Here is a 229310-nt window from a genome sequence, read left to right as displayed (position 1 = left end):
AGTCCAGCCTGTCCAGTTTGGACAGGCCGTCCACCAGTTCGGCGACTTCGGGGCTGAAGCGTTCGGCCAGTTCGTGCTTGGTGACGCCCTGGTCTTCCATGACGTCGTGCAGCAGCGCCGCCGACAGGGCGTTGGCGTCCAGCTTCCAGCCCGCGCAGATTTCCGTGACGGCAATCGGATGCGAGATGTACGGCGCGCCGCTGGCGCGGAATTGCCCCAGGTGCGCCTGGTCGGCGAAGCGATAGGCTTCGCGGACCCGCTCGACATCCTTGGGGTCCAGGTACTTGCTGATGATTTCCGTCAGCGGCGCCAGCGATGCGATGGGGGCGGAAGCCGGCGTTTCGGCCGCCTGTTGCACGGCGGCCGCGATGGGCGAGGGCGCGGTCTTGCCCTGTTTACGGCCGGGCCGGCGGCCCAGGCGTGAGCCCGCGCGCAGGGCGGCGAGCAGACCCGTGGAGGCGTACTTGAGTGCGGGGAAGGCCATGCGCGCCACCTCCCGACCGCGATCAGGTCGGTACTTTACGCAGCATTTCAGCGCCGGTCTGGCCCGCGGCGATTTCCTTCAACGCGGTCACCGTGGGCTTGTCCTTGCTGTCGAGCCGCGGGGCATGGCCCTGCGCCAGTTCGCGGGCACGATAAGTGGCGGCCAGGGTCAGCGTGAAACGATTCGGGATATGAATCAGACAATCTTCAACGGTAATGCGGGCCATAAGGGGTCACCTGAAATATGACGATGAAACCGGGAGCGTGAAAGCGAGGCCGCGCCCTGTGCTCAATGGGGCGCCGAGATACCCAATTGGGAAAACAGCTGGGCGTGGCGGACTGCTTGAGAGGAGAAGCGCAACCTGGCCGCGTTGACGATCTGGGTCAGTTCATCCAACGCGACGCTAAATTCTTGATTAATAATAACATATTCGCACTCGGGCGCATGGGCGATTTCGCCCCCGGCCGCCAGCAGGCGGCGCGCGATCACCGAGTCCGGATCCTGGCCGCGGGCTTTCAGGCGGGCTTCCAGTTCGTCGATGGAAGGCGGCAGGATGAAGATGCCGATCGCCCCCGGAAAACGCTGCCGCACCTGGCGGGCGCCCTGCCAGTCGATTTCCAGCAGCACGTCGTGCCCCGCGCGGGTCGCCTGGGCGATTCCGTCGGCCGGCGTCCCGTAGTAGTTGCCATGGACTTCCGCCCATTCCAGCAGGGCGTTGTCGTCGCGCATCCGCTCGAATTCCGCCACGCTGACGAAGCGGTAGTCGCGCCCGTCCACTTCACCCGGCCGCGGTGCCCGCGTCGTGCACGAAATCGACAGGCGGATGCTGGCATCGCGCTGCAGCAGCGCCCGGACCAGGCTGGATTTGCCGGCGCCGCTGGGCGCGACGACCATAAAGACATTTCCGGGCGTGGCGAGGGTTCCGGCGGAGGCGGGCATGGCTATCGGCGATCGGCGAGACGGCTGCCATCCGGGTCGACCGGCAGGGGCAGCGCGTGAGGGCTACGGGAGGTAAAGGCTGGATATAGGCAGGAGGTGAAGGATAACAAATCGTCGCAGGCTGGCGCCATGGAGTAGCATGCCTGAAATTTTCCTACAGGAGACCCAGATGAATCAGAACGGCAGGCGTGGCGAGGGCAAGGTCGCCGTGGTGACCGGGGCGGGCAGCGGCATCGGCCGCGCCGTGGCGCTGCAACTGCTGGCCGAGGGCTACCGCGTCGCCCTGGCCGGACGGCGCGCCGAGGCGCTGGAAGAAACCCGGGCGGCGGCCGGCGCCGACGCGGAACGGGCGCTGGCGGTGGCGACCGATGTCTGCAATGAGGAATCCGTGCGGAATCTGTTCGAGCAGACCCGGCGCGCCTTCGGCCGCCTGGACGTGCTCTTCAACAACGCGGGCCGGGGCGCCCCGGCCGTGCCCATCGAAGAGCTGCCCGTCGAGACCTGGCGCAGCGTCGTCGATACCAACCTGACCGGCATGTTCCTGTGCGCGCAGGCCGCCATCCGCATCATGAAGGACCAGCAGCCGCGCGGCGGCCGCATCGTCAACAATGGTTCCATCTCGGCTCACGCGCCGCGGCCGTATTCCATCGCCTATACCGCCACCAAGCACGCCGTCACGGGGCTGACCAAGTCGATTTCCCTGGATTGCCGCCAGTACGACATCGCCTGCGGGCAGATCGACATCGGCAATGCGGCGACGCCGATGACCGAGCGCATGGTGGCGGGCGTGCTGCAGCCCGACCATACCGTGCGTGCCGAGCCCCGCATGGACGTCGCCCACGTGGCGGAAGCGGTCGCCTCGATGGTTGCCCTGCCGCTGGACGCCAATGTCCAGTTCATGACCATCATGGCCACCAAGATGCCTTTCCTGGGGCGCGGCTGAGTACCGCCGTCGCGGGCAGGCCGCGGCGGCGGGCCGGGCGCAGGAGCCGCCCGCCGCGGGCTTATCGGGCGTTGGACGCCACGGCGGTCGCGCCGCCATCGCCGGGAGCGATATAGCGGCGGGCGCCGTTGAAGCGCTTGGACCAGTAGGCGCTGTCCAGCGTATCGATGCGTACTTTCTCGCCCCGCGTGGGGGCGTGGATGAATTCGTTATTGCCGATATAGATGCCGACGTGGGACGTCTGGTTGTGCCGGCGTATGCCGAAGAACACCAGGTCGCCAGGTTGCAGCTGGGCCGTTTTGACGGCGCGGCCTTCGGCGCGTTGATCGCGCGCGCGGCGCGGCAGGTCCATGCCGGCCACTTCCTTGTAGATGAAGCTGACCAGGCCGCTGCAATCGAAGCCGGTATCGGGATCGTCGCCGCCATAGCGGTAACGCGTTCCCAGCGCGTCCAGCCCGGCGGCGACGACACGGTCGCGCAGCGAGGGGACGGTGGGAAGGTCGGTAGGGGAAAGACCCTTGAGGGAGCCAAGGGCATCTGAGGAAATCATCGCGCCGGCGGTACCGGGCAGGGTGGCGAGGGCGATGGTCAGTAGGGCGGCGGGAAGGAAGATTCGGGAAAAGGGATAGCGTCTCGTCGGCGGCGTCATAACTGCACTTCAGAAAATCGGAGTGGAATGGCGTGGCTTCAACTGCGTTCAAGCCGGCGAATGCGGAAATAGTTCGCGAAGTGGATTATATAACGGAAATATTTCTTACATCTGCGGGGAAAATCTGCCAATCTCTGCGATTGCGATTGCAATCGCCGGCTTCCCCAGGGAAGCCGCTAGCGGCGCCCGGGATATCCCTTGGTGATCCAAGGGTAAACCCCTAGTCGGCATCGCGCCGTTGCGGCCCCGAAGGGCGCCTTGTGTCCCCGATGAAACAAATGGTGTGCGCATGTTGTAAATGCCGCCATTCTGACGCGACCCGCCAATAAATGGCCGAAAAAGCGGGGCCGTTTTCGTAAAAAGACCGCAAACAGACCCCGGAACGCGCGGGCGGGGCGCTTAGAAACTTGCCCGCACGCCCACCATCACGGCGCGTCCGCCTTCCGGCGCGATGTCGCGCAATACCGACGTTGCGTAGCGGATCTCTTGGTTGGTCAGATTGGTGCCGCGCAGGTACGCCTGCCATTGCGTCTTGTCCACCCGGAACGAGTACGTCAGGTCGGCATCCAGCTTGTAATAGCCGTCCGTGCTGTCATCGTTGTCGGGATGCCGGTGCTGGGCGAAGGCCTTGGTGAAGGACACCCCGGCGCCCCAGGCGCCGTAGGCGTAGTCCAGGCCGAATCCCAGCCGCAGCGGCGGGATGCGCGGCAGGGGCTCGCCGGTGTCGCTGTTGCGCGCGTTGGTGTAGTCTCCGGAGAGCAGCAGGTCCAGCTTGTGCGCCCCGCGGTCCAGGACCCGGAACGTGCCCTCGGCCTCGAAGCCGTAGAAATCCGCCGGCACGCCGCGGTAGAAGGCCTGCGACAGCGCGTCGTCGGTGCCGGGGGGCACGATCTCGCCTTCGTCGTTGGCGAACAGGCCGGTGTTCATCTCCGTGATGTAGTTGCGGAAGTGGCTGTAGAAGACGCCGAAGTTGCCATGGTGGGGGCCGGCCTTGAAGCGCAGTCCCAGGTCCCCGGAGAACGAGCGCTCCTTGTTCAGGGAGGGATCGCCGATCAGGTACTGGCCGGTCGCCTCGTGCGGTCCGTTGGCGTACAGCTCGTAGAAGGTCGGCGCCCGCTCCGTGTAGGACGCGTTGGCCGCCAGGGACCAGACGCCGTCCAGCTTGTAGATGGCGCCCAGCGCCAGACTGCCCGCGGTGAAATCCCGCTTGGATGCCGCGTCGAATTTCTCCACGCCGCCAGCGGAAGGCGACAATCGGGTGTATTCCAAGCGGCCGCCCAGGCTAAGGTTGAGGCGGTCCGTGACGTCCCACTGCTCCACGTCGAACAGGGCGAACGAGTCGGTCTCGGTGGTGGGAACCAGGCTTTCGTCCCCCAGCGCGGAAAAGCGCGTCTGGCTGACCTGCAGCCCCAGCGCGCCCCGCAGCGGGCCCAGGTCCTGGTGCTGCGCCTCGACGCGCGCTTCGTAGCCATGGTTCTTGAAGCGGGTGCCGGTGACGCCGTCGTCGATCTCGCGATGCTGGTAATCGGTGTAGGCGAAGTCGAACTTCAGGCTTTTGAACGGGCCGTCCAGGTCGTCGATCTTGCTGGTGGCTCCGAAACGTTCCTGGCGCATTTTCAGGCGCACGGAATCTTCCGCCACCGAGCCGTAATCCGAGTCGTAGCCGCTATAGGAAATCCCCGCGTAGCCGCTGTCGCCGGTCCATGACATCCCCACGCCGCCGCCGTGCATCGAGCCGTCGCTGTTGGGCAGCCGTCCGTGCGCTTCGTCGGCATCCGGACCATCCTGGGCGCGCAGGGCAGGCGTGCGTGCATAGCCGGGAATGCGCAGGTCGTCGGTCTGGCGGCCAAAGGCGTCGGCGCGGATGGCGAAGCGACCGTCCCCGCCTTCCAGCTGCACCGCGCCTGAACGGCTGTTGTTCGCGCCGCCCCAGTCGCCCTGAAGCTGGCCGTGGACGCCTTGCACCGGTTCGGTGGGAATGCGGTCGTCGATGACATTGACCACGCCGCCGACGGCGTTGCCGCCGTACAGCAGCGCGGCGGGGCCGCGCACGATCTCGATGCGGCTGGCGCTCATCGGGTCCAGCGGCACGGCATGGTCGAAGGACAGCGACGAGGCATCCACCGAACCCAGGCCGTTGTTCATGATGCGGATGCGGTCCCCATCCATGCCGCGGATGATGGGACGGCCCACCATGGGGCCATAGGTAGTGGTGGAGATACCGGGCAAGCCATTGAGCGTCTGGCCCAGCGTGTCGGCGCGGCGCAGGTCCAGGCCGGTGCCTTCCAGCACGGTGGTGGGCGAGGCGATATCCGCGCTGCCCAGGGGATTCCCGGTCGTGATCACCGTCGGCAGGGTGACCGTGGGCGCGGTGGCCGTCGCGGCGGGGCTGCTGCCGCTGTGGCGGCCGGATGCGGGCGCCGTGTCGGCGGCAAGGACGTTCGCCGGGGATGCGGGTGCCGCCCCGGGGGAAGGGGCATTCGCGCTGGAAGCGGCCGGCGCGGCGCGGCCGGTGGCGGAAGCGGGAGCCAGCTGCCCGGCGTCCTGGGACCGGGCCGACGGGGCGGCGCACACGGCCAGCGCCGCACTCAGTGACAGGGCGAGCGGAGACGAACTAAAGCGGCGGGCGGAGCGTGGGCGCCGCGGGGCTGGGAGAGATCGAGGCATCGTTTCGATAGGAAAAAGGGGGCCGTCCGGCCGTTCGAGCGGCCGGGCTGCGAAAAAGGGCGGTCCGGCCGTTCGAACGGCCGGCTGCGGCAGAAGGGCGTCCGGGTGCGGATCAGCGCCAGGCGAGGGTGCCGGACAGCGTCGCCGGCGGTGCGCGCGGCAGGATCCAGGGCCGATCCGCCGGCCGGCGCGGGAGGAAAGGCCGGTCCGCCGGCGCCGCGTAGCTGCCCGCCGCGAAGGCGGCCAGCGCCGTGACCGGCAGCGCGTGATCCAGAAACTGCCATTCGTCGCAGACGTGGCAGTGCGCGGCCGCGCCGTGCGCCGTGCCCGGCTGGCGCGCGACGCTGGCTGCCGCGTCCGCGCCGGCGCGCGCACCCTGTCGCGGCGATGCCGAAGCCTGGCCATGGGCGGCCGCTCCCGGCAGGTCCAGGTGCGACATCGCATGCAATGTCGCGCCCAGCGGAGCGAACAGCGCGGCCAGCCATATCCATAGCAAGGCGGCGGCGCGTGCGGCCGGACGCCTGGCGATGGAGACGAAAATAGGCTCTGCCCGCGGCAAGTTCTTTCCCCGAGATGGACGGGCAGGGCGCATCGGAGGATGCCAAGCATGGACCCCGCCGGATCCGCGTATTTTTGTAATGATATATTATTCCATATAAGATCTGGCGCAAATGTGAAGGCCGCGGGTCGGCGTCCCCCGTCGCGCGGTATGGTGCCGGCCCATGATCGTGCGCCCCAAAACCGGCTGGTTCCGCATGCTGTTCGCCTGGGAACACTCGGTGCGGAACACCATCTTGGCGCCGCTGGGCATCATCTTCCTGCTCTCGCTGGCGGCCCTCTGGGGGTATCGCCGCAGCGACGCCTTCTTCCTGTGTCTGAGCCCCGTGCCTTTCTCCCTGATCGGCGTGGCGCTGGCGATTTTCGCCAGCTTTCGCAACAACGCCTGCTACGAGCGGTATTGGGAAGGACGCAAGCAGTGGGGCGTGCTGTCATGCGCGACGCGCGATCTGGCGCGCTACGCGGTGACCGTGCCCAGTCCGGCAGCCGCCCCATCGGATGTCCGGCATCTAGTCAATACGCTGGCTGCCTTCGTGCACGTGCTCAAGCATCAATTGCGCGGCACCGACCCGAGCCGCGCGTTGCACGAGTTCCTGGGCGACGCACACGCCCGCGATGTGCTGCGGCGTGCGCACCGGCCGCAATATCTGTTGACCTGTGTGCAGCGGCAACTGGCGTCCTGGCGCCGGGACGCGCGCATCGACGATATCCTGCTGGCGGCGGCCCTGGCCCACCTGGACAGGCTTAGCCAGGCGGCCGGCGCCTGCGAGCGCATCAGGACCACGCCGGTGCCTTATCCCTATGAAGTCCTGCTGCATCGGACGACGTATTTTTATTGCGTCCTGCTGCCCTTCGGCCTGGTGGAGAGCATCGGGTGGGCTACCCCCATCGTGACGGTCTTCATCGCCTACGCATTCCTGGCCCTGCACACCATCGCGGGGGAACTGGAAGACCCCTTCGGACAGGACGCCAACGATCTTCCGCTGGATGCCTTGTCCATCCAGATCGAACGCGCGATGCGCGACACGCTGGGCGACCGGGACTTGCCGCCGGCCGCGGTGCCCGACGCGCGCTATCGTCTGGATTAATCCGCAAGGCGGATCATTGCAACGACCACGGGCGGATCATCGCCGCGACAACAGTTGGATCCGCCGCCGGAGCCACGGGTGGGTCACCGCGCGAAACGCGGGGCGGGTCACCGCCGGAACCACAATACGGACAGCACGCAGGCGGCGGCCAGCAGCAGGGCCGCGGCGGCCGCCAGCAGCGCCCCGATTTCGGTCTCGCGGCGTTCCAGCGAGAAACGCGTGCTGAGCTTGCTGTACACCTGGCTCAGGTCGGACGCGGACCCCGCCTGGAAATACTCGCCCCCCGTCAATTTCGCCACCGCGCGCAGCGTCGTCTCGTCCAGCTGCATGAAGTACGACCAGCCTTCGCCGCCCACCGTCGCGCCTTGCTGCGTGCCGAAGCCGACCGTGTAGATGCGCACGCCGCGCTTGGCCGCCATCCGGGCGATCTCCAGCGGATCGGGCCCCGTGGTGCGGCGACCATCGCTGAGCAGGATGATGGCGCCGTTGCGATACGACCCGGGCTCCCTGGGCGGCCGTTCCTGTTCGCGCTTGAGGGCCTGGTCCGCCGCGCCGGCGCTGCCCAGCGGCGCGGCGTACGGGCCGAAGCGGGATGCCGGGTCGTTGAGCAACATGGACTCGAAGGTGTTCCGGTCGTCGGGAAAGAGGGTGGCCAGCGCCACGATCAGGCCGCTGCCGGTTGCCGTGCCGCGCTGCAGTTCGAAGCGATCGATGGCATCGAGCATGTCCTGCCGGTTGTCGGTGGGCGGTTGCACCACGGTCGCCGCCGCCGCGAAGGCGACGATACCCAGTCGCACGCTGGACGGCAGATCCTTGATGAAGTTGCGCGCCGCGTCCTGGGCCGCGCTGAGCCGGGTGGGCTGCACGTCGGCGGCTTCCATGCTGCGCGATACGTCCATGGTCAGGACCAGCGTGAGCGTATCGGCAGGCAGGGTGACGGTGGCGCTGGGACGCGCGCACGCCAGCAGCGCGGCGCCCAGCGCAAGCCAGAAAAGCAAAGGAGGGACATGTCGCCGCAGCCGTTGGCCAGGCCCCATTGCGGTGCGTGCCAATGCGAGGTCGGGATAAACCACCGCGGCTTTCTTGCGCCGCGCCAGCACGTAGAAATAGGCGGCGGCAAGCAAAGGCAGCAGCAACAGCAGCCAGAGCAATTCGGGCCAGAGAAACCGCATACAGTTCTCCTTGGCGCGTGGATGCGACGATGGTACTGTACTTCCACGACGAGGCGGAATTCCGGTGGCAACGATGAAACGGGTTGCGATCTACGGATGGGGAGCGGCAGCGGTCGCGCTGGTGTTCGTTGCTGGCCTGGGTTCTGCCTGGCTGATGCAGCCCAAGCTGCGTGCGCTGACGCAAAAGGACATCGACGCCGCTGTCCTGCATACCCTGGAAACCAAGAGCCTGCCGTCCAGGACCGCCCGGGCCGCCGAAGCCGTGCGGCCGTCGGTGGTGGAGATCATCGGCTATCCGCAGATCGACGCTGACGCCGACAAGCCAGCGGCCGCGACGCCGCCCGCCGACGGCGACAAGCCCGGCGGCAATCGTCCTGACGCCAATGCGCCGGACGGCAACAAGCCCGACTCCAGGCAAGCCGATGCGGGAAAGCCGGGGGCGCCTCAGCCGGGGGCGCCACAGCCGGGGGCGCCACAGCCGGGGGCGCCTCAGCCGGGGGCGCCGCAGCCCGGCGTGCCGCAACCGGGAACAAACCCGCCGAACGGCGACAAGCCGGGCGCCGGCAAGGCCGCCCCGGATGGCAAGCCCGCGCCGGAGGCCAGGAAGTCGCCCGATGGCAAGGACGCGCCGGGTGGCGATGAAGAAGCCGTCAACATCGGCTCCGGCGTGGTGATCACCGACCAGGGGGTGATCCTGACCAACTTCCATGTCATCGCCGGCGCGCGCCGCCTGAAGGTCAGGTTCTATGACGGCCATGAGTCGGATGCCTCTGTGGTCGGCGTGCAGCCGGAGAAAGACCTGGCCGTCATACGCGCGACATCCCTGCCCGACGATCTGCCGGCGGCCACGCTGGGCTCCAGCCGCAATCTTGCGCCGGGCGACGAAGTCGTGGCCGTCGGCTTTCCTTTCGGCATCGGCCCGTCGGTTTCTTCGGGCGTGGTGTCCGGCCTGAACCGTCAATTCGTGTCGCCGGAAAGCAAGCAGGACCTGGACCACCTGATCCAGTTCGACGCGGCCGCCAATCCCGGCAATTCGGGCGGCCCCCTGGTGAATATGGACGGGGAGGTGGTCGGTATCGTGACGGCGATTCTTAACCCCACCAACAGCAAGACCTTCGTCGGTATCGGCTTTGCCACGACTATCGAAAGCGCGGGCAGCGCCGTGGGCATTTCTCCCTTCTAGATCTGGAGGCGTATGAACGACCAACCCATGAGCGCGGTGGATAGCGCCAATCTGATGGAGCGCCTGCTGTACGAGGTGAAGCGTGTGGTGGTCGGACAGGACCACTTCCTGGAACGCGTGCTGGTGGCCATACTCGCGCGCGGCCATCTGCTGGTGGAAGGCGTGCCGGGGCTGGCCAAGACCCTGACGGTGAACACGCTGGCGCGCACCATGCGCGGGTCTTTCAAGCGCATCCAGTTCACACCGGACCTGCTGCCGGCGGACCTGGTCGGTACGCGCATGTACAACCAGCGCACGGGCGAGTTCTCCACGATGCTGGGACCGGTGTTCGCCAATCTGCTGCTGGCCGACGAGATCAACCGGGCGCCGGCCAAGGTCCAGAGCGCCTTGCTGGAGGTCATGCAGGAAAGACAGGTCACCATCGGTGGAGAGACGCATCCCGTGCCCACGCCCTTCCTGGTGATGGCCACCCAGAATCCCATAGAGACCGAAGGCACGTATCCCTTGCCGGAGGCCCAGATCGACCGCTTCATGATGAAGGTGCTGGTCGGCTATCCCACCGAGGAAGAAGAGGTCGTCATCGTCAATCGCTTCACCGGGCCTCCCATCGCGGTGAACCCGGTGGCCATGCCCGGCCAACTGGTGCGCCTGCAGGAGGAATGCCGCAAGGTATACGTGGATCCGGGCCTGATCCAGTACGCCGTCCGCGTGGTGGCGGCCACGCGCTCGCCGGGCCGCTGCGGCCTGGCCGACATGGAACGCTATGTGTCGTTCGGGGCCAGTCCGCGCGCCAGCATAGGCCTGATCGACGGCGCCCGCGCGCTGGCTTTCCTGCGCGGCCGCGACTACGCGCTGCCCGAGGATGTCATCGACCTGGTACCGGACGTCCTGCGCCATCGCATTGTGCTTTCCTATGAAGCGCTGTCGGATGGCGTGAGCGCGGATCAACTGATCGGCCGTGTGCTGCAGGCCCTGCCGGCGCCCGAGCGCCCGCTGGAATCCCATGTTCGGGTGGCGGAAGTCTAGCCGGCGTCCCGCCGTTCCCGGCGGCGCATCCGTCGATGCGCCGGGGAATGCGCCGGGAGATGTGCAGGCGCACAGCCGCGAACGGCAGGCGGATGCCCTGGTGCGGCGGCTGGAGTGGACCGTCATCCGGCGCCTGGACGGCTTGCTGCAGGGCGACTATCGCACGCTGTTCCGCGGCTTCGGCATCGATTTCGTCGACCTGCGCGAATACCAGCCCGGCGATGACGTGCGCTATATCGACTGGAACGTGACGGCGCGTCTGCAGACGCCCCATGTCCGCGAATTCCAGGAGGATCGCGAGGTCGCGGCGTGGTTTCTGCTGGACCTGAGCGGATCGGTGGACTTCGGTTCCGGCGCGGTGCGCAAGCGTGCGCTGCTGGCGGACTTCACCGCCGTCATGGCGCGCTTGCTGACCCGCCACGGCAATCGCGTCGGCGCCATGCTTTACAGCGGCGCGCCCGGGGCGCGGCCTTCGGTGGTCCCGGCGCGTTCCGGCCGGCGCCATTTGCTGCACCTGCTCGATCGCATGCATGCCGTGCAGGCAGCCACCCGCGGCGAAACGCGGCTGGCCGACCTGCTGGACCCGGCGCGTGGCCTGGTGAGCCGCCGTTCCGCGCTGTTCGTCGTATCGGATTTCATCAGCGCGCCGGGTTGGGAAACCTCGCTGGGCTTGCTGGCCCGCCACCATGACGTGGTGGCGGTGCGCCTGGTCGACCCGCTGGAATCCGCCTTGCCCGACCTGGGCCTGGTCGTACTGCAGGATGCCGAAACGGGAGAGCAGTTGCTCGTCGATACCCATGACGCCTCGTTCCGCGGCCGCTTCGCCGAAGCCGCGGCGGCGCGCGAAGCAGCCTTGCGGGATGCCTTTGCCGGCGCGGGCGTGGCGTGCCTGTCGCTGGCGACGGATACGCGCATGGACCTGGCCCTGTTGCGCTTCGCGCAGCAGCGTCGCCGGCCGGGCGGCGCGCCGAAAGGCGAAGGCACGGCCCTTGCCGCGGGCATGGACAACGCCGCGCCCTCCCGTTCGCAGCAGCATCTGCGGGCGGGGTCGATGGCGGACAGGCGTGTGGCCATGGGCGCGGCGCGGCGCTTCCCATGACCCTGCCGTGAGCCAGCCATGAATGCACTGCCCACCATCAGCTTCCTCTGGCCTCGCATGCTGTGGCTGCTGGTGCTCGTGCCGATATTGGTGCTCGTCTATGCCTGGCACGAGCGCCGCCGGCGCCGCGCGGCCGCGCTCTATCCGGCCTTGAAGGTCACCGGCCTGCGCGTGCAGGGGCGGGTGGGATGGCGGCGCCATTTCCCCGCGGTGCTGATCCTGCTCGCCGTGGCGGCGCTGCTGCTGGCCGTGGCGCGGCCGCAAGCCTTGATGATGCTGCCTTCGCGGCTGCAGACCGTCATCCTGGCCATGGACGCGTCCGGCAGCATGCGCGCGGAAGACATCAAGCCCAACCGCATCCAGGCCGCGCGCCAGGCGGCCAAGATCTTCGTCAATGCGCAGCCGGCCGATGTCAGCGTGGGCGTCGTGTCGGTGGCCGGGACGGCGTCGGTGGCGCAGGCCCCCAGCCGCAGGAAAGAAGACGTCGTGGCCGCGCTGGACCGCCTGCAGCCGCAGCGCGGTACCGCGCTGGGCAACGGCCTGATCATCGCGCTGGTCACCCTGCTGCCCAAGGCGGGTATCGACGTCGACCGTTTCATGAACGAGAGCGCCAAGGCCGAGAAGGACAAGCCGCCGCAACGGCCCGAGGCCGCGCGCAACGCGCCGGGCGGGCGCCTGGACAATGGCGCCAACGGAAAAGCCCTGCCCAAGGAGGGCGACGCCACCGGACCGTCCGCCGACAATTCGGGCGCCATCGTGCTCTTGTCGGACGGCGAGAACAATACCGGGCCGGAAGCGCTGCAGGCCGCGCAGGTGGCCGCCGAACACGGCGTGCGCATCTACACCGTGGGCATCGGCACCCCGGAAGGCGTGGTCATCACGGTGGACGGCTGGTCTTCCCGCGTGCGCTTGGACGAGACGGTGCTGAAGAAAGTCGCCGACGTCACCGGCGGCGAATATTTCCGCGCGGAAGACGCCGAGGCGCTCAAGAAAGTCTACGGCCTGCTCAGCGCCCGCCTGGCCTTCGATAAACAGGACATGGTGGAGATCACCGCGCTGTTCGCCGCGCTGGGGGCGTTGCTGGCGGTCTGCGCGGGCTTGTTGTCGCTGTGGTGGTTCGGGCGCGTCCTGTAAGACCACGGCGGGCCACCGTCCTGTGTGCGGACCTGTTCATATCGACGGGGGCGCGCGCGATGGGCTCAGTGCTTCGATGGCGTGGGGGCGTCGACGACCTGAATGGTGAACGTACTGTACGCGGGCGGACTCTGTTGCTGATCCACCGTCTGCGTGACGATCACCGTGTTCGGACTGCTGTTCGATCCGATAAAGCTGCTGCTGCAGTCCCACGTGCCGTCCGGATTGACCGTCGTTTGACAAAATGGCAAGGGACTTTGCTGGCCGTACTGCACCGAGGCATTCAAGGGGGCGTTGGGTACGCCCGTGCCATTGATCGTTGGCCGCGGCGGGACATAGACGACCGAGCCGTTCTGCGGGTTGGCGATATAAGGCATCAGGCCGAAGGGCACGAATTGGGGGTTGCCCAGTGCGCTCGGCGTGCCCGTGATGCCGTTGTACTGCTGTACGGCCATGCCGTTGTCGTTTACCGAAACAAGGTAATAGCCGCCATGATAAATGGCATCCACAACGAATCGGGGAACGCCCAGATCGGTGTCATAGCGAAACTCGTGCAAATCGCCGTTGAAAATGACGTCTACCTTCTTGGCCAGATCCAGGAATTGCTGCGGCAGCGGGCATTGCGGATCGTAGGGGGCATGGTAATTCATGACTATTTTGAATCCGAAGGCCCGCGCGGCCGCGATATCGCCTGTCAACCAATCCACGGCGCTGGTGATGTTGACCTCGTAGTTCGAGTCGGAGAAGCTGCGGGTATAGGTCGGACACAGATTGAGCTGGATAAAGTGCACGCCGCCATACTCGAATGAATACGCCAGGCTGCCGTTGATCTCGTCGAGGTAATTATTGGTGTCGACCGTGGTGGTCCAGTCTTTGCGGACGATATTCAGACCACTCAATCCGCCGTAGTTCTGCCATTGCTCCGGTCGGTACTGGTAAGTCAAGTTGACCACGGATTCGACGGCGCAATGATTGAAGAAGGTATTGAGTCCATCCGTGCAGTCATTGATGTTATTGGAGTAGTCGTGATTGCCCAGGCCGAACATGACCGGCATGTTCGCATTGCCAGCCGCGCTCAACGTGTCTGCCCATGTCGCGGCGCGCCCGAACTCCGTCATGTCGCCGTTGATGATCATCAGCTTGGCACCCAGGCCACGCATGCTCTGATAAGTCGGATTGGCGACGTTCAGCCAGTTCTGGCGGTTCCCGTCGGAGTTCGAGTCCAGCCCGTTGTCGAGGCGCCATGGCTGGGGATCGGCCGCCACGATGAAGCTGAAGCTGTCTACCGCAAGGGCCGGCCGCACCAGGATTGCAAGGCAAGCGAGACCGCAAAGAAGAAAACGATGTGTCAACGTACCGCGGGCAGTCATGGGCATTTCGTCTCTCCGGTCCGCATGGCCGCCCGGAGGATCCGAGCGGCGGCACGTCCATGATTTGGGGACGTCGCAACGGCGGCAAGAGCTGGGGACCCGCTAGTTACCCTGCATGATCTTGTCCGACAGGCGGAGGGAAATGACTGGTAGCGCTATGTTGCGCGGGTGAGCGGGCCGGAGCCAGGACCGTGGGGCGCGGTGAGGGCGGGTTCGCTAGATCCCGGTCCCTGGCCGAAAGCGCTTCGGGGCGGCAAGCACCCATCGCGTGGATGCGCGGGCCGCCGCGGGCAGCCCGGCCAGACTGCCTACTCGATGTTCTGCGCCTGCTCCCGCATTTGCTCGATCAGCAGTTTCAGGTCCATGGCGGCGCGCGTGACATCGACGCTGCCGGCCTTGGAGCCCAGGGTGTTGGCTTCGCGGTTCATTTCCTGGAACAGGAAATCCAGGCGCTTGCCGGCGCTGCCGCCACCGGTGCGCTTGCCGGATTTGCCGCCGTTGCCGCCATCGCCATCGGCCAGGATGTGCTGGAGTTCGGCCAGGTGCGAACGCAGGCGCGAGAGCTCTTCGGCCACGTCGATGCGCAGCGCGAACAGGTTGGCTTCCTGGGCCAGGCGTTCGGTAAGCTCCGGTCCGGTGATATGCGTGAAGCCGCCGGGGAAGGCGGCCTCTACCGTTTCGCGCAGCTTGGCGGCCAGTTTTTCGCGGTGGTCGGCAAGCAGCTGCGGCAGATGGCGTTCGACTTCATCGACGATTTTTTCTATGCCGGCGGCGCAGTCGCGCATCATCGCGGCAAGGCGTTCGCCTTCGCGGGCACGCGCGTCCTGCAGCTGGGCCAGCGCTTCGCGGGCGGCCTGCATGCCGGCCGCGCCCCAGGCCTGCGGATCCAGCGCATCGTTATTGCGCTGGCCGGGCCAGTTGAACAGCTCCGCCAGCCGGGGCGATTCCGTCTCGGGCAGGATCTGCCGCGCGGCCTGCAATTGTTCGGCCAGGCGCTGCAGCCATTGCGGGTCCAGGCGGTCCAGCTCGGCAGCGGCATTGCGCGTATAGCTGACGCGTACCTCCACCTTGCCGCGTCCCAGGCTGCCGGTCAGCAGTTCGCGCAGCGGCGATTCCAGATGCCGCAGATCGTCGGGCAGGCGGAAATACAGGTCGAGAAAGCGGCTGTTGACGCTGCGGAATTCCAGCGCCAGCGAACCCTGGTCCAGATCGGCGCGGGCGCTGCCGAAGGCCGTCATGCTTCGTATCATGGTCAATACAATCCTGAATGGGCGGTCGCGGGGCGAACGCATGCCGGCAGGATAACCCGAAGGCGCTCATCCTTCGTGCCGGCGCAAGGTCTTCATGGCGGTGTACACGTACAATGCCAGCCCGGCGGGGTATGCCCCCATGGACCGCGCCCCGTGCTGCGACGGGCAGGCGGCCGGCGCGCCGCCGCTCAGACTTCCGATCGACTGGAGATATCCGTGACCTCAACCGCATCCACGCCGTCCCGCCACTCGGGCCGCGCGCCCGACGAACTGCGTCCGCTGTCGTTCACGCGCGGCTACACGCGCTACGCCGAAGGATCGGTGCTGATCAAGGCCGGCAACACCCACGTACTGTGCACCGCCAGCGTGCTGGACAAGGTGCCGCCTTTCCTCAAGGGCCGGGGCCAGGGCTGGGTGACGGCCGAATACGGCATGCTGCCGCGTGCCACCCACACGCGCGGGGACCGCGAGGCGGCGCGCGGCAAGCAGTCCGGCCGCACCCAGGAAATCCAGCGCCTGATCGGCCGCAGCCTGCGCGCCGTCATGGACATGGCGGCGCTGGGCGAACGTACGCTGCATATCGATTGCGACGTGCTGCAAGCCGACGGCGGCACGCGCTGCGCCAGCATCACGGGCGCCTGGGTGGCCATGGCCGATGCGGTCGCGCTATTGATGAAACGCGGCGAGCTCTCCGCCAACCCCTTGCGCGATCACGTGGCCGCGGTGTCGGTGGGCATGGTGGGCGGCAGCCCCGTACTGGACCTGGACTACGAAGAGGATTCGGGCTGCGATGCCGACGTCAATGTCGTCATGACCGGTTCGGGCGCTTTCGTGGAAGTGCAGGGCACGGCGGAAGGCGTGGCCTTCAGCCGCGCGGAACTCGATGCCATGCTGGCCCTGGCGGAGCGCGGCATTGCCGGGTTGGTGCAGGGGCAGAACCACGCCTTGCTCGATGCTGCCGCCCGCTCGTAGCGGGACGGCGCGGGCACCGGACGCGGCGGTGGCCGCGGGCATGTCAAGAAACTGCCATTTGGCCGCAACATAATCCTTACCGGATGTATTTCCCGCAAGGGAGCCAAGGTGGGATTGCGATGCGGAACAAATTGAGTGTGAATCTGGCGCTGACGATTGTGTTGGCGCTGTTCGTGGCCTTGTTCGCCGGGGCGGGCGCCGCGGCCATTGCCTTGCTGCGGGAGAACCGCGCCTGGGTCGAGGAACTTGGCCGCGACAATATCGAGCGCGCCAGCGAACTCGGCAATGTCAGCAGCGCGGTCTTCCAGGCGCGTGCGGCGCTGGTGGACGCCAAGACCTATATGGAAGGCGGCCGCATCCCCGAACGCGACCGGATGCTGGGCGTGGCAGACAAGTTCCTGGGCGATGCGCGCAAGGGTATCGAGCAATTGCAGTCCCTGCCGTATGCCAACACCGACGGCAAGCCGCTTTACGATGCCGCGATGCAGGCCTATGCCGGGCTGGTGGACGGCTGCCTGCTGCCGATGCGCAAGGCGATCCAGGGCTTCAACGGCGTGGAAGTGAACCGCCTGAACGACGAAGTCCTGCCCGCGTCCGCCGAGGCCTATGTCAAGGCAGAGGGCCAGTTCCAGCGCTATACGCGCGCCCAGGGCGCCGCGGCCATCGCCGAAGTGGCGCACATGCAGGACGCCGCGGTAACCGCCGCCATTGCCCTGGGCGCCTTCGTGCTGCTGCTGGCCATCGGCATACGCGCGGTGCTGCATCGCTCGCTGCTGCAGCCGCTGCGGCAGGCGGGCGGACACTTCGACCGTATCGCCGATGGGGACCTGACGCGGCCCATCGCCGCCGGCGGCCACAACGAGATCGGCGTGCTGTTCTCGGCCATGAGCCGCATGCAGGACGGCCTGTCCGCCGCCGTGGGTACCGTGCGCGCGGCCGTGGACGAGATCCATGCCGATATGCGCGCGCTGGCCGCCGGCGGCGTGCAGTTGTCCGAACGCACGGCGGAACAGGCCGGCATGCTGCAGGAAACCGCCGCCGGCATGTCGACGCTGGCGGGCACGGTGAACACGACGTCCGGCAACGCCGAGCAGGCCAGTACCCAGGCGCATCGGGTAGAGGCATTGGCCGAGCAGGGCGCCCAGGCGGTCGACCGGGTCGTGGCGCGCATGCGCGACATCGCCGGCAGTGCGCGCCATATCGGCGACATCGTCGGCGTGGTGGACGGCATCGCCTTCCAGACCAATCTGCTCGCCCTGAACGCCGCCGTGGAGGCGGCCCGCGCCGGCGAGTCCGGCCGCGGCTTCGCCGTCGTGGCCGGCGAAGTCCGCACGCTGGCGCAGCGCAGCGCCAGCGCCGCGCGCGAGATCAAGGCCTTGATCGCGGAATCCGCCAACCATGTGGAGGCGGGCGTGCGCGAGGTGGGCGCGGCCGGCCAGACCATCGGCGCCATGCGCGTGGCCGTGGCCAAGGTGACCGAACTGGTGCGCGAGATTTCGCAGGCCGCTGCCCAGCAGGCCGCCGGCATCGGCGCCATGCACGAAGCCATGGCGGGCCTGGACCGCAATACCCAGGAAAACGCGGCCTTGGCCGAGGAAACGGCCGCCGCGGTGGCGGCGCTGGAAGGCCGCGCGCAGCGCCTGGGCGAGGCCGTGGCGGTGTTCAGGCTGGGAAGCCCCCGGGACGCGGCCGCGCCGCCGCGCGGGCGTGTCTCAGTTGCCGGGCGTCAGATAGGGTTCGACGACGAGCGCAACGTTTCCATGCTTGACCTGGTGCTTGACGCGGGCAGCCGCCGAGGCAATGTCCTCGGGGCGGATGCGGGCGCCTGAACGCGGCGTCACGTGCAGGGCGCCGATGCTGAGCGTGACGAAGGGGAATGACCGCATGACGCCGTAGCGGTCTTCCGCTTCGATGCCGCCGCGGGTGCGGCCTTCGTCGTCGTACAGGCCGATGGCATCGTGGTCGAACTCGGCGATGATGCGCTCGGCGCGCTCGCGCCAGTCCGCGCTGCGGAACAGGATGACGAAATCGTCGCCGCCCACGTGGCCGACGAAATCGCGCTGCGGGTCGCAGTGCTTCCGTATCGCCGCCGCGCACAGCTGGATCATGTCGTCGCCGCGCCAGTAGCCGTACACGTCGTTGAACGGCTTGAAGTGGTTCAGGTCGCAATAGCAGGTGACGAACTCGACGCCGCCATCCAGCAGGCTGCCGATGTGCTGGCTGATGGGGATATTGCCCGGCAAGGAGGTCAGCGGATTGGCGTAGCGCGCCGCCTCGATGCGCATTTCCGTGACCGAGCGCACCAGGGCTTCGCCGGTCCCCAGGCCATCGTAGTCGCCGTCGCGCGTGATGATGAAACCGTCGACCAGGTAGCGCTGGTCGTCCGATACCAGCACGTGGCTGAGCTGGTCTATCGACGCGTGCACGTCGACCAGCACGGGCTGGTCGTTCATGAATGTCGTGCAGGCATCGCGGCCGAACAGTTCGCGGGTATAGCGTTGCGCGTAGCGTTCGGTGAAATCGCGGCGGTTGATGATGCCGACCGGACGATTGTGATCGTCCACCACCGCGACCGCGTGCAGGGCCTTGTGTTCGTCGAAAAGCCGGTGCACATCGTCGTTGGTGTGGCGGCCGGGCGAAACCGAGGGCGCCTCGACCCGCAGCGTGGCGGCCGTGGCGCCCGGCATCCGCGCCGCGCTGCGTGGCGGCGTCCGCGCGCTCAGGACCTGGCGGACCTGGGGCGCGACTTCGGTGTGCAGGCGGGCGGCCGGATAACCCAGGAACCAGCCCTGGGCGTAGCGTATGCCCAGGTCGCGCACGACGGCCAGGTCTTCCGCGGTTTCGACGCCTTCGGCCACGGTGGGCGTCCCCAGGCATTGGGCGACGGAAAGAACCGCGCGCACCAGTTTCTGGCGCCGTTCGTCCTGCGCGATGCCATGGAAGAAATAGCGGTCGATCTTGACCAGGTCGGGCTGCGCCTCCGACCACAGCTGCAGGCTGGCATGGCCGACCCCGTAATCGTCCAGTGCCAGGCGCACCCCGTGCGCCCGCAGGGCGCCCAGGATTTCGGTAAGCACGCGCATGTCCGGATAGACCGGATCATGCTCGGTCAGCTCGATGATGACGCGGCTCGGTTCGATGTCGCTGGCATGCAGCAGGCGGGCCGGCATGGCCTCGCCCCATTGCATCCAGAAATGGACCAGGGCGGACGCCGACATATTCAGGAACAGGCTGCTGCCGGCGGGCGGCCCGGCCTGCTGGAACCCACGCAGGCCGCTGTTGGCGCTGGCATGTTCGACCAGCGGGTGGACGCCGTGCCGGCGCGCCTCGCCGAACAGGGCTTCCGGCATGTGCAGGTCCGTATCGCGCGGCCCGCGGATCAGGCTTTCGTAGCCATAGATGCGGCCATTGGCCAGGTCGACGACGGGCTGGAACAGGGCGCTGAGGCGTCCGGCGCGCAGGATGTCGTCCAGCAGCCCCGCGGAGGCCAGGACCGCGTCCGGGCCGGCGGCCGGAATGGCGGGGTGTACAGACGCGTGCATACTTTGGCACCGGATGAAGAGCGCGTATGGTGAGCGGCTCATATTGCGCAGTCGTTTCAATCTGTGTCTCCTGCGCGGGCGATACACTACCAGTTTGCCTAGTGCGCCGCATCTCCCGTTACAAAATCCATGCAAGCCGATCCCAACCCCAGCCTGAACCGCGTGGTCCTCGCCTCCGGCAATGCCGGCAAGCTGCGCGAGTTCTCCGCGCTGTTCGCTCCCCTGGGCATCGCCCTGATTCCCCAGGGGGAACTGGGCGTGCCGGACGCGCCGGAGCCGCACTGTACCTTCCTGGAAAACGCGCTGGAAAAAGCGCGCCATGCCAGCCGCCTGACCGGCCTGCCGGCGCTGGCCGACGATTCGGGCTTGTGTGTCGATGCGCTGGCCGGCGCGCCGGGCGTTTATTCGGCGCGCTACGCCAGCCTGAACGGGGGCGAGAAATCCGACGAGGCCAACAATGCCCTGTTGATACGCGAGCTGGCCGGCCGGACCGACCGCCGCGCCTGTTATGTCGCGGTCCTCGTCCTGGTGCGGTCGGCGGACGATCCGCGCCCGCTGGTGGGCGAGGGCGTGTGGTACGGTGAAATCGCCCGAACGCCGGCCGGCGGCAACGGCTTCGGCTACGATCCTTATTTCTACCTGCCCGACCAGGGCAAGACGGCGGCCGAACTGGCGCCCGCGGACAAGAACGCCGTCAGCCACCGCGCGATGGCCTTGCGCGAATTGCTTGCCAAGCTGGACCGGGCCACGCGCTGACGGCGCTCCCTATCTGCCATGCCCATTACCATTCCCATCCGGCCGGCGATCCCCGGCGCCGGCGCCCCGGGGGCCGGCGCCCCGGGGGCCGCGACGCGCCTGGGCCCGGGCGCGTCGGGGCTGACCAGCCTGCCGCCGCTATCCCTATATGTGCACGTGCCCTGGTGCGTGCGCAAATGTCCTTACTGCGACTTCAATTCGCATGCCGCCGACGGCGACATCCCGGAGCGCGCCTATCTGGACGCCTTGCGCGCGGACCTGGAGCAGGCCTTGCCGCAGATCTGGGGCCGCCAGGTGATTTCGGTGTTCATCGGCGGCGGCACGCCCAGCCTGCTGTCGGCGGCCGGCCTGGACGAATTGCTGGCCATGCTGCGGGCCTGCCTGAACCTGTGGCCGGACGCCGAAATCACCATGGAAGCCAACCCCGGCACGGCGGAGGCAAGCCGCTTCCGCGACTATGCGGCCAGCGGCGTCAACCGCCTGTCGCTGGGTATCCAGAGCTTCGACGACGCCCAGCTGCGCGCGCTGGGGCGTATCCACGACGCCGCCCAGGCGCGCCGCGCCATCGCGATGGCGCAGGCCGCGGTCGCGCGCGTCAACCTGGACCTGATGTTCGCCTTGCCGGGCCAATCCCTGCGGGCCTGCGAGGCCGATGTGCGCGAGGCCCTGTCCCATGGCACCGAGCATCTGTCGCTGTATCACCTGACCCTGGAGCCGAACACCGTCTTCGCCAAATACCCGCCGGAGAACCTGCCCGACGACGATACGGCGGCCGCGATGCAGGACACGGTGGAAGCGCTCGCGGCGGAGGCGGGGCTGGCGCGCTACGAGGTCTCCGCCTATGCTCGGCCGGGCGCGCGCTCCCGCCATAACGTCAATTACTGGGAGTTCGGCGACTACCTGGGCATCGGCCCGGGCGCGCACGGCAAATTGTCTTTCCACGACCGTATCCTGCGCGAGGCGCGCACCCGCAATCCGGAACGCTGGATGGCGGCGGCCATGGCGCGGGACGGCTCGCATATCGCCGAGTCGCGCGAAGTCGGCAAGGACGAACTGCCCTTCGAGTTCATGCTGAATGTGCTGCGCCTGAAGGAAGGGGTGCCGGCCACGTATTTCGCCGAGCGCACGGGCCTGTCCCTGGCCGCGATCGCGCACCAACTGGAGGCAGCGGTGGCCAGGGGCCTGCTGGACGCGGATCCCACGCGATTGAAGGCGACGCCTCAGGGTTGGGCGTTCCTGAACGACCTGCAAGCACTGTTTTTGAACTGATGCACCAGAATGGTTCTTTCGTGCCCCATAATGGGCACTATTTTGGTGCATATTTTCGTGCGTTCCCCTCGAAGCGCCATCCTGCCCCGGGATTCCGATGGGAAAAGATGGCACGGATGTTGCTTTTTAGCTGGTGCCAGTCGAGTTGCAGCACTCGACCCTTTATCAAACGGAGATGACATGGCAAGCCCTAAAGAAGTCCTGAAACAGATTGCTGACGCGGAGGTCAAGTTCGTCGACTTCCGTTTCACCGACACCGCCGGCCGCGAGCACCATGTTTCGGTGCCGTCCCACGTGATCGACGAAGACAAATTCGAAAGCGGCCACGCTTTCGACGGCTCCTCGATCCCCGGCTGGAAGGGCATCGAAGCCTCCGACATGCTGCTGATCCCCGACGCCACCACGGCGCGCATCGATCCGTTCATGGAAGAGACCACGCTGGTCCTGACCTGCGACGTCGTCGAACCGTCGGACATGAAGGGTTACTCCCGTGACCCGCGCTCGCTGGCCAAGCGTGCCGAGGCCTACCTGAAGTCCTCGGGCATCGGCGACACCGCCTACTTCGGTCCGGAACCGGAATTCTTCGTCTTCGACGGCGTGACGTGGAATACCGATATGTCCGGTACTTTCGTCAAGATCAAGTCGGAAGAGGCCCCGTGGTCGACCGGCACCGAATTCGAAGGCGGCAACCTGGGCCATCGTCCGCTGGTCAAGGGCGGCTACTTCCCGGTTCCCCCCGTCGATTCCTTCCAGGACATGCGCTCCGAAATGTGCCTGCTGCTGGAACAGCAGGGCGTGCCCGTCGAAGTGCATCACCATGAAGTCGCCGCACCCGGCCAGCTGGAAATCGGCACCAAGTTCAGCACGCTGGTCCAGCGCGCCGACTGGAACCAGGTCCTGAAGTACGTCGTGCACAACGTGGCCCATGCCTATGGCAAGACCGCCACCTTCATGCCCAAGCCCGTCGTCGGCGACAACGGTTCCGGCATGCACGTGCACCAGTCGATCTGGAAGGATGGCCAGAACCTGTTCGCGGGCAACGGCTACGCCGGCCTGTCGGAATTCGCGCTGTACTACATCGGCGGCATCATCAAGCATGCCCGCGCGCTGAACGCGATCACCAACCCCGGCACGAACTCCTACAAGCGCCTGGTTCCGCACTTCGAAGCCCCGGTCAAGCTGGCCTACTCGGCCCGCAACCGTTCGGCGTCGATCCGCATCCCGTATGTCGGCAACCCCAAGGGCCGCCGCATCGAAACGCGCTTCCCGGACCCCCTGGCCAACCCGTACCTGGCTTTCTCGGCGCTGATGATGGCCGGCCTGGACGGCGTCCAGAACAAGATCCACCCCGGCGATCCGGCCGACAAGAACCTGTACGACCTGCCGCCGGAAGAAGACGCCAAGATCCCGACCGTCTGCGCGTCGCTGGATCAGGCCCTGGAAGCCCTGGACAAGGATCGCGAGTTCCTGACGCGCGGCGGTGTGTTCACCGACGACATGCTGGACGGCTATCTGGCGTTGAAGGAGCAGGAAGTGCAGCGTCTGCGCATGACGACTCACCCTGTCGAATTCGACATGTATTACAGCCTGTGATCGCCGGCTGATTTCCCGGGGTACGCAGGGGCGGACCGGGGTGCCGGTCCGCCTGTACACCGCCCCGGGTGAAGACGATGAATGTAGAAGCCTTCGAACTGCTCGCCACATCGGTACTGCTGGTGAACGAGCAGGGGTGCGTCGAATACGCCAATGCGGCGGCCGAGGATTTGCTCGGCCGTTCCCGGCGGCAGCTGACCGGGCAGCCGGCGGCCGCCTTGTTCGACGACCGCGAGGCCATGCAATCCTCGATCGATCTGGCGCAGGCGGGCAATGTGGCCGATGTGCGCCAGATGACTTCGCTGCGGCGAGGCGCCGAATCCGTCAGCGTGGTGGTAACCACCGTCGCGCTGATGGGCCAGGCCTGGCCCGTGCTGATCGAGGCGCGCGAGATCGAGCTGCGCGTGGCGGCCGACCGCAACCACCGCCTGGTCGACGAAATCGAAACCCATCGCCAGTTGCTGCGCAACCTGGCGCACGAAGTCAAGAATCCGCTGGGTGGCCTGCGCGGCGCCGCGCAGCTGCTGGAAGGCGAACTGCCCGACCCCGCGCTGGCGGAATATACCCAGGTCATCATTTCCGAGGCCGACCGGCTGCAGGCGCTGGTCGACCGCCTGATCGGACCGCAGCGCGTGCCCTTGAACGCGCGTCCGGTCAATATCCACGAAGTCTGCGAACGCGTCAGCGCGCTGATCCAGGCGGAATTCCGCGACGGGATCTCCATCGTGCGCGACTACGATGCCTCCATGCCGGACCTGCAGGGCGACGCGGCGCGCCTGATGCAGGCGGTGTTGAACGTCGCGCGCAATGCCGCGCAGGAGCTGTCGCTGCAAGCCAGGGACGGGGACGTGCCGCCGCCCCAGATCACGCTGCGCACGCGGGTGGCGCGGCGGGTCATGCTGGCGCACCGCCAGCACCGGCTGGCGGCGGTACTTTCCATTATCGATAACGGTCCCGGCGTACCGGAACATATCCGCGACCGCATTTTCCATCCGCTCGTTACCGCGCGTCCCGGCGGCACGGGCCTGGGCCTGAGCCTGGCCCAGGACTTCGTGCAGCAGCACGGCGGCATCATCGAATTCGAATCCCGACCCAGGCATACTGAGTTCCGCCTGGTCCTGCCGATGGAACCCGCATGAAACCAGTTTGGATCGTAGACGATGACCAGGCGATACGCTGGGTGCTTGAAAAGGCCCTGGCGCGGGCCGGCATAAATACCCGCAGCTTTTCCCAGGCCAACGATGTCCTGAGCGCGCTGGAAGGCGACGAGCCGGCCGCGCTGGTATCGGACATCCGCATGCCCGGCGGCAACGGCCTGGACCTGCTGCGCCAGATCAAGGAAGGCCATCCGGCGCTGCCCGTCATCGTAATGACGGCGTTCGCCGACCTGGACAGCACGGTGTCGGCCTTCCAGGGCGGCGCCTTCGATTACCTGGCCAAGCCCTTCGACGTCAACGAGGCGGTGTCGCTGATCCAGCGCGCGGCGCAGGAATCGGCTGGCGGGCCCAGCGGCGACGCTTCGGCCACGCAGACCGATCCCGGCGAACGCTGGATGATGACGCAATCGGCATCGCCGGCCATGCAGGAGATCTTCCGCGCGATCGGCCGCCTGGCCCAGTCCAAGGTCACCGTACTGATCACGGGCGAATCCGGCACCGGCAAGGAACTGGTGGCGCGCGCCCTGCATGGCCACGGCGCGCGGGCCAAGGGGCCCTTCGTGGCGCTGAATGCCGCGGCCATTCCGCGCGACCTGCTGGAGGCCGAACTCTTCGGCCACGAGCGTGGCGCCTTCACCGGCGCCAACACGCTGCGCCGCGGCCGCTTCGAGGAAGCCCACGGGGGTACCCTGTTCCTGGACGAGATCGGCGATATGCCTATCGAGTTGCAGACCCGTCTGCTGCGCGTGCTGGCCGAAGGAACGTTCTACCGCGTGGGCGGCGCCCAGCCCGTGCGGGTGGACGTGCGCATCGTCGCCGCGACGCACCAGCCGTTGGAACAGCGGGTGGAGCAGGGCCTGTTCCGCGAAGACCTGTTCCACCGCCTGAACGTCATACGCCTGAGGCTGCCGCCCTTGCGCGAGCGGGTGGAAGACATTCCCGCGCTGGCGCAGCATTTCCTGACACTGAGCGCGCGGCAGCTGGGCGTGTCGGCCAAGCGCCTTACCCCCGAGGCGTTGGCCGTGCTGACGCGCTTCGATTTCCCGGGCAACGTGCGGCAGCTGGAGAATTTCTGCCATTGGCTGACCGTGATGGCGCCGGGACAGACCATCGAGCGCGCGGACCTGCCGCCGGAGATCCGCGCCATGGAACACGGCGCGCCGCAAGCGGCGGCGCCGCGTCCCGCGGCCGCCACGGGTAGCGCGCCGCCGGCGGAGGCCGCGCCGCAAAGCTGGCAGGAGTCGCTGCTGCGCGACGCCCAGCATCGCCTGGATCGCGGCGAGCCGGCCATCATGGCGACCCTGACGCGGCAGTTCGAGCGCATCCTGCTGCAGACCGCGCTGCAGGCCAGCCGAGGCCGCCGCGTGGAGGCCGCATCCCGGCTGGGCATAGGCCGCAATACGATCACCCGCAAGCTGCGCGACCTGGGAATGGAAGACGAATAGCGGGCGGCCGGCCCGCGTACCCGGCGCGGCCGAGCCGTACGTATCCCGAACGGCTCGCCGTTTTGATCCCGAACGGCTTGCCGTCTTCGTCCTGGATGGCTCGTGGTCTTCGTCCCGGATGGCTTGCGGTCCTTATCCCGACCGGCCCGGCCGGCTGTTACCCGTCTCGTTCCTGCCGCCGCTTCCAGTGGCCGGCGTGTCCACCAGGCTGCCTTGCAGGCGCGGCGATTCCAGTTTCTTCAGCCACCACTTCAAGGCTTCGCCGCGCGCCGGCGCGCGCCAGGCGCAGGACAGGCGTTCGTGTATCCCCCCGTCCCGGGTGGGTTTCTCCATCAGCAGGCCCTGGCCCAGGTAGGGCGCGGCCAGCAGGCGCGGGATATAGCCGCAGCCCACGCCGCGTATCTGCGCGTCGATCTTGGCCTGCATCGTCGGCATTACCACCCGCTGCTGCGTATCCAGCAGGCCGCGCGTCAGCGGCGGCAGGGCGCGCGACGTATCCGCCACCACCACGGCGCAATGGGCGCCGATGTCCGCGGGGGTGAGCGCATGTTCCACCCGCGCCAGGGGATGATGCGGCGCCACGCAGAAGACCAGGTGCACCTCGCCCAGCGGCCGCGCCGCGAAGCGTCCCGGCGGCGCCAGGGCCGCATCCCCGCCGATCAGCAGGTCTGCCCGCCCGCCGGTCAGCGCGTCCCAGGTGCCGCTTAGCACTTCGCTGGTGAACCGCAGCTTGGTCGCGCTGCCCAGCTCCTGGAATTCCTCGATCAGGTCGTACAGCGGCGGCCAGGGCAGGACGCCATTGACGGCGATGCGCAGTTCCGGTTCCCATCCCGTGGCGATGCGGCGCACACGGCGCGTCAGGTCTTCCAGCGATCTCAGCAACAGGCGGCCGTCGTCCAGCAGCGCCTGGCCGGCCGGCGTCAGTACCGCGCGATGACCGCTGCGGTCGAACAGCAGCACATCCAGGCGGTCTTCCAGGTTGCGTATCGAATAGGTGACGGCGGACGGCACCTTGCCCATCTCGCGCGCCGCCTTGGCGAAGCTGCCGTGGCGGGCGATGGCGTCGACGAGCAGCAGCAGTTCGGGCGTGAGCAGGGCGTCGGGAGAGGCGGCGGCGGATGACGGCGGCATGGGGGACCCAGGGCTGGGTTGATCGGGGCCGGGCGTTGCGGCGAGCGGCGCGCAAGCCGGCGCCGCCGCGTGGCACGGCGGCTGCCGGCACCGGCCGGCGAGGCATTCAAATTTATTGAATGATCTCTTCAAAACGGTTCAGCCGCAAGCCGGCCGCGGACGCCCACAATGACGTTCATCGACAACGTTCAACAGGAGTCCACGCCATGCTTACCCTGCGACGCAGCGAAGAACGCGGCTACGCCGACCACGGTTGGCTCAAGAGCCACCATACCTTTTCCTTCGCCAACTACTATGACCCGCGCCACATGGGTTTCGGCCCGCTGCGCGTGATCAACGACGACCGGATCGCCGCCGGCCGCGGCTTCGGCACCCACGGCCACCGCGATATGGAGATCCTGACCTATGTGCTGGACGGCGCCGTGGCGCACAAGGACAGCATGGGCAACGGTTCGACGATACGCCCGGGCGACGTGCAGCGCATGAGCGCCGGCCGCGGCGTGCTGCACTCGGAATTCAATCCGCAGGCCGACAAAGGCACGCACCTGCTGCAGATCTGGATCGAACCCAATGCCGTCGGCATCGATCCGGGCTACGAGGAAAAGCGTTTCGAGGAAGCCGACAAGCGCGGCCGCCTGCGCCTGGTGGCCTCGCCGGACGCGGCCGAAGGCTCCGTGCTGATCCACCAGGATGCGCGCCTGTACGTCGGCCTGTTCGATGGCGAAGAAAGCGCGACGCTATCCCTGGCGCCGGGGCGCCGCGCCTGGGTGCATGTGGCCCGCGGACAGGTGACGGTCAACGGCCAGGCCCTGGTGGCCGGCGACGCGCTGGCCGTGCAGGATGAGGACGCGATCTCCCTGGCAAAGGGCGAGGGCGCCGAAGTCCTGGTGTTCGACCTGCCGTGACCCGCAGTCCTGTTCGTCCCGCGCCGCCGGCGCGGGACGAACGGACGGACGCCGCGATGGCGCGGCGCGCCGATTCGAGCCATAGTTCTCCATCGCCTGCCTACGGAGCATCGCCATGTCCCAACTCAGCCCAGAATTTCCCGCCTCGGTCGAAGCCGTGGTGATCCCACGCACCAGCGATATCGGCAACTTCGAGGTGCGGCGCGCCTTGCCCTCGCGCGAGCGCCGCACCGTGGGGCCCTTCGTTTTCCTGGATGAAATGGGTCCGGCCATGTTGCCGGCGGGTGTGGGTATCGATGTGCGGCCGCATCCGCATATCGGCCTGTCCACCGTGACCTATCTGTACGAAGGCGCCATCGTGCACCGCGACGGCGCCGGCAATGTGCGCACCATCCTGCCGGGCGAGGTGAACTGGATGACCGCCGGCCGCGGCATCGTGCACTCGGAACGGTCCTCCGCCGACAGCCGCACCCGGGCGCAGCCGCTTGCCGGCCTGCAGTCCTGGGTGGCGCTGCCCGCCGCGCACGAGGAAACCGACCCTGGCTTCGTGCACTACGACCGCGGCGCGCAGGCGGTGCTGGAAGGCGAGGGCATCCGGGCGCAGATCGTCGCCGGTTCCCTGTTCGGCCGGACATCCTCGGTGCGGACCCTGTCGCCCCTATTCCTGGGCGATATCACGCTGGAGGCGGGCGCCCGCCTCTCGCTCGACGCGGAATACGAGGAACGCGCGGCATATATCGCCCGCGGCGAAGTCGAGATCGATGGCCAGCGGTTCGAATCGGGACGGCTGGTCGTGCTGGCGCCAGGCAAGGTGGTGACGCTGAAGGCCGCCACGGCTGCGCGCGTCGCGTTGCTGGGCGGCGAGCCGCTGGATGGCCCGCGCTACCTGTGGTGGAACTTCGTCTCCAGCCGGCGCGATCGCATCGAGCAGGCGCGCGAGGATTGGATGCGCGACCGCTTCAACCAGACCGTGCCGGAAGACACCACGGAGTTCATCCCCGCGCCGGCCTGGGCGCCGCTCGCGCCCCTGCCTTCGCGTTAGCGGTTGCCTATGCGAGCCGCCGCGCGCCGCGCGCATAGGCGGCGGCGCGCTGTTCCGCCAGGGCTTCGCGGCGGATGAAATCGGCCACGAAAGGCGTGGCCGGATGGTGGCGCAGGTTATAGGGCGTATCCCACTGCGCCACCTGGCCTTGTGTCATGACCCCGATGCGATCGGCGATGGCGAAGGCTTCGGCCTGGTCGTGCGTGACCAGCACCGCCGTGTGGCCGGTGTGCTTCAGGATGTCGCGCACCTCGAACGCCAGCCGTTCCCGCGCGTCCGCATCCAGGTTGGAAAACGGTTCGTCCAGCAGCAGCAGGTCCGGCGAAGGCGCCAGGGCGCGCGCCAGCGCCACGCGTTGCTGCTGGCCGCCGGACAGCTCGTGCGGATAGCTGTCCGCGGCATGCGCCAGGCCCACCAGCTCCAGCATCTCGGCGACCCGTCGCTCCTGGTCGGCGCGCGCCTGGCGCCGCAGGCCGAACGCCACGTTGCGCCGCACGGACAGGTGGGGGAAGAGCGCGTAATCCTGGAACATCATGCCCACGCGCCGGCGTTCCGGCGCCACGCAATGGCCCGGGCTGGACAGCACGGCGCCGTCCAGCAGGATGCGTCCGCCCACCGGCGGTTCGAAGCCGGCGATGGCGCGCAGCACCGTGGTCTTGCCGCAGCCCGACGGACCGAGCAGGCAGCCGATATGTCCGCCCGGCAAGGCCAGCGAGAGTTCGTTCACCACGCGCACGACGCCCCGCGGCGTGTCGTAGGCCAGGCTCAGGCGGTCGAGTTCCAGCGAGGCGGTCATAGGGTCTTGTCCATCTTCATGGGCGGCGGCCGCGTCGCGCCCGTGTCACGATCATGTCCAGTGCCTGGGCGGGCCGCCGGCGCGGCTCGGCGCGCATCCGCGGCGCGGGCCCCGGGCAGTTTTTCCTGGCCGCGCGCCAGCAGGATCACCGGTAACAGGCCGGCGGCAACGATGGCCAGCGCGGCCACGGCGCCTTCTTCGTAGGTGCCGCGCGCGGCCTCGCCATACAGCCAGGTCGCCAGCGTGTCGAAATTCATCGGCCGCAGCAGCAGCGTGGCCGGCAGTTCCTTCATCGCATCGACGAAGACCAGCAGCGCCGCGCCCGCCATGGCGGGGCGCAGCAGGGGAAGATGCACCCGCCGCAGCGTACCGCCCGCGGTTTCGCCCAGCAGGCGCGAGGCCTGTTCCAGCGACGGCGGGATGCGGGCCAGCCCGGCCTCCAGGCCGCCGGCCGCGATCGCCAGGAAGCGGATGACATAGGCGCAGACGAGGGCGGCGGCCGAGCCCATCAGCACCAGCCCCGCGCCCCCGGACAGGGCCGACCAGGCGCGGTCGACCAGGGCGAGCGGCGTCAACAGGCCGATCGCCAGCACGGTGCCCGGAATCGCATAGCCCAGCCCCGCTGCCCGCGCGCACAGCGGCGCCAGGCGGCGCCGGCCGCTTTCGCGGGTGGCGCGCGCGGCCCACGCCACCAACATGCCGCAGGCCAGGGTGACGACGGTGGCCGTACCCGCGATGGCCAGCGTATTGCCCGCCGCGGCCCAGAGCTGGCGCGAGACGCCGCCGACCAGATGCAGGCGCTTCTGCGTTTCCCAGAGCAGGTACAGCGCGGGCGCCAGGAAGCCCAGCATCACCGGGATGGCGCACAGGCCGGCGGCCAGGGCGGCGGCCCCGCCATGCAGCCGCAGCGGCTGCATGGGCCGCATCCGCTGCGTGGCCGCGTAGCGCTGGCGGCGGCGTCCACGCCGCTCCAGCAGGATCAGGATCACCACGATGACGAGCATGGCCAGCGCGATCTGCGCCGCCGATGCCAGGTCCGAGCGGGTAACCCAGGTGGTGTAGACCGACACCGTCAGGGTCTGCACCCCCAGGAACTCGGATGCGCCGATATCGTTCAGCGTTTCGAGCAGGGCCAGGCTCAGCCCCACCGCGATGGCCGGCCGCGCCATGGGCAGGGCGACGCGCCAGAAGGCCGCGCGGCGGCTGGCGCCCAGCGTGCGGGCCGCTTCCAGTACGTTGGCCGCCTGCGTCATGAACATGGCGCGGGTGGTGAGGTAGACGTAGGGGTACAGCGCGAAGCCCAGGACGAAGATGGCGCCCGGTAATGAGCGCAGGTCGGGCAGGCGGAATTGGCGCGGGCTGTCGTAGCCCAGCAGCGCGCGGATCGCCCCTTGTACGGGACCTATGGGATGCAGCAGGTCCAGGTAGGCGAAGGCGACGATATAGGTCGGTACGGCCAGGGGCAGCAGCAGGGCCCAGCTCAGTACGCGGCGCCCGCGGAACTCATAGGCGCTGACCAGCCAGGCGCTGCCGGTGCCCAGCGCGGCCGTCAGCACGGCCACGCCGAGCAGCAACAGGCCGGTGTTGGCGGCGGCTTGCGGCAGGACATAGTGCGCCAGGTGCGCCCAATGGCCCGCGCTGGCGCCCAAGGCCTGCCATCCCAGCGCCGCCAGCGGGGCGCACACCACCAGCGCGATCAGTGCCGCGCCCCATGACCAGGCCATCAGTTATCGAAGCCCACCTTGTCGACGAGCTCGCTCGCTTGCTTGCGGTACTTGGCGATGTCGGCCACGGGCAGGGCATCCACCTTGAGCGGCCCGAAGCTGGCGACCACGGGATCCAGCTTGACGCCCGCGCGAACCGGGTATTCGTAGTTGGCCTGCGCGTACAAAGCCTGGGCGGGTTCCGACACCAGGTATTCCAGCAGCTTGACCGCTTCGGCCTTGTGCGGGGCGTGCTTGGCCACCGCGGCGCCGCTGATGTTCACGTGCGTGCCGCCATCCTTGGTCGTGGCGAAGGTGGGGCGCACGACCTTGATGGCGTCGCCCCATTTGCGCGCGTCCGTACCCGGCTCGGCGTTCTTCATGTGGCCCACGTAGTAGGCGTTGGCCAGTCCGATGTCGCAGATGCCGCCCAGGATGTCGCGCGCCACGTCGCGGTCGCCGCCGGCGGCCTTGCGCGCCAGGTTGGCCTTGACGCCGCGCAGCCATTTTTCCGTGGCCTCGGCTCCGTCATGGGCGATCATGGCGGCGATCAGGCCCGTGTTGTACGGGTGCTGGCCGGAACGGATGCAGACCTTGCCCTTCCACTTGGGATCGGCCAGGTCCTCGTAGCGGAAGGACGTCACCGGCAGGTCTTTTTCGACGTAGAGCACGCGGTCGCGCAGCGACAGGGCATACCAGCTGCCGCCCGGGCCGCGCAGGTTGGCGGGCACCACCGATTCCAGGGCCTGCGACGGCGCGGCCTGCGTGACGCCGCCGTCCACCAGGTCCAGCAGATTGCCGATATCCACCGTCATCAGCACGTCGGCGGGCGACTTCTCGCCTTCGGCCTTGACGCGTTCGAGCAGGCCGTCCTTCACGAACACCGTATTGACCTTGACACCGCTGGCTTCGGTATAGGCGTCGAGCAGCGGCTGGATCAGCTTGGGCTCGCGCGTGGTGTACAGGGTGACTTCGCCGGCGGCCAGTGCCGGGGCGGAATAGGCCGCGCCGGCAAGGCACAGCGCGCCCATCAGGGTGGACAAGGTGGAACGAGGGCTTTTCATGGTCTGCTCCCAACGTGCCCGCCGGGCCGCCCGCGTGCGTCCCGGTAGACTGTTAACGAAAATTATTCTCAGTCAGAACTGCGAGAAGATAACAAGAATCCGAATATCGTTCAACTTTTTGTAAGTTTGTGGCCGGGGCGGTCCAGGCCCAGTGCCCGGGTTTCGTCGACGAGGTATTGCTTCAGGGCTTCGGCCGGTCCGCTCATGCCGCGATGCCGCGGCCACACCAGGCCCAGCGCCAGGTCGTCCACCCGCAAGAGCCTGCGCGCTTCCAGGCCCTGGCGGCGCGCATAGACGGCCCCCAGGGTTTCCACGATCCCCAGGCCCACGCCGGCCGCCACCAGCGCGCAGGCGGCGGAGGACTGCATGACCTCCACCGTGGGCATGTGCGCGAGTCCGGCGGCTTCCAGCGCGCGCGCGGTGGCGCGTCCGGCGGGCAGGGCGGTGCCCAGCACGATGGGTTGCTGGCGCGCCACTTCGCCCAGCGTCAAGCGCTTGCGCGCGGCCAGCGGATGGTCCGCGCGCAGGATGCAGAACAGGCTCAGGGTGCTGAGCGTGCGCGTCTCCACGCGCGCATCCTGCGGCGCGCCGATGATGATGCCCAGGTCTATGCGATGGTCCACCGCCATGTCGACGATCTCCAGCGCCGTGCCGGACCGCACGGTGACGGCGACGTCGGGGTGGGTTCGCCGCAGCCGCGCCAGCGCCGGTGGAAACAGGCTGGATGCGGAGATCGCGACCGCGCCGACCGCCAGGCGGCTTGCCGAGCCATGGCGGATGTCGCGCGCGAGCCGGTCGACGGCCTCGATGCCGGCCAGCGCGTTGAGCACTTCGGGCAGCAGGGCGCGCCCCTGGCTGGTCAGGTGCAGGCGGCGGTTTTCGCGGCTGAAAAGCGCGAAACCCAATCGCGTTTCCAGATCGCGCAGCAGGGCACTGGCCGCGGGCTGTGCCATGTTGACCGAGGCTGCCGCCGCGGTCACGGTTTCGTGCTGGTACATCGCGCGCAGCAGCGCCAGTTCGCGGCGGGTCACCATGGGGCGGGCACCATATTGAATTGATATGAAACCAGACAATCTATCTATTTGACCATGGCCGCGGCGGTTGGGACACTGGCGTCCCGCATACCTCCGACCGCCATGCCAGCCAACGATATCGTCTCCGTGCAGTGCATCCCCATGCGGCTGCCGTTTCATCACTGGACCTCGCCGCCCCTGTTCGCGGGCCGCCCGCGCGACAAACTGGACAGCGCGCTGGTGCGCGTGCAGACCGCCGACGGCACCGTGGGCTGGGGCGAGTCCTATTGCGTGGAACCGCGCGCCATCCAGGCTGTGTTCGAGACCCTGGTCGCGCCGCTGGCCTGCGGCAAGGACGCGGGCGACGAGGCCCTGGTGTCATCGATCCAGCGCACCTTGCACAACCTGGGCCGCTCCGGCCCGGTGCCGCATGCGATCGCCGGACTCGATATCGCGCTGTGGGACCTGCGCGGCAAGCGCGCCGGTGTCCCCGTGTACCGGCTGCTGGGCGGCCGCAAGCAGCGTCCGCGCGTCCGCGCCTATGCCTCGCTGCTGCAGTACTACGGCGATGCCGCGCTGCTCGACCGCGTGGTCACGCGCGCGCTGGCAGAGGGCTATACCGAGGTCAAGCTGCATGAACGCACCGCCGACGCCGTCATGGCCGCCCGCCGGGCCGCCGGGCCGGACGTGCCTTTGATGGTCGATACCAACTGCGCCTGGCTGCCCGCGCAGGCGCCGGCGGCGATCGCCGAAATGGCCGTCCATGCCCCACGATGGATAGAAGAGCCCCTTTGGCCGCCGGAGGACCACGATGCCCTGTGCCGGTTGCAGGCGGGGACCGCCGTGCCGCTGGCGGTGGGCGAGAACGCCAGCAGCGCCCATGAGCTGTCGACGCTGGTCGCGCGCGCGGGCGTGCGCTATGTGCAGCCCAGTGTCATCAAGCTGGGCTTGAGCGCGGCCTGGGCCTTGTCGCGGCAGTGCGAGGGCGGCGACGTGGCATGCGCGCCGCAGGTGGCCTTCTTCGGCCCCGGCTATCTGGCCAGCCTGCATCTGCTGGCGGCGCAGGAGACCGAGGCATCGCTGGAACGCCTGTATGTGGCGCTGGCCCACGTGCCCTACGGCGGCACGGTGCCGGTCGCGGACGGCTGGGTCCATGTCCCCGACGGCCCGGGGCTGGGCGCGGAACCGGAGACGGACCTGGCGGCCGGACGATACCGCGCCTGACGCGCCTGTCCCGCGCCCGGGATCGCGGTAAAGGTCCAGGAATCACGAACGACACAACGACATGACGAAGGAGACGGGAATGGATTTTTCACGCAGGGGCTTCGTGGCCCGCGGCGCGGCACTGGCGGTGGCCGGCGCGGCGCCCTGGATCGCGCGGGCGCAAGGGGGCGCGCAGGCCCAGGGACCGGCTTATCCCGATAAACCCGTGCGCCTGTTCGTGCCGTATCCCCCGGGCGCGGCCACGGACACGCTGGGCCGCTTCGCCGCGGAAACCTATGCCAAGGCCTATGGGCAATCCTTCATCGTGGAGAACCGCAGCGGCGGCGGGACGGTGATCGGCACGCGCGCCGTGGCCACCGCGCCGGCGGACGGCTACACGATAGGCATGGTCGATACGGCCTTCGTGATCAACCCGGGCCTGCTCGGCGGGCGCCTGCAATACGACACCGTGAAGGACTTCGCGCCGATCTCCCTGATGGCCACCGCCCCCTTCGTCATGGTGGTCCATCCTTCGGTCAAGGCGGCCGATATGGCCGCTTTCGTGGCGCTGGCCAAGGCCGAGCCGGGCGTGCTGTCCTTCGGCTCCGCCGGTGTCGGCAGCGCGCCCCATCTGGCCGGCGAGCAGTTGCGCCAGCAGGCCGGGATCAAGGTCGTTCATGTGCCGTACCGGGGTGGCGGCACGGTATTCACGGACCTGCTGGGCGGGCAGATCCAGTTCGCCTTCGCGACGGTGCCCACGCTGCTGGAGCACATCCGGGCGGGGCGGCTGCGCGCCATCGCCGTGACCAGTCCGACGCGGGTGGCGGCCTTGCCCGACGTGCCGACCATGGCGGAAGCCGGCTACCCCAACGTCGATACCGCGCCGCTGTTCGGCCTGGTCGCGCCGGCCGGCGTGCCGGCGCCTATCGTCGACAAGCTGGGCGCCACCATCTCGGCGGCGGCCCGGCAAGGGGCATTGCACGACAAGCTCGTCTCCCTGGGCTTCGTGCCCGTCGGCAGCACGCCGGCGGAGTTCGCCGCGCGCATCGACACCGATATCGCCAAATGGAAAGGTGTGATCCAGCGCGGCGACATCAAGCCGGAATGATGCGGTACGGCGCCGGCATCGATGGTGCGCGGCTGGCGGCACGAAGATCGGCGACCAGCGGATACGCGCCCCGGACCGTGCGCACGGCCATCAGTCCAGCCCGATGAGCCGGGCGCCCGTGCGGAACAGGGCGGCGGCGTCCGGCGCGAGCCGGAAGGCCGCCAGAAAGTTATCGATCCGATAGGACGGCAGCGCCGCGTGGATGGCCTTCCGCAGGGCCAGCGCTTCGTCCAGCCTGCCGGCCAGCGCCAGGCAATTGGCGGCAATGGCCAGGATGTGCACGTGGGCGTTGGGTCGCGCCGCCGCCCTGGCGGCCCAGTCCGCCGCTTCGTCGTAGCGGCCCAGCCGTACCAGGGCCATGGCGCGCACGGCCAGCATCCCGAAGAGCAGGGGGTCGAAGGGGCTCAGGCGGCGCGAATGATCGGACGAGCCTATGGCGGCCTCGGGGTCGCCGGACTGGCAGTTCACGAAGCCCAGCGTGTAGTGGCCCAGGGCGAAGTTGGGGCTCAGGTCCACGGCGCTGCGCAGCTCCGCCAGCGACTGCGAGGCGTCGCCGCGCAGCCATAGCGCGCGCCCCATGGCCCAATGGGCGGCCGGGTCGCGGTCGTCGGCGATCAGTCCCTGTCCCGCGGTTTCCAGCGCCAGCGCGGTGGCCGCCTGCTGGGCCTGCCAGCCCTGGAAGGCGTCCTGCCAATGCGTGAAGGAGAGTCCCGCATGGGCGCGCGAGAACGTCGGGTCCAGCCGTACCGACATCGCGAAGAACTCGCGCGCCCGTGCGTTGTCCGCCTGGTTGAAGCGGTACATATGCCAAAGCCCGCGGTGGTAGGCTTCCCACGCATCCAGCGATGCGGGCGGCTTCAGGACGGCGCGGTTGCGCTCGGCGGCCTCGATCTCGCCATCGATGCAGGCGACGATGCGGTTGCCGATCTCTTCCAGCGCCAGGAAGGCGTCGTCCAGGTCGTGCTCCAGCACGTCGCTCCATACGATGCGGGCGGTGCGCGAATCGACCAGCTCGACCGCGACGGCGAGGCGCCGGGCTTCGCGGCGCAGCCACCCGCTGACGACGTAGTCCACGTTGAGCGTGCGGCCGGCCTCTTCCGGCCCCACGCCGCGCTGGTCCAGCGCGAATACCGTTCCCTGGGCGATGACGAACAGGCTGCGCAGCTTGGCGAGCCGGGCGATGATGTCATGCGCCAGGCCATCGCTCAGTCCGCCCCGCACGCCCCGCACGCCGCCCGCGCCGGCGGAGGCGGACCGGTCGCTGAAGGGCATGACCGCGATCGAAGCGCGGCCGGCTGTCCTGGCGGCCACACCTTCGGGCGTCGTGGATGGGGGCGCGCTGGCGCCCGCACCATCAGCGGCGGTGGGCGGGGCGGGCCCGCTGGCAAGCGGTTCGGGCCCGCCTTGCGGGAGCGGCCCGGCGTCGGCCGCGCCCGCGCGGGTCGGCGCCTGGCGCGCGACGCGGGTCCGGACATCGCGCCAGGCCTCGCGCAGCGGGCGCCAGTCCAGGCCGTCGGCCTCGAAGGCGCGCACCGCGGCCGCCAGGTGCTCTTCGCCTTCACGCCACCGTCCCCGGCTGCCTAGCGCCTGCAGCACCAGCGTGTGCGCATGGGCGTCGAAAGGCGCCAGCTGCAGCCATTTGTCCAGGCAGGCGAAGCTTTCCTCCAGGCCCAGGGGCAGCCGCGCCACCAGATGCTCCAGCACCGCGGCATGGCAGGCCCTGAAGCGGCGCCGTTGCGCCGTCAGCCAGCTCGTGAAGGCCGGACTGCGATCGAGCTCCAGCCCGTCCAGGAAATCCCCGACGAACAAGGTCGCCAGCGCCCGCAAGCGCTCGGTGGACAGCTTGTCCACGCCCTGCTGCATGGCGTTGCCGATGTCGACCGCATCGACGTAGCAATCGCCCAGATCCAGCCGGACCCGGTCCTGCGCCGTTTCGATCCGGCGCCGGCCGGGCTCGTCGAGCAGGCTTCTCGCCTTGCTCAGGCACCAGCGCAGTTCGCCGCGCGGGTCGTTGGGAACGTCCCACAGCAGTTCGCAAAGCCGGCTGCGCGCCAGGGCATGCGGCGCGAGCGCCAGGTAGGCGATAAGCGCCCGCAGCTTGCGCGACGCCGGCTGCGGCAGGGCCACCCCGGCGCGCCGGATGGCCAGCGGCCCGAGCAGGCTCACGTGCAGGGTGTGGCACGCCGGGGGCGCGCCGGCCTCGGCGCTTTCCAACGCCGATTCCACGCGCGCTACCACGCCGGTCTCCACGGCGCCGGCCTACCTTGCATACCGGAGCGCGCGGCACCCCGCCCATTGCGAAGCCTCATGCGCGATCCCCCGGACCGCCGGGCATTCTTTCCTTCACATGCACACCGCTTCAACGGAGACAGACCATGGCCATATCCACCCTCGCCACCCCTGAAGCGCGGGATACCGCGCAGCCCGACCTGGCCGCCCTGAAGGCGCGCCAGCAGGGCGCCTGGGCATCCGGGGACTATGCCGTCGTAGGCACGACACTGCAGATCGTCGGCGAACAATTGTGCGAGTCGCTCGATATCCGCGCCGGGCAAAAGGTGCTCGACGTGGCGGCCGGCAACGGCAACGTCTCGCTGGCCGCGGCGCGGCGCTGCTGCGACGTGACCGCCACGGACTATGTTCCCGCCTTGCTGGCGCGGGCCCGCGAGCGCGCCGCCGCGGACCGGCTGTCCATCGAATTCCAGGAGGCCGACGCCGAAGCGCTGCCCTTCCAGGACGCCAGTTTCGACGTGGTCGTGTCCACCTTCGGGGTAATGTTCACGCCGGACCAGGACAAGGCCGCGAGCGAACTGCTGCGCGTGTGCCGGCCGGGCGGCAAGATCGGCCTGGCGAACTGGACGCCGGACGGTTTCATCGGCCAGGTCTTCAAGACCCTGGGCAAGCATCTGCCGCCGCCCGCCGGCGTGCGTTCCCCCGCGCAATGGGGCACCCGCGCGCGCATCGAGGAGATGTTCGGCGCGCAGGCGTCGTCCATCCAATGCGAGCCGCGCACATTCGTCTTCCGCTATCGTTCGCCGGAGCACTGGATGCAGGTCTTCAAGACGTACTACGGTCCGCTGCTGAAGGCCTTCGCCGCGCTGGATGCGGCCGGGCAATCGGCCCTTGCCGGCGACCTGGTCGCGCTGATCGGCCGGTTCAACCGGTCCGGCGACGGCGGGGTGGTGGTGCCCAGCGAATACCTGGAGATCGTGATCACCCGCCGCTGACGGCGGACCGGCGGCCGCCCCGTGGAAAAGCGGGGCCGCCGCCCGGCAAGCGGACGCAATCTGGTCCATGGCGTGCCTCCCTTGCCGTCATCCGCCCCCGCGGCGGCAGCCGGCCATGAGCAAACCTGGGTATCGGGCCGTTGTTGGATACCGTGCGCGGCCGGGCCCGGGTCCGGCCATGCCGCGCAACGCCGTGGCGGCGCCACGGCGGGCGGACCTGCCATCGTCACGCCGATCCGCGGGCGCGGCAAGGGCGGGACCTCTCCATGCGTCATAGGGCGCCATCCAAACCGGTGGGATGGGTTATTTGCTTACAACCAATCTGTCGCTATAAACCGGGCAAAACCGCTTCAGTTGAGAAGCTTTATCAACAAAAACGTATAAAATCGGGTTATCCCTCACTCGTCCGGACGGATTTTTTGCTCCCCGTCCAGCGGCCGCGCCCCAGAAGACGCCGCCGCGCGTCATCTTCGATCACTATGGCAGCCTTCAATACCGAGCGCGTCCTGAGCGTGCACCACTGGAACGACACCCTGTTTTCCTTCAAGACCACCCGCGATGCGGCGCTGCGGTTCCACAACGGCCATTTCGTCATGATCGGCCTGGAAGTGGAGGGCAAGCCCTTGCTGCGCGCCTACAGCATCGCCAGCGCCAACTACGAGGAAAACCTGGAATTCCTCAGCATCAAGGTGCCGGACGGTCCGCTCACTTCCCGCCTGCAGCACCTGAAGGAAGGCGACACCATCCTGGTCAGCCGCAAGCCGGTCGGCACGCTGGTCGTGCATGATCTCAAGCCGGGCAAGAACCTGTACCTGTTCGGCACGGGCACCGGCCTGGCGCCCTTCATGAGCATCATCAAGGACCCGGACGTCTACGAGCGTTTCGAGAAAGTCGTGCTGGTGCACGGCGTGCGCTGGAAGAGCGAGCTGGCGTATGCCGACTACATCCAGAACGAGTTGCCGGCCAACGAATTCTTCGGCGACATGGTCAACGGCAAGTTGATCTATTACCCCACCGTCACGCGCGAACCGTTCCGCAACCAGGGCCGCATTACCGAGCTCGTGGAAAGCGGCAAGCTGTTCCAGGATATCGGCCTGCCGCCGCTGAACCCGGAAAACGATCGCGCCATGATCTGCGGCAGCCCGCACATGCTGGCCGACATCAGCGCCATGCTGGACAAGCGCGGCTTCACCGTGTCGCCGGGCGTGGGCCAGCCCGGCGATTACGTCGTCGAACGCGCCTTCGTCGAGAAGTAAGCCTCCCGCCCGCGATTGCGGGCGGTTTCCCGTACACGCCGCCATCGCGGGCTGCCTTTCGCACGCACGCCCGCCGATCGCGGGCGGTTTCAATCCACGCGCGGGGCCGCGCAGGCCGATGCCGGGTCGGTGGCGGCGCGGATGCGCGCCATGCGTTCCGGCGAATCGGCCAGCACCGCATCCATGCCCAGGCAGGCCGCCCGCCGGTAATCGGCGGCATCGTTTACCGCGATCGCGATGAGGCGCACGCCGGGCTGGCGCCGGAAGCAGGCCACCGTGCGCGGTGTCCACAGCGTCGCGTCCACCTGGGACTGGCCCGTGCCCAAGGTGAACTTCTCCGTGACCGTAAAGACGCGATGCATTTCGAACGCCGCCGCGCTGTGCGCCGCGGGCGGGTCCTCGCAGCCTTGGCCCAGCAGCACCCGCAGCAGCCGCGCGCGGGTGGCGTCGCGCGATTCGAACAGCCTGGCCTGGGGATAGGCCGCGAAGGCCTGCTGATAGGCGGCCTCGGTCGAATACAGGGTGACGCGGGACCAGGCGCCATCTTCATCCAGCACGCGCGCCACCGCGCGCGCCAGGGGCGCCGCCGGTAGCGATTTCATGTCCAGGATCACCGGCATGTCCGCAGGCAAAATGCGCAGCGCGGCGCGCAGGGTCGGGATACCCGCCGGCGTCCCGCGGTACGGGTAGGCGTCCTTGCCCTGGGTATCGGTGGTCTTGAAGCGCCAGCCCACGTTGACCCGCGCCAGCTCGGCCGCGGTGCGCGCCGCCACCGGCCCCGTGGCATCGGTAAGCGCGGACAGATCGGCGGGGCGGTAGAGGACGGGCACGCCGTCCTTGCTCAATTGCACGCTGAGCCACATCGCATCGGCATGATGGGCAAGGGCCGCCCGTATCGCCTGCAGGGTGTTTTCCGGGGCGTCGCCGGTGCCGCCGCGATGCGCGACGATGCGCGGCAGCGATGGCGCCGGGCGGTCCGCCGGCGCGTCCGGCGCCGTGGCGCAGCCGGCCAGCACGATGGCGACGAGGGAAAGAAGCCAGGGGCGGGGCAGGCGGCGCGGCATGCGGATTCCTTGCGTGGATATCCGCGAGGATACTATCGCGGCGCCGCCCCGCGCGGCGGCGCCGTCCAGGAACCGTCAGGCACGGTCCACGGACTTTCCACGCGCGGCCTGGCTTACTCCGGCTCGATGCCGGCCTGCTTGATGATGGTCTGCCACTTCCGGGATTCGGCTTTCTGGAAAGCCGCCAGCTCGGCCGGGGTGGAGGTGGCCGGATCGGTGCCGGTGCTCGAATAGAACTGCTTGGCCGCGGCGCTCTGCGTGGCCTTGATCAGCAGGGCGTTCAGGCGCTGGACCACGTCGGCGGGGGTGCCGGCGGGCGCATAGGCCGCGAACCAATAGCCCATTTCATAGCCCGGCACGCCGGATTCCGCGATGGTGGGCACGTCCGGCGCCAGCGAGGAACGCTTCAGCGTGGTCACGCCCAGGGCGCGCAGTTTGCCCGATTGGACTTGCGGCAGGCCGGTGGCCATGTCGGTGATCATGGTGCTGATCTGGCCGCCCAGCAGGTCCGTCAAGGCCAGCGGGTTGCTCTTGTAGGGAACGTGCAGCAGCTTCACGTCGGCCATCTGTTGCAGCAATTCGCCGGCGATGCGGCTGCTGGAGCTGCCGCTGCCGAAGCTCAGCTTGCCCGGTTCCTTGCGCGCCATGGCCAGGAAGTCGCCCACGGTCTTGGCCGGGAAGGACGGGTTCACCACCATGATCTGGCTACCCTTGCCCAGCAGGGTCAAAGGCTCGAAATCCTTGACGGGGTCGTATTGCAGGCGCTTGTACAGGTGTTCGTTCGCCGCGTGCGTGGTGTTGGTGGTGATAAGCACCCGGTAGCCGTCCGGCTTGGCGCGGGCCACGTCCTGCGCGCCTATCATCGCGCTGGCGCCGGGTTTGTCCTCGATCACCACGGCCTGTCCGGTCTGCTCGGTCACGCCTTGGGCCAGCGCGCGCGCGATCTGGTCGGTGGCGCTGCCCGCGGCGAACGGCACCACGAAAGTGATGGGGCGATTGGGGAAATCGTCGGCGGCTGCCGCCAGCGGGACGCAGGCGGCGGCGAACAATGCGGCCAGGGCCGGCAGGGCGCGGATCTTCATGGTGTGTCTCCTTGGTTTGTTCATTGATTCTTCGTCGGGTTGCTCGGTCTGTTGTCTGCCCGCGCCGCGCGCGGCGTCTCGCGGATGCGCGGGGGAGGCGCGCCTGCGCCGGGAGAACGATGCTCTATGCATCGGCCGGCCGGTCGCGGAAAGGCCAGGGGTCCTGCGGTATGTCCGGCAGGCGCACCGCCATTTCGGCGCTGACGGGCACGGGCAGGTCCAGCAAATGGAAGGACAGGGACTTGCCGTGCGCGTCCAGGTTCAGCGCGTCGTTGACGCCGCCGTCCAGCACGCCGTCCAGGACGAAATTCATCGCATGCAGCGTGGGCAGCAGGTAGCGCGTGACGGCGGCGGGTTGGCGGTAGGCGAACCATGCGCGCACGCGTTCGGCGGTCACGTAGCGCGAGATCACCTCATAACAGGCCGGATCCCAGGCGATCAGGCTCAGGTTCGAGATGTCGCCCTTGTCGCCCGAGCGGCTGTGCGCCAGGCGGTAGAGCGGGACGTGGCGGACATCGTCCGGTGAAGTGGCCGGCGGCCGGTTCATTGTGTTGCCTCCGCGGCGTCCATCATGCGCCATCCGGCGCGGACCGCCTGCCGGTCGATGGTGCAGGACACCATGTTCAGGCGCGGCCGCAGCGCGGTGCGCACACCGCCGCCGCCGGCCGGCCCGCAGCAATACAGCGCGGTGACCTCGCGCAGCACGCGCTCGGCGACGGCGCGGTCGGCATGCGAGCCGGCCACGCGCAAGCGCACGTCGCGGGCATGGCCGTCGGCCAGTCCGGCGCGCAGGGTGCCGTCGTCGTTGTCCAGGATGCTGATGGCGCCGATCAGATCGATGCGCAGCGGCAGCGCGCCTTTCAGGCGGCGGCGGACGATGTCGGCGGCCAGCCGCGCGCGGGCTTCGGCCTGTACGCCCGCGTAGGAGATTTCCGCTTCGCCCAACCAGCCGCCGCGGTGGCAGACGTTGACCTTCAAGGTGTCCGGGCGGGCATGGCCGGTGATGCCGCGCAACTGTACGCGGTCGACGCCGAGTTCCAGGACTTCCGCCCGGCTCAGGTCCGCCACCACGTCCGGCGTCAGGTAGCGGGCCGGGTCGTGCACCTCGTACAGCAGCTGTTCCTTGGCCGTGCGGGCGTCCACCCGGCCGCCGGTGTTCGCGGCCTTGCCGACGACGAAGTCGCCGCTGGGGGCGATCTCCGCGATGGGGAAGCCGGTTTCATGCAGGCCGTCGACGTCCTTCAATCCCGGCACGCAGAAATAACCGCCGGTGACCTGGGTACCGCATTCCAGCATATGGCCCGCCATCGTGGCGCGGCCGAGTTTTTCCCAGTCGTCTTCGCGCCAGCCGAAGTGCGCCAGCGCCGGTCCCACCGTCAGCGAGGGATCGGCGACCCGGCCGGCCACGACGATATCGGCTCCCGCCCGCAGCGCGGCGGCTATTTCGGTGGCGCCCAGGTAGGCGTTGGCGCTGACGATGTCCATGCCGTCCATGCGGGCGCCCAGCTGTTCGCGCAGCAGCGCGCGCTGCTCGGGCGAGGACAGGTCGTCGCCGTGCACCACCGCGATGCGCGGCGTGGGCAGGCCTTGCATCCGCGCCAGTTCGGCGATGCGCCGCGCCGCGCCGGGCGGGTTGGCCGCGCCGAAGTTGCTGACGATGCGGATACCGTGGGCCTGGCAACGCGCCAGCACCGGCCCCACCAGCTCGTCCAGCAGGGGCTCGTAGCCTCCTTGGGGATGCTGCTGCCGGGCCAGCTGGGCCAGGGCCAGTGTCCGTTCGGCCAGGGTTTCGAATATCAGGGTGCCGCCGCCGCGCGCGGCCAGCGTATCCACCACGGGCCCGGCGCCGTCCGTGCGGTCGCCGGAAAAGCCCGATGCGCAGCCGATCAGCAGCGGTTCGGCGGTGCCGCGCTCGGCGGCATGGGAAAGGTCGTGTGCGTCCGACATAAGGTATGCGAGGTCTCCGCTGGCCACTATAGGCAGCGGCCGTTCATACGTAAAATAGAAATAAAAGATCAATTGATAGAGAAACCCCATGAATCTCTCGGCCCGGCACCTGCGCGCCTTTGTCGCCCTGGCGGAGGAAAAGCACTTCACGCGGGCCGCGCAGCGCTGCCACCTGACCCAGCCGGCCTTCAGCGCCCTGATCCGCGCCATCGAGGACGACGCCGGCATGCGGCTGTTCGACCGCACCACGCGGCACGTGGAGCTGACGGCGGAAGGGCGCGTGCTGGAGACATCCGCCCGCCGCTTGCTGGCGGACTTCGATCTGGTCATGGAAGACTTGCGCGACCACGCCGCCCGCCGCCGGGGCCGGGTGGCGCTGGCGGCTTTGCCGTCGCTGGCCGCCGGCTGGCTGCCGGAGATCCTGGCCGGTTTCCACCGCAGCTATCCCGGCATCGCGCTGACACTGCGCGACGCGCTGCTCGATCCCTGCCTGGACATGGTGCGCGACGGCGAGGTCGATTTCGCCGTGGCCTCGCGGCGGGCCGATATGGCCGACCTGGACAGCGAGTTCCTGCATGCCGACCGCTTCCACCTGGTCTGCCGCGCCGACCACCCGCTGGCGGCGCAGGCGGCGGTCACGCTGGCCCAGGTGGTCAAGTGGCCGCTGATCCAGCTGGCGCGCAATAGCAGCGTCCGCCAACACCTGGATGCCGCGCTGGGGCGGCGGCGGCTGCGGCCGCTGGTGGAAGTGGAGCACCTTGCCACCGTGACGGGCCTGGTCGCCGCGGGCCTGGGCGTCAGCCTGGTGCCGGCGATGACCCTGTTCCATTTCCGTCGTCCCGGGGTGGCGATCCGGCCCCTGGCGGGCAAGGCGCCCACCCGTGCGCTATACCTGGTCAAGCGCAGCGGACGCACCTTGCCGCTGGCCGCCCAGACCCTGTACCAGACTCTGTTGCGGGAGCGTGAAAATATCGCGTCGCTGGAGCGCGATGCGGGGCTTTCACGATAGTCTATGGATGATTAAACTTCGATAGAAGTTTTCCTATGTCTTTCCGTCCGGAGCCGCTCATGAACAAACAGATCATTCACACCCAGGATGCCCCCAAGGCTGTCGGGCCGTATTCGCAGGCGGTGGCCGTGTCCGGTTCCCAGACGGTCTACCTGTCGGGCCAGATCGGCCTGGAGCCCCATAGCGGCGAACTGGTGTCCGAAAGCTTCGAGGGCCAGGTCAAGCAGGCCTTCTCGAATATGCTCGCCGTGGTGCAGGCCGCGGGAGGCAGCAAGGAGAACGTCGTCAAGCTGACGCTCTTCCTGACCGACCTGGGCAAGTTCGGCACCGTCAATACCATCATGGCCGACGTCTTCCCCGAGCCCTATCCGGCGCGTTCCACCGTGGGCGTGGCCAGCCTGCCCAAGGGCGCGCAGTTCGAAGTGGAAGCCGTCGTCGTCCTGTAGAAGGCGCCGCCAGCCGCCGTTTCCCGCATTCCACGCGCGCCACCATGCCTGTCGCCGCGGCCCCGCGCAAAGCACGCGCGCCTGCGTCCGATGCCGCCCCGGCGTCGCGCGGCGACGTGGTCGCGCGCCGGCTTCAGGCGCTGGGCCTGGCGGAGCCCGCCGACCTGATCCTGCACTTGCCGCTGCGCTACGAGGACGAGACCCGGGTAACGCCCATCTCCGCCCTGCGGCCCGGTTTCGCCGCGCAGGTGGAAGGGGAAATCACGCGCTGTGAAGTCCAGTACCGCCCGCGCCGCCAATTGACCGCCGCCATCGCCGACGAAAGCGGCGAGCTGCAATTGCGCTGGCTCAATTTCTATCCCAGCCAGCAGCGTCAGCTGACCGTCGGCCGGCGGCTGCGCGCGCGCGGAGAAGTGCGCGGCGGCCTGTTCGGGCGCGAGATGGTGCACCCTCGCATGAGCAGCGCCGATGCGCCCTTGGCCACCGCGCTGACCCCGGTCTATCCCACCACGGAGGGCCTGCAGCAGCCCGTGCTGCGCAAGGCCATCGCCCAGGCGCTAACGCAGGCCGACCTGGCCGACACGCTGCCGCCGGCCGTGCGCGAGCGCTATGGCCTGGCGCCTTTCGACGAATCCATACACCTGCTGCACGCCCCGCCGCCGGGCGTCTCCGAACACGCGCTCGTCGAACGCGCGCATTCGGCCTGGCGCCGCATCAAGTTCGACGAGCTGCTGGCGCAGCAGCTGTCGCTGGCGGCCGCGCGCGCCGCCCGCCGCGCGCACAAGGCGCTGCCGCTGCCGCGGTCCGGCGATGGCGGCGGCCTGGTGGCGCGCCTGTACGGCGCCTTGCCCTTCGCGCTGACGGGCGCGCAGGAGCGCGTGGTCGCGGAAATCGCCGCCGACCTGGCGCGGCCCTTTCCCATGCATCGCCTGTTGCAGGGCGACGTGGGCAGCGGCAAGACGGTGGTCGCCGCGCTGGCGGCCGCGCAGGCCATGGAGGCGGGGGCGCAGGTGGCGCTGATGGCGCCCACGGAAATCCTGGCCGAGCAGCACTTCCGGAAACTGGTGGATTGGCTGGAGCCCCTGGGCGTCCGCGTGGCATGGCTGAGCGGCAGCGTGGGCGCGAAGGCGCGGCGCGAAGCGGCGGCCGCGGCCGCCGACGGCAGCGTGCAGCTGGTCGTGGGCACGCAGGCGCTCATCCAGGACCATGTGGCCTTCCACAAGCTGGGCCTGTCCATCGTGGACGAACAGCACCGCTTCGGCGTCGGCCAGCGGCTGGCGCTGAACCGCAAGGGCGAATCGGCGCGCGGCCGCATCGTCCCGCATCAGCTGAACATGAGCGCCACGCCCATCCCGCGCACGCTGGCCATGACTTTTTTCGCCGACCTGGACGTCTCCGTCATCGACGAGCTGCCGCCCGGCCGCACGCCCGTCGTCACCAAGCTGGTCGCCGATGCGCGGCGCGAGGAAGTCATCGCGCATATCGCCCAGGCTGCGCGCGCGGGGCGCCAGGCCTACTGGGTCTGCCCGCTGGTCGAGGAAAGCGAGGCCCTGGAGCTGCAGACCGCGGTGGACACCTACGAGGCCATGCGCGCCGACCTGCCCGATCTGCGCATCGGCCTGGTCCACGGCCGCCTGCCGCAGAACGAGAAAGCGGAGGTCATGCAGGCCTTTCGCGAAGGCCGTATCGACGTGCTGGTCGCCACCACGGTAATCGAAGTCGGCGTGGACGTGCCCAATGCGTCGCTGATGGTGATCGAGCATGCCGAGCGCTTCGGCCTGGCGCAGTTGCACCAGTTGCGCGGGCGGGTGGGGCGGGGCACCGCCGAATCGGTGTGCGTGCTGCTGTACCAGGCGCCGCTGTCGCGCATCGCGCGCGAGCGCCTGCGCGCCATGTTCGAGACCGCCGACGGTTTCGAGATCGCCCGGCGCGATCTCGTGCAGCGTGGCCCCGGGGAATTCCTGGGCACCCGGCAATCGGGCCTGGCGCTGCTGCGCTTCGCCGATATCGAACTGGATGCCGCCATCGCCGAGCAGGCACGCGAGGCGGCGGCCTGGCTGCGCAAGGACCATCCGGATGCGGTGCAGGCCCATCTGGCGCGGTGGATGCGCGGCCGTGAAGATTTCCTGCGTACGTGACGATCGTGATCCAACGCGCCGCCCGGCGGCCCTGATACGGAACCCCAGCCATGACTCTCACCGAACTGAAGTACATCGTCGCCGTGGCGCGCGAACGCCATTTCGGCCGCGCCGCCGAAGCCTGTTTCGTCAGCCAGCCGACCCTGTCGGTGGCGATACGCAAGCTCGAGGACGAGCTGGGGGTGACGATCTTCGAGCGCGGCGGGGCGGAAGTCGGGGTGACGCCCATCGGGCAGCGCATCGTTGCCCAGGCGCAGAAGGTGCTGGAGGAAAGCGCCAGCATCAAGGAAATCGCGCGCCAGGGGCACGACCCGCTGGCGGGGCCGTTGCGGGTGGGCGTGATCCATACCATCGGGCCTTATCTATTGCCGCGGCTGGTCCCGGTGCAGATCGAGCGCACCCCGCAAATGCCCCTGTTGCTGCAGGAAAACTTTACGCTGCGGCTGGTGGAATTGCTGCGCCAGGGTGAAATCGACTGCGCCATCATGGCCCTGCCGCTGCCGGAGGCCGGGCTCGTCATCCAGCCCCTGTACGACGAACCCTTCCTGGTCGCGGTGCCCAAGGACCACCCCTGGGCGGATCGCGCCGCCATTCCGGCCCAGGACCTGAAGCAGCAGACCATGCTGCTGCTGGGCAGCGGCCATTGCTTCCGCGACCAAGTGCTGGAGGTCTGCCCCGAGCTGTCGCGTTTTTCGGCGGCCAGCGACGGCATCCAGCGTACCTTCGAGGGATCCTCTCTGGAAACCATCCGCCACATGGTGGCCGCCGGCATCGGCATCACGGTGCTGCCGGTGACCGCGGTGCCGGAGAACCCGCCGGCCGACAGCCTGCTGCGCTATATCCCGCTGGAAGCCCCCGTGCCGGACCGGCGCGTCGTGCTGGCCTGGCGGCGCAGCTTCCCGCGCCTGGCGGCCATCGAGGCCCTGGCGCAGTCGGTCTATGCCACGCCCTTGCCGGGCGTCCGGATGCTGGAAGGTGTGGCCGCCGCCCACCAGGACTAGGGCGGCGGCTACGCCGGGAGCCATTGCGGGCGGCCGCGCTCCCGCAGCGCCGCGCGCAAGGCCGCGGCCAGTTCCGGGTCCGTGCCGCCGGGTGTCGCCGACGCCGCCGCGCGCGCGGGGCCGGCGGCAGGCAGGGGCCCCTGCAGCGCTTCGTACAAATGGCCATCGATGGAGAATCCCGACCCGCCGTATTCGCCGAAGCCGCTGTCGTCCGAAGTGGCGGTGCTGGCGCGGTGTCCTTGCGCCGCGGGGGGTGGGGGAGCGGGGCGTAGCGGCGGACGCGGTGCGGTCCGGCCGTATCCGCTTTCGTCGCGTGACACCGCCGCGGGGCCGCCGTCGTTCCGCTGGAGGCGCGCGCCGGTGACCGCGTGGAGATCGTCATCCGGCGATTCATCGATCGTGGCATAGACGGGTTCGTCATCCGATCCATGGATGGCGGCCCGGACGCCGCGATCGTGCGGCGGGCGCAGGGCGGCGTAGGCGTCCGCGCCGGCGGCGCGCGTGGGCTCCTTGCGACGCATGAAACCGAAGAAGGGCTTCGAGATGGCGTAACCGTCGGAACCCACCGACCGTGCCGATCTGCTGCTGTGGCGTCCACGCCCCCGCGATAGCGGCGCCAGCCAGCCCAGGCCCGGCCGGCGGTTCGCGTCCGCCGGTTCCGCCACGTCGCGCGGCAGGCGATGCGCCAGGGAATCCAGGCGATCCCATATGCCGGTCCGCGCGACGATGTCGTCGACGGCGCGGGTCCGCCATGCCGCGGCGGCAGGGCCCGGGCGGAAGCTGGGGATACCGACCTCATGCATGCCGGCATCCAGCCGCGCATGCAGCGACAGGGCTTCCTGGCACAGCGTACGCGTCAGGTCCCCCGCGACGTCGTAGCCTTGCAGGGTGCGCACGAAGCGCGCGGGCCGCGACGCGGCGGCCGTATCCTGGCCTTGCTCGTGCACCGCGCCTGCGTGGCGGACGGCGTCGCGGATCAGGCTCTCCAGCGTGTCCGCAAGCGGTACGCCGGCATCCGCGGGGCCGTACAGCATGGCGTGCAGGAATCCGGCCTGCCTGAACAATCTGGCGCGGAAGTCCTGCACCAGCGAATCGCGCAGCGTATCCATGCGCTTGTCCGCCTGGACGCGCGCGCTGCCCTGGAGCCGTTCCAGGAATGCCTGGGCGTCGTCCGGCGCGCCGGCGTCCTGGCCCGATACGGGGGGTACGCCGACCAGGGCCTTCAGTTCGGCGTCGCTCAGTTCCTCGACGCAGGCCTCCAGCAAGCGGGACTGTCCCACGCCGCGGTCGTCCAGCATCCCTATCCGCTCGCGCAGCGCTTGCAGTTGCAGGAAGAACGCCGTGCGGCCGGACGCGCCGGCCGGCGTCGCCAGCGATGCGCACGCTGTTTTCAGGAGGGGCGCCCCATTGCGCTTGGCCGACGCGGTACGGACGGCGGTCCGGAGGTCGCCGAGCAGCGTGTCCGCGGCCGCGCGGAGGCTTGCATCCTTGACCTTGGCGGTCAGGTGCGCGCCACCCTGGATATGCGCGCTCAAGGCGCCGCCGGCCAGGCTGCGCAGGTCGCGATCGCCCAGCCGCCGGGTCTCGCCATCGAGCAGCCGTTGCCATACCGCCGGAGCCGAGTCGCCGTGCAGCGCACCGAGCCATGCGCGCGCCTCGTGCAGCGCCTGCAGTTTGTGGGGCGACAGGGGCTTGTCGCCGGCCTGCCGGCAAGCCATGAGCACCTTGACGATCTGGCGCTGCGCATCCGCCTCGGCCCGCTTCATGCGCTTGTCCACCTTGGGGTGCAGGGCCGGGGCCTCCGCGGCCCGCATGGCCTTGGACGTGGCCCGCGCGGGCCCCGCGACATCGGCGGCGATCGGGGCCCGGGAAGGCGCGCGCGGGACGCTTGCGTCGGCCAGACTCCGTGCGCGGTGGATTTCACCCAGGATGCCGGTTTCCTCAAGCACCTTGTGCATGAGCGTACGCCGCAGCGCGGCGACGGCCGCCGGCGAGGCGTAGCCGGCCACGCCGGCATCGTCCAGCGCCCGCTGGATGCGATCGTCGATACGCCCCAGTCCGTCGCGCAGCCGTCCCGGCAGGGCGCCCAGGTCGCCGGCCTGCCCGGGCGAGGCGCCCAGCGTTTCGTTCGCGGCATGCTCCAGCAATAGTCTCACGGTGTCCGCCGGGGACGAGCGCAATAGCGCATGCGTGCTGCCGTGCATCGCCAGGCGCGCGTGCCAGCGCTGTGCGCTGGCGTGGAGGACGCCGGCCTCTTCGAACAGCGCGGGCTGTGCCTGCCGCGCCCAGGATGGCACCTGCGAGTGCAAGTCCTCTTGCAGTACGCGCCACGCGGCGTCAGCCACGCCGTCCAGTACGACATGGATATCGTCGGCCAGCCCCTGGCGCAGCGCACCGGGGTTGCGTCCATAGGCGTCCGGCGAATGATGGGCCAGCCAGAAATCCAGTCCGCCTCCCGGCCGGGCCAATTGTGCACGCAGGCCGTCGGGGTGGTGGCGGCCACTGGCCGACAGATCCCGCAACAGGGCCGCGAGCGCCGTTTCGCCGCCGCTTTCCCCGCCCTGGGCCCTGTGCATGAGCTTGACGGCGGGGTACAGAAAGTCCGCGGGATCCTGCCCGTGGGGACGCAGCATTTTCATGCCGGTCGACAGATCGAGCAGCTGCCGGAGGATGCCGGCGGACAGCTCGACCCGGCCGCCGCCGTCGCGATACGCGCCGCCCAATGCCCGCAGTGGGCCGGCGGTGGCTTCCAGGGCGGTCGCGCATTCGAGTACGTGCGCGACCGCGGCGCCCTGCTGCCCGGGCGCGCCCGCGGGCGCCTGGCGTGCCTGCAGCAGGGCGTCGCGGCGATGCCTGGCTTGCCTGGCGCCCACTTCGGGCAGATATGCGCGCAGGGTGCGGTCGGTCAGCACGTCGCCCAGCGTATTCCGTACGGCCGTCTGCCGGCCCAGTTTGGCGGTGTCGCGCTCGAGCTTGGCCAGGTCCGCGGCGCGTGGCGCGCGGCCCGTACGCGCCAGCATCAGCCTGGCCGTGCGCGCGATGCGCGTGCGGCAGCGGCTTGCCCTGTCGACGCGCGACTGGTGCTCGCCGCGGACCAGCGCGAAGGGCGCGTGGGATCGGCCGGCGGGCTGTATGGAATGAGGGGAGGGGACTAGCGTAAGGGGAGCCGTGGCGGCTCCGGAAATGGGCGGCATGATGCGGGTGTGGATACGGGCAAATAGCGCCGCCAGTCTAGGCTGGCCGTCCCGCTTCATCCATAAGCCGGACGCGCGGCCGCCGCGCGAATTGCCCGGGGGCCCTGTAGGGCCAGGCCGACGGCCCGCCGCGAGGATGTCCATCCGATTCTTCCCGCGGGTCTTGGCTTCCGATATATAAACGAGCTTGAAATCGTGCATTACACGTTTAAAGAGACCCGGCCGATATTTTGCGGATCGCCGTGATGGGCGTGGAACCGGGCCAGCTTTACGGTATCCTTTGGGCCCTTCCGCTTCGGCCGGCCCATGGTCCGGTGGATGGCGGAGCACCCTGGCGGACCATAAGTCCACCATTTGGCATGGAGTGCGCACTAGGAGATGACGATGAAGAAAAACCATCATTTGGCGGCCGCGGCCGCGCTCGCAATCACGGCTGGCCTGTTCACCCTTGGCGCGCAGGCGCAAACGATCAAGATCGCCGCGGTCGGGCCCACCACCGGGCCGGTCACGCAATATGGCGATATGGTGCGCGAGGGCGTCGACACGGCTGTCGAGCAGGTGAATGCCGCCGGCGGCGTCAACGGCAGGAAGCTGGAAGTCGTCGTCGTCGACGACGGTTGCGAACCCAAGCAGGGGCCGACCGCCGCGAATCGCGTGGTGAACGAAAAGATCGGCTTCGTCGTGGGGCCCGTATGCTCGGGGGCCTCCATCGCCGCCGCGCCCATCTACGAACAGGAAGGCGTGGTCATGGTGACGCCCTCGGCGACCTCGCCGGCGCTGACCGACGGCAAGAAGTACAACTTCGTTTTCCGTACCATCGGCCGCGACGACCAGCAAGGTCCGGCCGCGGCGGCCTACATCATCGACAAGGCCAAGCCCAAGAAGGTCGCGGTGCTGCATGACAAGCAGTCGTATGGGCAGGGTATCGCCACCTCGGTCAAGAACCAGCTGGACAAGGCCGGCGTGCCGGTGGCCGTCTTCGAGGGCATCAATGCCGGCGACAGCGATTATTCCGCGGTCATCACCAAGCTCAAGAGCGAAAACGTCGACTTCGTGTACTACGGCGGCTATCACCCCGAAATGGGCCTGCTGATGCGCCAGGCCGCGGAGCAGGGCCTGAAGGCGCGCTTCATGGGCCCCGAAGGCGCCGGCAATCCGGATATCAATGCCATCGCCGGGCCGGCCGTGGAAGGCATGCTGCTGACCTTGCCGGCGGACTTCTCGCAGGATCCCAGGAATGCCGCGCTGGTCAAGGCATTCAAGGACAAGAAACGCAATCCGGCCGGTGCCTTCCAGATGACCGCCTATTCGGCGACGATGGCCATCGTCGACGGCATCAAGGGCGCGGGCTCCACGGACCCGACCAAGGTCGCGGCATGGCTGCACAAGAACAGCATCGATTCCCCCATCGGGAATATCTCCTGGAACTCGCAGGGCGACCTGAACAACTTCGCCTTCAAGGTGTACGAGTGGCACAAGGACGGCTCGCATACCCAGGTTGACTAGGGCGGCCGCGCAGACGCCGGCCGCGCAGACGCCGGCCGCGCCGAAGCCGGCCGCGCCGAAGCCGGCCGCGCCGAAGCCGGCCGCGCCGAAGCCGGCCGCCGGCATCGAGGCACCCCGGACGGGCCTCGATGCCGCGCCGATTCCACCGGCCCGCGGCCCGGTATGATGAAGCGGCAAACGGAGGCATCCTTGATGAGCAGTGGTGAAGCAGTACCCCCCACCGTCCGGCCCGATTTCATGCCGTACGAGGCCTTTCACAGTGCACAGGCGGCCGTAGAGCGCCTGATTGCCATCTACGAACGGAATACGGCCTACCTGCGCGACGGCCTGCAGCGCGTCACGGCAGGGGACGACCTGCAGGGCGTGCGGGTGCGCGCCTGCTATCCCAGCGTCCGCATCGCCGTCCATACCTACGATCCGGTCGATACCCGCCTGTCGTATGGCCATGTCGCCGAACCGGGCGTGTATCAGACGACCGTCACGCAGCCCCGCCTGTTCAAGGATTACCTGACCGAGCAGATCGGCCATCTGCTGCAGAATCACAAGGTGCCGGTCGAAGTGGGCGAGTCCAACGTGCCCATTCCCTTGCACTTCGCCTTTCCCGACGGCGCCTATGTGGAAGGCGAGCACCTGGAAGCCCTCCGGCGTCCGCTGCGCGATATCTTCGACGTGCCCGACCTGGCCATCACCGACGACGCCATCGTCAACGGCACCTGGCGCGGCCGCGACAACGAGCCCCGGCCCCTGGGCCCCTTTACCGCGCCGCGCGTGGACTACTCCCTGCACCGGCTGCAGCACTATACGGCCACGGCGCCGGCGCATTTCCAGAACTACATTCTCTTCACCAATTACCAGTTCTATGTGGACGAGTTCTGCGCCCGCGCGCGCGCCATGCTGGCGGCCGGAGAGGGCGATTACGACGCCCTGATCGAGCCGGGCAACCGCATCATGCGGCGCGGGGAAGCCATTGCCACGGACGCGGCCGCGGGGCGCCTGCCTCAGATGCCGGCCTATCACCTGACGCGTGCCGATCATTCCGGCATTACCCTGGTCAACATCGGGGTGGGGCCTTCCAATGCCAAGACCATCACCGATCACATCGCCGTGCTGCGTCCGCATGCCTGGCTGATGCTGGGGCATTGCGCCGGCTTGCGGACCTCGCAAAGGCTGGGCGATTACGTGCTGGCGCACGGCTATGTGCGCGACGATCACGTTCTCGACGCCGACCTGCCCACATGGGTGCCCGTCCCGCCGCTGGCGGAAGTCCAGGTGGCGCTGGAGCAGGCCGTGGAGGAAGTCGCGGGCCTTTCGGGATGGGAGCTCAAGCGCATCATGCGTACCGGCACCGTGGCCACCATCGACAACCGCAACTGGGAGCTGCGCGACCAATCCGAGCCCGTCCAGCGTTTCGCCCAGTCCCGGGCCATCGCGCTGGATATGGAATCGGCCACCATCGCGGCCAACGGCTTCCGCTTTCGCGTGCCCTACGGCACCTTGCTATGCGTATCGGATAAGCCGCTGCATGGCGAATTGAAGCTGCCCGGCATGGCCACCGCCTTCTACCGCCGGCAGGTCGGGCAGCATCTGGAAATCGGCATCCGGGCGCTGGAGCGCCTGCGCGACATGCCGCCCGAACGGCTGCATTCGCGCAAGCTGCGCAGTTTCATGGAAACGGCTTTCCAGTGAAGCCTGTTCGTCCGGCGCGTGTGTATCGAGCGCGAACCGAAAGCCACGACGGATGCCCAGCTGAAGGCCCGATCCGAAGCGCCGACGCCGTGGTCCGAACCCGGCGCCTTCAACCGCTGACGATGGTGCATTCCTTATCGGCCGCTTCCAGCCGCAGCGGTGTGCCCGCGGGCAGGGCGGCCAGCGCCTGCCAGGTGGTCTCATCCACCACGGCGATCGGTACGTCGATTCCGTACAGTTCGGATGCGACGATGCAGCCCAGCGCCACGATCAGATCGCGGTCCCGCATGACGATGGCGCGCGGCCCGGTGCCGTGGCGGATGGCCTCGGCCAGCACGCTGCTGCTGGAGCTGGAGCCCTTGGCGCGCGCCATCAGCAGGCAGGTGTCCCGCAGCGTCATGCCGAACTGCGGATGGCGCGGTTCGATGATGGCGCCGGCCTGGGCGTCATAGCCGCCCCAGAAACTCAGCGGTTCTTCCAGTCGCAGCAGGCCGCCCGCCCCGCGGCCGGGAACGACGGTATCGCCGCGATACCTGGCCGGCGCGTCAGCTTTCATCGAAGCACACCTTGCCTTGCACGGCCGATCGCACGCATTCGCGCAGGCTGCCGTAGGCCACCTGCACGCCGATATTGGCCGGCGCATAGTGCGCCCATTTGCCGGAATTGGTCATGACCAGGCCGCGGGTCTGCCGCATGATGGGGGTGATGTAGGTACAGGTGTCCGTGACGAACTGCACGCCGGCATGGCGCAGGCGCTCGGCCTGTCCGGAGGCCTCCAGCTCCCACAGGATGTAGCGGCTGGTGTTGACATAGAAGTCCACCGCCAGGCGCTGGTCCGCCTGGGCCAGCAATCGCTCCAGCGCCGCGCATTCCGCCAGCGAGAAGTGCGGCGTGCCCACGCTTACCGCGGCCAGCGTCGCGCCCGGCGCGGCCTGGTTCAAGGAAGCCCGCACCGCACGCAAGGCCGCAAGGCCCACGCGGATGGTCGGCGCCTCGGCATCCTTCACCGGCACCCCCGGCGTCGCGACGCCCGCCGTCGAGAAGCGCTGCAGGGAGACGCCGGGCGTGCGCGTGTCCGGGCCGCTCTCATCGGCCGCATCCAACCCGGACGGCGCCACGCCATTCAGGGCCGCCTGCAGCGTGGGCGCTTCCGGCGTGATGCCGACGGCGTGAAACAGGGCGATGGCGCCGCTGGATGCCGCCGCGGCGCCCAGCGCCTTGAGTTCGTCTTCCGTCGTGTCGGCGGGCAAGCCGGTGATGGCCGGGATGGCGCCGCCGGCGCGCTGGCCGATCAGCAGGCCCAGGGCCGCATACCAGATGTCGCGGCTGCCGGGGTCGCGCGGGAAATCGTCGTCCAGCGCGAACACCACCCCGGCCCGGCGGTTCCGCGGCAGATGCAGCCCGCAGCGCGGCGCGCGTCCCGTCAATGCCGCGCAAAGATCCATGAAGTCGCCGTAGCGGTTGGTGCGCGCGCCCAGCACGGAATTGGCGAAGACGATGGCATTGGATTCCGCCCAGGCGATCTGCTGGCCCAGGCGGGGCCGATGCTTGAGCTGGTAGGGCGCGCAGGTAAAGCTGGATTCGCAGCCCAGCTCGATATGCGCCTGCATCAGGCGCGTGCCGGCGTTGCGCAGGGCGTCGTCGCCGCGAAACAGTTCCGGGTGGATCAAGTCCATGGAGCCGACGTTCAGCGTGGTCGGGACCACCACCTTGCCGCCGCCCTGCACGAGCTTTTCGACGAAATCCAGGCTGGCCTGTCCATGGTACAGGCAGCCGTCGATGTGGGCGCTTTCGATGTCGATCAGGCTATCCGCGCCCATGACGGCGGCCGACCGCAGCAAAACCCGCATGGCCAGCGCGGCCGCCGGGCCCTGGTCCCCGCCGAGCAGGGCCTGGTCGTAGTCCGAAAGCGCGATCACGGGTGTCTTCCTTGCGGCGGCGAAGAGAGGAATTGTAGTCGGCTTGCCGCCGCGGCGGATTGGCGGGTAATGTGAAGTGTCGCGCCACGCCGGTCGCGATGCGCCGCGCCACGCCAGGAGACATCCATGCAAGCCTTCGCTTTCCATGCCGCCAAATCGGTGCTCGTCGCGCCCGGCACCGCCGGCCAATTGGCGGACCACGTCGCGCGCCTGGGCGCGCGCTCGGTGCTGGTGGTGACCGACCCCGGCGTCGCCGGCGCCGGCCTGGTGGATCCCGTGCTTGCCGCCCTGCGGCAGGCCGGCCTGGCCGTCTCGTGCTTTGCCGACGTGGTGCCCGAACCGCCGGTGGACGTCGTGCTGCGGGCGGCGGAACAGGCCCGCGCCAGCCAGGCCGAATGCGTGGTGGGATTCGGCGGCGGCAGTTCGCTGGATGCCGCCAAACTGGCCGCCCTGCTGGCGGCCAGTCCGGTTCGCCTGGAGGACGTCTACGGCGTGGACAAGGTCCGCGGCGAACGCCTGCCGCTGATACTCGTTCCCACGACGGCGGGAACCGGTTCGGAAGTCACGCCCATCGCCATCGTGACCACCGGCGAGAACATGAAACAGGGCGTGGTGTCGCCTGTCCTGCTGCCCGACATCGCCTTGCTCGATGCCGACCTGACGCTGGGCCTGCCCGCGCCGGTCACCGCCGCCACGGGCATCGACGCGATGGTGCATGCCATCGAGGCCTACACCAGCAAGCGCCTGAAGAATCCCATGTCCGACAGCCTGGCGCGCGAAGCGCTGCGGCTGTTGTCGGCCCATATCCGCCGTGCCTGCGCCAGCCCCTCGGATCGCGAGGCCCGCCAGGCCATGCTGGTGGGCGCCTGCATGGCGGGCATGGCCTTCGCCAACGCCCCCGTCGCGGCCGTGCACGCATTGGCGTATCCGGTGGGCGCGCGCTTCCATGTGCCGCACGGGCTTTCCAATGCGCTGGTGCTGGGGCCGGTCCTGCGCTTCAACCTGCCCGCGGCGCTGCCGCTGTACGCCGAGCTGGCGGAACAGGTACTGCCCGGCCTGGGCGGCTCGCCGGAGGCGCGCGCGGCGACGCTGATCGAGACGCTGGAGACCCTGCCCGCCGAACTCGGCCTGCCGGCGCGCCTGGGCGAGGTGGGCATCGCCGCCGGCGACATCGACACGCTGGCCGACGACGCCATGCGGCAGACCCGCCTGCTGGTGAACAATCCGCGCGAATTGGGCAGGGACGACGCGGCCGCGCTGTATCGGCAGGCCTTGTAGGCGAAGCGCGGCAATCCGATCAGGTCCTCCCTGGATCCAGCGCGCGCAAAACTATCTTAAAAAGAGAATTTGAATAGCGGTAGTATCCCTTTTGAAGAACCAGGATCCCACGCCGATGGACATCGCGGAATTGGAAATCTTCCGGGCGGTTGCCCAGGAACAAAGCGTCACCCGCGCCGCCAAGCGCCTGCGGCGCGTGCAGTCCAACGTGACCACGCGCGTCAGGAATCTGGAAGAGGACCTGGGCGCGGCGCTGTTCCAGCGCGGCGGCCGCCGCATGGTGCTGACGCCGGAAGGCCAGCGCCTGCTCGACTATGCCGAGCGCATCCTGGCGCTGGCCGCGGAAGCGCGCCAGGCCGTGCGCGATGAAGCGCCGCGCGGCCCATTGCGGCTCGGCTCCATGGAAGCCGCCGCCGCCAGCCGCCTGCCGGGCGTGCTGGCCAGTTTCAACCGCAAATGGCCGGCGGTGCATATCGATATCAGGACGGGTACTACCCAGGCGCTGGCCGATGCGGTGTGCGCCCATCGCCTGGACTGCGCCATCGTGGCGCATCCGGATACCGGGCGGCCCGAACAGGCCGATATGGGCCGGCTCGGTCCCGAACTGGAAGGCAGCTATCTGTTTTCCGAAAAGCTGCTGCTGGTGGCGCCGCCGTCCCATCCGCGCATCCGGCGCGCGCGCGACGTGCGCGTGCGCAACATCGCGGCCTTCGGGCAAGGCTGCACGTACCGGAACTGCGTGGACGAATGGCTGGCGCAAGACGGCGACAGCCTGGATGGCTGGGGCATCGTGGAGCAGGGCTCGTATGCATCCATCCTGGCCTGCGTCATGGCCGGCACGGCCGTGGCCGCGATCCCGCAATCCGTCTTCGACATGCATCCGGCCGCCGCCGGCGCCACCACGACGTTCCTGCGCACGGTCAACAGTTTCCTGATCCGCCGCGCGGGATTCGGCACATCCGCCTACAAGGCCTTTTATGGGGAAATGCGGCGCCTGGCAGGCTGACGCCACGCCCGTCCGACGATCGCGCTTCCCGCCACGAGCTTTCCGTATCCCTTGCCAAGGAGCCCATCATGCCGAGCCGATTCCACACCCCGCTGACCGAACGCCTGGGGCTGTCCACACCCGTCATCCAGGCCCCCATGGCCGGCGTGACCACCCCGGCCCTGGCCGCCGCGGCCGCCAATGCGGGGGCGCTGGGTTTCCTGGGCGTGGGCGCGATGACGCCGCAGGCCGCCAGCAAGGCGATCGCCGATACGCGCGCCCTGACGCAGCGCCCCTTCGGCGTGAATGTGTTCTGCCATGTCCCCGCCGTGGCCAACGCCCAGGCGGAGGCCGCCTGGCTATCCTATCTGGCGCCGGTGTTCCGCGAGTTCGGCGCCGAGCCGCCCGCATCCCTTGGCGAGATCTATAAAAGCTTCGTCCAGGACGATGCGATGCTCGATGTCTTCGTGACGCAGCGGCCCGCCGTCGTCAGTTTTCATTTCGGCCTGCCCGATGCATCGCGCATCCGGGCGCTGCGCGATGCCGGCATCTACCTGATGGCCAGCGCCACCAGCCTGGAAGAGGCCTTGCGCATCCAGGACGCGGGCATCGACGCGGTCGTCGCGCAGGGCTATGAAGCGGGCGGCCATCGCGGGGTATTCGATTCCCAGGCGCGCGACGAACGCCTGGGCACGCTCGCGCTGACCCGCTTGCTGGCGCGCCATCTGCGGATCCCGGTGGTGGCGGCGGGCGGCATCATGGACGGGGCCGGTATCGCCGCCGTCCTCGCGCTGGGCGCGCAGGCCGCGCAGCTGGGCACGGCCTTCGTGGCCTGCCCGGAATCGTCCGCCGACGCCGCGTTCCGTGTCGCGCTGACGGATCCCGGCGCGGTAACCGCCATGACGGCCGCCATCTCGGGCCGTCGCGCGCGGGGCCTGTACAACCGCCTGATGCGCCTGGGCGAAGCGCCGGACAGCCCACCCGTGCCGGACTACCCCATCGCCTACGACGCGGGCAAGGCCTTGAACGCCGCCGCGAAGGCGCGGGGCAACAGCGACTTCGCCGCGCAATGGGCGGGGCAGGCGGTCAGGCTGTCGCGGGCCTTGCCGGCGGGCGAACTGGTTGCGGTATTGACGGATGAACTGGAACAGTCCCTGGCCGGCTTGCGCGCCTTGGCCGGATAGTGCCCGGCCGGCGGCGGAGAGGGCGCCGCCTGGATGCCTATTCGCCGCCGCTTTCGGAATCGAAGTGCGCCAGCAGGTCGCGCAGCAAAGGGCCGATGGCGCGCAGTTCTTCGAAATGCGCGGCCGACAGGGCATCCAGTTTGTCCTGCGCCAGGCGCGTGAGCCCCACCTTCACCTTGCGCCGGTCGCTCGTATCCGCATGGCGTTGTACCAGGTCCATGCGTTCCAGGCGGTTGACCAGTTCCCCGGCGCTGTGCGGGCGCAACAGCAGCCACTCCGCGATTTCGCCCACCGTCATGGTTTCTTCGGGGGCCGCCTTGATGGCGAGCAAGGCCTGGTGCTGCTGAGGCGTCAATCCCCGTTCGGCGGCGGCCGTCTCGCTGAAGGCCGTGAACTGGCGCAGGGTGAAACGCAGGCGCGCCAGCGCGACGAAATCGGCGGGCTGCAGCGTGCGGCCGGAAGCGGTGTCGGCGCGTCCGGCCGGCATCGCCAGATGGGGACTGGGAAAACGCGACATGCCGGCTATGGTACAGCGGGAGTGCGGCGGACGTATCAGTTGGCCGGGCGCCGCGCGATTCTGGCGGTGTACCAGAACGACCAGGCCACCAGCGCCGCCACGACCAGATAGCTGACGGCGGGGACCGCGGCAAGGAAGTGCTCGAACGGCCAGTCCGCGCGCGACCACAGGCGCCACCAGCCCTCGAAAAGAAACGCCGCGCCCCAGGCGGCCGTGAGCACCGCGGCCGGGCGGCCGGAAGAAGACCCGGGGCCCTGCGGCAGCACTGTCAGGAAGACCGGCCGGCGCAAGGCCAGCGAAGCCAGGAATACGACGCCCATGACGGCGGACCAGGCCGAGCCCCATATCGCCCAAAGCCCTTCCGCCACCACGATGGCGCCGACGGCATAGCACAGCGCCACGCCGATCAATACCGTTTTCAGTAGCCGGTCCATACGCCCGCGCCGGATGCGGCACACGACCGCGTAAACGACGGGTACGGCCCCCGCCACGATGACCGCATCCGGAAAATTGCGGTGGTACTCGGTCAGGCGGTATAGGAGCCATGGCAAGGGCACGCAGGCAAGAAACTCCAACGGTTTGCGCATGGAGCGAAGCTCCCGATCAAAGCGACGCGGAAGTGTATCCCAGTTCGGCTAACACTGTTTTCCGTAAAAAGGAATTTTTTTATTGATTTTTCGGCGGTTGCACGGCCGTTCTGTTTCTTTTGTGCAACATTCGCCCCGATGCGCATCGCCGTGGCCCCGAATGCCGGGCGCCGCGACAGGCGTGGGGAACCGGCCGCGGTGCTGTCGCGAAACGTTCCCCGCAAGGGACATCCCGTCGGGGAAGGGCGGCCGCGAAGAGGCGGCCGACGCGTAGGGGATGCCCTACAAAAAGTATCCCTCAAACGCCGATAGAGGCCGGCAGGGCATGGCGGGCACAATTCCGTTCAACCGCGGCATGGAGCAGACGCGTGCCGCCAACGAACCCTTTTCCCGGGAGAGCCGCCATGGATACCGTACACCCCCTCATGCACGACTCCTCCGCCTTCACCGCCGGCGGCGCCGCGTGGCGCGAGGATGGCGCGGCGGCCACGCATCCGGCTTCATCGCGGCTGCCTTGCGACAGTTGCGGCGCCCGCAAGCTCTGCCAGGCGGCCCAGCTTTGCCGGGGCGGGCAGGATAGGCCCGCGGGCCTTCCGCTTTGCGCGCGCAAGGTCAGCGCCGGGGAAGCCGTATTCCGTGCCGGCGACCCCTTGCGCAATCTGTACGTGTCGCGTGCCGGCACCTGCAAGAGCATCCGGCTTTACCGGGATGGTCGCCAGCAGATCACCGGTTTTCACCTGGGCGGAGAATTCCTGGGCATGGACGCCATTGCCACGGGCCGCCACGAAACCGAGGCCGTGGCCCTGGAAGACATGATGGTGTGCGTGCTGCCGTATCGCGAGATCGAGGCGCTCGCCGACGAGTTCACCGACGTGCGCCGCGGCATGGAGCGCATGCTGAGCCGCGAAATCGTGCGCGAGTCGAAACTCCTCATGCTGATGGGCAACCTGAACGCGGAAGAGCGCGTCGCGGCCTTTCTCGTGGACCTTGCCGACCGTTACGCCGAACGTGGCTACTCCGCGGTTTCCTTCACCTTGCGCATGAGCCGCGAGGAAATCGGCTCGCACCTGGGCATGAAGCTGGAGACCGTCAGCCGCATGTTCTCGCGCCTGCAGCAGCGCGGCCTGATCGCGCTGCACGGCAAGCAGGTCCGCATCCTGGACCTGCCGGCGCTGCGCCAGGTTTAGCCGACGGCGCATATCGCCCCGCGCACGCCGCGCGTGGCCGGCATACAGGCGTTTTTCAGGGCGCCGCTCTTAGAGTGGCGCTTTTTTGCAGGCCCGCCGATGTCCGCCACCCCCGACGCCCCGTCACTTTCCGGCCCTCAATGGCTTGCGCTGGGACGCGCCCTGCATGCGTCCGGGCGGCATGCCGAAGCGGTTCACGCGCTGCAACAGGCGGCCGTCCAATTGCCCCTGGCGGTGGAAGTCTATCGCGCGCTGGTCGAGGCGCTGGACGCCAGCGGCCAGGTGGCCGACGCGGCCTCTGCCCGTATCGGCATCGATGCCATCGAGCGCCGGCGCGCGATCGATCTGTTCGAGATCGGCCGCGTCTACGCGCGGCATCGGCAGTGGAACGCGGCCGGCCACTGGCTGGAGCGGGCGCTGATGATCGATCCGCTGCTGGGCACGGCGCGACTGTGCATGGCATGGGTGCTGCGCCAACTGGGCCGGCAGAACGGCGGCGCGCGCGATGTCCATCGCCGCTACCGCCGCGAACCGGCCTTCGCGCGGGCCAAGGCGGCCACCCCGCGCCGCACGGTGCTGATTCTGTGCTCGTCCGGCTTCGCCAACGTGCCGTTCCGTCATCTGCTGCCGCCGGCGCTGAACCGCGTCATCCGCTGGGTGGTGGACCTGGGGCTGATCGGCCGGGGGCGCGGACACGGGCCGCTGCCGCGGCGTTACGACCTGGCGTTCAATGTGGTGGGCGATGCCGACCTGGGCGTACCGTGCCGGCAGGCGCTGGCGGACTTCGCCGCCACCGCGCGGGCGCCGCTGCTGAATCTGCCGGATCGCATCGAACGCACGACGCGCGAGAATATCGGCGCGCTGCTGCAAGGCATCGCCGGCATCGACGTTCCCACCACGATACGCTGGCATCCCGCGCAGCCGGCAAGCGTGCACGACGCCATCGCGGCGGCGGGAATGTGCTATCCCGCGATCGCCCGGCCGGCGGGCGAGCATGGCGGCAGCGGGGTGACGCTGCTGTCTTCCGCGGCCGACACGGTGGCGCCGCCGCCCGGCACGGACATGTACTTGACCGCATATCGCGACTACCGGTCGGCGGACGGCTACTACCGCAAATACCGGGTCATCTTCATCGACGGCGAGCCCTATCCCTATCACCTGGCCATCGGCAGCCAGTGGCTGCTGCATTATTTCTCGGCCGACATGCTGTCCGATGCGTGGAAGCTGGAGGAAGAGCGCCATTTCCTGGAGGATCCGCGCGCGGTGCTGGGCACGCAGGCCTGGGAGGCGCTGCGGCGCATCGGCGGCCGCATGGACCTGGACTACTGCGGCATCGATTTTTCCCTGCTGCCGGACGGCCGCATCCTGGTATTCGAAACCAACGCCACCATGCTCGTGCATCCGGAAGTCGAACAGGACGGCCTGCGGTTCAAGAACCTCTACATCCAGAAGATCTTCGACGCGTTCGACGCCCTGATGCGGCGGCGCTGCGCGGGCGCGGGCTGACTGGCGGCTGCTTACGCAGCATGGACGGGCGTGGCCGGACGGCGTAAATTGCGCTGTATCCGCGGTCCCGCGCCGCTTCGCGCGGCACCTTCGTTGCAGCCCCGGGGCGCGGCCACTACCTGGCCGGCGTTCGCGCCGCAAGGAGGCGATATGGCGCAGGCTGATCGCACGGACATCGCGCGGATCTTCTTCCTTATCGTCGTGCTGTCGGCCTTGCTGGCGGGCAGCCTCTATATCGTGCGGCCCTTCGTTCCCGGCTTCATCTGGGCCGGCACCATCGTGGTGGCGACCTGGCCGCTGCTACTGGGCCTGCAGCGGCACCTGGGCAACCGGCGCTGGCTGGCGGTCCTGGTCATGATGGCGGGACTGGTGGTGGTGATGGCACTGCCGCTGTACCACACCATCACGACGCTGGCGGACCGCGCCAACGACATCATCGGCGCCATCCGCAAGCTGCCCACCTACGCCTTGCTGCCGCCTCCCGCCTGGGTGCACGATATTCCGTTGATCGGCTACCGCACCGCCACGGAATGGCAGAAGCTCTCCGACGCCGGGCCGGGCGGGCTGCTCGCAAGGATAGAGCCCTACCTGACGACGGGCGCCCGCTGGGCGCTGGGCCATGCCACGGTGCTGGGCGCCTTCATGATCCACATGCTGGTGACGCTGGTGTTCTCCGGCATCCTGTATGCCCATGGGGAGGCCGCGGCGGGATTCGTGACGCGCCTGTCCGTCCGGCTGGCCGGGCCCTCCGGCGCGGTGGCGATCCGATTGGCGGGGCAGGCGGTGCGGGCGGTGGCGCTGGGCATCGTGCTGACCGCGGTCGTGCAGGCCGCCCTGGGCGGCGCCGGGCTATGGCTGGCCGGCGTGCCGGCGGCCGGCATCCTGACCGCCATCATGCTGCTGCTGTGCGTCGCACAGATCGGACCCTTGCTGCCCATGGCGGTGGGCGTCATCTGGCTATACCGGCTGGACGCCAACATTGCCGCGACGCTACTGCTTTTGTGGTCCATCTTCATCGGCACCATGGACAACGTGCTGCGACCGCTGCTGATCAGCCGCGGCGTGCGCCTGCCGCTGCTACTGATTCTGTGCGGCGTGGTGGGCGGATTGCTGGCCTTCGGCCCGGTGGGCCTGTTTATCGGGCCCGTCATCCTGGCGGTGACGCAGGTGATGCTGCGCACCTGGGTCGATGGCGTGCCGTCATCGCCGGCCCTGGCCAGCGAGGCCGGCACGCCGGACGAAGCGCCAGCCATGGCGGCCAAGGGCGCCGATAGGACGGTATGGAAACGGCCGGCATAAAGGCTGCCGCCGATCGCCATCGTTACTAACGTGGGGCGATAGTTCCATTGCGGGCGCTTGCGGCCCGGGGATATCACCCCTCGCGAACGTAGTCCGGATATCGCTTGCAGATGTCGTCGACCTGGCTCAGGGTGCCCGACAGGTGTTCGCGCAGCGCTTGCTGCGCGCGCTGCGCGTCCTGGGCGACGATGGCGTCCAGCACGCGCTGGTGGTCCTGCAGGATGCGCTCGGCCTTGCCGGCTTCCGGCAGGTGCAGGCGCCGCAGCCGATCGACGTGGCCGCTGTAGCGCTGTTCCAGTTCCCATAAACCGGCCACGCCGGCGGCCTCATGCATTTCGCGGTGAAAGGCCTGGTCCGCCGCGATGAATTGCGCGTACTGGTTGGCCGCCAGGCCGGCGCGCTGCAGGTCGATGTGGGCCTGCAGGCGCGCGGCCAGCAGCGGGTCGGGGCGCTGCGCCAGCAGGTGGACGATTTCGAGCTCCAGCGAGCGGCGCAGGAAATGGGCTTGGCGCGCGGCCGCGATATCGATGCGGCTGACCTCGGTGGTGTGCTGGGGAAAGATGTCCACCAGGCCTTCCTCGCTAAGCCGCAGCAGGGCGTCGCGGATCGGGGTCTGGCTCAGGCCGAAGGCTTCGGCCAGCTCCGGCCGCGGCAGCACCGTACCGGGCGCGAGTTCCAGCGACACGATCAGTTCGCGCAGCTTCTCGAAGACCTGCGGGGCCGCGTGGCGCGAGCGGTCCAGGCGCAAGGTGGAAAGGGTTTCCGTCAGGGACATGGCGTCGTGGCGGGGCCGGGCGCCGGCCGTGGGGCGGCGCCGGGCGCGGCCAAGGTTAGGATACGAATCGGGACCGGAATTGTAGCGGCTGGGGTGCGTTGACATACTAATACATTAGTGTTTCAATGCCCTCGAGACAAGCCTTGCCGCGTCCGGCAGCCCGATAAAACCTATACGAGTGGAACCCATGACACGTACTTACGAGAGCCTGCGCAGCGCGCGCTGGATGGCCAAGGACGACCTGCGCTCCTTCGGCCACCGCTCGCGCATGATGCAGATGGGCTATGCGCCGGAAGACTGGGAAGGCCGGCCCATCATCGCCATCCTGAACACCTGGTCCGACCTGCAGCCTTGCCATATGCACTTCCGCGAGCGGGTCGCCGACGTCAAGCGCGGCGTGTTGCAGGCTGGCGGCTTCCCCGTGGAGCTGCCCGCTTTGTCGGTGTCCGAATCCTTCGTCAAGCCGACGACCATGCTCTATCGCAACATGCTGGCGATGGAAGCCGAAGAGCTGCTGCGCAGCCACCCGGTGGACGGCGCGGTGCTGATGGGCGGCTGCGACAAGACCACGCCGGGCCTGCTGATGGGCGCGCTCAGCGCGGGGCTGCCCTGTGTCTACCTGCCGGCCGGGCCCATGCTGCGCGGCAACTGGAAGGGCAAGGTGCTGGGGTCGGGTTCGGATGCCTGGAAGCTGTGGGACGAACGCCGCGCCGGCAACATCAGCAAGGCCGAGTGGACCGAAGTGGAAGGCGGCATCGCGCGCAGCTACGGCACCTGCATGACCATGGGGACGGCCAGCACCATGACGGCCATCGCCGAGGCCATCGGCATGACGCTGCCCGGCGCGTCCTCCATTCCGGCGGCCGACGTCAACCATATGCGCATGTCGGCCGAATGCGGCCGCCGTGTCGTGGAGATGGTATGGCAGGACCTGACGCCGCAAAAAATCCTGACGGTCGCCTCTTTCAAGAACGCCATCAACGTGGCCATGGCCATGGGCTGTTCCACCAATGCCATCGTGCATCTGGTCGCCATGTCGCGGCGCGCCGGCTGCGCCGTGGGGCTGGACGATTTCGATGCGGCCAGCCGCAAGGTGCCGGTCATCGCCAATATCCGTCCGAGCGGCGATACCTACCTGATGGAAGACTTCTACTACGCGGGCGGGCTGCCCGCGTTGATGAACCGCCTGACGCAGCACCTGGACCTGTCCGCCATGACCGTGACCGGCAAGACGCTGGGCGAGAACATCCGGGGCGCGGAGGTCTACAACGACGATGTGATCCGTCCGCTGGACAAGGCCATCTACGACGAAGGCGCGCTGGCGGTGCTGCGCGGCAATATCGCCCCGGACGGCTGCGTCATCAAGCCCAGCGCCTGCGCGCCGCGCTACCTGCAGCACACCGGCCCGGCCCTGGTCTTCGACGACTACCCCAGCATGAAGGCCGCGGTGGAGGACGAGAACCTGGATGTCACCGCAGACCACATCCTTATCCTGCGCAATGCCGGTCCGCAGGGCGGCCCCGGCATGCCGGAGTGGGGCATGCTGCCCATTCCCACCAAGCTGGTGAAGCAGGGCGTGCGCGACATGCTGCGGCTGTCGGATGCGCGCATGAGCGGCACGAGCTACGGCGCCTGCATCCTGCACGCGGCGCCCGAGGCCTATATCGGCGGTCCGCTGGCACTGGTGCGGACGGGCGACCTGATTACGGTGGACGTGCCCGCGCGCCGCATCCACCTGAACATCAGCGACGAGGAAATGGCCGCGCGTCGCGCCGCCTGGACGCCGCCGCCGCGCCGCTACGAGCGCGGCTACGGCTGGATGTATTCCAAGCACATCCTGCAGGCCAATGAAGGCTGCGATTTCGATTTCCTGGAAACCGGATTCGGCGCGCCGGTCTCCGAGCCCGAGATTTTCTAAGGAGTTCTTCGTGTCGCAACTCAAACCCGATACCAAGGCCAGGCTGGAGCAGGTCAGCACGGCCACGCTATGCACCGCGCTGTTCAAGCGCGGCCTGCGCAACCAGTTCATCCAGAACGTGCATCCGCTGAACGGCGATTTGCCGAATATGGTGGGCTTCGCCTTCACGCTGCGCTATATCCCGGCGCGCGAGGACCTGAACCACATCAAGGTGTTCGAGGACCGTACGCATCCCCAGCGCGTGGCCGTCGAAACCTGCCCGGAAGGCGCGGTGATGGTCATCGATAGCCGCAACGATGCGCGTGCCGCATCCGCCGGCTCCATCCTGGTGACCCGCCTGATGAAGCGCGGCGCGGCCGGCGTGGTGACCGACGGCGGTTTCCGCGATTCGCCCGAGATCGCCAGGATGGGTTTCCCGGCCTATCACCAGCGGCCCTCCGCCCCCACCAACCTGACGCTGCACCAGGCGCTGGATATCAATGTGCCCATCGGTTGCGGCGACGTGGCCGTGTTCCCGGGCGACGTGGTGGTGGGCGACGGCGAGGGCGTGGTCGTCATCCCCGCGCACATGGCCGATGAAATCGCCGCGGAAGCCACGGAAATGACCGCATTCGAGGATTTCGTCACGGAGCGCGTGCGCGAAGGCGCCTCCACGCTGGGGCTGTACCCGCCCACCGATCCGGCGTCGCGCGAAGCGTTCGCGGAATGGCGCAAGGCGCGCGGGCGCTGATGGAGCCGGCAGGGTATCCGGCCTGGCAAAAGCGGGCGCGGGCGCGCCCGCGATAAACGCGACAAACACGATAAGCAAGACATAAGCATTACCCGCCGCGGTACGACGGCTCTTTGTTCGGCGCTTCCCTGGCAAGGCGCGCCGGGGTCCGCTTCGTCCCGCGAAAAGCCGTATTCCACCCGCGCGGCACGGGTCCGCGCGGGCCAATAGCAAACAGCGATAGACAGGAGACAACCATGACATCGCAACGACGCAGGGCGCTTGCCGCCTTGGTGGGCGCCGGCTTGCTGGCGAGCCTGGGCGTGCCCGCGCACGCCGCCGATTGGCCGCAGCAGAAGCCGATCTCTTATGTAGTGCCGTTCACGCCGGGCGGGTCGACCGATGTGGTGGGCCGCGTGATCGCGCAGAAGCTGTCCGAGCGGCTGCACCAGTCCGTGGTGGTGGAGAACAAGCCGGGCGCGGCGGGAGCGATCGGCGCGGCGTATGTGGCCAAGGCGCCGCCCGATGGGTATACGCTTTTCGGCGGGACGATCAGTACGCACGCGATCAACCCCAGCCTGTACAAGAACCTGAGCTATGACCCCGTCAAGGATTTCGAACCGGTATCGCTGGTGGCGACGCTGCCAAATGTGCTGCTGGTGGATCCCAACCTGAAACTGAAGTCGGTGGCGGATCTGATCGCATTGCTGAAGAAGGACCCGGCAAAGCGCACCTTCGCCTCGTCGGGCGCGGGGACGTCCACGCACCTTACCGGGGAGCTGTTCGCCCAGACCATAGGGGTGCCGCTGACCCATATTCCCTACAAGGGCACGCCGCCCGCGATGGTGGACGTGTCGTCCGGTAACGTGACCTTCATGTTCGACCAGATGACCGCCGCCTTGCCGCTGCTGCAGCAGGGCAAGTTGCAATTGCTGGCCGTGACCACCGCCAAGCGCATCCCGCTGGCGCCGGACGTACCCACGCTGCAGGAAGCCGGCGTGCCGGGGTTCGACGTGTCGTCGTGGCAGGCGGTTTATGCGCCCAAGGGCACGCCCAAGCCCATCGTCGACCGTTTGTCCAAGGAGATCGCCGCGATCCTGAAGGAGCCCGATGTGCAGGAGAAGCTCGGCAAGACCATGGGGATGGAATTGGTGGGCGGGTCGCCGGAGCAATTGCGGGACCTGATGGCCACGGAAATTCCGCGCTGGGCGGAGGTTGTGAAGAAGTCCGGGGCCAAGGCGGAATAGCAAGAAGACCGGGTCGGTAGTGCCGTCCTTCGACCGCGATGCGGAGTTGGTTGCTCGTGCCGTCTGTTGGTGATGCGGAAGCGGTTTGCTGATGCCGTCCGTTGGTGGTGCAGGATCGGTTTGCTTATGCCGTCCGTCGGGGGTGATGCCTGGCGGCGGCGGCCCAATCGGCCGGTCCAGCGCCTTCGCGCTGGACTCCCGCTTCGTCTTCTTCGTCCGGCGGCCGAAGGGGCGGCGGGGTTCTTGCGGTTTTTTTGCCCGGCCGACCTCCCTTCAGAAGCCCTCGCGCGGCCTCAATGGGCCGCCGCCGCCAGGCATCACCCCCGCCGGACTCCGATGTGCCTTAACCACGGATGCCGCGGCGGGTGGTTTGCTTGGCACTTCGTCGGGGGCTGCGTTTGGCGTAGAAAGCCGTTTTGCGCCCGTCACGTCGTGGCCGCCCAGCGCGACCACGACGCGACCTACGCAGCATAGGCACGCCACCGGTGCGGGAGCGCGTCGGGCGTCGATGACAAGAGGAAGCTGCATTGTGTGGCGGATGCCGAATGGGGGTTGTCTTCGCGGGCCCCCAGCCGTCCCGCGAAGACCTCCGCACCGTGCCTTGCCGAGGTCGCCAGCATGGCGGGGATCGGCGCGTATGGGATCGGCGCGTACGGGATCGGCGCGTACGGTTGATCGGGCAACCGTACCGTCGCCAGCAGCCGGCTCGCTAACGAACGGGCCCGACGATGCCGGACAGGATATCCGGCGTCGCGACGCCGGTATGCATGAAGACATCGCGACTCATCGGCCGAAGCGCTGTGCAGCCGGGACCACGTAGCAGGCGGACCACGTAGGCGCTTCGTGGCCGCGTTGGGCGGCCCCGAAGTGACGGGCACTCCCGCACTGCGAGATCTTCCATGGGCCACACACGTCTCGGCGGAAACCGATCGGGCCCCGCATGCGCAAACCCCACTTATCCACCAACCGCATGCATGCCGGCATCCGCCGCACGCCGACACCGCGTAAGGTGCTGCTTGGCCGCGCAGGGCGGCCAAGCAGCGCCGGGCACGCCCAGATCTTCCTACGGAAAACGCAGCATCCGACGAAGCGCCAAGCAACCCGCCCGCCGCGGCATCCGTGGTTAAGGCAAACCGGAGTCCGGCGGGGGTGATGCCTGGCGGCGGCGGCCCATTGAGGCCGCGCGAGGGCTTCTGAAGGGAGGTCGGCCGGGCAAAAAAAACGCAAGAACCCCACCGCCCCTTCGGCCGCCGGACGAAGAAGACGAAGCGGGAGTCCAGCGCGAACGCGCTGGACCGGCCGATTGGGCCGCCGCCGCCAGGCATCACCCCCGCCGGACGGCATAAGCAAACCGATCCTGCATCAGCGCCGGACGGCATAAGCAAACCGATTCTGCATCGCCATCGACGGACAGGAGCAAGCCAAGTCGACATCCCCCCGACGAACGCAGAGACTGCCGAGTCGTCCCGCCGACCGACGGCCCCAGCGCGCCGACCTCGCCTTACTTGACGAGGAAACCGGCGCCGACAGGATCATCGCGATCGACCGTCCACCGCGCCGTGCCCAGTATGCTGGCCGTGCCCTTGACTGTCGGCCGCACCGCGCGGGTGCCGTTCAGGTCCACCGTGCCGAGCAGGCAGCCTTCGAAGGTGCCGCTGCCGAGCAGGCCTTCGGAAAGGATAGGCTGGTTCAAACCCATCTTTCCGCGCGCTTCGAACATCGCCATCATCGCGCTGGTGCCCGTGCCGCCAGGCGAGCGGTCCAGCTGGCCCTGGCTGAAGACGTGAACGTTCTTATAGAACGCGCCGGGAATGGTCGCCGGGTGCCAGAACGTGATGTAGTTCAGGTTGTTGATATGCGGCTGCGTCGGATGCTGGATGCGATGCTTGGCATTCAACTGGTCGCGCACGGCGAGTCCCAGACGCGACAGTTCGCTGCCGTTTTCCGGCGAGATCCGCAGCTTGCTTTCCGTCAGGTCGACAATGCCGAAATAGTTGCCGCCCCACACGATGTCGGCCTTGAGCTCGCCATAACCGGGCACGGTCACGGGCAGGTCCTGGGCGGCGACGTACGCGGGGACGTTCTCGAAGCGCGTCCATAGCACTTCGTCCCCTTCGGATTTCACCTCTGCCACCACCAGGCCGGCGGTGGTCTCGAAGCGGATGCGCGTCAGGCCGTCGTCGCTGCGCTTGACCAGCCCCAGGGCAACCATCGCCATGGCGACGGCGATGGTGCCGTGGCCGCACATGTGCGAATACTCGGTGCCGTCGATATAGATCAGGCCGGCGTCGAAATCCGGCGTCGATGGCGGCGTCAGAAACACGCCGAACATATCGCGGTGGCCGCGCGGCTCGCGCATCAGGGCCTTGCGCAGCCAGTCGTAGTTGGCCTCCAGGAAGGCGCGCTTCTCCAGGATGCCGGAGCCGGCGGGGTAGGGGATGCCGCTATGGATGATGCACAGCGGTTCACCTTCGGTATGGGTATAGATGACATCGAACACGTCTTGCTTGCGCATGACTGATACTCCCGGCTTCAAGGAAAGGGATGGGTAAGTGAAAAGGCGAAACGCCGCGGACCCGTCGGTCCGCGTGTATCAGCGGGGTTCGGACAGCATGTCCAGCCCCACGGTCAGGTCCAGGATCACGATCGCCAGGAAGGCCGCGACGATGGTCGCGCCCGAGACGGCGGCGATGGTCGGATCGATGGTGTATTGCACGTAGTTGAAGAGCTTGACCGGAATCGTGTTCAGGTACGCGGTCGTATTGAAAATCGACAGCTCCACATTGATGAACGAGGAGATGAACGCGAAGATTCCCCCCGTCACCAGCCCCGGCCGTATCTGCGGCAGCAGTACCAGGAAAAAGGTCTGCAGCGGCCCGGCGCCCAGATCGGCCGATGCCTCCTCCAGCGCGCGCTGTTCGGGCGTCAGCATCGCCAGCACGCTGCGCATGACGAAAGGCAGCACGATGACGGTATGGCCGACCAGCAGGGCGGTGAAGCTGCGCGTCAGGCCTATCGAGGAACCGAACTGCAGCAGCGCGGCGCCCAGCACCACGTGCGGCAGCACCAGCGGCGACATCAGCAGCGCGGACACCGCGCCCTTGCCGGGGAAGTCGTAGCGGGCCACCGCGAGCGCGGATGGGACCGCCAGCGCGATGGCCACGGCGGTCGCCGCGCTGGCCAGCATGGCGCTGGTAAAGAAGGCCGACAGATAACTGGGGTCGCCCAGGAATTGCCGATACCAGTGCAGCGTCCAGCCCTGTGGCGGGAAGGCCAGATACGACGTCGCGGTGAACGAGGCCCCCAGGATCACCGCCAGCGGCAGAACCATATAGGCCAGCAGGATCCAGGACAACAGGCGTATTCCGATCCGCGCGATCATCGCGAGCTCCTTGCGGGCTGGCCCACACGGCCGGCCAATGCCACCAGCACCAGAGAAAGCACCAGCAGCACCACGCTCAGGGCGCCGCCCTGGTGGACGTTGAACACGCTGCTGTACTGCTGGAAGATCAATACCGAAAGCACGGTGACGCGCCCGCCCGACAGCAGGGCCGGCGTGACGTAGGCGCTCACGGCCAACGTGAAGGCCATGATGGCGCCGGCGGCGACGCCGGGCAGGGTCAGGGGCAGCGTGACGTGCACGAAGGTCTGCCAGGGCGACGCGCCCAGGTCGGAAGAAGCCTGCTCCAGGCCGGGATCGATGCGGGCCAGCGTATTGCCGACGGCCAGCACGACGAAGGGCAGCAGGATGTAGACCATGCCGATCAGGATGCCCAGCTCGGTACCCAGGAAGCGCATGGGACGATCGATCAATCCCACGCCCTGCATGGCGTCGTTGACGATGCCGTTGCGGCCCAGCATGACCATCCAGCCGAAGGAGCGCACGATATTGCTGGTGAACAGGGGCACTACCAGGATGATCACGCAAATGCGCCGCCAGTGGCGCCAGCGCACCAGGCGCACCAGGTACCAGGCCAGCGGATAGCCGAGCAGCAGGCAGACCAGCGTGCTGCCCACGCCGATGCGGAAGGTGGTGGCGATGACGTCCCAATGGTAGGCGTCGGCCAGCACGTTGACGTAGTACGCCAGCGTGAAGCCGCCGCGCGCGGGATCGAAGATGCTGGCCAGCGCGACCACGCACAGGGGCGCCACGAAGAAAGCCGCGAACAGCGCCAGCGGGACGCAAAGCAGGGCGGCGGGCGTGCGCAGCGATCGCGTCATGGTTGCTCCGCGATCAGATGGATGCGCGCGGGATCGAAGCTCCAGGTGCGAATGCCGCCGGCCGCCAGGCCAGGACAGTCGCCGGGCAGGCGCGCTTGCAGCGTCTGGCCGCCGGCATCGCCCAGGATGGCGGTGTGGCTGCCCACGCGGATGACGTCGGTGACGGTCGCTTTGAACCGGACGTGCCCGGCCGGCGCATCGCCGCCATCGGCGATGTGCAGATCCTCCGGCCGCAGGACGGCCGTGCCGCGCGCAGGGACGGCGTGCGTGCCACCGGCGCCCGGTCCGGGGGTATTGCCGCTGGCCGCCGCATCGGCCGCCGCGACGGCGAGCAGCCCGGCCAGCGAGTCGAGCGCGACACCGTGGCCATTGGCGGCGCGGGTGAAGGGCAGCAGATTGGCATCGCCGATGAATTCCGCGACGAACCTCGTCGCCGGGGCGCGGTAGATCTCCGGACCGGTTCCGATCTGCTCGATGCGGCCGGCATTCATCACGACGATACGGTCGGCCATGGTCATGGCTTCCTCCTGGTCGTGCGTGACGAACACGAAGGAAATCCCCAGTTGCTCCTGCAGATGCTTCAACTCCAACTGCATGCGGCGCCGCAATTTCAAATCCAGCGCGGACAGCGGTTCATCCAGCAGCAGCAGCTTCGGCGCATTGACGATAGCGCGCGCCAGCGCCACGCGCTGCTGCTGGCCGCCGGACATCTCGCGCGGGTAGCGGCCATCCATGCCGGCCAGGCCGACCATTTCCAGGGCCTGGCGCGCGCGCTGCGCGGCTTCCGCCTTGCCCGTGCCGCGGCGCCGCGGCCCGTACGACACGTTGTCCAGCACCGTCATGTGCGGGAACAGCGCGTAGTTCTGGAACACGGTGTTCAGCGGGCGCCGGTGCGCGGGCAGGCGGCTGACGTCCCGGCCCTCGATCAGGATGCTGCCCGCGTCCGGCGCCAGGAAGCCGGCGATCGTACGCAGCAGGGTGGTTTTGCCGCAGCCGCTGGGTCCCAGCAGGGCGATGAATTCACCCTGCCGCACCTGCAGATCGATTGCGTCCAGCGCGGCATGGCCGCCGAAGCGTTTGCGTACACCGCGGATGTCCAGCAGGACCGACATCTTGGTTTCCCCGTTCTTATGCAAAGCGTCCGCTCCGATCAGCGCTTGCGGGCGACCTGGCGGTTCCACGCATCGGTGATTTCGGCGCGACGGGCGTTGACTTCATTCCAGTCCAGCAGTTGCAGGTCTTGCACCGAGCCTCGCTCGCCCCACGGCAGCTTGCGCGCGGCTTCCGGCGGCAGCTGCACGCCTTGCACCGAAGGCCCCAGGTACAGGCGCGTCGCCAGGCATTGCGAGGCCTCGGGAGTCAGCGCGGTATCGATGAATTTCTGCGCCGCCGCTTTGCTGGGCGTGCCCTTGACCAGATGCAGCCGGGCGTCGGTCGCCCATACGCCTTCCTGCGGCACGGCGAAGCCTATGGGCAGCTTCTTGTCGATAAGGTCCCAGGCGCCGACGTTGAAGTGCGCGCCGATGACGGCCTCGCCCGACTGGAAGGCATTGGTGGCCGCGCCCGAGCTGTCGAACAGCAGGGCGGTGTCCAGCGCCGCCAGGCGCTTGTAGACGGGGTCAAGGTTGGAAGGATCCACGCCCCACACCTTGGCCATGAACAGGATGAAGGGCACGCCGGACGAATTCGACGGCGAGGGAATCGCCACGGCGCCGGCATATTCCGGCTTCCACAGGTCCTTCCAGGTCTTGGGCGGCGTGCCGATTTCCTTGGTGCTGTAGGTCAGGCCCAGCGAGTAGTAGCCCGTGCCCACCGCGTAGGTCGTGCCGCCGTGGCTGTAGATGGCCTGCGGCAGGACGTGCTTCATATTCGGGATGGCGTTCGGGTCCAGCGTGTCCAGCACGCCGGCGGCCTGCGCCAGTTCGCTGATGCCGCCGTCCATCCAGGCGACGTCGATGGTGGGCGCGTTCTTCTGCTGCTGCAGCTTGGACAATGTGGTGGTGGACGTGCCGATTTCCGGGGTCACGGCGACGCCGGTCGCCTTGGTGTACGGGTCCGCCACGCAGGCCTTGAAGGCGTCGCCCCAATTGCCGCCGTACCACGCGACGGTGATGCGTTCGGCGGCCGCGGCGGGCTGCGTCATGAAGGCGGCGGCGATAGCGCCGGCGAGCAGGGCGTTACGGATCGGTCGTGCCATGGCGATTCCCCTTGCGGATGGTGCCCGGCGCGCGGGCCGGGCTTTCATGTATCGGTGCCCGGAATAGTGCGCCCGTAGGGCAAACCGGGATTGAAATGTCTGGTCAGAAACTTGAATAATTGCGTCATCATGACAGCCGTCTCGCCTGCTCCCTCCGTGGATATCACGCCCTCTCCGGGTAAACCAGAACTCTCGGTCGGTCTGGTGTTGCTCGATCAGTTCACGCTGGCGGCATTTTCCGGTTTCGTGGATGCATTGCGGCTGGCGGGCGACCACGGCGGCAAGAGCCGGCGCATCCATACCACCTGGCGGGTGATGAGCTGGGACGGATTGCCGCGTTCGGCCAGCGCCGGCATGTCGCTGGCGGTGGACGGCGGCCTGGCGGAGGACTTGTCAGGCCTGGACTACGTGGCCATCTGCGGCGGCAATGATTATCCGAACGTCAATCTGCCGCCGGTGCTGCAGCAGTGGATCCGCCGCGTGGCGGATAGCCCGGTGCGCATGCTGGGCATCTGCACCGGCACCTTCGCACTGGCGCAGGCGGGCGTGCTGGGCGCACGCAGCGTCTGCGTGCACTGGAACGTACTGGACGCGTTCCGTGCGCGGTTTCCGGGCGTGCGGGCGGTGGTGGACCGGCTGTTTATCGACGAAGGCGACCTGATCACCTGCGCGGGTTCGACGGCGGCGATCGATCTGGCGCTGTACCTGGTGGAGCGCCATTGCGGCCGCGACAAGGCCCAGCAGGCGGTACGGCACATGATGCTGCAAGGCATGCGGCCGGCGCGGGTGCCGCAGGCGCATTTCTATTCCGATGTGTCGGAGATCGTTGACCTGCGCGTGCGGCAGGCGGCGCATTTCATCGAGCAGCGCATCGACGATCCGCCCTCGCTGGATGCGATCGCGCGCTACGTCGGGATAGGGCGGCGCCAGCTGGAGCGGGCGTTCCAGCAGGCGCTGGGGGTGAGCCCCATGGTGTTCCAGCGCAATTTGCGCTTGCAGTACAGCCGGTGGCTGCTGGAGAACAGCCGGCTGCCGGTGACGCAGGTCGCGCTGGACTGCGGTTTCGCGGATGGGGCGCATTTCTCGCGGGAGTTCCGGGGGCGCTTTGGGATGACGCCCAGGGAGTACAAGCAGCAGGCGGGCAACTAGCGCTCGGACACGTCCTGTGTCGGTGGTAATGCTTATTCGGCTTGCTCGTGCTGTCCGTCGATGGCGATGCAGATTCGGTTGGCCGATTGGGCCGCCGACACTCGGCATCACCCCCGGCGGACGGCATAAGTAAACCGATTCCGCATCTCCGACAGACTGCCTCCAGTACCCCGATTTGCTTCGGGGCCCGAAAGATCACTCCTAGGAAGGCGTAATCCCTGCCGCTTCTACATACCCCTTCCACCGCGCCTTGTCGGCCTTAACGAAGGCATCGATCTCTCCGGGTGTCGCGGGAGGATAGGCAAGAAACCCTTGCTCGGTATAGGTCTTCTGAATCCCCGGCTTATCTATCGTCATCTGGAATTCCCGGTTCAACAGCTGGACGACATCGCCGGGCGTCTTTCGGGGCGCGAACACCGCGTGCCACGTCACGACCTCGTAATCGCTCTTGATCACGCTGGCGATGGTGGGAAGCTTGGGCGCCCACGGCAGCGGTTCGCTGCTGGACACCGCCAGCGCCGCCAGCTTGCCCGCCTTCACCAGCGGGTCCACCACCGACCACGCGTCGATGTGGAAGGTATTGCGGCCGGCCGCCAGGTCCGACATCGCGGTCATGTCCTTGTAGGGGACGTGCAGCACGCCGCTCGCGCCGATTTTGCGCGTGAAAATGGTGCCGGCGATATGGCTCGATGTTCCGATGCCGTAGGAACTGAAGCTGCAATCCTTCTGGTGCGTGCGCAGATAGTCGACGAATTCCTGCGCATTCTTGATCCCCAGGCCGGCGTTCGCGACCAGCACCAGGGGCAGCTTCGCCGTGCGCGACACCGCGGTGAAATCGTTGTCCGGGTCGAAGGGCAGCGTCTTGTACACATAGGGATTGATGCAGAACGGCGTCGCGGTCGAATACAGCAGCGCGCTGCCGTCGGGGCGCGAAACCGCCACCTGACGCGTGCCGATATTGCCGGCCGCGCCGGGCTTGTTCTCCACGATGAACTTGCCGCCAAGGCGCTCGCTCACATCGTTGACCAGCAGGCGGGCGATCACGTCCGTGCTGCCGCCGGACCCGTACGGCACGATCACGGTAACCGGACCGGCGGGATACGCGCCCGGCTGCGCCACCGCGAAGCGGGGCAGGGCGGAGGCTCCGCACAGACCGGCCAGGATTTTCAAGGCACTGCGACGCTGCGTATTCATGGATCACTCCAGTAATTTTTTACACGTCCGATCCCTTATTCGCGGCCGCGGCAACGGGCCGGGCCGCATCGGACGGTGCGAGGCAAGAGCCCGGCCCTTCGTCCGCGTTCGGACGGCGAGCGGGCCGGATGGACAACAGCTTGTCGGTGGGTAGTCTGCCCCTTGCCCGCGGTTCAGCGAGCCCTCCAGTGGTCGTAGGCATCCCGCGCCTGGTACCAGCTGCCGATGGCAAACAGGAACCATGTATTGCCGAAGTAGAAAGGATGACCGGGAATTTCCCCCATGTCGAAGGCGTTGATCGGACCGCGCGATTGCTCGGCGATTTTGCGCCCGAGACTGTGTCCCAGGTAGCTCATCATCGCTACGCCGCTGCCATTGCAGCCCAGCGCGTAGTGCAGGCCCTCCGCGCCACCGATGTGCGGCATGGCATCCAGCGTCATGGCGACATTGCCGCCCCAGCTGTGCGTAATGCGGGTCCCCGCCAGCTGCGGGAAACGCCTGAGCATGGCGCGATGCAGCAGCCGGGCGGTGGTCTCCTCGCTGGCGGGCGTGAAGCGCGCGCGGCCGCCGAACAGCAGGCGGCGTCCATCCGGAGACAGCCGGTAGTGGTTCACGACGCGGCGCGACTCGGAAACGGCGCGGTTGGTCGGCAGGATGCTGGCCGCCAGGTCGGGCGCGAGTTCTTCCGTGGCGATCATGTACGTGGCGATGGGTACGACCTTGCGGCGCAGCTCGCCCATGTCCGGGCCGGTGTAGCCATTCGTGGCGATCACCACCTGCCCGGCGCGCAGGGTGCCCCGGGCCGTGCGCAGCGCGTAGCCGCCCGCAACGCGCTCGATGCCCGCCACGTGGGTATTGCCATGCACGCGCGCGCCGGCACGGCGGGCGGCGGCCAGCATGCCGCCGTAAAGCTGGGCGGGATGCAGGTGGCCGGCGTGTTCGATCAGCGCCGCGCCGTGATAAATATCGGAACCGATCTCGCGGCCCAGGCGCTCGCGCGGGATCATGCGCGCATGGGAATCGGTGCAGGCATTCAGCTGGTCCATCCGCGCCTGCCATGCCTGGTAGTGCTGGGGCAGCCACATGGCGGTAAGCCGTCCGGTCTTCTGCCAGCCGCACTGGATGCCATGCCGCTCGATCAGCGACTCTACATAGCGCATCGAGGCGGCGGCATCGCGCAAGCGGGCGGACAGGCGTGCTTCGCGCTCCGCCGGGCTTTCACCGACGGCGGCGAGCGCCTTCTTCTGCACGTTCACCCCGCCGGTCATCTGCCCGCCGGATCGCGTACTCGCACCCTGGCCGGGCCGGCCCGCTTCCAGCACGACGGCATCGACGCCTGCCTCGCGCAAGGTCAGGGCGCAGCATATGCCTGTATAGCCGCCGCCCACGATGGCCACATCGACCCGGGCGGGCAGAGCATCCTCGCCGGTTTCGGGCGGCTCATACGCTTCCCACCAATAGGGACGCCGCTGGAAGCCGGGCGCGAAGATATCGGTGGAAGCTGCCATCCAGGTTCTCCTGCATCGTATGAAGTGTCATCCGCCCGCGGCGCGTCCGGTGCGTGGCGGCCGCGAGTCATGCGCGCCGGCCGCCGCTCAAGCCGCCTCGCGTCCGGCCGCCGGCGCGCCGGACGCGATCGCGTCCAGCGTGGGCAGGTCGGCATAGCGCTCGCTCAGCTCCCGGTAGATGCGCTCGATATCGGCGGCGCCGCCGTCGACCGGCGGTTCGGTGCCTGCCAGCGCGGCGAACATCCGGTGCTTCACGAAATGGCGCCAACTGACCGGTATCGCGGCCATGATGTGTGTCATGGCCTCGTAGCGCGCGGCGGTCCAGATGCTTTCGAAGCGCGAGCGTCCAGGGCCGTAGTCGAAATGCGCCTGCCCCGCCACGCGCGGCGCCGTGGCGCCCGCCGCGCCGTCGGTCCCGGTGCCCGCGCGGCCTGCCGGGTCGCGCAGCGCGCGCGTGGCGGCCTCGTCCACCGTCATATCGTCGCGTATCGCCACCCCATAGGCCTGGCGGGCGCGCTCCGGCGAGACGAAGCCGCAGCGCACGTCCTCCAGTACTTTATCGACGGGGCGCTGGAAGGGATCGCCATAGCCGCCGCCGGCCGGTCCCTGCAGGCGGATGACATCGCCGGGCGCGCAGTTGACCAGGTCGCTGTTGCGCAATTCCTCGGCCGCGGGCGTGTCGGGATTCTTGATGAAGCGCGAGTTCGCGCCGGCCTTGCCGCCGACCACGCCCCAGGCGGCCAGCTCGGAACGGTTGCGGTTGCGCGCGGTAACCACGCCGTTGGGCGCCAGCAGCTTGAACTCCATGGTCGCGGCATTGCCGCCGCGCAGGCGGCCCGCCCCGCCGGTATCCGGCACCAGGCCGTAGCGGATGATCTCGATGGGCACCTCGGCCTCATTGATTTCCACGGGCGTATTCTTCAGGAAAGCATTGTTCGCGCCGCAGCCTTCCACGCCGTCGTACTCCGGGCCGCCGCCGGCGCCGCCGCCGCAAGGGCCGATGGAGGACAGCACCTGGCGGCCCTCGCGAGTCGCGGTCTTGACGTTCAGCAGCGTGGAGCCGCCGGCGGGGCAGGCGGGCAGCCGGTCCGGCAGCGCGCGGTTGAACACGCCGAAGGTGCAGGCCTGGATCACGGCCGCCATCAGGCTGCGCATGCCCACCGCGGCGGGCGCTTGCGGATTGACGACCGAGCCTTCGGGCAGGACGGCGCGCATGGGGCGCACCGAGCCGGCGTTCAGCACGTTGCGCGGCGCCAGCGTATGCATGACGTAGATCAGCCCGACCGTAATCACGGAGTGGTGGCCGTCGCCCCCGGTGGGCACGTTCAGCGATGAGGCCACCTGCGGATCGCTGCCCGTGAAGTCCATCTCCAGCTCGTCGCCGCGCACGCGCAGCGTGATGTGGATGCGGCAGGGATAACCTGCCACCGAGTCCTCGTCGGCGTACTCGGAGAACGCGTAGTCGCCGTCGGGGATGTCGCGGATCAAGGCGCGCGTCTGCTGCTCCGCGTAGTCCAGGATGGCCTCCGCCCCCTGCATGAACTCGTCGACGCCGAAGCGGTCGATGATCTCGTGCACCTTGCGTTCGCCGACATTCAGCGCGGCGATCTGCGCGTTCAGGTCGCCGCGGTTCTGCTCGGGCATGCGCACGTTGACCTGCATGATGCGCAGCAGCTTGTCGTCGATCACGCCGTCGCGCATCAGCAGCATGGGCGGTATGCGCAGGCCTTCCTGGTGGACCTCCGTCAGGGTGCGCGACAGCGACGCCGGCACCGCGCCGCCCATATCGGTGTTGTGGATGTGGCTGCCCACGAAGCACACCAGGCGCCCGTCGCGGAATACGGGCTTCCACACATGCATGTCCGGCGTGTGCGTGGCCACGTAGCCGCTATAGGGGTCGTTGGTCAGGTAGATGTCGCCTTCGCGATAGTCGTCGAACATCGCGATCACGCGGCCGTAGTCCAGGCCGGTGTACCAGGTCGCGCCGAAGGTCTTGGGCGAGGCGAAGGTCTTGCCCGAAGGCGTCATCAATTGCGCGGAAAAGTCCTCGGTCTCCTTGACGAAAGTGGAATAGGCCGTGCGCATCAGCGTATAGCCCATGGCCTCGGCGGCGGCGGTGCAGTGGTTGGCCAGCACCTGCAGGCGGAAATTGTCCACGGTCACGATGCGGCTCCTTCGGAAGCGATGCGCAGGTTGGCGTATTCGTCGACGCGGCAGGCATGGCCCGCCGGAATGACGGTGGTGCAGTCGTCCTGGGCCACGATGGCGGGACCCGTGAAGTGCTGGCCGGCCGCCAGCGCGGAGCGGCTGTACAGGTCTACCTCGCGGAAACCGCCATCCAGCCATACGCGCACGGCCCGGTCGGGCCGCGGCGCGCCCTCGACCGGTTCGTGGCGCGGGAAGCGCGGCTTGTCGTTGTTGCCGGATATCACCACGCGCAGGCTGACGATCTGTACAGGCGCCCGTTCGTCGGCGTGGCCGTACAGGCGGCGATGCATCTCGTGAAAGGCCCGCGCCACGGCTTGCACATCGCCCGCCGCGACATGGGCCGGGTCCAGCACGGTGTCGATCTCGTACGACTGCCCGCGATAGCGCATCTCTGCCGAGTAGACGTATTCGGCGCCGTCCAGGTGGCCTTGTTCCTGCTCCAGCCATTGCCGCGCGCGCTCGCGCAGCACATCGAATTCGTCGCGCACGGCTTGCAGGTTGGCGGGAGTCAGGTCCGTGTAGACGGTTTTCAGGAAGTCGCTCTTGAGATCGGCGATCAGCCCGCCCAGGGCGCTGAGTGTGCCGGGCGAGGGCGGGACGACGATTTCCTTTACCTTGATTTCGCGGGCCAGGAAGCAGCCCAGCATGGGGCCGGCGCCGCCGAAGGCCAGCACCGCGTAGTCGCGCGGGTCTATCCCGTAGCGCGACACCAGGCCGCTGACTTCGGTGTACATGCCGGACACGGCGATCTGGATGATGGCTTCCGCGGTTTCCTCGATGCCGCGGCCCAGCTGGCTGGCGAGTTCGCCCACCGCCTTGCGCGAGGCCTGGGCATCGACCTCGACGGCCTGGTAGCCCAGGTCGGAATGGCCGACAAGGCCGCAGCAGACGAAGGCGTCCGTAATGGTGGCGCGCGTGCCGCCACGGCGGTAGCAGGCCGGCCCGGGACGCGAACCGGCGCTTTCCGGACCCACTTTCAGTACGCCCAGCGGGTCCACCCAGGCGATCGAGCCGCCGCCTTCGCCCACCGACGATACCGACACCGACGGGATGTAGATCTGGAAATCGCCGATCAGCTCGCCGACGCCATACTGCGGCTTGCCGTCGACGATCACGGCGATGTCGGCGCTGGTGCCGCCGATATCCAGGCTGAGGCAGCGGGGAATGCCAGCGGTGGCCGCCACGTGGCTGGCGCCGATCACCCCGGCCGCCGTGCCGGACAGAATCATTTGCACGCAATCGCGCTTGCCTTGCTCGGCCGTCATCACGCCGCCGTTGGACTTGGTCAGGCGCGGTTCGGGCTGCACGCCGGCGTTCTTCAGCGCGCCCTGCAGGGATCCCAGGTAGTGCGCCACGCGCGGCTGGACATAGCCGCCGATGACCGCGGTAATCGTGCGTTCGTATTCGCGGATGATGGGCCAGGTTTCGCTGGAGCACGATACCGGCAGGTCGGGCGCGAGCGCCTGGACGATCTCCCGGGTGCGCTGCTCATGCGCGGGGTTGCGATAGGCATGCAGCAGGGAAATCACGATGCCTTCGGCGCCGGCATCGCGTGCCGCCCGCAGCGCCTGCTTCACGCTGTTCTCGTCCAGCGGCTTGCGCACGGAGCCGTCGGGCGCCATGCGTTCGGCGATGCCGAACACCATGCTGCGCTTGACCAGCGGCTCGGGACGCCGCGACAGCAGGTGATACATGTCCGGCGTTCTCAGGCGCGCCAGTTCCAGGACGTCGCAGAAGTTTTCCGTGGCGAAGAGCGCCAGCTTCAGGCCCTTGCGCTGGATGACGGTGTTGATGCCCACGGTGGTGCCGTGGGTGAAATAGCGGATCTCGTCGGGGCGGATGCCGTAGCGCTCGCCCAGCATGCGCACGCCCGCGATGACTTCCTCGCCCGGCTGGTCGGGCCGGGAGAAGACCTTGAGGCTTTTGATCTCGCCGCTGTCTTCGTCGAATACGGCGAAGTCCGTGAAAGAGCCGCCGATATCGACGCCCACTCTGTAGCCCATGCTGCCCCCGGTTCGCGTTGCGGAACATGCAACCCGCTTGCGGAGAAGGGCATGGCGGGCTACAATGTTCACTAGATGAACAACCATTTCATGCAGTGGTCAAATGAATGATAATCGCTCGGTCCAGAGGTGTCTAGCCATCCTGCGCGGTTTTCGGGGCGGCCCCGGGCAATCCCTTACCGCGCTGTCGAAAGCGGTGGACCTGCCGCATTCCACCGTGCTGCGGCTGCTGAACACGCTGCAGGGCGAAGGCTATGTGCGCAAGGAAGGGACGCTGTGGTCCCTGACGCCGCAATTGCTGGAAATCGGTTTCGCCGCGCTGGCCAATACCGGGGTCAACGAATTCATCCAGTCGTCATTGCAGGAACTGGCCAACCGTTGCAACGGCACCGTCAATATCGGCGAAAAGGGCCGTGACGAGGTCATCGTCATCGCCCGCGCCAGCTCGGATTCGGAACGTCGCAAAATCGTGGTGGTGAACCTGCGGGTGGGCAGCTCGATGCCCGATACCAGTGCCCTGTATCGGGCGCTGGACATGCCGGAGGACCAATGGGCGATCGCGCGGTACCCCGACCGCAAGGTGACGACCGTGGCGATCCCGCTGTTCACCAGCTCGGCCCGCAGCCTGTCGCTGGGCTTGTCCGTGAACGACGAGGAATACCCCGTGGCGCGGATAGAAACCGAACTGGTCGCTACCCTGCGCACGGAGCGCGAGCAGATCCGCAGGCTGATGCGGTTGGGAGAGGTTTAGAAGCGGCCGCGCAGCCTTAGGTTAACCGTCGGTTGTCCGCGGCCCGCGCCCACGCCGGTCCCGGCCGGATCGCGGGCGGCGGACAATGAATCAAAACAAACCTGCGCTTATTCAACCCATGCGTCGGCGGCGATTCGCTAGCCTGATCCGCGATCAGTGCACGACGCGGGAGACCACGAAGATGAAGACGAAGGCAGGCTTCACGGGTGCGTATCGGGATCCTGTTGCCTTGGGCTATCCATTGGGCAATGGCTATCGGTGGCATATGCCGGGCTCGATGCGATTCAATGCCCCCGACAGCCTCAGTCCCTTCGGGCCTGGCGGCATCAATGCCTATGCCTATTGCGCGGGCGACCCGGTCAATCGCAGCGATCCTGGCGGCCATATGCCTTCGATCGTTAGCGACATCATCGAAGGCCTGCGCAGGTTGCGAAGGCGGCGTGGGGCGGTGCCCGCCGATTCCTTGGCCGCCGTATCGGCCGACGCGGCGGCGACCGCACCGGCTGCGTCTACCAGCCACGAACTTGTACCCGCTTCGTCTGCCGGCAGTGCGTCGGTGCCGGTGACGGCCGTCTCTCCAGCCGTCGCGTCCGGAAAAAAATACGTGCCTATTGTCGAAACCTGGCACCCTCGTTTCAAGGGCAAGGGAAGGATAATGGTGGAAGAGGACAAGATAAAGCTGGGAAGGCCGAAGTTGACATCGCACTACTCGAACACACCGGTAGACGAGGTGTTCCGGGCTGGCGGTATAGAGGCCCGGAATCCGAATTTCCCGGACAACACAATAGTGTTCACGAACAAGCTATACGATCCGCATCCCAACGATCCCTACGTAGCACATTATCTTCCGATACCTATTTTCGAGTCCACCTATGCCGTCGGCGAGGGTTTCCGCTTCGAATATTTCACCATCTCTTCGCCCGATGGCTATGCCTTGTGGAAGTTAGGAATAGAGGGCTGGGGCGATGAGCGCATCGTCCTGGAGCATGGCAAGACGCCGCTCAGTCGCGTTGTCGCGGTTCGGGATAGGCGCGGATCAAGGGTGATCCAGCACAATCCTGAATTCGTGAACGAGTTCGAGCTCTCCCTGCCTGGCCATCTTAAGCGTGCGATCGAGGCTGCGCCTTCCCCATGACACTGAATAGCACCCGCCTACAGCCACGGCATGCTTCGAGCCCGAGGTGCTGCACGTCTTCCGTGCCGTGACTCAAGCGCGATCGGGCGTCGGCGTCAGCGGATAGAAACATGCGACCGCGCGATCTGCGGCGCCGGACCGGTGTTCCAGTTCCGGTATCCGTGCCGAGCAGTCCGGCCGCGCCTGCGCGCAGCGCGGATGGAAGGTACAGCCCGGCGGCAGATCGGTCGGAGAAGGGATTTCCCCGGCGATCTTGCCCAGGGCGATGCGGGCCCGCGGATCCGGCACGGGCGAGGAATCGCGCAGCACGCGGCTATAGGGATGCCGTGGGGCATCCAGCACCTGCCGCGTGGGACCCTGCTCGATGATGCGGCCCAGGTACATGACGCAGACGGTGTCGCAGAAATGGCGGACCACGCCCAGGTCATGCGAGACGAATACGAAGGACAGGCCGCGTTCGCGCTTCAGGCGCTCCAGCAGTTGCAGGATCTGCGCCTGCACGGACACGTCCAGGGCGGATACCGGCTCGTCGGCCACGATCAGCTGCGGATCCAGGACCAGGGCGCGGGCGATGCCGATGCGCTGGCGCTGGCCGCCGGAAAATTCATGCGGGTAGCGGTCCAGGGCGGATAGCGGCAGGCCCACTTCCTGGATGGTCCGGGATACCTTGGCGTCTATCCAGGCGGCGTCCCCCTTGCCATGCACATGCAGCGGTTCGGACAAGGCCTGCCGTACCGTCCGCCGGGGATTCAGCGAAGCATACGGATCCTGGAAGACGATCTGCATGCGCTGGCGCAGGGCGCGCAGCCGCGCGCCGTTTGCCGCACCCACATCCTGCCCGTCGAAGACGATGCTGCCGGCGTCGTGCTCGATCAGGCGCAGGAGCATGCGCGCCACGGTGGATTTGCCGCAGCCGGATTCCCCCACCAGGCCCAGCGACTGGCCGCGCCGCACGTCGAAAGACACGCCGTTGACGGCATGGACCGTCTGGCGGCGGCCGCCGAGCAATCCGCCGCCGCTGTGGAAATGCTTGACCAGTCCGCGCACCCGCAGGAGCGGGGCGGCGTCCGCTGCCGAAGCCCCGCCGGGCGCGGAGGAGTCCACATCGTTCGCCACGGGTTGCTTGCCTTTGCTCATGACTGTCCTTCCGATGGCGCACGCACCAGGCAGCGCACCTGGTGCGATCCCTGCACGGTGGCAAGGAGGGGGCGCGTGGTTTCGCAGCGGGACTGCTTCAGGGGACAACGGGGCGCATAGGCGCAGCCTTGCGGGATGGCGGTGATGGCCGGCACGCCGCCCGGAATGGGATCCAGGGCGTCGGCGTCGGCATCCACGCGGGGCATGGCGCGCAGCAGGGCCTCCGTGTACGGATGCGTGGGGCGCGCGAACAGCGCATCCACGTCGGCGGTCTCGACGACCTCGCCGGCGTACATGACGGCCACGCGGTCGGCGATCTGCGCCACCACGCCCAGGTTGTGGGTGATGAACACCACCGCCATGCCGCGGGCGGCTTTCAGGTCGGCCAGCAGGCTCAGGATCTGCGCCTGGATGGTCACGTCCAGCGCCGTGGTGGGTTCGTCGGCCAGCAGGACGCGGGGCTTGCAGGCCAGCGCCATGGCGATCATCACCCGCTGGCGCATGCCGCCGGAGAACTGGTGCGGGTAGTCGTCGTAGCGGCTGGCCGCCGCCGGGATCTTGACTTCTTCCAGTGCCTGCAGCGCCAGTCCGCGCGCCGCGCGCCAGGAAATGCGCCGATGCTGGCGGATGGCTTCCGCGATCTGGTCGCCCACCGTCATCGTCGGGTTCAGCGAGGTCATCGGCTCCTGGAAGATCATGGCGATGGCATCGCCGCGCAGGCGCGCCATCTCCTTTTCCGGCAGGGCGGCCAGGTCCTTGCCTTCCAGCAGTACCTGGCCGCCGCCGTGGCGCGCACCGGCCGCGGGCAGCAGGCGCAGGATGGACAGCGCGGTCACGCTCTTGCCGCTGCCCGATTCGCCCACCACGGCCAGCGTTTCGTTGCGCTTGACCGAAAGCGAGACGTCGCGGACGGCGGCGTGCCAGGCGCCGCCGATGCGGAATTCCGTGCGCAGGCCGCGCAGCTCCAGTACGGCATCCTGTGTCGTCATGAGTGCTCCGAGCGCAGCTTGGGATCGATGGCGTCGCGCAGCGCGTCGCCCAGGAGGTTCAAGGCCAGCACGGTCAGCAGGATCGCCACGCTGGGAAACACGGTCAGCCACCAGGCGTCCAGGATGTTCTCGAAGCCCTCGCGTATCATGCCGCCCCAGGTCGCGGCCGGCGGCGGCACGCCCAGCCCGATAAAACTCAGCGAGGCCTCCGTGCGGATGGCCGACGCCATCCACAGCGAGCCCAGCACCACCACGTCGGAAATCATGTTCGGCAGGATGTGCACGCCCATCAGGCGCAGCGGCCCGTAGCCCAGGGCACGGCCGGCCTCGACGAAGTCGCGTTGTTTCAAGGCGATGGTGGGCGCCCGCGCCACGCGCACGAAGGGCGCGATTTCCGTGATCGCGATGGCGATGATCAGATTTTCCAGGCTGGCGCCCAGCATGGCGGCCACCATCAGTCCCAGCAGCAGGGTCGGGAAGGACAACAGCACGTCCACCAGTCCCATGATGAACTGGTCCACCAGGCCGCCGACATAGCCGGCCAGGATGCCCAGCGAGGCGCCGATGCACATGGCGATCAGGATGGCGACGAAGCCCACCAGCAGGGAAACGCGGGCGCCATAGATCAGGCGCGACAGCACGTCGCGGCCATAGCTGTCGGTGCCCAGCCAGAATTCCGCCGACGGCGGCTCCAGGCGGTAGGCGATGTTCTGCTGCAGCGGGTCGTGGGGCGCCAGCCAGGGGGCCAGCAGCGCGACCAGGGCGATCAGCAGCAGCAGGCCGATGCCCACCCAGGACAGGCGGTTGCGGCGCAGCGCCAGCCACAATGCGTGGGGACGGGCGGCGGCGGGAGCGGGGGCGGTGACGGCGCTCATTTGTATTTGACCCGGGGATCGACCAGCCCGTACACCAGGTCGGTCAGCAGGTTGACAAGGATCACGCAGGCGGCGAAGACCACCATCAGGCCTTGCAGCAAGGTGTAGTCGCGTGTGTTCAGGGCACCCAGGATCAGCTTGCCCAGGCCTGGCCGGTTGAAGACGATCTCCGTCAGCACGGAATTGCCGATCAGGGTGCCGAAATACAGGCCCACGACCGTGACGATGGGAATCAGCGCGTTGCGCAGGCCGTGGCGCAGGATCAGGCGCAGCGGCCGCACCCCCTTGGCGCGCGCGGTGCGCACATAGTCCTCGCCCATAACGCCCAGCATCGAAGAGCGCGTGACGCGCATGACGTAGGCGGTCATGATCAGGCCCAGGTTGAAAGCGGGCAGGACCAGCGCGCGCAGCTGCGCGCTCCAGTCGCCCGCTACGGTGCTGCCGATCACCGGGAACCATTGCAGTTCGATGGCGAAGGCCAGCAGCATCAGGATGGCCGACACGAAGGCCGGAAAGGACAGGCCCGTCAGCGACAGCACGCGGCCCAGGTAGTCCGGCCAGGAATTACGGCGCAAGGCCGCCCAGATGCCCAGCGGCAAGCCGAACAGGACGCCGATCAGGATGGCCGCCGCGGTCAGCTGCAGCGTCCACGGCAGGACCAGGGCGACCTCCTGCAGGACCGTGCGGCCGGAGGCCATCGATACGCCGAAGTTGCCCGACAGCATGTCGCGCAGGAAATGCAGGTATTGCATCTGGAGCGGCTGGTCCAGGCCCAGCCGCTCGCGCAACGCCGCCAGCGCGGCGGCGCTGGCCTGGTCGCCCAGCATGACGGCGGCCGGATCGCCCGGTACCAGGCGGACCAGCACGAACACCGCGGTCAGCATCGCCAGCAGGGTGGGGATGGCCAGCAGCAGGCGTTTGACGGCGTAGCGCGTCATGATTCGGCCTTTTGGACGGTGCGCTGGGCGTTTTCCCGCGCGGGTTGGGGAACGGCAGCCGGCGCGGGGGCGCCGGCGCCCCTTACCCAGGGCGTACCGGCGTCCTTGGGCATATCGGGCATCAGGCGGCGCGCGTCCAGGTTCTGGATCGCGCGCGCGGTCTGCCCGCGCAGCACCAGGTCGGCCATGGCCGCGCCCACGACCGGCACCAGCTCGAAGCCGTGGCCGGAAAAGCCGAAGGCGTGGAATACGCCCGGCGCGTTTGGCGAAGGACAGACGACCGGCAGCAGGTCGTCGGTCTTGGCTTCCAGGCCGGCCCAGACGCGCACGATGCGGATGTCGCGCACGGCCGGGAACAGGTCGGTGGAGGCGCGCGCGCCCTTGGCCAGCACGCGCATGCGCGCCGTGGAGGTCTCCTTGTCCAGGTCCGGTATGCCTTGCAGGCCGCCGCCGATCACCAGCGTGCCCTGGTCGGATTGCTTGAAGGACAGGGATCGGCCCATGATGGACACGACGGGCTTGATGAAGGGACGCAGGCGTTCGCTGACCATCATCATGGACGACTTGGTGGCCAGGGGGATGACGTCGCCCACCATGGCGGCGATGCGGGCGGACCAGGCGCCGGCCGCGTTGACCACGGCGGGCGCGGTCCACTCGCGGCCGCCTTCGCCCACCACGCGCCAATCGGCGCCACGCCGTTCCAGGGCGACGATGCCGCAGTGTTCCACCAGCGCTGCGCCGGCTTCCAGGGCGCTGCGGCGGAAGGCGCGCAGCGCGCGATGCGGGTCCGCCGCGCCGTCGCGCCGCGCGATGGATGCGCCCACGCAATGCGGGCTCAATTCGGGCAGCAGGCGGCGCAACGCATCGGGACCGATGATTTCCTCGTGGGTGTAGCCCGCCGCGCGCAAGCCGTCCACGCGCGTTTGCAGGCGCGCCAGGGCGGCGGGATTTTCCGCCACGCAGACTTGTCCGTTGGCATGGAAACCGCAGTCGTCGCCGACCAGGCCCGCCATGCCGTGCCACATGTCCATGGCTTCCAGCGACAGGTCCAGTTCGCGCAGGTCGCGGTTGAGCGTGCGTACGCCGGCCGCGGTGGCGCCCGAGGCGTGCCGGCCCACCCAGTGCTTTTCGACCACGACCACGCGGGCCCCGCCGCGCGCCAGGTGCAGGGCCGCCGACAGGCCGTGCAGGCCGCCGCCGATGACGACGGCATCGTAGGGGCGATGGCTCATTGCGCGTCCTCGGCGATGTCCAGGCTGGCCAGTTCGCCCAGCGTCAGCGGCTTCAGCGGCGGCCGGATGCGGTAGAACCCCACTTCCGCGACGGACCGGTGCTGTTTCTCCGCCAGGATGTGCGCGATGGTGTAGCCGCATTGCCGTCCCTGGCAGGGGCCCATGCCGGCGCGCGTGAAGGACTTTATCTGGTTGGGGCCCGGCTGGCCCAGGTCGGCGGCCTTGCGGATATCGCCGGCCGTCAGTTCCTCGCAGCGGCAGACGATGGTGTCGTCCGAGGGCGAAAAGACGCCGGGACGCGGGGGATACATGGCATCCAGCATCGGCCGCAGCCTGAGCATATCGTCCAGCGCGCGGCGCAGCGGCCCGGCCGCCGCGGCGGCCGAGCCCTGGTCCAGTTTGCCGGCGCGCAGCGCCATGCCCAGGGCCGCGATCTCGCCACGCGCGGTGGCCGCCGTCGCGCCGCCGATGCCGGCGCCGTCGCCGGCGATGTAGACGCCCGGGCGGTTGGTCTGCCCCCACGCATCCAGGACCGGCGCCAGGCAGGCCTGCCGCGGGTTCCACGCGAGCTCGCACTCCAGGGCGCGGGCCATGTGGATGGAGGGCACGACGCCTTCGTGCGCCAGCAGTACCTGGGCGTCCGCGCGTTCGGTAAGGCCGTCCCGGGTAGTGAATTCGATTTGCCGCAGCCGGTCCTCGCCCAGCGCGCGGAAGCCGCGCACGTTGCGGATGCGTCGCACGCCGGCGCGGCGCAGCTCGCGCAGCCAGCCCAGCCCCTTGCCGACTTCGCCGGCGCGGCGCAACGCGTCGCCCAGATAGGGCAGGGCACGGCGCCAGCCACCCGCCGGCGAGGTGTCCAGCCAGCCGGCGACGCGGCCGCCGGCACGCAGCAGCTGCGCCATGTACAGCAGCACCAGCGGCCCGCTGCCGGCCACCCACACCGGCCGCGCCGGCACCTGGCGGGAGGTCTTCAACAGTATCTGGGCGGCGCCCACGGTCAGCACGCCCGGCAGCGTCCAGCCCGGGAAGGGATTGGGACGCTCCTGGGCACCGGTGGCCAGCAGCACCTGGGCGGCGCGCACCACTTCCGCGCGGCCGGCGCGCGTCATGTACACGTGCCAATCCGGCTCGATCTGCCAGACCTGGGTGCCCGGTTCGTACACCGCGCCGCAGCGGCGGAAGGACTCGGCCAGGGTCGCGCCGGCGCGGTATTCGTCGCCCAGTACCTCGCCCACCGGTGTCGCGGCAACGGTTTCCACGGCGCGCCAGATCTGCCCGCCGGGGGCCGGCTGCTCGTCCACCACCAGCACGTTCAGGCCATGGGCGCGCAGGCGGATGGCCGCGCTCATGCCGGCCGGGCCCGCGCCCACGATGACTACATCGAATTCGCGCATCATGGCAGTACGCTCCGCTTGCCGAACTGGCGCTGTACGCGCATGCCTTCCTGCACGGTGACCAGGCAGGTCTGCGTGGAGGCCACGCCGTCGACGATGGCCAGGCAGTCGAAGCACACGCCCATCATGCAATACGGCGCGCGCGGGCTTTCCTGGACGGGCGTGGTGCGCGTGGCCGCGGTCTCCTGCCGCAGCAATACGGCGGCCACGGTTTCCCCGGCCTCCGCGGCGACGGCCGTGCCGTCGATGTATACCGTCAGCGCCTGCGCGACGGGTTCATGCAGCTTGCGAAACATCGAAGCGCTCATGGTGGAATGCATCCAGAGTGGCCGGCAGCGCGCCGCCATCCAGGGCACGGGCCAGCGGCCCGGCATGGAAGGAAGCCAGCGTGACGCCGGAATGACATAGCGCGGTCCACGCGCCGGAGTACTGGGCCGATCCGGCATACACCGGCCGGCCGTCGGGAGTCATGATGCGCAGGCAGGACCAGTGGCGCACCAGGCGCGCGGCGGCCAGGTCCGGCAGCACGCGCAGCGCCTTGCGGCTCATGCGCGCGGCCGCCTCGGTCGTGGTGTTCAGGTCGTAGCCTACTTCTTCCTGGGTCACGCCTATCATCACCGTGCCTTCGCCGGTCTGGCGCACGCCGCTGGCGGGCAGCGGCAGCAGGGGAGCCAAGCGCTCCGTGACCAGCAACTGGCCGCGCTGCGGGCGCAGCGGCACGTCCAGGCCCACCATGCCGCCCAGCGCCCGCGATCCCAGCCCCGCGGCGATGACGACATTGGCCGACGCGTAGCGTTCGCCGCCCGCGCGCACCTGGAAGCCGCCGCCGGCTTGCGGTTCGATGGCGTCCACGGGCCGCCCGCCAAGGAGCACGCCGCCGCGGCGCAGCGTGGCCATCTGCAGCGCTGCCAGCAGGCGCAGGGGATTCAGGTGGGCGTCCACGGCGCAGAAGCTGGCGCCGGCCACGGCACTGCCCAGTCGCAGACCGGGAAAGCGGCGCGCCAGGGCGCCGGCGTCCAGCATCTCGATGCTATCCGGCAGTTCCGGCGTGTTGGCGTCCCACTTGCGCATTTGCGCGGCACGGTCCTCGAACTCCTTCGCGCCCAGGCAGAAGTGCAGGCCGCCGCGGTTTTCGTATTGCAGGCCGATGCCCGTTTCGCGTTCCAGGTCGCGCGCGAAATCCGGCCACAGCCGTGCCGCTTCATGCGAGAGCCGCTGGTAGGCCACATTGCCGTAGCCCTTGCCCTGGACCCATACCAGGCCGAAATTGGCCTTGGCGGCGCGGTAGTCGGTATCGGCGCCATCCAGCAGCAGGACGCGCCGTCCCTGGCCGGCCAGGCCCATGGCGATGGCCGAACCCACCATGCCGGCACCGGCGACGATGAAATCGTAGTCGCGCTTCATGAACGCGCTCCCGGCGCGGTTAAGCTATAACGCTTGGCGAGAAAAAGGCCTGGCGATTTCCGCCGGGTTATAGGGGTACAGGAATGGCGCGAACGCTCAATCTGCGGCAGGTGGAAGCCTTCAAGGCGGTGATCGAGCATGGCACGGTCAGCCAGGCGGCGACGGTGCTGGGGGTTTCGCAACCGGCGGTCAGCAAACTGCTGGCGCACCTGGAAGCGGAAACCGGCCTGCATTTGTTCGACCGCGTACGCGGCAAGCTGGCCGCCACGCTCCACGGTATGCGGCTGTACGAGGAGATCGACCGCATCTTCACCGGGCTGCGGCAGGTGGAGCAGGCCGTCGATTCCATCCGCCGCGACGAGCAGCGCACGCTGTTCGTGGGCGTCCTGCCGGCGCTGTCGGGATCCTTCATCCGCCGCGTGACCATGAACTTCCTGCGCCACCACCCCGACGTGCGCGTCAACATCCAGACCCGCGGCTCGCAGTTCCTGGCGGATTGGCTGGCGACGCGGCAGATCGACGTGGCGCTGGTGGGCAGCCGCGTCGACAATCCCTATATCGACCGCGAGCCCATGTTCCAGCACGCGCTGATGTGCGCATTGCCGGTCAATCATGAGCTGACGCGCAAGCGCGTGATCCGGGCGCGCGACCTGTCCGGACTGCCCTTCATTGCTTTCGGGGCGGACAGCCAGACGCACCAGCTGGCGCAGGCCGCCTTCGACCAGGCGGGCGCCGAGCTGAACGTCGTGCTGGATACCAATACGGCGCCGACTGCCTGCGAATTCGTGGCGGCGGGCCTGGGCGTGTCCTTGATTCATCCGCTGTTTGCCGATGGGTTGCAGAATCGACTGGTATTGCGGCGCTTCGAGCCCGAAATGCAATTCCACTTCCAGCTGTGCCGCATGCATGCGTCGCGCAATGCGGGGCTGGTGGAAACCTTCGTCGAGGAAGCGCGCATCGTGGCGGCGCAGGTGCCGCGCGATCTGCGCAAGGCCTAGGCGGACCGGACGTCCGCCTGGGGCCCGGCGCCGGCGCGGCCTAGCGCTTGACCGTGGTGGCCTCCGTGACCGGGGGCTGCAGGTTCAGCGCCCCCTTCAGCGTGTAGCCGTAGTCGACACCGTCGCCATGGGCCCAGACCTGCTTCAGGCCGAACAGCGGGATGGCGCAGACGTCGTCATGGATTTTGACCTGCGCGTCCTTCCACAGCGCCAGCTGCTTCTTGGGATCGGGCTCCTGGCGCGCCGCGCGGATATCGGCATCGGCCACCGCGCAGTGCGAGAAGTTCGACTGGGCGGCCGGCGCGCCGATGGCCGCCGCCGAATCGTAGAACTCGCCCAGGTAGGCATCGGCGTTCGGGAAGCGCGCCGCGCCATAGAAAACCAGGGCGCTCTGGTCCTTGCGGCTCTTGGCCTGGTAGGTGGCGTGGTCAACGACCTCCATGTCCAGCTTGATGCCGGCCTTGGCGAGCTGGGCCTGGACGATTTCCATGATGGGCTGCTGCGCCGAGATATTCGACACCACCGACTTGATCTCGATTCCGTTGGGGTAGCCTGCCTCGGCCAGCAGCTTCTTGGCCCGGGCCACGTCATGGGTGTAGGCGCCCGCGCTGCAGTCCTCGCCCAGGTAGCCGTTGGGCACCACCGAACAGCCCTTGTCCGCCACGTCCTTGCCGGCATAGCGGACGATCTCGTCGACGTTGACGGCGGCGGCGATGGCCTGGCGTACCTTCAGGTCGTCCAGCGGCTTGATGGTGCGGTTGATGTGCAGCGTGCGGAATTCCGCGGGATCGAAGATGTCGACCTTCATGCCGCGCTTTTGCGAGCGCTCCACCCAGCGCTGCTCGCGCTTGCCCTGCATGATGTCGATTTCGCCGGACGTGAAGGCGAGCTCGCGCGCGCTGTCGGAGGGAATCATGCGGTACACGATGGCGCCGATCCTGGGCTTGCCGCGGAAGTAGGCATCGTTGGCGACCAGCTTGACGTACTGCTGCGTCACATGCTCGGAGAAGGCGAAGGGCCCGGTGCCGATCGGCCCCGCGCCGAACTTGTCGCCCAGTTTTTCGGCGGCTTTCTTGCTGACGATATTGCCGCCGTGGTAGTTCGAGACGCGGCCCAGGAAGGCGGCGTCCGGATACTTCAGCGTGATGCGCACCGTGTAGTCGTCCACGGCTTCCACCTTGTCCAGCACGTCGAAGCTGGACGCGAAGCTGGATCGCTTGGGGTCGGCCGCGCGTTGCAGCGAGTAGACGACATCCTCGGCCTTGAGTTCGCCGTAGCCGCCGTGGAACTGCACGCCCTTGCGCAGGTGGAAGGTCCAGGTCTTGCTGTCGGGCGAGGCTTCCCAGCTGGTGGCCAGGTCGGGTTCCAGCGCCTTCGGGTCGGCGCTGCCGGGCGGGAACTGCACCAGGGCGTCGAACATCTCCGAGACCACGCCCTTGTCCACCGTGGAGGTGGCGCGATGCGGATCCAGCGTGGCGTTGTCGGCGGCGCCGGAGCTGATGCGCAGCTCCGGACGGTCCGCCGCGCGCGCCGGCGGGTTGGCGGTGGCGCCCAGCGCGAACAGGGCGAGGGCAAGGACGGACAGTGCAGGACGTTTCATGATTCCCCTTGGAGGCCGCATGCGGAGTCGCGATGCCACGCAAGGTAGTCCCGCTCAAGCCATAGCGTCAAAGTCGTCCGAGGACTAAACCTATTCCAGGGAGTTATAGGGTGCGCATGGCGGCCGCGGCCTTCCCTGGGAAGCAGGGGCCGCGTTCATCCGCCTGTAATGGTTAGTACCGACGTGCCGCCGTTACAAAAAAATAGGCCGCGCCGCGGGAGGGCGCGGCCGGCCGCCTCAAACCGCGAAGCGCGCCACCGCCGCGGGATCGAAGGCATACCCCCATCCCGGCGCGGTGGGCACTTTGACGTTGCCGTCCGCGTCCAGTTCGACCTGGGCGCCGTACAGGGGGCCGAACCAGGGCATGTGCTCGACGATCAGCGCGTTGGGCAGGGCGGCCGCCAGCGACAGACTCATTTCGGTGAAGAGGTGGGGCGAGATCGCCGTGTTGAAGACCTCCGCCACATGCGCCACTTTCAGGAACTCCGTCGGGCCGCCCATGCGCTGCAGGTCGGGCATCAGGATGTCGGCGGATTTGCGCTGCAGCATTTCCATCATGCCGAAGCGGGCGTATTCGCTTTCGCCGCTTGCCACGGGCGTGTCGAGCGCGGCGGCGACGGCCGCCTCGCCGGCATGGTCGTGATAGGGCACGGGCTCCTCTATCCAGCCCAGGTCGAATTCTTCCAGCCGCCGGCCCAGGCGGATGGCCCGGTCTGGCGTGAACTGCTGGTTGCAGTCGGCCATCAGCCGCACCCCGGGACCGATCGCCTCGCGCACCGCCCGCACCCGGTCCACATCGTCCTGGATGGCGGGCTTGCCCAGCGACATCTTCATGGCGCGATAGCCGTCCTTCACGAAACCGGCGGCTTCCGCCTGCAGTTGGTCGATGGAGGACGACAGGCGCAGGCTGCCGCTGCGGTAGATCGGCAGCGTGTCGCGGCAGGCGCCGATCAGGCGGCCGACGTTCAGCCCGGCCTGTTTGCCGCGCAAGTCCCACAGCGCCATATCGATGCCCGACAGGCCCACCACGGTCGCGCCGCGATGGCCCAGGAAGGCGATGTCGGACCAGGCGCGGGACCAGAAGGCGCCGCTCATGGCCGGGTCCAGCCCCAGTACCAGCGGCTCCAGGCTGCGCAGGGTTTCGTGCAGGACGGGCAGCCGGTGGCCGTTGAGCGTGAAGACCATGCCTTCGCCGGTCGCGCCCTCGTCGGTATGCAGCGTGACGAGCACGCAGTCGGCCGTCCGGATGACGATGCGCGCGCTGGGGATGGGCGTGGGCAGCGGGACGCTGACCACTTGCAGCTTCAGTTCGGTGACTTTCATGAGTCGCTACGGTTGCGTACGAGGGGGAAGCGGGCTATTCGGGAACGACGCCGGCATCGCGCAGGATGGGGCCCCAGTAGGCGATATCGGCCTGGACGACCTTGCCGAAGGCCTCGTTGCGGCGGCCGTCGGCGATCACGCCCAAGGCTTCCAGGCGCTTGCGCACATCGGGCAGCTGGACGATCGCGGACAGCGCCTGCCCGAGACGTTCGGCGATGGGCGCCGGCGTGCCGGCCGGGGCGAAGATGCCCTTCCAGGCGACCATCTCGAAGCCGGGCAGTCCCAGGTCTGCCACCGGCCGCACGCCGGGCAGGGCGGTCATCTCGGTCTTGCTGGTGACGGCCAGCGCTTTCAGGCGGCCGGCCTTGATCAGGGGCTCGGCCACGGGGATGACTTCGAAGGCCATATCCAGGCGCTTGCCCATCAGGTCGGTCATGACGTTGGGACTGCCCTTGTAGGCGATCTGCCGCATGTGGGTGTGCGTCATGCTCATGAACAGCGCCGCCGACATGTGATGGAAGCTGCCGTTGCCGCTGGTGCCGTAGTTCAGCGTATCGGGCGGCTGGGTTTTCAATTCCTGGATGATGTCCTGCACGGAGTTGAACTTGCTGTCCGGCGGAACCACCAGCACGCAAGGCCCGCGGTCGACCATGACGATGGGCGTGAAGTCCTTGCGCGGGTCATATGGCAGCTGCTTGTAGACGAACAGGTTGGACACGTTGGTGGTCGTGTTGCCGGCCAGCAGCGTATAGCCGTCGGGCTTGGCGCGCGCGACCATCTGCGAGCCCACCATGCCGGATACCCCGGCGCGATTCTCGATCAGGACCGGCTGGCCCAGGCGCTGCGACAGCAACGGCGCAAGAATGCGCGTGACGGTGTCCACGCCGCCGCCGGCGGTGTAGGGCACGACGATGGTCACGGGGCGGTTGGGGTAGGTGTCGGCGTCGGCGGCCGCGGCGGCGGAGACCGCGCATAGTGTCGCCAGCATGGCCAAAAGCAAGCGCATGGATGCTCCTCTCGATCCGCCCGGACTGCGGCCGGGCTCTTGTTTCGTCTCGTCCGCCCGCCACGGGGCGGGAACGGCGAGACGGGATCGTCGCCGTCCGCGCGGCGCGGCAGCGGGGCGCAGGAATTATGTGACCATCGCCGCGCCGCCGAGGCGGCATATCGGCGATATCAGTTATGCTCGATTTCGATGGGAGAGCAGCCGGAGGGATGCATGGATCTACGGCAACTGAACTACTTCGTCGCGGTCGCGGACGCGAAGAGCTTTACACGGGCGGCCGTGGCGCTGAACCTGGTGCAATCCACGCTCAGCCACCAGATCGCGCTGCTGGAGGCGGACCTGGGCCAGCGCCTGCTGGTGCGCACGGGCCGGGGCGCGATTCCCACGGAAGCGGGCGCGGCCCTGCTGGCCCATGCGCGCGACATGCTGAATTCCGCCCGCAAGGCGCGCGACGACCTGCGCGACCTGCACCGCAATCCCGCCGGCCGCCTGGCCGTCGGGCTGCCTTCGCAGGTGGCGCTGTCCATGGCCTCGCCCATGGTGTCCAGGATGCGCCAGCGGCTGCCGCGCGCCATCGTGTCCATCTCCGAAGGCATCAGCCTGCATCTGCGCGAACTGCTGATACAGGGCCGGCTGGACGTCGCGCTGCTGTACGACCCGCCGCCTTCGCCGCAGCTGGCCTATCGCACCCTGACCCGCGAAACCTTCCTGCTGGTGGGGCCCGCCAGCGCGCCGCCGCTGCCCGAGCGGGTCTCGCTGGCCGCGCTGGCGGACTATCCCATGGTGCTGCCGGGCCGCTCGAACGCCATGCGATCCCAGGTGGATTCGGTGCTGGGGCCGCGCGGCGTGCAATTGAATATCGTCGCCGAAGCGGGCGTCGTGCTGACGCTGCTCAAACTGGTGAGCGACGGCCTGGGCTACACGGCGGCTCCCGCCAGCATGTTGCTGCACGGCGGCGATCGCCTGCGTCTGCAGACCGCGCAGATCGGCCCGCCCGCCATCCGCAACCGGCTGGTGCTGGCGACGCCCAAGGCGCGGCCGGAGACGCGCCTGCTGCGCGAGTTCCTGGCGGTGGTGCAGGCGCTCTATCCGGCCGAGGCGGCGCGCGAGCCCGCGGCTGCTACCATGGGGCCATCGGCCCGCCAACGCAGGGAAAGGAGATCCGTATGAACACCATCGTGGACGCCCCGGGCATGGACAGATTGCGCGACTTTATCGCCGGGGCGACGCGCCGCGCGAACGAAACGGGCGCCGCCGGCATGCCGGGGCCCGCGCTGCTGGCGGCGTTCCGCGATCTGGTCAGCCAGGACGACTGGCTGCCCGCCGATTGCACGGTGCCGCATCCGCAGCACTACCAGCAATACCTGCTGCACTGCGATCCCCTGGAACGTTTCTGCATCGTCAGCTTCGTATGGGGACCCGGGCAGGCCACGCCCGTTCACGACCATACGGTGTGGGGATATGTCGGCATGCTGCGCGGCGAAGAGATCAGCCAGCGCTATGAGAAGGCGCCGTCCGGCATGGGCTACGTGCCCGCCGGCGCGCCGGTGCGGCTGACGCCGGGCACGGTAGAGGCCCTGTCGCCCGCCGAGGGGGACATCCACCAGGTGCGGAACGCCCATGCGGACCGCGTGTCCATCAGCGTGCACATGTACGGGGCCAATATCGGCGCGGTGCGCCGCAGCGTGTTCGATCCCGCGTCGGGGGCCGTGAAGCCCTTCGTATCCGGGTATTCGGCGTCGCGGATACCCAATATCTGGGACCGCTCCGCCAGCGTCCGGGCCGCGATCGAAGCGCGCCGGTGAGCCCCTGCTAGGCCACCCGCAGCTCGACGTCGATATTGCCGCGCGTCGCGCGCGAATACGGGCAGGTCTGGTGCGCTTCCTCCACCAGCTGGCGCTTCGCGGCCTCATCCAATCCCGGCAGCGTGACCGTCAGGCGGGCCGCCAAGGCATAGTGGGCGCCGCCCGCGGTTTTGCCCAGCGACACGCTGGCATCGACCGCCGTATCGTCCGGCAGCCGGATGCCCAGCTTGCGGCTGGCCAGTTGCATGGCGCCGATGAAGCAGGCCGACCAGCCGACGGCGAAGAGCTGTTCCGGGTTGGTGCCAGGCTGCCCCGTGCCGGGCGTGCCCAGCTTGACGTCCAGCGCGCCATCGCTGGATCGGCCGGCGCCTTCGCGGCCTCCGGTGGTTCGGGTGTGGGCGGTGTACAGCACGGTTTCGAGCGAGTGAGACATATTGACTCCCTGGGGTCGGTGGCAAGTACGCGCAGTACACCGCGCCGATGTGTCCAGGGCGTTTGCAGGGGGCGCACGACGCGCATGCCAGTGTGTCGCCGCCCCGGGCCGCGTACAAAACGGTACATGGCTATGCGGTTCCGTCCGCCGGTTATGATGATTCGCCGGAACGGTATCGCGCCAGACCGCCGCGCTTCGCCACGCCACCAGGACCAGCCGTTGGGAGACCGATCATGAGAGTGCAAGGCCAGTGCCATTGCGGTGCCATCGTTTACCAGGCGGAGGTCGACCCGGCCACCGTGGCCATCTGCCATTGCATCGACTGCCAGCGCCTGAGCGGCGGCATCTTCCGCGTGAATATCCCGGCGCCCGCCGAAACCTTCCGCATCGTCAAGGGAGAGCCGCGCCGCTACATCAAGACGGCGGACAGCGGCGCGCGGCGCGTCCACGCCTTTTGCGAGAACTGCGGATCGCCTGTGTATTCCAGCGCGGTGGAAAACCCGAAAAGCTATTCCCTGCGATTGGGGGCGCTGGACCAGCGCGACCGGTTGGGCTACCCGTCGCGGCAGATCTGGACCAAGCGCCGCATAGGGTGGATGCCGCCGCTGGACGATGTGCCGGCGGTGGAAGGGCAGCCCTGAAGGCCGTCGCCAGCGAAAATTCCGGCTGCGATAAGGCCCGCCGCGGCTCGTCCCTGAGTCGCTAGTGATCGAAATGCAAACGCAGGAAGGCGCGGCCGTCGCGCTTGCCGGTGGTCAGGCGGTCGGCCAGGCGCCTTAGCAGGACGGTGGATACGCCGCGCAGTGCGCGGTCCAGCTCGGCCTGGAATTCCTCGTCGCTGGTGTCCAGCAGGGACGGCGATGCCGGCGCGGCGACGCCCAGGTGCAGGGCATCGCCGGTGTGTATCAGCTCGATATCCAGGTTGTACTCGTCGAAGCTGCCGCGGATCGCGGTGACGGTCCGGTCGCCGCCGGCCGCCATGATGGCCTCCGCGGCTTCCAGCGCGGCCTCCGCCGCGCGCTGTACCGCATCGCGCCGCGCGCCCCAGCGGGCGCCGCGGGCCTCGACGAAGGTGACGATGGCCGTTCCCAGGTCCATGGGACCGCCCCCAGGGCTTTCCGGCAGCGGCGCCAGCGTCTGCTGGGCGCGCTGCGAGACGCCCAGGCGGAACAGGAGATTCAGCAGGATGGCCACCACGCCCGCCACCACGACGCCGCTTTCGGCCAGGATGCGCAAGGACGCCGGCGCCTGTTCGGCGACGTCGGGCAGCAGGATGGTGCCGACACCCGCCACCATGGACAGGCCCACCATGAAGGTGCCGCGCGCGTCCATCGCGCGCGAGGCGATCAGCTCTATGCCGGAAACGATCAGATAGGCCGCCGCATAGGTTTCGACGGCACCGACCACGGGCGTGGGAATCAGGGTAAGGGCGACGGTGGATTTGGGCAGGAAGGCGACCAGCGCCAGCAGGCCGCCCGCGGCCAGGCCGGCATAGCGCGTGGTGGAGCGGCTGATGTGGCACAACGCGATGTTGGCCGAGGATGTGCCGCTGGGCAGGCCGCCCAGGAAGCCGGCCAGGATGTTGGAAAGCGAACCCGCTCGTATGCCGCCGCTGACGCGCCGCATGTCCGCGCGCCGCCAGTCGGCGTCATCCATCTTGCTCATAAGGACCACGGTGCCCAGGGTGTCGAGCTGCACCATGATGGCCAGCAGCACGACGGCGACGAGCACGGCGGGGTCCAGGTGCAGCTCGGGCACCGGCACGTCGGGCAGCCCGAAGACGGGCGCGTTTTCCAGTAATTCGGCGCCGGTCAGCCGGCCCAGCAGGCCGCTCAGGATGACGCCGGCCAGCAGGCCGGCCAGTAGCGCGAACAGCTTGGTGCGCCGGTTGCCCCACACGGACATCGCGACGATCACCACCAGCGTGGTGCAGCTGATCAGGATGTCGATGCCGTCCAGCATCAGCCGCGAATCGCTGATCGCGTTCGCGGGCGTGAAGCCGGTGGCATGGCGGAAGGCCGGCACGATCAGCGATATCCCGGTCACGCAGACCACCACGCCGGCGATGGTGGGGGGAAAGAAGGCCCGCAGCCGCGGGATGGCCTGGCCCACCAGCAAGCCGGCCACGCCGTTGGCCAGGCCGATGGCCGCCAGCGCGCCGCCGCCGTGCAGCGCGATGACCGAGGCCGCGGCGATCATGACGATGGGATCGGGCAGGTGGACGATGAGCGCGCCGGCGCCCAGGCGGCCGCCATAGGCCTGCAGGATGGTGGCGATGGCCATGCCCAGCACGGTCGCGGTGACCAGGCTTTGCGTGGCTTCCTGCGACAGGTTGGCGATGTGGGCGGTGGCCAGCACATAGGCCACGAAGGCCAGCGCGGTGGCGGTGTGCTGCGCGGCCAGGCCCAGCAGCGTGCCCAGGGGCGGACGCTCGTTGGCGGCGTACATCAGGTCCGCGGGGCGGCGATTGGCGTGGACGGGCGGCAGGCGCAGGAGCGATCGCAGGGACATGGGTGTGTCGCGGCCCTTGGGCGGCTGGCCCGTATCGGCGTGAGGGGGACGGCTGAGCCCGTATTATCAGTAAAAGGCGGGGCCTTGGCGAGGCGCGCGCGGCACGCGCCGTACAATACCGCGCCCCGTGGCGGACCGTGCCGCTGAACGTCCTGCGCCGTCCGGATGACGGGCCTAGGACGAAAGGGCGGCACCGTATCCGCAGGCACAATACCGTCCATCGCACGAGGCGGCAGGAGAGGGTATGCAAGAGGCCGTGGGCCGCAAGCTGGGCCTGGAAATGGAAATGGCCGTGGTTCGCCGCGGCAGTGGCGCCAGTCATGCGACGGCGCGCTATCCCGTGACGCTGGCCGACATCAAGCGCGCGCGCGGCGAAGACATCCGGCTCACCGTGCTGCAGGGCCGTGCGGTCAGCGCCAGTGGGCCGCTGGGGACCAGCGGCTTCGACAACGGCTACAACCTGCTGGAAACGGCCTTCGCGCCGGTGCCGGGCAGTGCCGGCGGCCTGGACCGCCTGGCCCAGGCCGTCCAGGTGGAGTTGCGCGACGTGCGCGACGCGCTGGCCCAGGAAGACGCCGCGGTGCTCAATGTCGCCGAACATCCCGCGTCCACGCTCGATCCGGATCACTACCTGCGGATACGCCTGCCGCGGCCCATCTACGCGGAGCTCGTCGGCCATCGCGGCTGGCTGCATCGCGCGGGAATCGATGCCAAGGCGCAGAACGGCCCGTGCACCGCCGTGCCCATCGCCGATGCGGCGCGCGCCTTGAACGCCGTGCTGGCGCTGGCGCCCGCCAGCATCGCGCTTTTCGCCAACAGTCCCTTGCAGGACGGCCGCGCGACGGGTCTCAAGGAGAACCGCCTGATGCTGTGGGACCGCATGTTCCGCCATGCGCGGTTCGCGGCCGACCATCGCCTGCAGCAACTGCCGGAACGTCCTTTCCAGGACCTGGGCGACTATTTCCGCTGGATGTACACCGGGGACACCGTCAGCCGCGGACTGCCCCTGGACCCGGATGAAGCATACAAGTCCGCCACCAGTGTTTACCTGGACGGCCATCCCTCGCTGGATCGCTTCCTGCGTTCCCCGTCGTGGCCGGGACGCCGCGTCGATAACGGCGAGCCGGTCATGCTGCGGCCCCATGCCGGGTACTTCGAGTATTCGCAGTTCGCCAATTTCCTGGATGCGCGCTTTCGCTACCGGCTGGACGCAAGGCCACCGCTGGCGGATCTGCTGGCCGCCTGGGGACGTCCCGGCGGTATCGAAGAACTCTATGCCGGCATGGGCGTGGACGGCTATATCGAAGGTCGCGCGCCGGGCGCGGTCTTTCCGGACCGGCAGCTTTTCGAGGAGGCCGGCGCCGGCGTTGCGATGCGCGCCCCCATGGCGGCGTCCGCGCTGCAACTGGGGCTGCTGCGCAACCTGGATGCGGCGGCCGCCCTGGTCCGCGACTGGGGATGGGCCGAATTGCGCCGGATGCGGCAGGTGGCGGTGCGCGCCGCGCTGGATGACGGCGGCGTGCGGGCCCTGGCGGGCGAGGTGCTGGCTGTCGCGCGCGCCGGCCTGGATGCGGCCGACCGGCACTGGCTGGGCTATGCGGACTACGTGCTGGAAAGCGGCCTGACGGGCGCGGACCGCCTGCTGGCCTTATGGCAGGCAACGGCTGGAAGCGTGGACGGCAAGCTGCGGGCGGTGTACGCATGGCGCTCGCTAAGGCTGGGCGACGAATGATCCCGGCGGCGCGGCCACGATGCCCGCGCCGTCGCATCGGCCCCGGCGGTCAGCGGCGCTCGTAGACCTCGTCGGCCGCCAGCAGGATGTCCACCGGCGGGTCGAAGCCGATGATGCGCGCCGTTTCCAGGTTCAGGGCGATCTTGGCCGGGTCGACCCAGATCTGGTTCAGCTGGCGCGGCCTGGCGCCGTTGAAGATGCGCGCGATGGTCTCCGCATAGAACAGGCCGACATAGGAGTAATCGGCCTGGGCCAGGCTCATCAGGATGCCTTTCCGGACTTCCTCCGAGCCCAGCATGGAGAAACTCGGCACCTTGGCGTCGCGCAGGATGGCGGCGACCTCCGCCACGCTGTCCGGCGTGATGCCGCGGTGGACGGTCACGTAGGCGGCGTCTATGTGGGGCGCGATTTCGCGATAGCAGGCCAGCACATTGCGCGTGGCTTCCTCCTGCGGGATGCCGTTGGCGCGCGCATTGCAGCTGCGCACGGTGAAATGCAGCTCGCGCGCCACTTGTTCGACGGCATCGACCGCGGCGTAGGTGCGGCCCTCCGGCGTGTCGTCGTAGACCAGGCCCAGCGTTTTGAAGCGCACGATATCGCGGAAGAGCCGTACCTGCCGCTGGTAGCGTTCGGGCTGCACGCGGGCATGCAGGTTGTCCAGCCCGCTGTCTTCGGCGCTTTTGACGATGTGCGCGCCCACGGCGTCGCTGGTGGATGCGACCACGGTCGGGACCGGCGCGCCCAGCGTTGCCATATCCTGGCCGGCCAGCGTGCCCATGGCGATGATCAAATCGATGTCGCCGCGCTGGCGGATGCGGTCCTGGATGGCCTGCCGCACGGCGGGCCGCTTGCTGGCGTCGAAATTGCCCGGTTGCCACCAGGCGTCGGGGACGAATTCCAGCACGTCGCTGTGCGCGTTCTCCGCCAGGAACTGCCAGATCTGGCGGCTGCTCAGGCCCGCCGGGATGGGCGGCACCGTCAGCCAGCCCAGTTGCTGCAAGCCGGCGACGATGACGCGCAGGGTGCGCGGGTACTCGCTGTAGTCGCCGCTTTCGAAATATCCCAGGCGCCACTTGCGGCCATCCGGACGCGGCTTGAGCGTGGTCGGGAATACCCTGGCCGCCGCGATGCCCTGGGCCGCGGCGGTGGCCGCCGGCGCCGCGGCGGGCGCGGGCGTGTCGGCGAGCGCCGCTCGGGCGAACAGGCACAGGATCGTCAGGCAGAGCAGGCGTTTCATCATGGACGGCGTAGCACGATCAGGGTGATGTCATCGGTCTGTTCGACATCCTTGGCGTAGGCATGGATGTCGTCAAGCAGCCGTTCGGTCAGGCGCGTCGCGCTGGCGCCGGGCCGCGCCAGCGTATCGAGCATGCGCTGCGTGCCATAGTGGCCGCCCAGTGCATTGGTTGCGTCGGTAACGCCGTCGGTATAGCCCACCAGGGTCTCGCCGGACTCCAGCCGGGTGCTCAGCGCGTGATAGGCGATGCCTTCCTGCACGCCGCAGGCGGGGCCGCTGCGGCCTTCCATCAGGCGCACGGCGCCATCCGCGCCCATCAGCGCCGGTGGGGGATGGCCGGCGTTCGCCCACTGCAGTTCGCCGGTATCCAGGTCCAGCACGCCCAGCAACAGCGTGACGAACATCAGATTGGGGTTGTTCTCCGCCAGGCGGTTGTTCACGCGCGACATGATGGCGGCCGGGTCGGTTTCGTCCTCGGCGGTGGCGCGGATCAGCGTGCGGGTCACCGCCATGAACAGCGCGGCCGGTACGCCCTTGTCCGAGACATCGCCGATGGCCAGGCAGAGCTTGCCATTGGATAGCAGGAAATAGTCGTACAGGTCCCCGCCGACCTGTTTGGCCGGCTGCATGACGGCGTGCAGGTCGGCACGCTCCAGGATTTCCGGCGGCAGCGGCACGGGCAGGAGGCCCAGCTGGATGGCGCGGGCGATGTTCAGCTCGCTCTCGAAGCGTTCGCGGGCGGTGGTTTCCTGCATCAATCGCGAGACGTTCTCCCGCAGCCGCCTGTCCATGAAGAGGAAGGAGGAGGCCAGCCGGCCGACTTCATCGCGATAGCGCGCGGGCAGGCCGGCGATATGGGCGGGGACGGCGGAAGGGGCCGTCAGGTCCTGGCGCGGCAGTTCGCGCGCGTAGCGCGTCAGCGTACGCAGGGGCCGCACGATGTGCGCCGAGACCGGCCATGCGCAGAGCAGCGCCAGCAGCAGCGTGGCCGCGAAAATCATGGCCTGCCTGTTGAGCACGGCGGCGGCGGGGGCGGCAAAGTCGCTTTCCGGAACCACGGCCACCACCGTCCAGCCCAGCGGCTTGAAGCGCAGGGCCTCGATATGCAACGCGTCGTCGCCGGCGTCGAATTCGATCACCTGCGTCGACGAGGCGGCCGTCACGCCGCGCAGCATATCCCGCAGCGGCTTGCCGCTGCGGGCGTCATTGGCCTGCAGCAGGGCGGCGGCGCGCGCCGGCGGCGGCACGATCAGTTCATCGTCGTCCGCGACGATGAAAACGAAACCCGAGCGCGCCAGGGTCAGGCGCGCCAGGGTGTCGCGCAGCGCGTTCTGCATCTGCTCGCGGCGGGTGTCGACCTGGTCGATGACGTCCTGCACGCTGTCGGTGACGGCGATCACCCAATCCCAGGGACGGAAATAACCGAAGTACGCATAGCGGGCCTCTTCGGCCATGCCGGCGCGCGGCGGCCAGCGGTAGATGGCGAAGCCGTACCCGGAGTTGTGGCTTTCCTCGTACAGGGCGCTGGCCAGCGGGCGGCCCTTGAAGTCCGTGACGCCGGTCAGGTCGCGGTCGATCATGGAGGGATTGCCGCTGGCCAATACCTGCCCGTTGGCGTCGTAGACGAAGGCGTAGCGGCGCTGGTCGAACCGCAGGTGGTCGATCCACGCGCGGGCCATGCCCTTGGCGGCGCCCGGGGTGACGACGCCGCGCTCGGCCATGTCGGCATAGCCCGCCAGCACGGACGCCACGATGGTGCCCGTCTCCAGCAGCTGGCGCCGGCCGCTGCGCACCATGTCGACCTTGTCCTCCAGCAGCGAAGCCCAGCGCGCGTCGATATCGCGCCGCACCAGGTCCATCACGTTGCTGACGGCGTGGCGCTCGCTGGCCGACACGGTGCGGGTGACGTCGCGGCGGCTGGTCAGCATGATGAATGCCGCCACCACCAGCAGGATCGCAACGACGAGAAGGAAGATCTTGCTGCGCAGGGAACGCGAAAACATGAAGGCGCCCGGGAGAGGGGGAAGGTGAGGGCAGCGAGAAATCTGATGCAAAACTCGACAAGTGTAAATAATATTCAACGCGTTGTGTATGTCGCTCTTCCTCTGGAAACCATCGATGCGCGAGCCATTGCAGCGGGTCATGGACGGCGTGCGCCGTCGGCCCGTCCTGGAAGTTACGCTGGCCTGCCTGGCGGTACTGCTGCTTGCGCAGGCCCTGATGGGCGCCTTGAGCCTGTCGGCGCTGAATCGCCTGGTGGCCGATACGACCGCGGACCGGGTCGAAGTGTCGGCGCGCCAGATCGCCGGCGGCATCGAGAACGGCCTGCGCCTGGGCAAGCCGCTGGCGCAGTTCTTCGGACTGCAGGCACTATTGCGCGAGGGCGCGCACGATGCCGGCGACGTCGTCGGGGTCGCGGTGATACTGCCCGGCGGCGCCGATGTCGCGACGCAGGGCGACCCGGCGGATGCGCGCGATCTGGCGCGGGCATTGTTGCCCGGTGCGGACGCGGCCCTGGCTGGAGCGGGCCTGCGTGGGCCGACGCAGCCCGAAGCGGCGCTGCCCGAGGGCGTGACGCGGCGGCCGTCGGGTGCGCTGATGAGCCGGCGGGACGGCGGCATTGCGCTGGCCGTGCCCCTGGTGGGCGAGGGCGGCGGACCGGTGGGCGCGCTGGTGGTCTCGGCGCGGCACGATGGTGCCGCGGCGCACGCGATCCTGCTGCGTAACGCGGCGGTGCTGGTCGCCGTCACGGCGGCGGTCGGGCTGGCGCTGGCCGCTGCCTTCAGGTATCTGGTCCCCCTGGGCGCCCTGACGGCCGGCGGGCCCAGCCGTTTCGTCGTGCCGCTGGTCGCGCTGCTGCTGGCGCAGGGCGTATATGCCGGGTATACCGTGGACGCCTTCCGGCTGGGTTGGCTGCAGGTGACGCGCGGCAATGTGGCGATCCTGGCGGCAGGCCTGCAGCGGGACCTGGACCGCGTCCTGGGCTACGGCATCGACCTGCACAAGCTGCAGGGGGTGGAAGCGCCTTTCCAGCGGCTGGCCGCCGCCTTTCCCGCCATCCGCGAGATCGACCTGGTCGATGCGGCCGGGCGCACCCTGAACCGTGCCGACGGCCGCGGTGCCTTGCCGCCGGACGGCGCGGCCGCGCGGGCGCCGGTGCCGGATGACCTGACCCTGGTCCTGCCGCTGGGACAGGGGCTTGCCCGGCCCGCCGCGCAAGGCAGCCTGGTCGTGCGTCTTTCCGAGGACGTGCTGGCCCGTGGGGTGCGCAGCCGGATGCTGGACGCGGCGACCGTCGCCGTGGTCGCGCTGGTGGCGGCCGTGGAGATGCTGCTGCTGCTTTCGCTGCTGCTGAATCGCGGCTACCGGATGCCGGCCCGGGACAGCATCGCGGGCTTGAGCGATACGTCGGATATCGGTCGCATCGCGCGGCCGGTGATGTTCGGTTTCCTGTTCGCGTGGGCGATGCCGCTGGGCTTCCTGCCTTTGTACGCGCGCAGCCTGCCGCCCGGCGGCCTGGACCTGCCGCCCAACCTGCTGCTGGCCTTGCCCATTTCGGTGGAGATGGGCTGCGGCCTGCTGACGGCCTTGCTGGCCGGACGGCTGACGGACCGCCGCGGCTGGCAGGTGCCGGTGCTGGCCGGACTGGCGGTTTCCTTCGCGGGCATGCTGGCCTGCGCCGCGGCGGCGAACCTGCCGGCGTTCGCCGCCGCGCGCGGCGTGGTGGGCCTGGGCTACGGGCTGGGCTGGATGGGCTTGCAAGGTTTCATCGTCACGCGCAGCAGCCCGATGTACCGTGGCCGCAATATGACCAGCGTCATCGCCGGCCTGTTCGCGGGGCACCTGACTGGCGCCGCGGTGGGCGCCATGCTGATGGAGCAGCTGGGATTTCGCCCGGTGTTCGCCATCAGCGCGGTCATGATGGCCATGCCCGTGCTCGGCGTGCTGGTGCTGATGCGGCCGTATATGCGCCGTGGGGAGGCCCGGGCGCCCGATGGCGCGGACGCCGGCGCCACCGCGCGCGCGCCGATGGGGCTGGCGCGCACCGCGCGCCTGCTCTTTACCCGGGACTTCGGCCTGATGCTGCTGGGCAGCGTCATTCCGTTTTCCATCGCGCAGGTCGGCCTGCTTTCCTTCGCGCTTCCGCTATACCTGGAAGCGGCCGGCGCCGCGGCTTCCAGCATAGGCCGGGTGCTGATGATCTATGGATTGTGCGTCATCTATGTCGGCCCGCTCATGGGCCGCCTGGTCGACCGGTCCGCGTCCAAGAAGGGCTGGATCGTGCTGGGCGGCGTCATCGGCAGCGCCGGCATGCTGGGCCTGTGGTTCAACAGCGGCCTGGACGCCGCCGCGATGGCGGTGCTGCTGCTGGCCCTGGCCGGTTGTTTTTCCGGCGCATCGCAGTCGCCCTATATGCTCGCCTTGCCCGACGTGCAGGACTACGGTGCCGCCGGCGCGACCAGCGTGATGCGGGCCGCGGACAAGCTGGGCCAGATGGCGGGACCGCTGATGGTCGGCGCCTTGTTCGGCACGGCGGGCATGGGCGCGAGCCTGGCGATCACGGGGCTGCTCTACCTGGCCGCCACCCTGGTTTTCCTGGTCTTTGCCCCCGGGCGGCCCGCCCTGGCGGGCCGTCAACGGCACGCGGCCTGAGGCGGTCTATCGCCGGCGCGAGCAGACATGACCCGCACGCGCGGGGTCAGCGAGGTCAGCAATTCCGCCGCGATCGTCCCGATGTGGCGGGCGACGGCCTCCACCGGCAGCTCCGGGGTGCCCCATAGAACGACAGGCGCGCCCACGGCGATGGGGGGCAGGGCGGTCAGGTCGACCGGCATCAGGTCCATGGTGACGGCGCCCAGCGTGGTGGCTGCATGGCCGTCCACCACGACCGGCGTGCCGGCCGGCGCGTGCCGCGGATAGCCGTCGCCGTAACCGCATGCCACCAGCCCCACCCGCAAGGGCGCCGATGCCACGATGGTGCCGTTGTAGCCGATGCGGGCGCCGGCGGCCACGTCGCGTATCCCGACGATGCGCGAATGCAGCGACATGGCGGGCCGCAGGCCCAGCGCCGCGCCATCGATGCCGGGTAGCGGGCTGGCGCCGTACAGCGCCAGACCCGGCCGGACCCAGTCCGTGCCTTGAGCGGCGCCCGGGTGGCGCAGCAGCGCCGCGGAATTGCAGCAGCTGCGCGGCCCCGGCAGGCCGCGCGTCACGGCTTGGAAGCGACGATCGGCCTGGCCCAGGCCGTCCGCGTGTTCGGCCCGGCCGTAATGGTTCAGATGGCCGATGCCGGCGATGCGTCCCTGGGCCAGCAGCGTGGCGCAGCGTGCGTAGGCGGCGGCATAGCCCGCATCGTCGAAGCCGGTATAGCCGATATCGCCCACGTAGCGCAGCCACACCCAGGGCGGCGCCGCAGCCGCGGGGGCGGCCGCCAGCCAGTCGATCTGCGCGGCGTGCGACAGGGCCAGGTGCAGTCCGGCCAGCGCCAGGCGATCGGCCTCCGCGGGATCGAGCAAGCCGGCGTAGACCAGGATGGGGCCCGTCCAGCCCAGATCCCGGCAGGCCCGCGCATCGGCCAGCTGCGTGACGGCCAGCCCGTCGGCGTCCGCCAGGCTGGGCAGCACGCGGCACAAGCCGTGGCCGTAGGCGTCCGCCTTGACGGTGGCCCAGATGCGCGGCGCGGGCGTCGCCCGCGCCGCCAGCACCCGAAGCGCGGCCAGATTGTGCGCGACCGCGTCGGGATAGATCCGGGCATGCACACGCGATCCGCAGCCATCGGCATCCATGCGATTCAGCCCTGCTCGGCCACCAGCGTCAGGCGGTTCCAGCCGCCCTCGCGCCGATAACGCAGGTCTTTCAGGTAATGGCGCATCAGCCGCAAGCCATGGCCGCCCGGGGTGGCGTCCTCCAGGGTGCGGGCCAGCGGGGCGGGCGACCATGCGGTGGGATCGTAGGCCGTCCCGTTGTCGCCGATGTCGATGCACAGGTCGGCGCCGTCGCGCCGATAGGCCAGCACGATGGCCGGCGTCTCGGGCGCCGGCGCATGGGATGCCGATGCGTCGGGCGCCGCCGCGTCGGGCGCCGGCGGGGCGTCCCGGAACGCATACGACATGATGTTCGTCAGGGCTTCATCCATGCTGAGCGTCAGGGCGAAACGGGTACGCGCCGGCCAGCCTTCGCGCGCCGCGATGTCTTCCAGCCATCGCAGGGCGGGGCCCACGGTATCGTGGCCCGGGACAAGCCGCAGCGTATCGGACGGGGAAGCCATGACGATATCCAGATTTTGGGCGCAGGCGCCAGTATGCCCGATGGGGACCGTAAGTCGTAGTCCGCGACCATTCTCCCATCCGGCTCGCGTATGATTCCGCCAAATGCGCGGCGCCGCCCCGTGCCGCCGATGCGTAACCGCAAAACCCGCGGCATGCCATCGCGTGCCGCCCGCGTGCCGGCATGGCCGGCGTGTCGATCATCCAACGGGATCCGTAATACATGACGCTATCAATCGAGAAAGTCGGCCCCGCGCTCGTGGTCTCGCCGCACGGCCAGATCAACAGCGCCAATGCCGCCGCGGTCGAGTCGGACCTTCTCCGGCAAATCGAGAACGGCGAGAACAAGGTCGTCATGGACCTGTCGGGCCTGGACTACATCTCCAGCGCCGGGCTGCGGGTCATGCTGCTGGTGGCCAAGCGCCTGAAGCAGCGGACCGGCGCGCTTGCCCTGTGCAACATCCAGCCGCACGTGCGCGAAGTCTTCGACATCAGCGGCTTCCTGTCCATCCTGACCGTGGTCGAGTCGCGCGGCGACGCGCTGGACCTGATGCGCTAGCGGGCCGCCGCGGGATGGACAGCCGGCCCCCGCTGCCGATAAGCTTCGCGATCGATCCACAGGAGGAGAAGCACTATGACGAATGACAACGGCCTGGACTACCTGCCACGGGACGCGGCGCACGCGACCCTGGTGGGACGGGTATGGCGTCCGGCGCCGATAGACGGCCCCAGCGTGGTGGCCGTGCGTAACGGCGTGGTTTTCGATATCACGGCCGCCGTGCCCACCATGGCGGACCTGCTGGACCAGCCGGACCCCGCGGCGGTCGCCCGCACCGCGCCGGGCGAATCGCTGGGCCCGGTCGGGCCCTTGCTGCAAGGCAGCATCCGGCATGGCGGCGCGGATGCCGCCGCCCATCCCGCGGCGATGACGCTGTTGGCGCCGTGCGACGTGCAGGCCATCAAGGCCTGCGGCGTGACCTTTGCCGTCAGCCTGCTGGAGCGCCTGATCGAGGAGCGCACCGGCGGGGACGCCGGCGCCGCGCAGGCCATGCGCGCGACCTTGCAGGAAACGCTGGGCACGGACCTGCGCGCGATCAAGCCGGGTTCCGAAAGCGCGCTGCGCCTGAAGGAAACGCTGATCGGCCGTGGCGCATGGTCGCAATACATGGAAGTCGGCATCGGCACCGATGCCGAGGTGTTCTCCAAATCCCAGCCCATGTCCGCCGTCGGTTTCGGGGCGGAGGTCGGGCTGCTGCCCGCCTCGGAATGGAACAACCCCGAACCGGAAATCGTGCTCGCGGTGAACAGCCGCGGCGAAACGGTGGGCGCGACCCTGGGCAATGACGTCAACCTGCGCGATATCGAAGGCCGCAGCGCCTTGCTGCTGGGCAAGGCCAAGGACAACAACGGTTCCTGCGCCATCGGCCCCTTCATACGCCTGTTCGATGCCCACTACGGCATCGACGACGTGCGCAACGACAGCGTGTCCCTGCTGATCGAGGGCAAGGATGACGGCTTCGTGCTCAACGGCGTCAGCCACATGCGGGAAATCAGCCGCGATCCGCTGGAGCTCGTGGCGCAGACCTATGGCCGGCATCACCAGTATCCCGACGGCTTCATGCTGTTCCTGGGCACCATGTTCTCGCCCATCCAGGACCGCGGCACGCCGGGCAGCGGTTTCACCCACAAGTCGGGCGACCGTGTGACGATCGCGTCGCCGGGGCTGGGCAAGCTCATCAACACCGTCGAGAAGTGCACCGAGATCCCGCCCTGGACGTTCGGCGTGCGCAAGCTCTACGCCAACCTGGCGCGGCGAGGCCTGTTGCGCTAGGGCCAGTGCGAGGCTCCTTCTAGCGTTAACAGGCCCTAGGCATGTGGTTTGCATCGCGTGCTCCCGTAATCGTGAACGCATTATGGAAGCATGCGAATGACCGACCAGAAAAAATCCGGTGACGCCGCGCGGTCCGAGGCCGTGGCCGGCAAACAGCGCGCGATGCAGCGCGAACAGGACGAGCGCGACCGCGCCAAATCGTCGCAGTCCTCCGGCGGCTCGCAGGAATCGGGCGCGGTGCAGGCGGGCGCGCGCGACTATCCGGAACCCAAGATGCCGGACCAGCGCCTGGACAAACCGGGCAGCGAGGCCGATATGGAAGTGCGGCCGGCCTTCACGGCACCGCATTATCGCGGCAGCGGCAAGCTGGAGGGCTTTTCCACCATCGTCACGGGCGGCGACTCCGGCATCGGGCGCGCGGTGGCCGTCCTGTTCGCGCGCGAGGGCGCGGACGTTGCCATCGTCTACCTGAACGAGCACGAAGACGCCGAGGAAACCCGGCGCCACGTGGAAGCGGAAGGACGCCGCTGCCTGCTGATTCCCGGCGATGTGAAGGATCCGGACTTCTGCCGCCGCGCGGTGGAGGAAACCGTCAAGGCCTTCGGCAAGCTGGATGTGCTGGTGAACAACGCCGCTTTCCAGGAGCATGCCGAGTCGATCGAAGAACTCAGCCTGGAGCGCTTCGACGAAACCATGCGCACCAATATCTACGGCTACTTCCATATGGCCAAGGCCGCCGTGCCGCATATGAAGGAGGGCGCCAGTATCGTCAACTCCGGGTCCGTCACCGGCCTGCGCGGCAGCGCGAAACTGCTGGACTATTCCACCACCAAGGGGGCCATCCATGCCTTCACCATGTCGCTGGCGGGCAACCTGGCCGAGCGCGGCATACGCGTCAATGCAGTGGCGCCGGGACCGGTGTGGACGCCTTTCAATCCCGCCGACAAACCCACGGAAGAACTGGAGAAGTTCGGCGCGAAGACCGCGATGAAGCGTCCCGCACAACCGGAAGAACTTTCGCCAGCCTATGTTTTCCTGGCGTCGCCGGCCTGCGCCAGCTACATCACGGGCCTGGTGCTGCCTGTCACGGGCAGTCCCGGTTGACGCGATCGACGATGCCGTAGAGCGGTCGGGTACCGCGGCGCCGGCGCGCCTCCCGGCGCCTGCCGGCGTGGACATTTCATGCTGGCGTCTTAAGTTAACGGTGTTATCATTCGGCCGTATTTCCGTATTCGTTAGAGAGGCCGCCGCGACGCAGGCGGGAGGAGACCGCCATGCGATTGAACGAGACGCACGATCCCAGCCGCAAGAGCTGGGTCGAGAGCGCCAATGCACCGGACACCGATTTCCCCTTGCAGAACCTGCCCCTGGGCGTCTACACCGTCGGCGGAGATCCGGCGCGCCGCATCGGCGTCGCCATCGGCGACCAGGTGCTGGACCTGGCGGCCGCATGCGAACAAGGCCTGATCGCGCTCGACGATGCGCTGGCCAGGGCAGTACGCGCGCCGCAACTCAATGCCTTGATGGCGCTGGGGCCGGTGGCCGGCTCCAGGCTGCGCGCGTCCGTATTCGAACTATTGCGCGCCGGCCATCCGGCGCAGGCCAGGGCCAGGGGATGCCTGCGTCCCTTGTCCGCCCTTACCCTGCAGCTGCCCGCCGGGATAGGCGATTTCACCGATTTCTACACGTCCATCCATCACGCTACGCGGGCCGCCCGCGCGATGCGCCCGGGCGCCGAACTGGCCGCCAACTTCCGGCACCTGCCCATCGCCTATCACGGACGCGCGTCTTCCGTGGTGGCCAGCGGTACCGATTGCACCCGTCCCGCCGGCCAGCTCGGCCCCGACCCCCAAGGCGCAGCCTACCTGCCCACGCGGGCCCTGGATTTCGAGCTGGAGGTGGGATGCTTCATCGGCCAGGGCAACCCGCTGGGCCAGCCGATATCGCTGGACCGGGCGGAGGATCACATCTTCGGCCTGTGCCTGGTCAACGACTGGTCCGCCCGCGATATCCAGCGCTGGGAAGCGCAGCCCCTGGGCCCCTTCCTGGCCAAGAGCTTCATGACCAGCATTTCGCCCTGGGTCGTCACGCTGGAGGCGCTGGCGCCGTTCCGCATGGCGCCGCAACCGCGATCCGCCGACGATCCGCCGATCGCCGCGGCGCTGGCCTCGCCGGCCCATGACCAGGCCGGCGCCATAGGCATCGCATTGCGCGCTTCGCTGTCCACGCCCGCCATGCGGGAGCATGGCAGGGCGGCGCAGCCGATATCCGCACCGGACTTCGCCGGGCAGTACTGGACGCTGTTCCAGATGGTGGCGCACCATGCCAGCAATGGCTGCAATCTGCGGCCGGGCGACCTGATCTCCAGCGGCACGGTCTCCGGACCGGACATCGCCGATAGCGGCTGCCTGCTGGAGCGCACCCGCAACGGCGCCGAGCCATTGCGCCTGGCCAGCGGCGAGGCCCGCGGCTACCTGGAAGACGGCGATATCGTGACGCTGGGCGGCCGCTGCGAAAAAGCCGGCTACGCCGGCATAGGTTTCGGCACCTGCGAAGGCCGGGTCGTCTCCCGCCGGCGCTGAGGCGCTATTCCAGCACCAGCTCTCTTTCCTTCACGACCTTCCGCCACCGCGCCGAGTCCTTGGCGATGGTGGCGGCGAAGTCCGCCGGGCTGCCGGAATAGGCCTGCGTGCCCAGCGCGGCCAGTTTCTCCTTGACCTCGGGATCGGCGGCGATACGCTGCAAACGCCCGGCCATGTCCTGGACGATGGGCGCGGGAACGCCGGCCTTGGCGAACAGGCCCCACCATCCGGGCACGGACAGGTCGTCGATGCCCAGTTCCCCCATGGAGGGCAGCTCGGGCGAGGTCGCCACGCGCTGCGCGCCGACCACCGCCAGCCCGCGCACCTTGCCGGTGTCCATCAAGGGCTTGGCCGTGAGCGGGTCCAGGAAAATCGCCTGCACGCTACCGCCCATCAGGTCCGCCACCGCCGGCGCCGAGCCGCGGTAGGGCACGTGGACCATGTTGATCCCGGCCGCGGAGTTGAGCACTTCGCCGCTCAGGTGCGAGGTACTGCCCACGCCGAACGAGGCATAGGTCACCTTGCCGGGATGCGCCTTGGCGTAGGCGATGAACTCCGGCATCGTCTTGGCCGGAAAGCCGGGATTGACGACGAAGACATTGGGCGCGATGGCTACCATGGCCACCGGCTGGAAGTCCTTGGCCGAGTCGTACGGCAGGCCTTTGTACACGGCCTGCAGGCTGTGCGAGGAATTGTCGTAAAGATAGGCGCAGCCGTCCGCCGGATCGCGCAGCAGCGCCTGGTACGCGATGACGGATTTGGCGCCCGGGCGGTTTTCGATGATGACCGGGATCTTCAGCTCGGCGCCCAGCTTGCCGCCGATCAGCCGCGCCGAAACGTCCGTCCCGCCGCCGGCGGCGTAGGGGACGTAGATGCGGATCGCGCTGCATTGCGGCGGCTGCGCGTCGGCCTGGCCTGGCAGCACCGTGGCGGCCAGGGCCATGGCGGAGGCCAGGACGGCGACGGCGGCACGCGGAGCCCTTGTCCGGTTGCGCGCCGCGTCCCGTGGGGATGCGTGGTTCATGTTTGTCTCCTTCGCTGGTCGTTTATGTGTTTTATGCGGCCTGTGCCGCCGGGTCCGGTCCCGCATGCCGGACATCGCCCGCGGCGCGCGGGGCATGCGAGCCCGCCGGTTCGCCCGCGTCCGCGGCCGTTGCCGGCAGGGCCTGCAGCGCCGGATCGGCCACGAACATGCCGCGCCGTACGTACTCCTGGATCTGGCTGTCGCTCAATCCCAGTTCAGCCAGCACCTGGGTATTGTGTTCGCCGCGGAAGGCCGGCTCGCGCGGCTCGGCGCACAGGTCGCCGCCGGAGAAGCGCCAGGGATGGCCGTGCAGCTTATACGTGCCGCCGCGCCGGTCGGAAACGGTGCGCACGGCGCCCCAGTATTCGCCCCATTCCGATTCGCACAGATCGCGGGTGGAGCGTATTTGCCCGATGGCGATTTTCGATTCATCCAGCTGCGCGTCCAGCGCGCCCAGGTCGCGGAAGGTCAGAATCCAGGTCTGCACCAGGGCGTGCAAGGCCTCGTAATTCTGCTTGCGTAGTTCGGCGGTGGCGAACCGCGGATCCTGGGCCAGGTCCGGGCGGCGCATGGCGCGCAGATAGTTCGGAAAGGTCAGGCTGCCCACCAGGCTCTGCGCCGCCACGAAACGCTCGCCGCCGGGCCCGGTAAAGAAGGGGCCGTCGGTGGCGCCCAGGATGCCCGGCTCGGCGCCCGTGTCGACACCCTCGATATCCAGGTGCGCGCGTTCGTTGGTAGAGAGAATGACCGCGGCCATGGCGACATCGATGTATTGTCCCCGCCCGGTCTTTTCGCGCTGCGCCAGGGCGGCAAGCACGGCAATGGTGGCCTGCAGGCCGGCATACACGTCCGCATGCGATAGCGCGTCGGTCTGCGGCCGGGCCAGGTTCGCGCCGAAGTGGCGCAAGGAATGATGGGTGAAGCCGGACTCGGCCTGCACGGTGGGGGCGTAGGCCATGCGCGAGGCCCAGGGGCCACCCTGGCCGTAGCCGGTGATGGACACATAGATCAGCCGCGGATTGCGCCGGGACAGCGTGGCATAGTCCAGGCCGAAGTACTTCAGCGTGCCGGCGCGGAAGTTCTCCACGACGATGTCCGCCTGGTCGCACAGCCGCGCGACCAGCTCGGCGGCGCCCGGTACGTTCAGGTCCACGCTGATATTGCGCTTGCCGACGTTCTGCTGGGCATAGTAGCCGGACATGCCCGCGGCGGACGGCACGGCGCCCCGCGAAACATCGGGCCGGGGCGGTTCGATCTTGATGACGTCGGCGCCCAGGTCGGCCAGTGTGCGCGCGCACAGCGGGCCCGCCAGCACGCGGGAGAAATCGACGACCTTCAGGCCGGATAGGGGACCGGACATGTCATTTCCCCTCGAAGACGGCCAGCCCGGGGCCATTGGCGCGGAAGGACTTCAGGCCTTCCTTCAGGTCCCGCGATGCCCAGATGGCTTTCTGTGTCTCGAACATCGCGCGGTCGGCGGCCTCCACGCCTTCGTTGGCCGCGGTCAGGGCCAGGCGCTTGGTCGCGGCGTGGGCCACGGTCGGCCCGTTGGCCAATTCCTGCGCGATCGCCAGCGACGCCGCGTCCAGTTCCTCGTCCGGCACGACCAGGTTGATCAGGCCCCAGCGTTCCAGCGTGGCGGCATCGTAGCGGCGTCCCAGCATGGACATTTCCTTGGCGCGCGCCATGCCGATACGCTGGACCTGGCGCTGGATGCCGCCCATCAGCGGATGCAGGCCCAGGGCCACCTCCACCGAGCCGATCTTGGCCGACTGCGCGGCCACGATGTAGTCGCAGGCCAGGGCAAGCTCCAGGCCGCCGCCCAGGCAGACGCCGTGCACGGCGGCGACGATGGGAATGGGCAGCGTCTCGAACGCGCCCAGGACTTCGATGGGATCCAGGCGGGCGCGGCCCTCGCGCTCGATGCGTTCGTCGAACAGATCGACGTCCGCGCCAGCGGAAAAATGCCGCAGGCCGCTGCGCAGCAGCACGGCGCGCTGGCCCTGGTCCACCGCTTCGCGCAGCTGGCGCATCAGCGCGCCGCTCAGGGTGGGACCGGACAGGTTGTACGGCCGGTAGTTCATGGTCAGCACGGCGACGTTGCCGCGCACTTCCTTCAGGACGATCTCTTCCATGCGGTGTCTCCGATCGCGGGGCCGCCAGCAAGGCGCGACCGGCCGCTTTATGAAGTTAACAGTATTAACTCTTGGGGTGATGATAACATCGTTAACTTGAGCGGCAAGTCAGGGTAAATACCGGCCCTCCGGGGCGGTGGTCCAGAAGGAATCGCAGACGTGAGGAAGAAGACCGGCGGCGCGGAGACGGCGCCCTACCATCATGGCGACCTGCGCAGCGCCTTGATCGCGCAGGCGCGGCGCGAACTGGAAGAGGTCGGCGTGCACGACATGAGCCTGCGCCAGCTGGCCAAGGCCGTGGGGGTGTCCGAGGCCGCGCCGTCGCGGCATTTCGACGGCAAGATGGGCTTGCTGGCCGCGATAGCCGCCAGCGGCTTCCAGGACCTGATCGCGCTGCGCCGCCAGGCCCTGGCCGGCATCGACGGCAGGCTGGCGCGCGCCTACGAGATGATGCGCATCTACGTGCGCTTCGCGCAGGACCACAAGGGGCTGTTCGACCTGATGATAGGCCCGCGCATCCTGCGCAAGGGCGATTATCCCGAACTGGCCGAAGCCACCAACGTGTCCTTCGAGCTATTCGCCGCGGCGGTGCGCGACTACGCGGGCGAGCACGGCTGGACCGCGCCGGATATGCCGCTGGTCACGCATGCGGCCTGGTCGGTGGAGCATGGCCTGGCCACCCTCATCATCGGCGACCGCCTGGATTCCGAGGACCGTCCCGTCGACGTGGCGCAGGTCATCCACTTCTCGATGTCGCTGCTGCTGAGCGGGATCGCCGCGGGCCCCGCGCATGCGCGCGGCATCATGGCGGAGCTTGCGGGCGTGCGGCCGCCCGCGCGGCGGAAGGCGAGCCGCGCCCGCAAGGGCGCGGCAACGCGTCAGACGTAGCAGGGGCCTTCGATCAAGGGATGCGCGGCCAGGAAGGCCGCGTCGATGCGCAGGCCGATGCCCACGCCTTCGTGCGGATGCACGCAGCCGTCCTTGTCCAGCGTGTACGGCGCCAGGTCCATCATTTCGTCGCGGAAGGGATTCAGCGCGGTCACGTCCGCTTCGAAATATCCCGGGTTGTCGACGGCGCACAGGTAGTGGATGGAGGTCGCCATATTGATCGCCGTCGCCGAGGTATGCGGGTTCACGGACAGCTTCAGCGCGCCCGCCATGGCGGCCACGCGCATGGCCTCGGTGACGCCGCCCACCTTGGACAGGTCGGGCTGCACGTAGCCCACGCTGCCGGATTCCAGCAGGGGGCCGAATTCGTAGCGCGTGTAGTGGTTTTCGCCGGCGGCCAGCGGCACCCGGCCCAGCCGGGCGGCGGTGGCGTAGGCATGGTGATCGTGGGCGGGGAAGGGTTCTTCCAGCCACACGACCTGGCATTCCTCGTAGGCCGGCATGACGCGCCGGACGTCTTCGATGCGGTAATTGGTGTTGGCGTCGACCAGGATGTCGATGTCCTCGCCGACGGCGGCGCGCACTGCGCGCACGCGGGCGATGTCGCGCGCCGGCGTGTCGCCCACCCGCAGCTTCAGCGCGCGATAGCCCTGTTCCACCAGGCCCAGGGCTTCCTGCGCCAGGCTTTCGGGCGGCTGCCAGCCCAGGGCGATGCCGCCGGCATAGGCCTTGATGGGCCGGGGCGAGCCCCCGAGCAGGCGGTACAGCGGCCAGCCGGTAAGCTGGCAACGGATGTCCCATAGCGCCAGGTCCAGCCCGCTCAGGGCCAGCGCGGCCGCCGCACCCATGCCGTGGCTGGCGAACTGCATCTTCAGTACGCGCGCCGTGACGCCGCTGACGTCGCGCGGGTCCATGCCCAGGACCAGCTCCCGCACGGTGGTATCGACCAGCTTCGCGATGGCGCCCGGGCAGCGGCCGTGATGGGCCTCTCCCCAGCCGATCACGCCTTCGTCCGTCTCCACGCGCACCAGCACGGCATCGCGCTTGACGCTGCGGCCGATGCCCAGGCGCACGGACTTGTTCTCCGGCACGGGAAAGGAAATGGGCACGGCCTTCAGATCGGTGATACGCATGATGTCTCCTTCACGTTATGGTTCAAGCCCATGAGGCCTGCCAGGTCCGCCGCGCACGGGGCGTCGCGGGCGGCAAGCGGGACGGTCATGCGGGGACAAGGTCCCCCGCCATGGCCGGGGTCACGCGCGCCGCGCGGCGTCGCGGTTGACCCAGTTCACGGGCGGTTCGCCGCGCAGGATGCGCAGCATCTCGTCCACCGCGCCCTGGCTCATGCGGCGCATGCTGGCGGTGGTGCTGCCGGCCATGTGCGGCGTCAGCAGCATCCCGGACTGCCGCAGCACCGCGGCGTCCTTGGGCAGCGGCTGCACGTCGTGGACGTCCAGCGCGGCGCCTCCCAGCCGTCCCTCGCGCAGCGCGGACAGCAGGGCCGCCGTATCGACCACCGGACCGCGCGAGACATTGATGAGCAGGGCGTCCGGCCTGGCAAGCGCCAGGGCCGCCGCATCGATTAGGCCGCGCGTCTGCTCATTGAGCGGGCAGGCCAGCACGATCACATCGGACTCGCGCATCAGCGTCGCCTTGTCCACCGCGCGCACGCCGTCGGGCAGGCTTTCCGGACGGCGCGTCAGGCCCAGGACCCGCATGTCCAGTACGCGCGCCACCGCGGCCAGCCGGCTGCCGATGGCGCCCACGCCGACGATGCCGCAGGTGGCGCCCGCGAGTTCGCCGCCGCCTTCGCCGTAGGCGCGCGCCGGCCCCCAGCCTTGCTCGCGCAGCATGGCGTCCACGGCCGGCAGGCGCCGCCGCAGGTGCAGCATGGCCGCCAGGCAGTACTCGACCACGGATGCGGTATTGGCGCCCGGGATGTTGGCCACGGTAATGCCATGCCGGTTGGCCGCCTCCATGGGAATCATGTCCAGCCCGACGCCATGGCGCACGACCCCCTTCAGGCGCGGCGCATGGTCGAAGATATCGGCCGGCAGGGGGTTGCGCACGATGAGTCCGTCGGCGTCCGCCATGGCGGCCTTCAGGGTCTCGGGTCTGGCGTCGGCCGGTACGCGCACCGATGCGTGCCGGGCCAGGCGCGTGTGTTCGTCGGGATGGATGGCGCTGGTCAGCACCACGATGGGTTGGGCAGTCATCAGGATAGGCTCGCCACGATGGGGTTGCGCAGCGCGCCCAGGCCCTGGACTTCGGCGACCATCGTCGAGCCGGGCCGCAGCCACGCCGCGGGTTGGTGGGATATGGCCACGCCGGCCGGCGTGCCGGTGGCAATGATATCGCCCGGATCCAGCGGCATCTGCGTGGACGCGTAGGCGATCAGCTCGGCGATGCCGAACACCAGGTCCGAGGTATTGCCGGATTGCCGCAGCGTGCCGTCCAGGCGCAGGCTGACGTCCAGCGCCTGCGGCGCGGGCACTTCGTCCGGCGTGGCGATCCACGGGCCGCAGGGGCAGAAGGTGGGCTGGTTCTTGCCGCGCACGAAGGCCTTGTCGGCGCGCACCATATCGCTGGCGCTCACGTCGTTCAGCGTCAGGTAACCGGCGATGTGGGCCGGCGCCTGGGCCGCGTCGATGCGCAGCGCCGTGCGCCCGATTACCACGGCCAGTTCGGCCTCGTAGGTCACATTGCCCACGTCGGCGGCCAGGCGCACCGGATCGTCCGGCCCGATGACCGTGCGGCCGGACTTGATGAAGATCACCGGCGATGCCGGCGGCGCCATGTCGCGCTCCTTCAGGGCGTCGCGATAGTTGAAGGCCGCCCCGACAATCTTGCCCGGGCGGGGCAGGGGCGCGGCCAGCCGCGTGCCGGCCAGCGGCAGCCGGGCGGCATCGGGAAACGCATGGTCCCGCAGCCGCGCGGCCAGCGCGCCCAGGTCCATCTCCACCCAGGACAACAGATCGGCCGGCAAGGCTGCCGCCCATCCACCGTTGGCGGGCGATGTCACATCGACGACGCAGGCCTCGCCCGGCCGGCTATCGTCGATGAAGCCGGGCACCACACGGCCATCGCCGCGATAGAACGATACGAATCGCATGGGGATCTCTGCGCGGGCTCAGGCAACGCGATAGCGGTCCAGGACATCGCGCTTGATGTCGATGCCCAGGCCGGGGCCGGTGGGAATCCGCACCACGCCGCGGCGCTGTTCGATGGGCTCCACGGTCAGCAGGTCGCGGAAGGGGTTTTCGCACTGTTCGAACTCCAGCAGCGGCGGCATGGGCCGGAAGCTGGGCGGCTGGTCGGGCAGGGCGGCCAGGAAGTGCAGCGTGGCCGCCAGGCCGATCGCCGAGCCCCAGGCATGCGGCACGCACTCCACGCCGTGCGCCAGGGCCAGCGCGGCGATCTTGCGGCATTCGCTGATCCCGCCCGCCGCGCAGACATCCGGCTGCACGATGTCCATGGCCTTGCGCGCGACGATGTCGCGAAAACCCCAGCGCGTGAACTCGTTCTCGCCGCCGGCCACGGCCATGTCCAGGGCGCGCGTGACTTCCACATAGCCGTCGAGGTCCTCCGGCGAGATCGGCTCCTCGAACCACTCGATGTCCAGCTTTTCCAGTTCGCGTCCCAGTCGTATGGCGGCGGGCACGGTAAAGCAATGGTTGGCGTCCACCATCAGGCGGACGTCATCGCCCACGGCCTCCCGCACGGCGGCGACGCGCTGGATATCCAGCTTGGGCGAGCCCAGGCCGATCTTCATCTTGATCGCGCGGAAGCCCTGGTGCACGTATTCGCGCGCCTCTTCCACGGCTTCCTCGATCAGGCGGTCCATGTCGATGAAGTAAAGACCCGTGGCATAGGATTGCACTTCGGTGCGGTACGCGCCGCCGATCAGCTTGTGCACGGGCTTGCCGCAGACCTTGCCGATGATGTCCCACAGCGCGATATCGATGCCGCTCAGGGCCGATATCGCCATGCCCGTATTGCCGTAGTCCTTGATGCGGTTGTACAGGTCCTCCCAGATCACTTCCACGTCGAATGCGTCGCGGCCGACGATGCGGGGGCCGTACTGCGACTCGATATACGCACGCGCCACCTGGGCCGGGCCGTAGCATTCGCCCCAGCCCACCACGCCGTCGGCCGTTTCGATCTCCACGATGCAGGAGCCGCGCGTCTTGTACAGCCAGCCGCGCGAGGAAGTAAAGGGCCGCTCGACCGGCGCGGAGACGACATGGCAGGTGACTTTCTTGATTGTGCTCATTGTTTCCTCATTGCTTGAAGACCTTGGCGGCCACGTTGTTCAGCGTCGCCTGGACGTTCTTGACTTCGTTGTCCAGATCCTGGCCCTTCATGTCGTCGACCAGGAAGCCGTTCTGCTGCGCGAAGGTCTTGAACTTCTCGCTCTGGATGGCCTTGGAAAAGATGTCGATCAGGCGCTGGCGCACCTCCGGCGACACGCCGGCCGGGGCAACGATGTAGGCCATCTGCACCAGTGGCCCATAGGGATAGACGTCGTAGCCTTTCTCCTTGAAGGTCGGCACGTCGGGATAGACCTGCAGCCGCTCGTTGCCGAAGACACCGATCGGCCGCACATAGCCGGCATCGATCTGGCCCTTGCTTTCGGAAGGCTTGAGCACGGCGGCCTGGATCTGCTTGCCCGCCAGGTCGGCGATGACGCGCGAGCCGCCGGGGTAGGGGACGTTGACATAGCTGACGCCCGCCGCCCGCGCGGTCATCTCGGCAAAGATGTGGTTCAGGTTGTTGGTGCCGGGCGTGCCGATGGAGACCTTGCCCGGGTTCTGCTTCATGTGGGCAAGGAACTGCTCCAGGTCGGCCGGGCCGTCCTTGGGCACCAGCAGCATCAGCGGGTCGGTGGACACGCGGGCGATATGGGCGAACTGTTCATTGCGCAGCGGGGTCAGGTTTTGCGCGATCTGCGCCAGCGTGGAGCTGGTGCCCATCCCGACCATATAGCCGTCGGGAGGCGCGGCGGCGACCTTGCCCATGCCGATGGCGCCGGTGGCGCCCGGCGCGTTTTCCACGACGACGGTGATCTTTTGCTGTTCGGCGATGATCTGCTGCAGTTCGCGCGCCGCGATGTCGTTGGAGCCGCCCGCATTCCAGGGAATGATGAAACGGATGCTGCGGTCGGGGAAATTGTCGGGCGCGGCGGTGGCGTTGCCAATGGCGCAGGCGCACGCCAGGGCGCCTGCCAGTCGGGATAGCAAGGACATGCGGGTCTCCTCCGTATGGGCGCCCGTAGGGCGCGGGGCGCGGCTCTTTGGCCGACGTCCGAGGCATACTATCATTCGTTATAACAAATAACAATGCCGAATCTGGCGGATGGCGGCATGGCGCATCCGGCGTCCGCAGGGCGGTCGCGAGGTGCGAAAATAGCCGCCTGACTAAAACCCGACAGGGAAGGTAGGGAGATGTCTCCAGTGAAAGCCGGCGCGAAGGCAGGCGGCGTGGCCAGCGCGGCCAAGCCCCCCGCCTTGCAGCCCATAGACCGCGAAACGCTATGGGACCGCGCCTACGCGGCCCTGCGGGAAGCCTTGCTGACGGGGCGCTACGAGCCCGGGCACCGCATCCTGCTGCGCGACGTGGCGGCGGAACTGGGCATCAGCCTGACGCCGGTGCGTGACGCGGTGAACCACCTGGTGGCCGAGCGCATCCTGCGCCGCGGCACCGGCGGGCAAGGCGGCGGCGCGGTCGTTCCGGAGGTGGATGCGGCGCAGCTGCGGCAACTGCTGATCATGCGCGCCGAGCTCGAAGGACGCGCGGCGTTCGAGGCGGCGGCCCACGCGACACCGGACGACGTCGCGATGCTGCGCGGCCTGCTGGCCGACATGAAGCGCCTGATCGATGTGGACGGACACCAGGGCTACCTGGACGTCCATCGCCGCTTCCATTTCCACATCTATGCCCTGAGCGGCATGGAGATCATCGAAGACGCGATCGAAACGCTGTGGCTGCGCTGCGGGCCCGTGCTGAACCTGGTGCTGCCCGAGTACGTGCCCTACCTGAAGCGCATGGACTATCACGCCGAAGCGGTGGAAGCGCTGGCGCGCAACGACGCCGAGGCCACCGCGCGCGCCATCCGCTGCGACATCCTGGAAGCCGGCCGCTACATCCAGGCGCTGTTGGAGCGCGGCCGGGCCTGAGCGGACAGGCCCTGGTGGCGGACGGCAGCCGGGATTTCCGGGCCAGCCGCGCGCCAATCCGGCCCCGGCGCGCCCAGGGCGACGATGACGTCGGCCAGCCGGCGCTGCTTCAATCCGGGGAACCGGGCTCCAGCAGGCGCGCCGCGCGCAGCGTCGGCGCCGCGCCGGCGCGGTGGTAGCCCACCACGCTGTTGACGCTGGCGTGCCCGGTCATCGCCATGACCTCGGCCAGCGGCACGCCCTGGCGGCCGGCCTCCGTCACGAAGCCGGCGCGCAGGCTGTGCGCGGCATACCCTTCGTCCAGACCCGCCATGGCGCAGCGCTGCTTGACGATGCGCCGCACGGCTTCTCCGCTGAGGCCCGCCTCCTGCACCGCGCCACCGCGCCGCACGCGCCGGAACAGCGGGCCGTGCCGGATGGCCGCGGCGCGCAGCCAGGCTTCCAGCGCGCGCGCCGCGCGGCCGACGACGGGCTTGACCATGTCGGCACGTTCGGCGCCGTCCTGGTTGGTCTTGGACAGCCGCAGGACATAGACGTAGCCGTCGGGCGATGGCTGCAGGTCCTCCACCCGCGCGGCCACCACTTCGGAACGCCGGCGGCCGCCGCTGGCCCAGGCGAACAACAGCAGCGCGCGATCGCGCAGGCCGATCAGCGAGTCGTCGCAGGTGGCCAGCAACTGTTCCAGGGGTTCGCGCGTCAGCGCGGGTTTCTTGGCCGCGTGTACGCCGCGCCGCGCGTAGGCCGCCCGCGTGCGGGCCAGCAGGGTCTGCACCGCCTGGCTGCGGCATGGGTTGGGCAGGTCGCGCGCGCGGTGCGCTTCGGAAAGCACCGCCAGGCGGTGCTGCACGGTGGACAGCGCCAGCGGCCCGGGACGCGCCTTGACGCCCAGCGCCACCAGGGCGGCGTCGATGTCCGGCGGCAGGCCATGCGCCAGGCCCTGCTCGCCGGCATGCTGCACGTGATCGGTGATGAACAGCACCACGGTGCGCACGGAAACCGGCAAGGAGAAGGGCGCTTGCAAGCGCTGTTCGTGCCAGGCGGCCAGGTAGCGCACCGCCGCGCGGTAGGAGGCCACCGTATGGGGCGACGAGCCTTCGCCCAGCAGCGCGCGGGCCGCGTGCGCGCTTTCGCTATCCTCGTTCCAGTCGAAGTCCACGCTGCGCGGCGTGGATGGCGCGGATGCAGGCAGGGGCGTGGCGGCCCGGACCGTGCCGGGTGTTTCCGCGGTGGAGACAGGCGATCCTTGGCGCGGGACGGGTCGGGACTGCATAAGCGGAGAAGCGGAAGCGAAATGGAAACCGGAGGATCGGCAAGCCGGCTTGCCTGCTTGCGTCCCGCGACCTTGCCTGCGGGCGGGGCAACGGGCTGACCTGGCCGATGGCCCGCCAGTATAGGGCCGTGTGTCCCGCCTTGCTTCATGCGCCGCCATGCAAAAAGCCCGGCGCGCCTCGCGGCGGCCGGGCTGGCCTGGCAAGCGTTCGGGACGCCGAAGACCTACAGATTTCCCGCCTTGACGATGCCGCTGAACTTGTTCCGTTCCTTCTCGACGAAGGCGCGGAATTCGGCGGTGGGCATGCCGCTGGGTTCGGCGCCCTGTGCCACCAGCACTTTGCGCACATCGGGCATCTGCAGCACCGTGGCGACGTCCTGCTGGATACGCTGGACGACGTCATCGGGCGTGCCTGCCGGCACGAACACGCCGAACCACTGCGTCAGGTCGAACTTCTCCAGGCCCTGGGTCCGCGCGACCGGCGCAATATCGGGCGCCGCGGAAGCAGTGCCGGGGCCGGAAACCGCCAGGGCTTTCAATTGGCCGGACTGGATATGCGGCAGGCCGGTGGGCAGGCCCACGAATCCGATGTTGACTTCGCCCCCCAGCAGCGCGCTGATCGACGGCGCCACGCCCTTGTAGGGGATGTGGGTGAGCTTCACGTCGCCCAACTGTTCCAGCAGGACCGCCGCGAGGTGCTGCGGCGTGCCGTTGCCCGACGATGCGTAGGTCAGGCCGCCGGGATGCTTCTTGGCGTAGGCCAGCAGTTCCGCCACGTTGGAATAGGGCGCATTGGGCTGGGTAACCAGCACGAAGGGCAGGCGCACGGCCAGCGTGACGGGCACCAGATCCTTTTCCGGGTCGTAAGGCATCTGCTGCATGATGTACTGGTTGATCACCACTTCGGCCGTCGCCGACATCATGATGGTCGTACCGTCCGGCTTGGCGCGGGCCACATAGGCGGCGCCGATCGAGCCGCTGGCGCCGGCCTTGTTCTGCACGACCACGGGCTGGCCCCAGCGTTCGGACAATTTCTGCCCGACCAGGCGCGCGACCGGGTCCACGCCGCCCCCCGCGGGATAGGGGACGATCAGGTTGACCGGCTTGTCGGGCCAGTCGGCGGCCTGTGCGCCCGCGACCGCGCCCAGCGCGACCAGGCAGCCGGTAATCCATGCAGCGATTTTCATTTTGTACATCTCCTTCCAGGATGGCCTAGCGGTTCGCACGCAGCCTTTGCGCGATGGCGTCCGCGATGGCGAATGACACACGTGTGTTGGACTCGGCCGTGACGCCGGCGATATGCGGCGTCAGGACCAAGTTGGGCACCCCCTCGAACACGGAGTTCGCGGGCAGGGGTTCGTCTTCGAAAACATCGACGGCCGCGCCGGCGATCGTGCCTTCGCGCAGCGCATCGGCCAGGGCGGCCTCGTCGACCACGCCGCCGCGCGCCACGTTGACCAGGACGGCGTGGCGCGGCATCAGCGCCAGGCGGCGGGCGTCGATCAGGCCGCGGGTGGCGTCCAGCAGCGGCACATGCACGGAAACCGCATCGCTTGCGCGCAGCAGCGCATCCAGGTCGGCGTGCCGCGCCACGTCGCGCCACGCTTCGTGCTTGCCGTCCAGCGCGGGATCGTGGGCGCAAACCCGCATGCCGACCGCGCGGGCCAGGGCGGCGGTGGCGCGGCCCACGGATCCCAGGCCGACGATGCCCAGCGTCTTGCCGGCGATTTCCCGGCCGTTCACCAGCCGCGCGCGCGGCCATGCACCCCGGGCGACCTCGCGGCTGGACAGGTAGGCGTCGCCGCGCAGCATCATCATCGCCGTGCAGACCACGTACTCGGCGACCGCGCCGGCGTTGGCGCCCACCGCTGGGATCACCTCGATCCCCAGTCCGCGGCAATGGACGAGGTCTATGTTTTCCAGGCCCACGCCCAGGCGTCCCACCGCCTGGAGCCGCGTCTGGCGGTCCAGCAGGCCGGCGTTGACCTGTGTGCGGTTGCGGACGATCAACGCGTCCGCATCCGCAAGCAGCGCGGCCAGTTCCTCGCGCCGTTCACACAGGTCGGGCTGGTAGAGGGTGTCGAACTCGATGGACAGCTGGCGGACCGCGCTTTCGTCCATGAACTCGGCGATAACGATTCTTTCCGTGGGCATCGCCTCAGGCCCCGTGCGAGGCGACGACATACGGCGCCAGCCGGGCCATGGGCGGCTCGACGCCCAGTCCGGGTGCGTCCGACAGCGTGACCATGCCGTCCTTCACCGCATGGCCCTCGGGCATGAGCAGATCGCGCAGGGGATTAGTGTTGGAATCCACTTCGACATAGCCGGGCCCGCCCACGGCCGCCTTCAGGTGCATGGAGGCCGTCAAGCCCACGCCGCCTCCCAGCCAGTGCGGGCAGTACCAGCGTTCGCGCAGCAGGACGTTCCGCACGACCGGCAGGCAGCCGCTGAAGCCGCCCCATTTGCCCAGGTCCGGCTGGATGACGGCGATGCCGCCCTGTTCGATGGCCGCCTGGAAGGACTCGGCGCCGCGCAGATTCTCGCCGGCCGCGATGCGCAGGGGGGCCTTGGCGGCCAGCGCGCGCCAGGTTTCCCATGGCGTGTCGGCGGGCAGGGGTTCTTCCAGCCATTCCAGGCCGTAGGCGGCCAGCCTGCCGGCCATCTCGGCCGCCTGGGACGGTGTCCACGCCTGGTTGGCGTCCACCATGAGGGTGGCGTCCGGCCCCATCGCATCGCGCAGCGCGCGCACGTTGTCCTCGTCGCGCCGGTCGCCGAAGCCGACTTTCAGTTTGAAGGCGTTATAGCCTTCGCGTGCCTTGGCCTGCGCCACCCGCTCCGGCCGGTCAGGATTGATGCCCGAGGTGTAGACCTGGATGGTGTTTTGGCCCGGCCGGTCCTGCGCGCCCAGCAGCTTCCACAAGGGCTGGCCGGCGCGCCGCGCCACCATGTCCCAGATGGCCGTGTCCACGCCAGCGATCGCGTGCGCCAGGGGGCCCGCCTCGCCGGACTGGATCGCTAAAATGCGCACGCCTGCGCTCAGCGATTCGAAGCACGCGGCCGGAGAGGGCCACGCACGGTCGCACAGCAGCGGCCGTATGCAGCTATCGACCAGGCGTGCCCGGTGTTCCGCGCCCACGGCGGGAAAGTTGCACCATACTTCGCCCCAGCCGCGATGTCCGTCCGTATCGGTGACGCGCACCAGCACCGCCGGGCGATCGTGCATGATGCCGAAGGACGTGCGCACCGGCGGATCGGCCGGCACGCGCAGGACAAAGGTTTCCAGCTTGGCGACTTGGAAGGGATGGTCTTGGGTCATGGGTGGCGATAGCATCCAGGGTGCGTCTTGGCACGATGGCCGAAAGGCGGAACCGGCAGGTCGATACGAAAAAGACCCGATTAAATCCGAAAGTACATAATACTAGACTTATATATGTCTGTACACCGTCAAACCCTGGCCCCGGGCCCGATTCCGCGCTATATCGCCGTCGCGGACCAGTTGCGCCGCCGCATCGAGAAAGGCGAGTGGCCGGCCGGTCACGCCTTGCCTTCGCTACAGCAGTTGGCGGAAAGCTTCGACGTCGCCCGGCTGACGGCACGCCAGGCCGTGCAACTGCTGGTCGCCGAAGGGCTGCTGGCCAGCCATCGCGGGCAGGGGACCTTCGTTACCGAAGCGGTGCGGCCGATCCGGACCGCGCCCCTGGAAAGCTCATTGCGCGAGCTGGGCGATACCTATCGCAGCCTCGCCCCCATCATCCTGGCGATCGACGAGACGCCGCGGCCCCTGCCGGTGGGCGGCGGCCGCGACGAGGGATACGTCTACATGCGCCGCCTGCATATGAATGACGGCCGTGCCTACTGCGTGATTTCGCTGTATGTGGCGCGATCGGTGTTCGCCCTGGCGCCGGAAAAATTCCGCACGCGCGCCGTGATCCCCATCATGCTGGAATTGCGCCGCGTCCGCATCGCCAATGCCCACCAGACCTTGACCATAGGGACGGCCGACGCGGAAACCGCCGCCTTGCTGCATATCGCCAAGGACGCGCCGGTTGCCAATGTGGCGCGGGTCTTCCATGACGAGGACGGGCAGGTGATCTATTACGCCGAGGTCACGTATCGCGGCGACGCGATCCGGCTGGAGATCGACCTGAAGGCCTAGGCACGCTGTCGCGCGCACGGCGCGGCGCTGCCGCGCGGGCAGCGGGGTGGCGCGGTGGCGCGGGTATGGCGTTTGCTCTTGCGGCCTGCACGTCCGCGTCCGCGGCCTGCAGAAGCGGATGACCCCTTCCCCAGCCCCTATGCCCAACGATAAAGATCCTGGTATTCGCGACGATGCGCGCCGCCGCGATGCGCGCGGCCGCGACGGCGACGACAGGCGGCCCGGCACCGAGACCGGACCCGATTCAGAGACCGAGACCGAGGCCGGAACCGAGACCGAGGCCGGCGGCCATTCCCCGCATTTGTCCGAAGACGAGCGCACGCAGGCGGCCGATCACTCCACGCCGCATGCGCTGGTCATCCATGAGGTCGTCCGCGAGGACGGCGAGGCCGCATTGCGGCGACCGGCCTCGGCGCTGGCCTGGTCCGGCCTGGCGGCCGGGCTTTCGATGGGGTTTTCCTTCCTCGTGCAGTCGGTGCTGTCCGCGGCGCTGCCCGACACGGGCTGGCGCCATCTGGTCGCGGGACTGGGTTACTGCGTGGGTTTCGTGATCGTGATCCTGGGACGCCAGCAGCTGTTCACCGAAAGTACCTTGACGGTCGTGCTGCCCGTGCTGACGCATCGCAACGGACGCACGCTGATACCGGCCCTGCGCCTGTGGGCCGTCGTGCTGGGCGCCAACGTGGTGGGGACGATCGCGTTCGCCGCGCTGCTCCGGGTGCCGGGCGTATTCCAGCCGGATGTGGTCCAGGCCTTGGCCGAGCATGCCATGGAGCCGATGTCGGGCGATTTCTGGTCAACCGTGCTGCGCGCGTTGTTCGCCGGATGGCTCATTGCCCTGATGGTATGGATACTGCCCAGCGCCCGCTCCGCGCGCCTGCTTACCATACTGCTGATCAGTTACGTGGTGGCCATCAGCCACCTGTCGCACATCATCGCGGGTTCGGCGGAAGCCGCCTATGCCGTCATGTCCGATCGCGCGTCGGTTCATGACTTTCTTGTGCGCTTCTTCTTGCCCACGCTATTGGGCAACATCGTGGGCGGCGTGTCCCTGGTCGCCATGGTGAACCACGCCGCGGTGGCGGCCGAAATCGAGCACCGCGACTGAAGCGCCCGCTAGGGCCGCCGCGGCGGCTGCGGGCTGTTCGCCGGATTGGTGTCCAGCTTGTCGACGCCCAGGATGCCGGCGTCGGGGCCCAGGGCAGACAGATCGGCGCGCAGGGCGTCGGCGATATCCTGCCCGTACACTTCGGCCTCGTCCACGTATACCGTGAAGACGCGCCGGTACTTCGCTTCCTTGTCCGGATTGCGCAGCGTGTCGGCCGTCCATTGGTACAAGGGATAGTCCTGGATGCCTTCCCGTTCCGCCTCGGCCACATAGCGAGCGAAGGCGTCGTACTGCGAGATGATGGACGCGTCGTGCTTGTCCAGTATCGCGCGCAGCCGGTCCAGCGCCGGCGTGTCGCGGCCGTCGCGCCAGGCATCGGCCAGCTCCTGGGTGACGTTCATCCGCACCTGGTACTGCCATTCCTTCGGCATCGATATTCCTTTTTCCATGGCGCCCAAGGGGCCGATGACCTGGTGGCCGCCGGCCTCGCGGCGCAGGACGATGATCTCGCCCGAGCCCACCGGCAGGCCCGTCAATTCCGTAATGTTGACCTGATGCGTCACCAGGATCAATGTCGGTCCTTGCCAGGCATCCACGAAACGGCGCAGCGCCGCGGTTTGCTCGTCCCGGCCGCCCGCCGTGCGCAGCAGCGAATTCAGGATGGGCAGCGGATGAACAGGGCCCATATCCAGCAGCCGCGCGGTGTCCAGCGCGCGGCACCACTGGCTGCTGTAGATCTCCGCCTGTATTCCGTGCGCCTTCAACGCCTGTCCCATCGCGGCCGCCTGCCGGCGGCCGGCGGCGCTCAGATTGCGCTGGGTGGCGCAATCGTCCAGCCGGAAACCCGGCGGATCGCCGGTGCCGGGCGCTTCGGCATGGCGCATCAGCGCCACCCCGCCGGGCTGCCGCAAGGCGGTCCACGCCGCCTCATCGGCATGGACGGCGCCGCAGGCGAGCAGCGCCAGCAGCAGGGACAGCAGCGGTTTGGCCATGATGGATCTCCATGCGGCGGAGAGGACCCGCGGCGCATGGGCGATGTCCATGCGCCGTGGGCTGCCCTCCGGCGATCCACTTTACACGTTGGCGATCACCATGGCGATGGCGCCGCCCAGCAGCGCGATGCCCAGCGGCGCGCTGATGCGGCGGCCCCAGGGCAGGTTTTTTTCGACCGCCATCGCGCATGCCAGCAGCAGCATCCATCCCAGGCTGCCCATGCCGATGGCGAACATCAGCAGCATCAGCGCCCAGCAACAGCCCACGCAGAACAGGCCATGATGCGCCCCCAGCATGAAGGCCCGCCTGGCGGCGGATCCGCCATGCCAGTGGCGCATCACGAAGCCCAGCGGCGCGCGGCATTCGTCCAGGCAGCGGTATTTCAGGGCGCTGAACTGGAAGGCGCCGGCCAGCGCGATGCCGGCCGCGCCGACCAGCCAGCCGTGCCAGGCCAGCACGGGAATGCGCGCGAACAGGCCCAGCAGCGCGGTATGCAGCAGGTGCGCCAGCACGCCGAACGCGCCCCACACCGCGGCATAGCCCAGGCCCAGCAGCGTCAACAGGCGGCCGCGGTCCGGCCGCCGCGCGGTCAGGCGGTCCACGATGTCGAACAAGGGCAGGGTGGTCGGCAGCATCATCGCCGCGATCATCAATATCCAGGCCGCGCCATAGAGGACCAGCGGCAGGATGACATCCCCGCCCGGGATGGCGCGGCACAGGAAGGCCGCCGGCCCCGACGCCGTCCAATCGCCGCCGTGGTCCAGATAGCGCCCGTAAGGGCTGCGCGCCCAGGCCCACAACGCCAGCCACGCCAGCGCCGCCAGCCCGGCCAGCACCGGCAGGAAGACGCGGCGGTGGCGCCGGCCGCCGGACCGGGCGGCGCCGGCGGTGGCGCTCATCCGTCGAAGACGAACGTGCTTTGCAAGGCGTTATGGTCCTTGATGTCGACATCGATGCCCAGCGCCTTGTTCTTCGAGCGGTAGGTGGGCGCCTTGCCGACGAAAACCGGCGCGCCCGGCACCGTCGAGAAGATCGTGTCGGTCAAGGTGGTCTGCGCGCCGGTCGCGCCCAGATAGGGCTCCAGCTCGGCGTAATAGTCCGCGCCGATCTCGAGTTCTCCCTTGCCTTCCGACACGGTGAAGCGGATGGGGGCCCGTTCCACCGAGACGACTTCCCCGATCAGTTGCGCCAGATCCGCGATGGGTCCGCCGGCGCGGCCGGTGTAGACCTTCAGCAGCGCCTCTTCCTGCTCCGGCGATGCCCGTTCGTCGATGTAGATCGCGGCGGTCCAGTTGCCTTGCAGGATGTTGCCCGGCACGTGCGCGACGGCGGCGATGGTATTGCCGCCCACGTCCACGCCGTCGATCGTCCCAGCGTCGATGCGCCAGGCGACGATGGTGTCGCAGGTGCCGTTGTCGGGATCCTCGCCTATCCAGCAGGGGCACAGGACCTTGCAATTGCAGACCTCGAGCAGACGGCCTTCCAGGTGATAACTCATATCGACCTCCCGCGCCCTTGCGTGCCTGGGGCGCCGCCATTGCGGCTGTAGGGGAAAGCACCAGACGATTCTTGTCTCGCGCCGGGGGCGCGTCAAGCGTGGAGCACCGCTGGGGTAAGGCGTCGATCCTTTGGACGTGTCGTTACGGTGGGGCGCGCGCGGGCGGCGCCTTCGGGCGCGGGGCGGCCTCCATCTTTCAGGCCCCGCCCGGCGGCGCGAGGCCCGGTCCCTGTCAGGCGGGCGGCCGCAGGGGCTTGAACCGCTCCACCAGGAAATCCACGAAGCTGCGGACGCGGGACGCCATGCGCAGGCGCTGGTGGTAGACCGCGTAGATATCCGCCTCCGGCGTGGCGTACTGCGCCAGCACCGGTACGAGCCGCCCGCTTGCCAGATAGCGCTGGATATCCCATTCGGCGCGCATGACGATGCCATGGCCGTCCAGGGCCCAGCGCACCGCGATCTCGCCGTCATTGGTGGTCAGGTTGCCGCGCACGCGTATCGCCTGGGCCTGCGCTTCGCCGGAGGACGCGGGCCGGGCGCCGCGCGGCCGGCGCACGGGCCTCAGGCGCCAGACGCCGTAGGCGTCGCTGCCTTGGCGTATGCCTATGCAATTGTGGCGCCGCAGGTCGGCGGGCGACTGCGGCGTGCCGCGTTCGCGCAGATACCTGGGCGCCGCGCACAGCAGCCGCCGGTTGGGAGCCAGGAACGTGGCAACGAAACGCGCATCCGGCGGCGCGCCGAAACGCACGCAGACATCGAAGGCGTCCTCGTCCAGCGGCGGCGGATCGGCCGAGAGCTGCAGCTGGACCTCCACATCGGGATAGCGCCGGCTGTATTCCGATATCACCGGGGCCACGTGCATGCGGCCGAAGCCCAGGGTGGCGTTCACGCGCAGCAGGCCGCCGGGCTTGTCCTTGGCGCGCCCCAATAGCTGCCGCAGATCGTCGATATCGCCCAGGATGGCGCGGGCGCGTTCGAGCAGGACCTCGCCTTCCGGCGTGGCGCTGATGCGACGGGTGGTGCGCACCAGCAGCGGCAGGCCAAGGCGCGACTCCAGGGACGACAGGCGTTTGCTGACGGCGGCGGTCGAAATGCCCAGATCGCGCGCCGCGGCGCTCAAGGTGCCGGCGCTGGCGACCGCCACGAAAAAGCCCAGGTCCGACGCCTGGAGACCTGCTGCCTGGATCATTGGATGCTTGCCCTTGCCGCGCGCCGGCCGGCCATGGTGTTTCCGAAGAGAGCGGTCGCCCGGGATGGGGGCGCATGCCTGCAATTGTTAACTGCGGGTTAACGACGGTTCAACTTTAGCCACGTTTTTCAACGATGTCCACGGCCCACAATAAGGCGGTCGCAGCGCAGGAGCTCAATGAAATGAAGACGTACAAGATCGCCACCATCCCCGGTGACGGCATCGGCAAGGAAGTCGTCCCCGCGGGCCGCACCGTCATGGAGGCCGTGGCCGCGATGCAGGGGGGCCTGCGGTTCGAGTTCGAGGACTTCGACTGGGGCGGCGACTACTACCGCCGGCATGGCGTGATGATGCCCGAGGACGGCCTGGATGCCTTGCGCGACAAGGACGCCATCCTGTTCGGTTCGGCCGGCGACCCGGATATTCCCGACCACATCACGCTGTGGGGCCTGCGCCTGAAAATCTGCCAGGGCCTGGACCAGTACGCCAACGTGCGGCCCACCCGCATCCTGCCGGGCATCGACGGGCCCTTGAAGCGCTGCGCGCCGGAAGACCTGGACTGGGTCATCGTGCGCGAGAACTCCGAGGGCGAATATTCCGGCGTGGGTGGCCGGGTGCACCAGGGCCATCCCATCGAGGCGGCCACGGACGTCTCCATCATGACGCGCGTCGGCGTGGAGCGTATCCTGCGTTTCGCCTTCCGCCTGGCGCAGTCGCGGCCGCGCAAGCAACTGACGGTGATCACCAAATCCAACGCCCAGCGGCATGCCATGGTGATGTGGGACGAGGTCGCCGCGCGCATCGCGCAAGAGTTTCCCGATGTCCGCTGGGACAAGGAATTGGTCGACGCCGCGACGGCCCGCATGGTCAACCGGCCGCGCACGCTGGACACCATCGTCGCCACCAACCTGCACGCCGACATCCTGAGCGATCTGGCGGCGGCGCTGGCCGGCAGCCTGGGCATCGCGCCCACCGGCAATATCGATCCGGAGCGCCGCTACCCCTCGATGTTCGAACCCATACACGGCTCGGCCTTCGACATCATGGGCAAGGGCTGGGCCAATCCCATCGGCACCTTCTGGTCGGTGGTCATGCTGCTGGAGCACCTGGGAGAGGCCGATGCGGCCCGCCGCCTCATGGCGGCCATCGAGGCCGTGACGGCCGATGCCACGCTGCATACGCGCGACCTGGGGGGCCAGGCCGGCACGGAGGACGTGACGCGCGCGGTGTGCGCGCGGCTGTCCGCCAGCGGCGGCACGCGGACGGGTTGAGCAAGGCACGGGCGGCGATGCCGCCACGGATACGGCGAGCCGGGCCGGAACCGGCCGTCCATAACGACAACGAGGAGACAGCAATGCGCGTGATTTCTTTTTTTGCGCGGGGCCGGCGCGCCGGTCGCAAGACCGGTCCCGGCATCCGCCGGTTCACGGGCCGGGCCCTGGGCGCGGCCGTGCTGGGCGCGGGATTGGCCGCCATGGCCAGCGCGCCAGCCGTCGCGGCCGATGACTGGCCCAGCCATGCCCTGACCCTGGTCGTGCCGTTCCCCACCGGCGGCACCACCGACGTACTGGCGCGCGCCCTGGGCGACCAGCTGTCGCGCAGCCTGGGACAGCCCGTTATCGTCGAGAACCGTCCCGGCGCCGGCGCCACCATAGGCGCGGATTACGTCGCCAAGGCCAAGCCCGACGGCTATACGCTGCTGATGGGCGCCGTGCACCACACCATCGCCACCAGCGTCTACAAATCCCTGGGCTACGACTTCCAGAAGGACCTGGCGCCCATCGCGCCCATCGCCATGGTGCCGAATGTGCTGACCATCAATCCCGCCCATACGCCGGCCAACAGTGTGGCGGAACTGGTCGCCCTGGCGAAGAAATCCCCCAACGGATTGACCTACGGGTCCAATGGCTATGGGACGGCGCAGCACCTGATCGGCACGCAATTCCAGGCCGCCACCGGCGCGACGCTGCTGCACGTCCCCTACAAGGGCAGCGGCCCGCTGACCACGGACCTGCTCGGCGGGCAGGTCGCGATGTCCTTCGACACCATGACCACGGTGCTGCCGCAGATCAAGGCCGGCAAGCTGCGCGCATTGGCGGTCACCACGGCGCAACGCAGCAAGGCCTTGCCCGATGTGCCGACGCTGGCGGAAGCCGGCCTGCCGGGCTTCGACATCGGCACCTGGTTCGGTGTGTTCGCGCCGGCCGGCACGCCGCCGGCCGTGCTGGAGAAACTCAGCAGCCAGGTGGCCAGGATCACGGCATCGCCGGAATTCCGGCAGAAGCTGGACGCCGCCGGCGCCGAGCCGATGACGGCCACGCCCGCGCAGTTCGCCCAGCGCATCGACGCGGAGACGAAGCGGTTCGCCCAGCTGGTCAAGGACCACAATCTCAAGGTGGAGTGAAACCTTAGGGCCTGTTAACCGCTAGAAGGAGCCTCGCACTGGCCGGTAGGGTGAGTACGCAAACCGGCGCCTGGCCGCGTTACGAATGCTCGCCGTGGCACCACCACGACCGCGCTTCGTGCCTTGCCATCCACCGGTTTGCGTACTCATGCGAGGCTCCTTCTAGCGTTAACAGGCCCTAGTCGCCCTTGCAGGCGCACCGCCGCTTCAGATCCGCGCGGTCGTCCGAATGGATTTCCGCGCAGCGGGGGCAGACTTTCAGCCGGGCACTTTGGCCGCCGATATCCGCCAGCACGGCCCGCAGACGCTTGCGCGCGCTGGCCTCCATGATGCCTCGATGGACCTGCTGGCTTACGAAAAACGCCGTCCATGGCTGCGCCGCGGGGCCTCCGCGCGGTTTATGGGACAGCAAAGGCGTCACGATCTGGATACGTTCGCCGATCTGATCGTGCGTGGTCGCCAGGAAGAACCCCAGTCCCAGTTCGGCGCCGGGATACTTGGGATGCTCGGTATAGCGGTCCGTGCGCGCCACGCGGCCCGGTTCGAGATCGGGCGCGGGGAACTCGACCAGGATCGGCGCGTATTCCGCCACCCACTGCGCGAACGATACGCCGCCCGCCCGCATGCGCTGGCCGGCCAGGAAGTCCAGGTGTTGCTTCAGCTTGGCCGAGGGCAGGGCAGGCAGGCGGCCGACGGCGACCGCGGCGCTGGCCGAAACCGGGGGCAGCTCCGGTAGCCGCATTTCCTTGAGGACAGCCATCCCGACCGCTTCGAACTCCGGGGCGAACAACAGCTTTTGCGTGTACACGAACAGGCCGTGCCGGCGGATGTGCTGCGTAATGGTGGTGGCTACCTTCAGCTTCTGGAACTGGAAGGTGACCGCGTCGGGGACGGGTCTGCCCGCGCGCTGGTAGGCGCGGCGCAGCGCCGTGTCGGCGCGTGCGGCGACCGCATCGTCGCGCACGTGGAAAGCCCAGGTGGACAGGGCGGTGTGTGGGGCGTCGGCCTGGGCGCGGTCGATGACGATCGGGATGCCAAGCTTCGTCATCTCTTCGAAGCTGGAGACGGCAGGGCCGGCGAGCGCGGCGGCGACCAGCTGTTGGCAGGTCTGGACCGAGAGCGGCAGGTCGTCTGCCTGGAAAGCGTCAGCCGCGGACACGGCGGCGCGAATGGCGATAGAAGCCATGATGCATTCTCCCAAAGGAGGCGTTATTGCCGGTGGACACGACTGCTGGGGGTCGTGCGCGATGCTGGCAAAGGACTATGCATCTGGCACAACGGGAAAGGCGGGTAATACCTGTTGCGGGCGCTGAATGTAAGCAGCATGCAGCACGACAGCGCAACGGCGGCATTGTGCGCGACAGTCGCGCGGCGCGTCAACACCCGTGCCGCGTCGTCGGGTTTTCCGTCGCGCCGTGCATCCCGGCGGCGTCATCGGGACTTACCCGCATCGCGCAGGGAAAACTGACAAACTAGTTGACGCACACCAAGCCGGCTCCTACCATCTGGTTAACTAGTTGCACAGACCACAAGGTGGAGCGCGATGCCCGACTCGATCCCTGACTCGATTTTTTCCCCCGAACACTACGCTGCATCGCGCTTGCCCCTGCACCAGGCATCGCCGCTGCCCGGCTGGTGCTATACGTCGCCGGAGTGGTACCGCAAAGAGCTGGACACGATGTTCCGCAAGGACTGGCTGTGTGTCGGGCGGGCGGAGCAGGTGCCCAAGGTGGGCGACTATTTCTCCATCGAGGTCATCGGCCAGCCCCTGATCGTGGTGCGCGACGACGGCAACAAGGTGCGCGTGCAGTCCGCCCTTTGCCGCCACCGCGGGGCCATCATCACCGAGAAGGCCGGCCATTGCCGCGCTTTCGTCTGTCCGTATCACAGCTGGACGTACAACCTGAGCGGCAAGCTCATGTCCACCCCCGGCAATCCGCCGCCGATGGCCGGCGTGGAGGGCTTTCGCAAGGAAGACCACACGCTGAACCAGGTGCGCAGCGAGCTCTGGGGCGGCTTCATTTTCATCACCTTCAACGACCAGGCGCCGCCCCTGCGCCAGTGGCTGGGCGATCTGCCGGACTTCCTCCAGGGCTATGACCTGGAAAGCATGGTGTGGACCAACAAGGACGTCTACGAGGTGGATTGCAACTGGAAGGTGTGGCTGGAAAACGCCTTCGAGAACTACCACGTGCCGACCATCCACCGCGACCACTACGACCCGGCGAATCCGCAGAACTGGGTCTTCGAGCGTACCCATGGCCCCTGGGAGGCCATGTCCAGCAAGCGCAGCATCGTTGCCTATTCCGGGCTGCCGCAGGCGCCGGGCCTGGACGGGGACAAGGCCTCCGCCCTGTACCACATCTGGATCCAGCCCAGCCTGCAGATCATCCTGACGTCCTCGTATATGAAGTTCCGCCAGTACCTGCCGGAAGGGCCGGAGAAGCTGCGTCTCTACGAGAACTGGACCTTCCCGCGCAGCACTGTCGAGATGCCGAATTTCAGCGACATCGTCGGTCCGGACTACTACGAAAAATATTCCCAGGTCGTCCGCGAAGACATCACCATCAACCCCAACGTACAGCGCGCGATGCGCAGCGGCGCCTACCGGCCCGGGCGCTTTTCGCTGGAAGAATACGTAGTGCACCGCATCGCCAATCGCGTGCTGGATAGCGTGATCGGCCCCGACGGGGAAAACCAGCGCCGCGCGCGCGAAGGCCAATTGCAAGAGGTAGCCTGAGATGTCCTTCGACAAGAACAAAGCCCTGCATATCCATATCGAGAACGCCAGCAGCCTGATGCCGGTTTTCATCGTGCGGCCCGACCAATACGAAAAGGCGCTGGCGCGCCATCCCGACGTGGCCGGGCGCATCCGCACCACCTGGGGCAAGGATGGCGACATCTATGCCCGGGAAGCGCGCACCGCCGATGCGATGATCACCTATCGTTTCCCGCACCAGTCGCTGGCCCAGGATGCGCCGAACCTGAAGCTGTTGCAGATCCTGGGCGCGGGCGTGGATTATCTGCTGCCGCTGGATTGGGTACCCCCGGGCGTGACGGTGCTGACCAATAGCGGCGCCCATGTACCGAAGGCGTCGCAGTCGGCCTTGATGGCGCTGCTGATGCTGAATGCGCGCCTGCCGGAGCTGAACTGGAGCCAGCGCAATCGCGAATGGAACCGGATCTTTACCTCCACGCTGGAAGGCAGGACCCTGTTGATCGTCGGCGTGGGCGCGATCGGCGCGGGCGCCGCGAAGTACGCCAAGGAATTCGGCATGACGGTGCTGGGTATCCGCCGCAGCGCCCAGCCGCAGCCGCACGTCGACGAGATGCATGGGCCGGACGCGCTGCACGCGCTGCTGCCGCGGGCGGACTTCGTCCTGGCCAATACCGCGCTGACGCCGGAAACGCACTTCATGTTCGGCAGCAAAGAGTTCGGCCTGATGCGCAAGGGGGCGGGCTTCGTCAATATGTCGCGCGGCGGACTGGTGGATCCCGCCGCCCTGGACGAGGCCCTGCGCGGCGGGCAGCTGAGCGGCGCGGTCATCGACGTGACCTATCCCGAACCGCCGCCCAAGGATTGGCCGTATTGGGAAACCCCCAATCTGCTGATCACGCCCCACGTGCTGTCCGACGATATCGAGAACTATGTCCCGCGCACGCTGGATCTGTTCTTCAACAACATCCGCAGCCACTTCGAAGGCAAACCCCTGACCAACCGCGTCGACCTGGACCGGGCCTATTGAACTGGCCGACATCGCACATCGAGAGCAAAGCGTGAACGAGCCCGCCGAAGAGTCCCGCCTGGTGCGGATCCGCGAGGTCCGCCGGGTGGCCGTCGATATCAACAGCTACGAACTGGCCCCCGCGGACGGGCGGCCTTTGCCGCCCTTCAGCGCGGGTTCGCATATCGACGTGCTGGTGCCGAACGGCATGACGCGCCAGTACTCGCTGTACGGCGATCCGGCGGACCGCGGCGCCTACCGTATCGCGGTCAAGCGCGAAGCGGCGGGGCGGGGCGGGTCGGCCAGCCTGCACGACAAGGCCGAGGCCGGCACCGCGCTGGGCATCGTCGGCCCCCGCAACCACTTCCCCTTGGCCGCGCAGGCGCGGCACAGCCTGTTCATCGCCGGCGGCATCGGGATCACCCCCATCCATGCGATGGCACGCGAACTGTCCGCGCGCGGGGCGCCATGGACCTTGCACTACTGCGCCAGGTCGGCCGATCATGCGGCCTTCCACGACGAACTGCGTGCGTTGCCGGGTGGCCAGGTCATCGCGCATTTCAGCGAGGTGCCGACGCTGGACGTCGCCACGCTGCTGGCCGAGCCGCGGGAGGGCACCCATGTCTATTGCTGCGGCCCGCAGGGCTTGATGAAGTCGGTCGAAGCGGCGACGGCGCACTGGGCCCCGGGCCATGTGCATTTCGAATGGTTCGCCGCGCCGGACACCGCCTGGCCGCCCAATCAGCCCATCGAAGTCGAACTGGCCCGTTCCGGCACCGTCGTGCAGGTACCGGCCGGCCGCACCATCCTGCAGGTCCTGCGGGAACACGGCGTGGACGTGCCATGCGCCTGCGAGGAAGGCGTCTGCGGTACCTGCGAGACCGCGGTGCTGGCCGGCGAGCCCCAGCACCGGGATATCCTGCTCACGCCGGAAGAACGCGCGGCCAACCGCACGATGATGGTGTGCGTCTCCCGCGCCAATTCGGCCCGCCTGGTCCTGGATTTGTGAGCGCCGCCATGTCACATCCCGATCCCATCGCGCTGACGCGCCGCCTCGTCGCCTTCGATACGGTGAACCCGCCGGGCAACGAGGCCGAATGCGCGCGCTACCTGGCCGGTCTGCTGCGCGCGGCCGGCTTCGATACGCGGATGGTGCCCTTGGGCGACGGGCGCGCCAGCCTGATCGCCAGCAAGGGCAGCGCCGGCTCCGCCGGCCCGCTGGTGTTTACCGGGCATATCGACGTGGTGCCGCTGGGCACCAAGGAATGGAGCCAGGCGCCGTTCGGCGGCGCCATCGTCGACGACAGGCTGTACGGGCGCGGCGCCAGCGACATGAAAGGCGGTGTCGCGGCCTTTGTGGCGGCCGCGATCCAGGAAGCGGATCGCGCGGGCGACGGCATGCAGCTGACCCTGATCATCACCGCCGGCGAGGAAACCGGCTGCGACGGCGCCTCGGCCATCGTGGCGCAGGATCTGCAAGGCCGGGCCGGCGCGCTGGTGGTCGCCGAACCCACGGCCAATATGCCTTATGTCGGCCACAAGGGGGCCTTATGGCTGCGCGGCATCGCCCGCGGCATCACGGCCCACGGCTCCATGCCCGACGCGGGCGACAACGCGGTGTACAAGGCGGCGCGCGCCACGCACCGCCTGTCCTGCTTCCATTTCGGCGTGGCGCCGCACCGGACGCTGGGCGCGCCGACGCTGAACGTGGGCACCTTCCATGGCGGGCTGAACATCAACTCCGTGCCGGACCGGGCGGTGATCGAGATCGACCTGCGCACGATACCCGGCATGGACCACGCGGACCTGCGCAGGCAGGTCGCCGCCGAAATGCAGGAGGACATGGAAATCGAAACCGCCATCGATCTGCCGGGCGTCTGGACCGCGCCGGAGACCCCATGGGTAGCGCGGACGGCCGCCATCGCCGCGAGCGTGACCGGCGAGCCCTTCGAGCTGCGCACGGCCACCTATTTCAGCGATGCGTCCGTGTTGGTGCCGGCCCTGGGCGACGCGCCCACGCTCATCCTGGGCCCCGGCGAGCCGCGGCAGGCGCACCAGACCGACGAGTGGTGCAGCGTCACCCGCATACACCAGGCGACGCTGATCTACCGCCGCATGATCGCCGACTGGGCGGATGGAAAGGAGGACGCGCGATGAACATCGGCTTCGTGGGACTGGGCATCATGGGCCGCCCGATGGCCTTGAACCTGGCGGCCGCCGGCCACGCCCTGGTGGTGTGCGGCCAGCGTACCGTACCGCCGGACATCCGCGAGACCGGCGCCACGGTGGTCGACAGCCTGGCCGACGTGGCCCGCAAGGCGGAGATCGTCATCCTGATGGTGCCCGACACGCAGGACGTCGAGGATGTCCTGTTCGCGCAGGCGGGGATCGCCGCGGGCCTGGAGGCCGGCAAGCTGGTGATCGATATGAGCTCCATCTCGCCCATCGAAACCAGGGAATTCGCGCGCCGCGTGAACGAACTGGGCTGCGACTACCTGGACGCCCCTGTCTCGGGCGGCGAGATCGGCGCCAGGACGGCGTCGCTGACCATTATGGCCGGCGGTCCTCCTGCCGCCTTCGAGCGCGCGCTGCCGCTGTTCGAGAAATTGGGCAAGAACATCACCCTGGTGGGCGGCAACGGCGACGGCCAGACCACCAAGGTGGCGAACCAGATCATCGTGGCCCTGACGATAGCCGCCGTGGGCGAGGCGCTGCTGTTCGCCGCCAAGGCGGGCGCGGACCCGGCGCGGGTGCGCGCGGCGCTGATGGGCGGCTTCGCGGCCTCGCGGGTGCTGGAAGTACATGGCGAGCGCATGGTGAAGCGCAATTTCGAGCCGGGCTTTCGCATCGACCTGCATCGCAAGGACCTGGGACTGGCGTTGCGCGGCGCCGATGCGCTAGGGCTCAGCCTGCCCAACACGGCGATGACGCAGCAGCTGTTCAATGCCGCGCGCGCGGCCGGCGCCGGAAACCTGGATCACGCCGGCGTGGTGCGGGTCCTGGAAACCCTGTGCGGGCACCGCATCGCATGACGCCATCCGCCGGGGCGGGCGGGCAACCGGAAGGATAGAAGCCATGGATACAGCAGCGGTCTCTTCGGATCATTCCGTCCCGGCGGCGGACGGCGGCGCCGAGTCGGTGGCCGAAGCCTTCCTGCTGCTGCTGAGGCGCCGGGGGATCGATTTCCTGTATGTGGGCGCCGGCACCGATACGGCGCCCATCGTGGAGGCCTATGCGCGCGCGGGCGGCGATACCGGAAGGTACCCCAGGCCCATCGTCTGCACGCACGAGAACCTGGCCATGGGGATGGCGCATGGCTACTACATGGTGACGGGGCGGCCGCAGGCGGTGATGCTGCACGTTACCGTCGGCACCGCCAATGCCCTGTGCGGGGTGATGAATGCCGCGCGCGGCCAGACGCCGATGCTGTTCGCCGCCGGCCGCACCCCTTTGTTCGAGCAAGGCCGGCCGGGCGCCCGCGATATCGAAATCCATTGGGGCCAGGAGCTGTACGACCAGGCCGGCATGGTGCGCGAACTGGTCAAATGGGAATACGAGCTGCGCGACGGCATCCAGCTGGATGACGTGGTCGACCGCGCGCTGCTCGTTTCGATGACCGAGCCGCGCGGGCCGGTGTACCTGACCTTGCCGCGCGAAGTCCTGGCCGCGCCGGCCGCGCGCCTGGCGCCCCGCGCGGCGCCCGCCATACCCGCGCCGCCGGCGCCGGATGCGGGCGCGGTGGACCGCCTGGCGCGCGCGCTGGCGCAGGCGCGCGAACCGGTGATCGTGTGTACCGCCAGCGGGGCCGATGCCCGCACGGTCGGCGCCCTTGCCGCGCTGTGCGACCGTTACGCCATCGGCATCGGCGAGGCCCGGCCACGCTATGTGAACGCGCCTTCCGGCCATCCGCTGCATGTCGGCTACGAACGCGCGCCGATCTTCGAATGGGCGGACGCGCTGCTTTTCCTGGAAGCGGATGTCCCGTGGATTCCCGGCAAAGCCGCCCCGGCGGAAAGCGCCTTCGTCGCCCACGCCGGTACGGATCCGGTGTTCGCGCGCTACCCCATGCGCGGCCATCGCTCCGACCTGGGCATCACGACCACGGCCCATGCCCTGATCGAGGCGCTGGGGCCGGCCTTGCAGGCCTGCGGCGCGGAGGCCACCGCGCCCGCCCGCCGGCAAAGGCTGGCGGCACGCGCCGCGGCCATTTCCGGCGACCGCGAGCGCCGCATGGCGCGCGACCACGAGCAGGGCGGGGCCATCACCAAGGCCTTTCTTTCCCGTTGCATCGATGCGGTGCGGCCCGCCGACGCCATCGTCGTCAACGAGTACTCGGCGGTACGCGAGTGTTTCTCCTTTACCGGTCCGGGCGGCTACTTCCTGCACCCGGATGCCTCCGGCCTGGGCTGGGGCTATCCGGCCGCGCTGGGCGCCAAGCAGGCCATGCCGGGGCGCACGGTCATCGCCGTGATGGGCGACGGCGCGTATCTGTTCGCCAATCCCGCCGTGTGCCATCACGCCAGTGCCATGCACGGCCTTCCCGTGGTCGCTATCGTGTTCAACAACGGCGGCTGGGAGGCCGTGCATAAATCGACGGTGGGCGTATATCCCTCGTCCCACGCCGCCGGCTACGCCAGGACCGATGCGGCGGGCATGGCGCCGCTATGCTCGCTGGCCCCGATGCCGGATTTCGAGCGCTATGCCGAGGCGTCCGGCGGCGTGGGTTTGCGCGTCGCCGAACGGGGCGCACTACAGGAGACCCTGCGGCGGGCGATCGCGATCGCCCGCGATGAAGGCCGGCAGGTGCTGGTCAACGTGGTGGGAAGGGGCTGACCATGTATCCGCGCCTGGCCCTGCTGATCGACGGTGAATGGCTAGACGCGTCGCGGCGCGAGGCCATCCCCGTCATCAACCCGGCGACCGGCGAGCGGCTCGGCGAACTGCCCGTGGCCACGGACGAGGACATCGACCGCGGCGCCGACGCGGCCGCCCGCGCCTACCCGGGATGGCGGGACAGGACCGCGTTGGACAGGGGCCGCATCCTGGCGCGGGTCGCGACGCTGCTGCGCGATCGCGTGGACGCCCTGGCGGGCGTCTTGACGCGCGAACAGGGCAAGCCGCTGCACGAGGCGGCGGCGGAGGTCATCGCCACCGCGGACACCTTCGAGTGGATGGCGGAAGAAGGGCGGCGCGTCTACGGCCGCATCGTGGCCTCGCGTTTCCCGGGCGCCGAGCAACTGGTGGTCCAGGAACCCATAGGCCCGGTGGCCGCCTTTTCCCCGTGGAATTTTCCCGCCGTGCTGGCGGGCCGCAAGATCGCCACGGCGCTGGCGGCCGGCTGTCCCATCGTCATCAAGCCGGCCGAGGAAACGCCGGGCATCCTGGTCGAGATCGCGCGGGCCTGCGTCGAAGCCGGCGTTCCCGCCGGCGTGCTGAACCTGTTGTTCGGCGAGCCCGCCCGGATCTCCGAACGGCTGATCGCGCGGCCGGAAATCCGCAAGCTGTCCTTTACCGGGTCCATCGCGGTCGGGCGCCGGCTCGCCGGGCTGGCCGGCAGCGCGCTCAAACGCATCACGCTGGAGCTGGGCGGGCATGCGCCGGTCATCGTCTGCGACGATGCCGACCTGGAGCGGGCGGCGATCCTGGGCGTGGCGGCGAAATTCCGCAACGCGGGGCAGGTGTGCAACTGTCCCACGCGGTTCTTCGTGCAGCGCGGCGTGTACGAAGCCTTCGCCGACCGCTATGCCACCCTGGCGCGATCGCTGCGGGTCGGCAATGGCCTGGACGATGGCGTCCAGATGGGCCCGCTGGTCCATGCGCGCCGCGTACAGGCCATGCGGGAATTCACCGCCGACGCCGCGGGCCATGGCGGTGTGATCCTGGCCGGCGGCGAGCCGCCGCGCGAAGCCGGGCAGGGGGCTGGCGCGTTCTGGGCACCCACCGTGATCGCGGGCGCCGGCGGCAAGGCGCGGGCGATGCGCGAAGAGCCCTTCGGCCCGCTCGCCCTGATCGAGCCCTACACGGATATCGAGGAAGCGGTCGCGCGCGCCAACGCGACCGAATACGGCCTGGCCTCCTATGCCTTCACCGCATCCCTGGCGTCGGCGCGGCTGCTGCAGGATCGCATCCGCGCGGGCTGCTTCAGCCTGAACACCTACGCGATTACCCCACCGGAGCTGCCGTACGGTGGCGTCAAGCACAGCGGCCTGGGCCGCGAAATGGGCAGTGAAGGGCTGCTCGAGCACTTCGAAACCAAGTCGATCATCAGGGCGTCCTAGATCCCCGGATCCAGGGCGCTCTTTTGCAAGCAGCGGGAAAACCCGCGAATACCTACAACAGTCCAAGGTGAAACCATGTCCATTCCTCGTCTACTGGGCGCTTTGCTCGCCTGTCTTGTCCTATCCCCGGCGGCCCGCGCCGACTACCCCGACCATACGATCCGCCTGGTCGTGCCCTTCGCGCCGGGCGGCGCGGTCGACGCCATCGCGCGCGTGATCGCGGAAAGGATTTCCGGCCCCTTGGGCCAGAGCGTCATTGTCGATAACCGGGGCGGCGGGGGCGGCATCGTCGGCACCGATTTCGCCGCCCGCGCCAATCCCGACGGCTACACGCTGCTGATGGCCTCGGCCAGCGGCATGATGATTACGCCGCTGCTGCAAAAGCTGCCCTACGAGCCGATGAAGGCCTTCACGCCCGTGGCGCTGGTGGGCCAGGTGCCGTTCCTGCTGGTCTCCACGACCAAGCTGCCGCCGACCAATCTGAAGGAGTTCGTCGCCTATGCGAAGGAACATCCCGGCAAGCTGGCCTACGCGTCGGCGGGCACCGGCACGCCGCATCACGTGGCGGGAGAAATGTTCAAGCTGGCGACCGGCACCGACCTGATCCATATTCCCTACAAGGGCACCGGACCGGCGCTGGTCGACGTCATCAGCGGGCGTGTCGCCATCATGAACTCCGAAATCCTGGCCGCCCTGCCGCATGTGCGCGAAGGCCAGCTGCGCGCGCTGGGCATCGCCGCCGCCGCCCGCAGTCCGCTGGCGCCGGAGATCCCCACGCTGAAGGAAGCCGGCCTGCCCAACTTCGAGGTGACCACCTGGTACGGCGTGGTCGCGCCGACCGGCACGCCGCCCGCCGCCGTGAAGAAGCTGTCGGACACCATTATGAAAGCCCTGACGGAACCGGAGACGCGTGCCAAGCTGGATCAGATCGGCGTGATTCCGCGCGGGCTGGCCGGCGCGGACTTCAGCGGCTTCCTGGTCCAGGAAAACGCCAAGTGGACCCAGATGGTCAAGGACACGAATATCCGTATCGACTAGGGGAGGGGCGCGACGATGCCGCGCAGCGAGGGGACCGCGCCGCCGCTAGGCGGCGCGCACCGGGTGCGCATGCACGCGCTAGGCGGCGCGTACCCGTTTCGCGCCGCGGCCGTGCGCCGACGCCAGGCTCATCTCGAAATCCGCGGCCTTGCCGATATGTTCGGTGATGCGCCGCGCCGCCAGGTCGGGATCGCGCGCTTCCAGCGCCTTGACGATGCGTTCCAGTTCCTTGAACCAGGTCTTCATGCGGGTGGGCGTGGACGGCGACGTGGCTTTTTTCAGCCATTGCGCCTTTTCCAGCAGGTTCAGCAGGACATTGTTCATCAGCGTATTGCCCGCGGCTTCGTAGATGGCGGCATGCACCATAGAGTCGAAGCGGTCGAATTCGTCGAAGGTGGCCTGGTCGTCGCCGTCGCTTTCCAGTGTCCTGGCCTGCAGCAGGGCACGGTTGAGCGCGCGTATCCGGTCGTCGCCGATGTTTTGCGCCGCGAGGCGCGCCACGTGCGATTCCAGCAGGAGACGGAAATCGAAAATCTCGCGGATCTCTTTTTCGTCCAGCGCCTTTACGTAGCTGCCGCTTTGCGGGCTGACGTCGATCCAGCCTTCGCTGCGCAGGCGCGCCAGCGCCGTGCGGATAGGAGAACGGCCGACGCCCAGTTCCTCGACCAGCATGGCTTCGGAGATCTTGCTACCCGGGGGGTAGCGGCATTCGATGATGCTGCTCTTGATGGCTTCATAGGCACGTGCCGCGGCGGCAACGCTGTCTCCGGTCATTTTGTGTATACCTGTAGCATTAACTAGTTAACCAGATTTTAGCCGGTCTTGAATACTAAGGGGTGAATGTGGATCTGACAATACTTCCGGCCCGGACGGGCACCCGCGTGGCGCTGCGCAAGGGCCAGGCGCTGAAGGTCGTCAACACGCACGGCGGCCAGGTGGTGGACCTGTGGGCATACCTGCCCGACGGCAGCGAGCATATGTCCATGCCGCATTCCGTCGTGACGCTGGGGCGGATCAAGCCGCTGCCCGGCGACCTGCTGTACACGCAATTGCGGGAGCCCATCCTGCGGCTGGAAAAGGACGAATCGCCCGGCACGCACTGCATGCTGTTCGCCGCCTGCGACGGCGCGCGCTACCGGCTGCTGGGCGCCAAGGGCCACCACCACAACTGCGCGGACAACATGCGCGAAGCGCTGCGCCCGCTGGGCATAGACGTCGGGTACGTGCCGACGCCGCTGAACCTTTTCATGAACACCTTGTTCCATGAACACCGCGAGATGGAAGTCGCGGAGCCCCGGGCCCAGGCAGGCGATAGCGTGACCTTTCGCGCCGAACGCGATTGCATCGCCGTGATGTCGGCGTGTCCCCAGGACATGGTGCCCGTGAATGCGCACGGCTGCACGCCGCAACCGGTGGGGTATTGCGTGCTGGACTGAGCCGGGCAGGGAAGGCGCGTCCGCGCAATGGGCGCGCATCGCCGCACACGGGAAAAAGCCCGCATGAACCTCGTTCGGCGGGCTTTTTTGCGTTCGCTCCGCCGATCGGCGCATCCGGGCGGCGCACCAAGACAGCGCCGCCCGGGAACCAGCATCAATGCACCAAGGAATGCTCATTATCGATGCACGAGCTCTATGAGCAGACCTCATCGATCCAGGCTTATCCCTGTTCAAAGTTGGCACACAACTTGCTTTGATTCATGCAAGTGACTTGCATGTGTTGCATGGAACTTACATCAATCTGATAGCCGTTCAACTATCCCATTGGAAAGCAGCGGGAAGTGCCATGTTGCCAAGTCGAATCTTCACTCGATGGCAGCAGGTAGCCAGTCCTAAAGGCATTCACGTTGGTTTTCTGAGTGCAGATTTCTAAAAAATTCAAGGGGTTTTCATGCAAGTCTTCAAAGCATTCGCCCGGTGCGGTGTTGCGTTGTCTCGTCGTACGCTTTGTATAGCGCTGGCGACTCTGGGTCTCGGCGTGTCCGGTATGGGGCAGGCCCGTGCGGCTTATCCTGACAGACCGATCCATATTGTCGTGTCGTACCCACCCGCAGGTGCGGCAGACATGATGTCGCGCGCCATCGCCGCTAAAATCAGCGCCGATCTCAAGCAGCCTGTCATTGTCGAGAATCGTCCTGGCGCCAACGGGGCCATCGGTGTTTCGCATGTGGCGCGTGCCGATGCCGACGGTTATACCGTCTATGTGGGCGCCTTGACGACGCTGGCGATTGCTGCCGCGACGATACCCGGTCAACAACAATACAACCTCGCCGATAACTTCGAGCCGGTGGGCGCCGTGGCCAACGCGCCGCATGTCCTGGTGGTGCCAGCTAATCTGCCGGTCAGTTCAGTGCCTGAGCTGATCGCGTACGTCAAAAAGAGTCCTGGCAAATACAGCTTTGCCTCACAGGGCACGGGATCGCTCTCGCATCTGGAAGCTGTGATGCTGAACACGAGCTCGGGCATGGACTTGCTGCACGTGCCGTACAAAGGATCCGCCGCAGCGCTGCCCGAGGTTATCAACGGCACGTCCGTGATGTTCTTTGACAGCATGTCCAGCGCGATCGGTCAGATCCAGGGCGGCAATCTCAAGGCGCTGGCCGTGCCGACAGCCAAGCGCTCCAGTTTGTTGCCCAATATCCCTACGTTGCTCGAGTCTGGCCAGAACATCACGGCCAATAGCCTGTTCGCCATGTATGCGCCCAAGGGTACGCCGGCCGCGGCCCTGCGGACTTTGTCCGCTTCCCTGGAAAAAGCGCTGGCTTCGCCCGACCTCAAAAAACAGCTGAGTTCGAGCGGCATCGAAACCGAGTACGCACCCGGTAGCGTCCTGGCGGAGACGACCAGGAACGAATACAAGAAATGGGCCGACGTGACCAAGGCCGCCAACATCAAACTGGAGTGATCTCTGCGCTTGTGTGATGCCTCCGCCGCCTGAGCGCGGCGCGCGGCTTTTTTCCTGGAGGATGCCTTGAATTTTGATTTGATTGTTCGTAATGCCCGCCTCATCGGTGCCGATGCAAGCGCGCCGCCGGTGGATCTCGCGATTCGTGACGGACGTTTTGCCGCCATTGGGTCGGCGCAGCAATGGCAGGCTGCCGAGGTGGTGGACGTGCAGGGCAAGCTGGTTTCGCCTGGATTCGTGGAGACGCACATCCACCTGGACAAGTCCTGCGTCATTGGCCGTTGCGCCTGCCAGGGGCGGCGCTTCCCGCATGATGCGATGGAGCGGGTGTCCGATGTCAAGCACACCTTCACCGTCGACGATGTGCATAGCCGCGCTCGACGCACGCTTGAACGTTGCATTTCGCATGGCACGACACTGATGCGCACGCATGTCGAGGTCGATCCCAAGGTGGGTCTGCGCGGCCTGGAGGGTGTGCACCAGTTGATCGATGAGTACCGCTGGGCCATCGATATGGAAATCTGCGTCATGCCGCAAGAAGGTTTGACCAACAATCCGGGTACGGATGAATTGATGGTCGAGGCCCTCAAATCCGGCATGGCGACGGTCGTTGGCGCAGCGCCCAACTGCGACACCGACCCAAACACGCAGATCCGCCGCGTGTTCGAGATGGCGCGCGAATTCGATGTCGATATCGACATGCACTTGGATTCAGGCTCGGATGGCAGCCGTCTGGATACCTTGCTCGTTTGCGATCTCACCGAACAATATGGTTGGGGCGGACGCGTGACGATCGGTCATGTCTCGCGCCTGAGCACCATGCCGCTACCCGACGTCGAGCGTGTCGCGCGCCGCATGGCCGACGTGGGCGTGGCGCTGACGGTATTGCCGTCCACGGACCTGTTTCTCTCGGGACGAGACCAGGAGTCGAATGTGCGCCGAGGGGTGGTCGATGCCAACCGCTTGCTGCAATACGGCATCAACTGCTCGATCAGTTCCAACAATATCAAGAACCCGTTCACGCCTTGGGGCGACGGCCAGTTGATTCGCCAGGCCAATCTGTATGCCAATATCGTGCAGCGTGGCGACTCACAAGAGCTTGCGGATGTCTGGGGCATGTTTACCGAGCGCTCGGCGCGGATCATGCGCCGCGAAGCCGGTTATGGGATCGCGGAAGGGAATCTGGCGGACTTCGTCGTGGTCGAAGCGCCGGACAATGTCGAAGCGCTGCGCGATATCGCGCTGACCGCAATGGGGTACAAGGCGGGGCGCCGCACCTTCACTCGTCAGCCCGTGGTCTTGCACCATCCAGGCTGAGGCGCGGAGGCAGGGGCGGGCAGATCAGTCGTTTTGCCGCTCCTGCAGCACTTTGGTTGTCATAAATCGCCGCCGTCATACTCCGGGTGCGGAGGCTTTGGCGCTTCCTTGCGCCTGCCGGCGGAATTAGGCTCAGTCACAACGCGCGATAAAACGTAGAGCCGGGGATGGCGATCTCTGGGCAGAGAGGCTTTGGCAGGCGCCGCGAGACCATGGCTCTCCCATTTAATTCCGCAGGCTCCGCTCACGGCCGGATATAATAAATATTACATATGCTGTATTATATATGGTGTCAGCCGCACTATAAGCGTGGATAAACTTCCCTTATCGCAACTTAAACGATGGCCATTACCGAACTCGACGTCCACGCCGCGGCCGACGCGCTCCTGCAAGCGGGCGAGCGCCCCACCATCGAGCGCGTGCGCCTGAAACTGGGGCGCGGCTCGCCCAATACCATCACGGGCTTCCTGAACACCTGGTTCGCGGGCCTGGGCCAGCGCCTGGGCGGCTCGTCCGACGCCGCATTGCCCGAGGCCGTGGCGCGGCTATCCCAGGATCTATGGCGCGCCGCCCTGGAACAGGCGCGCCGGCAGATCGATTCAGAACAGGCCGAGCAGGCCGGCCGCCTGGCGGAGCAGCGCGACCGGCTGGCCGCCGCCGGGCAGGAACTGGCCCAGGCGCAGTCGCGCCTGCAGGCGCGCGAGGCGGATCTGGAAGTGGGGATGCGGGCGTTGCAGGAACAGCTGGCCGCCGCGCAGCAGGCCGCGCAAGCGGCGACCGCGGCATTGCAGGCCGAGCAGGAGCAGGCGGCGTCGGCCCGTCAGGCGGCCATTCAGGCGCGCGCGGACGCCGAAGCGCTGCGCGCCCGATTGGTCGAGGTACAGACGCGGCAGGCCGACGCCTTGGCTGATGCGCAGGCTCGGCATGCCGCACAGGAGCGCCGGTGGCTGAATGAAGTAGACGCCGAGCGCCAGGCGGGCAAGCGCTTGTCGGCGGAAGTGGCGCGTACCCGGCAGGCGGCCGAGCGCGAGCGGCAGGCATGGGAACGCGAGCGGGGCGAGATGCAGGCCACCATCGCCGGCATGCAGGAAGAACTGCGCCAGGCGCTGCGCAATGAGGCCTCCTTGCGCGGCGAGATCGCGGCCGCCGCTGCCAGGCTGCAAGCGGAGCAGGCGGCCCTGCGGGCCGCCGGTGCGGCGGCCGAGCGGCGCGAAAGCGAGTTGCTGCGGCAGGCCGCCGACCTGGCGGCCCAGCTTGCCGCCCGGGACAGGCAATTGGATGTCCTGGCCAATTCGCTGGCGCCGCGCCGCGGCGCCCGGCGCGCGGCTAGCGATGCGTGATGAATTTCGTGACCAGGTAGCCGTCGAAGGTCTCGGCGCCGCCCTCGCTGCCGATGCCGCTGTCCTTGACGCCGCCGAAAGGCATCTCGGCGGCGCCGCTGCCATAGTGGTTGATGTTCACCATGCCGGCTTCCAGGGCGTTGGACACGCGCGTGGCCGTGCGCAGCGATTCCGTGAAGACGTATGAGCTCAGCCCATAGGGCAGGGCGTTGGCCAGGCGGATGCCGTCCTCGAAGGTATCGAAGGGCGCGACCGGCGCGATGGGCCCGAAGGGCTCTTCATGCATCAGGCGGGCATCGGCCGGCAGGCCGGCGACCACGGTGGGCGCGAAGAAGGCGCCGCGCGTGCCGATGCGCGCGCCGCCGGCCAGGACCTCGCCCTTGCGCTGCCGCACATCTTCCATGAAGCTTTCCATGGCGGCGACGCGGCGTTCGTGCACCAGCGGACCCATGTCCACGCCATCCCCCAGCCCGTCGCCGACCTTCAGCGAACGGGTGATCTCCACGAAGCGCGAGACGAAACGGTCGTAGGCCTTGCGCTGCACGAAAAAGCGCGAGGGGGAGATGCAGACCTGGCCGGCATTGCGCATCTTGAAGCGCGCCAGCATGTCGGCGGCCTGGTCCAGGTTGGCGTCGTCGAACACCAGGACCGGCGCGTGGCCGCCCAGCTCCATGGTCATGCGCTTCATGTGGCTGGCGGCCAGCGCGGCCACCTGCTTGCCCACCGCGGTGGAGCCGGTGAACGACACCTTGCGCACGATGGGCGAGCGGATCAGGTAGCTGGAAATATCGGCCGGCACGCCCCAGACCAGGTTCAGGCAGCCCGCCGGCAGGCCGGCGTCGTGCAGCGCGCGCACCAGCGCGATGACGCCGCTGGGGCTGTCCTCCGGACCCTTGATGACCAGCGTGCAGCCGCTGCCCAGGGCGGCGAATACCTTGCGCGATGCCTGCCCGATCGGGAAATTCCAGGGCGAGAACGCGACGCACACGCCCACCGGCTCGCGCACCACGAATTGGCGCACGTCGGCCTGGCGCGGCGGAATGACGCGCCCGTAGACGCGGCGGCCTTCTTCGGCGTGCCAGTCGGCGTGCTCGGCGCTCTTGTCGGTCTCGGCCAGCGCTTCGGCCAGGGGCTTGCCCTGGTCCAGCGAAATATTGCGGGCGATCTCCTGTACGCGCTGGCGCAGCAGCTCGCCCGCCTTGCGCAGGATGGCCGACCGTTCCATCGGCGAGGTACGCTTCCACGTCTCGAACGCCTTTTGCGCGCCCGCCAGGGCCTGGTCCAGGTCTTCGGTGGTGGCGTGGGGCAACTGGCCCAGGACTTCTCCCGTGGCGGGATTGGTCACCGGCTGGGTCGTTCGCCCCTCGGCGCCGATGAAGCGTCCGTTGATGTAAAGGGCGGGAAGTTCGTACATCGTGCTGTCTCCTGTTGTTCCGCGGCGCCGTTCCCCGGCGCGCGGCCGCGGCCCGCCGGGCGGGCGATGCGACGGGGCTATCGTATCAACGGCCGGCCGCCGCCGATTGCTTTTTGGGAACGGCACTGTTCTCGATTGGAAAAACCGGCCGGCGGGTGGCGCCAGTCACCATCGCCTTGCAGGCGGGGCATCGCACCGGCACCATTGCCCGGCGGAGAACTGCGGTGTTCCAAAAAATCAATGCTCTGCGCCGCGGCCTGTCCATAATTCGTCTGGGCGTCCCTTCGCAATCCGGACGCCACGGCAGCCGGCCGCACGGCCGGCGCCGCAGAACCATAACTAAATGGAGACACTATGGGCCCGTCCTGGAAGCTCAAGCACGTTTTTGCCGCCGCCGCGGCGATGGCCGGCCTGGCGATGGCCGCCCCCTCATGGGCCGATTATCCCGAACGCCCCGTATCCGTCGTGGTCGGTTTCCCCGCCGGCGGATCGGCCGATCCCTTCGCGCGCCTGTTCGGCCAGGAGCTGTCCAAGAAGTGGGGCCAGCCCGTGGTGGTCGAGAACAAGGCCGGCGCCAACGCCATGATCGGCACCAACTATGTCGCCAAGTCGGCGCCCGACGGCTACACCCTGCTGGTCGCGCTGGGCAACCATACGATGAACCCGGCGATGTACAAGAACATGCAGTTCGACACGGCGAAGGATTTCGCGCCTATCGCGCTGCTGGCCCTGGCGCCCAATGTACTGGTGGTGCGCAACAATTTCCCGGCGCAGAACTTCCAGGAATTCCTCGAAGTCCTGAAGAAGAACCCCGGCAAGTTCACCTATGCCTCGTCCGGCAATGGCGGCACGCCGCACCTGGCCGGCGTGCTGTTCAGCCAGAAGACCGATACCTCCATCCTGCACGTGCCGTACAAAGGCGCGGCGCCGGCCATCGCCGACCTGATGGGGGGCACGGTCGATATGTCCTTCGCCACGCTCAGCTCGGCGCTGCCGCAGATCAAGGCGGGCAAGATCCGCGCCCTGGCCATCACCTACGACAAGCGCGTGCCGCAGCTGCCGGACGTGCCCTCGCTGGACGAACTCGGCGTGAAGGGCGTGAACATTGCGACGTGGTACGGTTTCCTGGCGCCGGCGGGCACGCCGCCCAAGATCATCGAAAAGATCCATACGGATCTGGCGGAGATCGCCGCGCGGCCGGCCGTGCAGGAGCAACTGACGACCATGCTGGGGTCGGTGATCATTTCCGAAGGCCCCAAGCAATTCCAGCAACGCATCGATACGGAGCTGGCGGAATGGGACGGCGTGATCAAGAAGGCCGGCGTGACCCTCAATTGATGCCGTTTCCGGCGCCGGTCCTCCAGCGGCCGGCGGCCGCGATGCGGGCTGGCCCGATGCCGTCCGCCCGGCCGGCGCGGCCCACCGCCAACCGTCCGCGATCCCTGTCCGCCATTCATTAGCGAGCCCTACGCGTGTCCATCCTACAGTTCCTGACCAAAGTGCATTTCGATTTCGGCAGCCGGCGCGAATTGCCCGGCGAGCTGGCGCGCAACGGCGTGCGCCGTCCCATGTTCGTGACCGACAAGGGCCTGATTGCCGCCGGTGTTTTCGCCATGGCCGTCGAGCCCCTGGGCGACGAGGCCCGGGGCGGCGCCATTTTCGACGACACGCCGGCCAATCCGACGGAAGACGCGGTAGAGGCCGGACACGCCATGTATTGCCGCGAGCGCTGCGACGGCATCGTCGCCATCGGCGGCGGCGCCTCGCTGGACCTGGCCAAGGCCATCGCGGTGATGTGCGGCGATCCCGCGCCGCTGTGGGAGTATTGCAATCGCCACGCCAGGCCGCGCGCGGTCGTCGACACGCCGCCGCTGGTCGTCCTGCCCACGACCTCGGGCAGCGGCAGCGAGGTGGGCCGCTCCGCCGTCATCATCTTCCGCAACGGCATCAAGGCGGGCGTCGGCTGCCCGAATGTGGTGAAGGCCGCCATCTGCGATCCGGAACTGACGCTGGGATTGCCGCGGTACATGACCGCGGCGACCGGCATGGACGCCTTGACCCACTGCGTGGAAACATTCTGCTCGCCCACCGTCAACCCGCCGGCGGACGCCATCGCGCTGGACGGTTTGAAGCGCGTGTACGCCAACATCGAACGCGTCACGCAGGACGGCAGCGACCGCGAGGCCCGCTGGAACATGATGATGGGCGCGCTGGAAGGCGCCATCTGCTTCCAGAAAGGACTGGGCGCCGTGCATTCCATGTCGCATGCCCTGGGCGCGCTGAACCATCATCACGGGACGCTCAACGCCATCCTGCTGCCCCATGTCATCGGCTACAACCGCGATTGGCTCGCGGACAAGCTGCCGCCGCTGCGCCAGGCCATGGGCCTGCCCGCGGACGCGGACCTGGCCCGGGTGTTCCTGGACCTGAACCGCCGCCTGGGGCTGCCCCCGGGACTGCAGGCCCTGGGCGTGGAGGAGGGCATCTTCGATGCCATCGCCGACGCATCGCTGGCGGACAATGCCCACAAGACCAATCCGCGGCCGTTGACCAAGCAGGACTACCTGGCGCTGCTGAAGGCCGCGTACTGATACCCGTCCGTGATCCCGGTCCGTGATACCCGTCCGTGATACCCGTCCGGGCCGCCGGCGGGGCGGGCCCGGGCTATCGCGCCGGCTCGCGCAGCACTTCCACCAGTTCGTCGACCGCCTTGTCGCGGTCGCGCACGTGCCGCACGCAGATGTAGAACTGCCGCTCGGCCCAGTCGTCTTCCAGCCGCAGCCAGGCCAGCCCCATGTCGACCAGGTATTTGCTGGCGATGGATTCCGGCAATACGGCCAGGCCCAGGCCTTCCTGGACCATGCGGCAGCGCGCCTCGAAATTGGACACCTGCAGGCGCACATTGGGCGGCCGCGACACCGATTGGTCGACGTAGGCCAGGAACTGGTCGAAGGAATGGCGCGGGAAATACCCGACCAGGTCGTAGTCCACGGCGTCTTCCAGGTGGACCGCCTTGCGTTCGGCCAGGGGATGCCCCAGGGGCACCACCAGGCCCACCCGGTCGCGGATATAGGGATGGGAAACCACGCCGGGCGCGGGATGGCGGCCGTGGTAGATGCCGATGTCGGCGCGGTCCTCGGCCACCATGCGCGGGATTTCGTTGCTGTAGCACTCCAGCAGGTCCACGCTGATGCGGGGATTGGCGCGCAGGTAGCGGCCGATCTGCGGCGGCAGCATCACCAGGATGGGCGACGGCACGCTGGCCAGGCGGATCTTCGCCATGCCGTCCACGGCGTAGCCTTCGACTGCGGCCTCGGCCAGTTGCAGGCTGCGCAGGATGGCCTTGGCCCGGTGGTATAGCAGCATGCCGGCCGGCGTCGGCTCGACCCCGCGGCCGTGCCGGTGCAGCAGGACGCGATTCAGGTGCCGTTCCATTTCAGCCACGCGCTTGCTGGCCGCCGAGGTCACCAGGCTCTGGCGCTCGGCGGCGCGCGACAGGCTTTTTTCCTCCACTGCCGCGACGAATATTTTCAGGGCTGGTATGTCCAGGCCGCTCATATGTGTTCCCCCACCCATGTGCCGGCGTGGGCGCCGGCAAGGCGCACAAGTTTAGCCTCCGCGGCCGGCACGCCAGGCGCTCAGCGAGGCTTCCACCCGTTCGATGTCTTCCGGCGCCATGCCGGCCGCTTCGTAGTAGCGGCGCCGCTGCGCCACGACCGCGCGCACGCTGTCCAGGATGGAGCGCGCCGCTGCTTCCGTGCGCAGGCCGAAACGGCGGTATTCGCTCAGGCAGTTCTCGAAGGAGCTTTCCCGTCCGGCGGCGCCCACGTGCAGGTAGTGGCGTGCCGAGCCTTCCTGCGTGACGACATCGAACAAGGGCGAGAGCCGGTAGGTGTGCCGGTCGCGGTCCTTCAGGAAACCGATGTTCTTCAGGTGGTCGTCGGTGTTGTGGACCGCGACGTTGAGGATCATGCGGGCATAGAGCTCCTTCAGGTCCTGCACGGGGTTGGACGACACGCGCCGCACCACGTCGGCCAGGCGTGCATAGGAATAGGTGGCCTTGCCGCGCGGGCCGTCCAGCTCGCGCTTGCCGATCTGCGGAGAGGGGCTGACCAGCGCCACGCCGCTGGCGAAGTGGCGGCGGGCGACGATGGGGCCGTGCGCGTCCCGGGCGGGCAGGAGCTCGCGATCGAAGCGGTGGGTAAGCAGCACCGCGCCCAGGCCGGTTTCCACCAGGCGGATCTCGGGCACGGTCAGCCCGATGTCCCGGGCCATCCGCAGGTTGGCGTACTCGACGCGCTGGCGGTCATACGACTCGCCGCGCCGCGGAAACTTGGCGATCCACATTTCCCCAGCCGCGTCGCGCACGATGGTCTTGGGCCGGGCCCCGCCGATATCCCAGGAACTGCCCAGCAGATCCCGGTAAAGCCCCTTGGGCTTGATGCCCTGGTCGATGTCGGCCATCAGGTCGGCCAGCGTATCGACTTCGTCGATCTCCGGCAGCCGGTAGACCTTGCGCATATTGGGCGTGAGCAGGCGGGCGCTGAAGAACAGCGCGCCCACGCCCATGCCGCGGCCCTTGAGCAGGACCTCGTCCTCGGTCACGCGCGCCCCGGCGTTGTCCATGCGCATGACGTTGCGGCCCCAGGCGTCCGGGGCGGCATCGAAGATCGCGCCCAGGGTCTCGTAGCGGCTGGTGGAGCTGAAGGTGGTCCTGGCGTCGATCAGCGGCAGGTTCAAGGGGTCCAGCGGGAAGGCGCGCGGATCGCCGACATACGAGGCCACGTAGGTGAACTGCGCGAAGAAGCGGTCCTCGCCATCGTCGTCCAGGGTCAGGATTCCGCACAGTACGGCTTCGCCCTGGATGTCGACGTAGACGAAGAGCTCGCTCTCCACGGTCTTGTCCTTGCGCTTCTTCATCGCGCGCCTACAGCTTGGCCGGATCGTGGCGGTGGGCGGCGGGCGCCCGGCGCGAGCCGCGTTGCGGCCGGCGGATCTCGTCCAGGCGCTGGCCGACCCTGTCCTGTTCCGGATCGGCCAGCGCGAAGACCTGGTCGCCGAAGCCGAACTGCAGCAGGGCTTCCACGAGCAGGGCGGCGGATATGCCGCCGTCGCCTTTTTCCAGCCGCACGATGGTGGACCGGGATACGCCGATGCGCTCGGCGAGGGCCGTTTCGGTTTCAGCCCGGCGCAGGCGCGCGGTGCGCAGGTTCTGGCCCAGGCGGGCAAGGGCCTCCGCGGCGTCGAAGGTGGGCGCTATTTTCTTTTTCATGACCCAATAATAGCGCTTTGCTGCGTGCTATGTCCTATAAATGAGTCATCGCCCGTCGCGCCGATGTATCAATTATGGATCATTGTTCGCACCGAAGTGTCATAAATAGGTCAGGGGCCGCCGCACCGCGGTTCCGTCGCGGCCGGGCGGCGCGGGCGCGTCTAGCCGGCGCAGAGGTAGTCGGCCAGCCGCTCGAGCATCGAATCGCAGGCCTGGATCTGCGAGATTTCCACGTACTCGTCGGCCTTGTGGGCGACCTCGATACTGCCGGGGCCGCACACCAGCACCGGTGTCCCGGTCCACTGCTGGCGGAACAGGCCGCCTTCCGTACCGAAGGCGACCTTGGTGCGCGGGGTCTCCGGCGGCAGCAGGGACGCCAGCAGGCGTACGGCGGCAGAGTCCTCGTCCATGGACAGGCCGGGATAGGCATTGACGACCTCGATCTCGGGCGCCCCGGCCTCGGGCAGGGCCTGCGCCGCTTGCATGCGGGCGCGGGCGGCTTGCAGCACGCGGTCCAGGATTTCGGCGGGCTCGTCCTGGGCGACATTGCGGATCTCGAAATTCACCTCGCATTCCTGCGGCACGATATTCAGCGCGGTGCCGCCGCGTATGGTGCCCGCATGGATGGTCGAATAAGGAATGGCGTAGCCGTCCTCGCGCGGGCCGCGTTCCGCCAGGTCGCGCTGGACGTCGCGCAGGGCGGCGACCAGGTCGGCGGCGGTGTGGATGGCGTTGACGAAACGCGGCGCCAGGCCGGAATGGCCGGCCTGGCCGCAGCAGATGGCGCGGTAGGCGGCCTTGCCTTTATGGCCGGTGCCGATCTTCATCAAGGTGGGTTCGCCCACGATGACCAGCGCGGGCGCGGGGCGCATGTCGGCCAGGGCCCGGATCAGGTGGCGCACGCCCACGCAGCCGATTTCCTCGTCGAAGGACAGGGCCAGCTGCAGGGGGCGCCGGAGCGGGCGCCCCGCGGCGCGGATCATCGCCATGACCGCGCAGGCTACGAAGCCCTTCATGTCGGCGCTGCCGCGGCCGTAGATCCGCCCGTCCCGCTCCGTCGCCTCGAAAGGCGGGCTGGTCCACGGCTGGCCCTTGACGGGCACGACGTCGGTGTGGCCCGAGAGCATGACGCCGGGCACGTCGGCGGGACCGACGGTGGCGAAGAGGTTGCAGCGGCTGGGATCCTGGGGGTCCGCGACGAGCGTGGACGCGATGCCGGCTTTGCCCAGGACTTCCCGCACCCGGTCCATCAGGTCCGCGTTGGGGGTCAGCGTGACCGAAGGGAAAGCGATCAGTTCGCGCAGCAGGTCCAGGCTGGCGGAAGGAGTGGGGCGGCTCATCGTTGGCGTCATCCAGGGGAAAAGCGGCGAAGAAGGCAGGCGCTCAGCGCCCGGGCGCCTCGCCTTCGCCGGGGATATAGGGGTCGAAGAAGCTGGCCGCGCTCATGCCCGGGATGTACTGGTCCGAGATATATGCGCGGCAGCGCTGCATGAAGGCCTGGGCCAGGCGCGAGGGCTTCAAGGGTTTGTACGTGGCCAGCCCGAGCAGCATGGGACGGTGCTCGCCCGCCAGCCGCAGGCGCACCAGGCGTTTGCCGTCCAGCGATTGCGTGGACTTGGGCCGTACGTTGAAGAGCGCATAGCCGATGCCGTTGGCCACCATGGACCGCACCACGTCCTCGGACCGCGAGCGGGCCACGACGTTGGGCTCCAGCCCGGCCTTGGCGAAGAGCGACATGAAGTACTCCCGGCTCATGGGCAGGTCCAGCAGCACCATGGGCTGGGCGGCCAGTTCGTCCAGCGTCACGGCGATCTGCTGCGCCAGCGGATGCAGCTCGCTTACCAGGACGTGCGGCGGCAGGTGGGCCAGGATTTCGAAATTCATTTCCTCGCCCAGCTGCAGGTCGTAGGTCAGCGCGAGGTCGATTTCCAGGGTGTGCAGCTTGCCGATCAGTTCCTGCTGGTCGCCCTCGACCATATGCAGCTCCACCTTGTCGAAGGCGCGCGAAAAGCCGTAGATGACCTCGGGCGCGATCATCGCGGCCAGCGGCTGGAAGCAGCCTACCCGCAGCACGCCCTGGATGGTGTCGCCGGAAACCGAGGCGATTTCATAAAGGCGGGAGGCGCGTTCGAGCAGTTCCTCGCATTCCTGCATGACTTGGGCGCCCAGGATGGTCAGCGCCAGCCCCTTGGAGGGATGCCGCACGAACAGCTGCACGCTCAGCTCGGTTTCGATGTGGGCGATGGCCGCCGAGATCGAGGGCGGCGAGATATGGATCTGGGCGGAGGCCGCGGCAATGCTGCCGTGCTTGGCCGTCGCCACGAAGTACTCCATCTGGCGCAGGGAAATGCGATTGAGCATGGTCCGGGAAAAAGGAATCGGTTCGGGCGGCCCGGCGGGTCTGCCGGCGTATCGGCGGGGCTCGCAGACCGAACCTTACCAGCGATGCGCGGCTCAGGGGTCGCCCGGCACGCCGAAGCTCGGCGCGGCGCGCGGGTCGCGGGCGCGGGTGATGTAGTCCTGGACCTGCGGCTCGTAGACTTTCCAGGCCTGGTACAGGGCCTCGATGGGGCCGTCTTCCACCCAGTCCAGGCGCAGGTCGACGATGGGCCACGCCAGGTCGGAGACCACCAGCACCCCCGCGGAATGGACCGGGCCTTCCTCGCCGCCGGCCGCCTGCCCGGCCAGCATGGCCTGCAACAGGCGTTCGGCCAGCGAGCCCTGGGCACGCTCGAAGGCCTCCAGCATGATACGCGGGACCTCGAGCGAGGCCAGCATATTGCCCGCGCAGGCCGCATGTTCGCCGGCATGGCTGGAGATCTTCCCCAGGCAGCTGCCGCCCGTGTAAATGGCCGGCGGATGCGCGGCATCGATGGCCATCAGCTGCCGATAGGCGATGTAGGGCCGTTGCTGGAGCGCGTCCAGCGCCTCGTGCGGCGTGCGGCCGGACTCCATCAGGTCCAGGGCCGCGGGCCCCAGCGCGGGATCGGTGATGTTCTGGCTGACGGCCGCGCCGACGCCGGCGCGGGCCCGGATGCAGCGCGAGGCGACGGCCGGCGAGGACGACGAGACGGCCGCGCCGAACTGGCCGGAGGCCGGGCAGCGCGCGATGATCGAAAAGGTCATGTCGGGACCCCGGGTCGGGCGTTAATCGGGGATGACGGCCGTGGCGTCGATTTCCACCAGCCATTCGGGGCGGGCCAGGGCGGAGACGACGATGCCCGTCGAGACCGGGAAGACGCCCTTGAGCCAGCGGCCCACCACGCGGTACACGGCTTCGCGGTAGCGCGGATCGATGATGTAGATGGTGATTTTGCAGATGTGCTCCAGCTCGCCGCCCGCTTCCTTCAGCAGCATGGCGATGTTGGACATGGCCTGTTCCGCCTGTCCCGCCGCGTCGCCGATGCAGACGCTTTCGGAGGTGTCCAGGTTCTGGCCGATCTGTCCGCGCAGGAATACGGTGCTGCCCCGGGCGACGACGGCCTGGCACAGGTCGTTGTCCAGGTTCTGCTCGGGGTAGGTGGCTTTGGTGTTGAAGGTACGGATGCGGGTGTGTTTCATGGCTGCGCCTGCGAGTGTGTCCGCCCGGGCGGGGCGTTACCGAATGGAGGCGGCCGTGGCGCGGCACGGCCGTGACGGACACCATGGTCGGCCGCCGCGGCGGCAGCGCCTATTTGTATTTTCCGGCGGGCCATCTCGGATTTTCCGAGCATGCGCGCGGCCGGGGCCGGCAACGGCGGTCCGGTCCCCGCCAGGGCCACGCGTCAGGAAATGCGAGCCTGCCGTAAGGAAAAGGCGACTTGGTCCGGGCGGGACCGTCGCGCATCATGGGCCATCCAAGCGGACGACGATTTCGAGCGCCACGCACATCACAAGGGGCATGCAATGATACGTAAGCTATTGTCGGTCGGTATTCTCGCCAGCACGCTGGCGGCCAGCGCGGCCTGGGCGCAGGACGCCCTGGTGGTCAGCACCTGGGGCGGCAGCTTCCGGGACCTGATCGACGAGAACATCGGCAAGGAATTCACGCGCCAGACCGGGGTGCCGGTCAAGTACATCACGGGCGGCACGATAGACCGCTTGAACAAGGCCAAGCTGGCGACGAAGCCGGAAAGCGACATTACGTTCACGACCTCGCATATCGGCTGGCTGTACGTGAACAGCAATCTGTACGAGAAGCTGGACACCAGCAAGCTGAAGAATTATTCGCACCTGGTGGACCGCGCCAGGATCAGCCCGTACCACATCGGCAGCTGGGCCTACGTCTACACCATCGGCTATCGTCCCGACCTGGTGCCGTCCGATATCAAGTTCGACAGCTGGAACGACCTGTGGAATCCGGCCCTGAAGGGCAAGCTGTCCGCCCCCGATTTCGATCCCAGCCACATCATCACGATCGCCGCCATGCTTTCCGGCGGCGACGCCACCACGTGGCAGAAGGGCGAGGACAAGCTGAAGGCCCTGAAGCCGAACTTCAAGGCCTTCTATACCAACGACGCCAACAGCCAGCAATTGATCGCCACGGGCGAGACGCCGGTGCAGGTGCTGCTGTCCATGAATGCCTACTACATGATCGGGCAGGGCGTGCCGATCAAGGTGGCGATGCCCAAGGAGGGCGCCGTGCTGGGCGTGGATACCATGGCCATCATGAAGGGCAGCTCCAAGGTGGACCTGGCGTACAAATTCATGGATATCGCGCTGTCGCCCGAGGTGCAGGCCAAGATCGTCGCCTACAAGAAGGCCAGCCCGGTGGTCGACAACGCCAAGGTGTCGCCGGAAGACGCCGCGCTGCCGGGCGTGTTCACCACCAAGGAGCAGTGGGCCAAGCAGGCTATCGTGATCGACGACAAGCTGCGCGCCGAGAAGACGGCCGAGTGGCGCAAGTGGTTCACCGAGAACATCATGAATTGATCCCGCCGCGGTGGCGGGTGGCGCCGTGGCGGCACGCCTTGCCGCCACGGCGCCGCCGCTTTCCCAGGTAACCAACGTAGACGGAAGTAGATCGACTCATGAATAACCGTTCCGGGCTGAGGGGATGGCTGGTTTCCCCGGCGGGCATCATCGCGCTGTTCATCTGCGCGGCCTTGATTACGGTATTCCAGTTCAGTTTGCGCGCGTTCATCCCGGGCTCGATGGAGGTCGGCGGACTGACGCTGGCCAATTTCTCGGGCCTGGGCAAGCCGATTTACCGCGATGCGTTCGCCAATACGCTGCTGTTGAGCGTGGAGACCACGGTTTTTTCCCTGCTGGTCGCCTATCCGCTGGCGTATGCGCTGGTGCGGGTGCGCCACAGGCTGCTGAAGTCCTTCATCCTGATCGTGTCCATCACCCCGCTGTTCCTGGGCGAGATCGTGCGAACCTATTCCTGGATCATCGTGCTGGGTAATAACGGCTTCATCAACACGATGCTGCGCAAGGCGGGGCTGATCGATATGCCCCTGAACCTGATGTTCAGCCACCTGGGCGTGCTGGTGGCCCTGGTGCATGTGACGATCCCGGTGGTCGTGCTGATGCTGGCCACGGCGATATCCCATATCGACCGCGACTACGCGAAGGCGGCGCAAAGCCTGGGGGCAGGGCCCGTGCGCACCTTCCTGACCGTGACGCTGCCGCTATCGATGCCGGGCATTCTCGCCAGCGTGACGACGTCCTTCGCATGGACGTTCAGCGCCTTCGCGACGCCGCAGATGATAGGCGGCGGCCGGGTGCCGACGGTGTCGACGCTGGTTTACCAGCTGGGGTTTTCGTCCATGAATTTTCCGTTGGCAGCCAGCCTGAGCGTGGCAGGCCTGGCGCTGACGGTGGTGTCGCTGATGCTGCTGGGGCGGATGACGCGCCGGCTCAAGGCCATCCAGGTGCATTGACATGACAATACGCAATTCCGTGCCGCTGTGGATGCGCCTGGGGGCGCCGCTGCTGGTGGCCCTGATCCTTGCCTTTATCCTGCTGCCGGTGGTCGTGGTGACGCTGGCTTCGTTCAATGACAAGGCGCTGCTGACTTTCCCGCCCCAGAGCTGGTCGTGGCGGTGGTTCGAGCGGGCGTTCACCTATCCGGACTTCCAGGACGGCTTCCGGGCCAGCCTGGTGGTCACGCTCTGGGCGTCGCTGCTGGCCCTGGCGATCGGGACGGCGCTGGCGATCGCGGTGAAGCGCTTCGATTTTCCGGGCAAGCATGCCTTGCAGGCGGTGCTGCTGTCGCCGCTGGTGATCCCGCATTTCACGCTGGGGCTGGGCTTGCTGATCCTGGTGGCGCAGCTGAACCTGGACCGTGGCTATGCCATCGTCATCCTGTGCCATGTGATGCTCGTCCTGCCGTTCGTGCTGCGCAGCGTTTACGTGTCCATGGAAAACCTGGACGCGCGGCTGGAGCAGAGCGCGGCCAGCCTGGGAGCTTCGCCGTTGCGGGTGCTCTTTACCATTACGGTGCCGTTGCTGGCGCCGGGACTGTTCGGGGGCTGGCTGTTCGCGGCCATCATGTCCTTCAGCGAGTTCACGGCTTCGCTGTTCGTGACGACCCAAAGCACGCAGACCTTGCCGGTGTCCATGTACAACTACGTCCGCGAGTTCGCCGATCCGACATTGGCGGCGCTATCGGTCGTGTATATCGCGGTCACTGCTTGCTTGCTGGCGTTTGCGAATTATTTCCTGGGGCTGGGGAGGATATTGAATATCGATGAGTCCAGGTAGGGGGGCGGGCGGTCTTGGTTTCGCTGCTGCTTCTTGTGGGTTCGGGGGTTGGGTGGCGGTTGTGGTGCTATTGCCGTCCGGCGGGGTAGTCTCCCTGTCGCGGCCAGCCTGATCGGCCGGTCCAGCGCCTCCGCGCTGGACTCCCGCTTCGTCTTCTTCGTCCGGCGGCCGAAGCGGCGGTTTTTTTCTTGCGGCTTTTTTGCCCGGCCGTCCTCCCTTCAGAAGCCCTCGCGCGGCCTCAACAGGCTGTCCACGACAGGGAGACTACCCCGCCGGACTCCTGTCGTGCCTTAATCGCGGGTGCTGCGGCGGGTTGTTTTCTTGGCCCTTCGTGGCTGCTTGCGTTCGCTACGTGGAAGACTTGCCGATGTCCGGCCCGGCGCGGCCGCCCAGCGCGGCCACGCCGGGCCTGTGTCCAGTGCCTTGCGGCGGCCGGCGGGTTGGCGTGGGTTCTGGTGCGCAGCGATGGTGGTGACGTGCCTCGATTGGGGGGAAGCGGGTGGTTTTCCCGGGCCCCCAGCGGGCCCGGGAAAACCTTGGAACCGTGCCCTGCGACGGGCGGCCGATAAGGTCGGAGCCCGCTGCGCCGGTGCGATCGAAGCAGGCTCCACCGGCCGGCAGCATTCGCGAGCTGCGGAAGCCGGTTCGTGAGATTCCCGTCGCATGAAGCGCGCCATTGCATGCCCATCGATGCAGACACCACCGCTGCCGGCAGCATTCGCGAGCTGCGGAAGCCAGTTCGTCAGATTCCGGTCGCATGAAACCCACCGCCGCATGCCGAATCACGTAGGCGCCGTGTGGCCGCGCAGGGCGGCCGCGCGGTGCCGGGCATGAGCAATTCTTCGGACGGCGGAACGCATGGCCACGAAGGGCCAGAACACGACCGGTCGCGGCATCCATGGCTAAGGCACACTGGAGTCCGGCGGGGTAGTCCCCCTGTCGCGGCCAGCCTGTTGAGGCCGCGCGAGGGCTTCTGAAGGGAGGCTGGCCGGGCAAAAAGACCGCAAAAAAAAAACCGCCACGTCGGCCGCCGGACGAAGAAGACGAAGCGGGAGTCCAGCGCGAAGGCGCTGGACCGGCCGATCAGGCTGGCCGCGACAGGGGGACTACCCCGGCGGACGGCAATAGAACCACAACCCCCATCAGCCGAAGACGAAGACGAAGACGAAGACGAAGACGAAGACGAAGACGAAGACGAAGACCGAGACGGAACCGGAGACCGAGCCCGGCATCACGCAAGAACCGAATCTCAATATCCCCGTGAAGGATCCACCCGATTCACCGGCTGTTCCCCGGACGCCACCCGCAGGATATTCTCCGCCACCTGCCTGGCCGCCGAAGCAGGAATCGCGACCGAAGCCAGATGGGGGGTAATCAGCACGTTGTCCATCTTCCAGAGCGGATCATCCGCGGGCAAGGGTTCGCGGTCGAAGACGTCCAGCGTGGCGCCACCCAGATGACCGCTTTGCAGCAGCTCCGTCATGGCGACCTGGTCCACCAGCGCCCCCCGGGCCACGTTGATCAGCGCCGCGCCCCGGGGCAACGCCAATAAGCGCTGCCGGTCCAGCAGCCCCCGCGTTTCCGCCGTCAGCGGCAGCATGACGACCAGGATCTCCACCTGCGACAGCACCGTATTCAGCGACTCCATGCCCGAATAGCACTGGATCCCGTCGATCTCCCGCCGGCTTCGCGACCAGCCCAGCACCGTCAGCCCCTGGCGCCGCAGCTCGCGGGCCGCATAGGCGCCCAGCTCGCCCAGCCCCAGCACCCCCACCCGGATATCTTCCGGCGAGCGGGGATGGCGATACGCCCATTGTGCCCGGCGCTGCGCCCGCTCGAACCACGGAATATCCCGTGCATAGCGCAGTGTCGCGAACAGCACATAGCTTGCCATCATGCGTCCCATATCGGGATCGCTGATACGCGTGATCGGCACGCCGGCGGGAAGATCCGTGCGCCCCACCAGCGAATCCACGCCAGCGCCCAGATTGATGATCAGGCGCAGCCTGGACATGTTGTCGAAGAAACCTTCGGGTGCCTTCCACGCCAGTGCGTAGTGGATACCGGCGGGATCCGTGGCCTCGCCGGCGTGCAGTATCCGCAAGCCCGGCAATTGTGCCTGCAGCGCCGCCTTCCACACATTGAAATCGTCGAACTCGCTGTAGAACACCAGCGACCCCAGGGACTGCCCGTTGCTCGATACCGGCATTTTGTCCGTCCTCAGGCCGTCTTGCCTATCAGGCGCGACATCGCTTCGATCGCCAGCTCGTAGCCGTCGCCGCCCAGTCCCGCGATCACCCCGTCCGCCGCCTTTGAAATATACGAATGGTGCCGGAAAGGCTCGCGCTTCCAGATATTGCTCATATGCACCTCGATGATCCGGCCCGGGAAGGATAGCAGCGCATCCAGCAGCGGAATCGACGTATACGTCAGTCCCGCCGCGTTGATGATGATCCCTTGCGACGCCCCGCGCGCCTCCTGGATCCAGTCGATCAGTTGCCCCTCGTGATTGGATTGCACGAAGTTCAGGGCGATGCCCAACCGCGCCGCCTTCGCCTCGCAGCGCTGGCGCAGGACCGGGAAACTCTCGGACCCGTAGGTCTTGTTGGCGTCCAGGCCATATAGATTCGCATTGGGCCCGTTCAGGAACCAGACCTTGGCGGTGTTGGCGGCGGTGGCCGGGGCGGTGGGTGTGTTCATCGTGGCGGGATCCGTTCTGGGTTTTGTCTTTGCGTACGCGTATCGATCCGCGTGTCAGGCGTCGCGCGGGAGCGTGGCCTGCATGGCGGGCTGTGCGTTGAATACCTGGAACCAGCTCGCGGCCCCAGGGTGGGAGGCGCGCCAGTCCAGTTCGGGGAAGCGGAAGTCCAGGTAGCCCAGCGCGCAGCCTATCGTCACCTCGCCGATGCTGGGGCCGGAAGCGGCCGCGGCCGGCGCGTGCGCTTCGATTTCGTCCAGGCTGGCGGCCACCTTGACCAACTGGGCTGCCCGCCATTCGGGCCATTGCGACTCGGCGGGACGGGCCGTGGTCTCGTAGCGCGCCAGCAGCGCGGCGTCCAGCAGCCCGTCGCCGAGCGCCTGCCCGGTCAGTGCGCGCCAGCGCCCGGGGCCGGCGGGCGGGAACAGGTCCTGGTTGGCGGCCAGGCTGGCGATGTACTCGCAGATGACCCGGCTGTCGTACAGCGACTGGCCGTCGTCCAGGATCAGCGTCGGCACCTTGGCCAGCGGATTGTGCGCGGCGATGCGGGGATCGCGGCGGATGGGGTGGGCCGCGCTGTCCAGCAGGACGATGCGGTCGGCCATGCCGCATAGGTGCGCGCAGACCATCACCTTGCGGACATAGGGCGACGTGGGGGCGTAAAGCAGTCTTGGCATGAGGGCCGCCTTCGGGTTTCCAGGGGTCAGGGAAGCAGTACCAGTTTGCCGAATACCTCGCCGTCTTCCAGCAGGCGGTGCGAGCGCGCCGCCTCGGCCAGGGGCAGGGTTGCATGGATTGTCGGGCGTATGCGGCCGTCGGCCACCAGCGGCAGGATGTGGCGGGCGATTTCGCTGGCCATGCGGGTTTTCTCCGCCGCGGTCTGCGGGCGCAGGGTGGAGGAATGCAGGCTCAGCTGCTTCTGCATCAGCGTCAGCAGCTCGATGTTCACCGACGAGCCCTGCAGGAAAGACAGGCTGATGTGGCGTCCACCGAAGCCGAGCGCCTGCAGATTGCGGCGCACGTAATCGCCGCCGACCATATCCAGCACCACGTCCACCCCGCGGCCCTGCGTCAGGTCGTGGCAGGCGGCCACGAAGTCGGTCTCGCGGTAGCTCAGCGCATGCGCGGCGCCCATCTCGCGCAGGGCCGGCAGGCGGTCCGCGCGGCCGGCGGTGGCGATGACGCGGGCGCCGGCCGCATGGGCCATGCGCACGGCCAGCGTGCCGATGCCGCCGGCGGCGCCGTGTATCAGCACGGTTTCCCCCATGCGCAGCCGGCCCAGCTCGAACAAGTTGTGCCATACCGTGAACAGGCCTTCGGGCAGCGCGCCGGCCGCCGCGTCGTCCAGGTCGTCGGGAACGGGCAGGGCATGGTCCACGCGCGCCACGCACCAGGGCGCATAGCCGCCGCCCGGCAACAGGCTCATCAGGCGCCGGCCTTCCAGCGCGGCCGGCACGCCCGGTCCGGCCGCCACGACCGTGCCGCAGGCTTCCAGGCCCAGTACGTCGGTGACGCCTTCCGCGGGCTTGGACAGGCCTTGCCGCTGCATGATGTCGGGCCGGTTGACGCCGGCCGCGTGCACGCGCAGCAGCACTTCGCCGGGTCCGGGCGCCGGCACGGGCCTTTCGGCCAGGGCAAGTACGCCGGCATCGCCGGGGCGGGTGGCGACGATGGCTTGCATGGTGCGGGGGATAGCGGTCATGAGCGGTTCAGGGATGATCGATAGGGGACGGCGGCATGGTGGAGCAGGGCGAGCCCGCGCCTGCCATGCAGGGGTCTCGCCGAATGGCAGGCAGGGAGCCGGGCGTCTCGGGCCGGCGCGTTCCGTCTCAGGCCGGCGCGTTCCGTCTCAGGCCGGCGCGTTGAACACACTGATGCCCTGGTCGGGCAGCACCAGGCCGGTGACGGCGCCGACCGGCCATTGCTGCATGGCGTCCAGGCCGGCGCTGCGCACCATCACGCGTTGCCGGCCCGCCACGGGGATGTCCACGTCGATATAGGAATCGATGTGATCGCCCTGGAACACATGGTTGACGACCGTGCCGCTCAGGACCGAGCCGCCGTGCAGGTTCTCCAGCGCGATCTGCTCGGGCCGCACGTAGACGTCCAGCCGGCGGCCTTCGTGGGATCCCCCCACCAGGCGTTCGCGCGGTACCCGGATCAGGCCGGCGCCCAGCCGCAGCTGGATGCCGTCGGGATCGGAGCCATGGTAGTGCGCGGGCAGGATGTTCACATCGCCCAGGAAGGACGCGACGAAGGGATCCTGCGGATTGCGGTAGAGCTCGCCCGGGCTGGCGATCTGGCGGATGGCGCCGGCGGACATCACGGCGATGCGGTCCGACATGCTCAGGGCCTCGCCCTGGTCGTGGGTCACGAATACCGTGGTCACGCCCAGCCGGCGCTGGATGTCGCGGATCTCCACCTGCATGGCGCCACGCAGGCTCTTGTCCAAAGCCGAGAAGGGCTCGTCCAGCAGCAGGACCTTGGGACGGATCACCAGGGCGCGCGCCAGCGCCACCCGCTGCTGCTGGCCGCCGGACAGTTCGCGCGGCTTGCGCTGGCCCAGGCCGTCCAGCTTGACCATGGCCATGGCTTCGGCCACGCGCCGCGCGATCTCCGCGGGCGGCACGCGGCGCATGCGCAGGCCGTAGCCGATATTGCGTTCCACCGTCATGTGGGGGAACAGCGCGTAGTTCTGGAACACGATGCCGATCTCGCGCTGGTACGGCGGCAGGTCGGTGACCAGCTGGTCGTCGATGAAGATCTCGCCGTTGTCGGCCTCGGCGAAGCCGGCGATCAGGTTCAGCAAGGTGGTCTTGCCGCAGCCCGACGGGCCTAGCAGGGTCAGGAACTCGCCGCGCCGGATCTTCAGCGAGATATCTTGCAGCACAGTCTGCTCGCGGTATTTCTTTACCACTCCTTCCAGACTGACCGCGCAGGAGGGTTCCAGGGAGGAAGGGCTGTTCTGCATGGCGGCGGATGACTCGACGGGGTTGATGGCCGGGCGGGACGCGCGCTTCGCCGCACGCCCGTGGACATGGCGGGCGCGGCGGCCCGCGGACGAAACGGCGGCCTGGCCGTTGGCCGATGCCAGGAAGAATACGGCAACGTGGGGGGCCACGCCCTTTGTCGATACTGATGCCGTTCATCGGAAAAACGAAACCCGGGCCATTTGCTTTTTCCTAAGCCCGGCGTCCGAAAAACGAAGTTATCAAGCCCGGGGATCTGGCTCACACTGCGTGCCATCCATGAGTGAGCGAAAGGACTTCACATGTCAGTTGAGAAAACCAATACGCTGGTGATCGGCGCGGGCCAGGCCGGTATCGCGATGAGCGAGCACCTGGGCAGGATGGGCATTCCTCACCTTGTGCTCGAACGCAAGCGCATCGCCGAACGCTGGCGTTCCGAGCGTTGGGATTCCCTGGTGGCGAACGGTCCGGCCTGGCATGACCGGTTTCCCGGCTTGAAGTTCGACGACGTCGGCGCCGACGTGTTTCCGCCCAAGGAGCGGATGGCCAGGTACTTCGAAGACTACGCCAGGATGATCCAGGCACCGGTGCGCACGGGCGTGGAGGTCCTGGAAGTCGCGCGCAATGAAAAGCGTCCCGGCTTCACCGTGAAGACCACGCAGGGCGCGATAGAGGCCTTGCACGTGGTGGCCGCCACGGGCGCTTTCCAGATACCCAGCTATCCCGCCATCGTCCCCGCGGATGCCGGTATCCAGCAGGTCCATTCCTCCGCCTACAAGAACCCCGGCCAATTGGCGGACGGCGCGGTACTGGTGGTCGGCGCGGGCGCGTCCGGTTCGCAAATCGCGGAAGAGCTGCGCAATGCCGGCCGCAAGGTCTACCTGTCCGTCGGGGAGCACTATCGTCCCCCCCGGTCCTACCGGCAGCGCGATTACTGCTGGTGGCTCGGCGCCCTGGGCATGTGGGACGAGGTAAAGAAAAAGCCCAAGCGCGAACATGTGGCCTTCGCCGTCAGCGGCTACGAAGGCGGCAAGACCATGGACTTCCGCCGCCTGGCGCACACGGGCATCACGCTGGTCGGCATTACGCAGGCGTACGAAAACGGCAGCCTGACCTTCCAGGAAGGCCTGGCGGAGAACGTCGCGCAGGGCGATGCCGATTACTTCGAGGTGCTGCGCGAGGCGGACGCCTATATCGAGCAGAACGGGCTGGACCTGCCGCCGGAGCCGGAAGCCTGGAAGCTGCTGGACGACCCGGAATGCCTGACACACCCCATCCTGCGGCTGGACCTGGCCGAGGCCGGCATCCGGAGCATCGTCTGGGCCACGGGCTTCAAGGTGGACTATTCCTGGATGAAGATCGATACCTTCGACGAAAAGGGCTACCCCGTGCACAAGCGCGGTATTTCGGCGGAGAAGGGCATTTACTTCCTGGGGTTGCCGAACCAGACGAACCGGTCGTCCTCGTTCATCTGGGGCGTGTGGCACGACGCCAAGTACATCGCGGACCATATCGGCATCCACATGGACTACCTGGCGTACGAAAAAGCGTAGCGTTCAGTCCGGCTTCAGTCCGGCTTCAGGCCTTCGGGCCGTGCGCCCGGCCGTTCCCGCCCGCGCCGCCAGATATCCAGCAGGTATCGTTCGTCCTGGTGGTGCACGACCCGGCACAGGCCTTCCAGCGCGTCGATGCGGGCATGCAAGGCCGGCGTAGGCTGGGGCCGCCCGTCCAGGTCGCGGGTGTAGTGGCACATCGCCCATTCCCCGCCGGGCGCCAGCATGGCCCGGCATCGCGCCAGAAAGACCGGCAGGTCGGTACCGGCGATGTAGTACGCCAGTTCGGACACCACGATAAGGTCGAACGTCGCGCCCTCATCCACCGGCCACTCGTCCGGCAGGCGGGCGACGCGGGTGCGGACGTTGCGCAGGCCGTCCTGGCGCAGCGCCTGCTGGCACAGCGCGATGGCGGTGGCGGCGCCGTCCACGGCGACCATCGCGTCGCACCGTGCCGCCAACCGCCGCGTCATCTCGCCGTTGCCGCAGCCCAGTTCCAGGATGCGCGCATAGCGGGGCTGGGGCAGGGATGCCATCAGCACCGCGCGTTTGCGCTGCTCATACCAGGAGCTCCGTACCTGCCATGGGTCGGCGGATTGCCGGTATAGGGTTTCGAAATCGTTCATGACGGGCCCCATGCAGCACCGCGCGTGCCCGCCTTACTGCGGCGCGATCCTGGCCTCCTTGATGACCTGGGCCCACTTGGCGGTTTCGGATTCGATGAAGGCCGCGAATTCCTCCGGCGTGCCGCCGGCCGACTGGCTGCCCGAGTCGGCGATGGCCTTGGCGACTTCCGGGTCCTTCAGGATTTCGTTCAGCTCTTTGTTCAGGCGGTCGATGATGGGACGGGGCGTGTCCGCGGGGGCGACGATGCCTTGCCAGTTGTAGGATTCATAGCCCGGCAGGCCGGCTTCGGCCATGGTGGGAACGTCGGGCAGCACGGCCAGGCGCCTGGCCGCGGTGACGGCGATCGGCCGGACCTTGTTGCCCTGGATGGCCGGCAGGGCCGCGTAACCCATCTCGAACATCATGGTGATGTGTCCGCCCATCAGATCGGTGGAGGCCAGGTTGCCGCCCTTGTACGGCACGTGCGTGATATCGATGTGCGCCTGCTCGGCGAACATCTCGCCGGACAGGTGATGGGCGCCGCCCACGCCGGACGAACCGAAGGTGAGCTTGCCCGGTTCGGCCTTGGCCAGCGCGATCAGTTCCCGCAGGCTGCTTGCCTTGACCGCGTTACTCACGCTGAGCACGAGCGGGCTGTTCTCGATCAGTATCACCGGGGCCAGGTCCTTGGCCGGATCGTAGGGGATGCTCTGCATCAGCGTGGGATTCACCGACAGCGGGGCGAGGTTGCCGGCGCCTATCGTGTAGCCGTCCGGCTTGGCCCGTGCGATGAAATTCGTGCCCACCACGCCGCCCGCGCCGGCGCGGTTCTCGACGATCACCGTCTGCTTCAGGCGCGGCTCCAGCTTGGCCGCGATAAGGCGCATGCGCGTATCGGCGAAGCCACCCGGCGCGTAGGGGATGACGATGGTCACGGGCTTGCCGGGCCAGTCGCCCGCCTGCTGCGCGAGGGATGGCGCGGCCTGGATGAGCAGGGCGCCGGCGAGTCCCACCGCCGCCAGGGCCCGTTTGGCGTATGCATTCATTTCTATCTCCCGATAATCATTGGTCTGATGTGCCACGGCGCCTGTTTCGATTGTTCGCCACGCCATAAGGATTGTGCCCGGAATATCGGGTGGGCGTCTCCAAAGTGCCGATTGTGGCGGGGAGAAGGATTTGCTCCAATGGAGCACGGGCGCCGCCACGGGTGGGCGGCTGCACGGGATTGTTCTCGACATCGGAACGGCAACGATCCGAAGGAAGAGGGACATGGCCTCCTGGTACGGGCGGGGCGCGCGAATCCTGCTACTTTGGCTGGCATCGCTGCTTGCCCTTCCGGCCTGGCCGGCCGCGGACGACACGCCGGCCCTCAAGCCCGAGGAGATCGAGGCGCTGGTCGCGCCCATCGCGCTCTATCCCGATCCCTTGCTGTCGCAGGTCCTGATGGCATCGACCTATCCGCTGGAAGTGGTGCATGCCGCGCGCTGGAGCAAGGCGAACCCCGCGATGCGAGGCGACGCGGCGGTAAAGGCGGTCGGGGATATGTCCTGGGACGCCAGCGTCAAATCGCTGGTCGCCTTCCCGCAAATCCTGGAGCCGATGAGCGATAAGCTGGACTGGACGCAGAAATTGGGCGATGCCTTTCTTGCCCAGCCTTCCGACGTGTTCGCCGCGGTGCAGCGGCTGCGAGGGCGCGCACAGGCTGCCGGCAACCTGCAGTCCAATGCCCAGCAGACAGTCACCGTCGAACCGCCGGCTCAGGGCGGGCAAGCGCCGGTCGTACGCATACAGCCCGCGAACCCGGAGGTGGTCTATGTGCCGGCCTACAACCCCACGGTGGCCTACGGGACATGGAGTTATCCCGCGTATCCGCCGACATACTGGCCGCCGTCGCCCGCCTACTACCCGGGCACGGCCCTGGTGACGGGATTCGCCTGGGGCGTCGGCCTGGCCGCCGCGGGTGCGCTATTCAGCGATTGCGATTGGGGCGGCGGGGATGTCGACATCGACTACAACAAGGTGAAGAACGTCGAGCGCAACTTCGACCGCACCCAGGTGCAGGGGCAGGGTGGACGGTGGCAGCATGACCCCAGCCATCGCCAAGGCGTGGCCTATCGGGATGGCGCGACCCGGCAGCAATACGCGCGTGCCGTGCCGGGCGCCGACAAACGCGCGGATTATCGCGGCCGCGAACCGGCGGGCGCGGCGGGCCAGGGCCCGGCCGGTACGGCAGGGCCCCGGGCGTCCGCCGACCGGCCGTCCGGGGCGCCATCGGCGGGCCGTGCCGCCGCAGCGGATCGCGCATCATCGGCGGGCCGTCCGTCCACAGCGGATCGCGCGGCGTCGACGAATCGACCCTCCGCGGCGAATCGCGCGGCGTCGACCGACCGGCCGGTTGCGTCGAACCGTGGAATGTCCGCGGCCAGCGCTGGCGGCAATACGGGCCGTACCGCCGGCAACACCGGCCGCGGCGCGTCGACCGCGGGTCGCGACAGCGCGTTCGCCGGCGTAGGGGGCGGGGGCGCGGCGGCGCAGCGCAGCTACGACCGTGGCCGGTCCAGTCTTCAAGGATCGGGCTTCAGCCGATCGGCGGGCGGCGGCGGCCGCGGCGGCAGGCGTTGACGGAGGCGACCATGGACTTTCATCGGTTTTACCGGCGCGTAGCCCCTGGCTGCCCGTGGATCCGGTTGTTGGCCGTCTCCTGGCTGGCGCTGGCGGCGGCGACGGCGCAGGCGGCGAAGGGTTTCGGGTCGCCGGAGGCGGCGATGGACGCCTTTGGCGATGCCGTGCTGCGCAACGACGAGCCGGCGTTGCGGGAGATGTTCGGCAAGGACTTCCGCGATGTCATTCCATCCGTCGACGCGAAGGTGCGGCAAACCTTCGACGCGGAGTGGAACCGGTCGCACACGGTGGCGCGGACCGGCGACGCCCGCGCCGATATTGTCGTGGGCGACTCGGGATGGACGCTGCCGATACCCTTGGTCCGCAACGGCCAGGGCTGGCACTTCGATATGAATGCGGGCGCAGAGGAAATGCGCGCGCGGCGTATCGGCCGCAACGAACTCGCGGCGATCCAGACCATGCTGGCGATCTACGACGCGCAGCGCGAATACGCGCAGACCGATCATGATGGGCAGGGCATGCTCACCTATGCGGCCAGGATCGTGAGTTCGCCGGGCAAGCGCGATGGCTTGTATTGGCCGACGGCGCCGGGCGAAGCGCCCAGCCCTTTGGGCGCCGCCTTCGCCGATGCCGGGGGCCGCAATGCCGCGGGCGCCGGCTACCATGGCTACCGCTATAAGCTCCTTGACGCCCAGGGTGCGCATGCGCCCGGCGGCGCTTACAGCTATATCGCGCGCGGCAAGCTGTTCGGCGGCTTCGCCGTCATCGCGTGGCCCGTCCTGTACGGCGATACGGGGATCAAGAGCTTCATGGTCAGCCATGCGGGCCAGGTGTATGAACGCGACCTCGGCCCGGACAGCGCCGCCAGGGCGGAGCAGGTCCGCTCATTCGACCCGGGGCCGGGCTGGAGCAAAGTATCCGCCGACGATAGCGATTAGCGATTGAACGATGCATGGACGGCGCGGTGTACCGGCCATCCCTTCACTGGTCCAGCCTGCGGATGCGCTGGCCCTGCACGCCGATGCCCGCCATCAAGCCCTGCTGGCCATAGATAAAGGCATAAACGTCCGATTTCGTGGTCGTTGTCGTCAGCGATTTCGCCGCACCGGCCTCCACCACCACGACGCTGGGCCCGACGCCGATCGACCATTCCCCCGTGGAGTTGATATAGCGTATGGCATCATCCGTGATCAGGAATAGCGCTTCGGAGAAAGCCTGGGCGCCGGCCTGCATGCCGAAGGAGAGCGCCGTGGCCCGGTAGTAACCCAGTACCTTGCCTTTCTGATCGAACATGACACCACGGCCTCCCTGTGCGCCCACCATGAAGCCTGCCTTCAGGATCTCCGGAAACACCAGCACGGCTTTCGCCGCATCCTGTATGGCGGCAGCCTTGGGCTCCGCCGCGTACAACTGGTGCAGCGCCTTGCGCGCATTGTCCACCAGCTCGGGATCGCTGTAGGACGTGGACTGGCTTGCACAGGCACCCAGGAGAAGCAGGGATGCCAGGCGGATAGCGCGAGAGAAATGGGTAATCATGATCGGTCCCTCCACGTTGTACGGCGCGGTATGGCCGTTGCCGCCATACGCCGGCCGGTCACTGCAAAGATATTCCCAACGTGGGAACCGGGCATCGGTCTTCCGGCGCAATCCGGGAAAACGCGCTTGAGCCTTTTGATCGCGGGCGCGCGGGCCGTGCGCGCCCGGGGAAAACCGCCGATGCGGCATGCCGGGCCCGGCTAACCCGACACAGGCTTGAGGGGTGGCGGGCGCTGCACTTCGGGCGCCGCGGCGGCCAGGATGTCGGCGCGGCTGCCGTTGCGCGGCGGATAGATGCGCTGCCGGTTGATGACCTGTTTGGTGGCCTTGGCCTGCGCGCCCTGGGCGACCACGGTGCGGTCCCAGCCCTGCGCATACACGGCGCCGGCCGGCCCGAGGTCGATGATGTTGGTGTACCAATCGATGTCGAGCGCCAGCATTTCCAGCCCGAACAGTTCGCATACCGCATTGTGTCCCGCGTATCGGCCCATGGGCCGCGCGTGCTGGCAGGACATCACCGAAGGATGCTCGCCGTCGATCAGGGCATGGGCCACGTCGCCGGCGGCGAACACGTCGGCCACGCCGCGGACCCGCATGAAGGGGTCGACGTACAGCCGTCCCAGGGCATCGCGCTTCGCCCCGATATCGGCGGTCAGGTCGCTGGCGCGCATGCCGCCGCACCATATGACGGTGGCGGCCTCGATGCGGCTGCCGTTCGTCAAGTCCACGCCGCGCAAGTCCACGGCCGCCACCGACGTGCCCGTCAGCAGTTCGATCCCCAGCGCGCGGCAGGCGCGTTCGATGACAGGCTGCGCGCCGCCCAGGTGGCCGGCGATCCGCGCGCCGCGGTCCATCAGAATCACGCGGACGGGCCGCGCCGCGTCCGCGTGGCCGCCGGCGCGGGCGGCTTGCTCCAGGCGCCGGGGCAGTTCGCAGGCCAGTTCTATTCCGGTGGCGCCCGAGCCGACGACGACGGCCGTATATTGCCCGGGCCGGTGCGGCATGGCCGCCAGTCCGTCGATGTGCCGCCGCAGCCGCAGCGCGGCCGCATAGGTGTCGACATCGTACAGGCAGGCATCGGCGCCGGGCAGCGACGGGCGCACGAGATGGCTGCCGCTGGCCAGGATCAGCTTGTCGTACGCGCAGGGCAGGTCGCCCGCGCCGGTGCGCACCTGGACGGACCGCTGCGCCGTGTCGATACGGATGGCTTCGCCGACCAGCAATTCCACGCCGATGGGTTCCAGGACCGCGCGCAGCGGTACGCGCGTCGGTGCGAGGTCTTCCTCGTAATTGCGCACGCGTATGCTGTGCTGGTCGTCCAGGTTGACCAGCGCGATGCGCAGGCGCGCGCCCAGCCGGTCCGCCATGCGGGCCGCGCCGGCGGCGCTCCAGAGGCCGGCGAAGCCGCCGCCTATGACCACGATGTGCTTCATGTCCGGCTCCTGCGAGGGTCGGCGCATCCTGGCGCCCCGCGCCGGGAGACGCTGCGCCGGCGGCCCCGGGGGCACGATGACCGGGCCATGACGGCCCGGGCCCGCGGTCTTTGTACCGGTTTTATTCATCCCTTGTCATCGTGCGGACGGCCGGGTCGCCACGGGTTTACCCGGCATCCCGCTTGCTGGACTTCCCGCCAACGCCGGCACGGCCGGCGATTCGCGAACCCAACCGATTCAGGAGTGCGCAAATGGCAGAAGGATTGAAAGACGTCTCGGTGGCCATCCTGGCCGTCAGCGGTTTCGAGCAGGCGGAACTGGTCGAACCCTGCAATGCGATCGAAGCGGCCGGCGGCCGCGCCGTGATCGTATCCAACAACCTGGAGCCCATCCAGGGCTTCAAGCATACGGACAAGGGCGATACGGTAAAGGTGGACCTGACCTTCATGGACGTGGACGCCGAACCGGAGAACTTCGATGCCGTCATGCTGCCCGGCGGCGTGGTCAACGCCGACGAGATCCGCCGCCATCCCAAGGCCCAGGATTTCGTGCGCCGCATGGACGCGGCGGGCAAGCCCATCGGCGTGATCTGCCACGGACCGTGGCTATTGATCTCCGCCGGCGTGACGCGCGGGCGGACGCTGACCAGCTGGCCGTCCCTGCAGGACGACCTGCGCAACGCCGGCGCCACCTGGGTGGACCAGGAGGTCGTGGTCGATCGCAATTGGGTGAGCAGCCGCAAGCCGGACGACCTGCCCGCCTTCAATCGTGAATTCCTGGCGATGCTGGCGAAGGCCTCGCACGCGCATCCGGCTTGAACTCAGGCGCCGGCGGCCGCGGGCGCCGGCTGGCGCGCCGGCCGCGTCGCCCGCCCGGCGGAGGCGGCCTTGCGGGGGCGCGCGGCCGATTTGTCTTGCGACCGCTTGCCGCGCGCCGCCGGGACCGCTTGCTTCGGCGACATGCCGCTTTGCTGGCGGTCGCGGGGCAGGGGGCTGGCCAGGAAGTGCAGCAGCCGCCGTTCATCGGCATCCAGCCCGCGCGGCGAGGCGGGCGCGGCCAGGCGCGGCGGCAGTTCGCCCGCCAGATAGGCTTCCAGTACGCGGGGATGGATATAGCATTGCCGGCATACCGTGGGCGTATTGCCCAGGCGCTTGGCCACCGCCTTCACGACCTCTACCACATTGCGCTTGGCCTCGGCCTGCGTGGTCCACGGCCGCTTGCTCAATTCCGCCAGGGCCTGCACCGAGCCGGCCCAGGTGCGGTAGTGCTTGGCGGTGAAGTCCGCCTTGCCGGCCTGGCGCAGGTAGTCGTTCACGCAGCCGGAATCCACCACCCGCGTCCTGCCGTCTTCTTCCCGGTACGTGAACAGCTCGTGCCCGCTGATTTCCATGCAGCGCTTGACGACCGAGGCGATGCGGCGATCGTTCACGGTGACGTCATGCTCGACGCCGCTCTTGCCCTTGAACCGGAAGCGGATGCGGTTGCCGGCGATGGTCGTATGCCGGCGGCGCAGCGTCGTCAGCCCATATGAGCCGTTGGCGCGCGCATAGGCCTGCGAGCCGATGCGGATCACCGTGGTTTCCAGCAGGCGGACCACGACGGCGACCACCTTGTCGTGGGTGAGCCCGGGCGTGCCCAGGTCGCGCTCGACCTTGCGCCGGATGCGCGGCAAGGCTAGCGCGAATTCCGTCAACTGCTCGTACTTGTTGGCGTCCCGCACGGCATGCCAGGACGCGTGGTAGCGATATTGCTTGCGGCCCCGCGCGTCCCGCCCGGTGGCCTGGATATGGCCGGAGGGGTCCGGGCATATCCACACATCCGTGTAGGCCGGCGGAATCACCAGCGCGTTGATGCGGCGGATGACTTCCGGGTCGCGGACGCGCTTGCCGCTGGCGTCGTAATACTCGTAGACCTCGCCCGCCAGCCGGCGCGTGATGCCGGGGCCGCGGTCGTCCACGTAGACCAGGCCCGCCAGGGCGCAGCAGGCGTCCGGCGGCGGCGCGCTGTCGGCGCTGGTGTCTTTGGACGATGCGGGGCGGGTGTCGGCCGGGGCGAGCAGCATGGTATGGGCTTCCTTCGTGGCAGCCGCCCGGTGCAAGCCGCGTGCCCGCAAGCCGGCGCATGCCGCGTCACATCGCCGCCGAAGGTCCGCCGCGACGCCCCGCGACGCAGGCGGCGCCGGCCAACTGGAGCTGGCGCGGCCCGCGCCGGTACGCTTCATGCGAACGCTACACGACGATGGCCGCGGGCGTGTCGCGACTGGCGACGCGGCGCAGCCGGCCTTCGCCCAGGACCGTCAATGATGCTCATCCCTTCCCCGGAACCCACGTCGCGCGGGCGATATGCCGGCCGGCCGGGACCGGCGGCCATTGCGCGCCGGCCCTCGTCATTGCAGGCGGCTCCTGTATCCCACTGACCCCATCATTGGAGAGTCGCATGGCCTATAACCTTCCTCCCTTGCCTTATCCCTACGATGCGCTCGAGCCGCACATCGATGCGCAGACCATGGAGATCCACTACACCAAGCATCACCAGACCTATATCAACAACGTCAATGCGGCGCTGGAGGGCGCGAACCTGCCTTTCCCGCCCATCGAGGAACTGATGGCCGGCGTCGACCGCCTGCCCGAGGCGGTACGGGGACCGGTGCGCAACAACGGCGGCGGCCATGCCAACCACAGCCTGTTCTGGACCGTCATGTCGCCGGATGGCGGCGGCGCGCCGCAGGGCGACCTGGCGGCCGCCATCGATAGCGAACTGGGCGGCATGGAGAAATTCAAGGAAGCCTTCACCAAGGCCGCGATATCGCGGTTCGGCAGCGGATGGGCATGGCTGAGCGTCACGCCGCAGCAGCGCCTGGTCGTGGAAAGCACGGCCAACCAGGACAGCCCCTTGATGTCGGGCAATACGCCGATACTGGGCCTGGACGTGTGGGAACACGCGTATTACCTGAAGTACCAGAACCGGCGGCCGGAGTACATCGCGGCGTTCTACAACGTCATCAATTGGCCCGAGGTGGCACGGCGCTACGAAGCGGCGCTGGGCTGAACCGGCGTGGCGCGCCGCCTCGAAGACCCGCCGGGCTGAGTTGGCGTGGCGCGCCGGGACGAAGCGGCGCCATCCGAGCCCGGCCGGGCGGCCGCCGCGCGCCGCTCACTCCAGCTTCAAGGCGGACGGGTGGGCCAGGGCACGGCTCTTGGCCACGGCCCGCAGCGCGTACGCGATGGCGCCGGAAAAGGCTTCGTCGTACCAAGGATTGGCGCCGCTGGTGGCGACCACGATGCCGTCCACGATGGCGCTGCCCCACACGCCGGCGTCGCCGGCCCGCAGCAGGTGCGGGGCCTGGGTGGCCAGGGCGTGCGTGTCCAGGCCCGATCGCCAGGCGGTGCGCGCCTTGGCGCGGGCGTAGGCGGCGTAGTCGGCGTCCCAGGTTTCGCGGTCGCGGCCGGCGGCATGTTCCAGCAGGATGGCGTCCTCGAAGGCGGCTTCCCAGGGCCGCAGCGCGGGATTCATCACGACAATGCACAGCACGCCGCTTTCCCCCACGGCGGGATTGTCCAGCGATGCCTCGATGGCGGGCATGACGAGCGCGAGCGCCTGCGCGGCGGCCTCGCGGTCCAGGAAAAAGGGAGCCTGCGTGTCGGGGGAAGACGAAGTGGGAGCGTGCATGGTTTCCTCGGCGTAGTGGACAGGCGGTCGAGCAAGCCGCATGCCCCGTGCTTCCGCCGGGTTGACGCCGCGGCCGCAGGGCACTGTTGCTTTGCACCATCATCGGGGTCCAAAAGCACCCACACGCCGCACGGGATTTAGGTGTCGATCATCATCTAACGCTATGATAGATGTCAAACGACATCTATCAAACGGCGCATCCCCGGCAAGGACCGGGCCGTCCGCCGATGTCGCCACTCTTCAATCGATGCGATCGCACCGGCTGCGCCTGGGCCGGTGCGCGTGGTTTTACAAGGATCGAGCGGTGAAAGCGGAAGATTTGCCGGGCGCTGGCCCGGAAGACCGGGCGGATGGCCGCCCCGTGGTGGCCGATGGGCAGCTTGGCGAGGATGGGGGCGGTACGCGTTCGCCGCGCCGGCGACTGGTGACCCTGGTGGCGATCGGGGCCGTCGCGGCCGTGGCCGTCTCGGGCGCGAGCTATCTGTGGCCGGAAACCAAGGCGGTGGCCGCCGCCCCCAAGGCCTTGCCGGAAGTGGCCGTGGCCACGCCCCTGGTGGAGCAGGTGGACACCCGCATCGGCGCGCTGGGACAGTTTTCCGCCGTCGACCAGGTGGAGCTGCGGCCGCAGGTCGGCGGCACGCTGACCGGCATCTACTTCCGCGACGGCGATGTGGTGCGCAAGGGCGCCTTGCTGTTCACCATCGACCCCAAGCCCTACGAGATCCGCCTGGCACGCGCCAAGGCGCAGCTGGACACGGCGCGGGCCCGTCTCGCGCTGGCGGACAGCGAATTGCGGCGGGCGGTCGCGCTCGAACAGGGAAATGCCGGCACCGTCCAGAATTCCGAGCAGCGCCGCGCCGACCGGCAGGTGGCCCAGGCGGCCGTCGCGGCCGCCCACGCGGAGGTGGATGACGCCCAATTCGATCTGGACCGTTGCCGCATTACCGCGCCCTTTACGGGCCGCATCGGCAATCACCGGGTTTCGGTGGGCAACCTGGTGGCGGGCAGCCGCGCGGCCAGCAGCCCGACGACCTTGCTGGCCACGCTGGTGTCGCTGGACCCCATCTACCTGAACTTCGACTTGAGCGAAGCGGACTACCAGACTTTGTCGCGCTACCGGGTCCAGCATCCGGAACGCGCGTCCGACGCGGTGCAACTGGCGCCGGGCGGCGACAAGGAATATTCCACCCAGGGCAAGTTCGATTTCATCGACAACGTGCTGGACCGGGCCAGCGGCACCATACGCGCCCGCGCCACGGTGCCGAATACCGGCCTGCGCCTGACACCCGGCGAGTTCGCGCGGCTTCAAGTGGTGGTGGACCGGCCCACGACGGCGCTGCTGGTGCCCGACGCGGCGGTCCTGCCGGACCAGTCCCGCCATGTCGTCATGGTGGTGGACCAGGACGGGACCGTCACGCCCCGGACCGTGCAGACCGGCGATCTTCGCAAGGGTCTGCGCGTCATCAAGAGCGGGCTGTCCGAGCATGACCGGGTCATCGTGGGCGGCTTGCCCTACGCAGTGCCCGGCGCCAAGGTCGGCACGCGCGCCGCGGCGATCGAAGCCGGCGCCGACCGTATGCAGGATTGACCGCCATCATGCGCATCGCTCACTTTTTCATCGACCGCCCGCGCTTCGCGACGGTGGTCAGCTGCTTCCTGACCCTGCTCGGGCTGGGCGCGCTGTTCGTCCTGCCCGTGGCGCAATATCCGGAGATCGTGCCGCCCACCGTGCAGGTGACCACCTCGTACCCCGGCGCCTCCGCCGAGACGATCGCGCGGACCGTGGCGACACCGCTGGAGCAGCAGATCAACGGCGTGGAGAACATGCTCTATATGAGCAGCCAGTCCACGGGCGACGGCAAGCTCACCATCACGGTGACGTTCCGCATCGGCACGGACCTGAACGTGGCGCAGAACCTGACGCAGAACCGCGTGCAGAACGCGCTGCAACGCCTGCCGGAAGACGTACAGCGGCTGGGGGTGCAGGTGCGCAAGGCCACGCCCAGCATCCTGCTGGCGGTGCATGTGTTTTCGCCCGACAGCACGCGGGACACGCTCTATCTGTCGAATTACGCGACGCTGCATATCAAGGACGTGCTGGCGCGCATTCCCGGCGTGGGGGACGTGCAGTTCGTCGGCGGGCGCGAGTACGCCATGCGGATCTGGATCGATCCGGACAAGGCGGCCGCCAACAATCTGAACGCCAGCGAAATCCTGGCGGCCCTGCGCCAGCAGAACCTGCAGGTGTCGGCGGGCGTGCTGAACCAGCCGCCCACGCCACGGCCCGAGGCCTACCAGATCAATGTCGAGGTGCTGGGGCGGCTGACCACGCCCAAGGAGTTCGCCGACATCGTCATCAAGTCCGATGGACAGGGCCGGGTGACCCGCGTGCGGGATATCGGCAGGGTGGAGGTGGGCGCGGCCGACTACGGATCGACGGCCTTCATGGACCGCAACGATGCGGCGGCGCTGTTGATCTACGCCCAGCCGGGCGCCAATTCGCTGGATGTGGAGCACAGCGTGCTCGGCGCCATGCGGACGCTGGCAAAGGATTTCCCGCCTGGGGTCGACTACAAGATCATTTACGACCCCACCGTATTCATCGGCAAATCGGTGGACGAGGTGATCCGCACCATCCTGGAGGCCATCGTCCTGGTGGTGGCGGTGGTGTTCCTGTTCCTGCAGAACTGGCGCGCGACCATCGTGCCGGTGGTCGCCATCCCGATCTCGCTGCTCGGCTCCTTCATCGTGCTGTATGCCTGCGGGATCTCGCTGAACAATCTGTCGCTGTTCGGCCTGGTGCTGGCGGTGGGTATCGTGGTGGACGACGCCATCGTCGTGGTCGAGAACGTCGAGCGCAATATCCAGGCCGGCATGTCGCCGTTCCAGGCGGCGCACCGGACCATGGACGAAGTGGGCGGCGCGCTGATCTCCATCGCCCTGACGCTTTGCGCGGTGTTCGTCCCGGCGGCCTTCCTGAGCGGCATCGCCGGGATTTTCTTCCGGCAGTTCGCGATCACCATCGCGGCCTCCACCATTATTTCGTGCATCGTCTCGCTGACGCTGAGCCCGGCCCTGTGCGCGGTGCTCTTCAAAAAGCACGACACGGCCGCCAGGCCGCGCAATGCGGTGCGCCGCATGCTGGATGCGGGCTTCGCGCGGTTCAACCGGGGCTTCGACCGCATGTCCATGGGATATGGACATCTGACGCGGCGGCTGGCGCGGGTGCTGGCCCTGGTGCTGGTGGTCTATGTGGGCTTGATCGGACTGACAGGCCTGCAGCTGGAGCGCACGCCGACGGGCTTCATTCCGGAGCAGGACCAGGGCTATCTCATCACCATCGTGCAACTGCCGCCGGGCGCCTCGCTGGACCGCACGGAGAAAGTCGTGCGGCAGGTGATCGATATCGCGCTGGGCACGCCGGGCATCGAGCACGTGGCGCCGTTCGTCGGGCTGGACGCCACCACAAATACCGTGGCGTCGAACTCGGGCACGGTATTCACCGGCCTGCCTTCGCTGTACAGCCACGATGTCCCCGGCATGACCGCGAACACCGTCCTGGCCGACCTGCGCCGCCGCCTGTCCGTCATCAAGGACGCCTACGTACTGACCATCCCGCCGCCGCCGGTGCAGGGCCTGGGCAACGCCGGCGGGTTCAAGATGATGATCGAGGACCGTGCGGGCCTGGGACCGCAGGCACTGGTGGACGCCGCCAGGAAGCTGGTCGCCGCGGCGAACAAGGATCCCGCGCTGGCCGGTGTCTTCACGCTGTACAACGCGGGCTCGCCGTCGATCTTCGCCGACATCGACCGCGTCAAGACGGAGAAGGTGGGACTGAAACCGACGGATGTGTTCTCGACACTGCAGCTTTACCTGGGATCGCAGTATGTCAACGACTTCAATTATCTGGGCCGTACCTACCAGGTGATCGCCCAGGCCGACGGCGAGTTCCGCCGCAATGCCCAGGACATCACGCGATTGAAGGCCCGCAACGACGCGGGCGACATGGTGCCGATCGGCACGGTCGCGTCCATCGAGGACAGGACCATCCCTTACCGGGTGCCGCGCTACAACCTGTATCCCGCGGCCGAAGTGCAGGGCGCCGCCGCCCCCGGCGTGGCCTCCGGCATTGCGCTGCGGCGCATGGAGCAGCTTGCCCGCGAGGTGCTGCCGCGCGGCATGGACTTCGAGTGGACGGAGCTCGCCTTCCAGCAGCAGCAGGGCGGTACGCCCACCGCGCTGGTGTTCGCGGCGGCGGCGCTGTTCTGCTTCCTGGTGCTGGTGGCGCAGTATGAAAGCTGGCGGCTGCCGCTGGCCATCATCCTGATCGTGCCGATGTGCATCCTGGCGTCGGTGACGGGCCTGTCCATGAGGGGATTGCCCGTCGACATCCTGGCGCAGATCGGCTTCGTCGTGCTGATCGGGCTGGCCGCCAAGAACGCCATCCTGATCGTCGAGTTCGCCCGGCAGCACCAGGACGAACGGGGCGTCTCGGCGGTGGAGGGCGCCGTGCACGCGGCGCGTACCCGCCTGCGCCCCATCCTGATGACGTCCCTGGCCTTCATCCTGGGCGTGGCGCCCTTGACCCTGGCCACCGGCGCGGGCGCGGAGATGCGCCAATCCCTGGGCACGGCGGTGTTCTTCGGCATGTTGGGCGTGACGGCCTTCGGCCTGCTGTTCACGCCGGCGTTCTACATCTTCATCCAACGCTTCGGCGGCCGCTCGGCGTCTCCCGCCCGGCATGAGCGCGCGTCCGGTTTGGATGTGTCCGGCGGGGTTGCGTCCGGCGTGGTTGCGTCCGGGGCAGCTGCGTCCGGCCCGGATGCGTCCGGCGGCGCCGGCGGCCATGACGGCCTGCCCGCCGAACGCGCCCTCCACAAGACGATTCCTCAGGTCCGATAGCATCATGGAAGACTTCATGCACCGATATCTCGATGTCCGCAAGCTGGCCGGATTGTCCCTGGCCGTGGCCCTGGCCGGCTGCGCGGTGGGGCCGGACTATTCCCGGCCCGATACCCCGCTGGCGCCTTTCCATACAGCCTTGCAGGCGCCGGCCGGAACGCCCGCATCCCGGGCGGCGCCCGCGCTGGATCGCTGGTGGGAGGGATTCGACGATCCCTTGCTGGTGTCCGTCGTCCAGCGCGCGCTGGAGCAGAACCTGGACCTGGCCGCGGCCCTGGCGCGGGTCGACCAGGCAAGGGCGGCGGCGCAGGCCGCCGGCGCGGCGCTGCTGCCCACGGTGGATGCGAACGCCTCGGCCACGGCCTTGCGGCAAAGCCTGCAAAGCCCCCTGGGCACCCTGGCCCGCGGGCTTCCCGGCTACGACAGGAACCAGCGCGAATACACGCTGGGCGCGGCCGCGACCTGGGAAATCGACCTGGCCGGCGGCCTGCGCCGCAACGCCGCGGCCGCCCTGGCGGAGGCCCAGGCCGCCGAAGCGGCGCGCATCGGCACCCGGGTGACGGTGGCGGCGGATGCCGCGGATGCGTATGTGCAGGTGCGGGGCTTCCAGTCCCGCCTGGCCGTGGCCCTGGACCAGATCGATACCGACAGCCGCCTGCTGGACCTGGTCAGGCTCAGGCGGCAACTGGGGGCCGCCGACGACCGCGAGGTCGCGCAGGCCGAGGCGCTGCTCAGCCAGGCCAGGTCGACCGTGCCGCTGCTGCGTATCGCGCTGGAGGCGCAGCTGAACCGGCTGGACGTGCTGCTGGGCGTGCAGCCGGGCACCTACGCCCGCATCCTGGACGGCAAGGGAGACATCCCGTCGCTGCCGGCCATGACCGATACCGGCAGCCCGGTCGATGTCCTGCGCAGGCGGCCGGACGTGATCGCGGCCGAGCGCATCCTGGCGGCATCCAACGAACGCATCGGCGCGGCGATCTCCGATTACTACCCCAAGCTCACGCTGTCCGGCGTGCTGGGCTTCGACAGCATCACCACCAATGGCCTGTTCCGCAACCGCTCTTTCCAGCCCCTGGGAACGGCGGGCCTGCGCTGGCGGCTTTTCGATTTCGGCAAGGTCGATGCCGAAGTCCGGCAGGCCAGGGGCGGCTACGCCGAGGCCTTGGCCCAGTATCGGCAGACGGTATTGAAGGCGGCCGAGGACGTGGAGAACGCGGTCACGCTGTTGAACCAATCCCGGCTGCGGCGCCAGGAACTGGCCGCGGAGGTCGACGCGCTGACGCGGGCCCGGGACCTGTCGGAAAAGGCATACAAGGCCGGCGCCATTACGCTGACCGATGTGCTGGATGCCGACCGGCAACTGCTGGTGGCGCGCGACAACCTGGACGGCGTGCGTGCCGACTCGGCGCGCGCGGCCGTCGGCGTGTTCCGGGCATTGGGCGGCGGCTGGGATAGCACGGGCGACGCGGTGGCGACAGCCGGGACGCGGGCGGACGGCGGGCCCCGATAGCGGCTAGGGGCAGGACGGGGCGGCAAGGGGCGGCAAGGGGCGGCAAGGGACCAGCGCGCGGCGACCGCGGTTTCCGTTGACGCATATCAAGGCCACCGGGCCGCGCCACCGATACAGTGCCTCATCGTCCCAAGGAGAGCGCCATGTACCGACACATCCTGGTTGCCGTCGATGGCAGCATCACGGCCGAGCGCGCGCTGGACCATGCCATTTCGCTGGCGAAATCCGAGCATGCCAAGCTGCTGGCCGTCTATATCGTCGAATATCCCAGCTCGATTTATTCGTCCGCCTTCATCGACGTGGAGCCTTTCCATGAGTCCATGGTGAGCGAAGCGCAAACCGTGCTGAACAAGGTCCAGGCCAAGTTCCGGGATGCGGGCGTGGCGGGGGAAGTCAAAATGGTGGACGCGGGCGCGCTCAGCGGGACCATCGCCGAACAACTGCGGGCCGCCGCCGGCGATGCCGGCGTGGACCTTGTGGTCATGGGCACGCACGGCCGTCGTGGCTTCCAGCGGCTGGTGCTGGGCAGTGTGGCCGAAACCTTCGTCCGCTTGTCCAGTTGCCCCGTCATGCTGGTGCCGCATCACGAAGAGCGCGCGTCCGCGGCAGGCAGGTAGGCGTTTGCCGGCGCGGCAACCCCGCGCCGCCCGGCGTTAAAATCGACGTCCTGTTTCTGGGAAATGTCGATGGCCGGTGAATTCATAGACGTCCTGCTGGTGGACGACCACACCGTGGTGCGCAACGGCGTGCGCCTCATGCTGAGCTCGGCCACCGATATCCGCGTGACCGGAGAAGCCGAGAACGCCGCGCAGGCCCTGGAGCGCGTGCGCGAGCAGGACTTCGACGTTGCCCTGATCGACATCGCGATGCCGGGCAAGAACGGGCTGCACCTGCTGCAGTCCCTGCGGGCCGAGCGCCCCGCATTGGCCGTGCTCGTCCTGAGCACCTACGCCGAGGACATCTACGCCGTGCGGGCCCTGAAACTGGGCGCCGCCGGCTATCTGACCAAGGACAGCCCCACCGCCACGCTGATCGAGGCCGTGCGCAAGGCGGCCGCCGGCGGCAAGTACGTCAGCCCTTCGCTGATGGAGCGCTTCGCCATGATGATGGGTGGCGCGGGCACGGCCACGCATGAATCGCTGTCCAATCGCGAGCTGGAAGTCCTGAAAATGATCGCCAAGGGCGAGAGCCTGGCGCGCATCGCGGAAGTCCTGCATCTCAGTCCCAAGACGGTCACCACCTACCGCGCCCGCATCCTGGAAAAGATGGGCGTGCGCAGCAACGCCGAACTGGCCCGCTACGCCGCCGAAAACGGCTTGCTGATGTAGCAGGCGGTCCCGGCCCTATCCCCCGGCCTGGCGGTCCGCTTCGATTTTCGTGGGCGGGGACGCGGGCGGGATCGGCGCCGCGATGCGGCGCACCACCAGGCCTTCGCGCGTCGCCCCTTCGGTAATGGGCGGGTCGGCATGGCGCACCGTTGCCAGGTAGACGGTCACGATGCAGGCCGCCAGCGCCGCCGCGGGGCCGGCCATGAGTATCCAGGGCCACGGTTCGCGGTACCAGGGGCGGGAAGAGGCGGAATGATCGTTCATGGCAGGTCCGGTGCGGGGCCGCGAGAGAGCCGGCGGGCTATTCGGGGATGAAGAAGCTGGCGGGTTCGTCGGTCTCTAGCATGCCGCCGTCCGCGCGCGCGGCCGTGGCATGGATGACGATGCGGTGGGCGCCGGGGGCGGCGCCGGCCGCCGGCGCGCGCGCCACGGCGGCGACCACCTTGTTGTCCAGCGCATCCACCCGGACCGTCGCGCCGCCGGCGGGCAGGGCCATGGCCAGGCCGTCCAGTCCGTGGGCGGAAAGCGCGATGTCCAGCGGCGCCCCGGAGGTGTTGATGAACTGCAGGCGATAGACGTTTTCGATCATGCCGCCCGCCACCTCCCGTCCCAGCGCACCGCGGTCGCGGATGACGTCCATGCGCAGCACGGGACGCAGCCACAAGGCCGTCATCAGGCCGGCGGACAGCGCGGCCAGCAGCGTGCCGTACACCAGCGTGCGCGGACGCAGCAGCCTGCGCAGGGCGGCCCCGCGCGTCAGGCCCGCGCTGACGGCGCGCTCGGACGCATAGCGGATCAGGCCGGGTGCGTAATCCATTTTCTTCATGACGTCGTTGCAGGCGTCGACGCATGCCCCGCAGCCTATGCACAGGTACTGCAGGCCGTTGCGGATGTCGATGCCGGTGGGACAGACCTGCACGCACCAGTGGCAATCGACGCAATCGCCCACGCCCAGGGCCGCGCGGTCCGCATGGCGGGAGCGGCCGCCGCGCGGTTCGCCGCGCCCCTTGTCGTAGGTCACCACGAAGGTGTCGCGGTCGACCATGACGCTCTGGAAGCGCGCGTACGGGCACATGTACTTGCATACGGATTCCCGCAGGAAGCCGGCGTTGCCCCACGTGGCCAGGCTGTAGAAGACGATCCAGAACCATTGCCAGGGACCCAGCTGCAGGGCGAACAGATCGTGCGCCAGCTGGCGGATGGGCGCGAAGTAGCCGATGAAGGTACTGCCCGTCCACCAGGCGATGCCCAGCCATAGCAGGTGCTTGGCGGCCTTGAGCCGCAGCTTGCGCGCGGTCCATGGCCCCTGGTCCAGGCGCAGGCGCGCCGCGCGGTCGCCTTCGATCCTGCGTTCTATCCAGGCGAAGATCTCGGAGTACACGGTTTGCGGACAGGCGTAGCCGCAGAACAGCCGGCCGGCCAGGGCCGTGAACAGGAACAGGGCCAGCGCGGAAATGACCAGCAGGACCGCCAGGTAGACCATATCCTGCGGCCAGAGCACCAGGCCGAACAGGTAGAAGCGGCGCGCGCCCAGGTCGAACAGCACGGCCTGCCGGCCGTCCCATTGCAGCCAGGGCAGGCCGTAGAACAGGGCCTGCGTCAGGAAAACGAAGACGACGCGCCAGGTGGCAAAGGTGCCGCGGACGGAGCGGGCGTAGATCTTGGCGTCGACCGTGTTCATGGCGCGTTCAGCGAGACGGCGGCCGGCGCCTCCGCCTTGCCGGCCGGTGCGGCGGCGGCGGGCGGGCCGGCGCGCGCGGCGGCATCGTCGGGATGGGACTGCCGCCAGACCCAGGCCGTCAGGATGCGGATCTGGGCCGGGGTCAGGATGCCGTCCTGCGCCGGCATGCGGCTGTCGCGGCCGTTCAGGATGGTGGTCTCGATGGCGCGCTGCGAGCCGCCGTACAGCCACACGTCGTCCGTCAGGTTGGGCGCGCCCAGCGCCTGGTTGCCCTTGGCGTCCTCGCCGTGGCAAGCCACGCAGTAGGTGCCGTAGGCCTCCTTGCCGCTGAACACCCGTGAGCGGTCCCCGCCCAGGCCGGACAAGGACCGCACGTAGTCGGCGATATCCGAGGCCGTGCGGGCATCGATCACGCCGCTCCAGGCCGGCATGACACCGTGCCGGCCATGGGTGATGGTTTGCAGGATGGCCTCGGGCGAGCCGCCATACAGCCAGTCGCCGTCGGTCAGGTTGGGGAAGCCCGGCGCGCCCCTGGCGTCGGAGCCGTGGCACTGCGCGCAATTGGCCAGGAACAGGCGCTGGCCGATTTCCAGCGCCTGGGCATCGCGGGCGATGGCCGGCACCGGCATTGCTTCATAGCGGGCGTACAAGGGCCGCGTGGCGGCTTCCTGCGCGGCCTGCTGGCGCATCAGGTCGTCCGCGCTGGTGTAGCGCAGGGTGCCGGCGTAATGTCCCAGCCCCGGAAAAAGTACCAGGTAGCCCACCGCGAACACACACAGCAGCAGGTACATGACGGTCCACCAGCGCGGTACGGGGTTGTTCAGCTCGGTCAGGTCGCCGTCCCAGACATGGCCGGTGTCGGGCGCCTCGTTGGCCGGGGCGCTGCCCAGCCAGCGGCGCTGGGTGAACAGCAGCCATACGCACCAGACGATGCCGCCCATGGCGACGATGCCGACGAAGTAGCCCCAGAAAGGGGCGATGAAGTCACTCATGCGGGTTTCCTTTGCGGGCGTCCCGGGCGATGGATTCGTCGGGCAGGGCGAAGGGGAGCAGGGCGGACGCCCGGTTCGCCGGCTGGCGCCCCTTGGACCAGGCCCACGCGATGATGCCCAGGAAGGTGGCCATGGAAATGGCGGTAACGATGGCGGTCAGATAGGCCATGATTCAGTTTCCGGTGGAGGATGGCGTGGCCGCTGCGGCCGCTCCGGCAACCGGCGCCGCGCCGCGCGGCGTGGCGGCGCCCTTGCGCGCCTCCAGGCCCAGGCCCTGCAGGTAGGCCACCAGGGCGTCTTCCTCGGTCTTGCCCGCCAGGGCCCGCGGCGCGTCGGCGATGTCCTTGTCGGAATAGGGCACGCCCAGCCGGCGCAGGGCGCGCATGCGGTCGCCGACGTTCTGCCCCGCCAGCGGCGCGGACCGCAGCCAGGGATAGGCGGGCATATTGGACTCGGGAACGACCGCGCGGGGATCGCGCAGGTGCTCGCGCTGCCAGGCATCGGAATAGCGTCCGCCCACGCGCGCCAGGTCGGGCCCGGTGCGCTTGGAACCCCACAGGAAGGGATGGTCGAAGACCGACTCGCCGGCGGTGGAGTACGAGCCGTAGCGCTGGACCTCCGATTGCAGCATGCGCACCTGCTGGGAATGGCAGCTGACACAGCCCTCGCGGATATAGATATCGCGGCCCATCAGGCGCAGCGGGGAGTAGGGCTCCACGCCCGCTTCGGCCTCGGTGGTCGAATGCTGGTAGAACAGCGGGATGATCTGCACCAGTCCCGCCATCGACACCACGGCGATGGTGGCGGCGATCATCAGGCCGATGTTTTTCTCCAGCGTGTGGTGCGAGAAGAATGAGGATTTTCCGGTCGTCATGCTCGGCCCTTCAGGCTGGGGTGGTGGCAACGGCCGGCCGGGGCAGCGGCGTGCCGGCGGGTGGCGAAGCCGGTTGGGGTTCGGGGATCGCGGGGTCGACGGCCGTGGCCGACCGGACGGTCATCCACGTATTCCAGGCCATGATCACCACGCCGCCCAGGAACATCGCCCCGCCCAGCAGACGGATCAGGTAATAGGGAATGCGGGTTTTCAATTCCTCGACGAAGCTGTAGACCAGCGTGCCGTCCGGCGCGGTGGCGCGCCACATCAGGCCTTGCTGCACGCCCGCTGTCCACATGGCGGCGATGTACAGGACCACGCCCAGGGTGGCGATCCAGAAATGCAGCTCGATGGCGCGCACGCTATACATGCGGTCCCGGCCGTACAGGCGCGGGATCAGGTAGTAAAGCGAACCGAAGGTGATCATGGCGACCCATCCCAGCGCGCCGGAATGCACATGGCCGATGGTCCAGTCGGTGTAGTGGGACAGCGCATTGACGCTGCGGATCGACATCATCGAACCTTCGAACGTCGCCATGCCATAGAACGACAGCGCGGTGACCAGGAACTTCAGGATCGGGTCGGTGCGCAGGCGGTGCCATGCACCTTGCAGGGTAAGAATGCCGTTGATCATGCCGCCCCACGATGGCGCCAGCAGGACCAGCGAAAACGTCATGCCCAGCGACTGCGTCCAGTCCGGCAGCGAGGTATACAGCAGGTGGTGCGGCCCGGCCCACATATACGTGAAGGCCAGGGCCCAGAAGTGCACGATGGAAAGGCGGTAGGAGTAGATGGGCCGGCCGGCCTGCTTGGGCACGAAGTAATACATCATGCCCAGGAAGCTCGTCGTCAGGAAAAAGCCCACCGCGTTGTGGCCGTACCACCACTGCACCATGGCGTCCTGCACGCCCGCGTAGGCGGAATAGGACTTCCAAAGCGTGACCGGCATTTCGACGTTGTTGACGATATGCAGGATGGCGATCGTCAGGATGTAGGCGCCGAAGAACCAGTTGGCCACGTAGATGTGCCGGACCCTGCGCTTGACGATGGTGCCGAAGAAGACGATGGCGTAGGCCACCCACACCAGCGTGATCAGGATGTCGATGGGCCATTCCAGTTCGGCGTATTCCTTGCTGCTGGTCAGCCCCATGGGCAGGGTGATGGCCGCGGCGACGATCACCGCCTGCCAGCCCCAGAAGGTGAACTCGGCCAGCCACCCGCAGAACAGCCGTGCCTGGCAGGTGCGCTGGACGACGTAGTAGGAGGTGGCGAACAGGCCACAGCCGCCGAACGCGAAGATGACGGCATTGGTGTGCAGCGGACGCAGCCGGCCATAGCTGAGCCAGGACGTGTCGAAGTTCAGGGACGGCCAGATAAGCTGCGCCGCGATCAGCACGCCGACGGCCATGCCGACGATGCCCCAGACGATGGTCATCAAGGCGAAGCGGCGGACGACGCCGTAATTGAATGTCGCCGCGGTGGAATTGGGACTGTCCCGCATGGATTTTCTCCCCCATGGTTGTGCTCGCCGCCATCATGCGGCGCCGGGCGGGGAAGATGCTTGACTTCGATCAAGCGCCGTGCGGCGGGGGCCGGGAAGCTTGCCGGTCAGGGGCGGAACGTTGCGTGCAAGCCGCAAGCCGCCATCGCCGGCGCGCCCTTGTCCGCAGGCGGACCATCGATCCGGGCGTGTCTATACGGCGCCGCTCAGTCGTCGTCCGGCAAGTGGCCTGCCGCGGCGTCGGTGTCGTCGTATTGCCCGGTCAGCACCGCCCAGGCCAGGAAGCCGCCGATGGCCGCAACGAACAGCAGCGAGAGCGGCAGCAGCAATAGCAGGATGGTCACGGCGTTTCCACGGCGGCGGCTGCGCTGGCGGAGGTGGCGGAAGTGGCCGGAGTGGCGACGGTGACGAGATTCCCCGCCGTGGCTGGATGCGCGCGACCGCCGCCGCCAAAGGCCCGGCCATCCGTCCAGCGCCGGTGCAGGCCCCAGGCGTTGGCCGCCACCGCCAGGGACGACACCAGCATCGTGATGGCCGCGAGCCATGGCGTGACCCAGCCCAGGGCGGCCAGCGGCATCGTCAGCAGGTGGAAGGCCGCGCTGCCGTAGAGATTCTGCGCCGCCTTGCGCCGCGCCGCCGCCAGGATGGCCCGTATGTCGGCCTCGGCGGCGGCCGGCAGGGCGCCCAGGGCCGCGTCGGCGCTGGCCATGACCGCCGGCACGGACATCGACATGGCGCAGGGGCAGCTGATGACCAGCATGGCCACCATGACGGGCAGGAAGCGTCCCGGCTCTATCCAGATCCAGGCCAGGCCGACCGCGAAGGTCGCGGCCAGTTGTAGCGTACAGAACAGCGCCGCGCGGCGGTCGGCGTAAAGCGCGAGCAGGGCGCGCGTGCGGCGCACGGGATCGTGGCGGCCCGCGGCGCTGGACTGCCGGGCGCACAGCGCCAGATAGCGGGCCGTCAGCAGAAAGGCCACGAACATCGTGACGGAGTCGTAGTAGACGTGGCCACTGCCGGCGATGGTCGCGTGCACGCTGGGAATAAAGGCCCCCGCCATGCCGATGGCCACCGGCAGGTCCATGCCGGCCCGGCCTTGCCAGATTCCGCGCAGGGCGCCGCGCCACAGCGGCCAGGCGGAGTAGGCCAGCACCGGCAAGGTCAGCACCAGGCTGGTCCAGTTCATCAGGCCGATGGCCCAGTCCAGCGTCGCCAGCTTGCCGGGGGCAAGACCGTCGTGCCGCACGTAGGCCGGCCAGGCCAGCATCATGACCTGCATCATGACCAGCCAGGCCAGTCCCAGCCGCAACAGGGCGTGGCGGCGGGTCCGCCGCTCGTCCGGGCCCAGGCCGGCCGGCAGCGAGAAGATGGAATAGGGGCGCATGGCGTGCACGGTACGCCGGCCACTGGGCGCGCGCCTTGACATGCGTCAAGCGAGACGGCCCCCTCGCTGCGGGCGCGGCGTCCGGAACCGCGCGGCACGAACCGGAAACCGTATGCCCGCGCGGCGGCTGGCGCGCTGTATCAGTGCGAAAACAGCACAGGCACCGTCATGTTCCTGAGCATGTCGCGCGACGCGCCGCCCAGCACCCATTCGCGGGCGCGGTTGTGGCCGTACAGGCCCATGACGATCAGGTCGCAGCCGTGGTCGGCGGCGGCCGTCAGGATGGCGTCGCCCATGCCGCGCCCGTCGGTATCGCGGGCAAGCAGCCGCGGTTCGGCGTAGCCCCGCGGACGTAACCAGGCCTGCAGCGCCTCGGACATTTCGCCCGGTTGAAGGTTCGCGGACCGGCTGCCCAGTGTGAGCGCGAAGATGTTCCGGGCGCGGGCCAGGAAGGGCGCCGCGTCGGCCAGCGCGCGCGCGGCTTCGCGCCCGCCGTCCCAGCAGACCAGGATGCGGTCGCCGATGCTGGTGTACTCGGCGGCGTACGGCACGACCAGCACGGGCCGGCCGGCGGTCATGATGACGGTCTCCACGCTGTAGGGATCGACGATGGAATCCGTGGTGGCGTCGGCCTGGCTCAGGACCAGGAGGTCCGTGCAGCGCGCGTGCAGGGCCAGGGCGTCGGCCGGCCGCCCCAGCGCGGCGCGCCACTGGCGATCGACTTCGGCCTGGGTGGCGTGGCGGTTGAACTCGGCCTCGCACAGGCGCCGCTCCTGCGCCTGCTGTTCCAGCATGAGCTCGTACACGGCGCTGGGGAAGATGTCGTGCTCGGCTTCGTCCGGCATCCAGGCGTGGCTGACATAGACGCCCACCACCTGGGCCTGGAAGCGCCGCGCCAGGGCCAGCGCCGCCGCGTAGCGCGCATACCGGGCCTGGTCCTTTTCCACGTGCAGGGCGATTCGTTTGAGCATGGTTGTTCTCCCGCGCGCTTCCATACTCGTGCCATACGCGGGGTCCTGCCTTGACGTGGGTCAAACCGCGTGGGTCAAACCGCGTGGGTCGAACCGCGTTGGTCGAACCTCGCGGGTCCACCGTTTCCGGAACGGTTGACGGGCCGCCCCAGCGGCACGCAGGGCGAGTTGCGAGCGGCGCGGTCAGGCGCCGCGCAGCACGGTACACCGCAGCCCCGGCCCCAGGTCGCCGGCGCCGTCGCGCATGGAGAACTGCAGCGCCAGGCCGTGATTCTGGGCGATGCGGCGTGCGATGGACACGCCCAGGCCGCTGCCGGACTCTTCGTTGCCGGCGGCGCGCAGGAAGCGGTCGCCCATGCGCGCCAGCAATTCGGGCGGCATGCCGGGCCCCTGGTCGTCCACGAAGATGCGCGACCCGGTGAAGGTCAGGCGTACGCGGGAATGCCGGGGGCCGTAGCGCACCGCGTTGTCCACGATATTCCTGAGCATGATGACCAGGGCATCCATATCCCCGGCGATGGGAAGCGGCGCCTCGCCATGGCTGGGCCATTCGATCTCGATGTCGATGTCGCGGCGATTGGCGATCCACAGGCAATCGCTCACGGCCTGGTCGGCGACGCCGCGCCAGTCGATGGCCGAGCCGAAACCGACATGCCGCGTGCTGTCCAGCCGGGCCATCGTCAGCAGTTGCACCACCAGCCGGTCCAGTCTTTCCAGGCCACGCGTCACGCTGGCCTGGACTTCGCGCCGTTCGGCCGGATCATCGGTTCGCCGCGCCACATCCCATTGCGCGCGCAAGGCCGCCAGCGGCGTGCGCAGCTCGTGGGCGGCATCCGCGGTCAGCCGGCGTTCCTGCTCGATCAGCGAGCTGACCCGCAGCAGCAGGCCGTTCATGGCCTGCACCAGCCGCTGCAGTTCGCCTGGCGTATTGTGCGTCGGCAGCAGCCGGTCGTCGTCCGGATCGCGCCGCTCCAGCAGCCCGGACAGCTCGCGCACGGGTTTCAGCGCCCGCCGCACGGCGTAGATCAGCAACGCGATCAGCACCGGCAGGCTCACCGCCCAGGGCAGTACCTGGCTGGCGATGTAGGCGATGACCAGTTCGTCGCGTTCGCCGACGCGCTGGCCGACCGCCACGCGCGTGCCGCTGTCGGGGTCATCCATGTAGTACAGGCGCCAGGGCGTGGCGTCGATCGTGGTCTCCACGAACCCCTGCCGCGCGGCGTCGCGGGGAAATTGCCTGGCATGCGGATCCAGCACCAGGGGTTCGCTCGACGCGCCCCAGATGGCGACGGACCAGGTCTGCGGCTCGGCGGCACCCATGTCGGCGTCGCCCTCGCCGGCCGACCGTGCGGGCGAGGGCAGGGAGAGCAGGGCCGGAACCCTGGATCGCGCAGGGGCCGTGGCCGCCCCCGCCGCTGCTCCCACCGCCCCCGACGGCGACGGCGACGACGCCGGCGCCGGCGCGTCGGGCGGCAGCAGCCGCGCCACCGCCAGCGTCTGCTGCGCCAGCCGCAGCATGTCGGTGTCGTAGAGCTCGTTGATCTCGTGGCGCGCGCGCCAATAGGTGCCCGCGATGGTCAATACCCAGGCCAGCGGCGCCGCCAGCAGGACGGCGATGATCAGTCTGCGCTGCAGTGTCATGCGTCGCTTTCCAGCTGGCCCAGCGCGTACCCGGAGCCGCGCAGGGTACGGATGATCTTGGGATGGATCTTCTTGCGCACGTGGTGCACGTAGACGTCCAGCGCGTTGCTTTCGACGTCCGCATCCCAGTCGTAGAGCTTGTCGCGGATGAAGTCCCGCGTCAGCACGCGGTTCGGATGGGTCAGGAAGAGTTCCAGCAGCAAGGCTTCGCGCACGGACAGGTCCACCTTGCGTCCCTGCCAGTAGACCTCGTGCGAGGCCGGATGGTATTGCAGGTCGCCATGCTGCCAGACGGGCTCGGGCTTGCCGGCGCCGCGGCGCGTGACGGCACGCAGGCGCGCGGCCAGTTCATCCAGCGTGATGGGCTTGATCAGGTAGTCGTCGGCCCCGGCATCCAGTCCGGCGATGCGGTTCTGCACCGCATCGCGCGCGGTCAGGACGATGATGGGCAAGGTCTGCCCGGCGCCGCGCCAGCGTGCCAGGATCGCCAGCCCGTCCTGGCCGGGCAGGCCCAGGTCCAGGACCACGGCGTCGTACTTGACGACCTGCATGGCCTGCTCGGCCTGCGTGCCGTCGACAAACCAATCGACCGCGTATCCCAGCAGCCGCAGGCCTTTCTTGATGCCATCACCGAGAAGCGGATCGTCTTCGATGATGAGTATTCTCATTCACATTCCTCCGCGTGCAAGCGGCCCAGCTTAGCACCGCCATTCATTAATTTCCGATTAATGTTGGCCGCCTATGCTGCGCCGCATCGTTTCGGAAACGGCACATGCATAGTCTGGAAATCTGGATGCCGCGCGGCAAATCGACACTTGGCAAGGCCTTGCCGCCGGCGACCCATGGCGCGTCCGCGGATCGCGCCGCGCTGCACCTGCACCATCGGGACGACCCCTTGCGTGAACGCGTGGAGTCGTACATATCCCGGCGCTACCGGCAGCGCTACGGGGCGCATCTGCGCGAGTTCCTGCCGGTCCTCGTCACGCTGCAGGCCGATGGAGAGATCCTGGCGGCCGCGGGATATCGCAGCGCGCGTGCGCCGCTGTTCCTGGAACGCTATCTGGCGGTGCCGGTGGAACAGTACATCCTCGAGCGCGGCGCCCCGGTGGGTCGCCACCTGATCGTGGAAGTGGGGCATTTCGCGGCCATGCGGGCGGGCGCCGGCCGCCTGCTCGTTCCCATGCTGGCCAATCACCTGGAGGCGCAAGGCTACGAGTGGGCGGTCAGCACGCTTACCGCCGAACTGCATCATTTGTTCGCCCGCATGGGCCTGGCGCACCGCTCCCTGTCGCTGGCCACGCCGGCACACCTGACCGAGCGCGAGCGCGCCGACTGGGGGGATTACTACGCTCACGGGCCGCAGGTCTTCGCCGGTCACTTGGGAACGATACTATCCAGGTTCCGGGAGCACGCCGCGTGAACGTGCCGGCTTTCTTCGAACGCCTGCGGGAGGCGGGACGGGCCGGCCGCACCGCGCTGGATACGCCCGAAGGCCCGGTCAGCTATGCGGAGCTGGATGGCCTGGTCGCCCGGCATGCGGACCGGCTGGCGGCATTGGACACCCGCGCGGTGGCCTCGCTGATGGACAACGGGGCGGACTGGATCGTGCATGACCTGGCCTGCCTGCGGGCCGGGGTGGTGCATTTGCCCTTGCCGCTGTTTTTCACGCCGGCGCAGATACGCGCCGCGCTGGGCGCCGGGGGCGTCGGCGCGCTGGTCACCGGCGCCGGCCCGGGTGCCGCATTCCCGGACCTGGATGGCGACCCGGGCGAGCCGTGGTCGCCGACGCTGCGGCTGCATCGCCTGCGAGCGCCGGCCACGGCCCTGCATCCCGGCACGGCCAAGATCACATTCACATCCGGCTCCACCGGCGACCCCAAGGGCGTGTGCCTGGGCGCGGCCGAAATGCTGGACGTGGCCGCCAGCTTGGCCAGCGCCACGGGTCCGCTGGCGATCGAACGCCATCTGGCGGCGCTGCCGCTGCCCGTGCTGCTGGAAAACATCGCGGGCGTCTATGCGCCGCTGCTGCAAGGCGCGGCGGTCGCCGTGCGCCCGCTGGGCCAGGTGGGCCTGCAGGGGTCTTCCCGTTTCGATCCGGCGGTTTTCCACGCGGCGCTGGAGCAATCCGGCGCGAACAGCGTGATCGCGCTGCCGCAGATGCTGCGCGCCTATGCCGGCTGGCTGGCCGCGACCGGCGTGCGGGCGCCATCCGCGCTCCGCTTCATGGCGGTGGGCGGCGCGGCGGTCGGCGCCGCGCTATTGACGCAGGCGCGCGCGCTGGGCCTGCCGGCCTACGAAGGCTATGGATTGTCGGAGGCTTGCTCGGTGCAGGCCTTGAATCTGCCGGGCGCCGATATCCCGGGATCCGCGGGCCGTCCCTTGCCGCATGCGCGGCTGCGCGTGGCGCCGGACGGCGAGATCGAGATCGCCGGTACGCATGCCCTGGGTTACCTGGGACAGCCGGCCCTCGCGCGGACCTGGCTGCCGACCGGCGACCTGGGCCACCTGGACGACGCGGGCTTCCTGCATATCGACGGCCGCAAGAAGAACGTCCTGGTCACCGGCTTCGGCCGCAACGTGTCGCCGGAATGGGTGGAGCTGCACCTGGCCGGCCAGCCGGGCATTGCGCACGCCGTGGTCCTGGGCGATGGCCAGCCCGCGCTGGGCGCCGTCCTGTGGCCGCTGCCCGGCACGGACGAAGCCGCCATGCACCGCGCCGTGGAGCGGGTCAACGAGATCCTTCCCGATTACGCGCGGGTCGGATCGTGGAGCCGGGCGCGCGCCGAGTTCTCGCCTGCCTCCGGGATGGCCACGGCCAATGGCCGGCCGCGCCGCGACGCGATCGCCGCCTTGCATGCCGACCTTTTCCTGAGCATTCACCAACCTCCCTTGCCCTGAGCGACCATGCCTTTCTTCGAAACCCTGCTAGGCGATACGCGGGACAGCCGCGATGCGCTGGTGCGGACGCCCGTCATCCAGGACTGCCTGCGCGGACAGGTCGCGCTGCCGTCGTACATCGCCTTCCTGAGCCAGGCCTACCACCATGTCAGCCATACCGTGCCCTTGATGCATGCCTGCCGCGCCCGCATGCCCGCCCGCCTGGCGTGGATGCATGCCGCCCTGGATGAATACATCCAGGAAGAACAGGGCCACGACGAGTGGATCCTGAACGACCTGCGGGCGCTGGGTGCCGACGCGCAGGCCATCCGCCGCGCCGGCCCGGCACCGGAGACCGAAATCATGGTGGCGTATGCCTACGACACTATCGCCCGCAAGAACCCGGTGGGATTCTTCGGCATGGTCCATGTGCTGGAAGGCACCAGCGTGGCCCTGGCCTTGAGTGCGGCCGACCGCATCCGGGAAACGCTGGCGCTGCCCGCGGCGGCGTTCAGCTATTTGCGTTCGCACGGCACGCTGGATCGGGAGCATACGCGCCACTTCGCCGATCTGATGGACCGCCTGGACGACGCCGGGGACCAGGCCGCGGTGCTGCATGCCGCCCACATGTTCTATCGGCTGTACGGGGCGATTTTCCGCGCGCTGCCGCGTGCCGGGGCGGAGGGCGCGATCCAATGAAGCCGATGGAATGCTCCGTCGTCCTGACGGGCGCGGCCGGCGGGCTGGGCAGCGCCATTGCCCGCCGCCTGCTGGATGAGGGCGCGCGCGTCCTGCTGGTCGGACGCAGCGCGGACCCGCTGCTGAAACTGGCGCACGCGCTTGCCACCGGTTCTTTCGACCGCTGGCGGGTGGACGCCCTGGTAGTGGACATCACGACCGAGCACGGCCGTGCCGCGCTGGTCGATGCGGCCGCCGCGCGCCAGGCCAACGTACTGATCAACAATGCCGCGGTCGCCGCCTTTGGCCGGGCCCAGGACCTGGATTCCGCGCAGGCGCGGCGGGTCGTGGATACCAACATCCTGGCGCCCATGCTGCTGACCGCCGGCATGCTGCCCCAGCTGCTGGCGTGCAAGCAGGCGCGGATCGTCAATATCGGCTCGACCCTGGGCAGCCTGGGCGTGCCCGGCTTCTCGGCCTATGGGGCCAGCAAGGCGGCGCTGCGGGTCTATACCGAATCCCTGCGGCGCGAGCTGGCCGACACCCATGTCCGCGTGCAGTACTACGCGCCGCGCGCCATCGACACCGCTTTCAACGCGCCGGAGGTGCTGGCCTTCAATGCGGCCACCGGCTCGCGCAGCGATGCGCCAGACGCCGTGGCCCGCGACCTGGTGCACATGATGCGGGGCGACGCGCCGCAGCGCTTCGTCGGCGCGGTGGAGGGCCTGGCCGTGCGCCTGAACGGCCTGTTCCCGAAATGGATGGACAAGGCGTTCTCCAAGCACAGGCGCGCCCTGGATCCCACGATTCTTCCCCCTGGAGCTTCTTCATGACCCGACACCTTTCCCTGGCCGGATGGGCGGCCGCGCTCTGGTCCGCCGCGACCCTGGTATTCTGCTCGCCGGCGCTGGCCGAGCCGGCGGACCTGGACCAGGGTATCCGTACCCTGCAGACGCAGTGGGCCGTCATCCAGTACCGGACACCGCAGGACCAGCGCGCGGCGCGCTTCGAGGCCTTGTCCAGGCAGGCGCATGACCTGACCGCGCGGTATGCCACCCGTGCCGAACCCCATATCTGGGAGGGCATCGTCCTGAGCTCCTGGGCCGGCGCGAAAGGCGGCCTGGGCGCGCTGGACCTGGCCAAGCAGGCCAAGGCGGAATACGAGACGGCGATGAAGATCGACAGCAAGGCGCTGGACGGCTCGGCCTTGAACAGCCTGGGCGTGCTGTACTACAAGGTGCCGGGCTGGCCCATCGGATTCGGCGACAACAAAAAGGCGGAGGCGCTGCTGCAGCAGGCCTTGTCCGTGAATCCCGACGGCATCGATCCGAATTACTTCTATGCGGACTACCTGGTCTACCGGAACCGCAAATCCGAGGCGATTCCGTACCTGGAAAAGGCCTTGAAGGCGCCGCCGCGGCCGGGCCGAGAGGTGGCCGACGAAGGGCGCCGTGGCGAAATCCACGCCCTGCTGGCAAAAATACGATCCTGAAGAAAACCCGCGGCGCGCGCGCGCTCAGCCGGATTTCATCAGTTGCTTGCCGATCACCAACTGCTGGATTTGCGTGGTGCCTTCGTACAGGCGCAGCAGGCGCACGTCGCGATAGAAGCGTTCCACCTTGTAGTCGTTGATGTAGCCGGAACCGCCGTGGACCTGCACGCCGCGGTCGGCCACGCGGCCGACCATTTCGGTGCTGAACAACTTGGCGCAGGCCGCCTGCATGCTGACCTCCGGATCGGTCACGCCGAAGGGCTTGGCGTCGTAGCGGCGCGCCACCGATTGCACCAGCGACCAGGCCGCCAGGAGTTCGGCCTGGCTGTCGGCCAGCATGGCCTGTACGAGCTGGAAATCGCCGATGCGCTGCCCGAACTGCTTGCGCTGCTGCGCATAGGCCACGCTTTCGCGCAGGATGCGGTCCGCCATGCCGCAGGCCACGGCCGAGATATGCAGCCGGCCGCGGTCCAGGACCTTCATGGCCGTCTTGAAGCCCTTGCCCGGCTGGCCGCCGATGATGTTGGCGGCCGGCACGCGCACATTGTCCAGATTGACGTCGCAGGTCTTGGTGCCGCGCTGGCCCATCTTGCGGTCGGGCTTGCCCAGCGACAGGCCGGGCAGCCCGGCCGGCACGATAAAGGCGCTAATACCGCCCGCGCCAGGCCCGTCGGTGCGCGCCATGAGCGTGAAGGCGCCGGCGCGCGGGGCATTGGTGATGAAGCGCTTGGTACCGTTGAGCAGGTAGTCGTCGCCGTCCCTGACGCCGGCGGCCTTGATGGATGCCGCGTCCGACCCGGCGTCGGGCTCGGTCAGGGCAAAGGACACGATCAGGTCGCCGCTGGCGATCCGCGGCAGGTATTCGGCCTTCTGTTCGGGCGTGCCGTCCATCAGGATGCCCTGCGAACCGATGCCGATATTGGTGCCCACGACGGACCGGAAGGCCAGCGCCGTGTGCCCCAGTTCATAGGCCACCTGGCATTCCTGCGCCATGGTCAGGCCGATACCGCCGTATTCCTCGGGGATGGACAGGCCGAACAGGCCCAGTTCCTTCATATCGCTGACAATGTCGGCGGGTACGTCGTCGCTTTCCTCGACCTGGTCCTCGGCGGGCATGAGCCGTTCGCGGACGAAGCGCTGGACGCTGTCCGTGAGCAATTGGAAAGTTTCTTCATCGAGCGACATGGGGCCTCCTGTGTTTCGGCGATTTTAGTGCGCACAGGGGCCCGGCCGGCGGCGGGCAGCCCGCCGGCCCTACGGCGATACCGCGGCCGTGCCGCCTGGGCAGGCGGACGCGGCCGTCCCGGGTCGGTTCGCCCGGGCCCGGCTAGGTGTGAACATTCAATAGGTTGTATTCATGGTTCACCCGAACCGGGTTTGAGAAACTGGTAATCGCCAAACCACCAGAAAGCTCAAGGAGCCCGGCCGGATGAACACCCATAAGCATGCCCGATTGACCTTCGTACGTCGATTCGAAATGGTTGAGCAATTGCGCAATAAACAGTTGACGATCTCTCAAGCGGCTGGCGCCTACGGGGTGACGGCGCCGACTGTGCGCAAATGGCTAGGTCGGTTTCTGGCGCAGGGCCAGGACGGGCTTGCAGATGCCTCATCGCGCCCGGTGCGCTCGCCCAAGGCGATTGCGCCGGCCAAGGCAATGGCTATCGTCGAACTTCGCCGCAAGCGACTGACTCAGGCACGCATTGCCCAGGCGCTGGGCGTATCGGCCAGTACCGTCAGCCGCGTCCTGGCCCGTGCCGGTCTGTCCCGCCTGGCCGACCTGGAGCCGGCCGAGCCGGTGGTGCGCTACGAACATGAGGCGCCAGGCCAATTGCTACACATCGACATCAAGAAGCTCGGGCGCATCGTGCGGCCCAGCCACCGCGTTACAGGTAACCGGCGCGATGGCGTGGACGGTGCCGGCTGGGACTTCGTCTTCGTGGCCATCGATGACCACGCTCGCGTGGCCTTTACCGACATCCACCCCGACGAACGCGCCCCCAGTGCGGTCCAGTTCCTCAAGGACGCCGTGGCTTACTACAAGCGCTTAGGCGTGACCATCCAGCGGTTGCTTACCGATAATGGCTCGGCCTTCCGCAGCCGCGCCTTCGCCGCGCTATGCCGTGAAATGGGCATCAAGCATTGCTTCACCCGGCCCTACCGGCCACAGACCAATGGCAAGGCCGAACGATTCATCCAGTCAGCCCTGCGTGAATGGGCCTACGCCTACACCTACCAAAACTCACAACACCGAGCCGATGCCATGAAATCCTGGCTACACCACTACAACTGGCATCGCCCTCACCAAGGCATCGGCCGCGCTGTACCTATCTCCAGGCTTAATCTGGGCGGATACAACCTCTTGACAGTTCACAGCTAGGCGGCCGTCGCGCTCCAGGGCGTGGGGCGCGGCACGGGATAGGGCGCCTCCACGCCGACGGTCGTGAAGTCGGCGGGACCGACGACCTCCAGGTATTCCATGTCGGGGGAATAGTCGAACAGGAAGTGGCGGATGCCGGGCCGCTGGTGCACGCAGTCGCCGGCGGCGACCAGGGTTTCGCGGTCCTCGTACATGAAGCGCGCCCAGCCCTTCAGCATGTAGACGATATGGAATTGCGCGCCATGGATGTGCCAGCCGGTTCCCGTGTCGGGCGGCTGGTTGGCGCGCACCAGCTGGGCGATGACCTTGCCGCCGGTGGCCTCGGCGATGCCCAGGTCGCGGTAGACGAAGAAGTCCCGCAAGCCTCCGGACCGGAAGGCGGTATCGCCCGGCCGGACGTGCGAGAACTGGGAACAGGACTCCTGGATTTTCGTATCGTGTGCCATTACGCTATCTCCTCGTTGGAATGCTGCGAGACTTGCCCGGATCCACTTTATGAGTCGCGAAGGGCCCCAGCAATACCGTAAAACTACGTTGCGGCGCCCACGGGAAAAGGCGCCGCGCCGAACCCGGGGATCGGCCGATGAGTTCGCCAGACATCGATTACAAGGAAGTCCTGATGCGCGCGCCGGTGGGGATGTGCGTCTCCCACAACCGGGTCATACGCATCGCCAACCTGGCGATGGAAGACATGTTCGGCTATGGCCGGCAATCCCTGGACGGGATCTCGTTCGAGATCCTGTATCCCACCGCGCAGGAGTTCGTGCGTACCGGCCGGCGCCTGCTGGCCTCGTTCGGCGCCGCCGGCACCTATGCCGACGAACGCATCATGAAACGCCGCGAAGGCGAGCTGTTCTGGTGCCACGCGACCGGCCGCGCGCTGGTGCCGGAAGATCCCCACGCCGCCGTCATCTGGGCCTTCGAGGACCTGAGCGCCACGCGCCCCGTGGCGTCCGGCCTGAGCGCGCGCGAACGCGAGATCGCCGCGCTGATCGCCGAAGGCAAGACCAGCAAGGAAATCGCGCGGCAACTGGGGCTGAGCCCCCGCACCGTGGAGATGTATCGCGCCAGGCTGATGAATAAATTCGGCGCGAAGACCTCGGCGGGGCTGATCCATAAGTTAATGAGCTTTTCCGCCGCGTAGCTCCACATCGCGCCGACACCGCCGCCGGGGCGGCCCCCGGTCGATACCGCGCGCGCCAGGCCGCCGCGCGTGGCCGGATGGCGCGCCTTACCGCATCCGTACACCATCCTTAGGCTTAGAAGCCTCCGTCGGGACTGCCCTATGATCGTGCACATAACGATGCTTCCATCATCCTTCCCTGGCGACTATCTCCCGCAAAAGCCGTGGCAGCCCGGCCTGGATCCGGCCGCCAGCGCTTGAAGCAACGGGGCATGGCGTCGGCGCGTGTGGTGCCGTCAGGGCCCTGCGTATGACCAACGACGATGCTTCTGTGGAGGAGGTGTTATGTCGACGCCAACATTCCGACGGCTTTCCGTCGAGCAGTTCGCCCAGATCCTGGACCGGTTTCCCTTCGAACGCCGCATCAACGCCGTCCACATGCACCACACCTGGCGTCCCACGCGGCGCGACTTCCGCGGGCACGACACCATCGTCGGCATGTGGCGGCACCATACCCAGGTCAATGGCTGGCGCGATATCGCGCAGCACCTGACCATCGATCCCGAAGGCATGGTCTGGCTGGGCCGGAACTGGAACCTGCCGCCGGCCAGCGCCGCGGGCCATAACGGCAACAGCCAGGTCGGCCCCTTCATGTTCGAAATGATCGGGGATTTCGATGTGGGACGCGATGTCTTCGACGGGCCGCAGCGCGACGCGGCGCTGGAAGTCACCGCCCTGGTGCTGAACCGCTTCGACCTGCCCACCAGCGCGCTGGCGTTCCACAACAGCATGTCCTCGAAAAGCTGCCCCGGCAGCAGCATCGATTACGCCGATGTCAAGGCCCGAGTGGATGCCATGCGCGCGACCCGGGCGTCCAGCCGCGCGGTATTCGACGGTCCGTTCCCCTACGAGGAAATGGCGGAACTGCAACGCGCCATGTCCACGCTGCTGCGGGTGCCCGCCGGTGTCGAGCCGGCCGATGCGGAACACCAGCATGGCGACCAGCGCGACATCGGCTGGACGATGGAGCGGGGCGGCGAAGGCGCGGACCGCTTTCCGCCGGACCTGCTGGCGGCCTTGCAGCCGCACCTGGTCAACACGTCGATGGGGCGGTTCTCGGCGGACGGGATCGCCACCACGTCAAAGGCCGATGTGGACGCCATCTTCGATGTGCACCTGCCCACTGCCTTGAAGCAGGCCGAGCATGCCAGGCGCAAACTGCGGCTTCTGTTCTATGCGCACGGCGGGCTGGTGGACGAAGCGTCCGGACTGGATATCGCGGTCAAGCATATCGACTGGTGGCGCAGGAACGACATCTATCCGGTCTATTTCGTCTGGCAGACGGGGCTGTTCGAAACCCTGGGCAATCTGCTGCGCCGTGCCAGCCAGGGACCGGAAGGCCGGCGGGATGTCTTCGACTTCACGCTGGACCCCGTCATCGAGCTGTCGGCCCGGGCGCTGCGCGGTCCGGATATCTGGGCGGGGATGAAATCCAACGCCGAGCACGCCGTCGACCCGCCGGGCGCCGCCGATGGCGACGTGGGCGCGGCCTGGTACGTGGCGCAGCGCCTGGCCGCGTTCTGCAAGGGCCAGGAGGGCAAGATCGCGCTGCACGCGGTGGGACACAGCGCCGGGTCGATCTTTCATGCGCATTTCCTGGCGGCAGCGCGCGAGCACGGCGTGCCGCCGTTCGAGTCGGCGCATTTCTATGCGCCGGCGATACGCGTGGACACGTTCAAGCGGCTGCTGGGCGACCACATCGGGCCGGGCAAGGCGGTGAACCGCCTGACGCTGTTCACGCTGAACCGCTATCTGGAAAGAAAGGACCACTGCGCGCACGTCTATCACAAGTCCTTGCTGTACCTTGTCTCGCGCGCATTGGAAAAGGACCGCGACGCGGCCATCCTGGGGCTGGAGGACTGCCTGCGCGAGGATCCCGGCCTGCGTGAGCTGTTCGGCCTGAGCGGCAACGGCGCGGGCGTGGGCGAGATCGTGTGGTCCCGCACCGACACGGAGTCCGGCAGCGCAAGCAGTACCGCGACATCGCACGGCGGCTTCGACGACGATGCCCCCACGCTGAACAGCACGGTACGCCGCATCCTGGAAAAGGGCGACAGCGATCCCATCGTGGAGTATCCGCGCCCGCGCGAAGGTCCGCAGGCCGACGGCTGGAAAGAGGGCGTCACCTGGCCGGAGGAAGTGCTCGAGTTCCATCGCGGCGCCCAGCGCCCCGCCTTGAACGGCGGGGCGCACATCCAGGCAACCGTTTCCGGGTCCAACGGCTTCGACCATGGCGGCGTGTCGCTTGCCTCGGGCCGGCGTGTCGCCCTGTGCGTCGGCATCAACGCCTATCCCGACCCGGAGCATCGCCTGCAGGCCTGCGTCCCGGACGCCAGGTTGTGGTCGCAGACGCTGGCCGGCCTGGGCTTCGGCACGCGCATGCTGCTGGACGGCGCGGCCACCCGTGGCGCCATCGACGCCGAATTGCGCGCCATGGTGCGCGACAGCCGGCCCGGCGACGTGATCGTCTTCCAGTTTTCCGGGCACGGCACCCACGTGGAGGACATCAACGGCGACGAACTCGATCGCCGCGACGAGGCCCTGTGCCCGGTGAACTTCGCCGAAGGGCAGCTCTATATCGACGACGACATCGCGGAAATATTCGCCGCCGTGCCCGAGGGCGTCAATTTCACCTGCTTCATCGACTGCTGCCATTCGGGCACCAATACCCGTTTCGCGGTGGGTACCTCGCCGGGCGGCCTGGGCGGCAGCCGCCACGTCGGAACGCTGGCCAAACCCAGGTACGTACGGCCCACGCCGGAACTGGAGCAGGCGCACCGGGACTTTCGCCGCGCGCTGGCCGGCGGCGCTCGAGGCATCGAGCATGCCACGACGGTGCGCATGGACAGCGGCGGGACCGAACGCATGCGCAATGTCGCCTTCGCGGCCTGCCGCGATGACGAGGTCGCATGGGAGCGGGACGGGCAGGGCGATTTCACCTTGCGCGCCACGCAGGTACTTCGCCGGGGGATCAACGGGATGACGCACGAGGACTTCATCCGCCGCGTCATCGCGGAATTCGGTCCGCAGCCTTCCCAGCACCCGCGCCTCGATTGCGCGCCCGCGATGCTGCAGGCGCCGCTGCTGCAGCCGCTGGGCGCGGCGGTGCCCGCGGTCAATGGCATCGCGGGGCAGCCCATGGTGTCCGTCGGCGCGATGTACGGACGTCCCTTGCTGCCTTGAGGGAAGCGCCACCGCCCGGGTATCGCCATGCCGCACTATCCACCCGAAACCACCGAGGCCGTCGCGGCGCAGGTACAGAGCCGCGTCGCGCGGCGCGGGGCCGATGGCGGCCAAGGCGATGCGGCCGGCGCGGAGACCGGCGGCCGCTACACGCTGGGCCGCCAGCTGCTGCGCGGCGCGGCCACGCCTTACCGGCGCAGCGACCGGGACCCTTTGTACCGGCCGCTGCGCATCTTCTCGATCGACCCGGCGACGCACCGCCTGGACGGCGCGGTGGCCACGGTGAACGTGCCCTATGAGCCCCTGGCGCCCGGGCCGCGCGGCGCGCTATTCGAGGTGGACAACGGCGATGAAAGCACGGGCCAGAACTACCGCCAGGCGAACCTGGACGAACATCGGGTGCTCATGGAGGACGGCTATGCGCCATCGCTCGCGGACCCGCGGTTTCACCAGCAGATGGTGTACGCGGTCTGCAGCAACGTCTACGCCGGCTTCCGCCTTGCCCTGGGGCGCGACCTGTCGTGGGGGTTCGGCGAGGACGGTACGGTCGGGCGGCTGCGGATCAAGCCGCACTACAAGGAGGAGGCCAACGCGTACTACTGGACCGATGGCAGGCAAGGCGAGTTGCGCTTCGGCTATTTCCGCGCCAGCGACCACCCGACCGACAACTCCTTGCCGGGCGGCTTCGTCTTTACCTGCCTGTCGCACGACATCGTTTCACACGAGCTGACGCACGCGCTGCTGGACGGGTTGCGGCCCAACTTCCGCATTCCTTCGGGCACCGATGTCCTGGGATTCCACGAGGGCTTCGCCGATCTCGTGGCCGTGTTCCAGCATTTCAGCTATCCGGAAATCGTCCGTACCGCGATACGGCGCAGCCGCGGCATGCTGCGCCAGGCCGACCTGCTGACCGAGCTGGGCCACCAGTTCGGTTATGCGGCGGGCCGTGCGCGGCCCTTGCGGGACGTCGTGGAAGGCGCGGAACCAACGACCTACCACCCGGGCATGGAGGCGCACGACATGGGCCTGCTGCTGGTCCGCGCGGTCGTCGAGGCCTTCATCACGGTATTCGAACGCAAGACCCGCCAGTATGTCCGCCTGGCCAGCGGGGGGACGGGCGTGCTGGCGCCGGGGGAGCTTCCCTATGACCTGCAAACGATCCTGGCGGAAAAGGCCAGCCAGCTGGCCGGCCAGTTCCTGGGCATCTGCATCCGGGCGATCGACTACTGCCCGCCCGTGGGCATCACGCTGGGGGACTATCTGCGGGCGCTTATCACGGCGGACCACGGGCTGGTCCCGGACGACCCCTGGGACTACCGCGGCGCCTTGGTGGAGGCGTTTCGCCGCCGCAACATCTATCCCCGCAGCGTACCGAACCTGGCGCCGGATGCGCTGCTGTGGCGCGGCCCGCGCATGGCCTTGCCCCCCGTGCCGGGACTGGACTTCGCCAGCCTGCGCTTCCAGGGCGACCCGTCTCGCAGCCCGGCCGCGGAGGAACTGCGGCGGCAGGCGATCTGCCTGGGCTCGTATGCGGTCGTGCCCGAGCGGCTGGAGGAATTCGGCCTGGTGGCCAACGGCGATCCCCGGCTCATGGGAGACCGCGTCAGCATTCCGCGCATCGAATCGGTGCGGATAGCCAGGCGTGCCGGACCCGACCGGCAGATCGTGTACGACCTGGTGGCGGAGATCACGCAGGTCCGCCATGTGGAGGCCTCCGCCGAGGGACCCGGATTCGACTATCCCGGGGGCTCGACGATCATCCTGGGACCGGAAGGCGAGATGCGCTACGTCGTCATCAAAAGCGTGGTGGGCGCGGGCCGGCTGGAAAGGCGCCGCGATTTCCTCGCCAGCGATCATGCGAAACGCTACTGGAAGATCGTCGGGGACCGGGCGGTGCCGGTGGAGGATCTGTTTCGCCTGCTGGATTCAAGCGGTGGTGGCCACCCTGACTGAAACAGAATGCCATTTCCGCCCGCCGCCTTTTACAATCGCCGCGCGCCGTCTCCCTAATTCGGCCTAAGCCGCGGCGCTGCCCACCGAACGATGTGGGCTGGATTTCCCTAGTGCTTCCCCCCAGTGCTGGCGCGCGCTCGTGCACGCCGCTGCTGCTTATTTGCGCCGATATGAAAACGAAAAACACCCCGCAAGGAAATCGCACCCCTCGGCATGGCCGCGCGCCCGATCTGCCCTTGTCCACGCTCAGGCTCGCCCTGGCCGCCGCCGTCCTCTCCGCGGCCGCGCCCATGGCGGCCTGGGCCGCGCCGGGCGATATCGCCAGCGGCGGCGGACAGGGCGGTAAAGGCGGCGATTCCATGAACGGCAATGGCGGCGGTGGCGGTGCGGGTGGCCTGGCAGGGGGCGGTGGCGGCGGTGGCGGCGGACAAGGGGGGCCGATCCCCGCCACACCCGTCGCGGGCGGCGGCGGCGGCAGCGGCGCGCCGCTGGGCGGCGGCGCCGGACCCGGCGCAAACGGCGGCAATTCCAGTTCTGCGGGTGGCCTTGGAGGCCTCGTCCTGGGAGGCGATGCCAGTTCGGGCGGGGGCGGCGGCGGCGGCGCCGGCGGCCTCGCCGCCCCGGGCGGCGCGGGGGGCAATAGCCTGACGCCGCCGGGCAATGTCAGCGGCAACCCGAGTACGGTGCTATCCAGCGCGATGTTCGGGCTGGACGGCGAGGACGGCAGCGCCGGTTCCTTCGACGCGGGCGGCGGCGGCGGCAGCGGCGCCCAGGGCGGCCTGGTCCTGACCGGCGCGAATGCGGTGCTTTTCACCAATGGGACCTCCGTCTCCGGCGGCAATGGCGGCGACGGAGCCACGGCGGTGGGCGGCGCCGGCGGCGGCGGCGGCGGGGGCGCCGCCTTGGTACTGGTGTCGGGCGGGACCATCCAGCATGACGGGTCGGTGATCGTCGGCGGCACCGGCGGCACGGCCGGCCTGGGCCCGGATTCGGGCGGCGGCGGTGGCGGCGCGGGCGTCTTCCTGGTCGATGGCGGCACGCTGTTCAACAATGCCGGCACCGTACAGGGCGGCTTGGGCGGCGAGGCAACCAGCGGCGCGGGCGGCCTGGGCGGCGCCGCGGTGCTCGCCAACCGCGGGGCGGTGAACAATGCCGCGTTCATCCGTGGCGGCAACGGAGGTAGCGCGGCCGCGGCCGGGGCGGGCGGCGATGCCATCGTCGCCAACGGCACCGCCATCGTCAACGATGCCGCTGGCCAGATCATCGGTGGCCGGGGCGGCGACAGCGTCGGAGCCGGCGGCCAGCCCGGCAATGGCGGGGCCGGCGTGCGCTACGTCAACACCGGCGGCGCCCTGCAGAACGCCGGTATCATCTTCGGCGGCGCCGGCGGCACGCCCAGCGGTACAACGGGGGGCGCCGGCGGGGCCGGCGTGATCGCCCAGGGCGGCGTCGCGATCGCCAATAGCGGCACCATCGTGGGCGGCATGGGCAGCTTCGGCGGGGGCCGCGCCAATGCCGTGGAATTGAGCGGCGGTGCGAATCGCCTGACGCTGCAGGCCGGGTCCACCATCCTGGGCAATGTCGTCAGCACCAGCGGCACGGCGCTCGGCGGGGATATCCTGGCCCTGGGCGGCGATACGACGGATGCCAGTACCAGCTTCAACGTCGGCCAGATCGGCGCCGTGGGCGCCGCGGTCCAGTACCAGGGCTTCAACCGCTACGAGAAAACGGGCGCCAGCACGTGGACGTTGACCGGCGTCAACGCCGGCGTCACGCCATGGACCCTGAGCGCCGGCACGCTGGTCGTCGGGTCGGACGCGGCGCTGGGCAATGTCGCGGGCGCCCTGACCTTCAACGGCGGCACCCTGCGCAATACCGCTGCCATCGATACCGCGCGCCCCATCGTGGTGGACGCGGGCGGCGGCACCCTGGATACGCCGCAGCCCGTGACGCTGCAAGGCACGCTTTCCGGCGGCGGCGCGCTGGCCAAGACCGGCGCCGCCACCTTGACGCTGAACGGCGCCAGTACGTACACCGGCGCCTTCGCGCTGCAAGCGGGCAAGCTGGTGGTGGGCGACGCCACGCACGCCGGCGCCGTCCTGCCGGGCATCGTGACCGTGGCCAACGGCGCCACGCTGGGCGGGCAGGGCACGGTCGGCGGCGCGCTGATCGGCGCCGGCGGCATCGTGGCGCCGGGCAATTCCATCGGCACGCTGCACGTCACCGGCAACTTCACCATGGCGCCGGGCGCCGTCTATCAGGTGGAAGTCGATTCTTCATCCACGGCCAGCGACCGCATCGCGGTGGGCGGGACGGCGACGCTGGCGGGTTCGGTCGTGCATGTGGGCCCGGACGGCAATTTCAGCCTGGCGCGCGACTACACCATCGTGACGGCGGCAGGGGGCGTGCAAGGCGCGTTCAACAGCGTGGCCAGCAACTACGCCTTCCTGGATCCCAAGCTGAGCTACGGCGCGAACGACGTCACCTTGCGGATGCAGTTGAAGCAGGTGCCGGGCGACGGCGGCTCGGGCAACGGCGGCGACGGGGGCGGCGGCAACGGCGGCAACGGCGGCAATGGTAATGGCGGCGGCACGCGGCCGATCCGCTTCGCCGATGCCGCCGACACGCGCAACCAGCGCGCCGTCGCCAATGCCGTACAGACGCTGCCGCAGGACAACGCCGTCTATTCCCAGGTGCTGAACCTGCCGGCGGGCGCGCCGCCGGCGGCATTCGACGCCCTGTCCGGCGAGATCCACGCCAGCACCATCGCCGTGCTGCACGGCGTGGGAGACACGGTGGCCAGCCTGCCCACGGCGCATCTGCGCGCAAACCTGTACGCCGGCCAGACGGCCGGCGACCCCGTGGCACAAGCGGGATCGGCGGCATTGGGCGCGACCGCGATGCCGCGGTCGGCCGCGCAGCCGCTATGGGCCGAGGTCTTCGGCAGCTGGCGCACGCTGGACGGCAATGGCAACGCGGGACGCGTGCGGCAATCGGACGGCGGCCTGTTCGTGGGCGGCGACCACGCGGTCGGCGCCGGCTGGCGCCTGGGCGGGGCGCTGGGCTATACCGGCAGCCATGTGTCGCTGCGCGACCGCGCCGCCACCGCGGACGTGGACAGCTACAGCGCCACGGTCTTTGGCGGCAAGGCCTTCCAGGCCGGTCCGGGACACATCGAATGGACCGCGGGCGCGGCCTACACCTGGCACGATATCGATACGCGCCGCGATACCTCCGCCGCCGGATTGGCCGACACGCTCAAGGCCGGTTATCACGCCGGCACCGCGCAGGTCTTCACCGAGCTGGGCTATCGCCTGCCCGTGGCGGACCGCATGGCGGTGCAGCCCTTCGCCGGCGTCAACTACAGCGACCTGCGCGTGCGCGGGTTTTCCGAGTCCGGGGGCGCGGCCGCCCTGGACGGCGAAAGCGAGCGCAGCGCCGTCACCACCACGACGCTGGGCCTGCGCGGCGAGCTGCGCTTCGAGTCCGCCGGCATGCCGGGCCGCGTGCACGCCATGGCCGGCTGGCGCCATGCCTTCGGCGACCTCGATCCCACCACCGCCATGGCCTTCGGCGACAGCGTGCCCTTCACGGTGGCCGGGGCTCCCATCGCGCAGGACGCGGCCGTCATGGAATTGGGCATCGACATGCGGATGACGAAATCGACGACCGTGGGCGTGGCCTACAACGGCCAGTTCGGCGGCGGCAACCGGCAGAATGCCGGCAGCGTGAACGTCGCCTGGCGCTTCTAGCGGCGGTGGCCGGCCCCCGCTCCCGCGCGGCTGGCGACCGGGGCGGGGCCGGTGCCGGGGTCGGGGATCGCCCCGATACAATCGTGCCGGTTTATCCGCCGCTTGCCGGAGCCTACGCATGGAATTGCGCCATCTCAGATATTTCCTGGCGCTGGCCGAATCGCTGAATTTCACGCGGGCGGCCGAGCGCGTGCACGTCACGCAGTCCACTTTGTCGCACCAGATCCGCCAGCTGGAAGAGGAAGTCGGGCGGCCGCTGTTCGAGCGCAGCGGGCGCCGCGTGACCATGACGGAGGCGGGCGACGCCTTCCAGGCCTATGCGCAGCGCGCGCTGCGGGAGATCGACCAGGGCCTGGGCGAACTCAAGCGTGGCGGCCATGACGTCACGGGCGTGGTGCGGATAGGCACCACGCATACCTTCAACCTGAGTTTCATCCCGGCCTGCGTCGCCGTGTTCCTGGCGCGCCATCCCACGGTGCGGGTGCAAGTCGAGGAACTGGAAGCCGATACCATCATCGGCGGCCTGGAGTCCGGCGCGCTGGACCTGGGGGTATCGTACCGGCCGGCCGCGCCGGGCAATCTGCGCTTCGAGCCGCTTTTCAATGAAGAGCTGCTGTTGACCGTGCGCGCCACACACCCGCTGGCGCGGCGCAAGCGCATACGCATGATCGAACTGCATCGGGAGCCGCTGGTGCTGCTGCCGGCCCGGTTCTCCACGCGGCGCCTGTTGGACGAGTGTTTCGCCGCGGCCGGGGCCGAGCCCGATATCGTGGCCGAGATGAACTCGGTGGCCGCCATGCTGGGCCTGGTGGCGCGCGCCGAAGTGGGCGCGGTCGTGGCATGCAACGCCGTGGCCCAGGACAGCGGCCTGAAGATGATTCCCCTGGAGAACCCCACGCCCGTGCGCACGCCCGGGCTGCTGTTCAAGGCGGATCATCCCCAGGACCGGGCAGGCAAGGCCTTCGCCGCCCTGGTGCGCAAGCAGGCGATGGGGCGCGCCGGCTACCCGGGACGATAGCCCGCCGGCACCTCGCCGTCGTATTCGACGGCCTGCGAAGCCTGGTACGACAGCGCAAAGCCGATGGGCCGCCGGGCCTCCTCGACCAGGTGGCCGATCAGTCCCGCGGTGCGGGCCAGGATGGGCACGCCCTTCAGCGCCGCGATGGGGAAGCCGATGCCCAGCAGCAGCGCGGGAATCGCCGCCGACACATTCAGCTTGAGCGCCTTGCCGACGATTTCCTCGATGGCCGGCTCCAGGGCCAGCGCAATGTCGACGTACGACGTGTCGATGGCTTCCTCGCGCGCCACGTCGATCAGCCGCGCGACGCGCGGATCGCGCGCCTTGTGCAAGGGGTGTCCGTAGCCCGGTATGGCCTTGCCCGCCGCGCGGTACTCCTGGATGACTTCGCGCGCGGCCGTGGCGATATCGCTGCCTTGGGCGGCGCGCCGGCGTATGGCGTCCAGCAGCACGCCCGCCGCTTCGGAGGCGCCCAGGATCACCGAGCCGCAGCCCAGGATGCCCGCGGCCACCGCGCCCTGCAGCGCATCCGGCGCGGCCGCATAGGTCATGCGGCTGGCCTGCACGCTGGGCACCAGCCCGTGCTCCGCGATGGCCACCAGGGTAGCGTCCAGCACGCGCCGCGATTTGCCGTCCGGCATGCGGCCCAGCACCAGGAAGTGGAAGTAGTCGGTAAAGGACGCGACCCCGATCAACTCCTGGCACAGGTCGCGCCCGCGCACCACGATGGTTTCGCTGTTGGAGGTGGAAATCGATGTGACCGGCACGGTCGCCTTGCCTATCTTCATGTTCGATGCCTCAGTCCAGGGCCGCGTTGGCCTGCACGATGATGTCGGCCCACTTGGCGGTTTCCGTTTTGATGAAGGGGTTCAGCGCGGCCGTATCCAGGGTCGACGGCTCGACGCCCAGGTCGGCCAGCTTCTGCCGCAGGGCCGGGTCTTGCATGACCTGCGCGGCGGCCTTGCCCAGCGTGGCCAGCACGTCCCGCGGGACGCCGGCGGGCGCCGCCAGCATGTACCACGCCGTCAGGTCGAAACCGGGGAAGCCGGATTCCTGCATGGTGGGCACATCGGGCGCGGCGGCGGAGCGGCGCGCCGAACTGGCGGCCAGCGCTTTCAAGCGGCCCGCCTTGACCTGCGGCATGACCGCGGTGGGGTGGTAGAACAGGACGTCCGTTTCGCCCGACATGACGGCCGTGACGGCCTGCGCGCCTTCCTTGTACGGCACGTGCAGCATCTGCGTCTTGCTCATTTCCGCCATCATCGCGCCCGCCAGGTGGCCCGACGTGCCCGGGCCGGCCGAGGCATAGGTGACGGTGCCGGGATGGGCCTTGGCATACGCGACCAGCTCCTGCACGGTGTTCCAGGGCGCGTTGGCGCGCGTCACCAGCAAGGTCGGCGTATAGCCCGGCATGGCGATGGGGACGAAGGACGTGACCGGGTCGTAGGGCAGGCGCTTGTACAGTCCCTTGTTGATCGCCAGCGTGCCGACGGTGCCCATGGTGATGGTGTAGCCGTCGGGCGCCGCCTTGGCCACGTAGTCGGTGCCGATGCTGCCGCCCGCGCCGGCGCGGTTCTCCACGATGACCGCTTGTCCCAGCGCGCCGGACAGCTTCTCGGCGAACAGGCGCGCCGTGGTGTCGGTGGAGGTGCCGGGGCCGAAGGCGACCACCATGCGCACGGGACGCTCGGGGTAGCTGCCCGCGACGCCCGTGCCGTGCAGGGCGATGCCGCACAGCGCGGCGGCAAGAAAGGCCAGGGGTTTCATGATGTCTTCTCCTTGTCGTTGTGTCGTTGTGTCCTTGCTTGGCGCAAGCGCCTTTACGGCTGCCGCGGCCGGGCGCCGCGCAGCTCGCCCAGCACTTCCTCGGTGTGTTCTCCCAGCATCGGCGGCGCCGATACCGCCGTCGACCGCACGCCGTCGAAGCTGACCGGGCTGCGCACCGTGCGGAACTCGCCCATCACGGGGTGGCGGGTCGCGACCTCCAATTCCAGGTGGCGGGCCTGCGGATCGTTCAGCGCCTCGCTGGCGTCGTACATGGGCGCATGGGGGACATCGTTTGCCTGCAGCCGTTCGCACCACTGCGCGCGCGTCCTGGCCTTGAAGATGCCGCGCAGCAGCGCGATCAGCGCTTCATGGTTGGCGATGCGGTCCTCGCGCGTGCGAAAGGCGGGTTCCTCGTCGAACAGGGCGGGGCGGTCGATGGCGGCCGCCAGTCCCTGCCAGAACTTTTCCGGCGACGACATGTGCAGCGCGATCCACTTGCCGTCGGCGCATTCCAGCACGTAGGACTGCGACACGCTGGGCCGGCTGTAGGGGCCCATCACTTCGCCCGCCGAAAAATAATGCGTGAAGGCGTCCAGGTTGAAATGCGTCATCGCCTCCAGCATGGAGACGGCCACCGTGCAGCCCTCGCCGGTGCGGGCGCGTCGATGCAGGGCGCCCAGGATGCCGTAGGCGGCGTAGAAGCCGGTCAGCGAATCGGCGATGGCGGGACCGACCACACGGGGGTTGGCGGGATTGATCAGCAACCCAAGGAAGCCGCTGGCCGCCTGGGCCACGGTGTCGTAGGCGGGACGGTCCGCCGCCGGCCCGTCGCCGCCGAAGCCGCTGATGGCGCAGTAGACCAGGCGCGGATTCAGGGCCCGCAGCCGGGCCTCGCCGGCATTGAGCCGTTCGGCGACGCCGGGGCGGAAATTCTGGATGAAGACATCGGCGCTGGCGATCAAGGCGTCGAAGTCGCGCAGGTCCTGTTCGGCGCGCGTGTCCAGCGCCACGCTGCGCTTGTTGCGGTTGTAGGTCTGGAAGTGAGGGCTGTACAGGCCGCCCTTGAAGGCGCGGAAAGGGTCGCCCTTGTCGGGATTTTCCAGCTTGACGACGTCCGCGCCCAGGTCGGCCAGCAGCATCCCCGCCGCCGGCCCGGTGATGAACGTGCCTTGTTCCACCACCCGTATTCCTGCCAGCACGCCCGCCATCGCCATCTCCTGTGTCTTGTATCGGCCGGCGCGATCCACCGGCGTGGCAGGACTATAGGCAAGCGCGAACCATGGCGGAAGTGATTAATTTCGATCCATTTACCCTCATGGCATCGATAGTTGGCGCGGGGGCCGCCTTACAAGTCGAGCTGCAAGGGGGCCGCGCCGGCGGCGGGCACCGCGCAGCAGATCAAGGCCTGGCCATCGGGCACCGGGAACTCCGGCGCCTGGGGATAGGCGACCGCGCCCTGCACGATGCGCGTGCGGCAGGTGCCGCAACTGCCGCCGCGGCAGCCGAAGTCCGGCGCCAGGCCGCTTTGCTCGGCCAGTTCCAGCAGGGAGCCCGCGCCCGGTTGCCATTGGGCTTGCGTGGCCGACCGCACGAAGGCCACCGGCACGGGCTCGCCAGCCGGCGGATGTGCGGGCCCGTTGGTGGCCGCGGCGCCGCGTGCGGCGGGCGTATCGCGCGCGGCGATGGCGTCGCCTTGCGCGCTGCCATCGGTCTTGGCGGCGGCCGCTGCCTGGCGGACCAGCGAGGACGCGCCGAAGGCCTCGGCATGGATGCGTGCGTCCGCGACGTTCAGCGCGCGCAGGCCGTCGTACAGGGCCTGCATGAAGGATGCGGGACCGCAAAGATAGAAGTCGTAATCGTCGAAGGGCAGGTGCCGGCGCAGGACGTCGACGCCGATGCGGCCCGCTTCGTCGTAATCCTGGCCCGGCTGGGCGCCGGCGGGGTCGCTGAGCAGGCGCACCAGGTGCACCGCATCGCCGCCCTGCGCGGCCAGCGCGGCGATTTCCTCGGAGAAGGGCCGTTCCGCCAGCGTGCGCGCCGACTGGAAGAACCAGGTCGGCCGCGTCCGCTGCCTGCGCTGGCCCTCGTAGACGATGTGGCGCAGCATGGCCAGCAAGGGCGTGACGCCGATGCCCGCCGCCAGCAGTACCGCCGGGCGTTTTTCCGCCGCGTCCACCGTGAAATTGCCGCCGGGGACGCGGGCTTCGACGATGTCGCCCACGTGCACGCTGTCGTGCAGATGGCTAGATACGGCGCCTTCGCGCTTGACGCTGATGCGGTAGCCGGCATCCGAAGGCGCGGAGGATACGGTGTAGGTGCGCGGCAGCGGCCTGTCCTGGCCGGCGGGCGTCACGCGTATGGGCAGGAACTGGCCCGCCAGGTGCGGCGCGCGGCCCGCGCCATCGGCGGGCTCCAGGTGGAAAGAGCGCACGCTGCTGCTTTCGTCGACGATGCGCGCCACGCGGAATGGCCGCCAGCGGCCGGCCAGCGCGGCCGCGCGCATGCGGTCGGCGGCGTCATCCCAGCTGCCGGTCAGCAGCGAGCTGGGCGATGCCCCGTCTTCCCTGCGCGCCCAGCGCAGCGGCAAGGCCTGCTCACGGCGCACGATGGTGCGCGGGAAGAAACGCCACAACCGCTCGGCGCCCTGGAAGGCCGCGATCTCCGGGGAGTCGACGATCACTTCGGCGGTGCCGCTCATTTGCAGCAGTTCGCCGGTATCGAAGTCGGCAAAGGTCAGTCCGGCCGCCGGATTGACCATGAAGTTGCCCAGCGTGTTGAAGAACAGGTTGCCGTTGAAATCGGGAATCGTCATGCCGCCATCGTCGTCGAGCCGGACAAAGCCGGGCTTGCCGCCGCGATGCGAGACGTCCACCTGCCGCCCTGCGGGCAGGTCCGCATAAGAGGCGACGAAGAAGCTGTCCGCCCCGCCGATCAAGGCGCGGGCCCGCTCGTCGAGCGCGGGCAGGACTTGGGGCGCGATACGGGTCTGTTCCCGTGGATCGCGGGTGAAAGACAGGGTGCGCTGCTGGATGTAGCGGGGGCAATTGCCGAAGCTGTGCACCACGTCGATATGCGAGATCCCGCCATCGCCATGATGCAGGGTGCCGTTCATGCGGTTGCGCCGCCGCGTCGCCATGTCGATGCCCAGCAGGCCCACCGGTTGACCGTCCTCCAGGCCGCCATCCGCGGGATCGGCGGGCTCGCGGGCGATGGCGATATCCAGGCGCCGGGGATGGGGCGAAACCAGGAAGCCCGGCTGCGCGGCGCGCAGCGTCGCCCATACCGTGCCGTCCGGCGCCACGGCCCCCAGCACGACGAAAGGCAGCTGTGCGAAGAACTCGCGGTGCTGGTCGGGCATGTAGTCGCGGATGAAGCGGCGGCCGACATCGTCCATTTTGGCGAGCGCGCCCGCATGCGATTGCAGGGCAAGTTCCCCGCGGTGCCAGGGTAGGGTGGACATGGTGGCTCCTTGTCTGGTGGTGTGCGCGGGCCCGCTACGGGGCCCGCCGTGCGCCGCGGCGTTCTCCTGCGGCCTTCTCAGGCGTCCAGGCCTACCGGCGTGCGCTGGAAGGGCACGAAGCCGGGCAGCGCTTCCACCCGCGCCAGCCATTGCCGCACGTTGGCGTAGTCCTTCAGGTCCACATAGCCTTCCGGCGCGCGCGCCGTGTAGCTGTACAGCGCGACATCCGCGATGGTGGGATGCGCGGCGGCGATCCAGGGTCCTTGCGCCAGCGCGTCGTCCATGCGCTTGAGCACGACA

The 229310-nt window shown here is 68.4% G+C and carries 197 protein-coding genes and 1 pseudogene (2 of these 198 cut by a window edge); 91 read left to right on the top strand and 107 right to left on the bottom strand.

Going from position 1 to position 229310, the window contains the following annotated elements:
• The 3 genes from BAU06_RS14590 to gmk all read right to left on the bottom strand — a co-directional run.
• Positions 1-484, bottom strand: partial view of a RelA/SpoT family protein gene (locus tag BAU06_RS14590; protein ID WP_066350426.1) — the beginning only. It extends 1817 nt beyond the left edge of the window; the window shows 484 of its 2301 coding nt (coding positions 1-484); the start codon lies at positions 482-484; its stop codon lies off the left edge, out of view.
• Positions 485-506: 22 nt separating this feature from the next.
• Positions 507-710, bottom strand: coding sequence for a DNA-directed RNA polymerase subunit omega (gene rpoZ, locus BAU06_RS14585; RefSeq protein ID WP_066350423.1), 204 nt, complete (start codon positions 708-710; stop codon positions 507-509).
• A gap of 62 nt (positions 711-772) precedes the next feature.
• Entirely contained in the window at positions 773-1378 is a 606-nt protein-coding gene (gene gmk / locus BAU06_RS14580) for a guanylate kinase (RefSeq protein ID WP_066350417.1), read from the bottom strand.
• Positions 1379-1592: 214 nt separating this feature from the next.
• Here gmk and BAU06_RS14575 point away from each other — a divergent pair, with 214 nt between their 5' ends.
• Positions 1593-2366, top strand: coding sequence for an SDR family oxidoreductase (locus BAU06_RS14575; protein WP_066350412.1), 774 nt, complete (start codon positions 1593-1595; stop codon positions 2364-2366).
• A gap of 61 nt (positions 2367-2427) precedes the next feature.
• Here BAU06_RS14575 and BAU06_RS14570 read toward each other — a convergent pair whose 3' ends face one another.
• The 3 genes from BAU06_RS14570 to BAU06_RS26635 form a co-directional block, all read right to left on the bottom strand.
• Positions 2428-3015: a C40 family peptidase gene (locus tag BAU06_RS14570; RefSeq protein WP_066350411.1), complete on the bottom strand. Its 588-nt coding sequence runs from the start codon at positions 3013-3015 to the stop codon at positions 2428-2430.
• Positions 3016-3414: 399 nt separating this feature from the next.
• Complete coding sequence (locus BAU06_RS14565; protein ID WP_082993697.1) at positions 3415-5682, bottom strand: TonB-dependent receptor; 2268 nt, start codon at positions 5680-5682, stop codon at positions 3415-3417.
• A 112-nt stretch (positions 5683-5794) separates the two neighbouring features.
• A complete protein-coding gene (locus BAU06_RS26635; protein WP_066350409.1) occupies positions 5795-6241 on the bottom strand; it encodes a hypothetical protein in 447 nt (148 codons plus the stop codon).
• A gap of 163 nt (positions 6242-6404) precedes the next feature.
• Here BAU06_RS26635 and BAU06_RS14555 point away from each other — a divergent pair, with 163 nt between their 5' ends.
• Entirely contained in the window at positions 6405-7328 is a 924-nt protein-coding gene (locus tag BAU06_RS14555; protein WP_066350404.1) for a bestrophin family protein, read from the top strand.
• Positions 7329-7435: 107 nt separating this feature from the next.
• Here the strand turns inward: BAU06_RS14555 and BAU06_RS14550 are convergent, their stop codons facing one another.
• The gene (locus tag BAU06_RS14550) at positions 7436-8500 is read right to left on the bottom strand and encodes a VWA domain-containing protein (RefSeq protein ID WP_066350403.1); all 1065 of its coding nucleotides are present in this window, start codon (positions 8498-8500) and stop codon (positions 7436-7438) included.
• Positions 8501-8573: 73 nt separating this feature from the next.
• On the opposite strand from BAU06_RS14550, the gene BAU06_RS14545 reads away from it, so the two are divergent.
• Genes BAU06_RS14545 through BAU06_RS14530 form a run of 4 tightly spaced genes read left to right on the top strand, consistent with a single transcriptional unit; the run spans position 8574 to position 12942 of the window.
• Positions 8574-9683: a S1C family serine protease gene (locus tag BAU06_RS14545; RefSeq protein WP_066350401.1), complete on the top strand. Its 1110-nt coding sequence runs from the start codon at positions 8574-8576 to the stop codon at positions 9681-9683.
• Positions 9684-9695: 12 nt separating this feature from the next.
• Positions 9696-10709, top strand: coding sequence for an AAA family ATPase (locus BAU06_RS14540; RefSeq protein ID WP_066350397.1), 1014 nt, complete (start codon positions 9696-9698; stop codon positions 10707-10709).
• The gene (locus BAU06_RS14535; protein ID WP_082993696.1) at positions 10687-11808 is read left to right on the top strand and encodes a DUF58 domain-containing protein; all 1122 of its coding nucleotides are present in this window, start codon (positions 10687-10689) and stop codon (positions 11806-11808) included. Before BAU06_RS14540 ends, BAU06_RS14535 begins: the two co-directional genes overlap by 23 nt.
• A gap of 18 nt (positions 11809-11826) precedes the next feature.
• Positions 11827-12942, top strand: coding sequence for a vWA domain-containing protein (locus BAU06_RS14530; RefSeq protein ID WP_066350395.1), 1116 nt, complete (start codon positions 11827-11829; stop codon positions 12940-12942).
• A 65-nt stretch (positions 12943-13007) separates the two neighbouring features.
• Here BAU06_RS14530 and BAU06_RS14525 read toward each other — a convergent pair whose 3' ends face one another.
• Both BAU06_RS14525 and BAU06_RS14520 read right to left on the bottom strand, forming a co-directional pair.
• Positions 13008-14318, bottom strand: a complete 1311-nt coding sequence (locus BAU06_RS14525; protein WP_082993695.1) for a metallophosphoesterase — start codon at positions 14316-14318, stop codon at positions 13008-13010.
• A gap of 302 nt (positions 14319-14620) precedes the next feature.
• On the bottom strand, positions 14621-15562 hold the full coding sequence (locus BAU06_RS14520) for a YicC/YloC family endoribonuclease (protein ID WP_066350390.1): 942 nt from the start codon (positions 15560-15562) through the stop codon (positions 14621-14623).
• A 216-nt stretch (positions 15563-15778) separates the two neighbouring features.
• On the opposite strand from BAU06_RS14520, the gene rph reads away from it, so the two are divergent.
• Together rph and BAU06_RS26225 are read left to right on the top strand one after the other, a co-directional pair.
• Positions 15779-16534 carry a ribonuclease PH gene (gene rph / locus BAU06_RS14515; protein WP_156770234.1) on the top strand — a complete coding sequence of 252 codons (756 nt, stop codon included), beginning with the start codon at positions 15779-15781 and terminating at the stop codon, positions 16532-16534.
• A gap of 119 nt (positions 16535-16653) precedes the next feature.
• Positions 16654-18363: a methyl-accepting chemotaxis protein gene (locus tag BAU06_RS26225; RefSeq protein WP_156770233.1), complete on the top strand. Its 1710-nt coding sequence runs from the start codon at positions 16654-16656 to the stop codon at positions 18361-18363.
• Here BAU06_RS26225 and BAU06_RS14510 read toward each other — a convergent pair.
• On the bottom strand, positions 18247-20076 hold the full coding sequence (locus BAU06_RS14510; RefSeq protein WP_082993694.1) for an EAL domain-containing protein: 1830 nt from the start codon (positions 20074-20076) through the stop codon (positions 18247-18249). The two genes, BAU06_RS26225 and BAU06_RS14510, sit on opposite strands and share 117 nt — an antisense overlap.
• 129 nt (positions 20077-20205) lie before the next feature.
• Here BAU06_RS14510 and rdgB point away from each other — a divergent pair, with 129 nt between their 5' ends.
• From rdgB to ntrC, 5 genes are all read left to right on the top strand, one after another.
• Positions 20206-20832 (top strand): RdgB/HAM1 family non-canonical purine NTP pyrophosphatase, encoded by a 627-nt coding sequence (gene rdgB / locus BAU06_RS14505; RefSeq protein WP_066350388.1) that lies wholly within the window; start codon positions 20206-20208, stop codon positions 20830-20832.
• Between the two features lie 18 nt (positions 20833-20850).
• A complete protein-coding gene (gene hemW, locus BAU06_RS14500; protein ID WP_066350384.1) occupies positions 20851-22101 on the top strand; it encodes a radical SAM family heme chaperone HemW in 1251 nt (416 codons plus the stop codon).
• 180 nt (positions 22102-22281) lie between these two features.
• Positions 22282-23694, top strand: a complete 1413-nt coding sequence (gene glnA / locus BAU06_RS14495) for a type I glutamate--ammonia ligase (RefSeq protein ID WP_066350383.1) — start codon at positions 22282-22284, stop codon at positions 23692-23694.
• Positions 23695-23771: 77 nt separating this feature from the next.
• A complete protein-coding gene (gene glnL, locus BAU06_RS14490) occupies positions 23772-24833 on the top strand; it encodes a nitrogen regulation protein NR(II) (protein WP_066350381.1) in 1062 nt (353 codons plus the stop codon).
• Positions 24830-26296, top strand: a complete 1467-nt coding sequence (ntrC, locus tag BAU06_RS14485; RefSeq protein WP_066350379.1) for a nitrogen regulation protein NR(I) — start codon at positions 24830-24832, stop codon at positions 26294-26296. Before glnL ends, ntrC begins: the two co-directional genes overlap by 4 nt.
• 132 nt (positions 26297-26428) lie before the next feature.
• Here the strand turns inward: ntrC and BAU06_RS14480 are convergent, their stop codons facing one another.
• Positions 26429-27427 (bottom strand): LysR family transcriptional regulator, encoded by a 999-nt coding sequence (locus BAU06_RS14480; RefSeq protein WP_066350372.1) that lies wholly within the window; start codon positions 27425-27427, stop codon positions 26429-26431.
• Between the two features lie 206 nt (positions 27428-27633).
• On the opposite strand from BAU06_RS14480, the gene BAU06_RS14475 reads away from it, so the two are divergent.
• Together BAU06_RS14475 and BAU06_RS14470 are read left to right on the top strand one after the other, a co-directional pair.
• Complete coding sequence (locus BAU06_RS14475; protein WP_066350366.1) at positions 27634-28332, top strand: pirin family protein; 699 nt, start codon at positions 27634-27636, stop codon at positions 28330-28332.
• 115 nt (positions 28333-28447) lie between these two features.
• Positions 28448-29374 carry a pirin family protein gene (locus BAU06_RS14470; protein WP_066350362.1) on the top strand — a complete coding sequence of 309 codons (927 nt, stop codon included), beginning with the start codon at positions 28448-28450 and terminating at the stop codon, positions 29372-29374.
• A 7-nt stretch (positions 29375-29381) separates the two neighbouring features.
• Here BAU06_RS14470 and BAU06_RS14465 read toward each other — a convergent pair whose 3' ends face one another.
• The 4 genes and pseudogenes from BAU06_RS14465 to BAU06_RS14450 all read right to left on the bottom strand — a co-directional run bounded on the left by BAU06_RS14465 (position 29382) and on the right by BAU06_RS14450 (position 33971).
• A complete protein-coding gene (locus tag BAU06_RS14465; protein ID WP_066350360.1) occupies positions 29382-30170 on the bottom strand; it encodes an ABC transporter ATP-binding protein in 789 nt (262 codons plus the stop codon).
• A 116-nt stretch (positions 30171-30286) separates the two neighbouring features.
• Positions 30287-31894: pseudogene (locus BAU06_RS14460) on the bottom strand (ABC transporter permease); the annotation flags it as partial.
• Positions 31894-32937, bottom strand: a complete 1044-nt coding sequence (locus BAU06_RS14455; RefSeq protein ID WP_066350357.1) for a Fe(3+) ABC transporter substrate-binding protein — start codon at positions 32935-32937, stop codon at positions 31894-31896. The gene BAU06_RS14455 and the pseudogene BAU06_RS14460, both read right to left, overlap by 1 nt.
• Positions 32938-33047: 110 nt before the next feature.
• Positions 33048-33971 (bottom strand): LysR family transcriptional regulator, encoded by a 924-nt coding sequence (locus tag BAU06_RS14450; protein ID WP_066350355.1) that lies wholly within the window; start codon positions 33969-33971, stop codon positions 33048-33050.
• Positions 33972-34073: 102 nt separating this feature from the next.
• Between BAU06_RS14450 and BAU06_RS14445 the strand changes: the two genes are divergently transcribed.
• Together BAU06_RS14445 and BAU06_RS14440 are read left to right on the top strand one after the other, a co-directional pair.
• The gene (locus BAU06_RS14445; protein ID WP_066350354.1) at positions 34074-35174 is read left to right on the top strand and encodes a mandelate racemase/muconate lactonizing enzyme family protein; all 1101 of its coding nucleotides are present in this window, start codon (positions 34074-34076) and stop codon (positions 35172-35174) included.
• Positions 35175-35253: 79 nt separating this feature from the next.
• On the top strand, positions 35254-36261 hold the full coding sequence (locus BAU06_RS14440; RefSeq protein ID WP_066350353.1) for a tripartite tricarboxylate transporter substrate binding protein: 1008 nt from the start codon (positions 35254-35256) through the stop codon (positions 36259-36261).
• Positions 36262-36351: 90 nt separating this feature from the next.
• On the opposite strand, the gene BAU06_RS14435 is transcribed toward BAU06_RS14440, so the two are convergent.
• A complete protein-coding gene (locus tag BAU06_RS14435; RefSeq protein ID WP_231933879.1) occupies positions 36352-38499 on the bottom strand; it encodes a transcriptional regulator in 2148 nt (715 codons plus the stop codon).
• A gap of 137 nt (positions 38500-38636) precedes the next feature.
• On the opposite strand from BAU06_RS14435, the gene BAU06_RS14430 reads away from it, so the two are divergent.
• Together BAU06_RS14430 and BAU06_RS14425 are read left to right on the top strand one after the other, a co-directional pair.
• Positions 38637-39485: a class I SAM-dependent methyltransferase gene (locus BAU06_RS14430; RefSeq protein ID WP_066350351.1), complete on the top strand. Its 849-nt coding sequence runs from the start codon at positions 38637-38639 to the stop codon at positions 39483-39485.
• Between the two features lie 479 nt (positions 39486-39964).
• Positions 39965-40741, top strand: coding sequence for a ferredoxin--NADP reductase (locus tag BAU06_RS14425; RefSeq protein WP_066350350.1), 777 nt, complete (start codon positions 39965-39967; stop codon positions 40739-40741).
• Between the two features lie 89 nt (positions 40742-40830).
• On the opposite strand, the gene BAU06_RS14420 is transcribed toward BAU06_RS14425, so the two are convergent.
• The 4 genes from BAU06_RS14420 to BAU06_RS14405 all read right to left on the bottom strand — a co-directional run bounded on the left by BAU06_RS14420 (position 40831) and on the right by BAU06_RS14405 (position 44834).
• Positions 40831-41805 carry a glycerophosphodiester phosphodiesterase family protein gene (locus tag BAU06_RS14420; RefSeq protein ID WP_066350348.1) on the bottom strand — a complete coding sequence of 325 codons (975 nt, stop codon included), beginning with the start codon at positions 41803-41805 and terminating at the stop codon, positions 40831-40833.
• A gap of 113 nt (positions 41806-41918) precedes the next feature.
• Complete coding sequence (locus tag BAU06_RS14415) at positions 41919-42887, bottom strand: Bug family tripartite tricarboxylate transporter substrate binding protein (protein ID WP_082993691.1); 969 nt, start codon at positions 42885-42887, stop codon at positions 41919-41921.
• Positions 42888-43011: 124 nt separating this feature from the next.
• Complete coding sequence (locus BAU06_RS14410; RefSeq protein ID WP_066350340.1) at positions 43012-43434, bottom strand: AtuA-related protein; 423 nt, start codon at positions 43432-43434, stop codon at positions 43012-43014.
• Entirely contained in the window at positions 43431-44834 is a 1404-nt protein-coding gene (locus BAU06_RS14405; protein WP_066350338.1) for an acyclic terpene utilization AtuA family protein, read from the bottom strand. The genes BAU06_RS14410 and BAU06_RS14405 overlap by 4 nt, the downstream gene beginning before the upstream one ends.
• 88 nt (positions 44835-44922) lie before the next feature.
• On the opposite strand from BAU06_RS14405, the gene BAU06_RS14400 reads away from it, so the two are divergent.
• From BAU06_RS14400 to BAU06_RS14385, 4 genes are read left to right on the top strand one after another with little or no spacing between them, the layout of a single operon-like run.
• Positions 44923-45843, top strand: a complete 921-nt coding sequence (locus BAU06_RS14400) for a LysR family transcriptional regulator (protein ID WP_066350336.1) — start codon at positions 44923-44925, stop codon at positions 45841-45843.
• Positions 45844-45902: 59 nt separating this feature from the next.
• Complete coding sequence (locus tag BAU06_RS14395) at positions 45903-46289, top strand: Rid family detoxifying hydrolase (RefSeq protein WP_066350334.1); 387 nt, start codon at positions 45903-45905, stop codon at positions 46287-46289.
• 44 nt (positions 46290-46333) lie between these two features.
• Positions 46334-48427: an ATP-dependent DNA helicase RecG gene (gene recG / locus BAU06_RS14390; protein ID WP_066350332.1), complete on the top strand. Its 2094-nt coding sequence runs from the start codon at positions 46334-46336 to the stop codon at positions 48425-48427.
• A gap of 50 nt (positions 48428-48477) precedes the next feature.
• Positions 48478-49428 carry a LysR substrate-binding domain-containing protein gene (locus BAU06_RS14385; protein ID WP_066350327.1) on the top strand — a complete coding sequence of 317 codons (951 nt, stop codon included), beginning with the start codon at positions 48478-48480 and terminating at the stop codon, positions 49426-49428.
• 8 nt (positions 49429-49436) lie between these two features.
• On the opposite strand, the gene BAU06_RS14380 is transcribed toward BAU06_RS14385, so the two are convergent.
• Complete coding sequence (locus BAU06_RS14380) at positions 49437-52448, bottom strand: hypothetical protein (protein WP_066350325.1); 3012 nt, start codon at positions 52446-52448, stop codon at positions 49437-49439.
• Positions 52449-53006: 558 nt separating this feature from the next.
• Between BAU06_RS14380 and BAU06_RS14375 the strand changes: the two genes are divergently transcribed.
• Together BAU06_RS14375 and BAU06_RS14370 are read left to right on the top strand one after the other, a co-directional pair.
• Complete coding sequence (locus BAU06_RS14375) at positions 53007-54128, top strand: branched-chain amino acid ABC transporter substrate-binding protein (RefSeq protein ID WP_156770232.1); 1122 nt, start codon at positions 53007-53009, stop codon at positions 54126-54128.
• 192 nt (positions 54129-54320) lie between these two features.
• On the top strand, positions 54321-55814 hold the full coding sequence (locus BAU06_RS14370) for an AMP nucleosidase (RefSeq protein WP_066350320.1): 1494 nt from the start codon (positions 54321-54323) through the stop codon (positions 55812-55814).
• Between the two features lie 109 nt (positions 55815-55923).
• On the opposite strand, the gene BAU06_RS14365 is transcribed toward BAU06_RS14370, so the two are convergent.
• On the bottom strand, positions 55924-56370 hold the full coding sequence (locus BAU06_RS14365) for an aconitase X swivel domain-containing protein (protein ID WP_066350318.1): 447 nt from the start codon (positions 56368-56370) through the stop codon (positions 55924-55926).
• Positions 56360-57733: an aconitase X gene (locus tag BAU06_RS14360; protein ID WP_066350315.1), complete on the bottom strand. Its 1374-nt coding sequence runs from the start codon at positions 57731-57733 to the stop codon at positions 56360-56362. The genes BAU06_RS14365 and BAU06_RS14360 overlap by 11 nt, the downstream gene beginning before the upstream one ends.
• Positions 57734-57859: 126 nt before the next feature.
• Here BAU06_RS14360 and BAU06_RS14355 point away from each other — a divergent pair, with 126 nt between their 5' ends.
• From BAU06_RS14355 to BAU06_RS14345, 3 genes are all read left to right on the top strand, one after another.
• Positions 57860-59011: an iron-containing alcohol dehydrogenase gene (locus tag BAU06_RS14355; protein ID WP_066350311.1), complete on the top strand. Its 1152-nt coding sequence runs from the start codon at positions 57860-57862 to the stop codon at positions 59009-59011.
• Between the two features lie 115 nt (positions 59012-59126).
• Entirely contained in the window at positions 59127-60017 is an 891-nt protein-coding gene (locus BAU06_RS14350; protein ID WP_066359075.1) for a LysR family transcriptional regulator, read from the top strand.
• A 68-nt stretch (positions 60018-60085) separates the two neighbouring features.
• Positions 60086-61180, top strand: coding sequence for an NAD(P)H-dependent flavin oxidoreductase (locus BAU06_RS14345; protein WP_066350309.1), 1095 nt, complete (start codon positions 60086-60088; stop codon positions 61178-61180).
• A 37-nt stretch (positions 61181-61217) separates the two neighbouring features.
• On the opposite strand, the gene BAU06_RS14340 is transcribed toward BAU06_RS14345, so the two are convergent.
• The gene (locus BAU06_RS14340; protein ID WP_415834858.1) at positions 61218-61697 is read right to left on the bottom strand and encodes a MarR family winged helix-turn-helix transcriptional regulator; all 480 of its coding nucleotides are present in this window, start codon (positions 61695-61697) and stop codon (positions 61218-61220) included.
• A 35-nt stretch (positions 61698-61732) separates the two neighbouring features.
• Positions 61733-62284, bottom strand: coding sequence for a DUF3159 domain-containing protein (locus tag BAU06_RS14335; protein ID WP_156770231.1), 552 nt, complete (start codon positions 62282-62284; stop codon positions 61733-61735).
• A 404-nt stretch (positions 62285-62688) separates the two neighbouring features.
• Between BAU06_RS14335 and BAU06_RS14330 the strand changes: the two genes are divergently transcribed.
• From BAU06_RS14330 to ydiK, 3 genes are all read left to right on the top strand, one after another.
• Complete coding sequence (locus tag BAU06_RS14330; RefSeq protein ID WP_082993690.1) at positions 62689-63471, top strand: helix-turn-helix domain-containing protein; 783 nt, start codon at positions 62689-62691, stop codon at positions 63469-63471.
• Between the two features lie 99 nt (positions 63472-63570).
• Positions 63571-64977: a tetratricopeptide repeat protein gene (locus BAU06_RS14325; protein ID WP_066350305.1), complete on the top strand. Its 1407-nt coding sequence runs from the start codon at positions 63571-63573 to the stop codon at positions 64975-64977.
• Between the two features lie 150 nt (positions 64978-65127).
• Positions 65128-66276, top strand: coding sequence for an AI-2E family transporter YdiK (ydiK, locus tag BAU06_RS14320; RefSeq protein WP_066350303.1), 1149 nt, complete (start codon positions 65128-65130; stop codon positions 66274-66276).
• A 73-nt stretch (positions 66277-66349) separates the two neighbouring features.
• Here ydiK and BAU06_RS14315 read toward each other — a convergent pair whose 3' ends face one another.
• Positions 66350-67051 (bottom strand): GntR family transcriptional regulator, encoded by a 702-nt coding sequence (locus tag BAU06_RS14315; RefSeq protein WP_066350301.1) that lies wholly within the window; start codon positions 67049-67051, stop codon positions 66350-66352.
• 187 nt (positions 67052-67238) lie between these two features.
• On the opposite strand from BAU06_RS14315, the gene araD reads away from it, so the two are divergent.
• From araD to BAU06_RS14300, 3 genes are all read left to right on the top strand, one after another.
• Positions 67239-68969 (top strand): L-arabinonate dehydratase, encoded by a 1731-nt coding sequence (gene araD, locus BAU06_RS14310; protein ID WP_066350300.1) that lies wholly within the window; start codon positions 67239-67241, stop codon positions 68967-68969.
• Positions 68970-68979: 10 nt separating this feature from the next.
• Entirely contained in the window at positions 68980-69699 is a 720-nt protein-coding gene (locus tag BAU06_RS14305) for a ribonuclease activity regulator RraA (RefSeq protein WP_066350296.1), read from the top strand.
• A 236-nt stretch (positions 69700-69935) separates the two neighbouring features.
• Positions 69936-70925, top strand: a complete 990-nt coding sequence (locus BAU06_RS14300; protein WP_066350293.1) for a Bug family tripartite tricarboxylate transporter substrate binding protein — start codon at positions 69936-69938, stop codon at positions 70923-70925.
• Positions 70926-72426: 1501 nt separating this feature from the next.
• On the opposite strand, the gene BAU06_RS14295 is transcribed toward BAU06_RS14300, so the two are convergent.
• The 5 genes from BAU06_RS14295 to BAU06_RS14275 form a co-directional block, all read right to left on the bottom strand.
• A complete protein-coding gene (locus BAU06_RS14295; RefSeq protein ID WP_066350291.1) occupies positions 72427-73440 on the bottom strand; it encodes a proline racemase family protein in 1014 nt (337 codons plus the stop codon).
• Between the two features lie 78 nt (positions 73441-73518).
• Positions 73519-74307, bottom strand: a complete 789-nt coding sequence (locus BAU06_RS14290; protein WP_066350287.1) for an ABC transporter permease — start codon at positions 74305-74307, stop codon at positions 73519-73521.
• Positions 74304-75146 (bottom strand): ABC transporter permease, encoded by an 843-nt coding sequence (locus tag BAU06_RS14285; RefSeq protein ID WP_066350283.1) that lies wholly within the window; start codon positions 75144-75146, stop codon positions 74304-74306. The genes BAU06_RS14290 and BAU06_RS14285 overlap by 4 nt, the downstream gene beginning before the upstream one ends.
• Positions 75143-76258 (bottom strand): ABC transporter ATP-binding protein, encoded by a 1116-nt coding sequence (locus tag BAU06_RS14280; RefSeq protein ID WP_066359069.1) that lies wholly within the window; start codon positions 76256-76258, stop codon positions 75143-75145. The genes BAU06_RS14285 and BAU06_RS14280 overlap by 4 nt, the downstream gene beginning before the upstream one ends.
• 38 nt (positions 76259-76296) lie before the next feature.
• Positions 76297-77343 carry an ABC transporter substrate-binding protein gene (locus BAU06_RS14275; RefSeq protein ID WP_066350278.1) on the bottom strand — a complete coding sequence of 349 codons (1047 nt, stop codon included), beginning with the start codon at positions 77341-77343 and terminating at the stop codon, positions 76297-76299.
• A 129-nt stretch (positions 77344-77472) separates the two neighbouring features.
• On the opposite strand from BAU06_RS14275, the gene BAU06_RS14270 reads away from it, so the two are divergent.
• On the top strand, positions 77473-78492 hold the full coding sequence (locus BAU06_RS14270) for a GlxA family transcriptional regulator (RefSeq protein ID WP_066350276.1): 1020 nt from the start codon (positions 77473-77475) through the stop codon (positions 78490-78492).
• A 201-nt stretch (positions 78493-78693) separates the two neighbouring features.
• On the opposite strand, the gene BAU06_RS14265 is transcribed toward BAU06_RS14270, so the two are convergent.
• The 4 genes from BAU06_RS14265 to BAU06_RS14250 form a co-directional block, all read right to left on the bottom strand.
• Entirely contained in the window at positions 78694-79686 is a 993-nt protein-coding gene (locus BAU06_RS14265) for a Bug family tripartite tricarboxylate transporter substrate binding protein (RefSeq protein ID WP_066350273.1), read from the bottom strand.
• Positions 79687-79859: 173 nt separating this feature from the next.
• Complete coding sequence (locus BAU06_RS14260) at positions 79860-81194, bottom strand: NAD(P)/FAD-dependent oxidoreductase (RefSeq protein ID WP_066350267.1); 1335 nt, start codon at positions 81192-81194, stop codon at positions 79860-79862.
• Positions 81195-81281: 87 nt separating this feature from the next.
• Positions 81282-83357 (bottom strand): hydantoinase B/oxoprolinase family protein, encoded by a 2076-nt coding sequence (locus BAU06_RS14255; RefSeq protein WP_066350263.1) that lies wholly within the window; start codon positions 83355-83357, stop codon positions 81282-81284.
• Positions 83354-85405, bottom strand: coding sequence for a hydantoinase/oxoprolinase family protein (locus BAU06_RS14250; protein WP_066350261.1), 2052 nt, complete (start codon positions 85403-85405; stop codon positions 83354-83356). Before BAU06_RS14250 ends, BAU06_RS14255 begins: the two co-directional genes overlap by 4 nt.
• A 103-nt stretch (positions 85406-85508) precedes the next feature.
• Here BAU06_RS14250 and BAU06_RS14245 point away from each other — a divergent pair, with 103 nt between their 5' ends.
• Together BAU06_RS14245 and BAU06_RS26220 are read left to right on the top strand one after the other, a co-directional pair.
• Positions 85509-86156, top strand: a complete 648-nt coding sequence (locus BAU06_RS14245) for an IclR family transcriptional regulator (RefSeq protein WP_066350259.1) — start codon at positions 85509-85511, stop codon at positions 86154-86156.
• A 181-nt stretch (positions 86157-86337) separates the two neighbouring features.
• Positions 86338-87291 carry an RHS repeat-associated core domain-containing protein gene (locus BAU06_RS26220; RefSeq protein WP_197509299.1) on the top strand — a complete coding sequence of 318 codons (954 nt, stop codon included), beginning with the start codon at positions 86338-86340 and terminating at the stop codon, positions 87289-87291.
• Positions 87292-87363: 72 nt separating this feature from the next.
• Here the strand turns inward: BAU06_RS26220 and BAU06_RS14235 are convergent, their stop codons facing one another.
• From BAU06_RS14235 to BAU06_RS14200, 8 genes are read right to left on the bottom strand one after another with little or no spacing between them, the layout of a single operon-like run.
• A complete protein-coding gene (locus BAU06_RS14235; RefSeq protein WP_082993687.1) occupies positions 87364-88428 on the bottom strand; it encodes an ABC transporter ATP-binding protein in 1065 nt (354 codons plus the stop codon).
• Positions 88425-89417, bottom strand: coding sequence for an ABC transporter ATP-binding protein (locus tag BAU06_RS14230; protein WP_066350249.1), 993 nt, complete (start codon positions 89415-89417; stop codon positions 88425-88427). Before BAU06_RS14230 ends, BAU06_RS14235 begins: the two co-directional genes overlap by 4 nt.
• A complete protein-coding gene (locus BAU06_RS14225) occupies positions 89414-90292 on the bottom strand; it encodes an ABC transporter permease (protein ID WP_066350248.1) in 879 nt (292 codons plus the stop codon). Before BAU06_RS14225 ends, BAU06_RS14230 begins: the two co-directional genes overlap by 4 nt.
• On the bottom strand, positions 90289-91230 hold the full coding sequence (locus tag BAU06_RS14220; RefSeq protein WP_066350247.1) for an ABC transporter permease: 942 nt from the start codon (positions 91228-91230) through the stop codon (positions 90289-90291). The genes BAU06_RS14225 and BAU06_RS14220 overlap by 4 nt, the downstream gene beginning before the upstream one ends.
• Complete coding sequence (locus BAU06_RS14215) at positions 91227-92462, bottom strand: NAD(P)/FAD-dependent oxidoreductase (RefSeq protein WP_082988224.1); 1236 nt, start codon at positions 92460-92462, stop codon at positions 91227-91229. Before BAU06_RS14215 ends, BAU06_RS14220 begins: the two co-directional genes overlap by 4 nt.
• Positions 92459-93859, bottom strand: coding sequence for an NAD(P)/FAD-dependent oxidoreductase (locus BAU06_RS14210; RefSeq protein WP_066350237.1), 1401 nt, complete (start codon positions 93857-93859; stop codon positions 92459-92461). Before BAU06_RS14210 ends, BAU06_RS14215 begins: the two co-directional genes overlap by 4 nt.
• The gene (locus BAU06_RS14205; protein WP_066350231.1) at positions 93856-94152 is read right to left on the bottom strand and encodes a (2Fe-2S)-binding protein; all 297 of its coding nucleotides are present in this window, start codon (positions 94150-94152) and stop codon (positions 93856-93858) included. The genes BAU06_RS14210 and BAU06_RS14205 overlap by 4 nt, the downstream gene beginning before the upstream one ends.
• Positions 94133-95260 (bottom strand): NAD(P)/FAD-dependent oxidoreductase, encoded by a 1128-nt coding sequence (locus tag BAU06_RS14200; RefSeq protein ID WP_066350228.1) that lies wholly within the window; start codon positions 95258-95260, stop codon positions 94133-94135. Before BAU06_RS14200 ends, BAU06_RS14205 begins: the two co-directional genes overlap by 20 nt.
• Positions 95261-95343: 83 nt before the next feature.
• On the opposite strand from BAU06_RS14200, the gene BAU06_RS14195 reads away from it, so the two are divergent.
• Positions 95344-96258, top strand: coding sequence for a LysR substrate-binding domain-containing protein (locus tag BAU06_RS14195; RefSeq protein ID WP_066350219.1), 915 nt, complete (start codon positions 95344-95346; stop codon positions 96256-96258).
• 40 nt (positions 96259-96298) lie between these two features.
• On the opposite strand, the gene BAU06_RS14190 is transcribed toward BAU06_RS14195, so the two are convergent.
• The 3 genes from BAU06_RS14190 to BAU06_RS14180 all read right to left on the bottom strand — a co-directional run bounded on the left by BAU06_RS14190 (position 96299) and on the right by BAU06_RS14180 (position 100187).
• A complete protein-coding gene (locus BAU06_RS14190) occupies positions 96299-97858 on the bottom strand; it encodes an ABC transporter substrate-binding protein (RefSeq protein ID WP_066350216.1) in 1560 nt (519 codons plus the stop codon).
• Positions 97859-98095: 237 nt separating this feature from the next.
• Positions 98096-99181: a mandelate racemase/muconate lactonizing enzyme family protein gene (locus BAU06_RS14185; RefSeq protein ID WP_066350212.1), complete on the bottom strand. Its 1086-nt coding sequence runs from the start codon at positions 99179-99181 to the stop codon at positions 98096-98098.
• Positions 99182-99215: 34 nt separating this feature from the next.
• Complete coding sequence (locus BAU06_RS14180; protein WP_066350210.1) at positions 99216-100187, bottom strand: Bug family tripartite tricarboxylate transporter substrate binding protein; 972 nt, start codon at positions 100185-100187, stop codon at positions 99216-99218.
• 213 nt (positions 100188-100400) lie between these two features.
• Between BAU06_RS14180 and BAU06_RS14175 the strand changes: the two genes are divergently transcribed.
• Both BAU06_RS14175 and BAU06_RS14170 read left to right on the top strand, forming a co-directional pair.
• Positions 100401-101357: a LysR family transcriptional regulator gene (locus BAU06_RS14175; RefSeq protein ID WP_066350203.1), complete on the top strand. Its 957-nt coding sequence runs from the start codon at positions 100401-100403 to the stop codon at positions 101355-101357.
• Positions 101354-101992 (top strand): cysteine dioxygenase family protein, encoded by a 639-nt coding sequence (locus tag BAU06_RS14170; protein WP_066350198.1) that lies wholly within the window; start codon positions 101354-101356, stop codon positions 101990-101992. The genes BAU06_RS14175 and BAU06_RS14170 overlap by 4 nt, the downstream gene beginning before the upstream one ends.
• 7 nt (positions 101993-101999) lie before the next feature.
• Here BAU06_RS14170 and BAU06_RS14165 read toward each other — a convergent pair whose 3' ends face one another.
• On the bottom strand, positions 102000-102425 hold the full coding sequence (locus BAU06_RS14165) for an organic hydroperoxide resistance protein (protein WP_066350195.1): 426 nt from the start codon (positions 102423-102425) through the stop codon (positions 102000-102002).
• Positions 102426-102658: 233 nt separating this feature from the next.
• Here BAU06_RS14165 and BAU06_RS14160 point away from each other — a divergent pair, with 233 nt between their 5' ends.
• Positions 102659-103066, top strand: a complete 408-nt coding sequence (locus BAU06_RS14160) for a GFA family protein (protein ID WP_066350190.1) — start codon at positions 102659-102661, stop codon at positions 103064-103066.
• Between the two features lie 61 nt (positions 103067-103127).
• Here the strand turns inward: BAU06_RS14160 and BAU06_RS14155 are convergent, their stop codons facing one another.
• Positions 103128-104936: a solute carrier family 23 protein gene (locus tag BAU06_RS14155; protein WP_066350183.1), complete on the bottom strand. Its 1809-nt coding sequence runs from the start codon at positions 104934-104936 to the stop codon at positions 103128-103130.
• A 244-nt stretch (positions 104937-105180) separates the two neighbouring features.
• Between BAU06_RS14155 and BAU06_RS14150 the strand changes: the two genes are divergently transcribed.
• Complete coding sequence (locus tag BAU06_RS14150; protein ID WP_066350178.1) at positions 105181-106668, top strand: glutamate-cysteine ligase family protein; 1488 nt, start codon at positions 105181-105183, stop codon at positions 106666-106668.
• A gap of 49 nt (positions 106669-106717) precedes the next feature.
• Here BAU06_RS14150 and BAU06_RS14145 read toward each other — a convergent pair whose 3' ends face one another.
• Together BAU06_RS14145 and BAU06_RS14140 are read right to left on the bottom strand one after the other, a co-directional pair.
• Positions 106718-107905 carry an ABC transporter substrate-binding protein gene (locus BAU06_RS14145; RefSeq protein ID WP_082988222.1) on the bottom strand — a complete coding sequence of 396 codons (1188 nt, stop codon included), beginning with the start codon at positions 107903-107905 and terminating at the stop codon, positions 106718-106720.
• Positions 107905-109908 (bottom strand): SpoIIE family protein phosphatase, encoded by a 2004-nt coding sequence (locus tag BAU06_RS14140; protein WP_066350166.1) that lies wholly within the window; start codon positions 109906-109908, stop codon positions 107905-107907. The genes BAU06_RS14145 and BAU06_RS14140 overlap by 1 nt, the downstream gene beginning before the upstream one ends.
• Before the next feature lie 115 nt (positions 109909-110023).
• Between BAU06_RS14140 and BAU06_RS14135 the strand changes: the two genes are divergently transcribed.
• Entirely contained in the window at positions 110024-112558 is a 2535-nt protein-coding gene (locus BAU06_RS14135) for an MFS transporter (protein ID WP_066350164.1), read from the top strand.
• On the opposite strand, the gene alr is transcribed toward BAU06_RS14135, so the two are convergent.
• Together alr and BAU06_RS14125 are read right to left on the bottom strand one after the other, a co-directional pair.
• Positions 112540-113664, bottom strand: coding sequence for an alanine racemase (gene alr / locus BAU06_RS14130; protein ID WP_415834859.1), 1125 nt, complete (start codon positions 113662-113664; stop codon positions 112540-112542). The two genes, BAU06_RS14135 and alr, sit on opposite strands and share 19 nt — an antisense overlap.
• A 32-nt stretch (positions 113665-113696) precedes the next feature.
• Entirely contained in the window at positions 113697-114173 is a 477-nt protein-coding gene (locus BAU06_RS14125) for an ATP-binding protein (RefSeq protein WP_066350162.1), read from the bottom strand.
• 221 nt (positions 114174-114394) lie between these two features.
• On the opposite strand from BAU06_RS14125, the gene BAU06_RS14120 reads away from it, so the two are divergent.
• From BAU06_RS14120 to fahA, 4 genes are all read left to right on the top strand, one after another.
• Positions 114395-114730 (top strand): STAS domain-containing protein, encoded by a 336-nt coding sequence (locus BAU06_RS14120; RefSeq protein WP_066350156.1) that lies wholly within the window; start codon positions 114395-114397, stop codon positions 114728-114730.
• Positions 114731-114805: 75 nt separating this feature from the next.
• Entirely contained in the window at positions 114806-116002 is a 1197-nt protein-coding gene (locus tag BAU06_RS14115) for a fumarylacetoacetate hydrolase family protein (protein ID WP_066350155.1), read from the top strand.
• A 96-nt stretch (positions 116003-116098) separates the two neighbouring features.
• Positions 116099-117106, top strand: coding sequence for an SDR family oxidoreductase (locus BAU06_RS14110; RefSeq protein ID WP_066350153.1), 1008 nt, complete (start codon positions 116099-116101; stop codon positions 117104-117106).
• Between the two features lie 170 nt (positions 117107-117276).
• The gene (gene fahA, locus BAU06_RS14105; protein ID WP_066350148.1) at positions 117277-118584 is read left to right on the top strand and encodes a fumarylacetoacetase; all 1308 of its coding nucleotides are present in this window, start codon (positions 117277-117279) and stop codon (positions 118582-118584) included.
• 4 nt (positions 118585-118588) lie between these two features.
• Here the strand turns inward: fahA and BAU06_RS14100 are convergent, their stop codons facing one another.
• The 3 genes from BAU06_RS14100 to BAU06_RS14090 are packed head-to-tail and all read right to left on the bottom strand — an operon-like array spanning position 118589 to position 121743.
• Positions 118589-119608, bottom strand: a complete 1020-nt coding sequence (locus tag BAU06_RS14100; protein ID WP_197509297.1) for a Bug family tripartite tricarboxylate transporter substrate binding protein — start codon at positions 119606-119608, stop codon at positions 118589-118591.
• A 31-nt stretch (positions 119609-119639) separates the two neighbouring features.
• On the bottom strand, positions 119640-120968 hold the full coding sequence (locus tag BAU06_RS14095; RefSeq protein WP_082993685.1) for a CaiB/BaiF CoA transferase family protein: 1329 nt from the start codon (positions 120966-120968) through the stop codon (positions 119640-119642).
• Between the two features lies 1 nt (position 120969).
• The gene (locus BAU06_RS14090) at positions 120970-121743 is read right to left on the bottom strand and encodes an enoyl-CoA hydratase/isomerase family protein (RefSeq protein WP_066350147.1); all 774 of its coding nucleotides are present in this window, start codon (positions 121741-121743) and stop codon (positions 120970-120972) included.
• A 159-nt stretch (positions 121744-121902) separates the two neighbouring features.
• Between BAU06_RS14090 and BAU06_RS14085 the strand changes: the two genes are divergently transcribed.
• Positions 121903-122631 carry a TetR/AcrR family transcriptional regulator gene (locus BAU06_RS14085; RefSeq protein WP_066350146.1) on the top strand — a complete coding sequence of 243 codons (729 nt, stop codon included), beginning with the start codon at positions 121903-121905 and terminating at the stop codon, positions 122629-122631.
• On the opposite strand, the gene BAU06_RS14080 is transcribed toward BAU06_RS14085, so the two are convergent.
• The 5 genes from BAU06_RS14080 to BAU06_RS14060 all read right to left on the bottom strand — a co-directional run bounded on the left by BAU06_RS14080 (position 122622) and on the right by BAU06_RS14060 (position 127877).
• A complete protein-coding gene (locus BAU06_RS14080; RefSeq protein WP_066350143.1) occupies positions 122622-123764 on the bottom strand; it encodes a mandelate racemase/muconate lactonizing enzyme family protein in 1143 nt (380 codons plus the stop codon). The genes BAU06_RS14085 and BAU06_RS14080 overlap by 10 nt on opposite strands.
• Before the next feature lie 120 nt (positions 123765-123884).
• Positions 123885-124847, bottom strand: a complete 963-nt coding sequence (locus BAU06_RS14075) for an NAD(P)-dependent oxidoreductase (RefSeq protein ID WP_066350136.1) — start codon at positions 124845-124847, stop codon at positions 123885-123887.
• A complete protein-coding gene (locus BAU06_RS14070; protein WP_066350133.1) occupies positions 124847-125743 on the bottom strand; it encodes a fumarylacetoacetate hydrolase family protein in 897 nt (298 codons plus the stop codon). The genes BAU06_RS14075 and BAU06_RS14070 overlap by 1 nt, the downstream gene beginning before the upstream one ends.
• 18 nt (positions 125744-125761) lie before the next feature.
• The gene (locus BAU06_RS14065) at positions 125762-126904 is read right to left on the bottom strand and encodes a mandelate racemase/muconate lactonizing enzyme family protein (RefSeq protein ID WP_066350131.1); all 1143 of its coding nucleotides are present in this window, start codon (positions 126902-126904) and stop codon (positions 125762-125764) included.
• A gap of 7 nt (positions 126905-126911) precedes the next feature.
• Positions 126912-127877: a tripartite tricarboxylate transporter substrate binding protein gene (locus tag BAU06_RS14060; protein ID WP_066350125.1), complete on the bottom strand. Its 966-nt coding sequence runs from the start codon at positions 127875-127877 to the stop codon at positions 126912-126914.
• Positions 127878-128075: 198 nt separating this feature from the next.
• Here BAU06_RS14060 and BAU06_RS14055 point away from each other — a divergent pair, with 198 nt between their 5' ends.
• Positions 128076-128807: a GntR family transcriptional regulator gene (locus BAU06_RS14055; protein WP_066350123.1), complete on the top strand. Its 732-nt coding sequence runs from the start codon at positions 128076-128078 to the stop codon at positions 128805-128807.
• A 109-nt stretch (positions 128808-128916) separates the two neighbouring features.
• Here the strand turns inward: BAU06_RS14055 and BAU06_RS14050 are convergent, their stop codons facing one another.
• The 4 genes from BAU06_RS14050 to BAU06_RS14035 form a co-directional block, all read right to left on the bottom strand.
• Positions 128917-129912 carry a site-specific integrase gene (locus tag BAU06_RS14050; protein ID WP_066359064.1) on the bottom strand — a complete coding sequence of 332 codons (996 nt, stop codon included), beginning with the start codon at positions 129910-129912 and terminating at the stop codon, positions 128917-128919.
• A gap of 389 nt (positions 129913-130301) precedes the next feature.
• On the bottom strand, positions 130302-131264 hold the full coding sequence (locus BAU06_RS14045) for a Bug family tripartite tricarboxylate transporter substrate binding protein (protein WP_066350121.1): 963 nt from the start codon (positions 131262-131264) through the stop codon (positions 130302-130304).
• 25 nt (positions 131265-131289) lie between these two features.
• On the bottom strand, positions 131290-132231 hold the full coding sequence (locus tag BAU06_RS14040; RefSeq protein ID WP_066350120.1) for an NAD(P)-dependent oxidoreductase: 942 nt from the start codon (positions 132229-132231) through the stop codon (positions 131290-131292).
• 4 nt (positions 132232-132235) lie between these two features.
• Positions 132236-133393: a mandelate racemase/muconate lactonizing enzyme family protein gene (locus BAU06_RS14035; RefSeq protein WP_156770230.1), complete on the bottom strand. Its 1158-nt coding sequence runs from the start codon at positions 133391-133393 to the stop codon at positions 132236-132238.
• Positions 133394-133507: 114 nt separating this feature from the next.
• Between BAU06_RS14035 and BAU06_RS14030 the strand changes: the two genes are divergently transcribed.
• Both BAU06_RS14030 and BAU06_RS14025 read left to right on the top strand, forming a co-directional pair.
• On the top strand, positions 133508-134233 hold the full coding sequence (locus tag BAU06_RS14030) for a GntR family transcriptional regulator (protein ID WP_066350113.1): 726 nt from the start codon (positions 133508-133510) through the stop codon (positions 134231-134233).
• Positions 134234-134372: 139 nt separating this feature from the next.
• Positions 134373-135341, top strand: coding sequence for a formate/nitrite transporter family protein (locus tag BAU06_RS14025; protein ID WP_082993684.1), 969 nt, complete (start codon positions 134373-134375; stop codon positions 135339-135341).
• An 8-nt stretch (positions 135342-135349) separates the two neighbouring features.
• On the opposite strand, the gene BAU06_RS27290 is transcribed toward BAU06_RS14025, so the two are convergent.
• The 4 genes from BAU06_RS27290 to BAU06_RS14005 form a co-directional block, all read right to left on the bottom strand.
• Positions 135350-136333 carry a histidine phosphatase family protein gene (locus tag BAU06_RS27290; RefSeq protein ID WP_066350107.1) on the bottom strand — a complete coding sequence of 328 codons (984 nt, stop codon included), beginning with the start codon at positions 136331-136333 and terminating at the stop codon, positions 135350-135352.
• An 81-nt stretch (positions 136334-136414) separates the two neighbouring features.
• Complete coding sequence (locus BAU06_RS14015) at positions 136415-137233, bottom strand: DUF2182 domain-containing protein (RefSeq protein ID WP_066350104.1); 819 nt, start codon at positions 137231-137233, stop codon at positions 136415-136417.
• Positions 137230-137832 (bottom strand): DUF1326 domain-containing protein, encoded by a 603-nt coding sequence (locus BAU06_RS14010; RefSeq protein ID WP_066350098.1) that lies wholly within the window; start codon positions 137830-137832, stop codon positions 137230-137232. The genes BAU06_RS14015 and BAU06_RS14010 overlap by 4 nt, the downstream gene beginning before the upstream one ends.
• Before the next feature lie 232 nt (positions 137833-138064).
• On the bottom strand, positions 138065-139021 hold the full coding sequence (locus BAU06_RS14005) for a LysR family transcriptional regulator (protein WP_066350094.1): 957 nt from the start codon (positions 139019-139021) through the stop codon (positions 138065-138067).
• Positions 139022-139203: 182 nt separating this feature from the next.
• Between BAU06_RS14005 and BAU06_RS14000 the strand changes: the two genes are divergently transcribed.
• The gene (locus BAU06_RS14000) at positions 139204-140292 is read left to right on the top strand and encodes a tartrate dehydrogenase (protein ID WP_066350091.1); all 1089 of its coding nucleotides are present in this window, start codon (positions 139204-139206) and stop codon (positions 140290-140292) included.
• A gap of 203 nt (positions 140293-140495) precedes the next feature.
• Positions 140496-141425, top strand: coding sequence for a Bug family tripartite tricarboxylate transporter substrate binding protein (locus tag BAU06_RS13995; RefSeq protein ID WP_231934100.1), 930 nt, complete (start codon positions 140496-140498; stop codon positions 141423-141425).
• A gap of 178 nt (positions 141426-141603) precedes the next feature.
• Here the strand turns inward: BAU06_RS13995 and BAU06_RS13990 are convergent, their stop codons facing one another.
• Complete coding sequence (locus tag BAU06_RS13990) at positions 141604-142611, bottom strand: hypothetical protein (protein ID WP_066350089.1); 1008 nt, start codon at positions 142609-142611, stop codon at positions 141604-141606.
• A 357-nt stretch (positions 142612-142968) separates the two neighbouring features.
• Here BAU06_RS13990 and BAU06_RS13985 point away from each other — a divergent pair, with 357 nt between their 5' ends.
• The 8 genes from BAU06_RS13985 (at position 142969) to BAU06_RS13950 (ending at position 152466) form a co-directional block, all read left to right on the top strand.
• The gene (locus BAU06_RS13985; protein ID WP_066350085.1) at positions 142969-144165 is read left to right on the top strand and encodes an aromatic ring-hydroxylating oxygenase subunit alpha; all 1197 of its coding nucleotides are present in this window, start codon (positions 142969-142971) and stop codon (positions 144163-144165) included.
• A gap of 1 nt (position 144166) precedes the next feature.
• Positions 144167-145171, top strand: a complete 1005-nt coding sequence (locus BAU06_RS13980) for a D-2-hydroxyacid dehydrogenase (RefSeq protein ID WP_082988215.1) — start codon at positions 144167-144169, stop codon at positions 145169-145171.
• A 31-nt stretch (positions 145172-145202) separates the two neighbouring features.
• On the top strand, positions 145203-146159 hold the full coding sequence (locus BAU06_RS13975; RefSeq protein ID WP_231933878.1) for a PDR/VanB family oxidoreductase: 957 nt from the start codon (positions 145203-145205) through the stop codon (positions 146157-146159).
• An 8-nt stretch (positions 146160-146167) separates the two neighbouring features.
• Positions 146168-147307 carry a M20 family metallopeptidase gene (locus tag BAU06_RS13970; protein WP_066350082.1) on the top strand — a complete coding sequence of 380 codons (1140 nt, stop codon included), beginning with the start codon at positions 146168-146170 and terminating at the stop codon, positions 147305-147307.
• Entirely contained in the window at positions 147304-148182 is an 879-nt protein-coding gene (locus BAU06_RS13965) for a 2-hydroxy-3-oxopropionate reductase (protein ID WP_066350080.1), read from the top strand. Before BAU06_RS13970 ends, BAU06_RS13965 begins: the two co-directional genes overlap by 4 nt.
• A gap of 43 nt (positions 148183-148225) precedes the next feature.
• Positions 148226-149983 carry a thiamine pyrophosphate-requiring protein gene (locus BAU06_RS13960; RefSeq protein WP_197509294.1) on the top strand — a complete coding sequence of 586 codons (1758 nt, stop codon included), beginning with the start codon at positions 148226-148228 and terminating at the stop codon, positions 149981-149983.
• A gap of 2 nt (positions 149984-149985) precedes the next feature.
• Positions 149986-151428 carry an NAD-dependent succinate-semialdehyde dehydrogenase gene (locus BAU06_RS13955; RefSeq protein WP_066350078.1) on the top strand — a complete coding sequence of 481 codons (1443 nt, stop codon included), beginning with the start codon at positions 149986-149988 and terminating at the stop codon, positions 151426-151428.
• Positions 151429-151503: 75 nt separating this feature from the next.
• A complete protein-coding gene (locus BAU06_RS13950) occupies positions 151504-152466 on the top strand; it encodes a Bug family tripartite tricarboxylate transporter substrate binding protein (RefSeq protein ID WP_066350077.1) in 963 nt (320 codons plus the stop codon).
• A 78-nt stretch (positions 152467-152544) separates the two neighbouring features.
• Here the strand turns inward: BAU06_RS13950 and BAU06_RS13945 are convergent, their stop codons facing one another.
• Positions 152545-153240 carry a GntR family transcriptional regulator gene (locus tag BAU06_RS13945; protein WP_066350076.1) on the bottom strand — a complete coding sequence of 232 codons (696 nt, stop codon included), beginning with the start codon at positions 153238-153240 and terminating at the stop codon, positions 152545-152547.
• A 68-nt stretch (positions 153241-153308) separates the two neighbouring features.
• On the opposite strand from BAU06_RS13945, the gene BAU06_RS13940 reads away from it, so the two are divergent.
• The 4 genes from BAU06_RS13940 to BAU06_RS13925 all read left to right on the top strand — a co-directional run bounded on the left by BAU06_RS13940 (position 153309) and on the right by BAU06_RS13925 (position 158024).
• Positions 153309-153902: a DUF1989 domain-containing protein gene (locus BAU06_RS13940; protein ID WP_197509292.1), complete on the top strand. Its 594-nt coding sequence runs from the start codon at positions 153309-153311 to the stop codon at positions 153900-153902.
• 451 nt (positions 153903-154353) lie between these two features.
• Positions 154354-155367: a Bug family tripartite tricarboxylate transporter substrate binding protein gene (locus BAU06_RS13935; RefSeq protein ID WP_066350074.1), complete on the top strand. Its 1014-nt coding sequence runs from the start codon at positions 154354-154356 to the stop codon at positions 155365-155367.
• A gap of 66 nt (positions 155368-155433) precedes the next feature.
• Complete coding sequence (locus tag BAU06_RS13930) at positions 155434-156684, top strand: amidohydrolase family protein (RefSeq protein WP_066350072.1); 1251 nt, start codon at positions 155434-155436, stop codon at positions 156682-156684.
• A gap of 341 nt (positions 156685-157025) precedes the next feature.
• On the top strand, positions 157026-158024 hold the full coding sequence (locus BAU06_RS13925; RefSeq protein ID WP_066350069.1) for a DNA-binding protein: 999 nt from the start codon (positions 157026-157028) through the stop codon (positions 158022-158024).
• On the opposite strand, the gene BAU06_RS13920 is transcribed toward BAU06_RS13925, so the two are convergent.
• Positions 158011-159438: an NAD-dependent succinate-semialdehyde dehydrogenase gene (locus BAU06_RS13920; RefSeq protein WP_066350067.1), complete on the bottom strand. Its 1428-nt coding sequence runs from the start codon at positions 159436-159438 to the stop codon at positions 158011-158013. The two genes, BAU06_RS13925 and BAU06_RS13920, sit on opposite strands and share 14 nt — an antisense overlap.
• A gap of 354 nt (positions 159439-159792) precedes the next feature.
• Between BAU06_RS13920 and BAU06_RS13915 the strand changes: the two genes are divergently transcribed.
• Positions 159793-160776, top strand: coding sequence for a Bug family tripartite tricarboxylate transporter substrate binding protein (locus BAU06_RS13915; protein ID WP_066350065.1), 984 nt, complete (start codon positions 159793-159795; stop codon positions 160774-160776).
• Positions 160777-160910: 134 nt separating this feature from the next.
• Complete coding sequence (locus tag BAU06_RS13910) at positions 160911-162029, top strand: iron-containing alcohol dehydrogenase (protein WP_066350063.1); 1119 nt, start codon at positions 160911-160913, stop codon at positions 162027-162029.
• A gap of 73 nt (positions 162030-162102) precedes the next feature.
• On the opposite strand, the gene BAU06_RS13905 is transcribed toward BAU06_RS13910, so the two are convergent.
• The 7 genes from BAU06_RS13905 to BAU06_RS13875 all read right to left on the bottom strand — a co-directional run bounded on the left by BAU06_RS13905 (position 162103) and on the right by BAU06_RS13875 (position 168271).
• Positions 162103-162996: a LysR family transcriptional regulator gene (locus tag BAU06_RS13905; RefSeq protein WP_066350054.1), complete on the bottom strand. Its 894-nt coding sequence runs from the start codon at positions 162994-162996 to the stop codon at positions 162103-162105.
• Between the two features lie 51 nt (positions 162997-163047).
• Positions 163048-164358 (bottom strand): type II toxin-antitoxin system HipA family toxin, encoded by a 1311-nt coding sequence (locus BAU06_RS13900; RefSeq protein WP_066350052.1) that lies wholly within the window; start codon positions 164356-164358, stop codon positions 163048-163050.
• Between the two features lie 7 nt (positions 164359-164365).
• Positions 164366-164710, bottom strand: coding sequence for a helix-turn-helix transcriptional regulator (locus tag BAU06_RS13895; RefSeq protein WP_066350050.1), 345 nt, complete (start codon positions 164708-164710; stop codon positions 164366-164368).
• Between the two features lie 161 nt (positions 164711-164871).
• Positions 164872-166050 (bottom strand): acetylornithine deacetylase, encoded by a 1179-nt coding sequence (argE, locus tag BAU06_RS13890; protein WP_066350044.1) that lies wholly within the window; start codon positions 166048-166050, stop codon positions 164872-164874.
• 43 nt (positions 166051-166093) lie between these two features.
• The gene (locus BAU06_RS13885; protein WP_066350043.1) at positions 166094-167071 is read right to left on the bottom strand and encodes a LysR substrate-binding domain-containing protein; all 978 of its coding nucleotides are present in this window, start codon (positions 167069-167071) and stop codon (positions 166094-166096) included.
• Between the two features lie 93 nt (positions 167072-167164).
• The gene (locus BAU06_RS13880; protein WP_066350042.1) at positions 167165-167836 is read right to left on the bottom strand and encodes a DUF1028 domain-containing protein; all 672 of its coding nucleotides are present in this window, start codon (positions 167834-167836) and stop codon (positions 167165-167167) included.
• 21 nt (positions 167837-167857) lie between these two features.
• Positions 167858-168271, bottom strand: coding sequence for a RidA family protein (locus BAU06_RS13875; RefSeq protein WP_066350041.1), 414 nt, complete (start codon positions 168269-168271; stop codon positions 167858-167860).
• Between the two features lie 324 nt (positions 168272-168595).
• On the opposite strand from BAU06_RS13875, the gene BAU06_RS13870 reads away from it, so the two are divergent.
• The 3 genes from BAU06_RS13870 (at position 168596) to BAU06_RS13860 (ending at position 171397) form a co-directional block, all read left to right on the top strand.
• On the top strand, positions 168596-169621 hold the full coding sequence (locus BAU06_RS13870; protein WP_066350029.1) for an ABC transporter substrate-binding protein: 1026 nt from the start codon (positions 168596-168598) through the stop codon (positions 169619-169621).
• A 98-nt stretch (positions 169622-169719) separates the two neighbouring features.
• Positions 169720-170574, top strand: a complete 855-nt coding sequence (locus BAU06_RS13865) for an ABC transporter permease (RefSeq protein WP_066350027.1) — start codon at positions 169720-169722, stop codon at positions 170572-170574.
• Position 170575: 1 nt separating this feature from the next.
• On the top strand, positions 170576-171397 hold the full coding sequence (locus BAU06_RS13860; RefSeq protein WP_066350017.1) for an ABC transporter permease: 822 nt from the start codon (positions 170576-170578) through the stop codon (positions 171395-171397).
• A 1249-nt stretch (positions 171398-172646) separates the two neighbouring features.
• Here the strand turns inward: BAU06_RS13860 and BAU06_RS13855 are convergent.
• The 5 genes from BAU06_RS13855 to BAU06_RS13835 all read right to left on the bottom strand — a co-directional run bounded on the left by BAU06_RS13855 (position 172647) and on the right by BAU06_RS13835 (position 177216).
• The gene (locus BAU06_RS13855; protein WP_066350015.1) at positions 172647-173606 is read right to left on the bottom strand and encodes a 2-hydroxyacid dehydrogenase; all 960 of its coding nucleotides are present in this window, start codon (positions 173604-173606) and stop codon (positions 172647-172649) included.
• Positions 173607-173617: 11 nt separating this feature from the next.
• A complete protein-coding gene (locus BAU06_RS13850) occupies positions 173618-174097 on the bottom strand; it encodes a type II 3-dehydroquinate dehydratase (protein WP_066350013.1) in 480 nt (159 codons plus the stop codon).
• 54 nt (positions 174098-174151) lie between these two features.
• A complete protein-coding gene (locus tag BAU06_RS13845; protein ID WP_066350010.1) occupies positions 174152-174772 on the bottom strand; it encodes a glutathione S-transferase family protein in 621 nt (206 codons plus the stop codon).
• A 26-nt stretch (positions 174773-174798) separates the two neighbouring features.
• Complete coding sequence (locus BAU06_RS13840) at positions 174799-175797, bottom strand: NAD(P)H-quinone oxidoreductase (RefSeq protein WP_066350003.1); 999 nt, start codon at positions 175795-175797, stop codon at positions 174799-174801.
• 147 nt (positions 175798-175944) lie between these two features.
• Positions 175945-177216 (bottom strand): ABC transporter ATP-binding protein, encoded by a 1272-nt coding sequence (locus BAU06_RS13835; RefSeq protein WP_231933877.1) that lies wholly within the window; start codon positions 177214-177216, stop codon positions 175945-175947.
• A gap of 150 nt (positions 177217-177366) precedes the next feature.
• Here BAU06_RS13835 and BAU06_RS13830 point away from each other — a divergent pair, with 150 nt between their 5' ends.
• Positions 177367-178617 (top strand): flavin-containing monooxygenase, encoded by a 1251-nt coding sequence (locus tag BAU06_RS13830; protein WP_066349997.1) that lies wholly within the window; start codon positions 177367-177369, stop codon positions 178615-178617.
• Positions 178618-178631: 14 nt separating this feature from the next.
• On the opposite strand, the gene BAU06_RS13825 is transcribed toward BAU06_RS13830, so the two are convergent.
• Together BAU06_RS13825 and BAU06_RS13820 are read right to left on the bottom strand one after the other, a co-directional pair.
• Positions 178632-179243: a class I SAM-dependent DNA methyltransferase gene (locus BAU06_RS13825; RefSeq protein ID WP_082993874.1), complete on the bottom strand. Its 612-nt coding sequence runs from the start codon at positions 179241-179243 to the stop codon at positions 178632-178634.
• A gap of 33 nt (positions 179244-179276) precedes the next feature.
• Entirely contained in the window at positions 179277-180269 is a 993-nt protein-coding gene (locus BAU06_RS13820; protein WP_066349993.1) for a Bug family tripartite tricarboxylate transporter substrate binding protein, read from the bottom strand.
• Between the two features lie 223 nt (positions 180270-180492).
• On the opposite strand from BAU06_RS13820, the gene BAU06_RS13815 reads away from it, so the two are divergent.
• Together BAU06_RS13815 and BAU06_RS13810 are read left to right on the top strand one after the other, a co-directional pair.
• Complete coding sequence (locus tag BAU06_RS13815; protein ID WP_066349992.1) at positions 180493-181845, top strand: DUF3300 domain-containing protein; 1353 nt, start codon at positions 180493-180495, stop codon at positions 181843-181845.
• Between the two features lie 11 nt (positions 181846-181856).
• Positions 181857-182783 carry a DUF2950 domain-containing protein gene (locus BAU06_RS13810; protein WP_066349991.1) on the top strand — a complete coding sequence of 309 codons (927 nt, stop codon included), beginning with the start codon at positions 181857-181859 and terminating at the stop codon, positions 182781-182783.
• A 43-nt stretch (positions 182784-182826) separates the two neighbouring features.
• Here the strand turns inward: BAU06_RS13810 and BAU06_RS13805 are convergent, their stop codons facing one another.
• Entirely contained in the window at positions 182827-183381 is a 555-nt protein-coding gene (locus tag BAU06_RS13805; protein ID WP_066349990.1) for a lipid-binding SYLF domain-containing protein, read from the bottom strand.
• A 200-nt stretch (positions 183382-183581) separates the two neighbouring features.
• Positions 183582-184814: an NAD(P)/FAD-dependent oxidoreductase gene (locus tag BAU06_RS13800; protein ID WP_066349984.1), complete on the bottom strand. Its 1233-nt coding sequence runs from the start codon at positions 184812-184814 to the stop codon at positions 183582-183584.
• Positions 184815-185065: 251 nt separating this feature from the next.
• On the opposite strand from BAU06_RS13800, the gene BAU06_RS13795 reads away from it, so the two are divergent.
• Positions 185066-185632, top strand: coding sequence for a type 1 glutamine amidotransferase domain-containing protein (locus tag BAU06_RS13795; protein WP_066349980.1), 567 nt, complete (start codon positions 185066-185068; stop codon positions 185630-185632).
• Between the two features lie 2 nt (positions 185633-185634).
• Here the strand turns inward: BAU06_RS13795 and BAU06_RS13790 are convergent, their stop codons facing one another.
• Positions 185635-186876: a DNA topoisomerase IB gene (locus BAU06_RS13790; protein WP_066349976.1), complete on the bottom strand. Its 1242-nt coding sequence runs from the start codon at positions 186874-186876 to the stop codon at positions 185635-185637.
• A 374-nt stretch (positions 186877-187250) separates the two neighbouring features.
• Here BAU06_RS13790 and BAU06_RS13785 point away from each other — a divergent pair, with 374 nt between their 5' ends.
• Entirely contained in the window at positions 187251-187862 is a 612-nt protein-coding gene (locus BAU06_RS13785) for a superoxide dismutase (RefSeq protein ID WP_066349974.1), read from the top strand.
• A 105-nt stretch (positions 187863-187967) separates the two neighbouring features.
• Here BAU06_RS13785 and BAU06_RS13780 read toward each other — a convergent pair whose 3' ends face one another.
• Entirely contained in the window at positions 187968-188483 is a 516-nt protein-coding gene (locus BAU06_RS13780; protein ID WP_066349969.1) for a hypothetical protein, read from the bottom strand.
• 304 nt (positions 188484-188787) lie between these two features.
• On the opposite strand from BAU06_RS13780, the gene BAU06_RS13775 reads away from it, so the two are divergent.
• The 5 genes from BAU06_RS13775 to BAU06_RS13755 all read left to right on the top strand — a co-directional run bounded on the left by BAU06_RS13775 (position 188788) and on the right by BAU06_RS13755 (position 196223).
• Positions 188788-190071 carry an efflux RND transporter periplasmic adaptor subunit gene (locus BAU06_RS13775; RefSeq protein ID WP_231933876.1) on the top strand — a complete coding sequence of 428 codons (1284 nt, stop codon included), beginning with the start codon at positions 188788-188790 and terminating at the stop codon, positions 190069-190071.
• A gap of 8 nt (positions 190072-190079) precedes the next feature.
• Positions 190080-193385 carry an efflux RND transporter permease subunit gene (locus BAU06_RS13770; protein WP_082993873.1) on the top strand — a complete coding sequence of 1102 codons (3306 nt, stop codon included), beginning with the start codon at positions 190080-190082 and terminating at the stop codon, positions 193383-193385.
• 16 nt (positions 193386-193401) lie between these two features.
• Positions 193402-194895: an efflux transporter outer membrane subunit gene (locus BAU06_RS13765; RefSeq protein ID WP_066359043.1), complete on the top strand. Its 1494-nt coding sequence runs from the start codon at positions 193402-193404 to the stop codon at positions 194893-194895.
• 143 nt (positions 194896-195038) lie between these two features.
• Positions 195039-195512, top strand: coding sequence for a universal stress protein (locus BAU06_RS13760; protein ID WP_066349968.1), 474 nt, complete (start codon positions 195039-195041; stop codon positions 195510-195512).
• Between the two features lie 69 nt (positions 195513-195581).
• Positions 195582-196223 carry a response regulator gene (locus tag BAU06_RS13755; RefSeq protein ID WP_066349967.1) on the top strand — a complete coding sequence of 214 codons (642 nt, stop codon included), beginning with the start codon at positions 195582-195584 and terminating at the stop codon, positions 196221-196223.
• 15 nt (positions 196224-196238) lie between these two features.
• Here the strand turns inward: BAU06_RS13755 and BAU06_RS13750 are convergent, their stop codons facing one another.
• From BAU06_RS13750 to BAU06_RS13705, 11 genes are all read right to left on the bottom strand, one after another.
• Positions 196239-196487 (bottom strand): lipoprotein, encoded by a 249-nt coding sequence (locus BAU06_RS13750; RefSeq protein WP_066349965.1) that lies wholly within the window; start codon positions 196485-196487, stop codon positions 196239-196241.
• Positions 196488-196524: 37 nt separating this feature from the next.
• A complete protein-coding gene (gene ccoG / locus BAU06_RS13745; protein ID WP_415834860.1) occupies positions 196525-198012 on the bottom strand; it encodes a cytochrome c oxidase accessory protein CcoG in 1488 nt (495 codons plus the stop codon).
• Entirely contained in the window at positions 197901-198896 is a 996-nt protein-coding gene (gene ccoP / locus BAU06_RS26205) for a cytochrome-c oxidase, cbb3-type subunit III (protein WP_082993679.1), read from the bottom strand. The genes ccoG and ccoP overlap by 112 nt, the downstream gene beginning before the upstream one ends.
• Entirely contained in the window at positions 198889-199068 is a 180-nt protein-coding gene (locus BAU06_RS13740) for a cbb3-type cytochrome oxidase subunit 3 (protein WP_082988209.1), read from the bottom strand. Before BAU06_RS13740 ends, ccoP begins: the two co-directional genes overlap by 8 nt.
• Positions 199069-199770: a cytochrome-c oxidase, cbb3-type subunit II gene (gene ccoO / locus BAU06_RS13735; protein WP_066349961.1), complete on the bottom strand. Its 702-nt coding sequence runs from the start codon at positions 199768-199770 to the stop codon at positions 199069-199071. It lies immediately after the preceding gene.
• Between the two features lie 10 nt (positions 199771-199780).
• Positions 199781-201271, bottom strand: coding sequence for a cytochrome-c oxidase, cbb3-type subunit I (gene ccoN / locus BAU06_RS13730; protein ID WP_066349960.1), 1491 nt, complete (start codon positions 201269-201271; stop codon positions 199781-199783).
• 206 nt (positions 201272-201477) lie between these two features.
• The gene (gene ccoS, locus BAU06_RS13725) at positions 201478-201615 is read right to left on the bottom strand and encodes a cbb3-type cytochrome oxidase assembly protein CcoS (RefSeq protein ID WP_066349957.1); all 138 of its coding nucleotides are present in this window, start codon (positions 201613-201615) and stop codon (positions 201478-201480) included.
• Positions 201612-202655: a hypothetical protein gene (locus BAU06_RS13720; protein ID WP_066349956.1), complete on the bottom strand. Its 1044-nt coding sequence runs from the start codon at positions 202653-202655 to the stop codon at positions 201612-201614. The genes ccoS and BAU06_RS13720 overlap by 4 nt, the downstream gene beginning before the upstream one ends.
• A gap of 140 nt (positions 202656-202795) precedes the next feature.
• Entirely contained in the window at positions 202796-203626 is an 831-nt protein-coding gene (locus tag BAU06_RS13715; RefSeq protein WP_066349955.1) for a universal stress protein, read from the bottom strand.
• A gap of 183 nt (positions 203627-203809) precedes the next feature.
• Positions 203810-205267 carry an ATP-binding protein gene (locus tag BAU06_RS13710; protein WP_066349954.1) on the bottom strand — a complete coding sequence of 486 codons (1458 nt, stop codon included), beginning with the start codon at positions 205265-205267 and terminating at the stop codon, positions 203810-203812.
• Complete coding sequence (locus BAU06_RS13705; RefSeq protein WP_066349952.1) at positions 205264-205935, bottom strand: response regulator transcription factor; 672 nt, start codon at positions 205933-205935, stop codon at positions 205264-205266. The genes BAU06_RS13710 and BAU06_RS13705 overlap by 4 nt, the downstream gene beginning before the upstream one ends.
• A 104-nt stretch (positions 205936-206039) precedes the next feature.
• Between BAU06_RS13705 and BAU06_RS13700 the strand changes: the two genes are divergently transcribed.
• From BAU06_RS13700 to BAU06_RS13680, 5 genes are read left to right on the top strand one after another with little or no spacing between them, the layout of a single operon-like run.
• Entirely contained in the window at positions 206040-206687 is a 648-nt protein-coding gene (locus tag BAU06_RS13700) for a thermostable hemolysin (RefSeq protein WP_231933875.1), read from the top strand.
• Positions 206684-208165 (top strand): AMP-binding protein, encoded by a 1482-nt coding sequence (locus BAU06_RS13695; RefSeq protein ID WP_066349945.1) that lies wholly within the window; start codon positions 206684-206686, stop codon positions 208163-208165. The genes BAU06_RS13700 and BAU06_RS13695 overlap by 4 nt, the downstream gene beginning before the upstream one ends.
• Before the next feature lie 6 nt (positions 208166-208171).
• Entirely contained in the window at positions 208172-208843 is a 672-nt protein-coding gene (locus tag BAU06_RS13690) for a TenA family transcriptional regulator (RefSeq protein WP_066349943.1), read from the top strand.
• A complete protein-coding gene (locus tag BAU06_RS13685) occupies positions 208840-209655 on the top strand; it encodes an SDR family oxidoreductase (protein WP_066349942.1) in 816 nt (271 codons plus the stop codon). The genes BAU06_RS13690 and BAU06_RS13685 overlap by 4 nt, the downstream gene beginning before the upstream one ends.
• Positions 209652-210314 carry a tetratricopeptide repeat protein gene (locus tag BAU06_RS13680; protein WP_066349940.1) on the top strand — a complete coding sequence of 221 codons (663 nt, stop codon included), beginning with the start codon at positions 209652-209654 and terminating at the stop codon, positions 210312-210314. Before BAU06_RS13685 ends, BAU06_RS13680 begins: the two co-directional genes overlap by 4 nt.
• A 24-nt stretch (positions 210315-210338) precedes the next feature.
• Here the strand turns inward: BAU06_RS13680 and BAU06_RS13675 are convergent, their stop codons facing one another.
• Complete coding sequence (locus BAU06_RS13675; protein WP_066349937.1) at positions 210339-211499, bottom strand: acyl-CoA dehydrogenase family protein; 1161 nt, start codon at positions 211497-211499, stop codon at positions 210339-210341.
• Positions 211500-211743: 244 nt separating this feature from the next.
• On the opposite strand from BAU06_RS13675, the gene BAU06_RS13670 reads away from it, so the two are divergent.
• Complete coding sequence (locus tag BAU06_RS13670) at positions 211744-212694, top strand: IS481 family transposase (RefSeq protein WP_066349933.1); 951 nt, start codon at positions 211744-211746, stop codon at positions 212692-212694.
• On the opposite strand, the gene BAU06_RS13665 is transcribed toward BAU06_RS13670, so the two are convergent.
• The gene (locus BAU06_RS13665) at positions 212691-213140 is read right to left on the bottom strand and encodes a cupin domain-containing protein (RefSeq protein ID WP_066349930.1); all 450 of its coding nucleotides are present in this window, start codon (positions 213138-213140) and stop codon (positions 212691-212693) included. The two genes, BAU06_RS13670 and BAU06_RS13665, sit on opposite strands and share 4 nt — an antisense overlap.
• 137 nt (positions 213141-213277) lie before the next feature.
• Here BAU06_RS13665 and BAU06_RS13660 point away from each other — a divergent pair, with 137 nt between their 5' ends.
• From BAU06_RS13660 to BAU06_RS13640, 5 genes are all read left to right on the top strand, one after another.
• The gene (locus BAU06_RS13660; protein WP_066349928.1) at positions 213278-213838 is read left to right on the top strand and encodes a PAS and helix-turn-helix domain-containing protein; all 561 of its coding nucleotides are present in this window, start codon (positions 213278-213280) and stop codon (positions 213836-213838) included.
• A gap of 324 nt (positions 213839-214162) precedes the next feature.
• Positions 214163-217060 carry a caspase family protein gene (locus BAU06_RS13655; protein WP_066349926.1) on the top strand — a complete coding sequence of 966 codons (2898 nt, stop codon included), beginning with the start codon at positions 214163-214165 and terminating at the stop codon, positions 217058-217060.
• A 27-nt stretch (positions 217061-217087) separates the two neighbouring features.
• The gene (locus tag BAU06_RS13650) at positions 217088-219013 is read left to right on the top strand and encodes a gluzincin family metallopeptidase (RefSeq protein WP_066349925.1); all 1926 of its coding nucleotides are present in this window, start codon (positions 217088-217090) and stop codon (positions 219011-219013) included.
• Between the two features lie 170 nt (positions 219014-219183).
• Complete coding sequence (locus BAU06_RS27215; RefSeq protein WP_156770229.1) at positions 219184-222765, top strand: autotransporter family protein; 3582 nt, start codon at positions 219184-219186, stop codon at positions 222763-222765.
• 118 nt (positions 222766-222883) lie between these two features.
• Entirely contained in the window at positions 222884-223783 is a 900-nt protein-coding gene (locus BAU06_RS13640) for a LysR substrate-binding domain-containing protein (RefSeq protein WP_066349916.1), read from the top strand.
• Here the strand turns inward: BAU06_RS13640 and BAU06_RS13635 are convergent.
• The 5 genes from BAU06_RS13635 to BAU06_RS13615 form a co-directional block, all read right to left on the bottom strand.
• Positions 223768-224571, bottom strand: a complete 804-nt coding sequence (locus BAU06_RS13635; protein WP_066349915.1) for a citryl-CoA lyase — start codon at positions 224569-224571, stop codon at positions 223768-223770. The two genes, BAU06_RS13640 and BAU06_RS13635, sit on opposite strands and share 16 nt — an antisense overlap.
• Before the next feature lie 10 nt (positions 224572-224581).
• Positions 224582-225550, bottom strand: a complete 969-nt coding sequence (locus tag BAU06_RS13630; protein WP_066349914.1) for a Bug family tripartite tricarboxylate transporter substrate binding protein — start codon at positions 225548-225550, stop codon at positions 224582-224584.
• Positions 225551-225603: 53 nt separating this feature from the next.
• Positions 225604-226758, bottom strand: coding sequence for a CaiB/BaiF CoA transferase family protein (locus BAU06_RS13625; protein ID WP_066349913.1), 1155 nt, complete (start codon positions 226756-226758; stop codon positions 225604-225606).
• Positions 226759-226895: 137 nt separating this feature from the next.
• A complete protein-coding gene (locus tag BAU06_RS13620) occupies positions 226896-229010 on the bottom strand; it encodes a 2Fe-2S iron-sulfur cluster-binding protein (protein WP_066349912.1) in 2115 nt (704 codons plus the stop codon).
• Positions 229011-229087: 77 nt separating this feature from the next.
• Positions 229088-229310, bottom strand: the 3' portion of a protein-coding gene (locus BAU06_RS13615) for a glutathione S-transferase family protein (protein WP_066349911.1). The gene runs 389 nt beyond the window's last position; the window shows 223 of its 612 coding nt (coding positions 390-612); the start codon falls outside the window, past its right edge; the stop codon is at positions 229088-229090.

The sequence above is a fragment of the Bordetella bronchialis genome, assembly GCF_001676705.1.
Classification (GTDB): domain Bacteria; phylum Pseudomonadota; class Gammaproteobacteria; order Burkholderiales; family Burkholderiaceae_B; genus Bordetella_C; species Bordetella_C bronchialis.
Note: the sequence above shows the minus strand (reverse complement) of the source record. Positions and strands in the feature narration are given on the sequence as shown.

Coding starts and splice junctions, on each gene's coding strand:
- BAU06_RS13690 (WP_066349943.1), top strand. CDS start 208,172: ATGCCTTTCTTCGAAACCCTGCTAGGCGATACGCGGGACAGCCGCGAT.
- BAU06_RS14450 (WP_066350355.1), bottom strand. CDS start 33,971: ATGGTGACCCGCCGCGAACTGGCGCTGCTGCGCGCGATGTACCAGCAC.
- BAU06_RS14250 (WP_066350261.1), bottom strand. CDS start 85,405: ATGGGCTACAGAGTGGGCGTCGATATCGGCGGCTCTTTCACGGACTTC.
- BAU06_RS13840 (WP_066350003.1), bottom strand. CDS start 175,797: ATGACCGCTATCCCCCGCACCATGCAAGCCATCGTCGCCACCCGCCCC.
- BAU06_RS14080 (WP_066350143.1), bottom strand. CDS start 123,764: ATGCGTATCACCGATCTGAAGGCCGTGCCCATTTCCTTTCCCGTGCCG.
- BAU06_RS14015 (WP_066350104.1), bottom strand. CDS start 137,233: ATGAGCGCCACCGCCGGCGCCGCCCGGTCCGGCGGCCGGCGCCACCGC.
- BAU06_RS13675 (WP_066349937.1), bottom strand. CDS start 211,499: ATGTCGCTCGATGAAGAAACTTTCCAATTGCTCACGGACAGCGTCCAG.
- BAU06_RS26220 (WP_197509299.1), top strand. CDS start 86,338: ATGAAGACGAAGGCAGGCTTCACGGGTGCGTATCGGGATCCTGTTGCC.
- BAU06_RS14200 (WP_066350228.1), bottom strand. CDS start 95,260: ATGAAGCGCGACTACGATTTCATCGTCGCCGGTGCCGGCATGGTGGGT.
- BAU06_RS13805 (WP_066349990.1), bottom strand. CDS start 183,381: ATGATTACCCATTTCTCTCGCGCTATCCGCCTGGCATCCCTGCTTCTC.
- BAU06_RS13820 (WP_066349993.1), bottom strand. CDS start 180,269: ATGAATGCATACGCCAAACGGGCCCTGGCGGCGGTGGGACTCGCCGGC.
- hemW (WP_066350384.1), top strand. CDS start 20,851: ATGCCCATTACCATTCCCATCCGGCCGGCGATCCCCGGCGCCGGCGCC.
- BAU06_RS14370 (WP_066350320.1), top strand. CDS start 54,321: ATGAGCAGTGGTGAAGCAGTACCCCCCACCGTCCGGCCCGATTTCATG.
- BAU06_RS13680 (WP_066349940.1), top strand. CDS start 209,652: ATGACCCGACACCTTTCCCTGGCCGGATGGGCGGCCGCGCTCTGGTCC.
- BAU06_RS13885 (WP_066350043.1), bottom strand. CDS start 167,071: ATGCTCAATCGCATTTCCCTGCGCCAGATGGAGTACTTCGTGGCGACG.
- BAU06_RS13650 (WP_066349925.1), top strand. CDS start 217,088: ATGCCGCACTATCCACCCGAAACCACCGAGGCCGTCGCGGCGCAGGTA.
- gmk (WP_066350417.1), bottom strand. CDS start 1,378: ATGGTCGTCGCGCCCAGCGGCGCCGGCAAATCCAGCCTGGTCCGGGCG.
- BAU06_RS14140 (WP_066350166.1), bottom strand. CDS start 109,908: ATGTTTTCGCGTTCCCTGCGCAGCAAGATCTTCCTTCTCGTCGTTGCG.
- BAU06_RS13960 (WP_197509294.1), top strand. CDS start 148,226: ATGGATACAGCAGCGGTCTCTTCGGATCATTCCGTCCCGGCGGCGGAC.
- BAU06_RS13720 (WP_066349956.1), bottom strand. CDS start 202,655: ATGCGCCCCTATTCCATCTTCTCGCTGCCGGCCGGCCTGGGCCCGGAC.
- BAU06_RS13765 (WP_066359043.1), top strand. CDS start 193,402: ATGCACCGATATCTCGATGTCCGCAAGCTGGCCGGATTGTCCCTGGCC.
- BAU06_RS14425 (WP_066350350.1), top strand. CDS start 39,965: ATGGCAGCCTTCAATACCGAGCGCGTCCTGAGCGTGCACCACTGGAAC.
- rdgB (WP_066350388.1), top strand. CDS start 20,206: ATGCAAGCCGATCCCAACCCCAGCCTGAACCGCGTGGTCCTCGCCTCC.
- BAU06_RS13810 (WP_066349991.1), top strand. CDS start 181,857: ATGGACTTTCATCGGTTTTACCGGCGCGTAGCCCCTGGCTGCCCGTGG.
- BAU06_RS14090 (WP_066350147.1), bottom strand. CDS start 121,743: ATGGAAGAGATCGTCCTGAAGGAAGTGCGCGGCAACGTCGCCGTGCTG.
- BAU06_RS14380 (WP_066350325.1), bottom strand. CDS start 52,448: ATGCTGGCGCGTACGGGCCGCGCGCCACGCGCCGCGGACCTGGCCAAG.
- BAU06_RS13870 (WP_066350029.1), top strand. CDS start 168,596: ATGATACGTAAGCTATTGTCGGTCGGTATTCTCGCCAGCACGCTGGCG.
- BAU06_RS14350 (WP_066359075.1), top strand. CDS start 59,127: ATGGACATCGCGGAATTGGAAATCTTCCGGGCGGTTGCCCAGGAACAA.
- BAU06_RS27215 (WP_156770229.1), top strand. CDS start 219,184: ATGAAAACGAAAAACACCCCGCAAGGAAATCGCACCCCTCGGCATGGC.
- BAU06_RS13830 (WP_066349997.1), top strand. CDS start 177,367: ATGTCAGTTGAGAAAACCAATACGCTGGTGATCGGCGCGGGCCAGGCC.
- BAU06_RS14535 (WP_082993696.1), top strand. CDS start 10,687: ATGTTCGGGTGGCGGAAGTCTAGCCGGCGTCCCGCCGTTCCCGGCGGC.
- BAU06_RS14160 (WP_066350190.1), top strand. CDS start 102,659: ATGAGAGTGCAAGGCCAGTGCCATTGCGGTGCCATCGTTTACCAGGCG.
- BAU06_RS14475 (WP_066350366.1), top strand. CDS start 27,634: ATGCTTACCCTGCGACGCAGCGAAGAACGCGGCTACGCCGACCACGGT.
- BAU06_RS13925 (WP_066350069.1), top strand. CDS start 157,026: ATGGCCATTACCGAACTCGACGTCCACGCCGCGGCCGACGCGCTCCTG.
- BAU06_RS14470 (WP_066350362.1), top strand. CDS start 28,448: ATGTCCCAACTCAGCCCAGAATTTCCCGCCTCGGTCGAAGCCGTGGTG.
- BAU06_RS13875 (WP_066350041.1), bottom strand. CDS start 168,271: ATGAAACACACCCGCATCCGTACCTTCAACACCAAAGCCACCTACCCC.
- ccoP (WP_082993679.1), bottom strand. CDS start 198,896: ATGAGTGACTTCATCGCCCCTTTCTGGGGCTACTTCGTCGGCATCGTC.
- BAU06_RS14565 (WP_082993697.1), bottom strand. CDS start 5,682: ATGCCTCGATCTCTCCCAGCCCCGCGGCGCCCACGCTCCGCCCGCCGC.
- BAU06_RS13955 (WP_066350078.1), top strand. CDS start 149,986: ATGTATCCGCGCCTGGCCCTGCTGATCGACGGTGAATGGCTAGACGCG.
- BAU06_RS14035 (WP_156770230.1), bottom strand. CDS start 133,393: ATGACCCAAGACCATCCCTTCCAAGTCGCCAAGCTGGAAACCTTTGTC.
- BAU06_RS14520 (WP_066350390.1), bottom strand. CDS start 15,562: ATGATACGAAGCATGACGGCCTTCGGCAGCGCCCGCGCCGATCTGGAC.
- BAU06_RS13685 (WP_066349942.1), top strand. CDS start 208,840: ATGAAGCCGATGGAATGCTCCGTCGTCCTGACGGGCGCGGCCGGCGGG.
- BAU06_RS14230 (WP_066350249.1), bottom strand. CDS start 89,417: ATGACGACACAGGATGCCGTACTGGAGCTGCGCGGCCTGCGCACGGAA.
- BAU06_RS14260 (WP_066350267.1), bottom strand. CDS start 81,194: ATGGCAGCTTCCACCGATATCTTCGCGCCCGGCTTCCAGCGGCGTCCC.
- BAU06_RS13660 (WP_066349928.1), top strand. CDS start 213,278: ATGAGTTCGCCAGACATCGATTACAAGGAAGTCCTGATGCGCGCGCCG.
- fahA (WP_066350148.1), top strand. CDS start 117,277: ATGCGATTGAACGAGACGCACGATCCCAGCCGCAAGAGCTGGGTCGAG.
- BAU06_RS14175 (WP_066350203.1), top strand. CDS start 100,401: ATGGATCTACGGCAACTGAACTACTTCGTCGCGGTCGCGGACGCGAAG.
- BAU06_RS14340 (WP_415834858.1), bottom strand. CDS start 61,697: ATGTCGCGTTTTCCCAGTCCCCATCTGGCGATGCCGGCCGGACGCGCC.
- BAU06_RS14170 (WP_066350198.1), top strand. CDS start 101,354: ATGAACACCATCGTGGACGCCCCGGGCATGGACAGATTGCGCGACTTT.
- BAU06_RS14355 (WP_066350311.1), top strand. CDS start 57,860: ATGCAAGCCTTCGCTTTCCATGCCGCCAAATCGGTGCTCGTCGCGCCC.
- BAU06_RS14075 (WP_066350136.1), bottom strand. CDS start 124,847: ATGACTGCCCAACCCATCGTGGTGCTGACCAGCGCCATCCATCCCGAC.
- BAU06_RS14555 (WP_066350404.1), top strand. CDS start 6,405: ATGATCGTGCGCCCCAAAACCGGCTGGTTCCGCATGCTGTTCGCCTGG.
- BAU06_RS14195 (WP_066350219.1), top strand. CDS start 95,344: ATGGCGCGAACGCTCAATCTGCGGCAGGTGGAAGCCTTCAAGGCGGTG.
- BAU06_RS14445 (WP_066350354.1), top strand. CDS start 34,074: ATGCCAGCCAACGATATCGTCTCCGTGCAGTGCATCCCCATGCGGCTG.
- BAU06_RS13815 (WP_066349992.1), top strand. CDS start 180,493: ATGGCCTCCTGGTACGGGCGGGGCGCGCGAATCCTGCTACTTTGGCTG.
- BAU06_RS13620 (WP_066349912.1), bottom strand. CDS start 229,010: ATGTCCACCCTACCCTGGCACCGCGGGGAACTTGCCCTGCAATCGCAT.
- BAU06_RS14165 (WP_066350195.1), bottom strand. CDS start 102,425: ATGTCTCACTCGCTCGAAACCGTGCTGTACACCGCCCACACCCGAACC.
- BAU06_RS13750 (WP_066349965.1), bottom strand. CDS start 196,487: ATGAACGATCATTCCGCCTCTTCCCGCCCCTGGTACCGCGAACCGTGG.
- BAU06_RS14210 (WP_066350237.1), bottom strand. CDS start 93,859: ATGATGCGCGAATTCGATGTAGTCATCGTGGGCGCGGGCCCGGCCGGC.
- glnL (WP_066350381.1), top strand. CDS start 23,772: ATGAATGTAGAAGCCTTCGAACTGCTCGCCACATCGGTACTGCTGGTG.
- BAU06_RS14030 (WP_066350113.1), top strand. CDS start 133,508: ATGTCTGTACACCGTCAAACCCTGGCCCCGGGCCCGATTCCGCGCTAT.
- BAU06_RS14265 (WP_066350273.1), bottom strand. CDS start 79,686: ATGAATACGCAGCGTCGCAGTGCCTTGAAAATCCTGGCCGGTCTGTGC.
- BAU06_RS13655 (WP_066349926.1), top strand. CDS start 214,163: ATGTCGACGCCAACATTCCGACGGCTTTCCGTCGAGCAGTTCGCCCAG.
- BAU06_RS14125 (WP_066350162.1), bottom strand. CDS start 114,173: ATGGCTTCCCCGTCCGATACGCTGCGGCTTGTCCCGGGCCACGATACC.
- BAU06_RS13710 (WP_066349954.1), bottom strand. CDS start 205,267: ATGACACTGCAGCGCAGACTGATCATCGCCGTCCTGCTGGCGGCGCCG.
- BAU06_RS14420 (WP_066350348.1), bottom strand. CDS start 41,805: ATGCCGCGCCGCCTGCCCCGCCCCTGGCTTCTTTCCCTCGTCGCCATC.
- BAU06_RS14325 (WP_066350305.1), top strand. CDS start 63,571: ATGTCCGCCACCCCCGACGCCCCGTCACTTTCCGGCCCTCAATGGCTT.
- BAU06_RS13945 (WP_066350076.1), bottom strand. CDS start 153,240: ATGACCGGAGACAGCGTTGCCGCCGCGGCACGTGCCTATGAAGCCATC.
- BAU06_RS13630 (WP_066349914.1), bottom strand. CDS start 225,550: ATGAAACCCCTGGCCTTTCTTGCCGCCGCGCTGTGCGGCATCGCCCTG.
- BAU06_RS14575 (WP_066350412.1), top strand. CDS start 1,593: ATGAATCAGAACGGCAGGCGTGGCGAGGGCAAGGTCGCCGTGGTGACC.
- BAU06_RS14220 (WP_066350247.1), bottom strand. CDS start 91,230: ATGACGCGCTACGCCGTCAAACGCCTGCTGCTGGCCATCCCCACCCTG.
- BAU06_RS13895 (WP_066350050.1), bottom strand. CDS start 164,710: ATGAAAAAGAAAATAGCGCCCACCTTCGACGCCGCGGAGGCCCTTGCC.
- BAU06_RS14290 (WP_066350287.1), bottom strand. CDS start 74,307: ATGATCGCGCGGATCGGAATACGCCTGTTGTCCTGGATCCTGCTGGCC.
- BAU06_RS14235 (WP_082993687.1), bottom strand. CDS start 88,428: ATGAGCAAAGGCAAGCAACCCGTGGCGAACGATGTGGACTCCTCCGCG.
- BAU06_RS14550 (WP_066350403.1), bottom strand. CDS start 8,500: ATGCGGTTTCTCTGGCCCGAATTGCTCTGGCTGCTGTTGCTGCTGCCT.
- BAU06_RS14545 (WP_066350401.1), top strand. CDS start 8,574: ATGAAACGGGTTGCGATCTACGGATGGGGAGCGGCAGCGGTCGCGCTG.
- BAU06_RS13665 (WP_066349930.1), bottom strand. CDS start 213,140: ATGGCACACGATACGAAAATCCAGGAGTCCTGTTCCCAGTTCTCGCAC.
- BAU06_RS14005 (WP_066350094.1), bottom strand. CDS start 139,021: ATGATCCAGGCAGCAGGTCTCCAGGCGTCGGACCTGGGCTTTTTCGTG.
- BAU06_RS13865 (WP_066350027.1), top strand. CDS start 169,720: ATGAATAACCGTTCCGGGCTGAGGGGATGGCTGGTTTCCCCGGCGGGC.
- BAU06_RS13980 (WP_082988215.1), top strand. CDS start 144,167: ATGTCCTTCGACAAGAACAAAGCCCTGCATATCCATATCGAGAACGCC.
- BAU06_RS14510 (WP_082993694.1), bottom strand. CDS start 20,076: ATGCACGCGTCTGTACACCCCGCCATTCCGGCCGCCGGCCCGGACGCG.
- BAU06_RS14430 (WP_066350351.1), top strand. CDS start 38,637: ATGGCCATATCCACCCTCGCCACCCCTGAAGCGCGGGATACCGCGCAG.
- BAU06_RS14415 (WP_082993691.1), bottom strand. CDS start 42,887: ATGAAGATCCGCGCCCTGCCGGCCCTGGCCGCATTGTTCGCCGCCGCC.
- BAU06_RS14110 (WP_066350153.1), top strand. CDS start 116,099: ATGACCGACCAGAAAAAATCCGGTGACGCCGCGCGGTCCGAGGCCGTG.
- BAU06_RS14335 (WP_156770231.1), bottom strand. CDS start 62,284: ATGCGCAAACCGTTGGAGTTTCTTGCCTGCGTGCCCTTGCCATGGCTC.
- BAU06_RS27290 (WP_066350107.1), bottom strand. CDS start 136,333: ATGGCCAAACCGCTGCTGTCCCTGCTGCTGGCGCTGCTCGCCTGCGGC.
- BAU06_RS14395 (WP_066350334.1), top strand. CDS start 45,903: ATGAACAAACAGATCATTCACACCCAGGATGCCCCCAAGGCTGTCGGG.
- BAU06_RS13970 (WP_066350082.1), top strand. CDS start 146,168: ATGTCACATCCCGATCCCATCGCGCTGACGCGCCGCCTCGTCGCCTTC.
- BAU06_RS14215 (WP_082988224.1), bottom strand. CDS start 92,462: ATGAGCCATCGCCCCTACGATGCCGTCGTCATCGGCGGCGGCCTGCAC.
- BAU06_RS14345 (WP_066350309.1), top strand. CDS start 60,086: ATGCCGAGCCGATTCCACACCCCGCTGACCGAACGCCTGGGGCTGTCC.
- BAU06_RS14070 (WP_066350133.1), bottom strand. CDS start 125,743: ATGCGATTCGTATCGTTCTATCGCGGCGATGGCCGTGTGGTGCCCGGC.
- BAU06_RS14100 (WP_197509297.1), bottom strand. CDS start 119,608: ATGAACCACGCATCCCCACGGGACGCGGCGCGCAACCGGACAAGGGCT.
- BAU06_RS14385 (WP_066350327.1), top strand. CDS start 48,478: ATGACTCTCACCGAACTGAAGTACATCGTCGCCGTGGCGCGCGAACGC.
- BAU06_RS14410 (WP_066350340.1), bottom strand. CDS start 43,434: ATGAACCGGCCGCCGGCCACTTCACCGGACGATGTCCGCCACGTCCCG.
- BAU06_RS13900 (WP_066350052.1), bottom strand. CDS start 164,358: ATGAAGAAGCGCAAGGACAAGACCGTGGAGAGCGAGCTCTTCGTCTAC.
- BAU06_RS14540 (WP_066350397.1), top strand. CDS start 9,696: ATGAACGACCAACCCATGAGCGCGGTGGATAGCGCCAATCTGATGGAG.
- BAU06_RS14150 (WP_066350178.1), top strand. CDS start 105,181: ATGCAAGAGGCCGTGGGCCGCAAGCTGGGCCTGGAAATGGAAATGGCC.
- ccoO (WP_066349961.1), bottom strand. CDS start 199,770: ATGACGACCGGAAAATCCTCATTCTTCTCGCACCACACGCTGGAGAAA.
- BAU06_RS14400 (WP_066350336.1), top strand. CDS start 44,923: ATGAATCTCTCGGCCCGGCACCTGCGCGCCTTTGTCGCCCTGGCGGAG.
- BAU06_RS13825 (WP_082993874.1), bottom strand. CDS start 179,243: ATGAACGATTTCGAAACCCTATACCGGCAATCCGCCGACCCATGGCAG.
- BAU06_RS13795 (WP_066349980.1), top strand. CDS start 185,066: ATGGCAGAAGGATTGAAAGACGTCTCGGTGGCCATCCTGGCCGTCAGC.
- BAU06_RS14295 (WP_066350291.1), bottom strand. CDS start 73,440: ATGCGCAAGCAAGACGTGTTCGATGTCATCTATACCCATACCGAAGGT.
- BAU06_RS14060 (WP_066350125.1), bottom strand. CDS start 127,877: ATGTCCTTGCTATCCCGACTGGCAGGCGCCCTGGCGTGCGCCTGCGCC.
- BAU06_RS13860 (WP_066350017.1), top strand. CDS start 170,576: ATGACAATACGCAATTCCGTGCCGCTGTGGATGCGCCTGGGGGCGCCG.
- BAU06_RS13790 (WP_066349976.1), bottom strand. CDS start 186,876: ATGCTGCTCGCCCCGGCCGACACCCGCCCCGCATCGTCCAAAGACACC.
- BAU06_RS26225 (WP_156770233.1), top strand. CDS start 16,654: ATGCGGAACAAATTGAGTGTGAATCTGGCGCTGACGATTGTGTTGGCG.
- BAU06_RS13755 (WP_066349967.1), top strand. CDS start 195,582: ATGGCCGGTGAATTCATAGACGTCCTGCTGGTGGACGACCACACCGTG.
- BAU06_RS13640 (WP_066349916.1), top strand. CDS start 222,884: ATGGAATTGCGCCATCTCAGATATTTCCTGGCGCTGGCCGAATCGCTG.
- BAU06_RS14120 (WP_066350156.1), top strand. CDS start 114,395: ATGACGCTATCAATCGAGAAAGTCGGCCCCGCGCTCGTGGTCTCGCCG.
- BAU06_RS14040 (WP_066350120.1), bottom strand. CDS start 132,231: ATGCCCACGGAAAGAATCGTTATCGCCGAGTTCATGGACGAAAGCGCG.
- ntrC (WP_066350379.1), top strand. CDS start 24,830: ATGAAACCAGTTTGGATCGTAGACGATGACCAGGCGATACGCTGGGTG.
- BAU06_RS14480 (WP_066350372.1), bottom strand. CDS start 27,427: ATGCCGCCGTCATCCGCCGCCGCCTCTCCCGACGCCCTGCTCACGCCC.
- BAU06_RS14405 (WP_066350338.1), bottom strand. CDS start 44,834: ATGTCGGACGCACACGACCTTTCCCATGCCGCCGAGCGCGGCACCGCC.
- BAU06_RS13785 (WP_066349974.1), top strand. CDS start 187,251: ATGGCCTATAACCTTCCTCCCTTGCCTTATCCCTACGATGCGCTCGAG.
- BAU06_RS14045 (WP_066350121.1), bottom strand. CDS start 131,264: ATGAAAATCGCTGCATGGATTACCGGCTGCCTGGTCGCGCTGGGCGCG.
- BAU06_RS14135 (WP_066350164.1), top strand. CDS start 110,024: ATGCGCGAGCCATTGCAGCGGGTCATGGACGGCGTGCGCCGTCGGCCC.
- BAU06_RS14000 (WP_066350091.1), top strand. CDS start 139,204: ATGAAGACGTACAAGATCGCCACCATCCCCGGTGACGGCATCGGCAAG.
- BAU06_RS13950 (WP_066350077.1), top strand. CDS start 151,504: ATGTCCATTCCTCGTCTACTGGGCGCTTTGCTCGCCTGTCTTGTCCTA.
- BAU06_RS14190 (WP_066350216.1), bottom strand. CDS start 97,858: ATGAAACGTCCTGCACTGTCCGTCCTTGCCCTCGCCCTGTTCGCGCTG.
- BAU06_RS13780 (WP_066349969.1), bottom strand. CDS start 188,483: ATGCACGCTCCCACTTCGTCTTCCCCCGACACGCAGGCTCCCTTTTTC.
- BAU06_RS14525 (WP_082993695.1), bottom strand. CDS start 14,318: ATGCCCATGACTGCCCGCGGTACGTTGACACATCGTTTTCTTCTTTGC.
- BAU06_RS13935 (WP_066350074.1), top strand. CDS start 154,354: ATGCAAGTCTTCAAAGCATTCGCCCGGTGCGGTGTTGCGTTGTCTCGT.
- BAU06_RS14270 (WP_066350276.1), top strand. CDS start 77,473: ATGACAGCCGTCTCGCCTGCTCCCTCCGTGGATATCACGCCCTCTCCG.
- BAU06_RS13715 (WP_066349955.1), bottom strand. CDS start 203,626: ATGCTCAAACGAATCGCCCTGCACGTGGAAAAGGACCAGGCCCGGTAT.
- BAU06_RS13635 (WP_066349915.1), bottom strand. CDS start 224,571: ATGAAGATAGGCAAGGCGACCGTGCCGGTCACATCGATTTCCACCTCC.
- BAU06_RS13990 (WP_066350089.1), bottom strand. CDS start 142,611: ATGGCTTCTATCGCCATTCGCGCCGCCGTGTCCGCGGCTGACGCTTTC.
- BAU06_RS13670 (WP_066349933.1), top strand. CDS start 211,744: ATGAACACCCATAAGCATGCCCGATTGACCTTCGTACGTCGATTCGAA.
- araD (WP_066350300.1), top strand. CDS start 67,239: ATGACACGTACTTACGAGAGCCTGCGCAGCGCGCGCTGGATGGCCAAG.
- BAU06_RS14280 (WP_066359069.1), bottom strand. CDS start 76,258: ATGTCGGTCCTGCTGGACATCCGCGGTGTACGCAAACGCTTCGGCGGC.
- BAU06_RS13625 (WP_066349913.1), bottom strand. CDS start 226,758: ATGGCGGGCGTGCTGGCAGGAATACGGGTGGTGGAACAAGGCACGTTC.
- BAU06_RS13880 (WP_066350042.1), bottom strand. CDS start 167,836: ATGACCTTTTCGATCATCGCGCGCTGCCCGGCCTCCGGCCAGTTCGGC.
- BAU06_RS13905 (WP_066350054.1), bottom strand. CDS start 162,996: ATGAGCGGCCTGGACATACCAGCCCTGAAAATATTCGTCGCGGCAGTG.
- BAU06_RS13845 (WP_066350010.1), bottom strand. CDS start 174,772: ATGCCAAGACTGCTTTACGCCCCCACGTCGCCCTATGTCCGCAAGGTG.
- BAU06_RS14205 (WP_066350231.1), bottom strand. CDS start 94,152: ATGTTTCGCAAGCTGCATGAACCCGTCGCGCAGGCGCTGACGGTATAC.
- BAU06_RS14465 (WP_066350360.1), bottom strand. CDS start 30,170: ATGACCGCCTCGCTGGAACTCGACCGCCTGAGCCTGGCCTACGACACG.
- BAU06_RS14065 (WP_066350131.1), bottom strand. CDS start 126,904: ATGAGCACAATCAAGAAAGTCACCTGCCATGTCGTCTCCGCGCCGGTC.
- BAU06_RS14010 (WP_066350098.1), bottom strand. CDS start 137,832: ATGAGTTATCACCTGGAAGGCCGTCTGCTCGAGGTCTGCAATTGCAAG.
- BAU06_RS14440 (WP_066350353.1), top strand. CDS start 35,254: ATGGATTTTTCACGCAGGGGCTTCGTGGCCCGCGGCGCGGCACTGGCG.
- BAU06_RS14285 (WP_066350283.1), bottom strand. CDS start 75,146: ATGACGCGATCGCTGCGCACGCCCGCCGCCCTGCTTTGCGTCCCGCTG.
- BAU06_RS14570 (WP_066350411.1), bottom strand. CDS start 3,015: ATGACGCCGCCGACGAGACGCTATCCCTTTTCCCGAATCTTCCTTCCC.
- BAU06_RS14055 (WP_066350123.1), top strand. CDS start 128,076: ATGTCTCCAGTGAAAGCCGGCGCGAAGGCAGGCGGCGTGGCCAGCGCG.
- BAU06_RS14315 (WP_066350301.1), bottom strand. CDS start 67,051: ATGTCCCTGACGGAAACCCTTTCCACCTTGCGCCTGGACCGCTCGCGC.
- BAU06_RS13770 (WP_082993873.1), top strand. CDS start 190,080: ATGCGCATCGCTCACTTTTTCATCGACCGCCCGCGCTTCGCGACGGTG.
- BAU06_RS14455 (WP_066350357.1), bottom strand. CDS start 32,937: ATGAAAAGCCCTCGTTCCACCTTGTCCACCCTGATGGGCGCGCTGTGC.
- BAU06_RS14155 (WP_066350183.1), bottom strand. CDS start 104,936: ATGTCCCTGCGATCGCTCCTGCGCCTGCCGCCCGTCCACGCCAATCGC.
- BAU06_RS13850 (WP_066350013.1), bottom strand. CDS start 174,097: ATGAACACACCCACCGCCCCGGCCACCGCCGCCAACACCGCCAAGGTC.
- BAU06_RS14145 (WP_082988222.1), bottom strand. CDS start 107,905: ATGAAACGCCTGCTCTGCCTGACGATCCTGTGCCTGTTCGCCCGAGCG.
- BAU06_RS14330 (WP_082993690.1), top strand. CDS start 62,689: ATGGATACCGTACACCCCCTCATGCACGACTCCTCCGCCTTCACCGCC.
- BAU06_RS13965 (WP_066350080.1), top strand. CDS start 147,304: ATGAACATCGGCTTCGTGGGACTGGGCATCATGGGCCGCCCGATGGCC.
- BAU06_RS13855 (WP_066350015.1), bottom strand. CDS start 173,606: ATGCCGGTATCGAGCAACGGGCAGTCCCTGGGGTCGCTGGTGTTCTAC.
- BAU06_RS14365 (WP_066350318.1), bottom strand. CDS start 56,370: ATGAAAGCTGACGCGCCGGCCAGGTATCGCGGCGATACCGTCGTTCCC.
- ccoN (WP_066349960.1), bottom strand. CDS start 201,271: ATGCGGGACAGTCCCAATTCCACCGCGGCGACATTCAATTACGGCGTC.
- BAU06_RS14115 (WP_066350155.1), top strand. CDS start 114,806: ATGACGAATGACAACGGCCTGGACTACCTGCCACGGGACGCGGCGCAC.
- BAU06_RS14300 (WP_066350293.1), top strand. CDS start 69,936: ATGACATCGCAACGACGCAGGGCGCTTGCCGCCTTGGTGGGCGCCGGC.
- BAU06_RS13995 (WP_231934100.1), top strand. CDS start 140,496: ATGGCCAGCGCGCCAGCCGTCGCGGCCGATGACTGGCCCAGCCATGCC.
- BAU06_RS13800 (WP_066349984.1), bottom strand. CDS start 184,814: ATGAAGCACATCGTGGTCATAGGCGGCGGCTTCGCCGGCCTCTGGAGC.
- BAU06_RS14275 (WP_066350278.1), bottom strand. CDS start 77,343: ATGGCACGACCGATCCGTAACGCCCTGCTCGCCGGCGCTATCGCCGCC.
- glnA (WP_066350383.1), top strand. CDS start 22,282: ATGGCAAGCCCTAAAGAAGTCCTGAAACAGATTGCTGACGCGGAGGTC.
- BAU06_RS13705 (WP_066349952.1), bottom strand. CDS start 205,935: ATGAGAATACTCATCATCGAAGACGATCCGCTTCTCGGTGATGGCATC.
- BAU06_RS13920 (WP_066350067.1), bottom strand. CDS start 159,438: ATGTACGAACTTCCCGCCCTTTACATCAACGGACGCTTCATCGGCGCC.
- ydiK (WP_066350303.1), top strand. CDS start 65,128: ATGGCGCAGGCTGATCGCACGGACATCGCGCGGATCTTCTTCCTTATC.
- BAU06_RS14225 (WP_066350248.1), bottom strand. CDS start 90,292: ATGAGCGCCGTCACCGCCCCCGCTCCCGCCGCCGCCCGTCCCCACGCA.
- BAU06_RS14245 (WP_066350259.1), top strand. CDS start 85,509: ATGAATGATAATCGCTCGGTCCAGAGGTGTCTAGCCATCCTGCGCGGT.
- BAU06_RS14185 (WP_066350212.1), bottom strand. CDS start 99,181: ATGAAAGTCACCGAACTGAAGCTGCAAGTGGTCAGCGTCCCGCTGCCC.
- BAU06_RS13700 (WP_231933875.1), top strand. CDS start 206,040: ATGCATAGTCTGGAAATCTGGATGCCGCGCGGCAAATCGACACTTGGC.
- BAU06_RS14375 (WP_156770232.1), top strand. CDS start 53,007: ATGAAGAAAAACCATCATTTGGCGGCCGCGGCCGCGCTCGCAATCACG.
- BAU06_RS14095 (WP_082993685.1), bottom strand. CDS start 120,968: ATGTCCGGTCCCCTATCCGGCCTGAAGGTCGTCGATTTCTCCCGCGTG.
- rpoZ (WP_066350423.1), bottom strand. CDS start 710: ATGGCCCGCATTACCGTTGAAGATTGTCTGATTCATATCCCGAATCGT.
- recG (WP_066350332.1), top strand. CDS start 46,334: ATGCCTGTCGCCGCGGCCCCGCGCAAAGCACGCGCGCCTGCGTCCGAT.
- BAU06_RS14180 (WP_066350210.1), bottom strand. CDS start 100,187: ATGCGCTTGCTTTTGGCCATGCTGGCGACACTATGCGCGGTCTCCGCC.
- BAU06_RS14530 (WP_066350395.1), top strand. CDS start 11,827: ATGAATGCACTGCCCACCATCAGCTTCCTCTGGCCTCGCATGCTGTGG.
- BAU06_RS13760 (WP_066349968.1), top strand. CDS start 195,039: ATGTACCGACACATCCTGGTTGCCGTCGATGGCAGCATCACGGCCGAG.
- BAU06_RS13985 (WP_066350085.1), top strand. CDS start 142,969: ATGCCCGACTCGATCCCTGACTCGATTTTTTCCCCCGAACACTACGCT.
- argE (WP_066350044.1), bottom strand. CDS start 166,050: ATGAGCCGCCCCACTCCTTCCGCCAGCCTGGACCTGCTGCGCGAACTG.
- BAU06_RS14025 (WP_082993684.1), top strand. CDS start 134,373: ATGCCCAACGATAAAGATCCTGGTATTCGCGACGATGCGCGCCGCCGC.
- BAU06_RS13915 (WP_066350065.1), top strand. CDS start 159,793: ATGGGCCCGTCCTGGAAGCTCAAGCACGTTTTTGCCGCCGCCGCGGCG.